216 protein-coding genes, 5 tRNA genes, 3 pseudogenes and 1 riboswitch (2 of these 225 running past the window's edge) are annotated in these 230,686 nt (G+C 37.0%); of the genes and pseudogenes, 13 read left to right on the plus strand and 211 right to left on the minus strand.

Features of this window, described 5'->3' with window-relative positions:
* The 15 genes from pknB to AAAT26_RS02725 all read right to left on the minus strand — a co-directional run.
* Positions 1 to 1,006, minus strand: partial view of a Stk1 family PASTA domain-containing Ser/Thr kinase gene (gene pknB, locus AAAT26_RS02655; protein WP_008600842.1) — the 5' portion only. Its footprint begins 920 nt before the window's first position; 1,006 of the gene's 1,926 nt are visible here — the first part of the coding sequence; it begins with the start codon at positions 1,004 to 1,006; its stop codon lies beyond the left edge, outside the window.
* A 27-nt stretch (positions 1,007 to 1,033) separates the two neighbouring features.
* A complete protein-coding gene (locus AAAT26_RS02660; protein WP_004697417.1) occupies positions 1,034 to 1,735 on the minus strand; it encodes a Stp1/IreP family PP2C-type Ser/Thr phosphatase in 702 nt (233 codons plus the stop codon).
* The gene (gene rlmN, locus AAAT26_RS02665; protein WP_119562931.1) at positions 1,728 to 2,774 is read right to left on the minus strand and encodes a dual-specificity RNA methyltransferase RlmN; all 1,047 of its coding nucleotides are present in this window, start codon (positions 2,772 to 2,774) and stop codon (positions 1,728 to 1,730) included. Before rlmN ends, AAAT26_RS02660 begins: the two co-directional genes overlap by 8 nt.
* Positions 2,775 to 2,792: 18 nt before the next feature.
* A complete protein-coding gene (gene rsmB / locus AAAT26_RS02670; RefSeq protein ID WP_288565176.1) occupies positions 2,793 to 4,148 on the minus strand; it encodes a 16S rRNA (cytosine(967)-C(5))-methyltransferase RsmB in 1,356 nt (451 codons plus the stop codon).
* Positions 4,129 to 4,923: a DUF116 domain-containing protein gene (locus tag AAAT26_RS02675; protein ID WP_021148106.1), complete on the minus strand. Its 795-nt coding sequence runs from the start codon at positions 4,921 to 4,923 to the stop codon at positions 4,129 to 4,131. The genes rsmB and AAAT26_RS02675 overlap by 20 nt, the downstream gene beginning before the upstream one ends.
* Positions 4,907 to 5,917, minus strand: a complete 1,011-nt coding sequence (fmt, locus tag AAAT26_RS02680) for a methionyl-tRNA formyltransferase (RefSeq protein WP_004695671.1) — start codon at positions 5,915 to 5,917, stop codon at positions 4,907 to 4,909. The genes AAAT26_RS02675 and fmt overlap by 17 nt, the downstream gene beginning before the upstream one ends.
* A complete protein-coding gene (gene def, locus AAAT26_RS02685) occupies positions 5,910 to 6,398 on the minus strand; it encodes a peptide deformylase (RefSeq protein ID WP_004695669.1) in 489 nt (162 codons plus the stop codon). Before def ends, fmt begins: the two co-directional genes overlap by 8 nt.
* 13 nt (positions 6,399 to 6,411) lie before the next feature.
* Positions 6,412 to 8,595 (minus strand): replication restart helicase PriA, encoded by a 2,184-nt coding sequence (gene priA, locus AAAT26_RS02690; RefSeq protein WP_349208819.1) that lies wholly within the window; start codon positions 8,593 to 8,595, stop codon positions 6,412 to 6,414.
* Between the two features lie 62 nt (positions 8,596 to 8,657).
* Positions 8,658 to 9,848, minus strand: coding sequence for a methionine adenosyltransferase (gene metK, locus AAAT26_RS02695; protein WP_004695665.1), 1,191 nt, complete (start codon positions 9,846 to 9,848; stop codon positions 8,658 to 8,660).
* 48 nt (positions 9,849 to 9,896) lie between these two features.
* A riboswitch (SAM riboswitch) is annotated at positions 9,897 to 9,997 on the minus strand.
* A gap of 44 nt (positions 9,998 to 10,041) precedes the next feature.
* A complete protein-coding gene (locus AAAT26_RS02700; protein WP_316604006.1) occupies positions 10,042 to 11,706 on the minus strand; it encodes a SulP family inorganic anion transporter in 1,665 nt (554 codons plus the stop codon).
* Between the two features lie 41 nt (positions 11,707 to 11,747).
* Positions 11,748 to 12,953, minus strand: a complete 1,206-nt coding sequence (gene coaBC, locus AAAT26_RS02705) for a bifunctional phosphopantothenoylcysteine decarboxylase/phosphopantothenate--cysteine ligase CoaBC (protein WP_278457546.1) — start codon at positions 12,951 to 12,953, stop codon at positions 11,748 to 11,750.
* Between the two features lie 52 nt (positions 12,954 to 13,005).
* On the minus strand, positions 13,006 to 13,221 hold the full coding sequence (gene rpoZ / locus AAAT26_RS02710; RefSeq protein WP_004695660.1) for a DNA-directed RNA polymerase subunit omega: 216 nt from the start codon (positions 13,219 to 13,221) through the stop codon (positions 13,006 to 13,008).
* A 4-nt stretch (positions 13,222 to 13,225) separates the two neighbouring features.
* Positions 13,226 to 13,855: a guanylate kinase gene (gene gmk / locus AAAT26_RS02715; RefSeq protein ID WP_004697194.1), complete on the minus strand. Its 630-nt coding sequence runs from the start codon at positions 13,853 to 13,855 to the stop codon at positions 13,226 to 13,228.
* Between the two features lie 8 nt (positions 13,856 to 13,863).
* Positions 13,864 to 14,133: an extracellular matrix/biofilm regulator RemA gene (remA, locus tag AAAT26_RS02720; protein WP_004695657.1), complete on the minus strand. Its 270-nt coding sequence runs from the start codon at positions 14,131 to 14,133 to the stop codon at positions 13,864 to 13,866.
* A 14-nt stretch (positions 14,134 to 14,147) separates the two neighbouring features.
* The gene (locus AAAT26_RS02725) at positions 14,148 to 15,029 is read right to left on the minus strand and encodes a YicC/YloC family endoribonuclease (protein ID WP_012864304.1); all 882 of its coding nucleotides are present in this window, start codon (positions 15,027 to 15,029) and stop codon (positions 14,148 to 14,150) included.
* A gap of 126 nt (positions 15,030 to 15,155) precedes the next feature.
* On the opposite strand from AAAT26_RS02725, the gene AAAT26_RS02730 reads away from it, so the two are divergent.
* Positions 15,156 to 16,871, plus strand: coding sequence for an Rqc2 family fibronectin-binding protein (locus AAAT26_RS02730; protein ID WP_316059867.1), 1,716 nt, complete (start codon positions 15,156 to 15,158; stop codon positions 16,869 to 16,871).
* A 162-nt stretch (positions 16,872 to 17,033) separates the two neighbouring features.
* On the opposite strand, the gene AAAT26_RS02735 is transcribed toward AAAT26_RS02730, so the two are convergent.
* The 13 genes from AAAT26_RS02735 to AAAT26_RS02795 all read right to left on the minus strand — a co-directional run bounded on the left by AAAT26_RS02735 (position 17,034) and on the right by AAAT26_RS02795 (position 28,089).
* Positions 17,034 to 17,501, minus strand: coding sequence for a hypothetical protein (locus tag AAAT26_RS02735; protein WP_004693228.1), 468 nt, complete (start codon positions 17,499 to 17,501; stop codon positions 17,034 to 17,036).
* Positions 17,502 to 17,512: 11 nt separating this feature from the next.
* The gene (coaD, locus tag AAAT26_RS02740) at positions 17,513 to 18,004 is read right to left on the minus strand and encodes a pantetheine-phosphate adenylyltransferase (RefSeq protein ID WP_004693226.1); all 492 of its coding nucleotides are present in this window, start codon (positions 18,002 to 18,004) and stop codon (positions 17,513 to 17,515) included.
* A gap of 4 nt (positions 18,005 to 18,008) precedes the next feature.
* A complete protein-coding gene (gene rsmD / locus AAAT26_RS02745) occupies positions 18,009 to 18,560 on the minus strand; it encodes a 16S rRNA (guanine(966)-N(2))-methyltransferase RsmD (RefSeq protein ID WP_316604007.1) in 552 nt (183 codons plus the stop codon).
* A gap of 67 nt (positions 18,561 to 18,627) precedes the next feature.
* Positions 18,628 to 19,626 (minus strand): NAD(P)H-dependent glycerol-3-phosphate dehydrogenase, encoded by a 999-nt coding sequence (locus tag AAAT26_RS02750; protein ID WP_316059864.1) that lies wholly within the window; start codon positions 19,624 to 19,626, stop codon positions 18,628 to 18,630.
* 3 nt (positions 19,627 to 19,629) lie between these two features.
* Positions 19,630 to 20,226, minus strand: coding sequence for a glycerol-3-phosphate 1-O-acyltransferase PlsY (gene plsY / locus AAAT26_RS02755; protein ID WP_008713826.1), 597 nt, complete (start codon positions 20,224 to 20,226; stop codon positions 19,630 to 19,632).
* The gene (der, locus tag AAAT26_RS02760; protein WP_008600817.1) at positions 20,226 to 21,560 is read right to left on the minus strand and encodes a ribosome biogenesis GTPase Der; all 1,335 of its coding nucleotides are present in this window, start codon (positions 21,558 to 21,560) and stop codon (positions 20,226 to 20,228) included. The genes plsY and der overlap by 1 nt, the downstream gene beginning before the upstream one ends.
* 113 nt (positions 21,561 to 21,673) lie before the next feature.
* The gene (locus AAAT26_RS02765; protein WP_004693217.1) at positions 21,674 to 23,572 is read right to left on the minus strand and encodes a bifunctional 4-hydroxy-3-methylbut-2-enyl diphosphate reductase/30S ribosomal protein S1; all 1,899 of its coding nucleotides are present in this window, start codon (positions 23,570 to 23,572) and stop codon (positions 21,674 to 21,676) included.
* The gene (locus AAAT26_RS02770) at positions 23,563 to 24,183 is read right to left on the minus strand and encodes a lysophospholipid acyltransferase family protein (protein ID WP_004693215.1); all 621 of its coding nucleotides are present in this window, start codon (positions 24,181 to 24,183) and stop codon (positions 23,563 to 23,565) included. Before AAAT26_RS02770 ends, AAAT26_RS02765 begins: the two co-directional genes overlap by 10 nt.
* Positions 24,176 to 24,859, minus strand: coding sequence for a (d)CMP kinase (gene cmk / locus AAAT26_RS02775; protein ID WP_349208820.1), 684 nt, complete (start codon positions 24,857 to 24,859; stop codon positions 24,176 to 24,178). The genes AAAT26_RS02770 and cmk overlap by 8 nt, the downstream gene beginning before the upstream one ends.
* 8 nt (positions 24,860 to 24,867) lie before the next feature.
* Entirely contained in the window at positions 24,868 to 26,115 is a 1,248-nt protein-coding gene (locus AAAT26_RS02780; protein ID WP_349208821.1) for a BaiN/RdsA family NAD(P)/FAD-dependent oxidoreductase, read from the minus strand.
* Entirely contained in the window at positions 26,112 to 26,840 is a 729-nt protein-coding gene (locus AAAT26_RS02785) for a pseudouridine synthase (RefSeq protein ID WP_349208822.1), read from the minus strand. The genes AAAT26_RS02780 and AAAT26_RS02785 overlap by 4 nt, the downstream gene beginning before the upstream one ends.
* A 1-nt stretch (position 26,841) precedes the next feature.
* Entirely contained in the window at positions 26,842 to 27,351 is a 510-nt protein-coding gene (gene scpB / locus AAAT26_RS02790) for an SMC-Scp complex subunit ScpB (protein ID WP_004693207.1), read from the minus strand.
* 12 nt (positions 27,352 to 27,363) lie between these two features.
* Positions 27,364 to 28,089: a segregation and condensation protein A gene (locus AAAT26_RS02795; protein ID WP_349208823.1), complete on the minus strand. Its 726-nt coding sequence runs from the start codon at positions 28,087 to 28,089 to the stop codon at positions 27,364 to 27,366.
* Between the two features lie 169 nt (positions 28,090 to 28,258).
* On the opposite strand from AAAT26_RS02795, the gene AAAT26_RS02800 reads away from it, so the two are divergent.
* The gene (locus tag AAAT26_RS02800) at positions 28,259 to 30,091 is read left to right on the plus strand and encodes a phosphoethanolamine transferase (RefSeq protein WP_024061797.1); all 1,833 of its coding nucleotides are present in this window, start codon (positions 28,259 to 28,261) and stop codon (positions 30,089 to 30,091) included.
* A gap of 94 nt (positions 30,092 to 30,185) precedes the next feature.
* Here the strand turns inward: AAAT26_RS02800 and AAAT26_RS02805 are convergent, their stop codons facing one another.
* The 34 genes from AAAT26_RS02805 to AAAT26_RS02970 all read right to left on the minus strand — a co-directional run bounded on the left by AAAT26_RS02805 (position 30,186) and on the right by AAAT26_RS02970 (position 59,588).
* On the minus strand, positions 30,186 to 30,641 hold the full coding sequence (locus AAAT26_RS02805) for a 2-thiouracil desulfurase family protein (protein WP_315306797.1): 456 nt from the start codon (positions 30,639 to 30,641) through the stop codon (positions 30,186 to 30,188).
* Between the two features lie 106 nt (positions 30,642 to 30,747).
* Positions 30,748 to 30,836: transfer RNA gene (locus AAAT26_RS02810), tRNA-Leu, on the minus strand.
* Positions 30,837 to 30,850: 14 nt separating this feature from the next.
* Positions 30,851 to 30,925, minus strand: a tRNA-Cys gene (locus AAAT26_RS02815).
* A 9-nt stretch (positions 30,926 to 30,934) separates the two neighbouring features.
* Positions 30,935 to 31,009, minus strand: a tRNA-Gly gene (locus AAAT26_RS02820).
* A gap of 7 nt (positions 31,010 to 31,016) precedes the next feature.
* A tRNA-Phe gene (locus tag AAAT26_RS02825) sits at positions 31,017 to 31,092 on the minus strand.
* 5 nt (positions 31,093 to 31,097) lie between these two features.
* Positions 31,098 to 31,173 (minus strand) — tRNA-Asp (locus tag AAAT26_RS02830).
* Between the two features lie 50 nt (positions 31,174 to 31,223).
* A complete protein-coding gene (locus AAAT26_RS02835) occupies positions 31,224 to 31,820 on the minus strand; it encodes an MBL fold metallo-hydrolase (protein ID WP_279007894.1) in 597 nt (198 codons plus the stop codon).
* A gap of 15 nt (positions 31,821 to 31,835) precedes the next feature.
* A complete protein-coding gene (locus AAAT26_RS02840) occupies positions 31,836 to 33,323 on the minus strand; it encodes a TrkH family potassium uptake protein (RefSeq protein ID WP_315306795.1) in 1,488 nt (495 codons plus the stop codon).
* Between the two features lie 12 nt (positions 33,324 to 33,335).
* The gene (gene trkA, locus AAAT26_RS02845; protein ID WP_008713810.1) at positions 33,336 to 34,676 is read right to left on the minus strand and encodes a Trk system potassium transporter TrkA; all 1,341 of its coding nucleotides are present in this window, start codon (positions 34,674 to 34,676) and stop codon (positions 33,336 to 33,338) included.
* A 5-nt stretch (positions 34,677 to 34,681) separates the two neighbouring features.
* Positions 34,682 to 35,590 carry a CvfB family protein gene (locus tag AAAT26_RS02850; protein ID WP_349208824.1) on the minus strand — a complete coding sequence of 303 codons (909 nt, stop codon included), beginning with the start codon at positions 35,588 to 35,590 and terminating at the stop codon, positions 34,682 to 34,684.
* Position 35,591: 1 nt separating this feature from the next.
* A complete protein-coding gene (gene rsfS, locus AAAT26_RS02855; protein ID WP_315306793.1) occupies positions 35,592 to 35,954 on the minus strand; it encodes a ribosome silencing factor in 363 nt (120 codons plus the stop codon).
* Positions 35,955 to 35,970: 16 nt separating this feature from the next.
* Complete coding sequence (locus AAAT26_RS02860) at positions 35,971 to 37,092, minus strand: LCP family protein (protein ID WP_315306792.1); 1,122 nt, start codon at positions 37,090 to 37,092, stop codon at positions 35,971 to 35,973.
* 12 nt (positions 37,093 to 37,104) lie between these two features.
* A complete protein-coding gene (gene yqeK / locus AAAT26_RS02865; protein WP_349208898.1) occupies positions 37,105 to 37,674 on the minus strand; it encodes a bis(5'-nucleosyl)-tetraphosphatase (symmetrical) YqeK in 570 nt (189 codons plus the stop codon).
* 3 nt (positions 37,675 to 37,677) lie between these two features.
* Positions 37,678 to 38,292 carry a nicotinate-nucleotide adenylyltransferase gene (nadD, locus tag AAAT26_RS02870; RefSeq protein ID WP_004693184.1) on the minus strand — a complete coding sequence of 205 codons (615 nt, stop codon included), beginning with the start codon at positions 38,290 to 38,292 and terminating at the stop codon, positions 37,678 to 37,680.
* 139 nt (positions 38,293 to 38,431) lie between these two features.
* A complete protein-coding gene (locus AAAT26_RS02875) occupies positions 38,432 to 39,691 on the minus strand; it encodes a glutamate-5-semialdehyde dehydrogenase (protein ID WP_349208825.1) in 1,260 nt (419 codons plus the stop codon).
* A gap of 9 nt (positions 39,692 to 39,700) precedes the next feature.
* Entirely contained in the window at positions 39,701 to 40,822 is a 1,122-nt protein-coding gene (gene proB / locus AAAT26_RS02880; RefSeq protein ID WP_004693178.1) for a glutamate 5-kinase, read from the minus strand.
* A gap of 71 nt (positions 40,823 to 40,893) precedes the next feature.
* Positions 40,894 to 41,178 (minus strand): ribosome assembly RNA-binding protein YhbY, encoded by a 285-nt coding sequence (gene yhbY / locus AAAT26_RS02885; protein ID WP_004693176.1) that lies wholly within the window; start codon positions 41,176 to 41,178, stop codon positions 40,894 to 40,896.
* A gap of 8 nt (positions 41,179 to 41,186) precedes the next feature.
* Positions 41,187 to 42,458: a GTPase ObgE gene (obgE, locus tag AAAT26_RS02890; protein WP_004693173.1), complete on the minus strand. Its 1,272-nt coding sequence runs from the start codon at positions 42,456 to 42,458 to the stop codon at positions 41,187 to 41,189.
* Positions 42,459 to 42,475: 17 nt separating this feature from the next.
* Positions 42,476 to 43,615 (minus strand): S41 family peptidase, encoded by a 1,140-nt coding sequence (locus AAAT26_RS02895; RefSeq protein ID WP_349208826.1) that lies wholly within the window; start codon positions 43,613 to 43,615, stop codon positions 42,476 to 42,478.
* A gap of 1 nt (position 43,616) precedes the next feature.
* Positions 43,617 to 44,798, minus strand: coding sequence for a murein hydrolase activator EnvC family protein (locus AAAT26_RS02900; RefSeq protein WP_004693169.1), 1,182 nt, complete (start codon positions 44,796 to 44,798; stop codon positions 43,617 to 43,619).
* Between the two features lie 5 nt (positions 44,799 to 44,803).
* On the minus strand, positions 44,804 to 45,691 hold the full coding sequence (gene ftsX, locus AAAT26_RS02905) for a permease-like cell division protein FtsX (RefSeq protein ID WP_004693167.1): 888 nt from the start codon (positions 45,689 to 45,691) through the stop codon (positions 44,804 to 44,806).
* Positions 45,681 to 46,367 (minus strand): cell division ATP-binding protein FtsE, encoded by a 687-nt coding sequence (gene ftsE / locus AAAT26_RS02910; RefSeq protein WP_004693165.1) that lies wholly within the window; start codon positions 46,365 to 46,367, stop codon positions 45,681 to 45,683. The genes ftsX and ftsE overlap by 11 nt, the downstream gene beginning before the upstream one ends.
* A gap of 14 nt (positions 46,368 to 46,381) precedes the next feature.
* The gene (locus tag AAAT26_RS02915) at positions 46,382 to 47,314 is read right to left on the minus strand and encodes a transketolase family protein (RefSeq protein ID WP_288580190.1); all 933 of its coding nucleotides are present in this window, start codon (positions 47,312 to 47,314) and stop codon (positions 46,382 to 46,384) included.
* The gene (locus tag AAAT26_RS02920) at positions 47,314 to 48,150 is read right to left on the minus strand and encodes a transketolase (protein ID WP_012864276.1); all 837 of its coding nucleotides are present in this window, start codon (positions 48,148 to 48,150) and stop codon (positions 47,314 to 47,316) included. The genes AAAT26_RS02915 and AAAT26_RS02920 overlap by 1 nt, the downstream gene beginning before the upstream one ends.
* A 33-nt stretch (positions 48,151 to 48,183) precedes the next feature.
* Positions 48,184 to 49,284: a polysaccharide pyruvyl transferase CsaB gene (gene csaB / locus AAAT26_RS02925; RefSeq protein WP_004693157.1), complete on the minus strand. Its 1,101-nt coding sequence runs from the start codon at positions 49,282 to 49,284 to the stop codon at positions 48,184 to 48,186.
* Positions 49,277 to 51,319: a DUF5693 family protein gene (locus tag AAAT26_RS02930; RefSeq protein WP_287508949.1), complete on the minus strand. Its 2,043-nt coding sequence runs from the start codon at positions 51,317 to 51,319 to the stop codon at positions 49,277 to 49,279. The genes csaB and AAAT26_RS02930 overlap by 8 nt, the downstream gene beginning before the upstream one ends.
* A 12-nt stretch (positions 51,320 to 51,331) precedes the next feature.
* Positions 51,332 to 52,027, minus strand: coding sequence for an LmeA family phospholipid-binding protein (locus AAAT26_RS02935; RefSeq protein ID WP_012864273.1), 696 nt, complete (start codon positions 52,025 to 52,027; stop codon positions 51,332 to 51,334).
* Between the two features lie 8 nt (positions 52,028 to 52,035).
* A protein-coding gene (gene prfB / locus AAAT26_RS02940) for a peptide chain release factor 2 (RefSeq protein ID WP_012864272.1) occupies positions 52,036 to 53,143 on the minus strand; the annotation gives its coding sequence in 2 pieces (ribosomal slippage) (positions 52,036 to 53,085 and positions 53,087 to 53,143; 1,107 coding nt in all).
* Positions 53,144 to 53,263: 120 nt separating this feature from the next.
* The gene (gene secA, locus AAAT26_RS02945) at positions 53,264 to 55,699 is read right to left on the minus strand and encodes a preprotein translocase subunit SecA (RefSeq protein WP_012864271.1); all 2,436 of its coding nucleotides are present in this window, start codon (positions 55,697 to 55,699) and stop codon (positions 53,264 to 53,266) included.
* A gap of 218 nt (positions 55,700 to 55,917) precedes the next feature.
* A complete protein-coding gene (gene hpf, locus AAAT26_RS02950; protein ID WP_012864270.1) occupies positions 55,918 to 56,445 on the minus strand; it encodes a ribosome hibernation-promoting factor, HPF/YfiA family in 528 nt (175 codons plus the stop codon).
* Positions 56,446 to 56,687: 242 nt separating this feature from the next.
* On the minus strand, positions 56,688 to 56,885 hold the full coding sequence (locus AAAT26_RS02955) for a cold shock domain-containing protein (RefSeq protein WP_004693056.1): 198 nt from the start codon (positions 56,883 to 56,885) through the stop codon (positions 56,688 to 56,690).
* 506 nt (positions 56,886 to 57,391) lie between these two features.
* Positions 57,392 to 58,117 carry an amino acid ABC transporter ATP-binding protein gene (locus tag AAAT26_RS02960; protein ID WP_012864269.1) on the minus strand — a complete coding sequence of 242 codons (726 nt, stop codon included), beginning with the start codon at positions 58,115 to 58,117 and terminating at the stop codon, positions 57,392 to 57,394.
* Positions 58,114 to 58,770, minus strand: a complete 657-nt coding sequence (locus AAAT26_RS02965) for an amino acid ABC transporter permease (RefSeq protein WP_004693053.1) — start codon at positions 58,768 to 58,770, stop codon at positions 58,114 to 58,116. Before AAAT26_RS02965 ends, AAAT26_RS02960 begins: the two co-directional genes overlap by 4 nt.
* 11 nt (positions 58,771 to 58,781) lie before the next feature.
* Positions 58,782 to 59,588, minus strand: coding sequence for a basic amino acid ABC transporter substrate-binding protein (locus AAAT26_RS02970; protein WP_024061785.1), 807 nt, complete (start codon positions 59,586 to 59,588; stop codon positions 58,782 to 58,784).
* Between the two features lie 903 nt (positions 59,589 to 60,491).
* Here AAAT26_RS02970 and AAAT26_RS02975 point away from each other — a divergent pair.
* Complete coding sequence (locus AAAT26_RS02975) at positions 60,492 to 61,094, plus strand: HD-GYP domain-containing protein (protein WP_004693025.1); 603 nt, start codon at positions 60,492 to 60,494, stop codon at positions 61,092 to 61,094.
* 41 nt (positions 61,095 to 61,135) lie between these two features.
* Here the strand turns inward: AAAT26_RS02975 and AAAT26_RS02980 are convergent, their stop codons facing one another.
* The 16 genes from AAAT26_RS02980 to polA form a co-directional block, all read right to left on the minus strand.
* Positions 61,136 to 61,831 (minus strand): ComF family protein, encoded by a 696-nt coding sequence (locus AAAT26_RS02980; protein WP_287508950.1) that lies wholly within the window; start codon positions 61,829 to 61,831, stop codon positions 61,136 to 61,138.
* A complete protein-coding gene (gene recD2 / locus AAAT26_RS02985) occupies positions 61,831 to 63,984 on the minus strand; it encodes an SF1B family DNA helicase RecD2 (protein ID WP_287508951.1) in 2,154 nt (717 codons plus the stop codon). Before recD2 ends, AAAT26_RS02980 begins: the two co-directional genes overlap by 1 nt.
* On the minus strand, positions 63,984 to 64,748 hold the full coding sequence (locus AAAT26_RS02990) for a shikimate kinase (protein WP_287508952.1): 765 nt from the start codon (positions 64,746 to 64,748) through the stop codon (positions 63,984 to 63,986). Before AAAT26_RS02990 ends, recD2 begins: the two co-directional genes overlap by 1 nt.
* Before the next feature lie 12 nt (positions 64,749 to 64,760).
* The gene (locus AAAT26_RS02995) at positions 64,761 to 65,693 is read right to left on the minus strand and encodes a bifunctional riboflavin kinase/FAD synthetase (RefSeq protein WP_287508953.1); all 933 of its coding nucleotides are present in this window, start codon (positions 65,691 to 65,693) and stop codon (positions 64,761 to 64,763) included.
* 2 nt (positions 65,694 to 65,695) lie between these two features.
* Positions 65,696 to 66,637 carry a tRNA pseudouridine synthase B gene (locus AAAT26_RS03000; protein WP_287508954.1) on the minus strand — a complete coding sequence of 314 codons (942 nt, stop codon included), beginning with the start codon at positions 66,635 to 66,637 and terminating at the stop codon, positions 65,696 to 65,698.
* Between the two features lie 2 nt (positions 66,638 to 66,639).
* The gene (locus AAAT26_RS03005; RefSeq protein WP_287508955.1) at positions 66,640 to 67,581 is read right to left on the minus strand and encodes a DHH family phosphoesterase; all 942 of its coding nucleotides are present in this window, start codon (positions 67,579 to 67,581) and stop codon (positions 66,640 to 66,642) included.
* Between the two features lie 17 nt (positions 67,582 to 67,598).
* Entirely contained in the window at positions 67,599 to 67,955 is a 357-nt protein-coding gene (gene rbfA, locus AAAT26_RS03010) for a 30S ribosome-binding factor RbfA (RefSeq protein WP_008600771.1), read from the minus strand.
* 9 nt (positions 67,956 to 67,964) lie between these two features.
* The gene (infB, locus tag AAAT26_RS03015; RefSeq protein WP_287508956.1) at positions 67,965 to 70,427 is read right to left on the minus strand and encodes a translation initiation factor IF-2; all 2,463 of its coding nucleotides are present in this window, start codon (positions 70,425 to 70,427) and stop codon (positions 67,965 to 67,967) included.
* 15 nt (positions 70,428 to 70,442) lie between these two features.
* Positions 70,443 to 70,748 (minus strand): L7Ae/L30e/S12e/Gadd45 family ribosomal protein, encoded by a 306-nt coding sequence (locus tag AAAT26_RS03020; RefSeq protein ID WP_105086531.1) that lies wholly within the window; start codon positions 70,746 to 70,748, stop codon positions 70,443 to 70,445.
* 12 nt (positions 70,749 to 70,760) lie between these two features.
* Complete coding sequence (rnpM, locus tag AAAT26_RS03025; RefSeq protein WP_004693005.1) at positions 70,761 to 71,030, minus strand: RNase P modulator RnpM; 270 nt, start codon at positions 71,028 to 71,030, stop codon at positions 70,761 to 70,763.
* A 2-nt stretch (positions 71,031 to 71,032) separates the two neighbouring features.
* Positions 71,033 to 72,109: a transcription termination factor NusA gene (gene nusA, locus AAAT26_RS03030; protein WP_105086532.1), complete on the minus strand. Its 1,077-nt coding sequence runs from the start codon at positions 72,107 to 72,109 to the stop codon at positions 71,033 to 71,035.
* 17 nt (positions 72,110 to 72,126) lie between these two features.
* The gene (gene rimP, locus AAAT26_RS03035; protein ID WP_004693003.1) at positions 72,127 to 72,585 is read right to left on the minus strand and encodes a ribosome maturation factor RimP; all 459 of its coding nucleotides are present in this window, start codon (positions 72,583 to 72,585) and stop codon (positions 72,127 to 72,129) included.
* A 262-nt stretch (positions 72,586 to 72,847) separates the two neighbouring features.
* Positions 72,848 to 73,543 carry a hypothetical protein gene (locus AAAT26_RS03040; RefSeq protein ID WP_287508958.1) on the minus strand — a complete coding sequence of 232 codons (696 nt, stop codon included), beginning with the start codon at positions 73,541 to 73,543 and terminating at the stop codon, positions 72,848 to 72,850.
* The gene (locus AAAT26_RS03045) at positions 73,527 to 74,081 is read right to left on the minus strand and encodes a lytic transglycosylase domain-containing protein (RefSeq protein ID WP_105086534.1); all 555 of its coding nucleotides are present in this window, start codon (positions 74,079 to 74,081) and stop codon (positions 73,527 to 73,529) included. The genes AAAT26_RS03040 and AAAT26_RS03045 overlap by 17 nt, the downstream gene beginning before the upstream one ends.
* A 161-nt stretch (positions 74,082 to 74,242) precedes the next feature.
* Positions 74,243 to 74,845, minus strand: coding sequence for a dephospho-CoA kinase (gene coaE, locus AAAT26_RS03050; protein WP_287508959.1), 603 nt, complete (start codon positions 74,843 to 74,845; stop codon positions 74,243 to 74,245).
* 29 nt (positions 74,846 to 74,874) lie between these two features.
* Positions 74,875 to 77,496 (minus strand): DNA polymerase I, encoded by a 2,622-nt coding sequence (gene polA, locus AAAT26_RS03055; RefSeq protein ID WP_349208827.1) that lies wholly within the window; start codon positions 77,494 to 77,496, stop codon positions 74,875 to 74,877.
* 267 nt (positions 77,497 to 77,763) lie between these two features.
* Here polA and rpsT point away from each other — a divergent pair, with 267 nt between their 5' ends.
* A complete protein-coding gene (gene rpsT, locus AAAT26_RS03060; RefSeq protein ID WP_004692998.1) occupies positions 77,764 to 78,024 on the plus strand; it encodes a 30S ribosomal protein S20 in 261 nt (86 codons plus the stop codon).
* Positions 78,025 to 78,169: 145 nt separating this feature from the next.
* Positions 78,170 to 80,374 (plus strand): RNA ligase, encoded by a 2,205-nt coding sequence (locus AAAT26_RS03065; RefSeq protein WP_287508961.1) that lies wholly within the window; start codon positions 78,170 to 78,172, stop codon positions 80,372 to 80,374.
* 115 nt (positions 80,375 to 80,489) lie between these two features.
* Here AAAT26_RS03065 and ade read toward each other — a convergent pair whose 3' ends face one another.
* From ade to AAAT26_RS03210, 29 genes are all read right to left on the minus strand, one after another.
* Positions 80,490 to 82,163: an adenine deaminase gene (ade, locus tag AAAT26_RS03070; protein ID WP_349208828.1), complete on the minus strand. Its 1,674-nt coding sequence runs from the start codon at positions 82,161 to 82,163 to the stop codon at positions 80,490 to 80,492.
* Between the two features lie 13 nt (positions 82,164 to 82,176).
* Positions 82,177 to 83,490, minus strand: coding sequence for an NCS2 family permease (locus AAAT26_RS03075; RefSeq protein WP_349208829.1), 1,314 nt, complete (start codon positions 83,488 to 83,490; stop codon positions 82,177 to 82,179).
* Between the two features lie 233 nt (positions 83,491 to 83,723).
* Positions 83,724 to 84,896 (minus strand): phosphopentomutase, encoded by a 1,173-nt coding sequence (locus AAAT26_RS03080; RefSeq protein ID WP_278469399.1) that lies wholly within the window; start codon positions 84,894 to 84,896, stop codon positions 83,724 to 83,726.
* A gap of 130 nt (positions 84,897 to 85,026) precedes the next feature.
* Positions 85,027 to 85,560: an NUDIX hydrolase gene (locus AAAT26_RS03085; RefSeq protein ID WP_349208830.1), complete on the minus strand. Its 534-nt coding sequence runs from the start codon at positions 85,558 to 85,560 to the stop codon at positions 85,027 to 85,029.
* An 8-nt stretch (positions 85,561 to 85,568) separates the two neighbouring features.
* Entirely contained in the window at positions 85,569 to 87,194 is a 1,626-nt protein-coding gene (locus AAAT26_RS03090; RefSeq protein WP_004692994.1) for a class I SAM-dependent methyltransferase, read from the minus strand.
* Between the two features lie 146 nt (positions 87,195 to 87,340).
* Entirely contained in the window at positions 87,341 to 87,790 is a 450-nt protein-coding gene (dut, locus tag AAAT26_RS03095) for a dUTP diphosphatase (RefSeq protein WP_012864244.1), read from the minus strand.
* 10 nt (positions 87,791 to 87,800) lie between these two features.
* The gene (locus AAAT26_RS03100; RefSeq protein WP_349208831.1) at positions 87,801 to 89,870 is read right to left on the minus strand and encodes a polyribonucleotide nucleotidyltransferase; all 2,070 of its coding nucleotides are present in this window, start codon (positions 89,868 to 89,870) and stop codon (positions 87,801 to 87,803) included.
* A gap of 111 nt (positions 89,871 to 89,981) precedes the next feature.
* Positions 89,982 to 90,248 carry a 30S ribosomal protein S15 gene (gene rpsO, locus AAAT26_RS03105; protein ID WP_004692991.1) on the minus strand — a complete coding sequence of 89 codons (267 nt, stop codon included), beginning with the start codon at positions 90,246 to 90,248 and terminating at the stop codon, positions 89,982 to 89,984.
* 171 nt (positions 90,249 to 90,419) lie between these two features.
* A complete protein-coding gene (locus AAAT26_RS03110) occupies positions 90,420 to 91,217 on the minus strand; it encodes an ABC transporter ATP-binding protein (RefSeq protein WP_004697427.1) in 798 nt (265 codons plus the stop codon).
* 10 nt (positions 91,218 to 91,227) lie between these two features.
* The gene (locus AAAT26_RS03115; RefSeq protein ID WP_004697183.1) at positions 91,228 to 92,100 is read right to left on the minus strand and encodes an ABC transporter permease; all 873 of its coding nucleotides are present in this window, start codon (positions 92,098 to 92,100) and stop codon (positions 91,228 to 91,230) included.
* 11 nt (positions 92,101 to 92,111) lie between these two features.
* Positions 92,112 to 93,092, minus strand: a complete 981-nt coding sequence (locus tag AAAT26_RS03120; RefSeq protein ID WP_227065349.1) for an ABC transporter substrate-binding protein — start codon at positions 93,090 to 93,092, stop codon at positions 92,112 to 92,114.
* Positions 93,093 to 93,116: 24 nt separating this feature from the next.
* Entirely contained in the window at positions 93,117 to 94,094 is a 978-nt protein-coding gene (locus tag AAAT26_RS03125; protein WP_349208832.1) for an ABC transporter substrate-binding protein, read from the minus strand.
* A gap of 131 nt (positions 94,095 to 94,225) precedes the next feature.
* Positions 94,226 to 94,603: a hypothetical protein gene (locus AAAT26_RS03130; protein ID WP_024061486.1), complete on the minus strand. Its 378-nt coding sequence runs from the start codon at positions 94,601 to 94,603 to the stop codon at positions 94,226 to 94,228.
* 50 nt (positions 94,604 to 94,653) lie between these two features.
* A complete protein-coding gene (locus AAAT26_RS03135; protein WP_227065350.1) occupies positions 94,654 to 96,045 on the minus strand; it encodes an aminopeptidase in 1,392 nt (463 codons plus the stop codon).
* Positions 96,046 to 96,116: 71 nt separating this feature from the next.
* A complete protein-coding gene (locus AAAT26_RS03140) occupies positions 96,117 to 97,100 on the minus strand; it encodes a 3'-5' exonuclease (protein WP_156697499.1) in 984 nt (327 codons plus the stop codon).
* 4 nt (positions 97,101 to 97,104) lie between these two features.
* Positions 97,105 to 98,145: a glycosyltransferase family 9 protein gene (locus AAAT26_RS03145; RefSeq protein ID WP_349208833.1), complete on the minus strand. Its 1,041-nt coding sequence runs from the start codon at positions 98,143 to 98,145 to the stop codon at positions 97,105 to 97,107.
* Positions 98,145 to 99,164: a glycosyltransferase family 9 protein gene (locus AAAT26_RS03150; protein ID WP_105086546.1), complete on the minus strand. Its 1,020-nt coding sequence runs from the start codon at positions 99,162 to 99,164 to the stop codon at positions 98,145 to 98,147. The genes AAAT26_RS03145 and AAAT26_RS03150 overlap by 1 nt, the downstream gene beginning before the upstream one ends.
* Before the next feature lie 70 nt (positions 99,165 to 99,234).
* Complete coding sequence (locus AAAT26_RS03155) at positions 99,235 to 99,729, minus strand: D-glycero-alpha-D-manno-heptose-1,7-bisphosphate 7-phosphatase (protein WP_105086547.1); 495 nt, start codon at positions 99,727 to 99,729, stop codon at positions 99,235 to 99,237.
* Complete coding sequence (gene rfaD, locus AAAT26_RS03160; protein ID WP_004692980.1) at positions 99,729 to 100,694, minus strand: ADP-glyceromanno-heptose 6-epimerase; 966 nt, start codon at positions 100,692 to 100,694, stop codon at positions 99,729 to 99,731. Before rfaD ends, AAAT26_RS03155 begins: the two co-directional genes overlap by 1 nt.
* Positions 100,691 to 102,169: a D-glycero-beta-D-manno-heptose-7-phosphate kinase gene (rfaE1, locus tag AAAT26_RS03165; protein WP_349208834.1), complete on the minus strand. Its 1,479-nt coding sequence runs from the start codon at positions 102,167 to 102,169 to the stop codon at positions 100,691 to 100,693. The genes rfaD and rfaE1 overlap by 4 nt, the downstream gene beginning before the upstream one ends.
* Before the next feature lie 93 nt (positions 102,170 to 102,262).
* Positions 102,263 to 102,832, minus strand: coding sequence for a D-sedoheptulose 7-phosphate isomerase (gene gmhA / locus AAAT26_RS03170; RefSeq protein ID WP_008600733.1), 570 nt, complete (start codon positions 102,830 to 102,832; stop codon positions 102,263 to 102,265).
* A complete protein-coding gene (locus AAAT26_RS03175) occupies positions 102,832 to 103,758 on the minus strand; it encodes a dipeptidase (RefSeq protein WP_349208835.1) in 927 nt (308 codons plus the stop codon). The genes gmhA and AAAT26_RS03175 overlap by 1 nt, the downstream gene beginning before the upstream one ends.
* A 60-nt stretch (positions 103,759 to 103,818) precedes the next feature.
* Positions 103,819 to 104,310 carry a transcriptional regulator NrdR gene (nrdR, locus tag AAAT26_RS03180; RefSeq protein WP_349208836.1) on the minus strand — a complete coding sequence of 164 codons (492 nt, stop codon included), beginning with the start codon at positions 104,308 to 104,310 and terminating at the stop codon, positions 103,819 to 103,821.
* 189 nt (positions 104,311 to 104,499) lie between these two features.
* Positions 104,500 to 107,946 (minus strand): pyruvate carboxylase, encoded by a 3,447-nt coding sequence (locus AAAT26_RS03185; protein WP_349208837.1) that lies wholly within the window; start codon positions 107,944 to 107,946, stop codon positions 104,500 to 104,502.
* 282 nt (positions 107,947 to 108,228) lie between these two features.
* Complete coding sequence (locus AAAT26_RS03190) at positions 108,229 to 109,578, minus strand: M18 family aminopeptidase (protein WP_349208838.1); 1,350 nt, start codon at positions 109,576 to 109,578, stop codon at positions 108,229 to 108,231.
* Between the two features lie 234 nt (positions 109,579 to 109,812).
* Positions 109,813 to 111,213, minus strand: coding sequence for an anion permease (locus AAAT26_RS03195; protein ID WP_349208839.1), 1,401 nt, complete (start codon positions 111,211 to 111,213; stop codon positions 109,813 to 109,815).
* Between the two features lie 236 nt (positions 111,214 to 111,449).
* The gene (locus AAAT26_RS03200) at positions 111,450 to 112,283 is read right to left on the minus strand and encodes an Mrp/NBP35 family ATP-binding protein (protein WP_004692972.1); all 834 of its coding nucleotides are present in this window, start codon (positions 112,281 to 112,283) and stop codon (positions 111,450 to 111,452) included.
* Between the two features lie 120 nt (positions 112,284 to 112,403).
* Complete coding sequence (locus AAAT26_RS03205) at positions 112,404 to 113,597, minus strand: aminotransferase-like domain-containing protein (RefSeq protein ID WP_349208840.1); 1,194 nt, start codon at positions 113,595 to 113,597, stop codon at positions 112,404 to 112,406.
* 56 nt (positions 113,598 to 113,653) lie between these two features.
* Entirely contained in the window at positions 113,654 to 114,391 is a 738-nt protein-coding gene (locus AAAT26_RS03210; protein WP_060918806.1) for a TVP38/TMEM64 family protein, read from the minus strand.
* A 274-nt stretch (positions 114,392 to 114,665) separates the two neighbouring features.
* On the opposite strand from AAAT26_RS03210, the gene AAAT26_RS03215 reads away from it, so the two are divergent.
* A complete protein-coding gene (locus tag AAAT26_RS03215; protein WP_278451605.1) occupies positions 114,666 to 115,058 on the plus strand; it encodes a thioesterase family protein in 393 nt (130 codons plus the stop codon).
* 156 nt (positions 115,059 to 115,214) lie between these two features.
* Here the strand turns inward: AAAT26_RS03215 and AAAT26_RS03220 are convergent, their stop codons facing one another.
* On the minus strand, positions 115,215 to 116,237 hold the full coding sequence (locus AAAT26_RS03220) for a branched-chain amino acid aminotransferase (protein WP_349208841.1): 1,023 nt from the start codon (positions 116,235 to 116,237) through the stop codon (positions 115,215 to 115,217).
* Between the two features lie 287 nt (positions 116,238 to 116,524).
* Here AAAT26_RS03220 and AAAT26_RS03225 point away from each other — a divergent pair, with 287 nt between their 5' ends.
* Positions 116,525 to 117,187 (plus strand): fumarylacetoacetate hydrolase family protein, encoded by a 663-nt coding sequence (locus tag AAAT26_RS03225; protein ID WP_349208842.1) that lies wholly within the window; start codon positions 116,525 to 116,527, stop codon positions 117,185 to 117,187.
* A 173-nt stretch (positions 117,188 to 117,360) separates the two neighbouring features.
* Here AAAT26_RS03225 and AAAT26_RS03230 read toward each other — a convergent pair whose 3' ends face one another.
* The 14 genes and pseudogenes from AAAT26_RS03230 to AAAT26_RS03295 form a co-directional block, all read right to left on the minus strand.
* A complete protein-coding gene (locus tag AAAT26_RS03230) occupies positions 117,361 to 117,858 on the minus strand; it encodes a methylated-DNA--[protein]-cysteine S-methyltransferase (RefSeq protein WP_314050875.1) in 498 nt (165 codons plus the stop codon).
* 102 nt (positions 117,859 to 117,960) lie between these two features.
* Positions 117,961 to 118,740: a protein-ADP-ribose hydrolase gene (locus tag AAAT26_RS03235; RefSeq protein WP_349208843.1), complete on the minus strand. Its 780-nt coding sequence runs from the start codon at positions 118,738 to 118,740 to the stop codon at positions 117,961 to 117,963.
* 109 nt (positions 118,741 to 118,849) lie between these two features.
* Positions 118,850 to 119,617, minus strand: a complete 768-nt coding sequence (locus tag AAAT26_RS03240) for a putative quinol monooxygenase (RefSeq protein ID WP_349208844.1) — start codon at positions 119,615 to 119,617, stop codon at positions 118,850 to 118,852.
* 35 nt (positions 119,618 to 119,652) lie between these two features.
* Positions 119,653 to 120,137, minus strand: a pseudogene (locus AAAT26_RS03245) (prolyl-tRNA synthetase associated domain-containing protein).
* A 122-nt stretch (positions 120,138 to 120,259) separates the two neighbouring features.
* Positions 120,260 to 121,282, minus strand: a complete 1,023-nt coding sequence (locus AAAT26_RS03250; protein ID WP_325415691.1) for a DMP19 family protein — start codon at positions 121,280 to 121,282, stop codon at positions 120,260 to 120,262.
* Positions 121,283 to 121,407: 125 nt separating this feature from the next.
* Entirely contained in the window at positions 121,408 to 122,919 is a 1,512-nt protein-coding gene (locus tag AAAT26_RS03255; RefSeq protein ID WP_316691907.1) for an SMI1/KNR4 family protein, read from the minus strand.
* Positions 122,920 to 122,948: 29 nt separating this feature from the next.
* Positions 122,949 to 123,419, minus strand: a complete 471-nt coding sequence (locus AAAT26_RS03260) for a glycosyl transferase family 4 (protein WP_316691908.1) — start codon at positions 123,417 to 123,419, stop codon at positions 122,949 to 122,951.
* Positions 123,420 to 123,466: 47 nt separating this feature from the next.
* Complete coding sequence (locus AAAT26_RS03265) at positions 123,467 to 123,826, minus strand: hypothetical protein (RefSeq protein WP_316597611.1); 360 nt, start codon at positions 123,824 to 123,826, stop codon at positions 123,467 to 123,469.
* Positions 123,819 to 124,238, minus strand: coding sequence for a bacteriocin (locus AAAT26_RS03270; protein WP_316691912.1), 420 nt, complete (start codon positions 124,236 to 124,238; stop codon positions 123,819 to 123,821). The genes AAAT26_RS03265 and AAAT26_RS03270 overlap by 8 nt, the downstream gene beginning before the upstream one ends.
* Before the next feature lie 43 nt (positions 124,239 to 124,281).
* On the minus strand, positions 124,282 to 125,343 hold the full coding sequence (locus AAAT26_RS03275) for an ankyrin repeat domain-containing protein (protein ID WP_316691914.1): 1,062 nt from the start codon (positions 125,341 to 125,343) through the stop codon (positions 124,282 to 124,284).
* Positions 125,344 to 125,456: 113 nt separating this feature from the next.
* Positions 125,457 to 126,104 (minus strand): DUF4304 domain-containing protein, encoded by a 648-nt coding sequence (locus AAAT26_RS03280; protein ID WP_349208845.1) that lies wholly within the window; start codon positions 126,102 to 126,104, stop codon positions 125,457 to 125,459.
* Positions 126,105 to 126,546: 442 nt separating this feature from the next.
* On the minus strand, positions 126,547 to 126,966 hold the full coding sequence (locus tag AAAT26_RS03285; protein ID WP_349208846.1) for a hypothetical protein: 420 nt from the start codon (positions 126,964 to 126,966) through the stop codon (positions 126,547 to 126,549).
* Between the two features lie 369 nt (positions 126,967 to 127,335).
* Positions 127,336 to 128,812 (minus strand): annotated as a pseudogene (locus AAAT26_RS03290) (Lsa family ABC-F type ribosomal protection protein).
* Between the two features lie 28 nt (positions 128,813 to 128,840).
* Positions 128,841 to 129,011, minus strand: coding sequence for a hypothetical protein (locus AAAT26_RS03295; RefSeq protein ID WP_432049345.1), 171 nt, complete (start codon positions 129,009 to 129,011; stop codon positions 128,841 to 128,843).
* A gap of 5 nt (positions 129,012 to 129,016) precedes the next feature.
* Here AAAT26_RS03295 and mobC point away from each other — a divergent pair, with 5 nt between their 5' ends.
* Entirely contained in the window at positions 129,017 to 129,256 is a 240-nt protein-coding gene (gene mobC, locus AAAT26_RS03300; RefSeq protein ID WP_432049347.1) for a plasmid mobilization relaxosome protein MobC, read from the plus strand.
* A 5-nt stretch (positions 129,257 to 129,261) separates the two neighbouring features.
* Positions 129,262 to 130,571, plus strand: a pseudogene (locus AAAT26_RS03305) (relaxase/mobilization nuclease domain-containing protein).
* 29 nt (positions 130,572 to 130,600) lie between these two features.
* On the opposite strand, the gene AAAT26_RS03310 reads toward AAAT26_RS03305, so the two are convergent.
* The 11 genes from AAAT26_RS03310 to AAAT26_RS03360 form a co-directional block, all read right to left on the minus strand.
* The gene (locus AAAT26_RS03310; RefSeq protein ID WP_349208847.1) at positions 130,601 to 132,934 is read right to left on the minus strand and encodes a S8 family peptidase; all 2,334 of its coding nucleotides are present in this window, start codon (positions 132,932 to 132,934) and stop codon (positions 130,601 to 130,603) included.
* A gap of 2 nt (positions 132,935 to 132,936) precedes the next feature.
* Entirely contained in the window at positions 132,937 to 134,034 is a 1,098-nt protein-coding gene (locus AAAT26_RS03315; protein WP_349208848.1) for an AAA family ATPase, read from the minus strand.
* Between the two features lie 253 nt (positions 134,035 to 134,287).
* Entirely contained in the window at positions 134,288 to 134,752 is a 465-nt protein-coding gene (gene tnpA / locus AAAT26_RS03320; protein WP_349208849.1) for an IS200/IS605 family transposase, read from the minus strand.
* Between the two features lie 253 nt (positions 134,753 to 135,005).
* Positions 135,006 to 135,659 carry a DUF4304 domain-containing protein gene (locus AAAT26_RS03325; protein WP_349208850.1) on the minus strand — a complete coding sequence of 218 codons (654 nt, stop codon included), beginning with the start codon at positions 135,657 to 135,659 and terminating at the stop codon, positions 135,006 to 135,008.
* Positions 135,660 to 135,764: 105 nt separating this feature from the next.
* Positions 135,765 to 136,244, minus strand: a complete 480-nt coding sequence (locus AAAT26_RS03330; protein ID WP_316072996.1) for a pyridoxamine 5'-phosphate oxidase family protein — start codon at positions 136,242 to 136,244, stop codon at positions 135,765 to 135,767.
* A 9-nt stretch (positions 136,245 to 136,253) separates the two neighbouring features.
* Complete coding sequence (locus AAAT26_RS03335; protein WP_316691919.1) at positions 136,254 to 136,898, minus strand: hypothetical protein; 645 nt, start codon at positions 136,896 to 136,898, stop codon at positions 136,254 to 136,256.
* A gap of 136 nt (positions 136,899 to 137,034) precedes the next feature.
* Positions 137,035 to 137,460, minus strand: coding sequence for a hypothetical protein (locus AAAT26_RS03340; protein ID WP_316691920.1), 426 nt, complete (start codon positions 137,458 to 137,460; stop codon positions 137,035 to 137,037).
* Between the two features lie 77 nt (positions 137,461 to 137,537).
* A complete protein-coding gene (locus tag AAAT26_RS03345; protein ID WP_349208851.1) occupies positions 137,538 to 138,293 on the minus strand; it encodes a hypothetical protein in 756 nt (251 codons plus the stop codon).
* A 112-nt stretch (positions 138,294 to 138,405) separates the two neighbouring features.
* Positions 138,406 to 139,923 carry a 23S rRNA (uracil(1939)-C(5))-methyltransferase RlmD gene (rlmD, locus tag AAAT26_RS03350; RefSeq protein WP_316691924.1) on the minus strand — a complete coding sequence of 506 codons (1,518 nt, stop codon included), beginning with the start codon at positions 139,921 to 139,923 and terminating at the stop codon, positions 138,406 to 138,408.
* Complete coding sequence (locus AAAT26_RS03355; protein WP_278606978.1) at positions 139,923 to 140,591, minus strand: TerC family protein; 669 nt, start codon at positions 140,589 to 140,591, stop codon at positions 139,923 to 139,925. Before AAAT26_RS03355 ends, rlmD begins: the two co-directional genes overlap by 1 nt.
* Positions 140,592 to 140,791: 200 nt before the next feature.
* On the minus strand, positions 140,792 to 141,451 hold the full coding sequence (locus tag AAAT26_RS03360; RefSeq protein ID WP_349208852.1) for a TerC family protein: 660 nt from the start codon (positions 141,449 to 141,451) through the stop codon (positions 140,792 to 140,794).
* A 270-nt stretch (positions 141,452 to 141,721) separates the two neighbouring features.
* On the opposite strand from AAAT26_RS03360, the gene AAAT26_RS03365 reads away from it, so the two are divergent.
* Entirely contained in the window at positions 141,722 to 143,080 is a 1,359-nt protein-coding gene (locus tag AAAT26_RS03365; protein ID WP_316691926.1) for an MATE family efflux transporter, read from the plus strand.
* Between the two features lie 52 nt (positions 143,081 to 143,132).
* On the opposite strand, the gene uvrC is transcribed toward AAAT26_RS03365, so the two are convergent.
* The 20 genes from uvrC to AAAT26_RS03465 all read right to left on the minus strand — a co-directional run bounded on the left by uvrC (position 143,133) and on the right by AAAT26_RS03465 (position 166,257).
* A complete protein-coding gene (gene uvrC / locus AAAT26_RS03370; RefSeq protein WP_349208853.1) occupies positions 143,133 to 144,959 on the minus strand; it encodes an excinuclease ABC subunit UvrC in 1,827 nt (608 codons plus the stop codon).
* Between the two features lie 134 nt (positions 144,960 to 145,093).
* Positions 145,094 to 147,946: an excinuclease ABC subunit UvrA gene (uvrA, locus tag AAAT26_RS03375; protein ID WP_349208854.1), complete on the minus strand. Its 2,853-nt coding sequence runs from the start codon at positions 147,944 to 147,946 to the stop codon at positions 145,094 to 145,096.
* Positions 147,947 to 148,080: 134 nt separating this feature from the next.
* Positions 148,081 to 150,258 (minus strand): excinuclease ABC subunit UvrB, encoded by a 2,178-nt coding sequence (gene uvrB / locus AAAT26_RS03380; protein WP_349208855.1) that lies wholly within the window; start codon positions 150,256 to 150,258, stop codon positions 148,081 to 148,083.
* Positions 150,258 to 150,641, minus strand: a complete 384-nt coding sequence (locus AAAT26_RS03385) for a hypothetical protein (RefSeq protein ID WP_008600675.1) — start codon at positions 150,639 to 150,641, stop codon at positions 150,258 to 150,260. Before AAAT26_RS03385 ends, uvrB begins: the two co-directional genes overlap by 1 nt.
* Positions 150,631 to 151,566, minus strand: a complete 936-nt coding sequence (gene ftsY, locus AAAT26_RS03390) for a signal recognition particle-docking protein FtsY (protein WP_004693455.1) — start codon at positions 151,564 to 151,566, stop codon at positions 150,631 to 150,633. The genes AAAT26_RS03385 and ftsY overlap by 11 nt, the downstream gene beginning before the upstream one ends.
* Positions 151,566 to 155,120, minus strand: coding sequence for a chromosome segregation protein SMC (gene smc / locus AAAT26_RS03395; protein ID WP_349208856.1), 3,555 nt, complete (start codon positions 155,118 to 155,120; stop codon positions 151,566 to 151,568). Before smc ends, ftsY begins: the two co-directional genes overlap by 1 nt.
* 45 nt (positions 155,121 to 155,165) lie before the next feature.
* The gene (locus AAAT26_RS03400; RefSeq protein WP_349208857.1) at positions 155,166 to 156,356 is read right to left on the minus strand and encodes an elongator complex protein 3; all 1,191 of its coding nucleotides are present in this window, start codon (positions 156,354 to 156,356) and stop codon (positions 155,166 to 155,168) included.
* A 101-nt stretch (positions 156,357 to 156,457) separates the two neighbouring features.
* Positions 156,458 to 157,198, minus strand: coding sequence for a ribonuclease III (rnc, locus tag AAAT26_RS03405; protein ID WP_227036833.1), 741 nt, complete (start codon positions 157,196 to 157,198; stop codon positions 156,458 to 156,460).
* A complete protein-coding gene (gene fabF / locus AAAT26_RS03410; protein ID WP_004697295.1) occupies positions 157,198 to 158,442 on the minus strand; it encodes a beta-ketoacyl-ACP synthase II in 1,245 nt (414 codons plus the stop codon). The genes rnc and fabF overlap by 1 nt, the downstream gene beginning before the upstream one ends.
* Positions 158,443 to 158,477: 35 nt before the next feature.
* Positions 158,478 to 159,434 carry an NAD(P)H-dependent flavin oxidoreductase gene (locus AAAT26_RS03415; protein WP_278457414.1) on the minus strand — a complete coding sequence of 319 codons (957 nt, stop codon included), beginning with the start codon at positions 159,432 to 159,434 and terminating at the stop codon, positions 158,478 to 158,480.
* Between the two features lie 77 nt (positions 159,435 to 159,511).
* A complete protein-coding gene (locus AAAT26_RS03420) occupies positions 159,512 to 159,742 on the minus strand; it encodes an acyl carrier protein (protein WP_004693441.1) in 231 nt (76 codons plus the stop codon).
* A 51-nt stretch (positions 159,743 to 159,793) separates the two neighbouring features.
* Positions 159,794 to 160,537 carry a 3-oxoacyl-[acyl-carrier-protein] reductase gene (fabG, locus tag AAAT26_RS03425; RefSeq protein WP_349208858.1) on the minus strand — a complete coding sequence of 248 codons (744 nt, stop codon included), beginning with the start codon at positions 160,535 to 160,537 and terminating at the stop codon, positions 159,794 to 159,796.
* 1 nt (position 160,538) lies between these two features.
* Positions 160,539 to 161,480, minus strand: coding sequence for an ACP S-malonyltransferase (gene fabD, locus AAAT26_RS03430; protein WP_120054648.1), 942 nt, complete (start codon positions 161,478 to 161,480; stop codon positions 160,539 to 160,541).
* A gap of 11 nt (positions 161,481 to 161,491) precedes the next feature.
* Positions 161,492 to 162,436, minus strand: coding sequence for an enoyl-[acyl-carrier-protein] reductase FabK (gene fabK, locus AAAT26_RS03435; protein WP_008600662.1), 945 nt, complete (start codon positions 162,434 to 162,436; stop codon positions 161,492 to 161,494).
* Between the two features lie 15 nt (positions 162,437 to 162,451).
* On the minus strand, positions 162,452 to 163,447 hold the full coding sequence (locus AAAT26_RS03440; RefSeq protein ID WP_008713708.1) for a beta-ketoacyl-ACP synthase III: 996 nt from the start codon (positions 163,445 to 163,447) through the stop codon (positions 162,452 to 162,454).
* Positions 163,431 to 164,459: a phosphate acyltransferase PlsX gene (gene plsX, locus AAAT26_RS03445; protein ID WP_120054647.1), complete on the minus strand. Its 1,029-nt coding sequence runs from the start codon at positions 164,457 to 164,459 to the stop codon at positions 163,431 to 163,433. Before plsX ends, AAAT26_RS03440 begins: the two co-directional genes overlap by 17 nt.
* Positions 164,460 to 164,462: 3 nt before the next feature.
* Positions 164,463 to 165,023, minus strand: a complete 561-nt coding sequence (fapR, locus tag AAAT26_RS03450; protein ID WP_008713703.1) for a transcription factor FapR — start codon at positions 165,021 to 165,023, stop codon at positions 164,463 to 164,465.
* 284 nt (positions 165,024 to 165,307) lie between these two features.
* Entirely contained in the window at positions 165,308 to 165,484 is a 177-nt protein-coding gene (gene rpmF / locus AAAT26_RS03455) for a 50S ribosomal protein L32 (RefSeq protein ID WP_004693428.1), read from the minus strand.
* A gap of 25 nt (positions 165,485 to 165,509) precedes the next feature.
* Positions 165,510 to 166,022, minus strand: a complete 513-nt coding sequence (locus AAAT26_RS03460; RefSeq protein ID WP_349208899.1) for a YceD family protein — start codon at positions 166,020 to 166,022, stop codon at positions 165,510 to 165,512.
* A 100-nt stretch (positions 166,023 to 166,122) separates the two neighbouring features.
* Positions 166,123 to 166,257, minus strand: coding sequence for a rubredoxin (locus tag AAAT26_RS03465; protein ID WP_004693422.1), 135 nt, complete (start codon positions 166,255 to 166,257; stop codon positions 166,123 to 166,125).
* Positions 166,258 to 166,804: 547 nt separating this feature from the next.
* Between AAAT26_RS03465 and AAAT26_RS03470 the strand changes: the two genes are divergently transcribed.
* Both AAAT26_RS03470 and AAAT26_RS03475 read left to right on the plus strand, forming a co-directional pair.
* The gene (locus tag AAAT26_RS03470; RefSeq protein WP_349208859.1) at positions 166,805 to 167,758 is read left to right on the plus strand and encodes a nitronate monooxygenase; all 954 of its coding nucleotides are present in this window, start codon (positions 166,805 to 166,807) and stop codon (positions 167,756 to 167,758) included.
* 21 nt (positions 167,759 to 167,779) lie between these two features.
* Positions 167,780 to 168,328, plus strand: coding sequence for a gamma carbonic anhydrase family protein (locus AAAT26_RS03475; RefSeq protein ID WP_349208860.1), 549 nt, complete (start codon positions 167,780 to 167,782; stop codon positions 168,326 to 168,328).
* Between the two features lie 92 nt (positions 168,329 to 168,420).
* On the opposite strand, the gene AAAT26_RS03480 is transcribed toward AAAT26_RS03475, so the two are convergent.
* From AAAT26_RS03480 to AAAT26_RS03765, 58 genes are all read right to left on the minus strand, one after another.
* Positions 168,421 to 169,659: a chloride channel protein gene (locus AAAT26_RS03480; protein WP_349208861.1), complete on the minus strand. Its 1,239-nt coding sequence runs from the start codon at positions 169,657 to 169,659 to the stop codon at positions 168,421 to 168,423.
* Positions 169,660 to 169,661: 2 nt separating this feature from the next.
* Positions 169,662 to 170,159, minus strand: coding sequence for an anaerobic ribonucleoside-triphosphate reductase activating protein (gene nrdG, locus AAAT26_RS03485; protein ID WP_316138641.1), 498 nt, complete (start codon positions 170,157 to 170,159; stop codon positions 169,662 to 169,664).
* 248 nt (positions 170,160 to 170,407) lie between these two features.
* Positions 170,408 to 172,558 (minus strand): anaerobic ribonucleoside-triphosphate reductase, encoded by a 2,151-nt coding sequence (gene nrdD, locus AAAT26_RS03490; RefSeq protein ID WP_287525346.1) that lies wholly within the window; start codon positions 172,556 to 172,558, stop codon positions 170,408 to 170,410.
* Positions 172,559 to 172,802: 244 nt separating this feature from the next.
* Positions 172,803 to 173,606 (minus strand): tyrosine-protein phosphatase, encoded by an 804-nt coding sequence (locus AAAT26_RS03495; protein ID WP_325305801.1) that lies wholly within the window; start codon positions 173,604 to 173,606, stop codon positions 172,803 to 172,805.
* A gap of 289 nt (positions 173,607 to 173,895) precedes the next feature.
* A complete protein-coding gene (locus AAAT26_RS03500) occupies positions 173,896 to 174,330 on the minus strand; it encodes a VanZ family protein (RefSeq protein ID WP_349208862.1) in 435 nt (144 codons plus the stop codon).
* A 36-nt stretch (positions 174,331 to 174,366) separates the two neighbouring features.
* Positions 174,367 to 175,533 carry a nucleotide sugar dehydrogenase gene (locus AAAT26_RS03505; protein WP_349208863.1) on the minus strand — a complete coding sequence of 389 codons (1,167 nt, stop codon included), beginning with the start codon at positions 175,531 to 175,533 and terminating at the stop codon, positions 174,367 to 174,369.
* Entirely contained in the window at positions 175,534 to 176,631 is a 1,098-nt protein-coding gene (locus AAAT26_RS03510; protein ID WP_349208864.1) for an NAD-dependent epimerase/dehydratase family protein, read from the minus strand.
* Positions 176,632 to 176,653: 22 nt separating this feature from the next.
* Positions 176,654 to 178,108, minus strand: a complete 1,455-nt coding sequence (locus AAAT26_RS03515; protein ID WP_349208865.1) for a lipopolysaccharide biosynthesis protein — start codon at positions 178,106 to 178,108, stop codon at positions 176,654 to 176,656.
* Positions 178,108 to 179,241, minus strand: coding sequence for a CapA family protein (locus AAAT26_RS03520; RefSeq protein ID WP_270278911.1), 1,134 nt, complete (start codon positions 179,239 to 179,241; stop codon positions 178,108 to 178,110). Before AAAT26_RS03520 ends, AAAT26_RS03515 begins: the two co-directional genes overlap by 1 nt.
* Entirely contained in the window at positions 179,225 to 180,157 is a 933-nt protein-coding gene (locus AAAT26_RS03525; RefSeq protein WP_316711478.1) for an ATP-grasp fold amidoligase family protein, read from the minus strand. The genes AAAT26_RS03520 and AAAT26_RS03525 overlap by 17 nt, the downstream gene beginning before the upstream one ends.
* Positions 180,147 to 181,376, minus strand: a complete 1,230-nt coding sequence (locus AAAT26_RS03530) for an O-antigen ligase family protein (RefSeq protein WP_349208866.1) — start codon at positions 181,374 to 181,376, stop codon at positions 180,147 to 180,149. Before AAAT26_RS03530 ends, AAAT26_RS03525 begins: the two co-directional genes overlap by 11 nt.
* 19 nt (positions 181,377 to 181,395) lie before the next feature.
* Positions 181,396 to 182,463: a glycosyltransferase gene (locus tag AAAT26_RS03535; protein ID WP_349208867.1), complete on the minus strand. Its 1,068-nt coding sequence runs from the start codon at positions 182,461 to 182,463 to the stop codon at positions 181,396 to 181,398.
* On the minus strand, positions 182,460 to 183,509 hold the full coding sequence (locus AAAT26_RS03540; protein ID WP_349208868.1) for an NAD-dependent epimerase/dehydratase family protein: 1,050 nt from the start codon (positions 183,507 to 183,509) through the stop codon (positions 182,460 to 182,462). Before AAAT26_RS03540 ends, AAAT26_RS03535 begins: the two co-directional genes overlap by 4 nt.
* A complete protein-coding gene (locus AAAT26_RS03545; protein ID WP_012864177.1) occupies positions 183,502 to 184,224 on the minus strand; it encodes an IspD/TarI family cytidylyltransferase in 723 nt (240 codons plus the stop codon). The genes AAAT26_RS03540 and AAAT26_RS03545 overlap by 8 nt, the downstream gene beginning before the upstream one ends.
* A 9-nt stretch (positions 184,225 to 184,233) precedes the next feature.
* A complete protein-coding gene (locus AAAT26_RS03550; protein ID WP_349208869.1) occupies positions 184,234 to 185,100 on the minus strand; it encodes a LicD family protein in 867 nt (288 codons plus the stop codon).
* Between the two features lie 11 nt (positions 185,101 to 185,111).
* Positions 185,112 to 185,798 (minus strand): sugar transferase, encoded by a 687-nt coding sequence (locus AAAT26_RS03555; protein WP_349208870.1) that lies wholly within the window; start codon positions 185,796 to 185,798, stop codon positions 185,112 to 185,114.
* Positions 185,792 to 186,991: a DegT/DnrJ/EryC1/StrS family aminotransferase gene (locus AAAT26_RS03560; protein WP_349208871.1), complete on the minus strand. Its 1,200-nt coding sequence runs from the start codon at positions 186,989 to 186,991 to the stop codon at positions 185,792 to 185,794. The genes AAAT26_RS03555 and AAAT26_RS03560 overlap by 7 nt, the downstream gene beginning before the upstream one ends.
* A gap of 77 nt (positions 186,992 to 187,068) precedes the next feature.
* The gene (locus AAAT26_RS03565; RefSeq protein ID WP_349208872.1) at positions 187,069 to 187,680 is read right to left on the minus strand and encodes a CpsD/CapB family tyrosine-protein kinase; all 612 of its coding nucleotides are present in this window, start codon (positions 187,678 to 187,680) and stop codon (positions 187,069 to 187,071) included.
* Between the two features lies 1 nt (position 187,681).
* Positions 187,682 to 189,127: a GumC family protein gene (locus AAAT26_RS03570; protein ID WP_278618033.1), complete on the minus strand. Its 1,446-nt coding sequence runs from the start codon at positions 189,125 to 189,127 to the stop codon at positions 187,682 to 187,684.
* A 150-nt stretch (positions 189,128 to 189,277) separates the two neighbouring features.
* On the minus strand, positions 189,278 to 191,104 hold the full coding sequence (locus AAAT26_RS03575; protein WP_349208873.1) for a polysaccharide biosynthesis protein: 1,827 nt from the start codon (positions 191,102 to 191,104) through the stop codon (positions 189,278 to 189,280).
* A 37-nt stretch (positions 191,105 to 191,141) separates the two neighbouring features.
* On the minus strand, positions 191,142 to 191,885 hold the full coding sequence (locus tag AAAT26_RS03580) for a polysaccharide biosynthesis/export family protein (RefSeq protein WP_156697465.1): 744 nt from the start codon (positions 191,883 to 191,885) through the stop codon (positions 191,142 to 191,144).
* Positions 191,886 to 192,295: 410 nt separating this feature from the next.
* Complete coding sequence (locus AAAT26_RS03585; RefSeq protein WP_349208874.1) at positions 192,296 to 193,006, minus strand: ABC transporter ATP-binding protein; 711 nt, start codon at positions 193,004 to 193,006, stop codon at positions 192,296 to 192,298.
* A 1-nt stretch (position 193,007) separates the two neighbouring features.
* On the minus strand, positions 193,008 to 193,769 hold the full coding sequence (locus AAAT26_RS03590; RefSeq protein ID WP_008600621.1) for an ABC transporter ATP-binding protein: 762 nt from the start codon (positions 193,767 to 193,769) through the stop codon (positions 193,008 to 193,010).
* Positions 193,770 to 193,780: 11 nt separating this feature from the next.
* Positions 193,781 to 194,794 carry a branched-chain amino acid ABC transporter permease gene (locus AAAT26_RS03595; protein WP_349208875.1) on the minus strand — a complete coding sequence of 338 codons (1,014 nt, stop codon included), beginning with the start codon at positions 194,792 to 194,794 and terminating at the stop codon, positions 193,781 to 193,783.
* On the minus strand, positions 194,794 to 195,675 hold the full coding sequence (locus AAAT26_RS03600; RefSeq protein ID WP_012864168.1) for a branched-chain amino acid ABC transporter permease: 882 nt from the start codon (positions 195,673 to 195,675) through the stop codon (positions 194,794 to 194,796). Before AAAT26_RS03600 ends, AAAT26_RS03595 begins: the two co-directional genes overlap by 1 nt.
* Before the next feature lie 14 nt (positions 195,676 to 195,689).
* Positions 195,690 to 196,838: an ABC transporter substrate-binding protein gene (locus AAAT26_RS03605; protein WP_120054626.1), complete on the minus strand. Its 1,149-nt coding sequence runs from the start codon at positions 196,836 to 196,838 to the stop codon at positions 195,690 to 195,692.
* 121 nt (positions 196,839 to 196,959) lie between these two features.
* Positions 196,960 to 198,879, minus strand: coding sequence for an ABC-F family ATP-binding cassette domain-containing protein (locus AAAT26_RS03610; protein WP_349208876.1), 1,920 nt, complete (start codon positions 198,877 to 198,879; stop codon positions 196,960 to 196,962).
* 28 nt (positions 198,880 to 198,907) lie between these two features.
* On the minus strand, positions 198,908 to 200,206 hold the full coding sequence (locus AAAT26_RS03615; RefSeq protein WP_316074062.1) for a type II secretion system protein GspD: 1,299 nt from the start codon (positions 200,204 to 200,206) through the stop codon (positions 198,908 to 198,910).
* Positions 200,188 to 201,036 carry a hypothetical protein gene (locus tag AAAT26_RS03620; RefSeq protein WP_156697460.1) on the minus strand — a complete coding sequence of 283 codons (849 nt, stop codon included), beginning with the start codon at positions 201,034 to 201,036 and terminating at the stop codon, positions 200,188 to 200,190. Before AAAT26_RS03620 ends, AAAT26_RS03615 begins: the two co-directional genes overlap by 19 nt.
* A 125-nt stretch (positions 201,037 to 201,161) precedes the next feature.
* Positions 201,162 to 202,151 (minus strand): UDP-glucose 4-epimerase GalE, encoded by a 990-nt coding sequence (galE, locus tag AAAT26_RS03625; RefSeq protein ID WP_349208877.1) that lies wholly within the window; start codon positions 202,149 to 202,151, stop codon positions 201,162 to 201,164.
* 9 nt (positions 202,152 to 202,160) lie between these two features.
* Positions 202,161 to 203,597, minus strand: a complete 1,437-nt coding sequence (locus tag AAAT26_RS03630; RefSeq protein WP_316074067.1) for a glucose-6-phosphate isomerase — start codon at positions 203,595 to 203,597, stop codon at positions 202,161 to 202,163.
* An 83-nt stretch (positions 203,598 to 203,680) separates the two neighbouring features.
* Positions 203,681 to 203,959 carry a DUF1294 domain-containing protein gene (locus tag AAAT26_RS03635; RefSeq protein WP_349208878.1) on the minus strand — a complete coding sequence of 93 codons (279 nt, stop codon included), beginning with the start codon at positions 203,957 to 203,959 and terminating at the stop codon, positions 203,681 to 203,683.
* 20 nt (positions 203,960 to 203,979) lie between these two features.
* The gene (locus AAAT26_RS03640) at positions 203,980 to 204,903 is read right to left on the minus strand and encodes an NAD-dependent epimerase/dehydratase family protein (protein ID WP_008600611.1); all 924 of its coding nucleotides are present in this window, start codon (positions 204,901 to 204,903) and stop codon (positions 203,980 to 203,982) included.
* Between the two features lie 22 nt (positions 204,904 to 204,925).
* Positions 204,926 to 205,651, minus strand: a complete 726-nt coding sequence (locus AAAT26_RS03645) for a ribonuclease H1 domain-containing protein (RefSeq protein WP_021147963.1) — start codon at positions 205,649 to 205,651, stop codon at positions 204,926 to 204,928.
* Between the two features lie 10 nt (positions 205,652 to 205,661).
* Positions 205,662 to 206,153, minus strand: a complete 492-nt coding sequence (gene ybaK / locus AAAT26_RS03650) for a Cys-tRNA(Pro) deacylase (protein WP_021147962.1) — start codon at positions 206,151 to 206,153, stop codon at positions 205,662 to 205,664.
* Positions 206,154 to 206,241: 88 nt separating this feature from the next.
* The gene (locus AAAT26_RS03655) at positions 206,242 to 207,240 is read right to left on the minus strand and encodes a nucleoid-associated protein (RefSeq protein ID WP_349208879.1); all 999 of its coding nucleotides are present in this window, start codon (positions 207,238 to 207,240) and stop codon (positions 206,242 to 206,244) included.
* A 27-nt stretch (positions 207,241 to 207,267) separates the two neighbouring features.
* Positions 207,268 to 208,563, minus strand: coding sequence for an AMP-binding protein (locus tag AAAT26_RS03660; RefSeq protein WP_128114180.1), 1,296 nt, complete (start codon positions 208,561 to 208,563; stop codon positions 207,268 to 207,270).
* 1 nt (position 208,564) lies between these two features.
* Positions 208,565 to 209,671 (minus strand): thiolase family protein, encoded by a 1,107-nt coding sequence (locus tag AAAT26_RS03665; protein ID WP_287540653.1) that lies wholly within the window; start codon positions 209,669 to 209,671, stop codon positions 208,565 to 208,567.
* A gap of 60 nt (positions 209,672 to 209,731) precedes the next feature.
* Positions 209,732 to 210,244, minus strand: a complete 513-nt coding sequence (locus AAAT26_RS03670; RefSeq protein ID WP_004693338.1) for a biotin transporter BioY — start codon at positions 210,242 to 210,244, stop codon at positions 209,732 to 209,734.
* Between the two features lie 8 nt (positions 210,245 to 210,252).
* On the minus strand, positions 210,253 to 210,819 hold the full coding sequence (locus AAAT26_RS03675; protein WP_128114181.1) for a hypothetical protein: 567 nt from the start codon (positions 210,817 to 210,819) through the stop codon (positions 210,253 to 210,255).
* A gap of 173 nt (positions 210,820 to 210,992) precedes the next feature.
* Positions 210,993 to 211,856 (minus strand): UTP--glucose-1-phosphate uridylyltransferase GalU, encoded by an 864-nt coding sequence (galU, locus tag AAAT26_RS03680; RefSeq protein ID WP_278457383.1) that lies wholly within the window; start codon positions 211,854 to 211,856, stop codon positions 210,993 to 210,995.
* Positions 211,857 to 211,869: 13 nt separating this feature from the next.
* Entirely contained in the window at positions 211,870 to 213,423 is a 1,554-nt protein-coding gene (locus tag AAAT26_RS03685) for an LPS-assembly protein LptD (RefSeq protein ID WP_004697340.1), read from the minus strand.
* A 37-nt stretch (positions 213,424 to 213,460) separates the two neighbouring features.
* A complete protein-coding gene (locus AAAT26_RS03690) occupies positions 213,461 to 214,573 on the minus strand; it encodes a hypothetical protein (RefSeq protein WP_038125303.1) in 1,113 nt (370 codons plus the stop codon).
* Positions 214,574 to 214,681: 108 nt separating this feature from the next.
* The gene (locus tag AAAT26_RS03695) at positions 214,682 to 215,128 is read right to left on the minus strand and encodes a hypothetical protein (protein ID WP_004697051.1); all 447 of its coding nucleotides are present in this window, start codon (positions 215,126 to 215,128) and stop codon (positions 214,682 to 214,684) included.
* Positions 215,129 to 215,389: 261 nt separating this feature from the next.
* Positions 215,390 to 216,397, minus strand: coding sequence for a hydrogenase expression/formation protein HypE (gene hypE, locus AAAT26_RS03700; RefSeq protein WP_128114182.1), 1,008 nt, complete (start codon positions 216,395 to 216,397; stop codon positions 215,390 to 215,392).
* Between the two features lies 1 nt (position 216,398).
* On the minus strand, positions 216,399 to 217,517 hold the full coding sequence (hypD, locus tag AAAT26_RS03705) for a hydrogenase formation protein HypD (protein ID WP_349208880.1): 1,119 nt from the start codon (positions 217,515 to 217,517) through the stop codon (positions 216,399 to 216,401).
* Positions 217,477 to 217,728 (minus strand): HypC/HybG/HupF family hydrogenase formation chaperone, encoded by a 252-nt coding sequence (locus AAAT26_RS03710; protein WP_012864153.1) that lies wholly within the window; start codon positions 217,726 to 217,728, stop codon positions 217,477 to 217,479. The genes hypD and AAAT26_RS03710 overlap by 41 nt, the downstream gene beginning before the upstream one ends.
* 233 nt (positions 217,729 to 217,961) lie before the next feature.
* A complete protein-coding gene (gene hypF, locus AAAT26_RS03715) occupies positions 217,962 to 220,241 on the minus strand; it encodes a carbamoyltransferase HypF (RefSeq protein ID WP_316073023.1) in 2,280 nt (759 codons plus the stop codon).
* A gap of 35 nt (positions 220,242 to 220,276) precedes the next feature.
* Positions 220,277 to 221,686, minus strand: a complete 1,410-nt coding sequence (gene scfB, locus AAAT26_RS03720) for a thioether cross-link-forming SCIFF peptide maturase (RefSeq protein WP_004693319.1) — start codon at positions 221,684 to 221,686, stop codon at positions 220,277 to 220,279.
* A 166-nt stretch (positions 221,687 to 221,852) separates the two neighbouring features.
* Positions 221,853 to 221,996 carry a six-cysteine ranthipeptide SCIFF gene (gene scfA, locus AAAT26_RS03725; protein WP_004693318.1) on the minus strand — a complete coding sequence of 48 codons (144 nt, stop codon included), beginning with the start codon at positions 221,994 to 221,996 and terminating at the stop codon, positions 221,853 to 221,855.
* A 100-nt stretch (positions 221,997 to 222,096) separates the two neighbouring features.
* On the minus strand, positions 222,097 to 222,858 hold the full coding sequence (locus AAAT26_RS03730; RefSeq protein WP_101928144.1) for an ECF transporter S component: 762 nt from the start codon (positions 222,856 to 222,858) through the stop codon (positions 222,097 to 222,099).
* A 49-nt stretch (positions 222,859 to 222,907) separates the two neighbouring features.
* Entirely contained in the window at positions 222,908 to 223,750 is an 843-nt protein-coding gene (locus AAAT26_RS03735; RefSeq protein ID WP_101928143.1) for a hypothetical protein, read from the minus strand.
* On the minus strand, positions 223,743 to 224,147 hold the full coding sequence (locus AAAT26_RS03740; protein ID WP_008600576.1) for a hypothetical protein: 405 nt from the start codon (positions 224,145 to 224,147) through the stop codon (positions 223,743 to 223,745). Before AAAT26_RS03740 ends, AAAT26_RS03735 begins: the two co-directional genes overlap by 8 nt.
* Before the next feature lie 116 nt (positions 224,148 to 224,263).
* The gene (locus AAAT26_RS03745) at positions 224,264 to 226,402 is read right to left on the minus strand and encodes a heavy metal translocating P-type ATPase (protein ID WP_024061222.1); all 2,139 of its coding nucleotides are present in this window, start codon (positions 226,400 to 226,402) and stop codon (positions 224,264 to 224,266) included.
* 16 nt (positions 226,403 to 226,418) lie between these two features.
* Positions 226,419 to 226,679 carry a DUF6110 family protein gene (locus AAAT26_RS03750; RefSeq protein WP_004697111.1) on the minus strand — a complete coding sequence of 87 codons (261 nt, stop codon included), beginning with the start codon at positions 226,677 to 226,679 and terminating at the stop codon, positions 226,419 to 226,421.
* 104 nt (positions 226,680 to 226,783) lie between these two features.
* Positions 226,784 to 226,990, minus strand: coding sequence for a FeoB-associated Cys-rich membrane protein (locus tag AAAT26_RS03755; RefSeq protein WP_004697259.1), 207 nt, complete (start codon positions 226,988 to 226,990; stop codon positions 226,784 to 226,786).
* 231 nt (positions 226,991 to 227,221) lie between these two features.
* On the minus strand, positions 227,222 to 229,594 hold the full coding sequence (feoB, locus tag AAAT26_RS03760) for a ferrous iron transport protein B (protein WP_349208881.1): 2,373 nt from the start codon (positions 229,592 to 229,594) through the stop codon (positions 227,222 to 227,224).
* 9 nt (positions 229,595 to 229,603) lie between these two features.
* Complete coding sequence (locus AAAT26_RS03765; protein WP_004697076.1) at positions 229,604 to 229,837, minus strand: FeoA family protein; 234 nt, start codon at positions 229,835 to 229,837, stop codon at positions 229,604 to 229,606.
* 539 nt (positions 229,838 to 230,376) lie between these two features.
* On the opposite strand from AAAT26_RS03765, the gene AAAT26_RS03770 reads away from it, so the two are divergent.
* On the plus strand, positions 230,377 to 230,686 hold the 5' end (the start) of the coding sequence (locus AAAT26_RS03770) for a DEAD/DEAH box helicase (RefSeq protein ID WP_024061223.1). It continues 989 nt past the right edge of the window; only the first 310 of its 1,299 coding nucleotides appear in the window; the start codon lies at positions 230,377 to 230,379; the stop codon falls past the right edge of the window.

Raw genomic sequence — 230,686 nt, forward strand, 5'->3', positions numbered from 1 at the left:
CACCTAGAACGATGTATTTTTGTGGAATCGATGCAATTTTACTTAACATACTCTTCTTTTTACCCTCGTCTTTACGTTCTTCTTGAATAGTACTTAGATCTTCAAGTGCTTCAGGATCAACCGCAGGAATCATTTGTGTAGCAAAATCATATGGTTCATGACGTTGTGTTTTCCCCATTGTAAAACCTTGAGATAACCGCAAATCACTGATCATATCAGAGATAGAATCAAAACGATCTGCAGGATTTTTAGATAATGCTTTCATAACAACAGCTTCTAAAAGCGGAGGAATTGATGGATTATATCGAGTTGGAGGTTCTACCTTCTCACGAACGTGTTTTAATGCTACTGCAATTGGCGTTTCCCCTTCAAATGGTACACGACCTGTAAGCATTTCATACAATACAACACCCAATGAATAGATATCTGTATTTCCATCTACCGGTTTACCACTAGCTTGCTCTGGTGATAAATAGTGTGCAGAACCCAAAATCGAATTCGTATACATAACTGTGTTAGTTGCATTTATTGCACGAGCAATACCAAAGTCAGTTACTTTAACGCGCCCAGTATTGGTAATAATAACATTATGTGGTTTTATATCACAATGAACAATACCCATTGTATGAGCGTGTTCTAAGCCTTCAGCTATGGCGATAGTAAATTTAACAGCCTCATCTATAGACAGTCTTCCATGACGAGTTATATATTTCTTTAAGGTTTCACCATCTACATATTCCATGACAATGTAATGTAAATTTTGGTCAAAACCTACATCATACATATTTACAATATTGGGATGATTTAATTTACCTGCCGCTTGTGCTTCTCGTTTAAATCGAGTCACAAATTCATCATCATTTGCAAAATTAGCATGCAATACTTTTATTGCTACTTGTCTACCTAGTAAGGTATCTTCTCCAAGGTATACATCAGCCATTCCACCAACGCCAATTTTATCAACAATACGGTAGCGGTTATCTAGAAGTATGCCTTTTATATTCATAGTACTCATTATTTCTCCATTTCTAGATTAGATTGTTCCCACCACAATGGTCACATTATCTCCTGCTCCGACTTCATATACAGCTTCCATCAATGATTCAATAACCAACATATCATCATCCGTTGATTGTAATGCAGAGGCAATTACATCATCAGATACATAGCCACTTAATCCATCAGTGCAAAGTAAAATACGATCACCGGGAAGAATAGACTCTACACCACTATCAACCTCTAAGATTTCATCAACACCGACTGCACGGGTTAATAAATTACGTTGAGGGTGATTTAGCATTTCATCCTTTGTAATCTCTCCAGCTGTTAATAATTCTTGTACCATAGAATGATCCGTAGTAATTTGTCGTAAATGACCATCTCTATATACATACAAACGACTATCACCAACACTTGCCCAGTAAAGTTGATTACCATTTATAGCTGTAACTACAGCGGTAGTACCCATACCAGCAAGTCGTTCTTCACAAGCAACGCGATTTACAATACGTTGATTAGCGTGAATTATAGCATCACATAAGTCTTGTTGACCTATCGTTTCAAGGGAGGACAAATATTCTTTTATTTCATCTACAGCATAGGTACTTGCGATTTCACCACCGCTATAACCACCCATGCCATCAGTAACAGCACAAATATGGCCATCAATGAAAAAACGGTCCTCGTTACGCTGGCGTACAAGCCCAATTTTACTTAAACCAACAAAATTATTCATGATTCTCCTTTTTCCGACCATGAGCAGCCTTTAACTGTCCACATGCGGCTTGGATTGCATCGCCCATTTCCTTTCGTACCGTTACTGATACGCCATAGGAACTAACGATGTCTTTAAATGTATTCATATTCGTAATAGATGGTTTATATAATTCAATATGTTCATTGCCATTAACTGGGATCAAGTTAACATGACAATTTGGGAAATCTTTACAGATTTTCCCCAAAGCATGAGCATCATCCATAGATGCATTTACAGAATCTATAAGAATATACTCAAAGGTAACACGACGCTGTGTCGTATTATAATAGTATTTTACCGCATCTAAGACTTCCGTCAATTCATAACGTGCCCCAACGGGCATAATACTACGACGAACTTCATTATTTGTAGCATGTAATGAAAGTGCTAAGGTTATTGGCAAACCTTCATCAGCTAATTTATAAATATTAGGAACCCAACCACAAGTGGAAATCGTCATCTTACGATAACTAATATTACAAATCATAGGATCATGTAGTAGTTGTAATGCTTGTAATACATTATCATAATTTTGTAAAGGCTCCCCTGCGCCCATAACGACAACAGAGTGTATTTCCTCTTTAGTAAGAGCCCCAAATATGACAACTTGTCCAATAATCTCAGAGACTGTTAAATCTCTGTATAAGCCACCTTGTGTAGAAGCACAGAATACACATCCCATAGCACACCCCACTTGAGAGGAAACACATACAGAATACCCATAGTGTTGCTCCATCAAAACTGCTTCCACACGACTTTGATCTGACATCTCTACAAGTATTTTGCGAGTCTTTCCATCAGGGGCAATAGACTCTGTAATTAATGTAGGTAAAGAAATAACACAATTGTCACCTAGCCATTGACGTAAGTCTTTCGGAAATTGTGTCATGTCTTCAAAATCAAAAATATATCTATGATATATATAGTCAATTAATTGTTTCGCTCGAAACTTTTGTATATTATGGGTCTTAAAGATAGATTGTAATTCTTCTAAAGACTTACCCAATAATTCTATCATGGTGCTCCATTTCTTATATTATGATAAGCGTTTCATGCGAGCCATAAAGAAACCATCCATATGATCTCGCGGTGGATAGGTTGTAATCATACCATCTATAGCTTGTGGTGCCCCTTTATATGATACAGGATCGATGATAAAGTTCTTATGAATTGCCAAGAATTTATTTAGAACAGCTTCATTTTCACCACTATTCATAGTACATGTGGAATATACTAAATATCCATTAACCTTAACCATTTCAGAGGCTTTTTCTAATATTTCAAGTTGTAACGGCGGCAACTCAATAAGTAAAGACTCTGTTTTACGCCAACGCATGTCTAATTTCTTTTGTAATATACCTAGACCAGAACAAGGAGCATCAACTAAGACGCGATCAAATTGTTCTTTCCAATTATCAGGAAGATAACGACCATCTTGAAGCTTAGTAGAAATAATAGATACACCTAATCGCTCAGCATTTTGATTAATCAGTTCTAATTTATGGTCGTAAATATCACAACTCATAATAGCTCCTGTATTATTCATAAGACTTGCCATATGCATAGACTTGCCACCTGGTGCAGCACAACAGTCTAAGATACGCTCTCCTGGTTGAGGATCTACCACATGGGCTACTAACATAGATGCTTTATCCATAAAAGTAATATGACCTTCTAAAACAGGTTTAGCTTTTTCTAAATAACCTTGATGTCCATCAATATAAACTACTTCAGGAATATATGTATCCTGTTCTACAATCCAATCTAAATCTTCTAATTCTTTTAAACAATCCTCAATAGATACTTTCACTGTATTTATGCGAGCCGTCAAACGAGGTTGTTCATTAAACCAAGAACAAAGATCTACGGTCTTATCTTTTCCCATTTCTTTTATCCATAAGTTGACAAGCCATAATGGTTGATTGTAGATAAAGGAAATTTCTTCAGCTTCGGACTTAGCTAATTCACCGATAGAAATGCTATCACTTTCACGTAAAACCGAACGTAAAACAGCATTTACAAAACCAGATAAACCTCTAGTTAGCTTTTTGGCAAGTTTAACAGATTCGTTAACAGCCGCACTTTCAGGAACCTTATCCATATAGATAATTTGATAAATACCAAGTCTAAGAATTTCCACAACCATAGAAGATAGTTTCTTTAAGGGTCGCTTTGCAAAGTGAACAATAATAGCATCCAAGTAATTTTTTCTACGAATGACTCCATACACAAGTTCAGTAAAGAATCTTCGATCTAAATCGGATAGATGATATTTCTGTAAATACTCTTGCAACTTTATATTTGCATAAGCACCATTGCGATTAATTTCACTCAATGCTTTTACAGCGAGCAATCGAATATTTTGTTGTTGATTAGTCTTTACCTCTATCATTACTATTCCTACCAATCAATTGTTCTACTACTGCTCGAACACGTTCAGAATCGACTGTTGTATTACAACATGGCCCATTAGGACGTTCATTTAATACCCCAATAACTGGAATGGGAAATACATCAGCCATTCCACTTGCTAAATCTCGTTCGCAAGCTATTGCTACAATAGCTTTTGGCCGTGCCTCCTTTACCTTCATCCGCGCTAAGGTGCCTCCAGTGACAACTATAAATTGACAACCATAGTCCTTAGCCACTTGCAACAAATTACCAACCTGGCATCGCCCACACTGCTTACAATTATATACATCATGTGTAACCTTATGAACACACGAACTTTCTTGTAAACAGTGAGGAGTTAATAATAATATACGTGCTGGATCTACCGTATACATATCTAGCATTACTAAATGATTGATTAAATCAATCATAGACTGGCGGAGTTGATCCTTAGTAACCCCTCTCACCTTACCAATCGCCAAAGTTAATGGAAATAATCCATAAATAAACTGATTGGCTAGTCTTAAAACAATAGGATGTAACCGTATAATACCTGTGCTAGCAACAATTAAAGATAAGCACAAAATCCATATAATAGCAATAAGTATAGATATAACTACACTACTTATAATTGATGCAAATGGATGCAATTGTAAAAGTCCTGGTTCTAATATATACATTAGAAAGGCTAGTACTGCTGTGAGCAAAGCACATGTAATAGTTGATAAAATCAAGTATAACGGATACGTTTCGTACTGCTTATATTGAGTCCCCAAAAACGATACCTTCCTTTATTTGATGACCATTTATAAAATCAATTGCAGAAATGCGTTTTTTATTTTCTGGTTGGACTTCTGTTAATAGAATTATATTTCCATCACCACAAAATACACCTAAACCGGCTATTTTAGATACGATTGTACCAGGCACAGTTGTAGCTGATATAGCAATTGGTACATGTTTACCATGGACATCTATCAAACAGTGAGTCGTATCACTGGGAACCACTTCTCCAGACCATACTTTTAAACGTTTTCCATCGAGATATGTATAACATCCAGGTGCTGGATTAAGTCCTCTAATGAGATTTGCAATTTCATTAGCCGGCTTAGACCAGTCGATCTGCCCCATTTCCTTTGTAATCTTAGTAGTATGTGTAGCCATTGAATCATCTTGTGGTGTAGCCACAATTTCTCCATTAACCCAACGAGTTAATACAGGCACTATAGTTTCACCCCCCAGTACAGCTATACGTTCAAATAACTGTCCTGTCGTTTCACCGGGTAAAATATCTATCTCCACAATGTCAATGATATCACCTGTATCAAGTCCATCATCCATATGCATTATGGTAACACCCGTTTTAGAGTCTCCATTAAGAATTGCATAATGAATTGGCGCAGCGCCTCTATAACTAGGTAAAATAGAGGCATGAACATTAATACAACCATATTGCGGCAATCGAATAAGCCAAGGAGGTAAAATTTTACCATACGCAATAACAATCACTACATCTGGTTGTAATGCTTCTAATTCGGCTCTCACTTGTTCATCACGCAAAGTGACTGGTTGATATACAGGCAAGTCATGCTCTAAAGCAGCTACTTTTACAGGGGGCATTTGAACTTGTTTACCACGCCCTTTTTGTTTATCAGGCTGGCAATACACACCGACAATAGAATGACCAGCTTGAATCAAAGCCTCTAAGGTAGGCACAGAAAAGTCTGGTGTCCCCATAAAAACGATGCGTAATTGTTTATTATCAGACAATTTCTTTCTCCTCTGGATGATCAGTAATTAATCGTAAGTTAGTTGCTTTTTCAATAAACAAATGACCTTCCAAGTGATCAATTTCATGTTGGAAAATACGCGCCAAAAAACCTTCAGCTTTTATAGTTACCTTCTTATTATGTGGATCAATACCTTTAACGGTGACTTTATTAAATCGTTCCACATCTCCGAAATATCCTGGCACACTTAAGCATCCTTCAGGTCCAACTTGAGAACCTTCAGCATGAGTGATTTCAGGGTTAATTAGCGCAATAAGACCACTACCAGATTGGTCATCTACAACGATAATACGTTTAGCTACAGCCACTTGGGGTGCTGCAAGACCAACCCCTTCAGTCTTATACATAGTTTCAGCCATATCATCGATAAGGGCTCTAAGTTTTTTATTAACATGTTCTACAGGTTCCGCCACTTGTTTTAAAACGGGATGACCTGCTTTCACAACATCTAATACAGCCATTGATACTCCTACACTACACGGGATCCACGTCAATCAGCAGTCCTTCTTGCGTGAAAATCCATGAGTTATATATATATTCTTTCAAATTCGTTAAATCTGTACCGCGAATCATAATAGCTAAACGATACATATCGCGCACTTTTTTTATAGGCGCTTCATAAGGACCATTAATCAAAATATCCTGATTTCCTTTATAAGACTCCAAGTCATCGACAATACGATTTGCTATAGACTCTAATGTTTTCATATCTTGATGACGCACAACCATATGAATCATTTCGCGAAATGGAGGATATCCTAAAGCTTTACGGTTTTGAATTTCTTCATTGTAAAAGCCTATATAATCATGAGCCTTACTCTTTATTATAGCATAATTTAAAGGATTATATGTTTGTATTACAACGCTACCCGGTTTTTCACCCCTACCGGCACGTCCAGACGTTTGAGTAAGTAAATCAAAAGTTCGTTCTGAAGCTGTATAAACGGGAATATTCAAAACTGAATCGGCTGTTAAAATACCAACAGCTGTTACATCTTTAAAGTCATGTCCTTTAGATACCATTTGTGTTCCCAACAAAATATCATATTTATGAGCCCCAAAATCATGTAAAATATCTTCTGCTAATTGCTTATTTTTTGTCACATCTTGATCAAGACGAGCAATGCGGGCCGATTTAAAGTGACGACGTAACTCTTCCTCTACCTTTTGTGTGCCTGAACCAAAAAACTTAATCCTCTTACTATTACATTTGGGACAAACAGTTGGAATTGGTTCATGATGTTCACAATAATGACAACGCAATTCTTCACCAGCTTGGTGATAAACCATAGCTACATCACAATGAGGACACATAATAGTTTCCCCACAATCCCGGCACATAACAAAAGTACTATAACCGCGTCTATTTAACAGAATAATCATTTGATTATGCTCATCTAATGTATGTTGAATTAAGCGACTCATGGCATAAGAAAAAACGGAGTAATTCCCATGAAGAATTTCTTCCTTCATATCTACTATAGTAACCTTCGGCATAGGTTGCTCAAAAATGCGATTTGGCAACTCTAGTAAATGATACTCCCCTTGCTTAGCTTTATAGTACGAAGTAACAGATGGTGTAGCAGAACCTAAAATAACGGGACAACCATGTGCCTCAGCACGCCACAATGCCACGTTACGTGCATGATATCGAACCATATCCTCTTGTTTATAAGATGGATCATGTTCTTCATCGACCACAATAAGGCCGATATCCTCAGCTGGCGCAAATACGGCAGAACGAGCACCAATAATAATGTGACTATCCTTACGGCGCAAACGCTCCCAATTATTGTTCCGTTGTTGTACCGTCAATTTACTATGAAATACTACAACTTCGTCACCAAAAGTTTCTACAAATCGTCTCACAATTTGATCAGTCAATATAATTTCAGGTACTAAAATAATAGCCGTTTTATCCTGACTAATACATCTTGCTGTAGCACGTAAATATAATTGAGTCTTACCACTACCAGTGACACCATGAAGTAAAAAGGTTTTATGTTCATGGCTATTCATTGCATCTTGTATTGGTCCATATACAACTTGTTGAGCTTCAGTAAGAGGAATATTAACTTCTTCTGTTAAAAGCTCATCAAATGTTGTTTTTGTGGCTTTAAAACGAGCTTCAACGACAATACCTTTAGCTTCACTCACTTGTTTAATGACCATACGAGAATAGCCTTTAGCTAGCAGTAATGCCTTAGATGCTCCGCCCACTTCAAGTAAGTATTTTGCTAATTCTCGTTGTTTCTTTTTCCGTTCACTAAATTGTGCCACCGAAAATTCTGGCATAACTACTAACCATTCTTCCTTTGGTGCCTCGTAAGATTTTAATGTCTTATTCACTGTAAACAATCGCAATGCATCGCCATAAGAGAATAAATAATACTCATTTAGACGACGGGCCGTATCCATCATTTCCGGTGTAAACCAAGGTTCACTATCTAATACTTGCACAATATTTCGTAAAGTGAACTCTGGTGGCTCAACTAACTCGTCGTAACCAATAAGAATGCCTTCTTCACGACTATGTCCTAAAGGAATGAGTACGCGCGTACCAGGCAAAACATTACCAAACTTTTCAGGCATTAAATAGCTCAAAGATTTATGAAGTTGTTTGGCTGGTCTGTTAATTATAACTTGTGCTACGCGCATACATTATTTCCTTTCGTTTATTATAAAAGGTCTCAGTAGAAATTCTACCAAGACCTTTTGTATTATAAGCCAGCTTCTTCTTTTAGAATTTGTGCTTTATCTGTACGTTCCCAAGGTAAATCCACATCAGTTCTACCAAAGTGACCATACGCTGCAGTTTTACGATAATGAGGCTTTAACAAATCAAGCATTTCAATGATTCCTGCTGGACGAAGGTCGAAATGTTTTTTAACAAGCTCTTGAATTTTTGTTTCCTCTATGCGACCTGTACCAAAAGTATCAACTAAAATAGATACAGGATGAGCAACCCCAATTGCATAAGCAACTTGCACTTCACATTTATCAGCAAGACCTGCTGCTACAACATTTTTAGCTACATAACGCGCTGCGTATGCTGCAGAACGGTCCACTTTAGATGGATCCTTACCAGAAAATGCACCGCCACCATGACGGGCCATACCACCGTATGTATCTACAATAATTTTACGGCCAGTTAAACCAGCATCACCATGAGGGCCTCCAATTACGAAACGACCAGTTGGATTGATGAAGTATTTAGTATTTTCATCAACGAATTCAGCAGGCAACGCTGCGTCAATTACATAACGCTTCAAATCGGCTTTAATTTGTTCTTGGGTCACTTCAGGGCTATGTTGCGTAGAAATAACAATTGTATCAATGCGCTTAGGTTTACCATCAACATATTCTACAGTAACTTGAGTTTTACCGTCTGGACGTAAGTAAGTTAAAGTCCCATCCTTACGAACTTCTGTAAGTCGACGAGATAAACGATGTGCCAAGGAAATTGGCAAAGGCATGAGTTCAGGTGTTTCATTAGATGCATAGCCAAACATCATACCTTGGTCACCAGCACCGATTTTATCAAGCACTTCACCATTGCCATCTTTTGATTCAAGTGCTTCATCAACGCCCATGGCGATATCCGCAGATTGTTCATCGATGGATACAAGTACACCACAAGTATCACAATCAAAACCAAATTTTGCACGAGTATAACCAATTTCACGAATTGTATCACGTACGATGCGAGGAATATCAACATATGTGTGAGTAGAAATTTCACCTACTACATGAACTAAACCAGTAGTAACTAAAGTTTCACAAGCCACACGAGCAGTTGGATCCTTTTCAATAATCGCATCCAAAACAGCATCAGAAATTTGATCAGCTATTTTATCTGGATGGCCTTCAGTAACAGATTCAGAAGTAAAAAACATATGTTTTTCAGCCATTTTATCCTCCTAATACGAAAAAAGTCTCTCATGCACTCATGAGAGACCCTCCCATCTAACGACATTTGTCATAGGAATTAGCACCTTTTCCGCTTGGAATGGTTGCTGTAGCTTCACAGGGCCTATCCCTCCACTACTCTTGATGAGTTACAAAAATATTATAGTGTATTTACAGTGAGAAAGCAAGTCATTATTATACCTCTCTTGCCTCTTTTAAAGCTAAATCATGTTCGGCCTTATGAAGGGCACTTTCAAACTGACGATACATATGATGACGGCCCAGAATATCCAAGAAATCAGATTTATACATCTCTCTACGTATATCGTAACTCACATCACTAAGCAAAACTTCTATGCCTCTTTTTTGAAGTTCTTCAATAATACCTCGTAAAATACGTAAACCCGTTAAATCTACAAATGGTACTTTTACAAAACGAATGATTAAATATTTAGGATCTTTATGTATAGAGTTTAACGCTCTATCAAATGCACTTATAGCACCAAAGAATAATGGGCCTTCTACAGTGTATACCATTATTTCTGGATGGATTGTAATCTCATGCCTAATCTGTGCTGATAATTCGGCACTACTTGCTTCATGCACATCAATTGTATTAACCATTTTGCGCATGAACTGCAACACTGCAAGAACTACACCTACATTTACAGCTACTACTAAATCCGTAAAAATCGTCAGGAAAAAAGTAAGCAATAATATTACTTGATCTGGACGAGGTGCGAGAATAAGCATCTGTATGAAACGTGGTACATCACTCATATTATAGGCTACTACAAATAATATAGCTGCCATAGATGTCAATGGAATATATATTGCATATGGAGCTAAAAATAAAAGGATAGCCCCTAATGTAATGGCATGAACAATCCCTGCCACCGGAGAATTACCGCCTTGTCGAATATTTGTAGCAGTTCGCGCAATAGCACCGGTTGATGCAATTCCACCAAACAATGGCGCAAATATATTAGCTAATCCTTGTCCAAATAGTTCAGTATTAGATTCATGCTTGGTTCCACTCATACCATCAGCAACAACTGCAGACAATAAGGATTCAATAGCGCCTAGCATAGCAATTGTAAAAGCTGGACCAATTAAGGATAAGATTTTATCAAAGCTCAATTTGGGTACAGAAAATTCTGACAAACCTTGAGGTATACCACCAAAAGCACTGCCAATGGTTAAAACCGTAGGAAATTGGTAGATGGCTTGAATAACCGTAGCAACAACCATAGCTACAATAGGAGCTGGAACTTTATTGATATATGGGATTTTAGGTGAAACTAACAGTAGACTTAAGCTTAAGAGCGCAATACCCAATGTAGGTAAGTCAGAGTATGGTAAGGACTGAATCATAGCCCATAATTTTTCATGGAAATGAGCCATATACGGCAACTGCGGAAAGCCAAAGAAATATGGCCATTGCCCCACCCAAATTGTAACACCAATACCCGCTGTAAAACCCATAATAACAGGTGTGGGTATAAACCGTATAACCGTTCCTAACTTTGCAACGCTCATTAAAACGAGAATAATCCCTGCCATCATGGTCGCAATTTGTAAGCCTTCAAAGCCATAATTGACAACGATACTGCTCAATAGAACGATAAATGCCCCTGTAGGGCCCGCAATCTGAACAGGGGAGCCACCAAACAAGGATACAAATATACCTGCAATGATTGCCGTATAAATGCCCGCCTGCGGTGTAACTCCACTAGCAATAGCAAAGGCCATTGCTAAAGGCAGAGCCACAACCCCTACGACCAATCCGGCGATAATATTATTACTCCATTTTCCTTTTCCTAATGAGCCGTCTAAATATGCTTTTTGTATAGCAAACATGTAAGAAAAACACACCCTTTTTAAAACAACACACACAAGAATTAATTTATGTCAGTTCTGTTTGCTACTAAATCAATAACTTCTCTAAGGATATGTCGAGCAAGGTCAGATTTTTTCATATTAGGCATTTCTTTAGGCTCTTTATCAGGATATAAAAAATAGCCTTCATTCGTATCTACATTAAAACCTGCATTCGATTTGCTTACATCATTGGCTACAAGCATATCTAGATTTTTTTTAGCCACTTTATCCTGACCATACTTGATTACATGTTCTGTTTCTGCCGCAAAACCAACAAGAATTTGATGACTTTTTTTAGAGCCCAACCCTTGTAGAATATCTGGATTTTTTACAAGTTCTATGGTCATAGACTCCATTTTTTTTATTTTTTGCTCTGCTTTATGAAGGACTCTAAAGTCAGAAACAGCGGCAGCCATAATAACTACATTAACATCATTAAAACGAGCTTCAACAGCCTCCTGCATAGATACCGCGGAATCTACAGAAATAAAGTCTACGCCATTTGGTATAGGCAAGGATGTGGGAGCACTTACTAATATAACTTTAGCCCCCATGCGTGCAGCCTGTTCTGCAATGGCATACCCCATCTTACCGCTAGAACGATTTCCAATATACCGAACAGGATCAATACTCTCCTGTGTTCCGCCAGCTGTAACAAGTATAGTAGTACCTTCAAACTCATTGGTACTGCACATTTTAGCTTCTAGCCAATCCACAATTGCTTTGGGCTCCGGTAAACGTCCTACACCAGTGATGCCACAAGCTAACCAACCTTCTGCAGGGTCCATAATATGGTAGCCCAAAGAACGTAATCCTTCTAAATTGCGTTGAGTAATAGGATTATTATACATTTCTGTATTCATAGCAGGACAAAGGTACTTAGGTGCTGTGGTGGCCATAATTGTTGTAGTTAACATATCATCAGCAATGCCTGCATAAATTTTTCCGATCACATTTGCTGTTGCAGGCACAACTACATATGCATCTGCCCAAGTGGCCAGTGCAATATGTTCTACATCCCACTGATGAACTTGTTCAAACATTTCTAAAGCTACAGGATGTCCACTAATTTCACCAAATGTTAAAGGTGACGCAATATGCGTTGCATTTTGTGTCATTACAACCTTTACTTCAGCCCCTTTTTTACGAAGTCTGCTTACCACTTCAATTGCCTTATACGCTGCAATACCTGCAGATACTGCGACAATGATATGTTTTCCGCGCATGTTCTTCTCCTTTTAAAAATTCCTTGTATCAATGATACAAGGAATTGATTTTTTATTTAATGCCTTCTTTAGTGCGTTTATATGTCACTTCACCTTCAGCAATTTCATAAAATGCCAAAGATACAGGCTTGTCAGTCGCATGTGTAGATTCTGCTAAGCAAGGTTCGCCATCTGTTAATTCGCGAGCGCGTTTAGCCGCTAAAGTCACCAATGTATATTTGCTATCTACTTGGCTTTCCAATTTTTTTAATGGAGGTTTTACCATCATACTATCACTTCTCCTTAGACTCTTGATATTGTTTATAAATATATTGAATTTGCTCTTTATTACGACTAATCTTACAAGATTCAGCTCGCAAGATAGAAGCAACCTTTTCAGAAGCCTCTGCTAAATCATCATTTACGACGATATAGTCATAGCGATGAGCTAAGGCCAATTCTGAACAAGCCAATGACAATCGTTTATCAATGACTTCTTTAGCATCTGTGCCACGATTATGTAAACGTTCAGATAACTCAGATAGTGACGGCGGTACAATGTAAATAAATACAGCATCGCTAAAACGTTCCTTAACCTGCATAGCGCCTTGAATATCGATTTCTAATAGTACACTTTTCCCATCATCTAATAAATCCATTACATGCTGTTTTGGAGTACCATAGTAATTATCATATACCTTAGCATATTCTAAGAATGCGTCTTCACTAAGTAAAGACTCAAATTCATCTTTAGAGCGGAAGAAATAGTTAATTCCTTCCCTTTCACCCACACGTGGAGCACGGGTTGTCATAGAAACGGAATAAACTAAATTAGGCATTTCTTTACGAATATTCGCACAAATCGTACCTTTACCTGCGCCAGATGGCCCGGATATAACGATTAATAATCCTCTGTCTGACATATGCACTCCTATGATTCCACTGTATCTACATCCACATCATGTTGCACAAGTCGATGTGCTACGGTTTCAGGTTGAATTGCAGATAATACAATTTGACCACTATCCATAACTAATACAGCACGTGTCTTACGACCATATGTGGCATCAATGAGCAATCCCTTATCTCTAGCATCTTGAACCATCCGCTTTATAGGGGCGGATTCAGGACTAATAATAGCCATAACACGGTTAGCAGATACCATATTACCAAAGCCTATATTCAGTAATTGAATACTCATTCATAGACCTCCTATTACTCTACATTCTGTACTTGTTCTCTAATTTTCTCTAACTCACATTTAAGTTGAACCACAAACTCAGTAATAATCGAATCCATTGCTTTGGAGCCGATTGTATTTACCTCACGATTCATTTCTTGCAAAATAAAATCAATCTTACGACCGATTGAATTTGTATCTGCAAGTGTATTTTTTAATTGTACCACATGAGAGGTAAATCGGACAATCTCTTCCGTAATATCCGTCTTATCAGCTAATAGAGCAATTTCTTGTATAAAACGATCTTCACTAATACTCGCTTCTAAAGAAATTAAATATTCCTGAATCTTAGTTTTTATATGCTCCCGATATGCTTCTACAGCACCAGCTTTATTAGTGTCTATTTTAGTAATTATATATTCAAGTGTTCCGATACGTTCTAATAAATCCTGATTGATATGTTGACCTTCCGCAGTTCGCATTGCTATTAAAGCATCTAATGCTTGAGTAGTTGCTTCTTTTACAATATCTGAAAGTACCTCTTCAGCAATTGGTGTATCTTGTTGTTGAATCCATTCGTTAGAAATCGAATTTACAGCTTGTAAAGGTACCTTTTTGGGGTTATCATAGAACTCCTCTTGTACCAATAACTCTTGTATCTGCTTTCTCAATACACTATTAATAGTGAAAGTTTTAGGTCGCTCTCCTGCATCTAAAATAGAAACTGATACCTCAACCTTACCACGAGTAATGCGATCTTGTATCATTCCACGAATAATACTTTCAAAAGGATTCATTTGTTTTGGACTACGAATAAATAGATCCAAGAAGCGTGCATTTACGGACTTAATTTCTACAGTACAGGTAATACCATCTTTGGTTGCTGTGCCAGAACCAAAACCGGTCATACTTTTCATAAGTCATCCTCCTTAGTAGTTTTTATTATTGTACCACGAATTACACAATCCGTGTTAAATACTAAGAATTATATGTACACTATGGTATACTAAACTATACTTCTAAATATATTTGAAAGGAGTACTATGAATTTAGACGGACTCACCATGTCTGTACTTGCTAAAGAAATAAACGAGCGATTACAAACAGGTCAAATACAAAAGCTATATCAAATAGATAAAACTACATTATTATTTAAAATTCGAGCACTCAACGAAGACCAAAACTTGATCATTACCGTAGGTGCTACACCAGCAATGTATCTTAGTCAACCACTGCAAGATTTACCAAAAGAACCAAGCTCACTTTGTATGTTCTTACGAAAGCATATTGAAGGTAGCCGCATTGTAAAGGTGGAACAAATCAATGGCGACCGAATCATGTGCATCCAAACGGATAAACTTGAAATGGACGGTTCCATTACGAGTACATATATTTATGTTGAATTAATGGGCAAATATTCCAATTGTATTTTTGTACAAGACGGTATTATTTTAGAATCTTTAATTCACGTCTCTCCACTCATGAACCGTGAACGTTCTATTAGTCCAAAGCTACAGTATGATTTACCACCAAATGCTAATCGCGTAAGTTTAATGGACTTTGATAATAATGAAATAAAAAATCTACTTACTTCCTTTGGTAATGGTTCTGTGCAGCAATCTATTCGAGCTATCTTTAACGGTTTTGGTAAACCTTTATTGGATGAGCTTTTATATATTTCCAAATTAAGTGGTGAAGAAATCATAACTGATTTAGATACTTCTCAACTAGATACACTTGCTAAAGCCTTGTACGACCTCAAGGTAAAACTCGAAAATAGCAAAGGTTTGTTTACTTTAGTCAACGATAACAATAAAAAAGCTTACGCAAGTATTTTATTACATAACTATAAGGTATTAAAAGAATACAACACTATTTCTGAAGCCTTAGAGGAATCCATTCATAATACAAAAGCAATTCATACAGCTGATAAAGAGTTAGAAAAAATCTTAACAGCAGCCATCAAAAAGGAAGAAGGTCGCCATCAAAAGATCAAAGATGAATTAGAAGATACTAAGAAAATGGAAACCTATAAATTATATGGTGATCTTCTAATGATAAATGCACACCTTCAAGTGCAATATGAGCCTTCTATTGAATTGCAAAATCTTCTTTCCGAAGAAAACGAAATCTTAACTATTCCTTTAAAGCCAAACTTAACGATTGTGGAAAATGCACAATGGTATTATAAGCTTTATACAAAACTAAAAAATCGTATGGTTAGCGGCGAGTACCAACTCAATGCTAGTACCACAAAACTAGCATACTTACAATCCATTCTGTACAGTATCTCCTTAGCCACTACTCGTGAAAGCTTAGAAGAAATACGCAAAGAATGCATGGATGCAGGTATCATAAAAAAATCAAAAAAACCATTATCTTACAAGCTTGGCAAATCTAACTACATTCACTTAACAATTGATGAAGGTGAAATATTCATCGGTCGTAACAATCAACAAAACGAATATTTAACACACCGATTTGCAAAGCCAACTGACATTTGGTTCCATACACAAGATATCCAAGGTTCGCACCTTATTTTGAGACTCAATGTTGAGCCAGACGATATGATTCTATCTAAAGTAGCACAATATGCAGCCTACTTTAGTAAGGCTCGTGATACTAGTAAGGTTCCTGTAGATTATACATACATAAAAAATATCAAAAAGCCACCTGGATCTCCTTTGGGATTTGTTATTTTTAATACCCATCAAACTATGATTGTGGAACCTAAAAAACCAGAAAGCTATAGAGAATGATAAAAGCGAAGGTATCCCTTCGCTTTTATTTTTGGCTCATTATTTTGCTCACATTTTTTTACATATTGATCTGAAATTTGATATTACTTATCTTAAGTTTTCTATGGACTTTAAAATATAAAAAGAGGCTAGATATAATATGATATCTAGCCTTTGTTTAAACTATTGGTTTTCTTCTGTACGTTGTTCGGTTTGTTTCAAACTTTCACGATTTTGACGCAAGCTTTCCAATGTTTTCTCCAAGTTGTTTTCAACATATTTAAGAACATCACCAGCATATTGAATGGAGCTAGCTTTCAGCTCATCAGAGGATTGATTTGCTGCATTAATAATTTGATTAGCTTGTTCTTGAGCTTGTTTTACAAGTTCACTTTCAGCTGTCAATTTAGCAATGTAGTCTTTAGCTTGATCGATCAAAGTTTCAGCCTGACGTTGAGCATCAGCTAACACTTTATCTTTATCTGCTACAATACGACGAGATTCTTCAAGTTCCAAAGGTAAGGATTCCTGAATAGAATCAATAATACGCATAATTTCGTCTTCCTCAACCATACGTTTTGTAGTCATAGGAATACGGCTGCTAGATTCAATAAGAACCTCTAAATCTTCTAATAATTTTTCTGTTTTCATACAATTCACCCCTATTTATTATGGACCGTATTAAAGCGTTCTTCAAGTTTTTCCTTAACATCATCCGGAACAAGACCATCTAGCTTACCACCAAATTTAGCTAGTTCACGAATACCCGTGGAGCTGACAAAAGAGTATTTGTTATTTGTCATAATAAATACTGTTTCAATGTCATCATCCAAATATTTTGCAAATAATGCGCGCTGAAATTCATATTCAAAGTCGCTCAATGCACGTAATCCTCGAATAATAATAGTAGCATTCTTGGATTTAACATACTCATTGAGCAAGCCACCTGTACAATCAATTTCAACATTAGGAATATGTTTGACAGAATTTCGAATCATCTCAACCCGTTCTTCCATAGAAAATAAGGAATTTTTATTCGGATTTGAGCTGACAGCAATGATTAATTTATCAACCAATCGGCTGCCCCGTTCAAAAATATCAACATGTCCATTAGTAACTGGGTCAAAACTACCCGGACATACACCTATACGCACAGGTTTAGCTCCTTTCGGCTGTCTTTACAAAATAGGAAACTACCGTATAACCAAATTTCTGTTCTTTTATACATTCCCATAATTCTGGTAAGGTAAAAACCTCATCCTTATGATGTTCTAATAATAAAACACCTTCAGGTTTTAACAAATCATAGTTTACAACCAAATCTATGGTATCTTGTATAAATCCATTTTCATATGGCGGGTCAGAAAATATATAATCGAACTGTCGCCCTACCATATAATTTTTTAATTGTGAAAGTTTCCTCGGAATAATTTCTAACCGATCATCCACACGACAATGTTTAGCATTCTCTAAAATTAGTTTTCCCGTTTTAAAGTCCACTGCTACTGCATGTGCTGCACCACGACTTAAGGCTTCAATTGCTACTGCACCAGTGCCAGAAAATATATCTAGTACATCAGAACCAAATATACCTCTATTTGCTAATACATTAAATACACTTTCACGAACACGATCAAGTGTAGGCCTAGTATCTAATCCTTTAGGTGCTTTTATAGCATGTCCCTTAGCAGTTCCGCCAATAATTCGCATACAACCCTCACAAGATTATACTCATTAATTATAGTATATAAATAACCAAATTAAAAGTATCTTTTATTTATGATACTTCAATTTTAATATCACGCCCCATCAACTCAGCTAATGCTATGGATGGAGATTTTTTTTCGTATAAAACCTCATATAAAGCCTTCGTTATAGGCATTTCAATTTGATGTTTACAAGCCATTGTATAAATAATTTCTGTTGCGAAAAATCCTTCTACAACCATATTAGTATGATTAACAATAAAATCCATAGTCTTACCCTCGGCTAGTTTTTGACCAGCCGCACGGTTACGACCATGTGGGCTCATACAAGTAGCAATCAAATCCCCCATACCAGCAAGACCAGCATAGGTTTCTTTTTTGGCCCCTAAGGCCACCCCAAATCGAGTCATCTCATGAAGACCACGTGTTAATAGTAAAGCCTTACAATTATCCCCTAAAGCTAAACCATCTGCAATACCAGCTGCAAGGGCAATGATGTTTTTCGTGGCTCCTGCTAGTTCAACACCAATCATATCAGTATTTGCATAAATTCTAAAATTTTGACTACATAATGCCTTTTGCAATGTTGTAGCTACCTCTAGGCTTTCAGTACTCAGCACAGATGCAGCAGGTAAGTTGCGACCAACCTCTTCTGCATGATTAGGTCCAGACAAAACCGCTAAATTACACCCTATGGTAGCAAGAACCTCTTTCATCACAATCGTCAAAAGTTTGCCACTGGTTCGTTCTACACCTTTTGAACATAGAATATAGGCTTGATTTTTATGAGCATACGGTTTAATAGCCTCTAAACTGGTACGTACATGTACAGAAGGAGTAACCATTAATACCACTTCAGCATTACTAATACAAGCCTCTAAATCAGAACTATATTGTAATTCTTCTGGAAGTTTTACACCTGGTAAATAGTCTTTATTCTCTAAGTCTTTTGCAAGTTTATCCGCAAATTCTGGACGACGACAATATATAGTTGTAGTATTTCTAGCTAAAACGGATTTAATAGCAAGGGCCGTCCCCCAACTACCAGAGCCGATAACAACAACATTCATTCTTTAATCCTTTTTAATACGCTCTACTTTTAACTCATTTCCAGCAAGTAGACGCTTAATATTATCCCAGTGACGTACAATGACAAACAAAGCTGCTAATCCGCCAAAGCCAACAAACCAGAAGGATTCTCCAGTGAAATACATCAGTACTGGTACTAATGCAGCGGCAATGATAGAGCCTAAAGATACAAGTTTAGTGAAGTATACGATAACACCCCATACCAAAAAGCAAATCAATGCTACTATTGGTGAAAGAGCAATAAGTACACCTAAACCCGTAGCAACGCCACGACCACCTTTAAAGCCCAGAAAAACAGACCAGTTATGCCCCATCATTCCAAGAATACCACCTAAGATCATAAACATAGGCCCATAGGGTGAGAGTAGCACTACTCCTACTGCCCCTTTTAAAGCATCACATAGAAATACAGGTAAGGCTGCTTTAAGACCTATAACACGATATGTATTAGTAGCGCCAATATTTTTAGAGCCATATTGCCGTACATCTGTATTAAAGAAAAACTTACCTATAATTAATCCACTAGGAATCGAACCGATAAGATATGATAATACAGCATATACAATAATCATAATATCCATTAGTCTTCATCATCCCGTTTCTTGCCACGTAATACTAAACGAATCGGTGTTCCTTCAAAACCAAAGGATTCACGCAATCGATTCTCTAAGAAACGCATATAAGAGAAGTGAATTAGCTCTGGTTCATTTACAAATAAAATGAATGTAGGCGGCTTAACACTAGCTTGCGTCATATAATAGATTTTTGGAATTCTACCATTGCGAGACGGCACAGGATTTACGGTTTGTGCATCTTGTAATAATTGATTTAACGTCCCTGTAGATACACGACGGTATTGTTGTTCAGATACGAACTTCAACATATCAGCTAAACGATGAATACGTTGCTTAGTTAAAGCAGAAGCAAACAGGATAGGTGCAAACTGCAAGAAACCTAATTCATCATAAATATCTTCAGTAAAACGCAATGTTGTTTTGTCATCTTTTTCAACAAGATCCCATTTATTTACAACAATCACTACACCCTTGCCAGCTTCGTAAGCGTAACCTGCAATTTTTTTATCTTGTTCTGTAACACCATCTTGAGCATCTAGTACAAGGACTACAATATCAGCACGATCTACTGATCGCAAAGAACGAACAATACTATATCGTTCAACGGCTTCTTCGATTTTAGACTTACGACGCATACCTGCTGTATCAATAAGTACAAACTTTTGATTCTCATGAGTCCAATACGTATCAATAGAGTCTCGAGTAGTACCTGCTACATCAGATACAATTACACGATCTTGTCCTAACAATGCGTTAGTCAAAGAAGATTTACCCACATTTGGACGACCTATAATAGCAACATGAATAGTATCTTCATCATCTACATTAGTACCTACTGGAGGAAAATGTTTTACAGTATCATCCAATAGATCACCTAAATTCATAAGATTTTTAGCGGAAATACCAATGGGGTCCCCCAAACCAAGATTGTAAAATTCATAAATATTCGGTTCTTGATTTACACTATCAATCTTATTAACTACGAGTACAACAGGTTTTCCACTAGCTCTAAGAATATTTGCGACCTCTTCATCAGCAGGTACAATACCTTGTTTACCATCAACGACAAATAGAATTACATCTGCTTCTTCAATTGCTAATTCCGCTTGTAGTCGCATCATCTTAGGAATAACATGACTATTGTCAGTAATGAACTCGATACCACCAGTATCGATCATTGTAAACTCACGATTTAACCACTCTGCATCGAAGTAAATACGGTCCCTTGTCACACCAGGAATATCTTCAACGATAGAGATACGTTTATTAACAATGGCATTAAAAAGTGTAGATTTACCTACGTTTGGACGGCCTACAACAGCCACTAATGGTTTTGCCATAGTTTCACCTCATTATCTAATCTAATACATTACTATATTTTATCATATACTAAGTAAAGTACGCAAAAAGGCTAACCAAGGAAACCTTGGCTAGCCTTATATTAGACAATGAATTATTCAGCGTCTTCTGCAGTTTCTTTTGATTCCATCAATTCAGTCAAAGCCAAACCCAATTTCTTTTCATCTTTGTTAAGAGAAATGATTTTAACTTCAACTTCTTGACCACGATTCAAGTAATCTTCAACTTTCGCATTACGTTGTTTTGTAATTTGAGAAATGTGAAGTAAACCTTGGATGTCGTCATTAACAGCTACGAATGCACCGTAAGCTACTAAACGAACAACTTTGCCGTTAATAACATCGCCAACATGCAATGTTTCTTCAGCAACGTCCCATGGGCTCTTAGATAAAGCTTTTAAGGACAAGGATAATTTATTGCTTTCAGCGTCGAAAGATTGTAATTTAACTTCGATTTCTTGGCCAACGGAAAGAACATCTTCCACTTTTTTGATTTTTTGCCAAGAAATATCGGAAATGTGAAGTAAACCTTCAATACCGCCGATATCTACGAATGCACCATAAGGCATAATTTTACGAACGATACCTTTATAGTTTTCGCCAACGTTGATATTTTTCAATGCTTCAGCTAATTTAGCTTGACGTTCCACTTCCAATACTGCACGACGAGAAAGAACCAAACGGTTTTTCTTTTCATCGATTTCAAGTACTTTAGCTTCAAATTCTGTACCAACCAAGTTGTCCAAGGATTTCACAAAATGAACATCACCTTGGGACAATGGAATGAAACCACGAAGGGATTTAACTGTTACTACTAAACCTGCTGGGATAGCATCAATACCTTTACATACGATAGCTTCATCTTTTTCTTGTGCTTCGATAACATATTGCCAATCTTCATCTTTAGCCAAGCGAGTCATGGAAAGATAAATAGGATTATCTTCTTTGATGTGATTCATGATAACTGCTTTAATTTCATCACCATTTTTTAACACATCTTTGGCAGATTCTGGTGCTGGATAAGAAATTTCAGTTCTGTTCAAAATGGCTTCAGTTTTGTAGCCAAAAGATACATAAGCTCGTTCATCTTCGACTTGAACTACTGTACCTTCTACAACGTTCCCTTTCTTAAATTCTTCTTGACCTTCGGCTGCTAATAATTCTGCAAAATCTTTCATTGTCTCAATGACCTCCTTAATAATCCAGTCGGGAGTCGATGCTCCTGCTGTTACTCCTACCGTCTGTACTCGGTTAAACCATTCCAGTTGTAATTCAGTAGAAGTTTCAATGTGATACGTTGTACATCCAACGTCACGACAAACCTCTGCCAATCGGTTTGTGTTGCCGCTGTTCTTACCGCCTATCACTATCATAAGATCTACATTACGTGCTAAATCAACGGCAGAATTCTGTCGTTCTTGCGTTGCATTGCATATCGTTTTGAAAACCTTAAGATTCTTAGATTTTTTCTCTAATATGTCTATTATACTGTTAAATTTGAATTGTGAAAAGGTTGTTTGTACAACAACGCCCATTTTTTCCACAACTTGTAGTTTTTGGGCGGATTCTTCATCTTCGATGATTATTCCTTCGTTATTTGCCCATAAATTAATGCTTTTGACCTCAGGATGGTTTTTTTCTCCCAAAATCACCAAAGTCATACCTTCATCTATAACAGACTTTGCATCTTGCTGTGCTTTTTTTACATGTGGACATGTGGCATCCACAACATGTAATCCTTTTTCTTCTGCCTCTTCGTAAATAGCAGGTCCTACACCATGAGAGCGAATAATCATTGTGCCTTCAGCGATATCAGACACTTCTTGAACAGGGCTTACCCCTTTATCTTCAAGACGACCTACAACTTGAGGATTGTGAATAATAGGACCTAATGTATAGCTTTTACCATCGTTATTTGCAGCTTCATTTGCCATTTCAACAGCCCGTTTTACACCATAGCAAAAACCATGGTTTTCAGCCAAAATTATTTCCATAAAGTCTCCTCTATACAATTGTTATGATAAGAATCTATCATTCGTTGGATTTCACTTTTAACACTATCATTTACTTTTTGAATCGCTTCTGGAGTCGCTTTAGCTTTTTCAACTGGAATCGGTTTACCAATAATACAAGCCACTTTATTACGTTCCATATTGTGAGAGCCAATGATAGCAACAGGCACTATGCTGACACCTGTTCTAAGAGCAATTGATGCTGCACCATCATGGAATTTACCAAGTTTACCACTTTTTTGACGATTTCCTTCTGCAAATATGCCTAAAACCTTATTGTCTTTAAGTAGTCCCATGGCATGACGAATAGCAACTTTATCAATAGCACCGCGATTTAACGGAAATGCACCAAGCCATGTACAAAAAAAACGTGAAATGGGATTCACAAATAATTCTTGTTTAGCCATAAAGTGTACATGTCTAGGCAAAGCATAGCCACAGATAGGGGGATCGTTATTACTTAAATGATTAGGCACCACGATAACGGGTCCTTCCATTGGAAAATTATCGCGACCATATACTTTCAACCCATACCCTACCTTATAGCGAAGCCAAAAAGCGGTACGCCATAACCAGGTAGAAAATTTATTCATGATTGATTGTCTCCTGTACTAAATTCAATATATATGCCACAGTTTCATCGAAATTCATATTACTAGAGTCTATAACCACTGCATCTTCAACGCATACTAGTGGAGACTCTTCACGATTTTTATCCATTTCATCACGACTAACAACATTCTTTTTAATTTCGTCTAGTGTTTGCTCGTTTGATGTACCTTGTACTTCTAACCATCTACGTTTTGCACGTGCATCTACAGAAGCGGTTAAATAAATTTTTAGCTCTGCATTAGGTAATACGACAGAACCGATATCACGTCCATCTAATATAACTCCACCAACGGCGGCCATCTCTTGTTGGCGTTCTACCAAATATTGTCGAACCCCTTTATAAGAAGCTATAGCCGATACATTATCATTAATTTGCTGCTGGCGAATTAATGATGTAACATCTTCACCTTTAATATAGACCTTGCATGCTGTTGCAGTAGGCTCTAAAGTCAAATTTAAAGAAGGTAATAAAGCTTCTACAGCAGCTTGATCCTTAACATCGATTTGACTATCAAGAACTGCCCATGTAACACCGCGATACATGGAACCTGTATCGATATATAAATACCCTAATTCATTCGCCACTACTTTAGAAATGCTACTTTTACCAGCCCCAGCAGGACCATCAATAGCAATGGCAATTTTTTTAGTGCTCATAATAACCTCTATTCTTCATCACCGTGTACGGCATGCATAGCCGCCACATAGCCTGTGGAAAAGGCAGCTTGTAAATTATAGCCTCCTGTAAAAGCATCAATGTCTAGTACTTCGCCAGCACCATATAAACCGCCAATCAATTTAGACTCCATAGTTTTAGGATTAAATTCTTTTAAGGAAATACCACCAGCTGTTACAATAGCCTCCGCTACTGGTCGTAATTCCTTAACTGTTAATGTCATATGTTGCAACACATGACATAAGCGCAAACGCTCTTCCTTTGTAATTTGATTAATTGGTTTAGTAGAATCTAGCTCAGCAAGCTTTATAACAATTGGAATAAGATTCACCGGCAATAAATTCTTCATACCATTAGCCAATTGTTTTTTTGAGTATAAATCAAAGTCCTTTTGCAAGCGCTTGTTCAATACTTCTGCAGTCAAGGCAGGCTTAAGATTAATTTCAATAGTAATTTGAGGATTCTTCTTACGAAGCAACTTACCTACCATGTGACTTAACGATAGAATTGTAGGCCCCGTAAGACCAAAATGGGTAAACATCATCTCCCCAAATTGTTTAGCTTGCACCTTATTTTTAGAAACTACAGAAACCTCAACATTACGAAGACTAAGCCCCATAATTTCCTTTACCCACATTTCGTTTGTAACGATAGGTACCAAGGATGGACGAATATCAGTAATAGTATGTCCCACTTTTTCGGCTAAAACGTAACCATCACCAGTAGAACCGGTCAATGGATAGGAGGCGCCACCAGTACAAATGATAGCAGCATCACAAGCATATTGTTCTTTATCCGTTGTAACACCAACTACACGATTATCCTTTACAGTAATCGATGTAACAGGTTCATTTAAGTGAACTTGAACATTATACTTTTTTAGGATTTTCATAAAGATATTGCGTACTTCTAATGCAGAATCGGATTCAGGAAACACTCGTCCCCCACGTTCTACTTTAGTTTTTAACCCCCAGCTATGCAATAGGTCCAGAAGATCTTCATTACTAAAGCGTTCATAGGCACCGTACAAGAACTTACCATTACCAGGCGTATTTTTTATAAATTCGGCCATATCTGCACTATTCGTAATATTACAGCGACCTTTACCGGTAATGCCCATTTTCTTGCCAACCATATTCATTTTTTCCAATAAGATGACGCGTGCTCCTTCACGGCCTGCTATAACAGCTGCCATTAGACCTGCCGCACCACCGCCAATGACTATGATTTGTTTCATGCCTTTTCTGACCCCAATGCTTTTAGCGCTTTTACTTCACGAATTGTTAGTTGACGAGAAGCACCGCGTTTTACACCACCTAAAGTAAGACCAGCATAAGCAATGCGTTTTAAATTATGAATACGATAGCCAAAGTGTTCAAACATACGACGAACTTGGCGATTACGACCTTCATGAATTGTAATTTCTACTTCATGTACACCATTATGATCATCAAAACCTAAATCTACAATTGTTGCAGGTGCAGTTATACCATCTTCAAGCTCTACCCCATTTGCAATAATTTGCAAATCATCATCGCGAACACGACCTTTGATACGAACTTCATAAGTTTTTTCCACGCCTTTAGATGGGTGCGTTAGATTTTGTGCCAACTCTCCATCATTCGTAAGCAGTAACAAACCTTCTGTATATAAATCGAGACGACCAATAGGGTAAATTCGTTTCGTTTCATTTTTTATATAATCTAAAACCGTTTCTCGACCTTGAGGGTCAGACACAGATGTAATGACACCCTTTGGTTTATTTAACAAATAATATACTGGTTTCTCTTGAGCCAATAATTGACCATTAACCTTAACCTTATCTTTTTGTGGATTAATTTTGACCCCTAATTCGGTTACCTTGCGACCATTGACCTGTACTTTACCTTCTGTAATTAGTTCTTCTGCCTTACGCCGTGATGCAATACCACAACTGGCAATATATTTTTGTAATCGTTCCATGCTATCCTTCTGTTTCCGAAACTTCTTGATGTAAGGCTTCTATCGATTCTACACCAGCACTTCTCAAAAATTCATCAGTCGTGCCATATAGAATCGGTCTACCTACAGTATCCTTATGACCTAATTCAGCTATAAGAGATCGAGTTAATAATTGTTTTATAATTTTATCGCTATTTACACCGCGCACCTCTTCGATTTCAGCCTTTGTAATAGGCTGCTTATAGGCGATAACAGCTAATGTTTCCATAGCCGCATTAGATAATTTATCTTCTCTTTTACGAATATGCCCAACATAATCAGCACATTCAACAGCGCTTACTAATTCAACACCAGCTCCAGATATACGTATTCGAATACCTCGATTCTGTTCTTCTAGTTCTCGTTGTAATTCTTCTATATATTTTTGTGTCGCCTCTGTGGAAAGCCCAAACACTTCTGCTAACATATCTATCGATATAGGCTTTGCCGATGAAAACAAAACGGCTTCTAAATGCATCGTTGGTAAGCTCATATGGCCCCCTTTCTACACGGCCCTCTCTAAGGTAGCAGTGAATATAATATCATCATCTTCATAGCGCATTTCCATAACTTGTTGTTTTAATAATTCTAAAACAGCCATAAAGATAGTTACCATACCACTTTTCGTATCAATTGCTACTAATAACTCCCTAAAATATAGACATTCGCCACGATGTATACGACTAGACAAGGATATAATCATGTCCTCTAAACTATACGTATCCTTTTCAACCTTTACCTCACGAATCGTCTCTTCTTCTGGTAACTCTTTAGCCCGTTTTATAGTTTGATAAAAAATTTGATATAACTGTGAAAGTTCCAAATTATATACACTATCTAATCCAAGCACACTCGTTTCTTCAGGACGACTAAATATATTCGCAGATACAGCGGTACGCTCCATTAATAGAGATATAATATCCTTAATTTTCTTAAATTCTACTAATTTTGCTACCAACTCGTCACGTGGATCCTCTGCTTCATCAGGCTCAGGTTCAGCCTTAGGTAATAACATGCGTGATTTAATCTGTAATAAGGTAGATGCCATAACAAGAAATTCACTACTATAATGAATATCAAAATGGTTCCAATTGTCTAGATATGCCAAGTATTGACTCGTTATTTCAACGATAGGAATATCGGTAATTTCTATTTTATGTTTTTCAATGAGATGCAAGAGCAGATCAAGGGGACCTTCAAAAACGTCCAACTTGTAGTTATAATCTCCCATAAAACCCAATCCTCAGAAAAAATGTTTTTAACTATATAATTATAAAGCATTTATAGTAGTACTTTCAAATAATTGTTTTTTTTACACTCATCTGCTATCTTTATTATTGTAATTATTTTATATTAAAAAAAGATACGTTATTGTGTATTCCTTTTAGAGAGGATTTATTATGTCATCGAGTGTGAGGCAAATTGGGCGAAATCCAATTTTTCGCTTTGGTATTATAGGTATTGTTTTATATATCATCTTATTTTTAATTTATGAGCCCATAACCTTAGGGCTTGATGTAGAGGATATTACGATTTTAGCTGTACCAACAATTGTAGGTACCTTTTTATTTCAATATTTTATGGGGTGTACCGTTTTCCACAGGCCTTTTTTAGGGTATGGCCTAGTCGGAATCTTATGGGCACTTACCTTTCCTCTTTTATTCCATTGGTCCTATGTGAAGCCATTATACTTCTATGAATTTGCTAATGATTTTTTATTTGGCTTATTAATTTTCATGGGATTATCAGGCATTCAGTTTTTACTGAACCAAACAAATCGCTTCCATAAAACAACATCCTTAATCATGGCTATCATTTCCATGATCTTGAGCTTAATACCATTCTTACAAATTGGCTATTACATGACTACTTGGCATTGCTTAACGCCAGCCAGTCTGCTAGCCGTATATATGACCAATCCAGAAGAAGCATTTGGTTTTTTAAAGAATGCAGCTGGAATACCTGGTCTTATAACAATAAGTATTGGTCTTATCTTATGGACTTATTTATTGTACTGGTCTAACTTAGGGATGAAAGCAGTAGTAAACTTAAATACTACACGCCCTATGCGCTCAGCTATGCTTATCGCATCCCTTGTAGCTTTTTTAGTATATGTACCATTCTTTTTGTTCCCACAAACCTGTATTGTGGCGAACTGGATTGCTGCAGGCGATTATGTAAAACAAATGCAACAATATAATGATAATCACCACTTAGTATTTGATTCCTTTAATTTAGACACAAAGGAAACAGCGGTGAACAAAACACCTGGTACTATTATTCTAGTCATTGGAGAATCTAGTTCTCGAGATTATATGAAAGTATATAATCCAAACTTCCCATATGACGATACTCCATGGCAAGGCAATATGCGTTCGGACAATAAAGACTTTGTCTTCTTTGATAATGCCTATTCATCGTACGTACAAACAGTACCAACCTTGGAGCGTGCACTATCTGAACGAAATCAATATGATGATAAACCATTTCTTGATTCAGCCAATATCTTAGATATTGCTAAAAAAGCGGGATACACGACTTCTTGGTTTAGCAATCAAGGTGTATTCGGTGAATATGATACAGCTATTTCATTAATGGCTAAGACTGCAGACACAACAAAATGGGCCCATGAATCTTATGCATTCTCAGATCGATATGATGAAGCTCTATTGCCATTATTAGAAACTGTAGATCCTACCAAAAACAACTTTATCGTTATACATATTATGGGTAGTCATATTTATTACAATGACCGTTACCCTCATGAATTTAGCAAGTGGAAACAAGGTCCGTATCCTGATGGTCAAGAAGCATATGCTAACAGCCAATTATACACAGACTGGTTATTACAACAAATTTACAATTATGGCAAAGACAAATTAAACCTACAAGCCATGGTGTATTTCTCCGATCACGGTGAAAGTTTAGACAAATCGCATAACCCTGATACATTTGATTTTGTTATGACACATATTCCATTCTGGGTATACCTATCTCCACAATATCGCTCAACCTATCCACAGACTGCTGAGGTACTTGCAAAACACGAGCATCAATTCTTTACTAATGATTTGCTATACGATACATTAGTTGGTCTCATGCATGCTCCAAGTCAACGATATGATGCAACACGAGATTTTAGTAATGCTCAATATCGATTTAATCTACATAACTTAACTACATTACTTGGTGAACAACCATTAGCAAATGATCCTGTTAATGCAAACAAGTAGTCTTTAATTAATATTGTAGCCATTATTTTTCTATTATATTGAGTTATTTTACCAGTAAAATAACTTGATATAATCAAAAAGAGATGAGTTAAACTCATCTCTTTTTTTCTGCAAGTAAAAGCTCTATATCATTTTCAGTATAAATTGTTATATTCTTTTCAAGTAGAGCCTCTACAGTACATCCATGGCCATTTTTCATTGTTCTAGTAAAAGTTCCATCATAAATGCGCTTATATCCACAGCTAGGACTTTTCGCCTTCATCAAAGCTTGCTTGCAACCATATTTTAGTGCAATATCAACTGTTAATTGAGCACCTCTTACAAACTCATTGGTAACATCAGCTCCATTAACAGTACATATACGTTCACCCTGCCGCTCCGCAGGATCACGAGGCGTACTAAGTCCCCCTAACACTTCCGGACATACAGGTACTAATTCATAATATTCCTTTAGAGCCTCTATCGTTTCTATATAATTGTCTTTGCCATCATATCGACAAGGTACACCAAATAGGCATTCACTAATTAATAACTTAGGTTTCTTATTCATAGATTTATCTATCTCTTATATATTTATACGTAACTTATAGTAATAATTTTCACAAATCGTTTTAATTGTATATAAGAAAAAAGACTAACCCAAAGTTAGTCTTAATTGGTGCCGAGGACCGGAATCGAACCGGTACGGTTGTTTCCAACCGACGGATTTTAAGTCCGTTGCGTCTGCCTGTTCCGCCACCCCGGCATGGGTAACGATTGTGGAGGCGGCACCCAGAATCGAACTGGGGAATAAAGGTTTTGCAGACCTCTGCCTTACCGCTTGGCTATGCCGCCATATAAAATTGGAGCGGGAAACGAGATTCGAACTCGCGACCCCCGCCTTGGCAAGGCGGTGCTCTACCGCTGAGCTATTCCCGCATATAAATGGTGCCTCAGGACAGAATCGAACTGTCGACACACGGATTTTCAGTCCGTTGCTCTACCAACTGAGCTACCGAGGCATAAATGGCGACCCCGATCAGATTTGAACTGACGATCTTCGCCGTGACAGGGCGACATGTTAACCGCTACACCACGGGGCCGTAACCAAAGTACTTGCTTAGTATATCGGTTATCAGGACTTTTGTCAACACTATACTACAATATTTTTAATAAATTCTTCCTCATTTTTTAATATGGTAGATTCCCTATGTCCTGGCTCAACAATCAAATCCTTGGACAAGGTTAAAAGATATTTCAAACTCTTAATCAAATCAGCTGGATCACTTTTATAATTATCTGTATTTCCCACATTTTGCTTAAATAAGGTATCACCAGTAAATAGATAACCTCCAATTTCTAAACAAACCGATCCCGCACTATGCCCAGGTGTATGATGAACTAATATATCAAAAGGATCTAAATTTAATTGCCCCTCTACTAAATCATTACAATGTGTATACATTTTTTTCTTATATACACTTGGTCTCCGTCGAATTAACTGTAACAACTCTTGATCTAAAGGATGTAAATAAGCGGGAATATTATAATGTGTACACACTTCATCCAAGGCTGACACATGATCACAATGACCATGTGTCAATAAAACTGCTATGGGCTCAGAATCTGCAACCATATCAATAATGTGGTTAGAATGAAAGCCCGGATCAATGATTATAGATTTTCCCTCTTTGATAAGCACATAACAATTTGCTTTATAAAGCCCTAGAGGACGTTTTATAACTTCCATATAGTTCCCGCCCTCCTATAGAATACGATATCGTTTAGGAACCTCTTTTTTAATAAAATACCCTTCCCAAAACTGAGGGTGAAGCATAACTAAAATCGTAAATAACTCCAAACGACCTAGTAACATGTCTACAATAGCAATACATTTAGCAGTATCCGGCATAACATTAAAGGAATCAGTAGGACCAAAGCCACCAAACCCTAGTCCTACATTGCTAAGAAAGGCCGTAACCACTTGCATAGAATCATATGTATTAAGACCAGTACAAGTCATTAGAAAAACAGATACCACATAAATCATTAAATATAAAAATAAAAATTGATGTGTCATCTGGATCCATTTAGTAGGCATCGGTTTGCCATTAATACGTACTACTTGAACCATATCAGGATGAATTGATTTTCGCAGATAAATTATAGAACTCTTAATCAAAATAATAAGTCGTATAATTTTTACACCGCCCGTTGTAGAACCACTACAACCACCAAAAAATGTACAAATAAATAACATCATCTGTGCTGCAGCAGGCCACAAATCATAATCACTAATAGCAAAACCACTACCAGTTTGAAGCGAAACTAAATTAAAGGCAGCATTTCTAACAATCTCTAAAGGACTAGAATAGATAGATTGTAATGCTAGAGATATTGATACAATGGCAATACCAATAAACACTACAAGCCAGTACATACGTGTTTCAAAATCATTAATTAAAACGCGAATTCCTTTTTGAAGTGCATTGTAATACACAGAGAAATTGCCACCAGCAAGAAACATAAAGAATATAAATACGAAACAAATATAATTACTTTGTTCATAAATAAAAGCCCCTGCTGATGTCGGTGCAAATCCACCCGTAGCAATAATAGAAAAGGCATAGTTTAACGCATCAAAAGGTTCAATGCCGCCAGCCCACAGCATAAGAAAGCAAAGAGCAGTAAAGGCAATATACAACTGCCAAAGCTTGGTGGCCATTGATTGAATACGCGGCATTACAACACCAGGCTTTGGTACAGATGCCTCTGCATTAAAGAAATGTGCTGCATCTGCTCCTAAATTCTTTAAAAATGATAAGATAAGGACGATGATCCCCATCCCTCCAACCCAGTGCATAAGACCACGCCACAATACAAATGTGTTTGGTAACGCATCAACACTATAAATAATAGTTGCACCAGTTGCAGTAATACCCGAAGTGGCTTCAAATAAAGCATCAAAAACATTAGTCAATATGCCACTCCCCAAAAAAGGTAAAGCCCCCAAAATAACCGTGAATATCCAAGTAGAGGATACAACTAGGAACCCATCACGAATACTAAAGCTTTGACTTTCACAACCGTAATAAGATAAAAGCGTCCCCAAAACTAAAGAAAGGCTTGTAGTTATAAGGAATGACCAATATGCAGTTTCAAATACAACACTGTATATAAAAGGGATTAAAGTAAAAATCCCAAATATATAGAGTAGTCGACCCACTAAGGACATAACGATTTGAATTCGCATAGCCCCTCCTTACTAAGTAAGATATTTAAGCAATTTGCTTACCGATTCAGGTAATGTAAAGAGAACGATATGATCACCATCTAAAATTTGAGTATTACCACGAGGTACGATAGCTTCATTTTCCCGTAAAATTACACCTACCAAGGCCTTCCCAGGTAAACGTATATCTTTTAATTGTTTACCTGCCACAGGCGATTCATTGGTAATTTCAATCTCGATAGATTCCGCTTTACCACCTTCAAAGGTGGAAATAGATACAACCCCTTCTCCACTTCGTACAAAGCGCAAAATTTGACTTGCTGTTAATAAACGTGGAGAAAATACAACGTCAATACCTACTTGCTCCATCAGCATAATATATTCTGGCCGTCCCACACGAACAACGGTTTTGGGGATGCCCATATGCTTACCTACGAGTGCTACTAGTAAATTAAGTTTATCGTCATCAGTTAGAGCAATAATTACATCACTATCAGCAATTTCCTCAGCTTCGAGCAAATCAAAATCAGTGCCATCTCCATTGATAACCATGGCTTTATCCACTTGATTTGCCAGGTTCTCACAACGGTCAAAGTCTTTTTCAATAACCTTCACAGAAAAACCAGCTTTTTCTAGTAATACAGTTAAGTTCCGACCTAAGAGACCTGCCCCAATAATGACAGCCCGTTTATAGAATGTATTATAATTATGGAACCAAAGGTTCTCCACTTCAGAAACGGACTCTTTCAAACCTAGAAAAAATACACTATCATCAGCCTGTAATCGACTTTCACCATGAGGAATAATCATTTCACCATAGCGTAAAATACCAACTAACAGAACACCTTCAGGAAAGCGAATCTCTTTTAATGGCTGTCCTAATAGAGGAAATTCATTATTCAATTTGAATTCCATAAGGCGCACAGCACCCTGTCCGAACTCCTCAACATCTATAGCTGATGGTGTTTCTAAAATTCGTAATAACTCTTGAGCTGTAACCATTTCAGGATTGATGAAGAGATCAACACCTAATTGAGCTCGTATCTCCTCATCCATATGTTCCGCCACACTATTATCGCGAACGCGTGCAATAGTCGTAGGAACACCTTTTATTTTAGCTACCGAACAGGATAGCATATTAACCTCATCTGAATCAGTAACAGCAATAAACATACCAACATCAGACATATCGATTTCATTCAATAATTGAACATCACTGCCATTCCCTAGAACTAGACTAACATCTAACGTATTTTCAAGATTATGAATGCGTTCTGGAGAACGGTCGATGACATATACATCATGATCATCTTGAATAAGTCGTTGTGCTAATGAATAACCAACCTTACCAGCACCTACAATGACTATTTTCATTGACTTTATTCCTCATCTTGGGACTCATTATTAACAGGCGGTGTCCACTGCCGACCTATGTCGGTAAGTAATGTCCACCCCTCCTCTTGAACAATCTTTTTCTCTTTCATTAAATGCCCCAAAGCACGTTTGAAAGCAGCTTTGCTAATGTTAAATTTATCTTTAATCAACATAGCAGAAGATTCATCACTATAAGGCATCTTACCCCCACGATTTAACAGGTACCCCATGATAATATCTCCATCTGAAACAAGAGCCTTTTCCTTTGTAGGACGCATAGAGACATTAACGCGACCATCATCACGTTTGAAAGTAATACGACCTTCAATCATTTCCCCTACTTTTAACTTTCTCGTCATTTCAGAACGATGCAAAAAGGCAATCCAACGCTCAGGGGTAATAAAAAAAGCCCCCTCACTAGTTAAATTATAGATTGCCCCCTTTACAAGTTGTCCTACCATAGCCTCTGTTGCAGCTTTAGAAGCACGACGCATTTCATCATCTACATCCATGGATACCGCCAAACGACCGGATTTATCAGTATATAGACGAACCCATACTTTTTCACCTACCTGAGGTCTACCACGCATCTCCGCATGAGGCATAAAGATACCACGTTCTGTACCTACCTCAACGAAACAACCAAAATTTGTAGTATTGATAACCTCAACATAACCAATTTGGCCAACCTTCATGGCGGGTAGACGCATAGAGGCAGTTAAACGACCTTTTGGATCTCGATATAAAAAAACCTCGACTTCATCTCCGATAGCCACAGGAGCAATTTGTTGATCTTTATGAAGCAATATATCATCATTAGTATTGCCAGTTTGACCATCTAAAAAAGCACCTTGATCACTAGTACGCAACACTTTTAATGTGGCAATTGTATTTTCCAACAATTCTGTAGCCATATTATACTCCTTCAAATGGAACTCGACCAGCATCATTCCACAATTCTTCTAGACTGTAGAATTCACGCAATTCATCACCACCAAAGACATGACAAATTATATCGCCAAAATCCAATAAGATCCATTCACCTTCACGATAACCTTCTCTATGCTGTACTGTTATACCTAATTCGACTGCTTTATCTTCCATTTCATCAGCAATACTTTGAGATTGCTTACTATTATTTGCACTAACAATTAAGAAATAGTCACCTAACATAGAAATTCCTTCTAAATCAAGAATTTCAATATCTCTCCCTTTTTTATCAAATGCAGCTTGTGCAAGCTCTAATACGATTTGTTTAATATCTTCTTTCTTTTTCATTATTTAGCCTCTTATCTTATCGCTTACTACCGCTCTCCTCACCAGGTTCTGTTGGCTTTGTAATAGTGCCACCATTATGTTCTGATTCAGGTGCAACCTTCGACGTACTATTAGTTGGCGCAGATATAAATTGTGTCATTTCATTAGCTGGCAAATTACCCATTGTTATCCCTACTAAACGTTGAGCTTCCGTAGGGTTTACCTTCCAATAAGTCGTTTCCCCTATAAGCTCTTTTTCTCCAGGAAGAATATAGAAGTGAATTTCTTCCTTATTAATTTTGCTCGCATTGTATACCAACTTAATAGCATCTAAAGTAGAAATATTACTATCATAATGATCCCAAATACGCCAAATATGCCATGCGTTTGTTAAGAAAAATGCATTATGTTCTTGTTCCACCCACAATTTTAGGAATCTTTCTTGTCGTTGCACACGAGTAAAGGTATCGTGTTTAGGATCTGAATATCGTAAATATGCTAAGGCATTATTACTATCTAAAGTTTGGTAACCACGTCGCAAATCAATATCTATATTGCCTTCTGCATCAATATGTTCCATCGGTTGTTCTACATAAATTTGCTGATTTCCTAACACATCATTAGTTTTCTTGAAGGCAGTTTGATTAATTACTACATAGTACGGAATTGAAATATGGAACATATCCTCAATTACAGCTTTAGTAAGTTCAATGCCTCCTTTTTCATAAATACTATTTAACATAGTCGCATCGGTTTGATCACGATTATCGATTTTACTATTACTTGGAATGCCGATAACGTCCATCGTTTTTTGATCAAGGTTTACAGATAATAGGAATAGACTATCACCTTGACTAGGATTATTGTCATCAGTGCCGATAACCAAAAAATATAAAGGTTTATCTAAGCCTTTTTGCTCTACTGATACAGTATTTGCGTCCTGTTTATTTCCACTATCTATCACGGCTTCAGTAGCTTCAGTAGTTCCAACAATTGCTCTATATGCATAAGATACACCACTATATATGCCATACCCTATCCCACCGAGCAAAGTAAAAACTACAACAATAGCCAAAATAACTCTAGGCCACTTCACAGATGACTTTTGTTGACGTCTTTTTCTACGTCGGCGAGCTCTTGCACGTTCACGTTCGTCCATATAAAAACTCCATTATTTACAAGATTTTAATACATCATTACGACCAAGAATGGTCAAAGGATAAATTGAAAGATGTTGCTCAATAAGGTGGTTAATAGTATTGTCAAAACCAAGCAATACAGCCTTATTTAGATCTTTTTTAGCCACATTTCGAAGTTCATCAACACCTGGGAAATCACGATTGGGTTCAATATAATCTGCTAAGAATATAACTTTATCTAATTTAGACATTCCCACCTTACCAGTTGTATGAACACGAATAGCTTCTAAAATCTCTGAATCGGTTATAGAGAACTCAAGTTTAGCTCGAATCATACCTGCTAATCCATGTAAAAGATTACCATTGGCTAATAATTCTTCATCAGCTTTGTAATTATTCCCCTTCACCAAATCTTGCATCTCTTTCAAAGGCATTTCTTTAGCACAATCATGTAGCAATGCCGCTAATCGTGCTTTTTCTACATCAACATTATAAAGTTTAGCCAACTGAGTTGCGGATTCAACAACACCTAGAGTATGCTTAAAACGTTTTTTCCCCATCCATTGGCTTACCCTATGTTGTATTTCATCAAACGATAACATCATTTATTCCTTCCCATATATATGGTTTTCTTCTATATAATCCACTACACATTTAGGCAACATATAACGAACTGTCTTTCCAGACCGTAAGCGCTCTCGTAAATACGTAGCAGACAATTTCATTTCAGGCACTTCCATAACATGTATTTTTTCACGTGCTTTAGATCCTAACTCATCCAAAGTAGAATCAATAGCACTTGATCCATCTGGCCTAGTAGCTCCAATAAAATGAACCTCATCTATAAGTTCATCTATAAATTTCCAAGTCGGTAATGCACGAATAGTATCAGTCCCTGCAATAAAGTAAAATTCAACAGTAGGACCATATAGTTTTTTAAAATATTGAATCGTATCAACGGTATACGAAGGGCCTTCTCGGCGCATCTCTACATCAGAAATTTCAAAATTTGGATTATCCGAAACTGCGGCCGCCGTCATAGCATAGCGATGATGACTATCAATCACATCATGTTGCTTATGTGGTGGAATACGAGCAGGTACAAAGATAACCTTTTCTAAATTAAAGCTTTCACAAGCCACCTCTGCAATCATTAGATGACCTAAATGAATGGGATTAAATGTTCCACCAATTATACCTATACGACGTTTATCTACCATAATGTGGTCACTCCCTTAATGACAATGACACAAATAATGATGAATATGAGCAATGCTTTTATATAGGATATCCATTCATATCGTCCCTTTGGTGTTTGAATGTATCTATAGTATGCCCTTAAAAAATAATATAATTTCTTCACGTCCGTACTTGGCCTTCTCCAAATACAAAATATTTATAAGATGTTAGAGCTTGTAACCCCATAGGGCCTCGAGCATGGAGTTTTTGTGTACTAATGCCAATCTCAGCACCAAAGCCAAACTCAAAGCCATCTGTAAAACGTGTAGATGCATTATGATACACAGTAGAGCAATCTACTAAATTCATAAACACATTAGCACGCATAGGTTCATCTGTGATAATAGCCTCAGAGTGATGTGTCGTATACCGATTCACATGATCAATAGCTTCTTCAAGATTTTCAACGATACGCACATTTAAGTCCATATCATTGTATTCTGTGCTGAAAGACTCTTCTGTTAAAGGAATTGTATTCTCCATATATTGAGCTACAGCCTCATCACCATGAATACGAACACCATATTCTAGTAGTGCTATATTAAGGCGTGGTAAAAACTCTCTAGCCACAGCTTGATGAACTAGTAAGGTTTCCATAGAGTTACATACAGATGGACGTTGAACTTTAGCATTGACTGCAATTTCTAAAGCCATCTCTAAATCAGCAAATTCATCAACAAAGGTATGACATACACCGCTGCCAGTTTCAATAACAGGAATACTACTATCTTCTACAACACGACGAATAAGTCCAGCACCCCCACGTGGAATGATTACATCAATATATTCTCGTTGTTGTAAAAGTACTCCAACCATATCTCGATCAAGCACCTCAACGAGTTGAATAGAGTCACCATTAATACCTAACGACTCTAAGGTATTCCGTATGATAGACACGATGATTTGATTCGTGTGAAATGCCTCCTTACCACCTCGTAAAATTGTAGTATTTGCTGTCTTTAAACAAAGAACACCTGCATCTATGGTTACATTAGGACGGGCTTCAAAAATGATACCAATTACACCAAAAGGTACGGATCGCTTTTCAATAATCAAACCATTAGGACGAGTGATTGTTTCTATAATGGAACCTACAGGACTTTCAAGAGCAGCCACTTGACGCACCCCTTCTGCCATTTGAGCAATGCGACTAGGTGTCAAAGTCAATCGATCTATCATAGTTCGAGGTAAATTATAGTCAACAGATTTTTCTAGGTCTAACTCATTAGCCGCCATAATTTCATCTGTTTGTGCTTCTACAGCATCAGCAATTGCTAACAATGCAGAATCTAAAGTTTCTTGGTCGAGTTGGGCTAATTCAAAAGATGCCGTTTTAGCTCTCTGGCCCATATCTTTACAAATTTCTTCATACTGGTTCATAGGATTTCCTCAGTGTAATAAAACTAGATTATTACGATGTACAGCCTCATCATAGGTCGTATTAATACCCAGAATTTCGGCTATATCATTTGTATTGTGACCTTTAATCGCCTTCATATCATCAATACTATAATTAATAAGTCCACGACCAATTTCCTTATGATCATGATAAATGGAAATTGTATCACCAGGTCCAAAAGTCCCCTCTACTTCAATAATACCAGCGGGCAAAATGCTAGCACCCTTATCTAAAACAGCGCGAGCACATCCGTCATCAATCGTAATGGAGCCTTTTAATCGTTTACCAAAAGCTAACCAATGATGTTTACCAGATAAACTTGCATCATGGGCTTCAAAGAGTGTCCCAATTTGTTCACCCTTACATACACGACGAACAGAATCCTCTACTTCACCTGAGGTGATAACCATTGGTACACCAGAATTTGTTGCCATATGAGCAGCTTTAATTTTTGTATACATACCACCCGTTCCCATATTAGAACCAGCACCACCTGCAATAGCATAGGTTTCATCGTTAATTTCAGAAACAGTTTCTATCAAAGTAGCATCTGGATTAGTGGCTGGGTTAGCTGTATATAAGCCTTCAATATCTGACAAAATGATAAGTAAATCTGCATCTACAATACCTGCAACAGTAGCAGATAATGTATCGTTATCACCGATTTTAAATTCTTCGATAGCAACCACGTCATTTTCATTAATAATAGGAATAACGTTAAGTTGCAATAAAGTATGTAATGTATTACGCAAGTTAAGATAACTATGTCGTCCAGTACTATCCTCTTTCGTTAAAAGAATTTGCCCTACGGTTCGACCATATTCTCGAAACATGCGCTCGTACATATGAATGAGAATACCTTGACCTACTGCAGCAGCTGCTTGTTTTAATACGAGATCTCTAGGCTTTTCTTTAAAGCCTAAAGGGGCAAGACCTGCACCAGTAGCACCAGAGGAAACAAGAATTATCTCTTTACCTTGGTTAGCCAAATCTGATAATTGGCGCACTAATCTTTCAATACGCTCCAAATTTAAATGTCCGTTAGTGTAACAAAGCGTACTGCTACCAACTTTGACTACAATTCGTTTTGCATTAACGATGGCGCTGCGCATAGACTAACCTCCTAAGGTTGAAATTCTTAACTACGATGTATACAAATTTTTATGATCTACTAGATATAAAATTATTTTGGCAAAATGATTTTAGGTTCTTTTTTAGCTTTATATAAAACACCATTAAAACCAATTACTTGAACTAATTCAGCGCCAAGCATATCTGCTAAGTCTTGAAAAATTGTCTTATCTTCAGGACTATTATTATGTAATTTAACCTTAATAAGCTCACGTGCTGTAATCGCTGCACGAGCACTATCTATAACGCTATCCTCTAAACCATTTTTACCAATTTGGACAACCGGTGGTATTGTAGCCGCCAATGAACGTAAATACCGTTTTTGTTTTCCTGTCATTATTACTCCTACTCTTGGAAAGTAAAGCGCTGATCGCCGATTACAACTTCATCACCGTCTTTACAGCCTTTTTCCTTCAATTTTGCATCAAGCTCCATAAAGCGCCAAATGCGTTGGAACCTACGAAGAGATTGATCATCGTCAAGATTTGTCATAGCTACTAATCGTTCAATACGTTTACCAGTAATGTAGAAAGCAGCATCATCACCACGAGTAATGACAAATTCTACATCTTGTTTTGCTTCGTATACAACTGTGTCATCATTTGCTTCAGGCTCTGGTTCGTAGTTTTCTACATAGTAGTAAGCTCGTTCCATAAGCTCTGACAAACCTTCACCACTTAAGGCGTTAATGAGAAATACTTCATAGCCTTTATCTTCAAAATATTTTTTTGTTTCGGGAATCGTCGTGTCATCAAAGACCATATCGATCTTATTGAGAGCTACAATTTGTTTCTTATTAGCCAATTTTTCAGAGTATTTACGTAACTCTTCATTAATCGCATCAAAGTCGACCTTAGGGTCTCGGCCTTCCATACCAGATACATCTAGAACATGAATTAAAATATTCGTACGTTCAACATGACGTAGAAAATTGTGACCTAAACCTACACCTTCACTAGCCCCTTCAATAAGGCCCGGAATATCGGCCAAAACAAAGCTACGATCTCCAGAAATTGTAACTACCCCGAGTACTGGTGTTAGTGTAGTAAAGTGATATGCTGCCACCTCTGGTTGAGCTTTAGATACTTTTCGCAAAATACTAGATTTACCAACAGATGGATAACCTAATAAACCTACATCAGCTAATACTTTAAGCTCTAATTGTAACCAGAATTCTTCACCAGGTTCACCCTTTTCTGCAAAGGTTGGTGCACGGTTAGCACTAGTTTGGAATCGAGCATTGCCACGGCCGCCACGACCACCTTTGGCAATAACAAATGTATCGCCATCGTTAACAAGGTCGCAAAAGATTTTTCCTGTTTCCTCATCTTTAATTACTGTACCCAATGGAACTGGAATGATAAGAGGATCGGAACCTCGACCGTGCTTATTAGAGCTTTCACCATTACCGCCAGCTGGTGCCTTAAACTGACGTTTATATCTAAAGTCTACAAGCGTATTAATATTCTTGTCAGCCTTAAAAACAACATCCGCACCTTTACCACCATCACCACCACTAGGGCCGCCATTTGGCACGTATTTTTCTCGACGGAAGCTGGACATACCATCCCCACCGTCACCAGCTTTAACAAAGACGCGCGCTCTATCTATAAACATAATTTAACTCCTATGCATTATTGCTGTAATAGCTCTAATGCTTTTTTAATTTGAATATCATCTAATGTACTAGATGGATGTACACCTTTTGGTAAATCGATTTCTACATCAGGTTTAATACCTGTTCCATCAATAACACGATCACTTGGTGTATGGTACTTAGCAATAGTTACTTTAATTCCTTCATCATCTAAACTAGGGAAAATAGTTTGAACGGTACCTTTACCATATGTATTAGTACCTACGATAGTGCCTAATTTACGATCTTGAACAGCGCCTGCTATGATTTCTGATGCACTAGCAGAGCCCTTATTAACTAAAACAACCAATGGCATAGCTACATCAGGTCCATCTGACTTATAAGTATCCTTTTTACCTGATCGATTTTGTACTGTTACGAGTGTACCTGGAGGCATAATATAGTTAGATATCTTTTCAGTAGTAGATAATAAACCGCCTGGATTATCTCGTAGGTCCAAGACAAGGGCCTTCATACCTTGAGATTGAAGCTCTTTATATTGAGTGGCAAAATCTTCTGCGGTATTTTCTGCAAACTGACTAATACGAATATATCCAACTGTGCTAGTAAGCATTTTACTTTTAACAGTAGGCAAAACTATGGATTCACGAGTGATATCAAAATGCAACTTTTCACCATTACGTTCAATAACTAGAGATACAGTAGTACCAGCTTCGCCACGAATACGAGAAGATGCTTCCTCTACCGGAATTTCAGTAGTGGATTGTCCATCGATAGCAATAATGTGGTCTCCAGGTTTAATTCCAGCTTTAAAAGCTGGTTGGTCTTCCATTACGCTAACTGCATATAGACCTTTATCATCAGTACCAAGGACCATACCAACACCAGCATATGTTGCAGATGTTTGCATTTTCATGGATTTATATTCTTCTGCATTTAAATAAACACTATGCGGTTCTCCCAAAGAGTCAATTAACCCCTTTAGCATACCATCATAAAGGGTAGTTTTAGCCATAGGTGTCATAAAAACTTGACTCGCAGTATAATAGGCTATAAATAATCTTGGTAGTCCCCAGAATGAACCGGAAAGATACCAAAATGTAAGCCACATAATAACAATGCCAGAGCCTATATATTTCAATAGACTCCATAACACTGTACGTGTATCAAATTTCATATTATAAATATCCCATAGGATCCACAGGATCCCCACTTATACGAACTTCAAAATGTACATGTGGCCCTGTACTATTACCTGTGCTGCCAGCATAGGCAATAACTTGACCCTTACCTACATCTTGCCCTTCAGAGACAGCAAGTTCAGAATTATGTCCATAAAGAGTAGACATGCCATTACCATGATCGATAACTACGGCATAACCATAGCCACCCATCCAACCCGACCAAGCAACAGTACCACCATCTGCAGCATGAACAGGTGTACCTTCATCAACACCAATATCAATGCCAGAATGATAAATTGTAGTGCCCCAAATCGGATGTGTACGATAGCCATATGGAGAGGTAATTTCACCACTTACAGGCCACCCAAGTTGACCAGACCCTTGTACCCAAGAGTAAGTTGGTGAAGATTGTTGAGCCGCTGCCGCAGCACGAGCAGCGGCACGCTCTGCTTGACGTGCTTTCAATAACGCTGTAATCTGTGCAGAAGATGCATTTAATTCTTCTACTGCTTGCATTGCTGTAGCACGATCATTTTGAGCCTTTTGAAGAACTACCTCACGTTCTTTCTTCTTTTGCTCTATTTCAGCTCGTTTTGCCGCAGCTGCTTTTTCAAGCTCAACTAATTTTGCACGAGACTGTTCTAGTGCTTGCTTTCGAGCCGCTATTTCAGCGCGCTCTTTTTTGATTTCCTCAATTAATTTAATATCAGAATCAATAATTCGTTTTAAAATTTCTAAACGATTAGCAAAGTCTGTAAAATCTTTAGATCCAATAACTACATCTAAGTAACTTAAACGACCGTTAATATAAATATCACGTACACGCTTATAAAATACGGCTTCTCGCCCTTCTAGTCGTTTTTGTGCTTCAGCAAGTAATTTTTCATTCACTGTAATATCATTTTCAACAGCTATACGTTGTTGTTGAATAGAATCCAATTGTTGCTGAGCCTGACGTAATTGTTCTTCGATTTGACGTAACTGTTCGGATACACTGACTATTACAGTTTCAGCATCTGCCTTTTTAGCATTTTGTTGATTAACTTGTTGTTGAATTGAATCAAGTTGATTTGTTAAATCTTCGTCCTCTGCAACGATGTATAATGGTGTTCCCAATACCACTATACCAGTCAAAATTGCCGCTACGAAGCGAGATTTAAATATACTATTATTCATAAACATTACACCTTCATGTATTGTTTCAAAGAAATAGTACTACCAATAGCACCTACTACTATGCCGCCACCTAAGATATAAAGGGCTACATCATAGAAGAATGGGAACATTGGTACTAAAGGGAAGAATGCTAATGATTCAGAAACTTCCATTGTGATGAAGTGATAAAATTCACCAACGCAAAGAACGGCAATGATAGCACCAATTAAGCCTAACAACATGCCTTCAATCAAAAATGGCCAACGAATAAATCCATTAGTAGCACCTACATATTTCATGATTGCAATTTCTTTACGACGTGCGAAGACAGTCAACCGAATTGTATTTGAAATGATGAATAGTGTTGCAGCTGCTAGGAAAGCAATCAATACAATCCCACCAATACGAATTACTTGCGTAATGCGGAAAAGCTCTTCTACAATATCTTGACCATAGTGTGTACTTTCTACGCCTTGGAATGTCGTAGCTAATTTTGCAGTTGCTTTTACATCGCTAGGATTATCAAAGGTTAACACATATGAGTTAGGCAACGGATTTACATCACCTAAAGCATTCACCAATTGTTGCTGATCACCAAGGCGTTCTTTGAACTCCTTCATAGCTTGCTCTTTATTAACAAATTCTAAATGCTTTAAGTTAGGTATAGCCTTAATTTGCTTTCCTACTGCCATAATTTGATCAGTTGTTAAGCCATCCTTTAAGTAAATACTTAACTGTACTTGATTTTCTAGACTGGATGCCATGTTATTCAAATTAATGACACCACAAAGGAATACACCGAGCATAAATAAGGATAAAGCTACTGTAGAAATGGACGCTAATGTCATAAGCCCATTACGTTTCATAGACTTCAGTGCTTCTTTAAAATAGTATTTTATCGTTCTAGGCTTCATTAATTTCTGCACCTCTCATATTATCACTTTGAACACGGCCGTCTTTTAAACGAATAACGCGTTTATTCAAGTATGAAACAAGATCCATATTATGAGTAACCATAATAACGGTAGTGCCGAAATTGTTAATATGCTTAAACAATTCAACAATATCCTTACTAGTATCAGGATCAAGGTTACCAGTAGGTTCATCAGCAATTAATACTGTTGGGCGATTAACAATTGCACGCGCAATAGCAACACGTTGTTGTTCCCCGCCAGAAAGATCCTCTGGTAAGTCATTAGCCTTCTCAGATAAACCAACAAGGTCTAATACATGACTCACCTTTTCTTTAATGATTTTTGGTTTTTCTTCAATAACTTCAAGAGCAAAAGCAATATTCTCTGCTACCGTTTTATTAGGCAATAATCGGAAGTCTTGGAATACAACGCCAAGCTTTCTCCGCAATTTAGGAATTTTACTGCGCTTCATACGCGTAACATCAAAGTCATCAACAATGACAGTACCAGCATCTGGCACTACCTCATGTGTTAATAACTTAAATAATGTTGATTTCCCTGCACCACTGTGACCACAAACGAGAACAAATTCACCATCGTTAATGGTTAAACACACATCGTCTAATGCAACAGAACCATTATCATAGACTTTACTAACATTCTTAAATTCAATCATGGGATCCCCTTTGATTATTTACGAGCGATTACACGTTTTACGGCTTCTACAATATCATTGGCAGTTAAGCCATACTTTGCCATTAGTTCTTTTGGTGTTCCACTCTCCCCAAATGTATCTTGGACACCAACGAATTCCATAGGTACAGGCTTATTAGATACTACTACTTCAGATACAGCAGAACCGAGTCCACCAATAATATTATGTTCTTCAGCTGTAACGATAGCACCAGTTTCCGCAGCAGCTTTTATAATTGCTTCAGCATCAATAGGTTTAATAGATGCCATATTAATAACACGTGCAGATATATTAGATTTAGATAAAGTTTTAGATGCCTCTACAGCAGGTCCAACTAATGCACCACAAGCAATAATTGTAGCATCAGAACCATCTACCAAAATAGTAGATTTACCTGGCACAAATGAGTAGCCTTCTGTTGTTACATCATCTACACCAGCACGCCCCAAACGAACGTATACTGGGCCGTTATAAGATGCAGCCCATTCGATAACAGCCTCTGTTTCACGCTCATCAGCAGGTACCACTACAGTCATATTTGGCAATGTACGCATACAGGAAATATCCTCTAAACTTTGGTGCGTTGCACCATCCTCACCAACAGTAATGCCCGCATGTGTAGCACATACTTTCACGTTTAATTTAGGATAGCATACAGCATTACGAATTTGTTCAAATGCACGTCCTGTAGCAAACATGGAGAAAGATGATACAAATGGTATCTTACCTGCCGCTGCAAGTCCAGCACCAACAGAAATCAAGTTTTGCTCTGCAATACCTACGTTAAAGAAACGTTCTGGGCACACAGCTTTAAATGTGTCTGTTTTAGTAGATTTGGATAAATCCGCATCTAGTACGATAATATTAGTATTCTCTTTACCAATGCGAGCTAGCGCATTACCATATGCTTCACGTGTTGCTTTACCCATTATTGCACCCCCATAATTTCATTAACAAAGGCTACACCTTGCTCTTCACTTGGTGCTTTACCATGCCAGCCTGCTTGACCTTCCATCTCTTCAACGCCTTTACCCTTTACAGTATGCATGATAATACATGTTGGGCCTTCTGTGAAAGCTTTCGCAGTTTCAATAGCATTATGAAGCTCATCAAGGTCATGACCATTAACTTCAATAACATTCCAATTGAAAGCTTTGAACTTTTCTGGAATTGGTAATGGAGAAAGAACTTTAGTAATATCACCATCAATTTGAAGACCGTTAAAATCGACAAAAGCTGTCAAATTATTCAGTTTATAAAAGCCAGCAAACATTGCAGCTTCCCACACTTGACCTTCTTCAAGCTCACCATCACCAAGAATAGAGTATACACGGTAATCTGCATTATCAATTTTGCCTGCCAATGCCATACCACAAGCCGCAGAAATGCCTTGTCCTAAAGAACCTGTAGACATATCTACACCTGGTGTGTGTTTCATATCAGGATGGCCTTGTAACATATGATTAATTTTACGTAAGTTCAAAAGTTCTTCTTTAGGGAAATAACCTTTTTCAGCCAATGTAGCGTATAGTGCAGGCGCTGCATGACCTTTAGAAAGGACAAAACGATCTCTATTAGGAGCTTTTGGATTTGCTGGATCTACATTCATCTCAACATAGTACAACAAGGCCATCACATCGGCGATGGATAATGAACCACCTGGGTGACCGGATTTCGCTGCCGTTACAGACTGTACAATACCAACGCGAATAGCTTTTGCCTTCTCTTGAACTAATTGTTTAACATCTTGTGTTAATGTAGCCATAGAGACCTCACTTTCTGGATAAAATCCAATATATTAATAATCTTTAAGTAATGAAATAGCAATTTCTGCATTGCGTTGGGAATCTACACGCAATGATTCAATGCGATCATAAGATGCTTGATACTCCTCACGAGAATTCAACAATTTATGACACCATTGATATAAGGCTTCTTCACGCAAATGAGTCATTGTGCCAATAGGCTCTTGACCAATCATATGTAAAAAGCTTGTAATTTTAGGATCATAGGAAATACCAATAACTGGTTTTCCCATTAAAGAACTAAAAACTAAAGCGTGAAGACGTATACCAATCATGAGGTCCACATTTCCAGATAATGACACTTGTTGCTCTGTAGAGAACGGACCTTCTAGCACAATAGCGCCATTCGGCATATAGCTGGCAATGATCTTAGCCTCTTTTGTATCCTCAGGATGTGACATAGGAATAAAGATAATTTCCACATTATCTTGTTCTTGTAATCTGCTCAATACATTAGCTAAGGATTCTCTATACTCTGTATCCTCTTTCCAACTACGAACCGCCACACCAATTCGTTTACGTTGTTCATCTGCTTCAGATATTTTAGATATATACCCTTTCAGAATATGAGAGCCAATTGAAAGATCTGCTGGTTGCATGGCCAATACCGCATCTGCAGTAACTTCTACATCTTCAATTCCCAAAGAAACTAGTTCATCCTTTGAAATAGAATCTCTAACTGTAATAGTATCTACAAAACGCAATACAAATCCAACGGCACGACGTGTTGATGAACGATTTAAAGGACCAATACCTTGGGAGTATAGCATTACTTTTTTCCCAAGCAACTTTGCTAACGCCATAATACTTAAGTAATAGTAAGTATTGCGAATACTAGTAGCATCTTGTAATAAACTACCACCACCACTAATAACAAGATCCGAATGAGCAATTGCTTTTAAGATACCCAATGCAGAAAATGTACCTACAGCATTAATATTATGCTTTTTACTAGTCTCTTTAGGATTACCAGAAATTACAGTAATATGTGCATCAGCCTCTTCTTTACGAATAGCATCGATAATAGCACAAAGCATGGCCTCATCACCAGCATTACCAAAGCCATAATAACCAGAGATAACAATATTACTCATGGTCAACCTCCCTAGCTTGGAACCATTGTGTTACGTACATCATAAACCGTACTGCGATGATAAGAAGCACTCCAAAAAGGGCGCCAATTAACAAACCATCATAACCACGCATGATGGACATGAACACTGGCGTTCTAAGATGACAGAAGGTTTCAACCATCGAAGCAATGCCAATAACACCAGCTAGAGTTAACAAGAAATGAATTACTGTAGGCCACTTACGCATGAACGCAAAGGTAGCTAGCATTAAAGCAGGATGACCAATAATGAACTCTTTTTCACGCGGTCTCGCATACATTGTATTTTCAAGAAAACGACGTAGCATAAGTTCAAAGCCTGGTACAGGAACACCTGCAGTGTGTCCACTACGGCCAACAAATACCCATACTGCACCACCAAGTGCTGCTATTATAAAGAATACATATAATTTAACATCCATAGTTAAGAATTCCACTACAAATGTTTTCGCTTCTTCTTTGGAATTAATCATGCGGCCGTTCCACAATGGGAATCGTTGAAGGTACGCAATAATAACTAAAATAATTGGCAGAACAAAGGTCAACTTAACACCTCTAAAGAGAGCAAACTCCATAAAGAATTTCGTATTGCCCAATAAAGATGCGATATACATTCCGCCAATAGCAGCAAATAATGCAGCAATTACAAGATATAATAAGGCAAGAATCGTAGACTTAATGGCACCTAATGGACGTGCACCATCATAACGGCGCCCCTCTTCCATCAAGCGTATCATAGCACCTACAGGAGCCATAATAGCACTAGATAGAGCCCATATTTGAGTAATTAAGGTACCACTTGTAAGAATAAATACAACAATGGATGCCAAAGAAATGCCAAAAAAGGCCACAAGTTGCGTATGCTTAGACATTGGTAACATCATTTGTAGAACATATACAAAAAGTGCGATAGCCCCGATCATTGTAATAACTACTAATAATGGATTTGGTGTATAAGCAGGATAAATATCCGCTGGACCAAATTCATAACCTTTTACAGCCAATTTCTCTGTAGCTATATTAATATAGTTGATTGTAGTCTGTAAAACAGTTTCATTATTTATACCTGTTTCATACATCGGAAACAAGTTAAAACGAATATTTCGTTCTATATCACTAATGTAAAAGCGTTGTGCCGCTTCTTCAGGGGTAATTTTCTTTAACTCCTCTTTAGCGATAGTATACACACGACCTACACTATAATTATTTTTGGCCGCCATTTCCAAGAAACCTTGTTGTGGCTCATACTGCAACTGATTTACAGCTTCGATACCAACTAGTGGAATATGGTTTTTATTTAGTAATGCTAATGTTTCATCCGTTAAATTAGGTGCACCTAGAGCTTCTTTACCAGCAAAAATCATCCCTGTTACATGAGGAATGCCTTCAAGTCGTTTAAATACATATTGAATATCTTCAGATGTTACGTTTCTATAGTTTGTTGGACGAACGATAACATTGAAACCACGATCTGCAACCTCTTGTGCTTGCAACTTTGAAATACCAAGATTCATCTTTGCATAGCTATCTGCTGTTGCACCATACAATTCAAGAACAGGACCAATACTTGTATTAAGCTCTTTCACCTTGTCCTTGCCAATACGGTGGTATAAATCCTCTCGAATTTCTTTATAATAACCTTCTTTACCTGAAATTAATGCCACATAAGTCGCCCCAGGTTTAATCGCAGCGCCATTAACACGAACAGAGTCCATCTCTTCAGAGCTTAATACTTTAACTTGGCCCGCATCTTTTGCTTTTTCTAACGTGCGATCATAAATAGCAAAAGCAGTCACACCAGCATTACGTAATGCATCAAAAGCTTCTTGTTGACTACGCTTTTCAAAGGCGCTGGCTCGTAAAACTGCATCATAGTCTACAATATTTTCAATATGATTTTGAGATTTCTCAATCTGATGGCGTTCAAATACTAAGTATAAGGAAGATAAAAGACCTATAATAATACAAAGTATAAGAATCCATGAGTACTTACTTTTTTGTGTGTTCCGATGATTCACGACAAATCCTTTCTAGTTGAGTACAGGTTTAACTTTAATGAGAATTTCACCATTATCAACAGTCAAACTTTCCGCTTTTACAGGAATTGGAAAATTGTTGAAGTCATAAATTTGAGTACTTTCTAACACATTAGATGTCATACCAGGAATTGTAGCACCATTTATGGTGAACTTTTTAGGTGAAAACAATAATGTATTGCCCTTTAATTCTAAATTCCCATCTAATTTAACATCTCCTTTAAACACCATGCCTACATTCATTTTACCGGTTAGGCTGATATTATCTTTACTAATGTCAACTTGTACGTCTTGAATATCACTACCTGCTTCATTACTTAAGAAAGTCGCTAAATCAGCTTTATTAATAGTCCCATCAATACTAGCAGTCCCAACACTAACGATATCAATTTGTTGACTAGCTAATAAAGAAATTGGATTAACAAGAATTTGTTTAGCATCATATCGGAAGCTAGCAAAATTCAATTTACCCAGTTTAATATTCTCCAAAGTGCCATAAACACGATCTACCTCACCATATAAAATTTTGAAAGCAGGTTGAGCCTCAACATTTACTGTTTGAGCCGTTGGTTTCAATGTTTCATTTAATTGACTTTCAATACGAGAGCCAATAAAAGATGGTAATAAAAATTGGGATGCCACTACAAGAGCAATAATTAGCACTAATAGGAATAGTAAAAACTTTTTCATAGTATCTCCTAAATTGTTAAGTTAGCCTCTTTTTTTAAGAAACCTTCGATAAATGGGTCTAAGTTGCCATCCATAACAGCTTGAACATTACCAGTTTCTACACTAGTACGATGATCCTTAACAAGATTATATGGATGGAATACATAGGAACGAATTTGACTTCCCCACTCAATTGCTTGGTAGGTACCTCCAATCTGTTCTTTAAGTTCAGCTTGCTTTTCGAGCTCTAACTCAAATAGTTTCGCCCGTAACAAACGTAAAGCTTGTTCTCTATTCTGCATTTGAGAACGTTGTGTTTGGCATTGTACTACAATACCTGTCGGCTTATGTGTCATGCGAACAGCAGAATCGGTTTTATTAATATGCTGACCACCAGCGCCACTAGCACGATATGTATCAACTTGAACGTCTTTCATATCGATATTAATTTCCACAGTATCATCGATTTCAGGCATTACATCGACAGCAGCAAATGATGTGTGACGTCGAGCCGCAGCATCAAATGGTGAAATACGAACGAGACGATGTACACCTTTCTCAGACTTCAAGTAACCAAAGGCATTTTCACCTTTAACAAGGAATGTAGCAGATTTTATTCCTGCTTCATCACCAGGTTGTTCATCCATTAACTCGATGGAAAAGCCAGATTTTTCAGCCCAGCGCAAGTACATGCGAATTAACATAGAACACCAATCTTGTGCCTCAGTCCCACCAGCACCGGCATGAAATGTTAAAATAGCATTATTTGCATCATATTCACCACTTAACAATAAAAGTACTTCTTGCTTTTCCAAGGTTTCTTCTATTTGCTTAACATATTCCTTGATTTCACTCTCCATGGAGAGATCATCTTCATCTATAGCCATTTCAAGCATCACATTAGCATCTTCAATATCACTAACAAGTTGCTTATAGCTTTCTACAGCATTTTTTAATTGTGTGGCCTCTTGAGAAATCTCACGAGCTTTATCTGGATTATCCCAAAATGTAGGATCACTCATCTGTACATCAAGTGTAAATATTCGGTCTTCCTTTTGAGCGATGTTAAAGTGAATCCCTCATCCCATAAATACGTTCTTCTAAATTAGAAATAATCGGTTTTAGATCTTCTAACAATTTATGTTCACCACCTTTAGTTAATTAGTCTATTACATCAATAAACTATTACCTTAACAAAATAGAAAAATGGCCGTTGCCCAGTGGAAATCCCTTTGAGCAACGTGCCATTCACAAATCTTAATCTATGTTTTGTGGCTCCAACACATCTTCATGATGGGATTGTGCACCTTCTAAGTGATCAACTGGTTCTTCGATTTCTTGAATCAATTGTGCACGAATTTTGTATAATGCCATGATTGTCTCATCTTGAATAGCTGCAATCATGTTTTGGAACATATCAAAAGCTTCAAACTTATATTCTACCAACGGATTCTTTTGACCATATGCACGAAGGCCAATACCTTCTCGTAACATATCCATATTATCCAAATGTTCCATCCATTTATTATCAACAACGCGCAACATAATCGCCTTTTCAAGTTGACTAAACATAGCCTCTCCAAGCATATCAACGCGATCTTGATACTCTTCATGAGCAATTTCTAATAAGCGTTCTAATAAGTCTTGACGACTATATTCTTCCATATCTTGAGAAGACATAATCTCTTCTGTTAAGAAATATTGACTTAAATGTTTATAGAGACCTTCATAATCCCATTCTTCTGGATAGAGCTTTTCATCAGCATAAGCATCTACAGATTCGGTAACAAGCTTGTCAATCATTTCATTAATTGTTTCACGCAAGGATTCGTTACGTAAAATACGGCGTCGTTGTTCGTATAATACTTCACGTTGTTGATTCATAACATCATCATACTCAAGTACATATTTACGAATATTATAGTTATGATCCTCTACTTTCTTTTGAGCACGTTCAATAGATTTAGTAATCAAAGAATGCTCGATAGGTTCATCCTCTTCCATACCAAGTTTATCCATGATACCTGTAATATTGTCAGCACCAAAGATACGCATTAAGTCATCTTCTAATGATAAGAAGAATTGAGAAGAACCAGGATCCCCTTGACGACCAGCACGTCCGCGTAATTGATTATCAATACGTCGGCTTTCATGGCGTTCTGTCCCCAAAATGGCTAACCCACCTAGTTCTGGCACACCTTCTCCAAGAGTAATATCAGTACCGCGACCAGCCATATTAGTAGCGATTGTTACCATTCCCATTTGGCCAGCAGCTGCAACGATTTCTGCTTCTTGTTCATGATGTTTAGCATTCAATACTTTATGAGGTACACCTGCACGCAACAACATATCTGAAAGTTCTTCAGACTGTGTAATAGATGTAGTACCAATCAAAATAGGTTGCCCTATTTGGTGGCGTTCTACTGCATTACGTACTACGGCACGATATTTAGCAGCTTTAGTTTTAAAAATCTGATCTGGCAAATCCATCCGGATTAAAGGCTTATTCGGTGGAATTGGTATAACCTCTAATCCATAAATATCGATAAATTCTTTTTCTTCTGTTTTAGCAGTACCTGTCATACCTGCTAATTTATCATACATACGGAAATAGTTTTGGAATGTAACAGATGCTAAGGTTTGGCTTTCGCGTTCAACTTTCAAACCTTCTTTAGCCTCAATAGCCTGATGTAAACCATCAGAGTAACGGCGTCCAAACATCAAACGGCCCGTAAATTCATCGACGATAACAACTTCACCATCTTTAACCACATAGTCTGTATCACGATGCATCATAGCATAGGCACGCAAAGAAGCACCAAGCAAATGATTCAACTCGATATTTTCTGCATCATATAGGTTTTCAACGCCAAGCATTTTTTCAACCTTTGCGATTCCAGAATCTGTAGGGGCAATAGTTTTTTGTTTTTCATCGATAACATAGTCTTCATCTTTTATAAGGTGAGGAACAATTTTAGCCAATTTATAATAATTATCAGTGGAACGTTGACCAGGGCCTGAGATAATTAATGGTGTTCTTGCTTCATCAATAAGAATGGAGTCTACTTCATCCACAATGGCATAATTCAATGGTCGTTGTACCATTTGAACAACATCGGTTACCATGTTATCGCGTAAATAGTCAAAACCAAACTCATTATTTGTACCATATGTAATATCACACGCATAGGCTTCTTTACGTTGATTAAAGTCAAGATTAGCCACAATAAGACCCGTGGAAAGTCCTAAGAAATTATATAAACGTCCCATTTGCTCGCTATCACGAGTCGCCAAATAATCATTTACTGTTACAACGTGTACACCCTTACCGGTCAATGCATTCAAATATACGGGCAATGTAGCTACTAATGTTTTACCTTCACCAGTACGCATCTCCGCGATATTACCATTATGCAGGCAAATGCCCCCCATTAACTGTACATCGAAATGACGCATGCCTAAAACGCGTTTAGATGCTTCACGAACTACAGCGAATGCTTCTGGCAATAGGTCGTCTAACGTTTCCCCTTTTTGTAAACGACGTTTAAACTCATCAGTTTTTGCCACTAAGTTAGCATCACTTAATTTAATATAATTAGGTTCAATTTCATTAATATGATCTGCAATAGCACGCATTTTTTTAATTTCTTTTGCGTTATTATTGCCTAATAGCCTTTGTAAAAAGCTTAACAAACAAATCACTCCTCTACGGGACATCTTACATTATTTTATCTAACTTATTATAACGAAAAAGCCTTGAATAGTCAAAGAATTCAAGGCATTTCAAGATTATTTATAGTATTATTTTTGCAAAAAAGGTGGATGACTATTTTAAGTCATCCACCTTAATATAATAATCGGCTGATTTAAAGTAGAAAGGAGTTAGGATTAAGTTCAGCCGACATTATATATTATTGAAGTTCTGGCTCGATCAAACCATAGAAACCATCATGTCTACGATAAACAACGTTCATCGCTTCAGTTTCAGCATTAAAGAACATAAAGAAATCGTGACCAATAAGATTCATTTGTAAAATCGCTTCCTCAACATCCATAGGGCGCACAACAAAGTGTTTGCGTTTTACAACTTCAATAGTTTCTTCTTCCACAGGAGCTGCCAAAGCTTCAGGATGGAAAGCTTCTTGTTTTTTGAAACGTTTAGCTAAACGAGTTTTATATTTATGGATTTGACGAACAATTTTATCTACTACTAAATCAATAGCTGCGTACATATCATCGTTAGTTTCCACACCACGAAGAACGATTTTATCAACAAAACATGTAAGTTCAATTGTAGATTTATCTTTTACAACGGATAAAACCGCTTGTGCATCTAACTCATCATCGAAGTAACGAGTCAATTTACTCAATCTTTTTTCGATATATGCTCTTAAGGCATCTGTCACTTCAATGTTTTTTCCTCTAATTGCTACTTTCATAAGTCAACACCCTTTCTAAAAATCATCCACGAGATGCGAGTGTGTGGTATTATATAACCTTATCTCTCGTGTTATATTTAGTATTTCTACATCTAACTGTAAAACTCCTTCTTTTTTATCTAAAAATTTTATATTTTTTGTAGAATTATGTATAAAATGTATATAGAAAATCAAAAAACCCCGATAGTATATACTATCGGGGTCCAATTATATATTGTTTTTATAATTTTTTTGGTATGTAGTTACGCTTTAACAACGTTAGCGGCTTGAGGTCCACGGTTTCCATCAACAATCTCAAATTCTACATTTTGACCTTCAGTCAAAGATTTGAAACCTTCGTCTTGGATTGCAGAGTAGTGTACAAATACATCGCTACCGTCTTCACGTTCAATAAAACCATAACCTTTTTCTGCGCTGAACCATTTTACTTTACCTAACATGGTAACATCCTCCTAAAAATATATATATTGTCTTACTGTCTTGCTCTATATGTGTATCATAACACAGCATGTATAAAATATCAAACAACAATATTTACATTTTTAATGAATATACAAACACTAGAAATAAGAATATCATTTGCTGTAAATCTCAAAAATCCCTATATCTATACATGTCATAAATAATTATATAAGCCCTATAAATTAATTGTATATTTTTATAATCATAAAAATATGTGAATTAAAAATTATTGTTTTTAAAAATGACTGTATAAATTATTGTTATATCACAAATATTTATAGCAATAATCGTGTTTTTCAGATTAATCTACCCTGTAAATCTTTATACAAACTCTTTATAATTAATAAATTCACTCTAAAGGTTATCAAATATATTAATAGATATTAAGCTATACATATATAATATAAATAGATAGGTTAAATTTAATGTAAAAAAACAGGAAGCAATTTCTAATTCTAGAATTTGCTTCCTATAATTATATTATTTAATCTAACAAAATTTTATCTAAGAATGATTTTGTTCTTTCATTGGTAGGTGCATCAAATACGCGTTCAGGTGTATTATCTTCTAAAATCAAGCCACCATCAACAAATAACACTCTATCCGCTACCTTTTTCGCAAAGCCCATTTCATGAGTAACGATGACCATCGTCATACCTTCCTCAGCTAAAGACTTCATAACATCTAGCACTTCACTAACCATTTCAGGATCAAGAGCTGAAGTAGGTTCATCAAAAAGCATTACTTTTGGTTTCATAGCTAAAGCGCGAGCAATAGCAACACGCTGCTTTTGACCGCCTGACAAAGAATCAGGGTATGCGTTGGCTTTATCCGCCAAACCTACTCGATCAAGTAAAGCTTGACCTATCTTCTTAGCCTCTTCCATAGATGTTTTACGAACCTTAGTTTGTGCTAAGGTAAGGTTTTCCATAACCGTCATATGTGGGAACAAATTAAAGTTTTGGAAAACCATTCCTACTTCAGCACGAACGTCATTTAACTTTTTCTTATCAGAAAGATCCATGCCATCTACGATAACCTTACCAGATGTAGGTTCCTCCAAGTAGTTCATAGTGCGCAGTACCGTACTTTTACCAGAACCAGAAGGACCGATGATTACAACAACTTGACCTTGTTCAATATGTAAATTAATACCTTTTAGTACTTCATTTTTACCAAAAGATTTATGTACATTTTCTAATTTAATCATTTAATGCTATATTTCCTTTCAAGATATCCAACTAATTGTGAGATAGTCACTGTCATAATAAGGTAAATCACAGCAACCGTACCCCAGATTTCAAAGGATGCATAGGTTTTAGCAATGATTAATTGACCACGACGTGTCAACTCCTCGAAACCGATAACAGAAACTAAAGAGGAATCTTTCAACATGGCAATAAATTCGTTCCCTAACGGAGGAATAATTGCTTTAAAAGCTTGAGGCATAATGATGTAACGCATGGTTTGTCCCCAAGTTAAACCAAGAGAACGACCGGCCTCCATTTGACCTTTATCAATAGATTGAATACCAGCACGGAAAATTTCAGATACATAAGCACCAGAGTTAATACTACATGCGGTAACAGCCGCAATATATGGATCAATCCGTTGACCTGTAATCATAGGCAAGGCAAAATAGATTAGGAAAATTTGCACCAGTAATGGTGTACCACGAATGATATCTACATAACATTTTGCAAGCAATCTAACTAATCTAAATTTAGATAAATTTGCTAAAGATACTAAAAGACCGATAAAAAAGCCACAACCTACAGACATGGCTGTAATTTCTACAGTCACTAGAGCACCTTGTAGCAAGAGCGGTAAATTATCCGCAATTAACCCCCAATTAAAACTCATAATCTCTCCTATTATTTAAATTCTAAAACTACTGGCATATCAGCAGGTGCATCTACATTAAACCATTTTTTATATAATGTATTAAATTCACCATCAGCCTTCATATCAGCAATTGCTTTATTGATTTCTTCTTGCAATGCTTTGTTATCCTTATTAATTGCTAAGCCCAAGTATTCTTTAGTATTTGGATATGCCATAAATTTAATATGTTGGTCAGGATGCTTAGTACTGTAATATTGAGCTACAGGTAAATCGATTACAGTTGCATCTACTCCACCATTTTGTAATTCTAACAAAGCTTCATTACTATGGTCAAATTCTTTTACAGTAGTACCTTCAATTTTATGAGCTAAATCTGCACCAGTAGTACCTAATTGGGCTGCAATTTTTTTACCCTTTAAGTCATCAAGAGAATTCACAGCCGTTCCATCTTTATATACTACTGCTAAGGCATTTTCATAATAAGGAGAAGAAAATAATACTTTTTCACTTCTCGCTTTTGTAATAGTCATACCAGATGCAGCAACATCAATATCATGTGTGTTCAAAGCTGGAATCAAAGCATCAAAAGCTACATTTTTTAGCTCTACATCTTTATTAATACGCTTACCGATCGCACGAATCAATTCAATATCAAAACCTGTATAATCTTGAGTTTTTTCATCTTTAAACTCAAATGGAACAAATGTAGCATTAGTGCCAACGACAAGTTTATTAGATGTAGGTTGATTAGAGGAACCACATCCACCAACTAAAGAAGCAGCCATCACTAACATACAACCGCCAAGAATTATTTTTTTTACTTTGCTATTTAACATATTATCAACCTCATTATTTTAACTTACTACTACTTTATAATAGTATATAGATTAAGTATAATTATGTCAATAATTTTGTATATAATTTTAGATACAATCGCAAAATCGCTATATTTATATTTTAATTTTATACATTATTTGTATAAATATTACGGTTATGTATATAAACTTTCCCATAGTTAGTGGTTTTCTATAGATTTTATAATATACAACTGTATAAAAAAAGCACATGAGAAAAGCCTCATGTGCCCCTATACGGCTGACCTGGTCTTTGCCCCCACACTCGCCTGCTGGAAGGTTCGCTCATAAGTCCAAGACTCCCCACTACTACCTCTCTCGATTTTATCGGCAGGACTTACACCTAAGCCGCACCATGCTCACAACCCTTTGGGCTGCTTATGTGGATCGTTTTGCCTGCGACTAGCCTCGACTTTCAACCACAGACCCGTATAGACGTATTATAAAGAATAACAGTATTTATGTCTAGTTTTACTATTATTTTAAAAAAATTTGATTATATAGTTAAGTAGGCAAACATAATTTTTTTACCAAACATACTATCGTATAATTCTTAGAACAATGAGAATAAATTTTGCAACCCCTATTTGTTGATGTATAGAAAATTGGAATAGAAAACCTAAAATATTCTTCATAATATTTTAATATTTCTAAAATCATATTTTTTAAGTACCATATCTAGTGGATTCTTAAATTGTCAATTAGTTTTCGTATGCCAAATATGAATACAACATATTTGTAAGAACATACGTATCATACACAAAAAATTATTTATGGTGTATAATTTGTATACTGTTAAATTAGAACGGCCTAAAGTTGTACGATATGAACATAAGTACGAGGGGTTGTACCATATGTTCAGTTTGTTAGTTAGAGGGGTTTATTATGTTTATGTTATCATTGATGCAACCATCAGGTTTGTATGAACTGGAGAAAGACAGTTTAGAAGCCATAAGCGCACAACTTTTACAGATGATACAAATGAAAAGCTATCATCTCTATACACATTCTATTCAGGTTTCAAACTATGCTGTTAGCATCGCAGCTAAAATGGGTTTACCATTAAATGAAATTGAACAGATTCGTCACGCAGCTTTACTTCATGACGTGGGTCTATTAATGGTTCCTAATGCATTAATCCAAAAATCTCCATATCTTAATAAGCAAGAAATGTCTAAGTATAAACAACATGCTGCAAGTGGTGCCAATATGATTGAAAACTATCCTTGCTGCCAACAAATTTTACCTTATATTCGTTATCATCATGAAAAATGGGATGGTTCTGGTTATCCCAAACATTTACGTGGTGCCAATATTCCGTTAGGAGCTCGAATTATTGCTGTAGCAGATTACTATGATACAACAGTTAATCCTTCTACTGAATTTTGGGCAAAAACAAAAGCTAAAGCAAAAGAAGAACTCTTTAGTGCATCTGGCTCCCTCTTTGATCCTGATGTAGTTAAAGCATTTATTGATGTGCTTGGCTAATATGAAATCAAATATTATATTCCTACATTTAGTAATAAAGATTAGAAACTACCACTAGCCAGTGTAAGGGCATCAACGCGTAGCGCTTTATGCTTTTGTAAGACTTTTGCTACAGCTTCAATTGTGGCACCTGTAGTATATATATCATCAACAATTAATATATTCTTATTGGTAAAATCAATATCCTTATAATCAGCACATATAACAAAGGCATCATCAATATTTTGATGTCTTTCTTTATTTGTTAATCCCCACATATCTCGAGAAGTATCAAACTTGTATATACAATCTAACCATTTAAATTTTTTTCTATCTATCTCCCATAAAGAATGAGCCCATTCAAGAAAGAATAAATCTACTTGATTATATCCTCTCTTAGCTTTTTTCTTTTCGCTAGATGGTACGGGAACAATATAATCATACATAATTTTACAATTACTGTTCACAATGTTAGACTCATTATATTTCATGTAAAAGTTGTACGATACTAAAAAAGGAGCGGCCCCTTTGGACTGCTCCTTTTTTTCATTAAATTTTACATCGTAAATCATAGACTTTAGACCACCACGATATTCGGCCAACACACATACATCATCTACATAGTGTAAAAATTTATGTGGTACATGACGAATATGTAATAGATCTGTAAAACAAGCTTTACACCAATCCCCTTGTGTTGCTACGGGTGCACCACAGTGAGGGCATACAGGTGGAAATAGGAAATCCCAAAGACTCATTACGAATCACATCTCCCTTGTAGTCGTTCTTTAAACAATGTGTAACGTTCATCGGCATTAACAGTACGTACAGCACGTTCAACTGCGCTCGTAGTACCAACGATAATTACTTTACGCTTTGCCCGTGTAACAGCAGTATACAACAAATTACGTTGTAACATACCACCATAACGTGGAACAAATGGAATAATAACTACACCATACTCACTACCTTGACTCTTATGAACTGTAATAGCATAAGCAGGCATAATCATATGTGCTTCATCAATAGGTAGACGAACCTCTTTATGGATAAATCGAATACAAATATCGGTCCGCGTAATAGCATAGATAATGCCAATTTCGCCATTAAACACTTCTAACTCATAATCATTGAGAATTTGAATAACCTTATCCCCAACGCGATACGTAATGCCATTGACACGAACTTCTCCCTTATAGCTGTCTGGAGGGTTTACGGCTTGTTGTACATATTGTGATATCAATGTACTACCTGCTTCACCACGGCGCATAGGAGAAATAATTTGAATATCTAATTCATCCTCTATCGTCTCTTGTTCACGTTTATATACATCAATGATGGCTTTCATCATCATATCATAAGATTTAACAGGAATAAAAGAAAACTCTTCGCTCACACCTTCCAGGTTAGGCATTTCACCACGGTTAATTGCGTAAGCACTTTCAACGATAGTATTACCAGAGCTTTGACGATAAATCTGATTAAGTCGTGTATAGGGCACACAATCACTATCTAATAAATCTTTTAATACGAACCCAGCACCTATAGGTGGTAATTGATCTACGTCACCCACAATAATGACATGAGCTTCCTTTGGAATAGCAGCCATCAAAGAATAGAATAAACGCACATTAAGCATAGATGCTTCATCGATGATAATGACATCTATATCTAGAGGATCATCTTCATTCTTTGTAAAGTCATAGGAGTCACTACCTTGAACAGGTACCAATAGACGATGAATTGTAGTAGCTTCAAACTCAGTGGCCTCGGTCAGACGCTTTGCAGCACGTCCCGTAGGAGCACAAAGTATAATGCGCCCCAATCCACCGAGTTGGAAACCTTTTACTAGTGCCTTGATGATAGTTGTTTTACCTGTACCAGGACCACCAGTTATAAGAGAAAACTTTTCAAAAAATGAGAGCTGTATAGCTTCTTTTTGAGCATCACCAAAGATAATGTAGTTGTCTCGTTCAAACTTTTCAATAAAACTAGAAATATCTAATGCTATTGGATCAGCTTCTAATAGAAACTCACGAGTATAGTGGACACCTTCCACTTCAGAAACATACATCTCTGGCGGATAGATATATAAGATATCTTCATAATACGTACTATACAGTGCACCTTGTTCCAGCAGGCTTTCAATAAAGTTCGCAATATCATCTACATCAGTTTGTAATAAATCGTCAAGTCGACCGATAAGTTGGTCTACTGGTAAACATGTATGACCTTGATTATCTAGACTACGTAGAATCCATTCTAAACCAGCCTCTAAACGGCGTGTATCACTACCATTAATACCAAGATGCTCTGCTAGTGTATCGGCCGTACCAAAAAGCATATCCGGTGCTACACGTAATAATGTATAAGGATTATCCTCTATAACTGCGACAGACTGCACACCATAATAGGTATATACAATACGACTCCATTTCGATGAAATGTGATGACTTTCAAAAAAATGATTTAAATCAGATAAAATACCTTCGCCAAGTAAGGTATTGAATAGCTCATCCTTAACACTCTTTCGGAGACCTGGAACATCTTTAATCTCTTCTGGACGTTCTTCCCGTAAAATTTCTAAAATACGAATACCGAAATATTCTAGTACCTTCTCTACGGATTTTTCACCAAAACCTTTTATTCCTAGATTCAACAAATAAGTCTTGGCAGCACCCATATTATCAGGTTTTAACTTTTCAACACTGCTCGCATCAAATTGGCGGCCGTACTTTTCATGTTCTACATAGCGGCCCCGTACTTCGATGTCTTCCCCTTCTTTAGGAGACTCAAATTTGCCAGTACAAGTAATGTATTCCTCATTATAATCTTTTAGGATAAACACGCAATATGTACGTTGTGTATTCTCATATATAGTTCGGTATACAAATCCTCGTATGGCGTCCATTATTTCTCCGTATTCGGCAAAGCTTCAATAATTTCTTGCACTGCATCGGTAATACTGCCTTCGTTACCAATTTTAATATGTGCTACTTCTTCATATAAAGGATAACGTTCTTCATATACATTAAAAATATATTCGATACTTTCTTTTACAAGCGGACGAATCTCTAGATCCAAATCATCTAAAATATGATTTACATCGCGGTTAACAAATACAACAAGACCATTATTGCGCATCAATTTAACAGTTTTATCATAGGTAACAGTGCCGCCACCTGTAGCAATGACAGATGGTTTATTGTGAATTAATTCTTTGATTGTACTATATTCATATTCACTGAAAGCATCTTTACCATCGTAAATATAAATATTTTGAACGGATTTACCTACCTTGTCTTGAATCGTTTGGTCTAGATCGAAAAAGTCGCGGCCTAACTCTTTTGCTAGAACCTTACCAACAGTAGTTTTACCTGCGCCAGGCATACCAATGAGAAAAATATGCTTATGCATATGCTCCTTTAAGAACTCATTACTCATAGAAACGACGGTTTTTATATAATTTTCAACATAAGGTGCTAAAACTTTATCTTTACAATTTTGAGTATGTAAAGCAATGATACTTTCATCCCGTTCTTCATCAATAAGTGGTAAGTGATGTTCATCCTTATATTTACCAATTTCTTTAATCAGTGTGAGTCGCTTCTCAAACTCCGTAACTAATACAGAATCAATATTATCTATCTGTTTTCGAGCTTCTTTAATATCCATGAGAACCCCCTTTTATGCATTAGCCAAAATAGCTAGAGCCTGTTCTTCATCTACCTTCATTTGATCGATAAGATCTTGTAAATTATTAAATTTAACTTCCCCTCTAATATAAGAAATGAACTGTACAATTACTTCTTTTCCATATATATCTTGGTCAAAGTTAAAAACGTGTACTTCACATCTATGGTACTGATTTCTAAAGGTTGGATTATCTCCAATATTGCCTACCCCATCATACCAAATACCATCAATACATACACGATTAGCATAGACTCCATCTGGAGGTGTAGCCATTTCATTAGGAAGTAATAGATTTAATGTAGGAAATCCTAATGTGCGTCCCCGTTGATCACCTTTAATCACAGTTCCTTTAAACTGGAATGGCCTACCTAGCCAATGATTTGCATCCTCCAAATGCCCTTCATGAATAGCTTTTCTAATTTCTGTACTAGAAATAGGTGTACTACGACCATCACAAGGTAATAAAGGCTGTACAAGAACTCGTATATTCTTATCCGCTACCACTTGTTTCATATATTCTGGATTACCAAGCCCCTTTGCACCAAATGTAAAGTTCTCACCGATTACAATAGCTTCCACATTCATATCATTGCAGAGCTCATGCAAGAATTCATCTGCAGTCATTTTTAATAATGCTTCAGTCATAGGTAACCGCAAAATATAGTCAACTTTGAGTTCTTCTAGCACAGTATCCATAATCTCTTCTTGAATCACTCGTTTAGGTACTCGTTCTGGATGTAATATAGTTAACGGATGATGCTCGAAGGTAATGATGATACTAACCCCATCGACTGATATAGCCTCTTCAACAGCCTTATGTATAACTCGTTGATGACCTCGATGAATGCCATCAAAGGTACCAAGGGCATATACTTTTGTATCTTTGATTTGACGTAGTTCATCAAACGAATGTAGTTGCTTCATACTTATCCTTCAATAAAAATATTTTTTTCCACTTTTAATGTGTGGTTGTTTCGTTTCATAATACCAATAAAACCATTCGGTCCATAAGCTCTATAGAGCTGACCTATTTCTGTGAAAGCAAATTCTTTACCAATCGGTAACTGCTTGCCTTCTATCATCATTCTTAATTGTACACTATTTACAGTTACTTTTGAAAGATGAGAAACAGCCGTATCTGTTGGCAACAACAGACTTTCACCATGTAGCATCAATTCTTCGGCCATCTTAGCAGAGCCGATATCAAAAGGGCCTACTTGAGTACGTGCCAAAGAAGTCATAGTGCCAGGAATACCTAAAGCAATACAAATATCGCGTAATAATGAGCGAATATAAGTCCCCCCTGAGCATGTCACGCGAATCGTGAAAAAAGGGAATCCATAAGCAATGAGCTCAATATTTTTAATATGAATTTGACGTAATGGTAGCTCCACAGGAATACCTTTACGAGCATATTCATAAGCTCGAATACCATTTACTTTAATGGCAGAATACTTAGACGGCCTTTGGTCCTGAACGCCAGCAAATTTTCTCAAAATACTAACCAATTCTTCAAATCCTGGTTTAACCATAGTTGTCGAGATTTCTGTAGATTGAATAGCTCGATTCAATACAATACCCTCTCGCAATACCATATCATTATCTGGCAACACAGGTTGTCCTGAGCTATCTTCAGTATCCGTAAAAGTACCCAATTTACATTCTGCTACATAGGTTTTATCAAATTCATCCGTGTATTCTATGAGGCGCGTAGCCTTACCAAGAAACACAGGCAATACACCATAAGCCATAGGATCTAATGTACCACTATGACCAATGCGCTTTTCCTTTAGAATACGACGACAAATAGCAACGGCATCATGGCTTGTAATGCCAGGTGGTTTTAAAAATGGTAATATCCCATCCATTATTAAATTACCTCAATGAGAGCTTGTTTTGCCTCTTCTAATGGTAGATTAATAGTGCAACCTGCAGCACGAATATGACCACCACCACCAAAATGGCTTGCTACAACGTTCACATCAATACCTTTAGAACGTAAACTTACACGTGTTATATCATCAGCTTCTGCTTTTAATAAAATTGCCACGTCTACAGTATCAACATTTCTAATAATATCTACAAAACCATCTGTATCATCGCCAAGTATAGTCATAGCCTCACGATTCAACTCGATGGTAGCAATCGTATCATTCTTGTAAAACTCGATAGTTTGCATAACTTGTTTTGTTAATTCTAAACGACTGGCAGATACGGCTTCTATGGTTTCAGAAATAACATTTGGTCTAGCCCCTGCAGCTACACATTTGGCAGCCATCTCAAGAGTATTTGCTGTAGTATTGCTAAATTTAAAGAAACCACAATCTGTAGCAATCGCCATATATAATGCCGTACCCATAGATTCAGTGATAGGCCAATTCCATTTTCTACATAAGTCGGTAACAATTTCACCAGTAGCAGCAAAGTCAGGCTTTAAATATAGATGGTCCGCGAATTCTGTATTAGAAATATGGTGATCTATATTAAAAATAGGTGCACTCCAAAGTGCACCTACTTTGCCAATTCGCTCATACGTGCTAGCATCCAAAACCATAAGCATATCAATATCAACTGGATTAGTTTCAAAATACGCTACATCATGAATGTGGTCCGTATATCGTAAGAATGTGTACTTCTCAGGAACTACATCATCCACTACCATATATACAGTTTTACCTTGTCCTACAAGGGCTTCGTAAAAGGCTACCATGGACCCAATAGCATCACCATCAGGTCTAATATGGACGGTTAGCATAATAGAATTAGCTTCACACAGAGCCATATGTAATTGATTAATAGTAATCTTACTCATGTTCTGTATCCTTTTTGTTAATTTGTTTCTTCATCCTTTTTGATTTCATTCAAAAGGGATTCAATATGCATGCTATAGTCTAAAGACGTATCCTTATCAAATGTGATAGAAGGAATATGGCGTAATTTAAGTACTTTGCCAAGCTCTGTACGAATATGACCTGCTGCATGCTTTAATGCGATAAGGGTATCTTCTTTTTCCTTATCGGAACCAAACAAGGAGACATAAATCGTAGCTTCACGTAAATCACCTGTTACATGAACATCGGTAATAGTAGTGAAGCCGATACGCGGATCTTTCAATCCGCGCATCAACATTTGACTTACCTCTTGTTTGATAAATTCTTGTAATTTTCTGACACGAACATCACTCATATAAACCTCCTATAATTGAGGTGCAATTTCTTCCATCAAGTAAGCTTCAATAACGTCGCCTTCCTTGATGTCGCGGTATCCTTCTAAGGAGATACCACATTCAAAGGATGTTTTAACTTCCTTAACTTCATCTTTAAATCGACGTAAAGAATCAACCTTACCTTCAAATACAACGATGCCGTCACGAATTAAACGAACTTCAGAGTCGTTAGTAATACGACCTTCTGTTACATAAGAGCCAGCTACAATAGCCTTTGGTGTGGAAATAACCTGACGCACTTCTGCACGACCTACAACAACCTCTTTAAATTGAGGCGCCAACATACCGCGCATAGCAGATTCAACGTCATTGATAGCATCATAAATTACACGATATGTACGCAAGTCAACCTTTTCTTGTTCCGCTGCACGTCGAACATTAGCATCAGGGCGTACATTAAAGCCCATTACAATCGCATTAGATGCAGATGCCAACATGATATCCGATTCATTAATGGCACCTACTGCAGCATGAACAATAACAATACGAACCTCAGGGTTTTTGATGCCTTCTAAAGATTGACGCAATGCTTCTACAGAACCTTGAACATCGGCTTTGATTATAATATTAAGATCCTTCAACTCGCCTTGTTGGATTTGGTTGAAAATATCATCTAATGTAACTTTATGTGTAGCTTGCAATTCTTGAACCCGTTGCTTAGCAATACGTTTTTCAGCAATTGCACGTGCTTCGTTGTCATCCATACCATTTATAATTTCACCGGCTTGTGGAACTTCGGAGAAGCCCAAAATCTCTACCGGCATAGACGGACGAGCAATTTTTACTTTTTCACCGCGCTCATTTGTCATGGCACGTACTTTACCGTATGCAGTACCAGCAAGTACTGTATCACCTACACGAAGAGAACCTTTTTGTACCAAGACAGTACATACAGCACCACGACCTTTATCAAGTTGAGCCTCGATAACTACGCCATATGCCTTACGGTTAGGGTTCGCTTTCAATTCCATAACCTCTGCTACGAGCAAGATATTTTCAAGTAAGTCATCAATACCTTGCTTTTGTTTAGCAGATACTGGGACCATGATGACATCGCCGCCCCATTCTTCTGGTAAAAGTCCATGTTCAGACAATTGTTGTTTAACATGGTCTGGGTTAGCACCTGGTTTATCCATTTTGTTGATAGCTACAATAATAGGTACATCTGCAGACTTCGCATGGTTAATGGCCTCGATAGTTTGTGGCATTACTCCATCGTCAGCAGCTACTACGAGAACTGCGATATCTGTAGATTTTGCACCACGTAAACGCATAGCAGTAAACGCTTCATGACCAGGTGTGTCAAGGAATGTGATTTTATTATCCTTGTAGCGAACTTGGTACGCACCGATATGTTGAGTGATACCACCAGCTTCGCCAGCTGTTACATTAGTTTGACGAATTACGTCCAACAAGGATGTTTTACCATGGTCAACATGACCCATAATAGTTACTACAGGAGGACGTGGTTTTAACGTTTCTGGTGCATCTTCAATTTCGATAACATCTGTAGGATCTTCTTCTGGTTCTACTTCAGTTACAGTTACACCGAACTCTTCAGCTACAATAGTAGCTGTATCTACATCAACCTCTTGGTTAATGCTGGCCATAACACCTAAAAGCATCAATTTCTTGATGATTTCAGATACTTCACGACCCATTTTTTCAGCTAATTCTTTAACAGTTAAAGGACCGCTCAATTCAATTTCTGTAGCAATTGCTGCTTCAGCTTTACGTTCAGCTTCTGCTTTTTGATGTAAGTACTGCTCGTTACGATGTTTTACGCGATTCTTCTTTTTTTGCATAGATGTAGATAACAAGGATTGAGGTCGGTTATTGCCACCTTTTTTATTTTTCTTGTTACGGCGATCATTATTAGAATTGCGGTTATCGTTATTGCGGTTGTCGTTATTACGATTATCGTTGTTGCGATTATCATTATTACGCACATCATTAGAACGAACGTTATTACGGTTATCATTATTGCGGGTATTATTAGGGCGATTGTTAGCGCGGTCTCCACCATGTTGGTTACCATCGGATTTGCGTGTAGGCTCAGAGATTTGTACATGACGTACATTGCCTTTTTTATGGTCCTTTTGTTTAGATTGATCGTCTTGTTTTTGACCAGATTGTTTATGTTTATCTTTTTTCTGTTCGTTAGAACGATTTGGATGTTGTTTATGTGACGCAACTTCTTGTTTATGAGCTGCAGGAGCAGACTTTTGTTCTACCTTTTTTTCTATTTTTTGTACTACTTTAGGAGCTTCAGATTTTTTACCTAATTGTTTTTTTACAATTTCGTAACCTGAATCATCTACAGAATTAACTGCTTTCGTAACATTGATATTATTTTGTTGCAAGATAGAAATGACCTGCTTACTTTCTACGCCGAACTCTTTGGCGATTTCATGAACGCGCTTTTTGGACATCTACATACCCCCTTATTATCGATCAATCTCTTTAAGTAATGCCTTTGCAAATCCATCATCTAGTACGGCAACTACTACCCTAACTTCCTTACCAATGGCCGTTCCTAAAGCCTCTTTATTGGCAATACTATGAAGTGGAATGTGATGGGTTTCTGCTAATTGAGTATATTTTTTTTCATTGTTGGCTGCACAGTCACCAGCGAGAAGTACTAACTTTGGTTCCTTTCTTTTTATAGCTTTTTCTACAATGAAGTCACCAGAAATAACTTGTCCTGCTCGTTGTGCTAGACCTAAGAGATTCAAAATTTTATCTTCATTCATGTATATCAGTGATTACTCATTCTCTTGTAAATCACGTTGTAATGCTTCGTATATCTCTTTAGATACACTATGTTTTAATGATCGTTCTAATCGTTTTGCCTTATAAGCCTGCTCAAAACATGACATAGACTCACATAAATAAGCTCCACGTCCTGGTGCTTTACCGCTGCGATCAATAGTGATATTGCCGTCTGGACTCAAGGCTACGCGAATCAACTCTCGTTTTGCCTTAGGTTCACCACATCCTACGCAAGTACGCATAGGTTGGGATTTTGGTTTCATGACTATTCACCATCCTCAGCATTGCCAAAACCTGTGAAAGGTTCTTCAGCAGCTTGAGTTTCGCTTTTAATATCAATTTTCCAGTTAGTCAACTTAGCAGCTAAACGAGCATTTTGACCAGCCTTACCAATAGCTAAAGATAATTGATAATCAGGTACTACTACATAAGAAGCTTTTTCTTCTTCGCTTACATCTACAGATACAACCTTCGCAGGACTCAGGGAGTTAGCAATATAAATTGCTGGATCTTCATCCCATTTAACAATGTCAATTTTTTCATCGTGTAATTCATCAACAATATGTTGTACACGTTGTCCTTTAGGACCTACGCAAGCACCTACAGGGTCAACATTTTCATCTCGACTATATACAGCGATTTTAGAACGCATCCCCGGCTCACGAGCTACAGACTTAAGCTCTACTACGCCTTCAAAGATTTCTGGAACCTCTAATTCAAATAGACGTTTTAATAGACCTGGATGTGTACGAGAAATCATAATTTGAGGGCCTTTCGTAGTTTTCTTAACCTCTACGATATAGCATTTAATACGATCCCCTTCACGGTATGTTTCAGTAGCAATTTGCTCTGTTGGAGGTAAAATTGCTTCTGTTTTACCAAGGTCGATAAACACATTTTTACCTTCGACACGTGTAATAACACCAGTGATGATATCACCTTCACGACTGTAGTATTCCTCATATACTACACTGCGCTCAGCCTCTTTTAAACGTTGAATAAGCATTTGTTTTGCAGTATGGGCAGCACTACGACCAAAGTTAGCAGGAGTTACATCGACTTCTACTACATCACCAATCTCAAAACGCTTATCTTTTTTGCGAGCATCTAACAAGCTAATTTCGGTTTCAGGCAATTCAACAGTTTCCACAACTTGTTTTTTTGCCATTACTTTATAAACACCTGTTTCGCGGTCAATCACAACGTACGCATCTGGATTAGATGTTGGTTCTTTGCGATATGCTTGCAGTAATGCAGCCTCTAAGGATTCAAAAATAACCTCAGGAGCAAAACCTTTTTGTTTTGTAAGCACCATTACCGCTTGAATTAATTCTTGACTCACTCGTATGCCTCCATATATTAAAAATCGAGATGTAATCGAATTTGTGCAATAGCAGAACGTTCAAATGTTATGCTTTCACCATTAATAGTAAAGTCGATAGATGTGTCCGTAAAACCTTGTAATGCACCAGTAAATTGTTTACTGCCATTAACAGGCTTAAACAACTGAATATCTACATCACGGCCATTATACCGAACTAAATCCTTATCTTTCTTTAGAACTCGATCAAGGCCAGGAGAAGATACCTCCAATAAATAATTTTCCGTAATTGGATCCTTTTCATCGAGGACAGCACTTAATTTTTCGCTCACCAACTGACAGTCATCCAAATCTACACCACCTGGTTTATCAAGGTAGACACGTAAATACCAATCCCGTTCACGTACATAGTCTACATCGACGAGTTCCATATCGGTGCCGGCTATAATACCTTCAACTACAGAGGATACAAACTCCTCCACTGCTTCTCTTTTCATAGCCATCGCCTCCTTACTTACTACATCTTGTATATATCTCTTGATTCTAAATACTCTAAAATTGAGCTAATCATAAATGAAAGAGTGGACATAAGCCCACTCTTTTAAAAGATTATATAAAAGTCATATATAGTATATCACATTTGCTGTGTATATACAAATTCTACGCTTTTGAATGGGCATTAAAGAAACCAATCCCACATAAGTCATTCTATAAAAACAAAAAATGACAAAAAATAGCATAGTTAAATCTATCCAAACTTTAATCAATGCGCTCATTCAAGCCTTTTAGTATAGCACCTAAATGCTCACGCAATAGCACTGCTAAATCATCTAGATTTTTTGCATCTAAATGATGGTCGATTTCTGGATAGCTTTTATAGCGAAGTTCCGCAAAGTATTCATCACGCAATTCATTATAATACAATAGTAAGCCTGTACACTCATCCATCTTGCGGTATTCGCCGATGATAAAAGACCCATTAATCATGCGAATCGCATGGGCTGGATCAATATCACGTACAAAGCCTTCTAACTCCTCAGGCATAACTTGTGAAAAGTCCCATGAAGGAATCCCTCGGCGGCGATATGTAAAAGTAAAATTATTAGAAGGTTCAATAAACATATTTGTAAGCCCTTTTACACATCGTTCTTGTAGCCCTGTCCAAAAAGACTCTGAATCGGCTCGCACAAAAGAAATGTCCACAAAGGAAAATAGTGGCATTTCTATATGTACTGTATAGTCCTCTACCTCTTTATCATATAAGGCAGACCAACGCCACCCCAATTCATTTTGATAGTGGAAAATAGGCACCTTTAATACGTCTTCACCAGCACTAATACGATTAGCTAATATTGTATAGTCACTTTCAGTAGATGTAACTAACGTAAAGCCGTCAACAGTTTGAGGTAACCAAGAATAGTCTAAGGCTTTACAAGCTTCAATAATTGTTTCCATATAATGCCTCATATCTTTCTTGATACTGTAAGACCGCCTTTACATAGCTACGGGTCTCAGGAAACGGAATCGTATCGACCATTCCATTCCAGTTATTGTCACGAAGCCACGATTCCACATGACCACGACCAGCATTGTAAGCAGCTAATGCTAACACCTGATCACCATTAAATTCCTTTAACAAGTGACCTAAATACCATGTACCTAGCTCAATATTTATAGTAGGCTCTTTAAGTTGACGATCTGTATAGTTACCATGCCCCACTTGCTGTGCCACCCATCGTGCCGTATCTGGCATGAGTTGCATCAATCCAAGAGCCCCCGTTTCAGACTCCGCTGTGTTTTTATACTTGCTTTCTGCTAAGATAACACTAGCTACCAAAGATGGAGGTACCTGCTCTTTCTCAGCTGCAGCTATAACTTCCTCTTTATAGTTAAAGGGATACGCGATTTGACGCGCCAAATGGTCATCTAGATATGTAAAATAAAACCATCCTAGTACAACACAAGATAATGCCGTTGCCGTTGCACGTTTCATATATCCCCCTTTCTATATAGAAACTATACATAGTCACCAAGATATAAAATATAACAAAATACTAGGTTAATATTATACGAAGTTTTATGGGCTTATTATACCATTTAATAGTAATTTTTATATACCAATTTTGACACATAAAATGACTATCATTGAGGTTCTTATAAAACTGATTCGATGCGCTCATCCCAAATGTTATCTAATTGTTCCCTTAAATTTAAAGGTGTACCATTATTGTCAATAATTACATCCGCGTAAGACCGTTTATCCTCAAGACACATTTGACTATTAATACGAGCCAATGCCTCCTCCTCTGTCAATCCATTGCGGCTCATTAAGCGCTCAATTTGAGTCGACTCATTCACATATACGAGCCACACCTCGTCCATCATGGTATACCATTCTCCCTCGATAAGTAAAGGGATATCATATAGTAAAACTGGTGTATGTAGCTCCTCATAATGAGCTGTAAGTTCCATAATTCGATTTTGAATATGATCCTTTAAACAACCATTCAATTGTTGGCGCTTTTTTGCATTGTGAAAGACAATAGCTCCTAATGCTTCTCGGTTTAATGTCCCATCATCGCGCAATACATCGGTTCCAAATACATCTACAACTGCTTCTAAACCCTTTGTACCAGGTTCAACAACTTCACGAGCTACAATATCAGCATCGATACATGGTATACCTTTATCCTTAAAATATGTAAGAACTGTACTTTTGCCCGACGCGATGCCACCAGTTAAGCCAATTTTAAACATATATACCTTCTATTAATTATAAATACATATTACTTTACTAATGCCCAGTTTTCTGCATGGTGTACGTCTACAATAAGAGGCACTTGTAACTCTACAACAGACTGCATTGTACTACGTAGTAACTCTTCTATAGCTTCTAATTCAGAGTTCACCACTTCAAGTACTAGTTCGTCATGCACTTGTAATAAGAGTCGAGACGTAAAGTTTTGTTCTTCTAACTTTTGCTCTACTTGGTTCATAGCTAACTTAATGATGTCTGCGGCGGTACCTTGAATTGGCGTATTCATTGCGGTCCGCTCAGCAAAGGAACGACGGTTAAAGTTACGACTATTAATATCAGGTAACTCGCGTTGACGACCAAACATAGTGCGAACTTTGCCGGTTTCATGAGCCTCTTGAACCATTCGATCCATATACTCTTTAACCTTAGGGTAACGGCTAAAATAAAGATCAATATAGTTTTTAGCTTCACCCCGTGTAATACCAAGGTCACGAGATAAACCAAAGTCAGAAATACCGTAGATAATACCGAAGTTAATAGCCTTCGCATGGGAACGTTCTTCGCTAATTACCTCATCTTGAGATTTACCAAGCACCTCTGCCGCCGTAAATCGGTGAATATCCTTACCTTCCACAAAGGCTTTAATCAATGCTTCGTCGCCAGACAAATGAGCTAAGATGCGCAACTCAATTTGAGAGTAATCGGCACTCACCAATGTATCATATCCAGTACCTGGATAGAATAAAGCGCGAATTTCACGGCCTTTTTCGGTGCGAACCGGAATATTTTGCAAGTTCGGATCAGATGAGCTCAAACGACCTGTAGCCGTAACCATTTGATTAAATGTTGTATGAATACGATGTGTCTTATCATTAATAAGAACTGCCAAACCTTCGCAATAGGTAGATACCAATTTAGCAACAGAACGGTATGCCAAGATTTTTTCAACAATCGGACTTTCATGACGAAGCATATCCAATACTTCCGCATCTGTAGAATAGCCAGTCTTAGTTTTCTTGATGATTGGCAAGTTCAACTTTTCAAACAAGATTACACCCAATTGTTTAGGTGAATTAATATTAAACGTTTCTCCGGCTAGTTCATAAATCTCTTCTTGTACTTGAGTTAGCTCCTCTTTAAAGCGAGCCGTTGTTTCCGCCAACTTCTCTGTATCGATATAGATACCATTTTTCTCCATCACAACTAAGGTATGAATCAAAGGTAACTCAATTGTCTCATATAAAGACCATAACTCTTCACGGCGCGCAGACTCACAAGCAACTTCATTCATAGCGAGTAATGCTTTCACCATGGACACGCATTCTACGTCTACACTACCGTTAGCAATGCTAGGTACAGAAAAGCGCTCAGTTAGGTATAAATAACCATAATTAGTACGCGTAGGATCTAATAAATACGCAATGAGCGACATATCGTGAACACGAGCAGTTTTATCAGCATTAAATAAAGAAATCTCAGCTGGCACATCTGCACCAAAGGCTTCAATAATCTCCTTGGTTTGAGTTGTAACGATGGCTTTGGCACCTTGTAATACAGCTAAAACAGCTTTAGTATCGTCTGTTTTTACAATAGTATCTCCATTAGATAGATAAGCATTCGTTACCGTTCTAAATGGAGTCTTACCATCTAATATGACATGCACTGCTACCGTTTTATCTTTATAGAAGTCGGCTGTTAATACTTTAGCATCTGCTAAATCATCTAAGGAAATCTCCTCTTGTGGTGCAAATAATGAGCCTGGATCTCCAAAAGCTGCTTCCTCGCCCCCCATTACTTGAACAATGCGAGGTGTTAATTTAGTGAAGCCTAAAGTTTCAAATAAAGGCTGTACTTCAGAAGTATGGAAGTTTTGTACAAAATCTTCTACTTTATAAGATAACTCCATATCTGTTTTTATTGTTGCTAATTCACGAGATAAGAAGGCTAACTCTTTATTCTCTACGAGACGCTCTTTTAATTTCTTACCAGAAATGTCTTCAATATGTTCGTATACAGATTCAAGATTGCCATATTCGGTAATTAATTTAAGCGCTGTTTTCTCACCTACGCCTGGTACACCTGGAATATTATCGGAAGAGTCACCCATAAGCGCCTTCATTTCGATAACCTTATCAGGACCATAACCATAAAGCTCCTCCATATTATCTAGAGTAACTTCTAACATATCAGAAATACCTTTTTTAGTTAAGAACACATGACTATGTTCTGTTACAAGCTGTAAATTATCGCGGTCACCTGTAATAATTTGGACAGCCATTTCAGGGGCTCCAAACTTTTTACTTAAAGATCCAAGAATATCATCCCCTTCAAAGCCTTCTTCTTCGATGACACAAATACCCAATGCTTTTAATACATCTTGAATTAAACTAAATTGTGGACGCAAATCCTCAGGTGCATCTGGACGATTTCCTTTGTATTCACTATACATTTCAGTACGGAATGTTTGACGACCTTTATCAAAAGCTACGGCAATATAGTCAGGATTAATTTCTTCATACAATTTAATGAGCATTGTCAAGAAACCATATACTGCATTGGTTGGTGTTCCCAAAGCGGATTTTAATGGTGGTAATGCAAAAAATGCACGGAATAACAAACTGCTGCCATCTATAATCATTAATTTTTTCATAATACACCTCACTTAATTCTATTCTTCATTATAACATAAGGACCCTTTTAACTTTCATAAATAAAAATTAATATATTGTTACACTAGAAAATGAGTAAGTAATTTGATTTTAAAAACCACATATATGCTTTCCTTAATAAACAGTAGAAAATGTTTTACAAATCATGTCATTAAGGAAAATATTGGGCTGAAAAGTCCTTGCGTATCAATATTTGGTATGATATAATCATTCAGGTATAAGAAACGATTTTTAAGGAGGTGACTCAATTGCCAAACATTAAATCCAGTATTAGAAGCGTAAAAACGGATGCTGAACGTCGTGCGAAAAACGCCGCTGTAAAATCTCAAATTCGTACAGCAGCTCGTAAAACCGTTGAAGCTGTTCAAGCAGGCGCAGTAGAAGAAGCAAAACAAGCACTTGTTCATGCTACTAGCGTAATTGATAAAGCAGCCTCCAAAGGTGTACTTCATAAAAACACTGCAGCTCGCAAAAAATCTAACCTTGCAGCCAAAGTAAACGCTTTATAATTTTAAAAGCAACCAAGACAGTCTCTCGGGTATCCGTTGAGACTGTTTTTTTATACCCTTTTCTTATTTAATTATAAAATAATTTTTTCTTTGTTATACAGTTATATTTTTTTAAGCCCTATGGGCAGATTAGAGGACTATTACTATGAGAACACTATTATTAATGCGCGGTGCTCCTGCTAGTGGTAAGTCTCAGTGGATTCGTGATAACAATCTTGAGGCTTACACCCTTGAAGCCGATCATTTCCGTATGATTTTACGTAGCCCTTCCCTTGGTGAGAATGGCTGGTATATTTCACAAGAGGATAATGGTCCAGCATGGAAGCTCCTACTAGATTGTTTAGAAAAACGAATGAGCAATGGCGACTTTGTCGTCTTAGATGCTACCCACACTACATCTAAAGCTGTTAATGCTTACAAAGAATTGCTTAACAAATATAAATATACTGTATATTACTATGAACCAGATACATCCTTAGAGGATTGCTTGGCCCGTAATGCGGCTCGCGTCGATTACAAACGAGTGCCAGAGCAAGTCATTCATCGTATGTACAAAATGATTAAAACAAGTACATTACCAAAGTTTTGTAAAAAAATTAACTCTATTGATGAAATCAACAATTACTTTACGGTTAATCTAACAAATAGATATGATCGAGTGCGTGTTATCGGTGATATTCACGGTTGCTACACCGCATTACAACAAGCTATTACACCGTGGGATGAAAAAACATTATACATCTTCTGCGGTGACTATTTAGAACGCGGTATTGAAAACAAAGAAATGATGTACGAAATGATGCGTCTCAGCGCATTCCCTAATACAATTATGTTAGAAGGCAATCACGAGCGACATATTGCAAACTTTGCATTTCATACAAATTTAGATCGTTCTAAACGCTTTATGAAAGATGTGGTAGCACCTATCGTAAAGGATATGACGAAAAAAGAAGTGGAATCACTTCAACGAGAACTGCGACTCTTTTATAAATCACTTCGTCAATGTTATCCTTTTAGCTTTCATAGCAAAAAATATTTAGTTTCCCATGGTGGTATCTCCTATGTGCCTAATATGACCTTCATAGCTACCTCAACCTTTATTAATGGGTTTGGCGCTTACGAAACAAATATCGCTAATATCTATGATACTAATTACGAGCAAAACATGTGTCAGGACTTCATTCAAATTCACGGTCATCGTGGTGTTCCAGATGGAAAGTACTCCTTCTGTTTGGAAGGAGAAGTTGAGTTTGGTGGAGAACTAAAATACATTGATATTACAGCTAATACTTTCACCAAAAATGGAATTAAAAACGATGTATATGATAAAGATTATATGCGCCATGAATTCCAAAATATGACACAACATGTCATCTTCACACAAAATGAAGATATTAATATTATTGGCAATTCAAAATTAGTAAAAGTAAAACAATGTTTCCCTAACCTATATTCCTTGAACTTTACCTCTCGTGTATTTCATAAACGATTATGGAATGAAAGTACAGTACAAGCTCGTGGATTATTTGTGGATCGAATTACAGGAGATGTGAAATTACGTAGTTATAATAAATTCTTTAATCTTGGTGAGCGCCCAGAAACAGAGTTAGATAATCTAGCTAATACTCTCTCCTTTCCAGTTGAAATTAGAACGAAAGAAAATGGTTATCTTGCCATTCTTGGCGTTATCAACGAAGAATTAGTATTTGCCTCTAAATCTACAACAGAGGGTATACATGTGGATTTATTTAAAAACCTCTTCCATAGATTACCTGAAGGCTTACAAGTAGAAATCAAAGATTTATTAGCACGTAATAACTGCTCTATGATATTTGAGGTCATCAGCCAAGAGGATACTCATATCATTAAATACGACCAAGACCATCTCTATGTACTCGATATGATTCAAAATACTCTAGACGTAAATGGTAAGCATATAGATGTCCCATTCTCTAGAGAAAAATTAGCTGAACTTTATACGATTTTACAAAAATATGACACTGACTTGATTTCCATTGTTAAAACAGTTCAACAAGTTTCTACCATGGATGAACTCCAAGGCATTATAAATAAGGAACTAAATTCATTCCATGAATCTGAAGGCTTTGTATTAGTCGATAGCAATGGTTTTATGACTAAATTCAAAGGTCCTTATTATAATACGTGGAAGCACAGACGAAATCGTATTCTAGAGCCATATCAAAAATTTGGTAAAATTCCATATGGAAACTGTAAAAATGAAGATGACACTAAATTTGCAGACTTCCTTGGTTCATTAGATTATGATGTAGTATGTAAATCTACCATACTTGATATTAAAGATATGATGGAAAATCAAGGCTTGCTATAATTAAATAAACTCATCCTGTTTCAAGGATAAAAGCAAAAGGGACTGCAACTAGAATGTGGTAAAACCACATTCTGTTACAGCCCCTTTTTATATTAGCTTTTCATTAAACTTAACACTAGAACTCCATCACACCTGTAGTAGTGATTCTAATTTCTGGAATTACAGTTAATGCAAGGAAACTCAAATTAATAAAAGGATCTAGGCCTTTCGGCACGCCCATACCGTAAGCAATATCTTTCATCTTAGCTACTTTTGCATCTACTTCTTCGTGAGGTCGATTTGTGATTAAGCCCATTACTTCAAGAGCTAGTTCCTCTACTACTTTGCCTTTACTAGCAATGACATATCCGCCGCCAATTTCGCGAATACGCTCAATAGCAACCATCATATCTGCATCGTTGTCGCCAACAACAATCAGATTATGTGAATCATGTGCAAAGGATGACGCAATAGCACCATTTTTTAAATTGAAGCCTTTCAAAATACCAATACCATTTCTACCAGATGCTTTATACCGCTCGATACAAGTAATTTTATTGTACTCAGCATTAGGCTTGAACAGTCCATTTTCAACAGGAACCTCTTCAACAGTTTTTTGTGTAACTATTTGCCCAGATACGATATTAATAATCGCTTGCGGACCCTCAACAAAAACATCTAATTTATTCTTTGTGAAAGTACCTATATTAATCGTATGCAGTAATTCAGCTGGTACAACCTTCTCTTCTCTTACGAGAACACGTTCAATCATTTTTCCTTTATAAAACACCTCGTGAATATCTACGCGTTGTTCATCATTAAGAATTACAAGATTAGCACTATAGCCGGGTGCAATAGCGCCTAAATGTTTCAAACCGTAGCATGATGCCGGATGAGTGGAGGCCATTTTATAAGCTTGGATTGGTGTCAGTCCCAGTTCAATAGAACGACGAATATTATAGCTGATATGGCCTTCTGAACGAATATCCTCAATATGTTTATCATCTGTACAGAAACCATAACGTTCCGTATTTCCTTGCTCTTCTACGAGCCCTTTCACAATGGAGTCTAGATTATGAGCCGCACTGCCCTCACGAATCCATACATAGATACCATTTTTAACTTGCTCTTTTGCTTCTTTGTAGGAAATACATTCATGATTTGTAGTAATGCCTGCCAAACGATAACTTGCTACTTGCTCTGGTGAAAGTCCAATAATATGTCCATCCATAATTGTATCTTTAAAGTAATCTAACTTTTTCATCATGTAAGGATCACTATTGATAACACTATAACAGTCCATGACTTCACCTAATCCTAAAATACGTGGATTAGCTTGTAGCTTATGTAACATATCGCCATCTAAAATAGCGCCATTATCTTCACCTGGTACAGCGGGCACACAGGATGGAGCCATAACATATACATCACCTTGAGCCGATGCAGTTTCATTGATCATGTACTCAACACCTGCAATACCCGCTACATTACCGGCTTCATGAGGGTCTACAATAAATCCTAACGTTCCCACTTGAGAGGCCTCAAATACGAGTTCTTTCGGATTTACCAAGGTTGATTCCAGATGGAGATGGCTGTCTATAAATCCGGGCACAATATATTTACCGCTGTAATCATATTCTGTTTCACCGCTATAGGTACCAACGCCTATAATCGTATCATCATGAATCGCAACATCCGCTTTTACCCATTCATCAGTAAATACATTTAAAACAGATGCCCCCTTTAATACGACAGTAGCCTTATCCAACCCCTGTGCCTGTCGAGAAATTTTTTCATTAAATTGTATCATATAAGGATCCTCCTTACATAAAGATTTCTTTCAAAATGAAAATAAGTGCCAAGAAATACATGACACCGGAAACATCTCGATATTTCCCAGTCAAAACCTTAATTAATACATAACTGATGAGACCCCATTCAATACCTACACCTATGGAATAAGCAAAAGGCATCATGATTATAGTTAAAAATGCTGGTAATCCTTCAGAAATATCACCGAAGTTTATATCTTTAACAGAGGCCATCATAAATAGACCTACTACGATAAGTACCGGAGCAGTAGCCGCTACAGGAATAACCATGAGTAACGGCGCTAAAAATAAGGATGCTATAAAGAGTCCTGCAATAGTTAAAGCGGTCAAGCCTGTACGGCCTCCCTCTGCGATACCTGCTGCCGATTCAACCGCTACGATATGAGGAGATGTACCTAGTGCACTACCAATGATAGTACCTAATGCAGATACTTTCATACAAGAGCTTTGTACGCCCAACTGTTTATCTTGAGGCACCTCAACTTGATTTGTAAGACCAATCAATACGCCAACTACATTAAATAAATTAACGAACAAGAACGTAAAGGCCACAAATACCATATCTACAGATAAAAGTTCGCTCATATCATAATGAAACCAAATCGGTGCCAACGATGGTGGCATAGAAAATATCGTCGACGGCAACTTTGTAATCCCACAGAAGAACCCAACAACCGCAGCAATGATAACGGCTAGAAATATTCCTCCTTTTACATTGCGTCCCGTAAAAACGGCGATTAATATGATTCCCAAAATGGATATCAAGCTAGATGGTGCCTGTAAGTCCCCAATGCTCACAATAGTAGCAGGATTGCTGACGATAAGCCCAGCACTACTAAGACCAATGAGAGCGATAAACAAGCCGATACCCGCTGTTACAGCCAATTTAATTGTATGAGGTATGGCATTAAACAGATATTCTTTTAACGGTGTAACTGCGATTAGTAAAAATGCTAAACCTGCGATTAATTGAGCCGTTAACGCAAAGGCAAAGCTATGTCCCATTTGGACCACAATAGTGTAAGCAAAAAATGCATTGATACCCATACCGGATAAGCCGGCGAATGGCATATTGCTATACAAAGCTAGCAATAATGTCATAATGATAGCACTAACAGCCGTTGCCGTGAATACGGCGCCTACATCCATACCGGCAGCGCCAAGAATAGCAGGATTTACAGCTAATACATAAGAAACGCAAAGAAATGTAGTGGCTCCCGCAAATAACTCTCTCGATACGGATGAGCCTCGTTCTGATATTTTGAATACTTTGTCCCATACACTACCTTGAACTTGTTCTCTCATAATAATTCCTCCTCTCGTACTTACAATCATGGGCGTATTCTCCTATACTTATATATTTCCACATATAAGTAAGAATTTCCTGTTCTTTATTAAAATCTACTCTATAAAAAAATACCGCAGTATGTATTTAACTCAATTAAAGTAAATATATACGGCGGTATTTCGCATATGTAATCATTTATAAAATCAATAATGTAAATCTATTCAACTCTAAATAAATATAAATTCTAGATTTATCCCTTCAGGGAATCTAAAAATGAAGAGCCAATCCCCCATTGTTTCAATCCAAAGTTTTGTAATACTGTTTCACCTATGTCCGCAAAACTATGTCTATCACCCAAAGCTACTGAATGACTCATACTTGGACTATAAGCTAGCAAAGGCACCATTTCTCTCGTATGGTCTGTACCTTTCCAAGTCGGATCATTCCCATGATCTGCGGTGATAAGAAGTAAATCGTCATCTTTAAGCAAGTCCAACAAACCACCTAATTGGTAATCAAAGTCTTCAATAGCACGCTTATACCCTTCTACATTACGCCGATGACCGTACAGACTATCAAATTCAACAAGGTTGACCATCATGAACCCCCGTGCAAAGCTTTGGCCCAATAGATAAGGAACTACGTTCATACCATGCGCGTTAGACTTTGTCGGATATGATGCATCCCAGCCAACATGAGCATAAATATCGCCGATTTTGCCAACTGCCACTGTCGGAATGTTTGCGTCTTGTAACTCTTGTTGCACCATTTTCTTTTCAGGCATGCGACTATAGTCATGACGATTTGAAGTACGTACAAAATGCCCTGGTGTACCAACAAAAGGTCGAGCTATGATACGCCCCACATAATAATCACCGACACATACCTTATCACGTGTAATTTGACACATGCGATACAACTCTTCTAAAGGAATGATATCCTCATGAGCAGCGATTTGAAAAACAGAATCCGCCGATGTATAAACGATTGGCTTACCTGTTCTTATATGTTCTTCTCCGAGGCGTTCAATAATTTCTGTACCAGATGCTACCTCATTACCAAGAAAGCCATAACCCGTTTCCTTCGTGAAAGTATCCATCAATTCCTTAGGAAATCCTTCATAAAATGTCGGAAATGGTACCGTTACAGGATGCCCCATCATCTCCCAATGTCCGCTTGTCGTATCTTTACCGGTACTCATTTCCGCCATACGACCATAAGCACCAATAACAGGCTCATCAAACGCTGAAATATCGGCAATATTAGCTAAACCTATGGATTTTAAATTTGGGCAGCGAATAGGTCCTGCTACAGCTTCGATATGTCCCAATGTATTCGAACCTTCATCGCCAAATTTAATCGCATCAGCTGCATATCCTACGCCGACACTGTCCATTACTAGTAGAATAATTCGATTATACATATGTACTCCTAAATCTATATGAGATTAGTTACTCATATAATGTAAAAATACTTTGTAACATATTACAGTTAAAATCATCAATATGAATTAATAAAATACATAATATATTGAGAGATAAAATTTCTAAAACTTACTTAAGATATGGCATAGCAAGCATAAGGGCCGCCAAAGATTTGCTATCCTTAATAGTCTCATTCTTGATAGCCTCCAATAGTTCTGTCAATGTGTAGTATTCTAGCTCCACATATTCATCAGGATCCCAATTGGTTTCCCCCATGGTAAGGTCCTTCGCAAGATATAAATGTAATACTTCATTGCAGAAACCAGGACTCGTAGCAATTGTACCTAACGAAATCCATTGAGCTGCACGATAGCCGGTTTCCTCAGCAAGCTCCCGTTTAGCACAAACAATCGGTTCTTCATTTGGATCTAATTTTCCTGCTGGTACCTCCAGTAGCGTCTGTTGCAAAGCATATCTAAATTGACGTTCCATAACAATCTTATTATCCTCTGTTACTGCCACAATCGCTGTAGCACCCGGATGATGCACAACCTCACGCCATGCATCCTTTCCGTTCACATCGGCTATATCATAGGTAACTTGAATCAACTTACCGTTAAATTTCATTTCACTGGATTTCTGAATTTCCTTACTAATTGCCATATATACCTCTAATCTTTTATTTTATGTAAAAACCCGAGCATCCTTATACGTTGTAAAATTTCCTCTAAGTACACTTTATTAGGAACAATAAAATCAATATTATCCCGCGTATGACGCTGAACTGTAATATTGTCATCCATAATAGCAAGAATCTTTTCTTTTGTTGTAGGCTCCACCATTTGCTTTATTACAAAGAGAAATCCATTATCTATATCTTGTTGTACTTTATTGTACATGTCGCCTATACCAATATAGGAGCTGCCTTCTTTTTCTACTATAGTAGAAATAAAATCTATAAAACGTTGAGGTATATACACCTTATTATCTTCGAAAGCAACTCTTTCATATGGTTCGGCATACATATCGAGATTATCTACAATAATCAAATATAGTAAACGAGAATAAACTCTGTCCATTTCGATAGTATAACCAGGCAACTTTCTATGTATATGATCAACTATATCCTGAACAGTAAATATATCCCCTCGATCCATAACCTCTTTAATAGCAATATGGATACTATCCGTCATATTAGAAGGAATACCAGTATTGACAACGCTGCAATAATATAATTTTGATAATACATCTATACTAACTCGTTCATTACGAACAATCTTTTTACTATGTTTATTTTTCGTTAACAGGGACATTCTAAACTGCGTATCATAAATGTAATCATAATATTGCTCTTTTGCAATATAATCATCATTTGCCAATTGAGCTATATTATCGTGAATATCCTCCGGTAACCAACTTATGAAAGATCGTGAAAGAAATACATCCCCTATATAGGCACAACCTTGGTCATTGGCACGTTTTATAAATTCATGTACATATACAGGATCATTAAAAGGCTCTAAATATTCATGAGCCACATAATAATCGTTAGAGCTCAACACATTTTGGATGTTATCAATTTTATAACTCGCTTTTTGACTTATCCGATTATCTAATCCCATTGTATCCGCTACGAGCTTCAATATATTCTTCGTATATAAAGTCCGCTCCATCAACGGTAGCTCTAACTCTTTTTGCTCTGCATATTGCATGATTTCTCGATACTGCTCTAATCGTTTCCATCCAGGATAGGTATTATACGATACATAAGCTACACCATTGTCGGATAAATTCTTATTACAGATAGATAGAATTTTATCTTTTACCACATCCGGAACCCAGGACCAAATACCATGTACAATAATATAGTCAAAGGTACCGAATGAATCATCAATATCTAGAATATCCTTCTCAAGCAAATGTATATTAGATAGTCCCATCGACGCAATCAGTTCATTTCCCATCTTAATCTGGGAAGACGATAAATCAATACCCGTAAAAGACGCTTCAGGATAGTATAAAGCTTGAGAAATAATGTTCCCGCCAAAAGAACATCCAAGCTCAAGGACACGCGCCTTTTTTAAAGATACAGGATTTAGTCCAAATAACAAAGCTCGCGCTGCTAATGTATTTAACGAGGTCGCCCCAAAAGGTTGAGAAATATATACTACATCTTCATAACTTTTTTTAAGAACCTTATTCTCATCCAAAACGTGCATGGTATTTTGTGTAGTCTCAATGTCATTCCCCATAACTGATGTACCTACATTCTTTTTTTGTTTTGACTCCTGTTTCATAAAGCCTCCCGAATTGTTCTACTAACTATAATAAATATTATATAGTATTATTGATAATAATTACAGCTGAAGAGAGAAATAAACACACAAAAACCGCCCAACAAAGTTGAGCGGTTTTTACTAGTTTATACAAAACCATATATTATTTACATAGTCCCGGTGCTTCCAATGCCACCAGTTCTTACACCTGTAGCATCATCATCGTTTGTAATAAGGTATTTAGAGAATATACCTTGAGCAACGCGTTCCCCTTTATCAAGGGTAACTATTTCTTTGCCAAAGTTTAGAAGGGCAATCATAATATGACCTTCATTGTCCTCATTATTGTAGTAATCACTATCGATAATACCTGTGCTATTCACAAGTGCTAGATGGCGTTTAATAGCCATACTAGAACGAATATGAATGGCAAGGTATTCATCGTATGCCATGAAAGCTTTAATACCTGTCGGAACGAGCACTACTTGGCCTGGTTCTAATGTAACAGCTTCAGCGCATTCAATATCATAGCCTGCGCTTTCAGTTGTTTTACGTGTTGGTAAGTTGATATCTTGTTCTTCAAAAGCAGAAACTACTTCAAAGCCACGAATATCCATGTAACACCTCTTATTTTAAACAATCTTTACGGGACAAGTTTACACGGCCCTGTTTATCAATTTCGATAACTTTTACCATGATTTCATCCCCTACACTTACTACATCTTCTACATTTTCAACGCGTTCTTTCGCAAGTTTAGAAATATGTACAAGACCTTCTTTACCTGGTAATACTTCTACGAATGCGCCAAAAGCCATTAGACGAGTTACTTTACCAAGATATACTTCCCCTACTTCAACCTCTTTAGTAAGGTTTGTGATAATTTCTTGAGCTTTTGCAGCCCCTTCTTGTTCTACAGAAGCGATAAATACTGTACCATCATCTTCGATGTCAATTTTAGCGCCTGTTTCTTCGATAATACTGCGAATTACTTTACCGCCAGAACCGATTACGTCACGAATCTTATCGGGATCAATTTTCATTGTAATAATACGTGGAGCGTATTGGGACATTTGTTGACGTGGTTCAGCAATTGTATCAAGCATGATGCCCATGATAAGCATGCGGCCTTTATGAGCTTGTTCTAATGCTTCTTGAAGGATTTCACGGGATAATCCGGAAATCTTGATATCCATTTGAATTGCTGTTACGCCTTTAGCTGTACCAGCAACTTTAAAGTCCATGTCTCCAAGAGCATCTTCCATACCTTGAATATCAGTTAAAATTGTATAGTGTTCCCCTTGAGTTACAAGACCCATAGCGATACCTGCTACAGGCGCTTTAATAGGTACACCAGCATCCATCAAAGATAATGTAGAACCACATACGGAAGCCATGGAGCTAGAACCATTAGATTCCAATACTTCAGATACTAAACGCAAAGCATATGGGAAATCCTCTTCACTCGGAATCACAGGTACCAATGCGCGTTCGGCCAACGCACCATGACCAATTTCACGACGCCCAGGTCCACGGGAAGAACGAGTTTCCCCTACAGAGAAGGATGGGAAATTATAATGATGGATATAACGTTTTTCAGTTTCAACACCAAGACCATCGATAGTTTGTTTTTCAGATAAAGGTGCTACTGTTGTGACATTTAATACTTGAGTTTGTCCACGTGTAAACAAGCCAGAGCCATGTGTACGAGGTAATACGCCTGTACGGCAAGAGATTGGACGAACTTCATCAAGTTGACGACCATCTGGACGGATTTTTTCAACAGTAATCATATGACGCACAATTTCTTTTGTCATTGCATCAAATGCTTTATTTACATCAGCCAAGTTATCTGGGTAGATTTCTTCAAAGTGAGCTAATACATCTGCACGTACTTCACTTTCTTGTGCATCACGTTGTTGTTTATCTGCACAACGAACTGCAGCATCAAGTTTATCATGACCATAGGCACGAACTGCATCACTAATTTCAGCAGGAACATCTTTACATTCAAATACGCGTTTTTCCTTACCTACTTTTGCAGTCATATCTTCTTGGAATGCTACGATTTTTTTGATTTCTTCGTGAGCTGCCATGATAACTTCAAGAATGATATCTTCCGGTACTTCTTCAGCGCCACCTTCAACCATGAGGATAGCATCTTTAGTACCAGCTACAACGATATTAAGATCTGTTTCTTCTAATTGTGATTTCGTTGGATTTACAACAAATTCACCATTGATACGTCCCATACGAACGCCTGCAATAGGGCCATTCCAAGGAACATCAGAAATAGACAATGCCGCAGAAGCGCCAATCATACCACAAATGGCTGGATCACAATCTTGGTCCACAGACATAACTGTTGCTACTACGTGTACTTCGTTACGTACACCTTTATTAAATAATGGACGAATAGGACGGTCAATCAAACGGCTATTCAAGATTGCAGACTCAGGTGGACGCGCTTCACGTTTAATGAACCCCCCTGGTAAACGACCAACAGCATACATTTTTTCTTCATAGTCTACTGTAAGTGGGAAGAAGTCAATATCCTTCGCCTCTTTAGAGCCTGTAGCAGTAACGAGTACACGAGTATCGCCATAACCAACCATTACGGCACCGCCAGCTTGTTTTGCAAGTTCCCCAGTCTCAATCGTAAGAGTACGACCAGCTAGGTCCATTTGGAATTGTTCCATTCCTATTCCTCCTAAAAATCTTCTTATATGTATACCTTCTAATTATATATCAATTAAAGCTAAATAGCCAATTCAAAATAAAAAAGCCGTCCTTTAGGACGGCTAATTTTATTATTTACGAAGACCAAGGCGTTCGATAAGAGAACGATAACGTTCGATATCTTTACGACGAAGGTAGTCAAGCATGTTACGGCGTTGACCAACCAATTTCAACAAACCACGACGGGAATGATGGTCTTTTTTGTGCTCTTTCAAGTGCTCAGTTAAGTATTGAATGCGACTTGTTAAAATCGCAACTTGTACTTCTGGAGAACCAGTGTCACCTTCATGAGTAGCGTATTCTTTAATTACTGCTAATTTAGCTTCTGTAGTTAACATTAATGTTACCTCCTAAAAAATTATAATCCCGATAAGCTTAAGTAACCGTTGGAGAATCGAATACTTCGCTTACGATATGTCTTACGACCTAATTTAGTATACAGTATCTGCCCTATCTTGTAAAGCAAAAATACAGTAATTGAACAAAAGATAGATTAGAACTTTCTTCTATTATTTAGCACCTAGCACCATGCGGTCGCTCAGTGCATTTTCACCAGCTACCTCGAACTTTTGAAGTAAGTCCGCAACAGTTAATTGTTTCTTTTCTTCCCCTTTTACATCATAGATGATTCGACCAGCGTCCATCATGATGAGGCGATTACCAAATCGCAATGCATCACGCATATTATGGGTAATCATAAGAGTTGTTAGATTATGTTCTGCAACGAGTTTATCTGTTAGTTGCAATACATTTTCTGCAGTTTTAGGGTCAAGTGCCGCCGTATGCTCATCCAACAATAAGAGTTCTGGACGAAGCATGGTAGCCATTAACAATGTAATAGATTGACGTTGACCACCAGATAGTAGGCCCATGCGAGCAGATAAACGATCTTCAAGGCCTAAGCCTAATAATGCAAGACGTTCCTTGAAAAATGCTTGTTCACTATCTTTGAAAGCCCATTTAAGACCTAAGCTTTTACCACGGCGCATAGCAAGAATCAAGTTTTCCTCAATTTGCATATTACCAGCAGTACCAACCATAGGGTCTTGGAATACACGACCAATGTATTTAGCACGTTTGTATTCTGGCATTTTTGTCACATCAATCTCATTAATTGTAATGGATCCTTCATCTACTGGAAATACACCAGCAATGGAGTTTAACAAAGTACTTTTACCAGCACCATTACCACCAATGACAGTACAAAAATCCCCCTCTTCTAGACGAAGATTAATGCCTTGTAATGCAGTCTTTTCATTAATTGTGCCCTTAAAGAAGGTTTTTACCATATTTTTTACTTCTAACATAGTGTCCTCCTTAACGAGCCAACCATTTTGCTTTCAATGTAGGTAAGGAAAGCGCGATGGCAACAAGAATTGCAGTAAATAATTTCAAATCGTTTGGTGGCATACCCATGTAGAGAACTGCAGCAATAACGATACGATATACAATAGAACCAAGTACTACGGCGATGAGACTACGTACAAAGGATTTCGTACCAAACACTACTTCACCGATGATTACAGAAGCCAAACCAATAACGATGGTACCAATCCCCATGCCTACATCAGCAAAGCCTTGGAATTGACCAATGAGAGCCCCAGACATACCAACAAAACCATTGGAAATCAAAAGACCAAGAACGATCATATTATCAGTATTTACGCCTTGAGCGCGAATCATTTGAGGGTTAACACCTGTAGCACGTAAGGCTGTACCAATTTCGGTACCGAAGAACCAAAATAAGAGCAAACATACAACTACAGCTACTATAATACCTACGATGGCTGCAGACCACATATTCGGCGTATGGAAAAATCCACCAAGAATCGTATAAATTGTATCCATACGAAGCAAAGATACATTAGCTTTGCCCATGATGTGAAGGTTTACAGAGTACAATGCAATCATTGTCAAAATACCAGCCAATAATGCAGGAATTTTTAATTTTGTATGAATCCAACCTGTTACAGCACCGGCTATCATACCACCCACACCGGCAAGTAAAATGGAAAGGATTGGATTCATACCACTTGTAATTAAAATAGCAGAAATGGCTGCCCCCATTGGGAACGTACCTTCCACGGTTAAGTCAGCCACATCTAATACGCGGAAGGTTATGAATACACCGACCGCTAACAAAGACCATAAAAGGCCTGTGGTTATGGTGCCTACCACTAAATCTAACATCAAATTCTCCTCTATTGTTTCATATCTTTACGAAGAACTTCAGGAATCGTAATACCTAATTTTTTAGCACGTTCTTCGTTAACAGTTAACTTAATCTCTTTTTGTGTCTCAATAGCTAAGTCTGCAATTTTTGCTTCTCCTGCAAGAACTTTAGCAGCCATTAAACCTGTTTGATAACCCAATTGATAGTAATCAACAGAATAAGTTGCTACACCACCAGTCATTGTCATACCTTCATCGGCAGCAAATACTGGAATTTTAGCAGCATCTGTAATTTGTGCTAAGTTAGCCATAGCAGATGCCAATACATTATCTGTTGGCGTATAGATAGCTTGTACATCTTGGTTCACAAGATTGGTAGCGGCTTGTTGGATATCATTTACATTGGAAACAGTTGCCTCTACAACAGTAATACCTTTTGTAGCAGCATACGCTTTCATTTTTTCAACTTGCAATTGGGAGTTGATTTCAGAGGATGTATAAATGGCACCAATACGCTTTACATTCGGTACTAATGCTATGATAAGATCAACCTCTTTTTCAACAGGTGTCATATCAGATGTACCAGATACATTACCACCAGGGTGTTCGTTAGATTGAACGAGTTTAGCTGTCACGTAATCTGTAATAGCTGTACCCATGATTGGCATGTCATGAGAAGCATTTGCCATCGTCTGAGCCGCAGGCGTTGCAATAGCTAATACTATATCTTTTTTATCAGACACGAAACGTTGTGCAATACTATTTAGATTAGATTGATCGGCCTGTGCATTTTGTTGGTCAATTTTAATGTTTTGACCATCCTTATATCCTTTAGCTGCTAAACCATCTACGAAACCTTTATTAGCAGCATCAAGAGATGGATGTTCTACTAATTGAATAACACCAATTTTCTTTTGGTCATTAGTTGCGGTATTGGAACCACAACCTGCTACCATTGCCATAACAGCGATGGCACTAAGTGCCACTGCAATACTTTTTTTCCAGTTCATGTATAACTCCTTACCAGATATGTATTAAATCATAGTCGCCTTGTTCATCAAATCCTCTGGTAAGGTGATGCCCAATTTTTCTAATTTATCTTTTCCCACAACTAATTTAAATTCTTTCTGCATTTCGATAGGCATATCTTCAACTTTAGCTTCACCAGTTAGAATTTTAGCTGCCATCAAACCAGTCTGGTAACCAAGTTTGTAGTAATCTACAGACAAGGACATAACTGCCCCACCTTTTACGTGGTTATCTTCACCGCCAAACACAGGAATTTTTGCTGGATCGGTAATAGCTACAAGATTGCTCATCGCAGAAGCTACCACATTATCTGTTGGCACATAAACTGCATCCACACGTTGAGATACTAGGTTTTGTGCCGCTTGTTGAATATCGTTTATATTGGAAACTGTAACTTCTTCAACTTTAATACCCTTTGTAGCTGCATAAGCTTTCATCTTCTCCACTTGAATTTGAGAGTTTACTTCGCTAGAGCTATAGATGGTACCAATTGTTTTCGCATTTGGCATTACTCGTAAAATTAGATCTACTTGTTGCTCTACTGGGTTCATGTCAGACGTACCAGATACATTACCACCAGGTTTTTGATTGGATTTAACAAGTTTAGCTGCCTCGTAATCAGTAATTGCTGTACCTAAGATTGGAATATCATGGGTTGCATTTGCCATGGATTGAGCCGCTGGCGTAGCTATTGCTAAAATCAAGTTTTTCCGATCGGATACGAAACGCTGCGCAATACTATTCAAATTAGATTGATCTGCTTGCGCATTTTGTTGATCAAAAGTAATCTTTTCTGCCAAACCTTTTTCTTTTAGCGCATCAACAAAGCCCTTATTTGCCGCATCTAGTGCAGGATGTTCTACCAGCTGTACAACACCAACTTTGTATTCACCATTCGATGTAGTTCCATTTGAGCCACAGCCTGTAAACGCCAACAATGCTGCCGCCGTGAGCGCTAGGGCAATACCTTTTTTCAAGTTCATGGGGATTTCCTTCCTATCTGCAATGATTATAATACATCTATTATAAACAAATTTCTTTACTACATCAATGTAGCAGGTTAAAGTATTTTACATTTGTCCATTTATAGAACACATTAAGATACGAAATCCTTTTACTTTTCAAGAGACGCTAACATGTCTTCTGTTAAATCATTAGCTGCTAAAATATAGTCCTTAAGAGTCCCTTTGTCGAGAGCTACCTTCATAACAGGCACTTCAAATGGATCCAAGATGACGCACATTAGAATTTCACCCGTTATATAGTAACCAACCACTGCTTCCCCTTCTTCGGGATCTAAGGTTTCACGTTTTACGGTAACACAGTATGATTTCATAACCTGCGCTGCTGCTTCTGCTACCTCTTCACGATTAGCAATATATTCTTCAACCTTCGTTTCAGGGATGTCAAAAATATCTACCTTTACAGTCTTGACCTCTGTAGCCTCTCCTTTCGCAGACTCTATAGCTGCTCCTAATTCTGTTTGCTTCATATACACCTCACATAGAATGGACTTTTACCATTGGTGAAAGCCCCATTATCTTAGATTGATTCATCAGCTGCATTTAAGAACGCCACATAGCATTGTTTAGCCTCGTAAATATCAGCCTTAGATGTAACCTCCCAAGGAGCATGCATGCTAAGAACGGCTACACCACAGTCGATGACATTCATACCATAAAGAGCCATGATGTACGCAATGGTGCCACCACCACCTAAATCAACCTTACCAAGCTCTGCTGTTTGGTATGTTACATTGTTAGATTCCATGACACGACGGATAAAGCCCATGTACTCAGCATTCGCATCATTAGAACCAGCTTTACCACGAGAGCCAGTAAATTTATTAAATACTACACCCATACCAAGGTAAGAAGCATTTTTCTTTTCATACGCCGATGCATAAAGCGGATCATAGCCTGCACTTACATCGGAGGACAACATACGAGATTTCTCCAATGTACGGCGTACGCTTACAGAGTTAGGTTTACCCATAAGTGTTAAAATTTCAGCTACTGCATTTTCAAAGAAGCGTGATTGCATGCCTGTAGCACCTACAGAACCAATTTCCTCTTTATCTACAAGTAAACAACAAGTAGTACGCTTTACATTATCCACTTCAAGCATTGCTACCAAGGATGTGTAAGCGCACACACGGTCATCTTGGCCATACGCCATTACCATAGAACGATCAAAACCCATATCACGTGCTTTACCAGCTGGTACAATTTCTAATTCTGCAGACAATAAGTCACGTTCAATAAATCCATACTCTTTTTCAAGAAGGCTATTAATAAATTTAGTAACCCCTTCTTTTTCTTCGTCTTTAACTGGACGGCTACCGATGAGTAAATCAAGAGCTTCCCCTTCAATTACTTTAGCTGCATTCTTTTGCATTTGTTCTTGTCCCAAATGAGGTAACAAGTCAGTTATGCAAAACACAGGATCTGTTTCTTTATCACCAATGTTGATATTAATGCGAGTGCCATCTGTTTTTACCACAACACCATGAATAGCAAGAGGCATAGCTACCCAATGATATTTTTTAATACCTCCATAGTAATGAGTATCCCAAAATACTAAATTACTATCCTCATATTGTGGATTTTGCTTTACATCGATGCGTGGAGAATCAATATGAGCACCTAAAATATTCATACCCAATTCAATATCATCAGTACCAATATTAAATAAAGCAATAGATTTATCCATATGTGTGTAATAAATCTTATCACCAGCTTTAATTGACGTATTGCTTTTAATAATGTCATTTAGATTTACATAGCCCTTTGCTTCTGCAAATTCTACAGCTTGCACAACGCATTCACGTTCTGTTTTACCATTATCTAAAAATTGACGATAGGTATCACTTAAAGCATATACCTTTTCCATAGTGGCATCATCATAATTATGCCATGCATATTTACGTTCCATAATCTATCCTTTCTAAAAGTTCATATCCTAATATATAGTACAATTCAGAAAATGAATTTGAATTTACATAACTATTTTTGGCGGACTTTTTCTTGTTCCGCCTTACGATACTCTAAATATTTTCGCTCTTTTTCGCGATTGATTTCAGACTTCTGAGTATATAGAGAACGAATTTCATCCGTACAATGGGTCAGTACCTTAGTAACATAGAATTTACTACTGCCAGACTTAATCGTATACTTTCCAACTTTAAGTTGCACCGCAAAATCGCCATGTTTAGGACATACTCCAATGGCTAGGTGCTTATCCCCTTGTAATCGTTCAGGTCTTGTCATTTCTAAACGTGTTTGACAGTACGGACAGAAGGACATACGTACTCTTCTATCATGAACAATACGTTTTTTCTCAGAAAAATTTTCATACATAAAAAATGTAAGAATAGGAGGATATAGGAAAGGATTACTACTTTCCTTGCGAATTAGATCATAATGCAAAATTCCTTGTGCGATATCTAAAGACTGACAAATGTGAGCTGTAAAGACTGCATCATGCAAGGCATTATGAGCAGATAGATGCTCCGTTGATATATTAAGATCCTCCATAGCATGTGCCACAGAGTACTGCTGATTTGTTCCATAGCGTTGATAAGAATAAATCATTTGCGCATCTACCCATTGATCATAAGATAATGCTTTCATCTTATGAAGCATAAGATTTTCGCGTAGGATAAGAATATCGTCTGATCCCCAAGAAAGCAGCATATATTCATCACCACACCATTTTTGAAAGTACTGCATAGCCGTCTTGAATGGCACACCATGATTGAGCTCATGGGTGCTTATCCCTGTCAACTCACGCACATGTTTATGCATCCGTGGCAGATATTGAGGTTTGATGAACATCGTAAAATGATCTATAATGTCCATCTTTTCATTCAGTTTTACCGCTCCGATTTGAATGATTTCCCCTGTCAACGGCATTTTTGTGCGCTTCATAAAGCTAATATCATTGCTATAGGGTTGATTCCATTCTAAATCAAATACAATATAGTTCATATGTTTATTTCGATTCTAAAAGCAATGTTTCCGCTGCTTTAATAACCTGTTCTTCAGAAATTACAGATAATCCTTTATAATTTCCTTCTTTAATAATTTTCTTCATGCTTTTACCAATCTCATAAGAATCCATCGTTTCTAAAACGACAGCATGAGCTTGATAAGGTCCATAAAAGAATGGATTTGATGGACCATACAGTGCCACAATTGGCACACCTTGACTAATTCCTACATGCATTGGTCCAGAGTCATTAGTAATTAATAGATTACAACGGCTCATAGCCGCTGCCAAAGGGCCTAACTGGAATTTTCCGGTAGCCACAATAGGCTTTGTTTCCATTTGTTCTACTACGGGATACACCATTTCAAGATCCATAGGTCCGCCAAAGAAAACCGTCTTATAACCTAAACGACCAAAGTAATCTGCTACATGAGCAAATCGTTCAGCTGGCCAACGTTTCTCAGGAACGGCGCTACCGATATTAAAACCAATGAGTATATCAGTATCAGTTAATCCATGACCAGAATAAAACTCTTGAGCCTGACGGCGCCATTCTTCACAGGTTTCAATATGTAAACCAGAGTTAGAAGTATCTGTTACACCTAATTGCTCTAGTACATTAATGTACATATCCGCAGCATGACGAGTTTTACGATCTAAGCGCGTATACTTTGTCATGAATGGTCTAAAGAGGAAATGACTCATACCAGTTGTAATAGGTGCATGAATCTTCCAGGCTAAATATGAAGTACGCTCATTAGGATGTAAATTAATGACAATGTCAGGTTTTCCCTTAGCATTGATTTCACGAGCCACTTCATTGAGACCTGAGATGCTATTATGGCGCCCTTTTTTATCTACAACAATAAGTTCATCAATATTTGGATTATATTCCATTACTTGTTGTAATTTTTCATCTATTACATACGTAATATGACTATGAGGAGCCGCTTTGCGAAGCACTTCTAAAAACGGAGTCGTTAATATAACATCGCCTAAATGCATTAAAAAGGTTACCACAATGCGCTTATAATCTAGTTCCATTATAGTTCCTTTCCAAGTACTTGTTCATACACTGACCATACCGCGTCTACAGGAATTTGTGCCATACAGTCTGGATCATCTACTAGTGGTTGCTCAGGTGTAGCCTTAGAAGTAGGTGAAATAATGAGATGTACATGACTACCACCATAAGGACCTGTACGCTTAGGTGATGTTGTACCAAACATGGCAATCAAAGGACGCTTCAAAGCATTTGCAATATGCAATGGTCCCGTATCGGCACTAATAAAAATCTGACAATGACGAATCAACTCAATGAGTTCAGGCATGGTTGTAGATCCAACTAAATTGATGAGATTATCATTCTTTACGTAGTTCTCAATAAAAATACCCTTCTCTGCGTCATCAGGGGCACCGGCAATAACAACCTTCTTACCAGATTCACATAAACGAATACATAATTCTCCAAAATTAAGAAGTGGCCACTCCTTAACAATCCATCGTGCCCCTGGTACAACTACAATATATTCATCATCTACACCATGGCGTTTCAACTTTTGTTTTATGGATTTCTCAGCCTCAACGTAGGCTGGCATAGGAAATTCAATCTCCTCCACCTCGCCACCAAGTGCACGTACAGTATCAAGATACCGTTCGATAACATGGTCGTATTTATGCTCACCTACTAAGGCTTTATTAACTAGATTACTTCCTTCGCGAAGCTCCCAGTAGCCATACTTTTCAGGTGAACCAGATAATAAAGATACAATGGCGCTTTTAGCAATACATTGAAGGTCCAGGGTCATATCAAAATGACGACTATGCAAATCTTTACGCAATTGATATAAATAAGCAGGCTTTTTGAGTCGTTTTTTATCGATAATAATCACGTCATCGACCCAAGGTGTACCAGGTAAGAGGCTAGCGAATTGCTCATGAATAGCCCATGTAATACGCGCATTAGGCCAATTCTTGCGCATAGCGTACAAGGTAGGCAATGCGTGAATTACATCACCTAAGGAACTCATCTTGATGATGAGTATATTCTTGTAATCTTTCATAAAGCCTCCCCAAATACAACACAACAAACCCAAATATATTCTTCCGAAATAAACTAAATGGAATAAATGATTAAATTATTGTTTTAATGAAATCCAATAGATTAGAGCCTTTAAATAGGTACCCCTTAATGCCAGCGGCCTCAGCAGCATCAACATCACGCTGACTGTCGCCTATAAGGAAACTCTCTGCAGGATTTACATTATAATCCTTAATGGCTTGATTAATCATGCCAGGTTTAGGTTTTCTACATTCACATTCTACTGCATAGAGAGGAACAATACCTTCTTTATGGTGTGGACAGTAATAGAAATGTAAAATCGGTGCTCCACTGCGATCTAGTTCATGAGCCATATAGTCATGTAAAATCTGAACATCAGACTCTTTATAATAACCACGAGCTACACCACTCTGATTTGTCACTACAATGAGATCATAGCCCTTACTATGAGCATAAGCAAGGGCCTCTTTTGCACCATCTACCCACTCTAAATCGCTGATTTTATATAGATAACTAACATCCTTGTTAATAACACCATCGCGATCTAAAAATAATACCTTGCGCATTAACGTAAATACCCTTCGTTATTATCTAATAGTTCACAATATTCTTTAACGGCATCTTCCATTTTATAAAACCCTTTATCATAGCCAGCTGCTAACAATTTAGTAGTATCAGCCTCTGTAAAGCTTTGGTATTTGCCTTTTAACACCTCTGGGAATGGCACATATTCAATTTTGCCTTGACCATTGTAGTCGATTACAGCTTGCATGAATTGGTTAAAGCTATGAGCATTACCTGTACCACAGTTGAAAGTACCAGAGATTTCAGGATGCTCCCAAAAATAGAAGTTTACATTGACTACATCTTTTACATAAATAAAATCACGTGTTTGACCGCCATCTTCGTAGCCATCTGTACCTTCAAAGAGGTTAATGATACCTGTTTCTTTATTTTTGTAGAACATTTGACGTACTAAAGAAGCCATTTTATCTTTATGAGCTTCGTTAGGACCGTATACGTTAAAGTAACGTAAGCCTACAACTTGAGCTGTATATTCACCTTCATATTTACGTACATAACGGTCGAATAACAATTTAGAATACGCATATGGGTTAAGTGCTTCTTCAGCTTCGGGCTTTTCTACGAAACCATTTGTACCATTACCATATGTGGATGCAGAGGATGCATAGATGAATGGAATACGGCGGTCTTGGCAATAATGGAATAGATTTTTAGAACCTTCATAGTTGTTCTTCATCATATATTTGCCATTATATTCCATCGTATCTGCACAAGCGCCTTCGTGGAATACAACTTCAATCGGGCCTACATCAAATGTACCATCAGCAATAGCACAATCAAAATCATCACAATCGATGTAATCTAGAAATTCTAAATTTTGAATATTGCGAATCTTACGACCATCTGTAAGATCATCAACGATGAGAATATCTGTACGACCACGATCATTCAGTGCTTTCACAATATTACTGCCAATAAAACCAGCACCACCTGTTACGATAATCATAATTTGCCCTCCTTAGCCATAGTGGCTATTTTCCCTACAATATCTGATGTAGAGTAACCTTCTTTAAACGAAAGAACCTCTACATTGTCAACGGACTCCCGTCCGATAATATCTTCTATTTTGTAATCTCCACCCTTAACAAGAGTATTGGGACGTAAGTACGCTAGTAATTCAGCCGGCGTATTTTCTTCAAATAACACAACCCCATCGATGCATCGCAGCGCACTCAACAAGGCCGCTCTATCCTCTTCACTTACGATGGGCCGTGTTTTCCCTTTTAAGCGTTGAACAGATGAATCAGAGTTTAATCCAATGATTAAATGATCCCCCAGTTGTGCAGCCTCTTGTAAATACGTGATATGTCCACGATGAAGAATGTCAAAACAACCATTTGTGAACACTACTGTCTCACCTTTGCTTTGCCATTGTGAAACGAGTTCTTTCATTTCTTCCTTTGTATATAATGGTTTAGATTGAATACTATGTTTATAGGAATGCCATAAGTCTAATAGCTCGGAACGATGTATTGGATACGTACCAACCTTAGATACTACGATACCCGCTGCACCATTGGCAATATGCAAAGCTAAACGCATCGATAAACCACTTGCAAGACAGGTCATCATCATGGATACAACGGTATCTCCTGCACCACTCACATCGAATACCTCTTGTTGAGTAGCAGGATTATGCCATGTACGACCATCCTTTGCAATAACCGTAATCCCTTTTGCAGATCGCGTAGCTACAATATAATCTAAATCTACAGTAGCGAGTACAGACTTAGCAGCCTCTACGATAGTAGCATCATCATTTTCTAGTTTACGGCCTACACATTCACCGAGTTCTTTCACATTCGGTGTAATACATGTAGCACCATTATATTTAGACCAGTCTGCACCCTTAGGATCTACGATAGTTTGCACACCATATTTCTTAGCCAAACTAAAGATTGTCTTCAACAAGGTAGGTGTACAAACGCCTTTACCATAGTCGGATACAACAATACCATCGATACCAACTTTACATAGATTTTCGAGCCAACTAGATAGCTGTTTCTCTTCTTGGTACGTTAGATCTGTAATCGTTTCAAAATCAAGACGCATCATCTGTTGACGATCACCTAAGATGCGCATCTTAGTAATAGTAGAGCGGTCATCACTAGTTATTAAACCAGTCGTATCGATTTTATCAGTATCAAGTAAATTTTTTAATAAATGGCCATGGTCGTCATTACCTGCTAGTGCACCAAGATATACTTTACAGTCTAAATTAGACAGATTAGATGCAACATTACCAGCTCCACCAAGGACCTCTTTCATCTTGGACACGCGGTTTACAGGAACCGGTGCTTCTGGAGAAATACGACTTACATCACCAAAAACATAACGGTCTACCATTACATCGCCTACAACGGCAATCTTCAAGTTTGGCAGTTGCTTTGTTAAAAACTGACTAATGGTAGTATTTATCATAATCCACCTATTCCTTATCAAAATTACATATGTTCCTAATTTAAATAAATTTTTAATTGAAACAATGTGTATCTATGAGTAAAAACCTATCGGTTAATAATCTTCTTCAATAATTTCGCACATAATGTGGCCAGCTAAGATATGCATTTCTTGAATGCGTGCTGTCACATTACTAGGAATAGCCAGCGTAATATCACATAGTTCGGCCAATTTGCCACCGCCTTCCCCAGTGAAAGCAATGGTATGCATACCGATAGAACGGGCCATTTCTGCAGCTTTTACAACATTCTTGGAGTTACCAGATGTAGAAATACCGATGAGAACATCACCTGTACGGCCTAAGCCCTCTACTTGACGTGCAAAAACAGATTCAAAATCATAGTCATTCGCAATAGCTGTTAATGCAGATGTATCAGTAGTTAATGCAATGCCTGCAAGAGAGCGCCGTTCCTTTTTAAAGCGACAAATCAATTCAGCTGCTAAATGTTGAGAGTCCGCCGCAGAGCCACCATTACCACAGAACAAAATTTTATTACCATTTTCTAAAGCCGCTTTACAGCGATATCCGATTTCTTGAATGGTATCCATATGTTCCATCGTTTTACCAAACACTTCAAGATGCTCTGTAAAACGATCAGCAATGATTGGATTTAAATCAGTCATTATAAAATCTCCTTTAATAGTCTATCTGCATTTTTCCAGAATAACTTTTCACATTGTTCCACAGATAAACCTGCCTCTTTAAAAGCATCATAAAGACGACTCATTTGAGACATATCTGCAATCTCTGTGTCGGGTGGAATCCCATCGAAATCAGTTCCTAATGCCACTACATCTTCACCGCCCTTGTCGATGAGATATAGACCATGTTTAACAATATCTTCAATGCGACTAATTAGCGATGTGCCGAGAAAATTCTGTGCAAAATTAAGTCCTATAATACCTCCCTTATTAGCGATAAGTCTAATAAGATTATCCGGCAAATTTCGCGTATGAGACCGTAATTCCCGTGCATTTGAATGAGATGCTATAAAAGGAACATCTAAAATATCTCCTAATTGCTCTGTACCAGCGTCATTGAGATGTGAACAGTCAACGATTATCCCTAAATCTTGCATAGCCTCAACAAATTCAACACCTTTAGATGTTAATTTTTTATGTTGCTCACCACAATGTGGCTCGCCAAGTCCATTTGGATAGTTCCATGTTAGCGTTATAAGTCTGACTCCATCTTGGTAAGCTTGTTTAAGTTTATTTAAATCGCCACCTAGTACGCCACCTTCCTCAATAGACATGATTGCCCCAATCTTACCAGACTTGTATACAGACTCTACATCTTGATAAGAGAGCACATGTTGTATGTGCTCTCCATAGTGATGAATTTGTGATACACACAAATTACGCATCTCTTCATAGCGACCATAAGGGTCATTCGTCTCATCCATATTAATAAAGAGCGCAAAGTCTTGTATCTTGCTATGAGCCTTTTGTAATTTTTCTATATCTATTTTCCAAGTATTACGATATAAATCACCACTATCAGGATGATCTAGCAGTTGCATCATCGTATCGCAATGTAAATCTATCATAAAGCCTCACACATCGCTAATTTCAAAACTATGTATAACCAATCAGTAATGCAAAATCAATTATTCTTCTACGACAGGTTTGCGTTTCGGCTTTTTAGCGTCTAACTTCTTCAGAGCCTTTAACTCATCCATAAAGCTATCAATATTATCAAACTTACGATATACACTGGCAAAACGAACATATGCAACTTGATCTATGTCTTTAAGTTGTTGTAACACGAGCTCACCAATGCGATCAGTTGTAACCTCTTGGTTAATTTCATTTCGAATGTCACGCTCTACATCATTAACTACTTGCTCCATCACGGACATAGGAACTGTACGTTTATCACATGAGCGCAATAACCCATTCAGTAGTTTACCGCGGTCAAATAATTCACGTCGTCCATTTTTCTTCAATACCATAAGTGGTACTTCTTCTATAATTTCATAGGTAGTAAAGCGACGGCCACAATTGATACATTCACGGCGACGGCGAATACTATTACCTTCATCAGTCGTTCTAGAGTCTGTTACCTTCGTGTCTGTGTGTTGGCAATAAGGACATCTCATCTGTTACTACTCCTTTTCTACTAATCATTCTAAAATAACGCATAATACGCCCATTTTCTCTATATTATATAGTACCATGAAACCCTTGAAAATACAAAGAATCCCTAGGATTTCCTAGGGATTCTTCCATTATTCTTCAATTTTTCATTTTATGAAATATTTGAGAAATAATATTAAATGATTGTTAGCTTATCGTTTCAAAGCATCTTCAATGCGAAGCAAGCAGTCACCAGATTCGATACGGCTACCTTCACGTACAAGGATTTCTTCTACGATACCATCGATAGGAGCTGTAATTGTTGTTTCCATTTTCATCGCTTCTGTAACGATCAATGGTTCACCTTTAGTTACAGATTGACCATTCTTAATGAGGATCTTAACAACGGAACCAGACAATGTAGCACCAATTTCACCAGGGTTAGATTCATCCGCTTTGCGACGAACAACACCAGTTGTCTTAGCATGTTTATCATGAACCTTAATGCTACGAGGTTGACCATTAAACTCAAACAATACGATGCGATTACCATCTTCATCAGGTTCAGAGAAACCATTCATCTTGATAATCAGTGTTTTACCTTTTTCAATGGTTACTTGAATTTCTTCGCCCCGTTTCATACCGAAGAAGAATGTTGGAGTATCTAATACAGATACATCGCCAAAGTCTTTTACAAATTTATTGTAATCTTGGTAAACCTTAGGATACAAACAATATGCACTAATATCTTCATCAGTTGTTTGGGCTCCCATTTCGCTTAATTCATGACGAATATGTTCAAAATCTGTTGGAGGTAATACTGCACCAGGACGAACTGTGATTGGGCGAGCACCTTTCAAGATGATTTTTTGTAATTTTTCAGGGAAGCCTTGATATGGAGTACCAAGACGTCCTTCAAAGAATTCAACTACGGATTGAGGGAAATCCAATACATCGCCTTTTTCGTAGATATCTTTTTCAGTTAAGTTGTTTTGTACCATGTACAATGTCATATCCCCTACCACTTTAGAGGATGGTGTAACTTTAATGATATCACCAAACATCATGTTTACTTGGTGGTACATTTTCTTGATATCTGTCCAACGATCACCAAGCCCTACCATTTTAGCTTGTTGTTGCAAGTTAGAGTATTGTCCACCTGGCATTTCATGTTGATATACTTCAGTATTAGGATATGCTTCTGCTTTATCTACACCTTTGTAATATGGTCTGATACTACCAAAATAATGAGACATTTCTTCCATGTAGTCGATGTTCATTTCTGGTTGACGTTCATGACCAGACAATGCATAGTACATGGAATTCATGCTAGGTTGAGAAGTACCATTAGCAAATGCGGAGTATGCTAAGTCGATTACGTCAACACCAGCATCTACAGCGCGGCCATATGTATAAATAGCGTTACCAGAGCCTTCATGAGTATGCAAGTGAATTGGCACAGAGACAGCATCTTTCAAGGCAGATACCAAGTTATAAGAAGCTTGTGGTTTTAAAAGGCCGGCCATATCTTTAATGGCAATAATATTGGCACCAGCTTTTTCAAGCTCTTTTGCCATATTTACATAATAGTCCAAGTTGTATTTTGTACGAGCACCATCAAGGATATCGCCAGTGTAGCACAATGCAACTTCAGCTATTTTATTTTGTGCACGCACTTCATCGATAGCAACATGCATATTATCAAGGCTATTCAAGCTATCAAATACGCGGAATACATCAATACCATTAGCAGCAGCCCGTTGAATGAATTGACGAACTACGTTGTCTGGATACGATGTGTAACCTACAGCATTAGCACCGCGAAGAAGCATTTGAAGCAATGTATTCGGTACTTCACGACGGAACATACGCAAACGTTCCCACGGATCTTCATGTAGGAATCGATATGATACGTCAAAAGTAGCACCACCCCAACATTCTAAAGAGAATAAGTTAGGTACACCTTTTGCAGCATGACCAGCTACGCGAGCCATATCAATTGTACGAAGACGTGTAGCAAACAAAGATTGGTGAGCATCACGCCATGTGGTATCAGTAAAGAATACTTGTTTTTGTTCAGATAACCATTTACTGAATTTATCTGGTCCAAGTTCATCAAATTTTTGTTTTGTACCAGATGCTGGACTTATATCCAAAGTAGATGGCATTTGAATCGGTTCAAAGTCAGGAACCTCTTGAGCCCCTGCACCAGAATAGCCATTAATTGTAACATCAGCAATGTAACGTAACAATTTGGTACCACGGTCACGATCTGGTTTCAATTCGAATAATTCAGGATGTTCTTCAATGAAGTTTACATTGTAAGAACCACTTTGGAATTCAGGATGTTCCAATACATTAATCAAGAAGTGAATATTTGTTTTTACACCACGAATACGGAACTCTTTTAAGCAACGAAGCATTTTACGAATAGTTTCTTCGTTATTAGGACCAAATGCGGTCGCTTTCACAAGCAAAGAGTCATAGTAAGGTGTTACAACAGCACCAGTAAATGCATTACCGGAGTCAAGACGGATACCAAAACCACCGGAGCTACGGTATGCCAAGATTTTACCGGTATCAGGCATGAAGTTATTTTTAGGATCTTCTGTGGTTATACGACATTGGATGGCAGTACCTTTACAAGGGACTTTATCTTGTTCAGGAATACCTATTTCAGGACTATGTAAGCTAAAGCCTTCAGCGATTCTAATTTGAGCATGAACAATATCAATATCTGTAATCATTTCTGTTACAGTATGCTCTACTTGAATACGTGGATTAACTTCAATGAAGTAGAAGCTACCGTCAGCAGTTACCAAAAATTCTACAGTACCTGCATTCACATAGCCAACATTTTTCATTATTTTAACGGCAGCATCACATACAGCTTTACGAGTTTCTAAGGACAACGCAAAAGCTGGCGCCATTTCAACTACTTTTTGGTGACGACGTTGAACAGAGCAATCACGTTCATGCAAATGAACTACATTGCCATGTTCATCACCTAAGATTTGAACTTCAATATGTTTAGGCTCTACAATAAGTTTTTCTACATATACATCATCATCACCAAACGCAGCTTTTGCTTCAGACTTAGCACGATCATATGCATCTCTAAGGTCTTCTTTATGATGAACTTCACGCATACCACGACCGCCGCCGCCATTAACAGCTTTGATCATCAATGGAAACCCATGTGTATCAGCAAATTCTTCTAGTTGAGCATAATCTTTTAAAGCCCCATCAGAACCTGGAATCATTGGAATTTTTGCTAATTTAGCTTGCTCACGAGCATTTACTTTATCACCAAACATATTCAAATGCTTGATTTTAGGCCCGATAAAGATAATACCTTCTTCTTCACAACGACGAGCAAAGCCTTCATTTTCAGATAAGAAACCATAACCTGGATGGATAGCATCGATGTCATGTTCTTTTGCAATACGGATAATATCTTCAATATCAAGATATGCGTCAACTGGTTTTTTACCGTCCCCTACGAGATAGGCTTCATCGGCTTGGTTACGGTGCAAGGATAATGTATCCTCTTTAGAGTAAATGGCTACAGTTTTAATCCCCATTTCATTACATGCACGGAACACGCGGATCGCAATTTCTCCACGGTTGGCAACCAATACGGATTTAATTTTTCTCATGTATTGCCTCCTACTAGCTTCCACAAATGTGAACTATCAGCTTTCATTTTTATTAATATATGAATATTTCCTATACTTATAGATAAATTAATATTACGGAAGACCTCATCAAAATTTATGATGAGTTTTTATATTCATAATAATATATACTTATTATACAATATTTTCATTATATTTAAAGGATTATACCAATTATGAAAGTATAAAATATATTTTTTACTGTTCATTACAAAAAATCATATATCTTTCAATAATACACATCGAATAAATTCTATTTTTATATTATTTACCACCTAAAAAGTGATTCATTAATCGATTTAATTGCTCTTGATCAGCTGCCCCCATCAGTTCTCTAGCTGAATGCATTGCTAAAAGAGGCAAGCCTACATCAATAGTACGCATTGGTAACATAGCTGATGAAATTGAACCTACAGTAGATCCACCTGGAATATCCGAACGATTTACATAAATCTGATACTGTGCATCCGCTTCTTCACAAAGGCCTTTAACGATAGCAATGGCCTTAGCATCTCCGGCGTAAGATTGGCTACATGCAATCTTGAGGGATAACCCTTTATTAAGTACAGGAATATTCGTAATATCATTTTTCTCTGGATAGTTTGGATGTAATCCGTGAGCTACATCGGAGGAAATCATAAAACCTTTAGAAATAAAACTGTCCATCTCTTGATTAGAATATCCTAATGCGTCATACACGCGTTTAATGAGATTTGGTAATATCATACCCGCCCCACCTTGTTTTGTACGACTGCCCACCTCTTCGTTATCAAAGAGTATAGCACAACGAACACCATTGACATTCGTTTTTCGAGCTTGAATAATACCAGATAATACACCAAAGCAAGATGTTAAATTATCTAAACGAGGTGAGCTAATAAAATCACATTCCGTACCGAGTACACAGCCTTGTTCCGTAGGATATAACGTCATTTCATAAGATAATATTTCGGAAGGATCGCAATCTACTTCATCAGCTAAAAACTTTGTCCACTCATCGTATTGAGTATCTGATTCTGGCAATAAACTTGGATTATTTCTATTATTTAAAAGTTTTGTAGGATTATCTTCATTATTACGTTCCATCATCAATATAGGAAGCATTTCTTTTTGACGATTTAGTTTAACCCCATCATTAACAGAACGATTCATATGAATGGCTAGATTTGGAACAATTGCGATAGGCCGTTTTGTATCGACTAGAACAGAATCTACGTCAAAGGCATTTTTCCCTTTTAACACAACCGTACCTGCTGCACCTAATGGACGATCAAGCCATGTATTTTCTATAAGACCGCCATACATTTCTACATTTAACTTTGTGTATCCTTTCACAGAGGTTATAGGGTTTGGTTTAACACGAATAGCAGGAAAATCTGTATGAGCCGACGCAATACGTAATGTATGTTCTGGTTTCTTTCCTATATGAAATGCAAATAAGGTGGTGCCGAACACGTTAACTACATAAGAACCAGAGTCTAACTGCCACTCATCTTCTAAACTGAGCTCTGTAAATCCTAAGTCCAAAAGCATTTGTAAACTCGTATCTACTGTGTGATACGGAGATGTACAAGCGCCAATATACTTTAATAATTGTTCATTATCAAACTTCATAGGTCCCTCCTATGCACAAATCATATAAAATTTGTACAATTAGCTTGAATAATTTTTTATGTATATTATTTTACAATATTTACATTAATTATCTATTAACTACTCATATTTTATCACAAAAAGCCGCCCCTATCGGGACGGCTTTTTATATACGATGTAAATGCATAGTACACTAAGTCTAAAAAAAATTAAAGTGCATGCATTACAATCCTATAAAATTGTCAGTACTGGATTTTACCACATACCAATCAACTTTATCCATACAGAGCCAAGCCCCATGAAGATAATTAAGTTGATTACAGATGTGAAGAAACCAAGTTTCCACCATGTATTTTGAGGAACATACCCAGTATTATAGATTACTGGAGATGGACCTGCAGCATAGTGAGTCAAAGACATACACAAGTTAGATGTGAATGCGATCATCAACAATGTCAACATTGGTGGTGCACCTGCAGAAATAGCGATTGCAGAGAACGCTACGAACATTGCAGAAATATGCGCTGTTAAAGATGCAAATACATAGTGAGCATATGTATTAACAAGAACAGCTACAACAAAGGCAATTACCCAAGAGCCTTCTGGAATATAACCACCAACTTGAACTGTAGCCCATTTGATAAAGCCCAATTTAGAAAGGAACCCGGCAAAGCCCATCAATGTCCCCATCCAAACCAAGGTATCCCAAGCACCTTTTTCACTCTTAACATCGTCCCAAATTAGAACGCCTGTAGCAAGTAAAATAGAAATACCTAAGAATGCAACAGTTGTAGCATCGAGTTTTGTGAATTGAGACGTAGCCCATAAAACTAATGCTAAAATAAATACGCCAAGCATTATCCATTCTTGGAAAGACATCTTTCCAAGACCTTTTAACTCTTCGCGAACCATTTGTTGAGCTTCATGAGCATCTTTAATTTCCGGTGGATACACTTTGTAAATAAAGTACGGCATAATAATCAATGCAATGATACCAGGAACGATAGCTGCCATAGCCCAGTCACCCCAAGTAATACCAATACCAAAGGATTGAAGTGCCAATGCAGCAACCAATGTATTACCAGCCATGGATGTTTGGAACATAGCAGATGTAATCGTATTTACTTGATAAATAGATTGCATCAAGAAAGAACCGATTTTACGAGGTCCATCTTGTGGTTCAGAACCAAAAGCTTTTGCTAAACTAGTTGTAATTGGCATGATTACACCGCCTACACGAGCTGTGTTAGATGGTGTTGCGGGAGCTAAAATCAAATCAGACAAAGCCAATGCATAGGCCAAACGCAAGGAACTACTACCAAAAGCAGAAATCAAATTATAAGCGATACGTTTACCCAAACCAGTTTTAATAAAGCCACGAGAGAATAAAAAAGCACCTACAATTAGCCAGATCGCAGAGTTAGCAAAACCTGAAATACCTTCACTAATCTTTAATGTACCTGTCAATGCAGCAACAGTAATAACAACGATAGATACACCACCAATCGGTAAGGGCTGAGTAATGAAGCCTACGATAGTAGCTACAAAGATTGCAAATAAATGCCATGACTGAGGAGTTAATCCCTCTGGAGTTGGAACAAACCACAGACCTAAACCAAAGGCTGCCGGAATGATCCAGTTCAATAGTTTTTTCATACACATACCTCCTACTTAGAAAAACATTAACATTCATCCAATAAAATGCCAGTACCCCCTATGGTATCATTTTAAGAAAAATAAAAATCTATACTAACTATGTTCAGTATTTCTGTAGTATGAGAATTAAAGATATAATTCTAGCTTCTTACCATAAATATAATATACTTCACGATAAAAAGATTTGATAAAAAGCTGTGCATTACTAAGTATGCACAGCTTTCATCATATGAATCCTATTCAGGTAGAGATACGTCCTCTAAATTTGTTTTTTCGATAGACTCAATATCACCTTTATCACAAAGGTCTGCAATAGTCGGATCAATTGGTAAACGGTTCAACAATAATAGACCATATTTTTGAAGGATTTCTTCGATGTGGCTTTCACCGAAAATTTGATAATCCTTACCGTTATCTGGGCAATGGAAATAAGAATAGTTTTCCACCACACCAATAATAGGCACTTGCATTAAGTCAGCCATTTTAACTGCTTTTTCAACAATCATGGATACCAAGTCTTGAGGAGATGTAACGATGATGATTCCATCCAATTTCAAGGATTGGTATACAGTAATCGCAACGTCACCTGTTCCTGGTGGCATATCAACGAATAAATAATCGATGTCTTTCCAAATAACATCTGTATAGAATTGTTTTACTACATTTCCTAAAATAGGACCACGCCATAAAACAGGATCTGTATCATTTTCCAAAAGAAGGTTTACAGACATAACGTCGATACCACCTTTGGATTTTACAGGATACATGCCGATTTCATCAGCATATGCTTTTTCCTTGATGCCGAACATCTTAGGAATAGAAGGACCTGTAATATCCGCATCGAGGATACCTACTTTGTAACCTTTACGCGCCATTGTAATGGCCATCAAGCTGGTAACGGAGGATTTACCTACGCCGCCTTTACCGGATACTACGCCAATTACATGTTTAACAGAACTAAGCTCGTGTAATTGAGCTGTAAGATCTTGAGGTTGTTGAGGCGCGCCACCACCGCACCCAGAAGATTGAGATGGGCATCCGCCACAATCACTGCTGCTACCGCAACCCATAGTAAACACCTACTTTCTTTGAGGCTATACCTCACATCTATATTAAAAACTTTTTTATATGGTAAACACAATGTATCTACGCTTACATTGTATCACGTTATATCAAAAATTATCAATATATTACTCACCACAAAATTCTTTAGTTAACCCGCCGAGAATTTCCATCCCCTTTTTAATTTCCTCTACTGTTGGCACCGTATAGCTCAAACGAAATGCATGTCCTTCTCCTGCCCCATCTGCTGCAAAGGCACCACATTTAATAATCCCTACATTGCGATCCATACAAGTTTCAAAGAATACATCACAATCTACATCCTCAGGCATCGTCATCCATGCAAACATACCACCTGTAGGTTGTGTCAAATGAACTTTAGAACTCGCATACTTTTCAAAAGCATTAAGTAAAGCCTCACATTTCATTTTATATACTTTTCGTACATTATCTAAATGAGCATCGTAATCAATGGTCTCCAGAACCTTTGCTACCACCTTTTGAGTTACTAATGGCATTTGACCGGCCGTATTATTTTTCAATGCTTGGATGGCTTCAATCACTTTAGCAGGACCAAATAGAAATCCTACTCGTAAGCCTGCAGATAAAGTCTTAGAGTAAGAACCTGCATACAGAACACGATCTTCGATATCAAATGATTTGAAAGTTGGAATATATTCGCCAGCAAAACGAATTTCACCATATGGATCATCTTCATAGATAAATAAATCATATTTAGATGCAATAGCATAAATCTCCTTACGTCGTTCTAAAGGCATAGTAATGCCTGTTGGATTCTGGAAGTTAGGAATTAGATAAATATATTTACCTTTACCAGATTGGACCGCTTTTTCTAATTCGCTTGGAATCATACCGTGCTCGTCAGTTTTAATACCTAATGCTTTACCACCCATGTTACGTACAGAATTGATTGCACTAGTGAAAGTGAATTCATCCATGTATACTTCATCGCCAGGTTCTAATACAGTAATCGGTACAAGACCTAAGAGTTGACCCGCCCCATTAGAGATGATAAGACCTTGTCCTTCCGGATTCATCTTATGTGTTTTTACAAGACGATCTAATGTCAATTCTGCTAATCGTGCATCACCTTGCATTGGTCCATATTGTAAAAGACTCATTGGATTAGAGTGAACCACTTCATCAAAAGCCTTTTCGATGATTTCTACAGGAATCGCTTCTGGTGCTGGATTACCGATACCAAAGCTGATAAAACCTTCTACACCTACGCCACGTTCGAATACTTCACGAATAAAATTTGGACCTTTTAAGGTTACGCGTTCAGGAAGAGAAAAGCTCATACTATCGCCTCTTTCATATATACTAAATTGAATAACATTTAATTAATTAGAAATTGTTAAGCATTAGGATCATGCTCTTGTTCAGCATTTTTCTTATTGATGTAGTTCTTATATACTTTCCAAAGAATAAAGTATACAACCCCTGCAACAACTACGATGATTCCTAAGCGCCCCATATTCTCTTGGAAGTTTACAATATCTGTACCGATAGCTACTTCAAGAGCTGTTGATGGGAATTTACCGATCAAGTTTGCCAATATATAATCTCTAGGTTTGATTTTACTAATGGCCCCTAAGGCTGTAATAACGCCAGACGGGAAGTACGGTAAGGATCGTGCAAATAACATGACCACAAAACCGTTTTTACCCGAAAAATCATCTACTTTCATTAACACGGTACTTTTAGCAATCAACTTGTCCGCTGTATCACGTAAGAAGTAACGCATAATGTAAAAACTGATGACCACACCAATCGTTTCAGCAAGCCAAGAGATAATAATCCCAGGCCACATACCAAATACCAAGCCATTAGCTGTAGATATAAAGATCGATGGTAAAAAGCCTACGGCATTAACAAAAATATCGAGGACCATACTCACCACCATGGCCATAGGACCAAAGCTTTGAATATACTCCGCTACCTCCTCCATAGAGCCACTCGTTGCCAAGTGCCACATAGTCGGATAAAACGTAGGATCTACTATATTTATGACAATTAATAAAACAATGAAACCAATACCTGCTATTAACTGTACCCAACCTTCACCAGAAGGTTTTAAATTTCTTTTACTCATATATACCTCGTATTAAAAAGACTAGCTTCATTATATCACGTATTCTATAGAACAGTTATAACTAGTTACATTTCTTTAATTTTAATCTGAATAGCAATTTTAATACTCTATTTATCTAATTTCTACCAGTTAAAACTATTGTTTTTAGAGCATAAACATTCTATTTCCTAAGGTATTACCAGTTAAAATATATATAATTTCAATAGCATAATAATTAATTTTAGATGTATAATACTAGTATAATGAGAATATTCTTAGTGAAAGAAGGTATAATATGGTATCAGCAGGTCAAACAGCTACAGCAACAGTTATAGTAACTGAATCTAATATTGCAAAAACAATGAAGTCTGGTTCTTTAGAGGTCTTTGCTACACCAGCGATGTGTGCACTTATGGAGGAAGCTGCACAAGCTGCAGTACAGCCATATTTAGAGGACGGTGAAGGCACAGTAGGTATCTCCCTATCTATTACTCATGAGGCCCCTACGCCTTTAGGCGCAACAGTAACAGCAAAAGCTACTGTAAGTGCTGTAGAAGGTCGTAAAATAACATTCGATATTGAAGCCTCTGATGGTGTTGGTATTATTGGTCGTGGCACACATGAACGATTTGTTATTAACAACGAAAAATTTATGGCTAAGGTGCATAGTAGAGCAAAATCTAACTAATAGTCTACTATTTTACTAATAGGTTTATTGCTAATATCTTATTTACTTTATTAAAATAATAAAATACAAAAAATGGCATCTATCAAATGATAGATGCCGTTTCTATTTACATATTAGTTTCTATTTACATATTAAATTATATAATCTACTAAAGGATTAGCAAATTTTAACTACCCAGCCTTCAGGAGCTTCGATTTCACCATGTTGAATGCCAAGTAATGTGTCATATAATTTTTTAGTGATAGGACCCATATCATCCATGCCAGCAGGTACATTAATAGTACCTTCTGGAGTATCGATTTGGCCTACTGGAGAAATAACAGCCGCTGTACCACAAAGACCAATTTCAGCAAAATCTTTTAATTCATCTTTACGAACAGGACGATTTTCTACAGTCATACCAAGGTAGTGTTCTGCTACATACATCAAAGAACGACGTGTAATAGATGGCAATATACTATCAGATTTAGGTGTAACTAATTTACCATCTTTAGTAATGAAGATGAAGTTAGCACCACCAGTTTCTTCTACATGTGTACGAGTAGCCGCATCAAGATACATATTTTCTGCATAGCCTTTGTTATGAGCATCAGTGATAGCATACAAACTCATAGCATAGTTCAAGCCAGCTTTAATATGCCCAGTACCATGAGGAGCTGCACGATCAAAATCAGTGATACGAATTTTGATTGGTTTAGCACCACCTTTGAAGTAAGGGCCTACTGGTGTTGTAAACACACGGAATTGATATTCATCAGCAGGTTTTACACCGATAACGGAGTTTGTACCCATCATGTAAGGGCGAATATAAAGGCTTGCACCATGACCATATGGAGGAACAAAGTCTTTATTTGCTTTTACAACTTCTTTTACAGCTTCGAGGAAACGATCTTCAGGTAATGTAGGCATTACAAGGCGTTCACAGGATTGATTCAAACGTTCTGCATTCAAATCTGGACGGAAGCATACGATATGACCATCTTTTGTGTAGTATGCTTTCAACCCTTCAAAGACAGTTTGAGCGTATTGGAATACTCCAGCACATTCATTAAGGACAACGTTAGCATCAGTAATTAAACCACCTTCGTCCCATTTACCATCTTTATATGTAGTCAAATAACGGTATTCGGTTTCTACATAACCAAAACCGAGATTATCCCAATCAATATTCTTGCTCATAACAATAACCTCCATTTATATTGATATACACTTAATCTTATCACTATCATCTTGTATTTTCAATAGATTCTATAGAGATGATAAATTATATATACAGATATAGTATCTATTAAGATATATCATCTATACATAGGTAACATATTAATAGATATGTATATTATCAAATAGGCCACCAGCTATACTATCATTGAATATAAAAATTGTTTCTTTACAGTATAGCTGCCGCCCTATTTATATTATAATAATTTCAGATATACATTATCCTATTTTACTAGGAGGTCCCTATTATGAACGAAAATAAACATTTTTTAATTCCTAATCCTAAAAGTATCATTTGTATTGGCCTTAACTACGCTGATCATATTGCTGAAACTAGTCTAGCTACACATGATTTTCCAGAAATCTTTATGAAAACATTAAATGCTCTTGCAGGTAATCATGATACAATTACCATTGAAGACGAAACTTTCCATTACGATTATGAAGGAGAATTAGTTATCATCATCGGTAAATCTGGTAAAAACATATCTCCTGAAAAGGCAATGGAACATATCTTAGGCTATACCATTGGCAATGACGTATCTGCCCGTACATTACAATTTAGAGGCTCTCAATGGATTCTTGGCAAATCGCTTGATCACTTTGCTCCTATTGGTCCTAATATTGTATCTCCTGATGATTTTGACTTTGAAGGTGCTACTATTACGACAGCAGTAAATGGTGAAATACGTCAACAAGCAAAGCTAGAACAAATGATTTTTAAGCCTTATAACATTATTGCCTTCTTATCAACATATATGACACTCCAAGAAGGTGACATTATCTTTACAGGTACGCCTAGTGGTGTAGTATTAGGTAAAAATGAAAGTAAGTATTCTTGGTTAAAACCAGGAGATATTGTTACAGTTTCCATAAGCGGTATTGGTACCTTAGAAAACAAATTTATTTAAAATAAGTACATTGTTAAAGTATTGTATTTGCTCATATTCTAATTATTACGATATCTATTTACATTACAACTAAATATATCTAAACACAAAAAAGAGATTACTTCTATGTATGTCTAACTATACATAGAAGTAATCTCTTTTATTATTATCTATATTTTATATTTACTATTACTTTATTTATGCTCCAACTCTAGGTCTAGCATATATTTCTTACGTTCAATGCCCCCTGCATATCCTGTTAACTGGCCATTACTACCAATAACACGGTGACAAGGAACGATGATAGAAATTGGATTATGCCCTACAGCCCCCCCTACGGCTTGAGCAGAGAATTTCTCTTTACCTTGTTGCTGTGCAATCTGTTTACCAATATCTCCATATGTTGTAGTTTCACCATAAGGAATTGTTTGTAATATAGACCATACGGATTTACGGAACTCAGTACCTTCTAACTGGATAGGAGGTGTAATAAAGGGCTTTTTACCATTAAAGTATTGATTTAGCCACATAATTGTTACTTCAAATGGACCTGTTAGTTGCTCTATATACTCCGCATCATCATAACTAGGTGCATGAGCTTCATCAATAAAAAATAAATCTGTTAGGTATGATAATGTACCAAGCATAACCATAGTTCCTAATGGGCTTTCATAGGTGTATTTATAATTCATAGTACATTAACTCCTTCTTAAGATAACAAATCATTCAATACCTTTTGTATGTCATTATTAAATGATACAGCATTTTTATGAATTTCAAAAGGAGTATGTTAGTTATCCCAATAGTTTGTTGTAGATGTCATAATCTATATCCTTATATACATTAAATACCACTTGTATTTTGCTATTAGTTTCTTTTAAATAAGTACGCACCGTATCAATAGCAATTCGGGCCGCCAATTCATTAGGAAATCTAAACTCACCTGTAGAAATGCAGCAAAATGCAATGGACTTCAAACTATAAGCATTAGCTAGCTCCAAGCAAGATCTATAGCACGATGACAGTTGTTCTTTTTCTAAGTCTGTAACAGTATCATAAACAATAGGCCCTACCGTATGGATAACATGACTGGCAGGTAAATTAAAACCATAGGTCATACGAGCTACACCCGTCTTTTCAGGCATTTCCATATACTCAGTCATTCTAGCACATTCCATACGAAGCTCTATACCAGCAAAGGTATGGATTTCATTATCGATACACTTATGATTTGGAGCAAAACATCCAAGTAATTGATTATTGGCTGCATTTACAATAGCATCCACAGATAATCGAGTGATATCTCCTTGCCACAAATAAATCTGAGGCTCTCGTTCTTCCATATCATTAATTGTGACAATGCCCTTTTCATGGGCTAATGTATTTAAATATTCATCCTCTATCTTCATCCATTCAGTGGGCATGGCTCCTGCAGGACGAATATTACATAGTGCTCTAAATAGAGTAAATTGTTCTTCTTCATTTACTGGAATATCTATATGTTCGTTATATTTCTCTTTATATTCAGCTACTAATCCCTCTAAAAGATAGTGCAATCGTTCTTGCTGTGTCATGTATAACTCCTAAATAGAATTAACTAAATTATAAACCTATTATATAGTAAAAAACTGCTAGCACATAATATGCTAGCAGTAACTTTACTGATTAGTATTATATCAAAGACTAAGGTCTAACAAAAGCTTGACCACCATGGTTTACGAGGATATCCCCATCTAATACTTTAGTAGTAACCCCTTGTAGACTACCTTGGATTTGGCTCATCATAAAGCGATAGCCTGGACTATTCAAGTGTTTAGTAAGGGCTTCCTGATCGCTATAGATCTGAATGACGTACCAGCGATTTTTTGCGTTTCTTTCACGAAGCACATAACCAGCCTTATAACCCGCATCATCCCGAACGGCACGTTCCATATCAAGTTGATATTGTCGTTGTACCGTATCGATTTCATTGCTATCAACAGTAAACTCAGTTAAGGTAACTACTGCCTTACCATCATTTACGATAGATAATGCATCTTTCTTTTCAAATAAAAGTACAGACTGTACATCGTACATCTTACGATTCGTTAATTTAGAACCGACTTCATTAACAAAAGCTTGATAATGATCAGATTTGCGATGCGCTTCAATAGCAGCTAAATCTTTATAGATTTCAACTACATAAGACTCAGCTGGATTTCCCTTTACATGGGCTACATTCATAGATAATGTATTAGGCTCTTTCTCCATAGATGCTGTCAGATTAGCTACACCTGCACTATTATAAGTTCCTTGTAGCTCTACAGGTACTTCGAAACGATACATACCTACAATAGGTGCTGTATCTACAGATTGATCTCGCTCCATAACAAGAGCTGCAAAAGATGTGCTTACACCTAATACGGCAATAACAGATGTAACTATCATACGTTTTAATAATGTTCTATTCATAGATCTTCCTAAACTGCTCCTAAAACACTTCAAAATTACAATGTAATATATTCTACTATTGTACCATGCTCTTCAATAAGTTTAACTAGTTCTTTGCCTTGAAGCCACACAGTCGCATCATTTTGGTTCGGATGAATGCCGATTAAATTGTTTTCGTAGTCCGCATCAATATAATAATGTACTTTATGCTCTTCATCATGGAGCAAGCAAAATGGAGATACATGACCTGGTTTAATCTTCAATATATCCCATAGTTCTTCTTCGGAACCAAAGGAAATTTTTTAAGTTTGTGATCTTTACGAAATTGTTTTAAATCTACACGCTTTGATCCACGAACGGTAATTAAATAGTAATGCTCCCGCTTATGGTCTCTAATAAATAAATTCTTCGCATCCCACTCAGGATATGGTAACTGCACATTTGGCTTATCGTCCATACTAAATAATGGTGCGTGATCTGTAATTTCAAAATCGATATGATGGTCACGCAAACAATCATATACGCCTTGTTTATCTAACATGTAATACCTCTAATATATCGTTTCTACTTGGTGAAAGTTACTACATAATAAAATCGATTAACATAGTGAAAGTACCAGTTGTACCGGTTACATCGATTATATCTTGTTAAATATAGCCAAACTTATTCTGGAACTTTATAGGTACCATCAAATACAAATAATTCAGGATGTTCATGTACAAATGCATCTTCAAAGATTCCATCATATTCATATACTACATCATCTTTTCCATCTAGAAACTCAAAGAACTCTGGATTATCCTCAGATTTTTGTAATAAGTGCCACCGCTCCGCTCTATCAAATGGTACAGTACCGCCAAAGAAATCTAGTACTGATTGAAAATTATCTGCCAACGCTTTCATATTGAATAGACGCAACCCCGCTAAAGCATCTTCCCATACAATACCTGTAGAGTTATAGAAAAACTGGTGATGACCACCATTATTGACCTCAGCAAAATACCAACATATTGCATTAAGATATCGTTGCTCTAATGTAAACTCTTTAGATGTTTCTATATAATCATCATAAGAGCCATAAATATTTATGGTCCAATACGCAGGTTCATTAATAGTCCACATATCGTCAGTTTCTTTAATCTCTTCAACAGTTATAGTCCGATGCTGAGATACACCTATCCTATTCTTCTGTTTTTCGGCTACGTATTTACTATAAGCAGAACACAATTCTGGGTAATCAGACTCACACCTTTCAAAATCCATCTGCATATAACACATATCAATAAGCTCAAAGAAATATTCTTTTATATTATTTCGATTCTCACTAACAGCTAGTCGTATACCATTATCTACAAGTGATAGCATATGTTGCATATTATCAGATGTATATGCTTCATTATTATTCGAAGCAATAAATCCGTAAGAGTAAGCACAACGATAATGCCAAACAGCATCTCTATACTCTTCATCTATAGAGTTTAATACCTTAATAGCTTCTTCCGGTTTATCATGATTGTTATACACTCTACCAAGCTCACCTAATAAAGGTACAGATAGATTCTCGATGCCTACACCAGTTAATGCCTCAATAATCATCTCCTCTTGTCCTATATCATTAAGATCTTTAATAGTTTGCAATTGCGCCTCTTCAGAAAAAGATAAAAAACGTTCAACACTTAACGACATACAATACGCATCCCTTCATCCCAGTTAATATGTATATGAAATCATTCTAAAGTAGTAATATTAACCAACACACAAAACAATAAACTTTAATTAATAATGATTGATTTATATGATGGATTATTTACTTAGCTGCCACAACATACATAAAAAACAGGAATACCATCTTCATTATCGATGAGGCCATGTCCCTCGCACTCATGTCCCTCGTATTCTATGCCTTCATAGAATACATGATCGCCTAATTCTTTATTAGCCATTAAATTTTGTAACTTAAAGGTAAGTTCTTCTCCCGTAAAATATTTACCATTATCAGCAATAATATAGGCCATGATTTCTACTTGCCACATGTTATCTTCTTTTTCTTCTTCTAGTAACTCTTCATCGTTTAAACGTTCATTATTATGGAGCTGATTTTCACTTTCGATCCATGCTTCATAAGTCACTAAAATTTCAGGCTCTTCTAATAGCGCTAATGCACTTTCCTTAGCACCATACTCAGCATACTCCTCTAATATTTGATAAAACTCTTTAGAAAAATTCTCTTTACTATATGATTTTTTATTGAATACCCAATGCACTGCACTATAAGAAGGATAGTTATCCTCTGATATTTCAAGTTGCTCTGCGTCAAGTTCATTAATTTCAGTATTTTGTCTCTTATTAACGAACGTTCTAATCGTTTCAAAAATCATAGGATAATCCTTTTCATACTCACTTGGCTTTATAAAAGATAAAATATATGCTACCACTTCACAACACCAGCTCAGTTGTTTTTCTAAGTGTGCTTCTTTTGTCTTTTTCATAGCAGTTTCAATTAACTGTAAAGCTTGCTGAACATGTTCAGAATGATAGCTTTCACCATGTGCTAAAGAGGCATGCGCATAACCCTTACGATAATACCAAGACCAATCACGGTAAGACTCATCAATACGTTCAAATAACTCAACAGCTTCTGCTGCACGGTCATTATTGTTGTAGATACGTCCTAAGGTACTTAACAATATAGGAGATAAATTATCGATACCTATATTAGTTAAAAGCTCCATAGCACGATCAATATCTAGATCCTCTTGTTCATTAATAAGTTTTACCTTATCCTCATCACTTAACGCTTGAAACTCTTCATCCGTAATGTCTTCTATGCTTATATATAATTGCTTAATAAAATCCCCAAAACTATCTGCTAAAAGAGTGATAGAGTAATCCCCTTCTTGGTCTACTCGGACTACCTTAGGCTCACCTGTAGGACCACACTCACGATAATCGAGAAAAATCATATCGTGACCGCCAGAAATCGTATCCGCCACCACGACACCAATAGGAGGATATTCCCATTTAGAAATCCAAAATTCGTTGCCAAATTCTCCAAAGATAGAGTTCTTTTTATCTCTATCAATGCCATATATACCTGTCACATATACACACTCACCATCATTATTAATAAAGCAGTTCTTATTCAATACACCGCCATTATGATGCTTAAGTAATTCAATATATGTTGCAGGTAATGTATAGCCTAGCTCAGTTTCAGCATCCTTAATATCCTTATCGGTAACAGGTTTACCTATATAGGATTCAAATGCATAATCAACATCGTTCCAAAATCCGGTCCAATCAAAGTCTTTTAGATTACTCATAATACTCTCTCCTAGTTATATAGATTATTTCAACCAAATGGTTTCTCCTCAGTGGAATATTCTTTAATTAAATCTTTTACCCTGCGTCGTATCAAAATGGTATCAACAATATAGGAAAAAATGATATAAGGAGATACATTTATGATCGCTATAGGGGCTAACATAACTACTAATCGCAATAGGTCAAGGGAATATGCATACCATTCAAAATCAATGGTACTTAAAATTGGCTTCACATAATCTATTACGCTTACTTCCCATTGCATTAAGGGATTTAATTCTTCACTAGTTCCTAATAGCCAAACGAAACTTACAGCAAAGATCAAACAATATAATATGCCAACAGGAATTAATACCTTCGCTCTCTTTTTTAATAAATCACGGCAAATCTCATGTTCTTCCTCTGGTGTTACATCATATACCATGTTGCATTGAATCTGAATCCGTCTAAATCGATAGCGAATATACTTATACAAAAAATTATTCGGTGTATATAGCATAGTAGTCTCCGCATATATTTCAAAATGACTAAATCATTAAGAATATATCATCCATCTATAGCAAAGTAGTGTAAATCTTTAAATTCATCATCCCAAAATGTAAAGGAAAAGATGTGCGTATCATCAAAGGTTTGCTCACAATAGGTCACAGCATCTCGATCTGGTTCAATAATAGGTATACCTATCCGTGTTTTCACTTCATCAATAGTTACATCGCCATACCAATCTCTAATTTCGTTATGAATGAAAGTAACAATAGAATCTATATTCTTATGATAATTAGTTGCTAATAATTTAGCAGTTTCTACATTAGCATCCGTTGGAACCTCATCCCAGCAAAATTGTATTCCTTCATAAGACAAGGTGTATTGTCTTAACTGTTCATCATATCTTACATGATTAGTCATTTTCAGAATCCTTTACATAGCTTTCCATCTTAGGTCTTAAATCTAGCACTATTTCCCAACTATCTAATGCTGGCATCTTATTATGTACAATAAAATCCTCTATTATCTTTAATACCTCTTGGGGACCTTGCTCATTCTTACCATATATAATAGCGCCTCGGTCACCATTATTAGTTACACTAATTTCTATATGTAATAAATCAGTATCTTCATCACTACAAACTTGTAGAAAGTTATATAGTTTATTATCTATGGAGATTGCCTTTGATGGAGAGATAACTACAAAGTCTTGCTCTTGATCCTCAATAGCATACAAATTTTGTTCAACTTCATTCAGTGTAATACCTTCATATGTATAGGTGCCTACATCAATGGACCAATCCGTATATGTTTTCTCAAAGTCAGCTGTCATATGTATCCTACTCTCCTTAACTACATATTAAAATTACCTTATTTTAAAATAAACTTTCTAATTGACCTGACATATCCGCCATAAATTCATCAAATTTACAAAGTTCTCGTAACTCTTGATGTTCTATATCATAACAACCAATCTTTTTATTTTTAGGATCCCATACAATTTGCCAATCGTTATACTCTCCTAGTTCTTTAGATAAACGCAATAAATTACGACGCCCTACTTTAAAGGGAATCGTATCAATAAGTGGGAAGAACTCTATAGATATAAAATCGGAGTCTGGTAATTCAAAGTAAAGTTGATTGCCCTCTAAAAAATTCACTAATGCTTTTGGTAATTTAAATGGCTTTAATTGATCCATTTTATTTTGTATATCATGGAACTCAGCAGGCTCTAAAGATTTAAAATACTCGGCCATTTCCATATCGCCTTTTTCAATGGCAATGCTATAGGGACGCATACCATCCTTTTCCGTAATAGTCACGTCAGCACCATGTTCTACCAAGTATTTACACATCTTTAAGTCTACATACCGAGCCGCAACGCACAATGGAGTCGGCTTAAAGGGATATACAGAATCAGGCTTGTTGTAGTTAATATCTACACCATTATTAATAAAGAAATCTAGAACCTCATAATTTCTATCTGTAATGGCATTTCTGAAAGCTTTACCGCCATATTTCTGCACACTATGGCCTAAGTCATGAATAATTTGTAGGTTCTCATATTTCTTGCCATATAAAGCAGCTTGAAAGGCATCTACTTTCACACGATTTAAAGCATGAACATTGGCACCATGCTCTACAACATAGTCTATAATCTCTTTATTACCATACCGTACAGCTAATAAGAAACTTGGATTTTCCTCATCATCAAGATCAGCGCCATGCTCTACTAACCATTGAACACTTGGCAAACAACACATGACTAAAGCTAATTCTAAGGGTGTATGCTCACTATACTCACCAATTTCTATAGGTTGATTAATATCCCAACCATCTGCTAATGCATTTTTTAAAGCACTAATATTTCCTGTTACAATATCTGTTACTATATGAGGTACAGATTCAAAAGTACCTAAGTCGTTTAACTGTATCATGTCTCTCTCCCATGAACTATATTTTTAAAATGATTATCACTAATTACATTATATTACATTTATAAGTATGAGTGTATAGTAAAAGCCCTTCGCATAAGAGAAGGGCTTAACTATTACTTATCTATTTCAAGTCCATTGATAAAAGCAAACTTAACCATATCAGCTCCATAAAACTCTCCTTCATCTAATAGGATACTTTCCTTCGGCAAGTCTTTCAAATGATTATAAAAGCCAATATATTTACTTCTTAACTTATCTTTTTCAATTATCTTATTAAAATACTGCTGAGCCTTAGCTTTCCCACCAAAGTGATAAATATAATACAGTAAATTATGATCAACTATATCTCCATCTATAAACTTTTCAATATTACTTTCTGTATCTTCAAAATCATCAAATATTGGTATGATATGTTCCTCAAGTAATTTGCTAACTTCATCTACAGTATACTGATAGCTTGCTCCTGCTAATTGCCACCACTGCCAAGCTTTTCTATTTAATAAACTTCCAAGTTCTCCGCCATAAACAAATCCATTATGATAATTAGCCTTCTTCATATCTTTTGAATAAATAAAAATATGTGGAACAAATTCTATACTACACGCATAATTATTTCTATTGGCCTGAAAGTATATCTCAAAAGTAAGGTCTTTATTTTTAGATGATTTCTTTAACTTCTGACCTTTACTAACTACCTTAAAATCAGAGAATTTACTTGCAATCTCTTGCCAAGCTTTTTCACATAATTCTCTAGGTTTCATGATTATAAAAGTACTCCCCCCATATTATACGGTTGATTATTTTATAGATTTCCCTCAACTACTATAACAGATGTATGTTGAAGTGCGTCCGTTATCCAAGCAATAAATGTGTTTAAAAACTCTTACTCTTCTTTACTAAAGTTTATAAGATCAACTTCAATATTATGAATTATTTTAATCCAGTAATCTTTCTTAATCCAATTATCAAAGCATACATCAAATCTATCTCTTTCAGTATTATATGATGCATCTATAATAGGATACACTTAATTAAAATAAGGAACTAAGATATCAAAATCAGGACAATAAACCCGTAATGGATTTCTATAATAATGCCAATCCTTCATACTGGCTTGCTCTACGCTCCCAATACCTATAAAAGGATCATATCAATCTTTCTCTCCCCTATATCCAGCATAATTTTATCTGTAAAAAATAGAGTTTATTTTTTTATACCATACACCATATCCCCACTATTCCAAATATACATAATGGCGGATACTGGAGATTTTTCATCGACCCAAAGCCAGCCTGTATATGTAGTTGTATTGGCAAAATAGCCTTCAGTAATTATTTCAAATTCTGAGTCTACATACTCATTTATAAAATCTTGTAAACAAAGAGACTTTCCATAAAAGCGACCTTCACCCAAGGTTTTGTTAAATATTAGTACCTTACACAAATCCACATCACAGTTGTTAAAACATATTTCTCCTGAGAATGCTTTTTCTTCACCATCTAACAATTGATACATTTCTTCAACTGTTAACGTTAATGTTTTATTATGAATTTTGATTCTATTTACTTTACTACCATAAAGACTGTAAAGGATATTACTATGTCTATCATGTATAAAATCCATATTATTCCTCACAATATTAAATCTAAAATTGTAATTTAAATAAATTCTAGGTTTTTCTATTTTAAATTTGATTATATGGGCATCCTTTCACTCTTGGTGAGCAAAGCAACAGCTTCAGCAGTAGGCTGTTCCCAATCATTCTTCACTTCGCTCGAATTCTTGGACATACCTGCCATGGGCGGTGCTATCACTCACTGCGTCACTTTGTTTCTAGGGATCAAAGCCACCGCCTCAACGTGGATTGAGTGAACACCAAGTATATCAAGTAGTTGCGTTTGTATGTGGGAATATATCCACATACTTTTTAACGATAGCATAAGGTTATCGTTAAAAAATATTACCCAGACAAACTGAGAGTTGTTATTTAGTTTATAATCGTATTGTTTTATTAGCTATATCTTCTACAAACCTCTTATCGTGTTCCACAAATACAAGTGTAGGTTTTGTTTCTTTTATAATTTCCTCAATCTGTATCCTTGATATTACATCTATATAATTTAATGGTTCGTCCCAAACAAAGATATGAGCCGGCTTTGATAAACTTACAGCAATTAAAACTTTCTTTTTTTGTCCATCGCTATAGTTTTTCATATCCATTTCAAATAATTCTCTTGCAAAATCTAATTTCCTAAGAATTGTTTTGCACAATGTTTCATCAACACCTTGCTTATGAATATACTCATTTAGGTGGCCTGTTAAATTTGATGTATCTTGGGGAATATATGATATTTTTAAATTACTTACTAATTTTACATCACCTACGTACTCGTGATTTAGACCCAATAAAATTTTAATTAAGGTTGATTTTCCGCTACCATTACCCCCATATATAGCCACTATATCTCCCTGTTTTATATCAAAACTTACATCGCTTAATATCTGTCTTTCTCCATAATATAATAATAAATTTCTAACCAATATTAGAGGATTTTTGTGGTGATGTAATGGATGCAATAATAGACTTTCCTTTGTTTCAATATCTTTTAGTAAATTTTGTTTTCTTCTATTGCCTTATTTTGTCTATTCTCCAAATTCTTAGATTTTTTCATCATCTTGGCTGACTGATGACCTATATGTCCCTTATCCGGCTTTACACCTGATACTTTTACACCGTTTTTGGTATTTTCAATTTTATAAGACCAGTTTTTACTTTGTCTTGCAGCTTCTTTTAATCGTTTAATATCTTTTCTTAATTTCTCGTTTTCATTAATTTCAAATTGATTTTTCATCAATTTGTTTTCATGACATGATGTAAAATTTCCTGATTGAACATCAATAGAGTTTCTGTTAATCGAAATAACATGATTGATACAGCCATCTAAAAAATCTCTATCATGAGATATAAGTAAAAAACCTTTTTTATTTTTCAGATATTCACTTACAATTTTTCTCCCGTCCATATCTAAACGGTTTGTTGGTTCATCTATAAGTAAAAAACCATCTTCTCTTGTAAATAAAATAGCTAAAAGGATTTTTGTTTGTTCTCCTTTAGAAAGCGTTTCAAATCCTCTATAAACAAGGTTCTCATCTACATTTAACAAATTAAGTTCTCTAAATAATCTCCATTCTTTCTCATCCGATATTAGTTCTTTATATAACTCAATTCCTAATTTGAAGTATCACTTAAATTGGGTGGGAATTTAATAAAATCAACATCCTTACTTATTTTACCTTGATAAGTTTCTTAATTTAAAAGTAACTTAAATAGAGTTGATTTACTTATTCCATTTCTTCCTATCAATCCTATTTTCCAATTTGTATCAAATGAAAATGATACATTTTCAAATACAGGTTTTACATAACCATAATATGAGAAATTGAGGTTTTCAATTTTAATTGTAGACATAAAAATCCCCCCTCAAATTCAAATTTGATTATTTCTTTAGTTTTGGTACAGGTAAATCATCATACATTGAATTAAATAAGCCATTTAAAAATTCTTTGTTGTCAACATCATCAACCAATAGCATTTCCTTTGCTCCATCATATGGTAACTCATACTTTACATTTGGCATATATGCTATTGCGGATTTAACAGGTTTCACTAAATATCCGCAAATGCGTTTTAGAAAAAGAAATATATCAAGTAGATTTAGAGCCTTTTCGAGATTTACAAGGATTACTTTCCAACACTACAAACAACATCAATCAGATTGCAAAGAGAGTAAATTCGACAGGTATAATCTACAAAGAGGACATCAGCGATATAAAGAAAGAGATTGAACAATTCTCAAAAGAACTATGGCAAATTCATTCTCTGCTCCTTAACAAGACTTCAGGAGGTGATTAGTTTTTATGGCTATTACAAAAATACACCCTATAAAATCAACCCTTAATCTTACCATTGACTACATCGTAAATGGAGAAGAAACAGATGAACAAATCTTGGTAAGTACACATAAATGTCATCAAGAAACTGCTCATACACAATTTTTAAGAACACGAAATGATGCAGGAACAAAAGGAACTGTTCTTGCAAGACATCTTATTCAATCCTCTTTACCGGGAGAATCTACGCCTGAAATTGCACACCAGATTGGTATGAAACTGTGTAAAAAGATATTAAAAAATGAGTATGAATTTGTCTTATCTACTCACATAGATAAGGGGCATATTCATAACCACATCATCTTTAACAATGTAAATATGGTTACCGGCAAATGCTATCAGTCCAATAAGAAAAATTATCATAAAATCAGATATCAAAGTGATAAACTGTGCAAAGAAAACAACTTATCTGTCATTGATGAGTTTTACGAAAGCTATAAGAAAAATATAAAATTAACGGTAAGTCTTGGTATGAAAACTAACAGGCAAAGCGTGGTATTTCTTGGAAAAGCAGACTTCAATTTGACATTGACAGAATGATAAAGCAATCTCATGATTGGGATGAATTTCTAAAGAAGATGGCTGATCTTGGCTATGAAATTAAGTATGGCAAACACATTGCTTTTAAGCCGAAAGATAAGCCGAGATTTACAAAAGCAAAACAATCGGAGAAGATTATACCGAAGAAAGATTAAAAGTGTCTATTAAAACCCCTGCTGTCAAAAAACGCATTGGAAATGTCATTGATATGAATACCAATGCAACGGTAAAGGAGAGCAAAGGCTACAAATATTGGGCAACCAAACATAATCTTAATACAATGGCAGAATCCGTTATCTTTATCAGAAAACATGGCATTAAATTCGTTAAGCAGCTTGATGATTATATCAGGAAAGCAGCCGATGAAAAGCAAGATTTACAGGATAAAGTCAAGGCTATTGACAAGGAAATACAGATGCTTTCTACCACTATGAAGAAAGTTCATACCGTTAAAAAATACATGACATGCTACAAGGAATATAAGGCTGATCCATCTGACAAGGCATTTTTTGAAGAGTACAAAGCTCAGATTACCCTATATGAAAATGCTCTTTCAGAGCTTAAAAATCCTATTCTAAGCTCCCAAATTCAAAAGATATTTTAGCTGAGCTTGATAAATTACAAAAAAAAAGAATACCCTTATGCAAGAGTATTCTTCCTCAAAATCTGCTATGGACGAGCTTTACAAGATACGAAAAAATTACGGAATTTATATGGGTAAGGAGATTGAGAGATAATTAATTTCTTACCCATTTTTAATGCTCTTTTATAAATTAATATTGATGTTTTCTGATATTTTGATATTATTGTGCCAAAAATTATATTCATCGAGTTTATGTGTAATACCATTATAAACATTACAAGTATTAGTTGGATCTTTAATTGTGATGATTAAACAAAATTCTTGACTTAATTCCCTATTCTCGATAGCTGCCCTATCTTCAATACTACTTCTATAAGTGTTATCTATAGTTAAATACCATTTTTTATCGGCAGTTGTATATTTCAATTTGTTCCCGTCTGTTAACTCAGATGTATCCACTGCATATTTTTTTACTGGATAATATTTGTCTCCATACTGAATTAACATTCTTTCTTTCAACGCAAACTCTTTCGATGATTCTCTCATTTTGACCTTGCTATATAATGAACCCACCAATATATTTTGAGCCCCACTCCTTCCAATCGGATTTAGTATACAATTCTTACTTGTATCTCTAGGTACCTTTTCATCATAAGAACCAAACCTCACATCTATATTCGATTGACAATATTCGAACCCTTGAGTTGGATCTAAAATAGGATCATATACAAGTGTTACAATGGCCTGAAAATTAAAGAACTCATCCTTTACCAAGCATTCTGGCATAGGAAAGTCTTTAATATCTATAAATCTTCCTTTTGGCAGAACATCACGCAGTATTAAAGTTGTTTCATTTGGAGTATTATATAATATGTTATGAACGGTATCAGGTAATCCAAAACCAAGATATTTAGTTCTTTCAAATTCTGGTATTTCAGTATTATTAGGATAATTAGCTGAATGAATTATTAAGCTTTTCAATAACAACGGGTCAAATTCTTCATCCATTTCATTTAATAATCCCGCAGCTAAAGCAGCTACTCTAGGGGTGGAAAAGCTAGTGCCTGCTTGTTCTGCAATCTCTCCATTTTTAGAAAATGATTTTACTCCCCCTTGAATAATCTCTCCTTGTGAATTAACTCCAGCATTACCGCCTAAATGAACAATATCAGGCTTTATTATATATGCAGGACCTGGACCTCTTCTCGAAAATGGCGATAAGTTATATGGCTCAGATATCCAACCATCCTCTTTTTTATCTGCAATAGATCCAACCACCAATGATCTAACGGAATCAGCTCCTTCGTGTAATTTGCCAACAGCACCTCCTCTAGCAAAATTAGTACAATTTCCAGCTGATTTACATATTAGGACATTATATTCGTCTTGAATATCATCCAATGCAATAGCAAAATCACTAAATTTTTGTTCAGATATTTCTCGAACAATACTTATTGATAAATTCCATATTTTTATTTCTTTATGGTTATTTTTTATAACCTCTCTAATGTTTTCTATTAATTCATCTTCTTCTATTCTTTCCTTTTGAGTATCTGGAAAAATCGCAGCGTCAAAGACTCTTATATTTTTAGCCCCGACAACTTCTTCTCCTTGAAACTCATCCCCATATGTAATAACACCCGCAACAAATGTTCCATGACTTTCCGATATTAATTCATTTGGATATGGGGAATTTCTATTTCCATAAATCCATGACTTTAATGGGGCTATCCCACATATTCCATTATCTAAAACACCGACAATCTCACTTTTTTTATCAACATCATATTCTTTTACTTTAATTTCATCTTTTTTATTCAAAACATCTAAATTAATTGATACATATGGCATAGGAACAAATTCTTCTGCTAAGTCAAATAATGTGCTATTTACGAGCTGATCCACTTGCAAATTTGATATATTGCATAGTTTATATATTATCAGTGATTTCGTATAATTTGTTTTTGCGAATTCTACATGTTCATTTCTCAAAAGCATCTCAAATTTTGCTTTATGACTTGTGTTAATAGAAAACTCGTTGAAGTTAAAAAGTTTCACTTTATAGTTAGAGACGCCTTCCGTTTTATATACAGTAGGCTTATATTTAATGATATTGTCAATACCCGAAATACCATATGCATTATTTTTAACATCGGTTATTTTTTCTTTAATTTTAGCTCCATCTTTTTGAGAATCTACACGAACAATTAAAGTATTTTCATCTGAAACTCCAATAACATTATTCTTATTAGTAAAAAATATATTCTCGATTTTCTTTCTATGGCTTTTAGCATGAGCATCTTTATTTAATTTTGCTTCAATTATAACTGGTATGTTTCTGTCTTCCCAATCTTCTTCTAACGCATCAAAAATCATTCGAGACAATTCAGCAGATTTTTCATTTAACTCACTACCACTTAGAACAAATTTAGGAAGTTCTTTTTTACCTCCACCTTCTACTCTTTGTTTATCTTCTTCACGTTTAGCAAAAAATTTAATTGGCAACTTCTCTTTCATTATTATTCACCCCTTAACTTTTTAGAAACCATCTGTATTCTTCTCAGTGGAAATCCACAACTTTGCAATTTTCTATGAGTCATTCCTCCTTGAATTAAAAATTCAAGGAACTCTATGTCACTAATTATTGAATGATTTTTGAACAAAAATGCTTCTCTTAAAATATCAAATAATGTAATCTCATTTTTTTCATTTATTACGGAACTTCTCATAGAATTATTCATTATAGTGTTAATATCAGAATGACTTAATCCTATTAACGAACTTGATATATTCTCAATTTTCTTATCTGAAATATCAAATTTAAATTTTGATGTATTGATACATGTATGAATCAAACTATTAATTTCAAGTTCTGTTGGTTTACTAACACTCAAAACTCTATTAAATCTACGCCAAATAGCGGGATCAAGTAATTCATGATGATTTGTAGCTGCAATTATAATACTATCTTTGCTAAAAATATCTATATTTTGAATAAGGCTATTTACAACTCTTTTTAATTCTCCCGTCTCATTTTTATCATCTCTTATTTTAGCGATTACATCAAATTCATCTAAAAACAAGATACATTCTTGCCTTGAAGCAAAATCAAATATTTTCCTAATATTTTTTGCTGTACTTCCCAACAAAGATGAAATCATTCCATCCAACCTTGCAGTTACTAATGGAAGTCCAGTCTCCATAGATATATATTGTGCCATTGAGGTTTTACCACATCCAGGCGGACCATAGAGAAGCAATGTACAAGGTTCATCTATTCCAGCTTTTAATAATTTATCTCTATTTTCATAACCTTTTATAAACTCCTTGATTTTGTTGTCAATTTCATTATTCAAAATTAATTTGTCTCTATCAATAATTGGATAACAAATATCCACCATGTCCATTCTGCTTTCACCATCAACAGGCTTAGAAGATAATGAATCTAAGGACAATATTCCTCCTCTTTTTTTTGATAATAAATTATTTATTTTTCGTGATAATGCTAAGTCACCATTATTTTCTAAATTTTTAGCCAATATTTTAGAATAATTAAAGACTTTTTCCTTGTCTCCGGATAACGCACCTTCAATTATTTTGGAAATTTCAGTATACATTCAATGCACCTCCTATTTTATTTATTATACATCAAATCGCATTACTTTTCAATTTTTTGTTATCAAATCCATATTTTTTGTTATTATTTTTTAATTATTGTTATCATAAAATCATAACCACCGGTAGAACGGATGGTTTGCTCTGACCCTATAAGGGTCTTTCTCTAGTGGTAGCCCTCTATAGAGACTTTGAATGTTCTGACAACCACTCTATTGCCACTGGCTGCCCCCTACTCGGGGGCTTTTATTTTGCCTATTTTACCGGCTCCACCGTAAACGGGTCAGTATATTCTTTAAAGTTTAATGTATCTTGTGCTATATCTTCTTGTAGTTGATTGCGAATATACTCTTTTATCGCTCCTTCGTATCTTCCCACTGTCTCAACATAATATCCTCTACACCAGAAATATCTATTTCCATACTTATATTTTAAATTTGCGTGTTTATCGAATATCATGAAGCTACTTTTGCTTTTTAAATATCCCATAAAACTTGATACACTTAAATGTGGTGGAATAGTTACTAGCATATGAATATGATCCGGACAGTATTCTGCCTCTATAATCTCTACATTTTTTCTATTACATAAATCTCTTAAAATTTTACCTACATAAGCTTTTATCCGACCATAAATTATTTGTCTTCTATACTTTGGTACAAAAACAATATGATATTTACATCTCCATTTACTATGTGATAAGCTTTTTACGTCATTCATTGACAGTGAACCTCCTATATTAAAATGTTGTGGTTGCCAGACCAACTTCATTTTATCACTAGGAGGTTCTTTCCTTTTCTCTAAGAATTTTTACTGACCCCCATTTTAACTGGGAGTTTAGTCATGCCTATTCGGCGTACAAAACAAAATGGATGCCCCCTGTAAAATACAGGGAAGCATCCATGTGTTTAGGCTAGTAAATAATATGTGTCCAGGAAATTGGGTACATATCACCATGCGAAGGGCTTCTCTATTATTTGTCTATTTCGAGTCCATTGATAAAAGCAAACTTAATCATATCAGCTCCATAAAACCCTCCTTCATCTAATAAGATACTTTCCTTCGGCAAGTCTTTCAAATGATTATAAAAGCCAATATATTTACTTCTTAACTTATCTTTTTCAATTATCTTATTAAAATACTGCTGAGCCTTAGCTTTCCCACCAAAGTGATAAATATAATACAGTAAATTATGATCAACTATATCTCCATCTATAAACTTTTCAATATTACTTTCTGTATCTTCAAAATCATCAAATATTGGTATGATATGTTCCTCAAGTAATTTGCTAACTTCATCTACAGTATACTGATAGCTTGCTCCTGCTAATTGCCACCACTGCCAAGCTTTTCTATTTAATAAACTTCCAAGTTCTCCGCCATAAACAAATCCATTATGATAATTAGCCTTCTTCATATCTTTTGAATAAATAAAAATATGTGGAACAAATTCTATACTACACGCATAATTATTTCTATTAGCCTGAAAACGGATTTCAAATGTAAGATCTTTATTTTTAGAGATTTTCTTTAACTTCTGACCTTTGCCGGTCACCTTAAAATCTGGAAAATGACTCGCTATATCCTGCCACGCTTTTTCACATACTTCTCTAGGCTTCAATGTCATACTAATACTCCTTAAATATCTTATAATTTGTTTATTTTAATTATATTACATCTACTAGTATGATTGTATAGTAAAAGCCCTTCGCATAAGCGAAGAGCTAATCTATTATTTCTCTTGTACTTGTTTACCACTCATATGTTCAATAGTAATTTCAAACATCTGTGTTGCTCTCCCATTACGAGCAATTTGTTCATCAGCTAAAGTTTCATCAGGATAATACTTCATAGCAAATTCTTTTAATCGCTCTATAGATTCGGGTCCAGCCTCTAATAAACGACACCGCCCAAACACAACTACACTTTGTACATACGGTGCCCAGGATTCAGATTCATCAATACGCTCATTACCATATACAGTAAAACATACCTTATCTGAAGTTTTCAATGCATCTACTTTATGACCCGCTTTAGCTCCATGAAAGTAAATCTTCTGCCCTACACAATCGTAAAAGTAATTAATAGGAATAGCATACGGATAGCCCTCATCACCATTCATAGCAATAATTCCACGACGATTAGATTGTAATAAAGCTTCTACAGCACTATGGTCTATTTCATTTATCTTCTTGCGAACTGGTTTAAACATATATATCTCCTAATTTTTCTTACTAATTGTATTTACAAGATACATGAAAGTACCACTATTAGTATCATCAACTTTAGAATACTCTTTCCAATTTATTGGATACATACCCGTTAATACTATAGGTGCCTCCATTCCACGCATTGTTCCTTTTCCTGTATTAGTGGCCCAATTCATGTATCCAGTTTTAATAGAACCATCCTCAATAGAGAATTCACCATATGTACAATTTACTTTTGTCGGAGGCTTTAGATAAGACATCTCACTAGTTATCTTAATAGCATAACCTTCAATAAATTTATTACTCTTATCCCTGAATTCCTCTATACGCATTATATCTTTTAAATAGTTATAACAACCTTGATCCTTAGCGCCTTGCTCCTTCAACACATACACTTCCCCATTTATAGTTTTAATGCATTTTTTTGTTGTATATTTAAGCTCAATAGGAATCCATTTACCATCTAATATAACAAGAATATCAAGATGTAAGCTAGGATTAAAATCAGGAACAAATTCTAATCGAATTTCACATTTCGGGTATTTCTTTTTTATGAGCCAAGCTAAACTGAATTGAAAGTCTGCTTCAGAATGAAATATTGGTCGCCAAATACTCAATTGGTGCATTATCTCATAAATATCTAAGATTAATCCCATAACACATACCTCATCGAATACAATACAGCTATTTATTCTAATTATATTACATTTATAAGTATGAGTGTACAGTAAAAGCCCTTTGCATAATCGAAGGGCTTTTAGTCTAGACAACAAAATATCATTATTGATTATTTTAATATCCACGATATTCATGTAATAAGTAAGATAATTTATTATTCAACTCTATAAAATTTATCAAATAATGCTCATCTATATAAAATTGTTGATTGGTAATTCTATCTTTTGTAGCTAAAATTTGCTCATTTTTAGATGAAGTGATTCTAAAACTATGAATGATACGATTGCGCTTATAAATAATATCTGAAAATAACTTAGCTATTTCTCCACCAGCATTTTTCGTAATTGTTTGAGCAATAGGCGATTTAAGTTGGCCTGATTCTTTATCAATCAAGTCATACCAAGAATAATCACTATCTGTATTAATAATGTTCTCTATAATAAAACCATTATTAGAGATAAATACTGAAATAGCCATCCCCAACAAGTAAACATACTCATCCTTAGGTAAAGATATCCTAGTAAGTGATCGAAGCTCCATTTTCTTACTCCTTTAAAAGATACGGCTTATATTATTTATCCACAAAAAGAAATAATCTCATAATAGTTTATAAAATATCAATTTAAAATAGATATTTGTCTATCACTATATATTCTTGTTTCAAAGTAACCATAGCCTAAATTTGAAGGTTTCCAATCTCCAGCAACTATAATAAATTTATCTTGATTTTCAAATACCATATTTCTTATTTTTTTATAAAGGTTTATATCAGAAATAGATAATATAAAATGATAATTAGGATTTGCTACAGGGGCTACTAAATAAATCTCATTTTTATCATTATCGTAAAAGCGACCTTTTACACATGACTCAATTATTTTAAAGCCAAAAACACCTTTAGGATACCAGTATGTAGTTCTATCATCTAAAATCATTCTTCCAATCTTCTCATTTCCATATGAGTAATTAGGAGGAAACTGTTTACACATTGAATATATCTGTTTTATTGTTCTTAGTGTATGATTAGCATGTTCACCTAAAGTAGAGCTTTTAGACTCACTCTTTATAGTTTTCGAGTTATTCTTAATTAAAAGATCTTGTATTGCATTTTCAAAAGAAAAATTTGACTGATTAAATTTATTGTCATCAAAAACGACTGAGCTATTTGCATAAGGACAATTAGCAATATGTTTATACGCAGATTTAGTTGCTCTAAAATATGCTTTCCGAGAGCCATCAACAGCACATATAAATAATTTACTATTACATAGCGGATTTGGACAATAAAAAAACTTATCCCTATTTTCTTCAAGAGCCTCACTTGCTAGTATTATCTCTCGTCTTTCTTTATCTCTATATGCATGGTTAGCCAAAGAATCATCTCCATTTATAATTAACCAACTTACTAACTCCCATTATTATATTCCCTATAAAATTTTCTATAACTGAATTTCTTCCTCGGCCTTATATAGCCAATACTAATACTTACTGCGTCACTTCGTTCCTAGTAAGCAAAGCCACGGCCTCAACGTGAGCGGTCATTGGGAACATATCTACAGGTTGAACTTCTTGTAGTTCATAGCCGTAGTGTGTAAGGATTTCAATGTCTCGCGCCATAGTTGCAGGGTTACAGGATACGTAGACAATACGTTTTGGTTCCATTCCCGCTGCAGAGGTCAGAACTTCTTCTTTACAGCCCGCGCGGATTGGGTCGAATACGATTACGTCTGGTCGCACACCAGCTTTATAGAGTTTTGGCATTTCCACGGCCGCGTCTGCTACAATAAACTCCGTATTATCATAGCCATTGCGACGTGCGTTTTCACGAGCATTAATAATGGCTGGTTCTACGATTTCAATACCGATAACATGTTTTGCCTTATGGGCCAAAAACAGTGAAATAGTACCTGTTCCACAGTACGCATCGATAACAGTTTCCTCCCCTTTTAGGTTCGCATATTTTAGTGCTTGATCGTAAAGGACTGTAGTTTGTTCTGGATTAACTTGGAAAAAAGAGTGAGGTGATAAAGTAAACCGCAAGTCTTTAATATGGTCTGTAATAGTCCCATCTCCATAAAGGATGCGATTTTTAGGTCCAAGAATAACATTTGTACGCTTACCATTCACGTTATGAACGATTGTTTCCACTTGAGGCACACGTTCAGTCAGGTTTTTAATCCACTTTTCTTGATGCGATAAGTTATCTGTTGCGGTTACAAGAATAATCATCCATCCAGATTGCCCAATACGTCCAATGATATGACGCAACACCCCTTTTCCTGTATGTTCATCATAGGGCTCAACATCAAGTTCTTTAGCAATTTGATAACATGCTTGAGCAATGATATTGTTGCCTTCATCTTGTATGGGACAATTCGTGCCTTGCACGATATCGTGAGAGCCCATGGCATAGAATCCCATTAGAATATCACCTTTAGTACCACCTACAGGCATTTGCATCTTATTACGATAAGCCCAAGGCTCTTTAGGTCCCAATGTAGGTTTAACTAGATCTGGGTTTTGATGCCCAATGCGTTCTATAACATCTTTTACCTTTTGTGTTTTTAGTGAAAGCTGCCCTTCATAGGTAATATGTTGTAATTGGCAACCACCACAGAATCCGTAAAGATCACAACTAGCATCGATCCGATTCGGTGCCATAGTAACGATTTTCAAGAGTCTACCTGTAGCATACGTCTTTTTCACCATAGTAATAGATACTTTCACCGTTTCCCCAGGTAAGGCAAAGGGAACAAATACTGTAAAGTCCTCTACGCGACCTACCCCTTCGCCACTACTGCCAATACCGTGAATGGTAACTAATACTTCCTCCCCAAGTTTAACAGGAGCATTCAACATAGCTTGTTGTTTTTTAGATATAGAAGTGCTGGTATTATGTTGTCCATTATAATGATTGGAATTCTGTTGCCCATTAGAGCGATTTTTATTCTGTTGTTTAACTTTAAATTTATTCTTACGAGATGTACGACTTGTACCGTTCATTACGAGTCTCTTTTCTTCCAAATTTTAATCATGCCAGTTACGATAAGTACGAAGAATACAGTGCCAAATTTCACGAGTAATTCTTCACCTTGAATATATGGCATAAGAAGTGGGTCTTCCACAATCATTTCACCAGCAACCCAACCTAATAACGCACCACCAGCCCAAAGAATGACAGGAAACTTATTGATGATACGAGCAAATAGTGTAGAGCAGAATACAATGATGGGAACAGTGATTAACATACCAACAATAACGAGCTCTAAATGTCCTTTAGCGGCACCAACTACGCCAATTACATTATCGATACTCATCATCGCATCAGCTACAATGATTGTCCAAATAGCTCCCATTAAGGAATTCTTAGCTTCAATATGTGCATCTTCATCTCCACCTTTTAAGAGTTGAATGGCAATCCATACAAGTACAAGGCCACCACCTAAGTGAATAAGAGGAATTAAAGTAAGTGCTTCTACTAAAAGAGTGGCAAATACAAGGCGCATTCCAATAGCCCCCACTGTACCCCAGATAACAGCTTTCTTTTGTAATTCTGGTGCCAATTTACCCGCTGCCATACCAATAACAACGGCATTATCTCCTGCCAATAAAATATCGATCAAAATAATTTTACTAATCGTTATCCACGTTGCAGCTTCTAAAAATTCCATTCTATACTTACCTCAATTCACTCAGCTGATTCTATAACTATCCCTTAACTATACCACAAATTCTCTATTTTCTCATCTAAAAGAAAGCTCTTAGACTACCACTGTTATTCTTAAGATTAGCCTATAAAGTTCTTTATAATGACTATACTTTTACAAAAAAATATCTCTCCTCCTATGACTAGAAGAAGAGATATATTACATTATTTTTTAAGTTTCTTTACTAACAAAGATGCCCCTATTACGAGGATAACAGCTCCGACTTTGATGAGTAATGCATACGGTTCTACGGTATGTGAAATTAATTTATCTTCCACACTCATCGCTGCACCTACCCAGGCAAGGATACCGCCACCAACGTAAAGGATGATTGGAAAGCGTTGGATAACTTTTACAAATAAAGTACTACCATAAATGATAATAGGTACTGTAATAAGCATACCGACAGCAACTAATGTCATATTGCCACTAGCGGCACCAACTACACCAATAACATTATCAATACCCATAATTCCATCTGCAATAACAATGGTCATGATAGCAGCGCGCAAGTTATCTTTAGCCTCGATATTGTGCTCGCCGTCATCATCAACAACAAGCTTGTAACCGATCCATAAAAGAAGGATACCACCAACTAAACGAAGAGCAGGAATATTGTTCAAGGCCTCTACAAATAGGAATGCCATAACAAGACGTAAAATAATAGCGCCAGCTGTGCCCCAGAAAATCGCCTTCTTCTGTAAATGTGCGGGTAGGTTGCGAGCCGCCATACCAATAACGATGGCATTATCACCAGCTAATAAAATATCAATAACGATGATTTGAAGCATCGCTAATAAGCCTTGTACAGTTAAGATGTCCAATGTATCCTCCTTAGAATAAAATAATAGTATATATATTATAATCGATATAGTAAAGTAGTGTAAAATTCAATTATCAACATATATATACGTTTTTATCATAATTCTATCTTATTAAATAAGATAGTTTATATAAGGTCATTTCTCCCCTTACATAATCACAATATGGGCTCTATTTTTTTATAAATTTAATTCCTTTTTCCCTTAGGTTTTGGCTATTAAATTGAGCTACTTTATGGTATGGTATAGTATATCGTTACTAGGGAGGTTAGTATGTATCAAACATATTCTATACTGCAAAAATTATGGTTGTTTATAAAACTATTTACTCCAATGTGCATCACTCAATTTTCCCTGATTGGGGCGACCTTTATCGCCATCTTTTTAACGGGGCAATATAGTACGACTGATTTAGCTGGTGTTGCTACGGGATATAATTTGTGGCTCCTCTTCTATATCTTTGCACAAGGTACATTAATGGGTATCACACCAATTATTTCTCAACTATTAGGAGCTAAGAAAACAGATGATATTCCAATAATCTTTCATCAAGGCCTTTTCATCGGTACAGGACTAGCATTTTTAATTTTACTAATCGGTATATTCGGCTTACGCCCTTTATTGACATATTTAAATCTTGAGCCGGCTGCCACCGAGGTATGTATTAGTTATCTGAAAGCCTTTGCACTTGGTTTATTCCCATTACTCTGGGTAAATACCTTGCGTAACACTGTCGATTCTCACGGATTAACGCATTACTCCATGGCCATCGTCTTTACAAGCTTTGTGATTAACGTATTCTTAAATTATGCACTCATCTTTGGTCATTACGGTTTTCCTGAAATTGGTGGTGTTGGTGCTGGCTACGGTATTGCTGGTGCCTGTTGGACAAACTTAGTTCTATTTAGCTTAGTCATTCTATTGCATCCTGAGTTAAAAGGCTATCGCATCTATAAAGATTTCCATAGCCCGAATTTTCACTATATCCGTGAACAATTACAAGTTGGTATTCCCATAGGTTTTTCTATCTTTTTTGAAGCTAGTATCTTTAGCATTGCTGGGCTCTTAATGGTTCACTTTGGATCTGCTGTAGTAGCAGCTCATCAATCTGTCATTTCTTTTACTAATGTATTCTACTGCTTACCATTAAGTATCGCCATGTCCTCTACCATTGCCGTTGCTTATGAACTCGGTGCAGGACGAAAAAAGGAAGCCATCCAGTACTCTTATATTTCTCGTGTATTAGCTATCATTATAGCTGTTCTTATATGCGCCTTTACGTTCACCCATATGGATAATATTGCTGATCTATTCACCAACGATGATGAAGTATATGAGCTTATTTATCACTTCCTCGGATATGGCGTATTCTTTGCTGCCATCGATGCCATAGGTACTCCATTACAAGGTATTCTAAGAGCCTATAAGGATGTAAAAATAGTGCTTTACATCTCGCTCATATCCTATTGGGGCGTATGTTTCCCAACAGCTTATACCCTTGCTAAAAATCCTAATTATGGACCATTTGGCGTATGGATTGGTTTGTTGGCTAGCGTAGTAGTTGCGGGTATATTATTTACACTTCGCACATACTACATACAACATTACAAACCTAGAACTATTGTAAAATAAAAAAATCACCTATTGATTACGCTCAAGTGTAAGTAATCAATAGGTGATTTTTTTATTTTAGAGCCTCTTGTTTCTCTACTTTGGACATACGGAAAAAATTATATAGCGTTTCTGCCGTCTTATAATTCATAGATTCTACATTTGCAAGTTCATCAATAGATGCCTCTTTCATTGCCTCTAAACTATTAAAGTGAGCCCATAAGGCCTTACGGCGTTTAGGACCGATGCCTTCAATATGATCTAGAATAGATTCAAGATTTCGCTTACCGCGCAACTTACGGTGATAGGTAATAGCAAAGCGATGCGCTTCATCACGAATTTGTTGAAGTAATTGAAGCTCCGGCGTGTGATGACTCAAAATGATACTTTCAGATTGTCCCTCTACAAAGACCTCTTCAATACGCTTAGCCAAGGAGATAACTGGCACATCTGTAACACCAACAGCACGGATTAACGGCAAAGCCGCATTGAGCTGACCTTTACCACCATCGATGATAATAAGATCTGGCATAGGCCAGTCTGTTTCATTACCGTAACGACGTTCCATAATTTCAGCCATCGATTTAAAATCATCAGGTTTACCTTGTGTGGTTTTCAGTTTAAAGCGGCGATATTCCTTCTTCGCAGGCTTGCCACCTTCAAAGACAACCATGGACGCCACGGTTTCAGAGCCTTGTGTATGGGAGATATCGAAACATTCCATGCGTTCCGGTAAACGTGGTAAGTCGAGAATCTCGGCTAGCTTCTTAATCGCCCCGCCAGTCTTATCAATTTGGTGCTGCCACTGACGACGACGTTCTTCAAGGAAAGTTTCTGCATTTTCATGAGCCATCTTAATCATATCTATCTTATAGCCACGTTGTGGCACAGATACATCTACATGTTGACCTTTGAGCTGTGTAAACCATTCCGTTAATAAGTCCCTATCTGTACTCTCCATAGGTAGTAACAACTCTTTAGGAATAAAGTTTGTATCTCCATAGTATTGCTTGATAAAGTCTGTCATAATGGTATCTGAACTATCCCCATCATGTTGCACAAAGTAATTCTCACGGCCTAATAGTCGGCCACCACGGATGAATAATAACTGTACACAGGCCATCGAGGTATCCACTGCAATACCTAACACGTCTAAGTCGCCACGCTGTGTAACCATACGCTGTTTTTCTTGGATTTTTTCTATACTAGTTAGCTGATCTCGATAACGTGCTGCATCTTCAAAGCGTAAGTCTTCTGCAGCAAGCTCCATCTTCTCTTTAATTTCCTTCAGCAAAGGGATAGGCTTACCTTCAAAGAGTTCTATGATTTCATCAATATACTTTCGATAATCCGATACGGAAATCTTGTTAAAGCACGGTGCTTCACAGTAATGCATATGATATTGCAAACATGGTCGCTCCACCTTCATAGACTTACAGGTACGCAATGGATAGTACTGTCGTATTAATTTCAGTACCACATGAACAGATGTGACATCTGTAAAAGGGCCAAAGTACTTGGCTCCATCACGCTCTAGGCGACGCGTCATATATACTCGAGGATAGTCCTCTTGCACAGAGACTTTTACATATGGGTATGTCTTATCATCACGAAGTCTAATATTATATTTAGGTTCATGTTCTTTAATTAAGGTATTCTCTAAAATGAGCGCTTCCATTTCCGTCTTGGTTTGAATGACTTCCACATCGACGGCACGCTTCATCATAGCCGTAACCTTTGGTGCGCGGTTCGCATCGTTACGTACATAGGAACGCACACGATTTCGCAAGTTAATAGCCTTACCTACATAAATAATTCGGTTATATTGATCACGCCACAAATATACGCCTGGTGTAGTTGGCAAATGTCTGACCTTTTCCAGTAATTCTTCAGACGGCATATTTCCTCCTTTCCTTGTAGATTACAAGAGAATAGATTACACACTTCTTTAAGTATTGACCTTTATAAGTTGAAGGATGTAGTCTATTCTCTTTATGATTTTTCTTTTATGGAAACTTAAATATATGTACTATTTTATTTCTTATGCTTCGCTGCTTTCATAAATTTCTTAGTCTGTTCCAATACAGGACCTAAGAATTTGCCGGTATAGCTTTCTTTCACCTTAACAATTTCCTCAGGCGTACCAGTTGCCACAATAGTGCCACCGCGATTACCACCTTCAGGACCAAGATCAATAATGTAATCAGCCATCTTAATAACATCTAAATTATGTTCGATAACGACAACTGTATCTCCGCCCTCTACAAGTTGTTGCAATACATGTAACAACTTACGAATATCTTCAGCATGAAGACCTGTAGTAGGCTCATCGAGGATGTATAGCGTTTTACCGGTGCTACGACGCGCTAGTTCTGTAGCTAATTTAACCCGTTGAGCCTCACCACCAGATAATGTAGTAGCCGCCTGACCTAAACGGATATACCCAAGGCCAACCTCTTGAAGAGTAACCATCTTACGATTGATCTTAGGAATCGCACTAAAAAATTCTACAGCATCATCAACTGTCATATCTAATACATCAGCAATAGATTTTCCTTTATATTTAACCTCCAAGGTTTCACGATTATATCGCGCTCCTTTGCAGACTTCACAAGGCACGTATACATCTGGAAGGAAATGCATTTCAATCTTGATAATACCATCACCACGACAAGCCTCACATCGACCGCCTTTTACGTTAAAGCTAAAACGACCTTGTTTATAACCGCGCATCTTAGCTTCTGGCGTTTGACTATATAGTTCACGAATTGCATCAAATACACCTGTATATGTAGCTGGATTGGAACGAGGTGTACGTCCAATAGGGCTTTGATCAATATTGATGATTTTATCAATATGTTCAATGCCTCGAATCTCTTTATGAGCTCCTACCTTATGATAAGAACGATACAACTGATTGGCTAATCCTTTATAAAGGATTTCATTGATTAAGGTAGACTTACCAGAACCACTGACCCCCGTAACGACAGTGAATATTCCTATCGGAAATTTTACATTAATATTTTGTAAGTTATTTTCCTTCGCACCGCGAATCTCAATACAATTCTTACCTGGTTTACGTCGCTCTTCTGGTAGCGCAATAAATTTACGACCACTCAAGTATTGTCCAGTGATAGAGTCTTCTACGTTCATCACTTCCTCTACCGTACCAGACGCAATGATTTGACCCCCATGCTCACCAGCACCTGGACCAATATCTACTAAATAATCGGCAGCACGCATCGTATCTTCATCATGCTCTACAACGAGCAAGGTATTACCTAAGTCACGTAACCCTTTTAATGTATCGATGAGTCGATCATTATCGCGTTGATGTAAACCGATAGATGGCTCATCTAGGATATATAATACACCTACTAAGCCAGAGCCGATCTGTGTAGCCAACCGAATACGCTGTGCTTCACCACCAGATAATGTGCCTGCACTACGGTTCATTGTTAGGTAATCGAGACCTACATTATTAAGGAAACCTAAACGAGCATTGATTTCCTTTAAAATTTGAGCACCAATCACTTGTTCACGTTCAGTTAGCTGTAGATTACCAAAGAAATCGAGTGCTTCTTTAATAGTTAACTGCGTTACTTCGTTGATATTCTTATCCCCTATAGTAATAGCTAATACTTCAGGTTTAAGACGAGCCCCATGACATGTAGTACACGGCTTAATAGACATAAACTTTTCAAATTCTTCACGCATAGAATCGGTAGATGCTTCACTATGACGGCGTTTTACCATCGGCAAAATGCCTTCATATTCAGTGAAGAATTCCTTTACTTCACCACGCATATTTTCATAGGTAAAACTTACCTTATCCGTCGTACCGTACATTACCTTTTTTTGTAATGCTTTCGGCAATTCATCATAGGTGGAGTCTAAGGAATATCCATTAGCTTTTAATAGGCCTTCTACTTGACGCATAAACCAAGCATTAGGATTGGAGCTCAATGCTTGCACACAACCATCGGCAAAGCTAATGGATCCATCTGGAATAACGCGCTCCTCATCAACCTCCATAGTAGAACCAATCCCTAAACAGGATGGGCACGCACCAAACGGACTGTTGAAGGAGAACATACGCGGTTCAATCTTAGGTAACGAAATATGACAATCCGGGCACGCAAAATGTTGGCTATACATGTGTTCAGGTCCATCTACCTCTTGAATCACAACGATGCCTTCCGCCCATTTTGATGCAGTCTCCATAGAGTCTGCTAAACGGGATTCAATGCCTTCTTTTACAACGAGGCGGTCCACAACAATATCGATAGAATGCTTCTTATTTTTCTCTAATACGATTTCTTCGTCCAAGGTACGCACTACACCGTCTACTCGAGCACGAACAAAACCTTCTTTACGAAGTTGTTCAAATACCGATTTATGTTCCCCTTTTTTACCTTGAATCATAGGGGCTAGCACTAAAACCTTTGTACCTTCGGGAAAGCTCATTACATCGTCGGTCATTTGTTGTATTGTTTGCTGGGTAATAGGCTTACCACACTCTGGACAGTGTGCATGACCCACGCGTGCAAATAACAGACGTAAATAGTCGTAAATCTCCGTTACGGTACCAACCGTAGAGCGAGGGTTGCGACTCGTTGTCTTTTGGTCGATAGAAATAGCTGGAGACAAACCTTCAATATAATCGACATCGGGTTTATCCATTTGTCCCAAAAATTGACGGGCATACGCAGACAGGGACTCAACATAGCGACGTTGCCCTTCTGCGTAAATCGTATCAAATGCTAGGGATGATTTACCAGAGCCACTGAGTCCAGTCAAGACGATAAACTGATCACGTGGCAAGGATATATCAATATTTTTTAGGTTATGCTGACGCGCACCTTTTACAATCAATTGGTCTTTCATTATCTTTCCTATTTAAAGAGATGATACCAAATGGCATCATCTCTCTGATTACTAACATGAAATAATATATGTATATTATCGCACATATAGTCTATATAATCTATGTGTTTTCTTACAATCTTTTAAAATTGTTTCTAAGATTTACCTTTTGGACCTATCCGCTTTCTAGATTTGGCAGAAATAGGCTTCTTCAACTTGCTATCTCCTGCACTATGCATATCGGACCATTGTTGACGTAATACGCCCAATTGATCCCGTAACTTAGCAGCGGTTTCAAATTCAAGCTGCTTGGCGGCGGCCTTCATTTGACGATCTAGCTCTTCAATCTTATTGTATAATTCTTCCGGTGTTATATCTGCCACTTTAGGTGCTGATATATCTTGAACATATGATTCGTGTCCATGGTCCATGCTCTCTGAGGATTTTTTTTGTTTTCCTTTTTTCGGTGAAAGTCCCTTTCCATCGGTTACCATATCTTCTTCGATTTTCGTTAATTCGATTAGCTCTTTTACATCTTTAGATACAGATTTAGGCGTAATATTATGTTCAATATTATAAGCCTCTTGCACGGCACGACGACGGTCGGTTTCATCGATAGCCCGTTGCATAGAACCTGTTACACGATCTGCGTACATGATAACATGACCATTCACATTACGAGCCGCACGACCTATAGTTTGAATCATAGCCGTATCAGAACGCAAGAAACCTTCTTTATCCGCATCTAAGATAGCAACCAAAGAAACCTCTGGCATATCGAGACCTTCACGAAGCAAGTTAATACCTACCAGTACATCAAATACACCAGCCCGCAAATCTCGAATGATTTCAGCTCGCTCAATAGTAACAATATCGGAATGAAGGTAACGAACTCTTACGCCCATTTCCTTCAAGAATTCTGTTAAATCCTCAGCCATTTTCTTCGTTAAAGTCGTAACGAGAACACGCTCATTCTTGGCAGCTCGCTTGTGAATTTCTCCAAGCAAGTCATCCATTTGCCCCTTAATAGGACGAATTTCGATTGATGGATCTAATAAGCCCGTAGGACGAATGATTTGCTCTGCAATATTCGTTTCTACTTCCATTTCGTATGGGCCAGGCGTTGCCGATACGTAAACAATTTGATTGATACGCTCTACAAATTCATCGAATTGAAGCGGTCTATTATCGAGTGCAGATGGAAGACGGAACCCGTATTCTATAAGAGATTCTTTACGGGCACGGTCACCATTGTACATAGCTCGAATTTGAGGCATCGTCACATGAGACTCGTCCACCATGATGAGGAAATCATCTGGAAAATAATCAATCAATGTAAACGGTGCTTCCCCAGCCTTGCGTTCAGACATATGACGTGAATAATTTTCGATACCCGAGCAATAGCCCATCTCTTGCATCATTTCTATATCATAACGCGTACGCTGTTCTAAGCGCTGAGCCTCCAATAGACGGTCAGCAGCTTTTAACTTCGCTAACTGCTCATCTAGTTCGGCTTCAATACGCTCTACGGCAATATTCATCTTCTCTTTCGTCGTCACATAGTGAGATGCCGGATAGACAGCAACGTGCTTTCGTTCCGCAATAACTTCACCCGTCAAGGAATCTACCTCTACGAGGCGGTCGATTTCATCACCAAAGAGCTCCACACGAATGGCTCTTTCACTATAAGCGGCAGGGAAAATATCAATCGTATCCCCTTGTACACGGAAAGTGCCGCGAATAAAGTTCATATCATTTCTCGTATATTGAATATCTACGAGTTTAGATAAGATTTCATCGCGCGACTTCGTTTGACCTAAGCGCAAAGACAATACGAGATCAGAATAGTCCTCAGGGTCACCTAAGCCATAAATACAGCTAACAGAGGCAACGATAATGACATCGCGGCGCTCAAAGAGGCTCATCGTAGCACTATGTCGCAGTTTATCAATTTCATCATTAATAGACGCATCCTTCTCGATATAGGTATCACTAGAAGGAATATAGGCCTCCGGTTGATAAAAATCGTAGTAAGATACAAAGTATTCTACCGCATTATTAGGGAAGAAGCTTTTAAACTCACTACATAATTGAGCAGCCAAGGTTTTATTGTGAGCAATGATTAAGGTCGGCTTTTGAACGGCCTCAATAACCTTGGCCATTGTAAAGGTCTTACCAGTACCAGTGGCACCGAGTAGAACTTGGGCCCATTCACCGCGTTCAATACCTTCTGTTAAAGATTGAATCGCGGTAGGTTGGTCACCTGTAGGCGCAAAGGGCGCCTCCACTTTAAATGGTTGGCCCCCCTCGTAATTATATGTACTATGCTTCATTACTGTTCATCCTGATGTTTACGGATGGCCTTCATCTCTTCATCCGTCAAACGACGACCTACATTTTCCGCTTGATTCAACGTATCCTCACCTTCTAAGACTTCGATGAGCATAGCAATAGAAAAGCGATCTAGTGTAGGTGTGGTCTTCTGGATTTCATCAGCCATCATCCAATCTGATTCAGTATAGTTATTAATACGTTCTGTAATTTCTTCCCAGTTTGAAAGTAGCAATCGTGTAATGGGGCGATATAGTTCAATGCCAAAATACTCGATTAAACTAACAATTTTATTCATATTTTCTAGGCTAACATTACATTCATTTTTTTTATTTTCAGATTCTACATATTCAAGTAAGAATTCCCGGTTATATTTATTTGTCACCTTGAATCATTCCTTTATTAAATAGTGCATTAGCAAACTCTTTTGCATTAAATGGACGCAAGTCATCCATACCTTCGCCAACGCCAATCCAGCGTACGGGTACGCCTAGTTCCTCTTTAATAGAGATAACTACGCCGCCTTTTGCCGTACCATCTAGCTTAGTTACTACAATACCATTTACTGGTACAGCTTGACCAAATAATTTAGCTTGGCTTACTGCATTTTGACCCGTGGTACCATCTAAAACGAGCAATGTTTGATGCGGCGCACCTTCTACGTGGTTATTCGCTACGCGCCCCATCTTTTTAAGCTCTTCCATAAGGTTAACCTTAGTATGTAGACGACCAGCCGTATCTACGATAACAAGGTCTGCATTACGAGCTTTCGCAGCTTCCATTGCATCATATACAACGGCAGCAGGATCTGCACCTTCTTTATGTTTAACAATCGGTACACCAACGCGATCAGCCCAAATGGATAATTGGTCAGCTGCAGCGGCACGGAATGTATCACCTGCAGCAATGATAACCTTTTTACCTTCTTTAGTATAATAGTTAGCCAATTTAGCGATTGTCGTTGTTTTACCAACACCATTTACACCAACTACAAGGATGACCTCAGGATGGTGCAAAGTAATTTCATCTTCTTGATCGATGAGCATTTCCGTGATGCGGTCTTCCATAAACGGCATTACATCGCCTGTATGATTGATGATACCTTCTGTTACACCACGACGAATTTCTTTCATCAAGTATTCTGTCGTCTTAGGACCTAGATCACTAGTAAGCATAACTGCTTCTAAATCATCTAAAAAATCATCATCGATTTGCGCATAACCAATAACGATGCTTTCTACATTTTTTACAAAAGACTTACGAGTTTTCTCTAAACCGTCTTTAATTCTATCAAAGAATCCAAATGCCATTATGCTAGATCCTCCTTCACATCTTCAAATGCTACTGTTAATAATCGCGATACACCGCGTTCCACCATGGTTACCCCTTGTAGTACTTCGGCAGCTTCCATCGTCTTTTTACGGTGAGATACAACGATAAATTGTGTTTCTTTATTTATTCGATTTAAGTAAGAGCTAAATCGTTCAACATTGGCTTCGTCAAGCGCCGCGTCAACTTCGTCAAGCACACAGAACGGAGCCGGACGATAATCGAGGAATGAGAACAATAAAGCGATAACCGTAAGAGCACGCTCGCCACCCGATAAGAGTGTCAATTGTTGACGCTTTTTCCCTGGTGGTTGTATGTAGAAGTCGATACCACCCGTCAAAATATTATCTGGATCAGTAAGTACAATTTGCGCAGTACCGCCACCAAACAATTGGCTGAATACTTCTTGGAATCTACGGCCTACCACATCCAATACATCGTATAGCTGTGTACTCATCGCCTTATCCATTTCGGCAATAACCGCCTGTAATTGCGCCTTTGCCGTATCTAAATCAGCTAATTGTGTGCTTAAGAAATCATAGCGTTCTTTAGTCTCTTCGTATTCCTCAACGGCATTTGGATTGACTGGATCCAATTCGGCAATTTCGGCCATCAAACGAGCTTGCTCATCCTTCCAATCGTTAACAGAGCCTTCAATGCGAAGGGCTTGAGCATCTTCCAAAGTAAAGCCTAGCTCTTGTAATTCTTCTACAAAGCGCTCACAGTCCATGCGATGACGTGTAATTTTACCTTCCATATCAACAAGGCGACCTTGCACCACTTTATAGCGTTGATTCAATCGGTCTTGCTCACTTAGAATAGATTCCATTTCTTCGCGACCTGTAGATGTTTTATTATAGGCTTCATCACGAAGAGCACGTAATCGTTCAACCTCAGCCGTAGCAGAGGTCAACTCTTGTTCTGCAACTTCCTGAGCCAGAGGGATATCCTCTTCATAGCGTTGTGTAGTACTAACTAACAAATTACGAAGTGGTGTTAAACGCTCAATAATACTAGAAATAGACTGATTACGCTGTTCACGTTGTGATTCCCGTTCCTGAATGGTATGTCGCAAGGTATCACAAGTAAGGCGAGCTTCTGTAAAAGCTTCATACGCCTCTTGTTGCACCTTTTGCAACACGGTTAATCGACCCATCAACGCCCCTTGATTACCATCCATACCATGATCCTCTTGCAAGAAAGCTAATGCTATTTCTTGATCTTTCAAGTTAGCTGTTGTAGTAGCCAAATCAATATCAATTTGTACTAAACGTTGCTCTTCTTCATGGAGAACACGTTTCTTACGATCCAGCTGATTTTGTATATTTTGTACCTTTGTTTCACTAGCCACATAGAGTAAGTTCGTATGTTGATAGCTTTCATCAAGAGTCGCTTGATCCTTTTCAGTCTCTTCAACCCGTTTTTCAAGGCGTTCTAAGTTAGCTATTAAGGAGCGAATTTGTTCTTCAATTTGTACCAGTTCTTGTTCAAGACTAGCAGCCTCTTCCTTGCGGCTCAATACAGAAGCACGCTTACGTTTTGTGGCACCACCGGTTAGAGAACCACCAGGTTGAAATTGTTCACCTGTAAGAGTTACGATGCGCAATTGCTGATTGTATTTTTTCTGTAATCCAATGGCATCATCCATGGAAGACACTACCAAGGTGCGCCCCAATAAGTATTGGAAAATATGGGCGTATTTATTATCAAAGGAAATACAATCAACAGCAGTGCCTAATACACAGCTTTCATGTAAAGCCGGTGTATCATATGGTTTACCTTTAACAGAATCCATCGGCAAGAAGGTTACGCGACCACCTTGGATAGATTTCAAATAATTGACACCCTCCGCAGCAGCGCGAGCTGTAGTAGTTACAACGTGGTTAACACTACTGCCTAAGGCCGTTTCGATAGCCGTAGTATATTTCTCCTCTACCGTAAAGAGATCGCCAACAGCGCCCGTGATCTGTTCGCGCCAAGAACCTTTACCATTGAGGATGTTCTTTGTGCCTTCTAAGTAACCTTCGTGCTGATCCTCCCACTGTGCTAATAGTTCTAATCGACCTTTTGCACGTTGTTCTTGAGTGCGCAGCTTTTGTAATTCCTTACGCTCTTCACGCGCTTTCATAGCCGTATCCTTAGCATCATCAACGAGGGCTTGTCGTTGAGCAGATAAGGCATTAAACTTTTGACCTAGCGCTTCAAATTCAGAACGAGCGACTTGTAGTTCACTATCTACCTGTGCTATTTCAGATTCTAGAATAGCACATTGATTTTTACTTTCCACCTTGCGAGCTTCTAAGCTCCGAATACTAGCCTTAGCCGTTTCAATAGCACTCACAACTTCTAATTGACGTTTCTCAAAAGCCTCTCGATTAGATTGCAAGGATTGGAACTTAGCTTGTTCTGCCCTTACATCTTCAACAGCTTTTTTGTAACTTGCTTCTAATTCTCCTAAATTAGACTCTTTCTCTACTAATTGAGCACTTTCATCTTGAATCAATTGATTTAAGATGCGCAATTGTTGCTCCTCGCCTTTTTGCGTAGCCTCTAGCTCGCTAATGCGCATAGAAGTTTCATCTAATTCACGGCGCGCTGTTTTTAGTTGCTCTTCTAAAAGACGTAAATGACCAGCTAAGCGTTCTTCATCACGTTGCTTTTCAGTATACTGAGCCTCCCACAACTTAAGCTGTTCCTGCTCTTTTGACGAAGACGATTGCAATTCGTGACGACGAGCCTCTAATTTAGACAATTCAGTTTGAAGCTCAATCTCTTCATCTTTAAAGGCAATATTATCATTTTCAAAACGCGTCAAAAGACGATCAGAAGTCTTATAATTGTGAAAGCCTAATGCCCCATCATAATCGCGCTTTGCGCGGCTTAAAGTCATATATTTTTTAGTCTTTTCCGCTTTTTCAGACAAAGGTCCTAGTTGCTCTTCAATGGTAGCCATTACGTCCCGTACGCGCTCCATATTACGGTCTGTACTAGCAATACGACGTAAAGCATCTTCTTTATTAATTTTAAAGCGAGAAATCCCAGCTACATCTTCAAAGATAAGACGACGTTCTTCAGGTTTAGAATTTAAAATAGCATCAATTCGGTTCTGTCCAATAATAGCCATGGAATCTCTACCAAGACCGGTATCTGCTAGTAAAAGATGTATGTCCTTTAAACGACAAGATCGCTTATTGATGAGAAACTCACTTTCACCAGTACGATAGATACGGCGTGTTATAGCCACCTCAGCCATATCCAAATCTAATTGTTGGTCACTATTGTCAAATACAAGAGTAACCTCAGCAGCGCTCATAGGTTTGCGCTTTTCCGTACCAGAGAAAATGATATCCTCTGCTTTTTGACCGCGTAAATTGCGAACATTGGATTCCCCTAAAACCCATTTCATGGCATCCGTAATATTACTTTTACCGCTTCCGTTAGGACCAATAACGGCAGTCATTCCTGGTGAGAATTTTACAATCGTTTTATCCGCAAACGATTTAAAGCCCTTTAATTCCAACCGAAGTAATTGCATGACTGCCTCCTTTCTACCAACAACCCTAAATAATCATATCTTTTATTATAACACATATTGTAGGCCATCAATACAGCACCGAACAGTATTTCTCGTACTTTCTTCACACCAGCTTATACTATATTGTGGGTATAATTCAGCGAAATATAACACATTTCTATTTTTAAGCCCTCGCACCTTAGATGTTAAGCTTCTCGGATAAGAAATAACAATATTATGTTGTACTGCAATACCATTATTCCTAATATAATTTGTTCTATCATTATTAGTGTTATCTATACATCCACTATTATCAGCATTAATCCTACTTAATTTTAAGCTTCCATAAGGAGCATCTTCAATTAAACTAAAAGAATCATTACTTATTAAGTACTTATACTGAGATACATGTTCATCAATACAACGTTCAATTCGCTGCTTATACTGTTCATTCACAACAAGCTCCCCCATAGCTGGCTCATATGGACCGGCCACTAAGCTATTACCGGAATCTAATTCTTCTGTACTTTGTAAACCCGTACGAATGACTTCAATTCCATGCTGTTCAAACCAATCTTTTAAAAATGCACAATACTGTATAGCTAGCTCAGTACTTAGTGGTTCATATTCTCCAGCTCTATACTGGTCGGCTAGTTCTGTATTCTCAATAACTAGTACAGGGTAGATACGTATAAAATCAGGTTGCAATGCAGCTACCGTAATGGCCGTTTCTATTATGGTTTGCCAGGTCTCTCCTTTTAATCCTGGTAAAAGTTGAACTCCAACGGTCATATCACGCTGTTTTAATCGTGCAACAGCCTCTACTACCTCTTGTGCCGTGTGCCCCCTCTTAGCATCGACTAAAATACCATCATTCATAGACTGCACACCAAGTTCTACAGTTTTTACTCCATAAGACTGTAATAATGTAATCGCTTCATCACCTACAGCATCAGGTCTTGTAGAGCAACGTATGCCATCAATGATTCCCTGTTGAAGCATTTCATAGGCAGGCATTAATAATTTATGTTGTAAATCTTTAGGAATAGCCGTAAATGATCCCCCATAAAAGGCAACCTCCCAAAACTTCTCGCACCGTTTTGTGCCTACATAGTCTTTAATTGTTTGTTGTATATAATCTGAAGTTAGGTGACTAATACCAGATTGGCCCGTAATACGAGATTGATTACAAAATGTACACACATAGGAACAACCTACGTGAGGTATAAAAAAGGGAATCATACCAAATGGTTTCATAGACACCTCCTCTTCTTATGTAAAAATTATTACTCATCTACTATTATATAGATTATTACTCACATACTATTATACAAAAAAAAGCGCCATTCGGCGCTTTTCTATTTATCAGCCATCAACTTTTCTAAAGTCAATTGAGCCGCATGTTGTTCTGCAATTTTTTTACTTTTACCAGAGCCGGCCTCGTAAGTAACACCATTGATTTCAACCTCCATATGGAAGGTTTTAGCATGGTCGGGACCACTTTCACTGAGCAAATGATAAACAATATGTTTATCCCCATCTCTTTGCACATATTCTTGTAATAATGTCTTATAATCTTTGCCCCGCTTACCTTCTAAGGCTTGCATGATATAAGTAGTTAAATGTTTTAAAACGAAGACCATAGCCGTTTGATAATCTGTAGAAATATAAATAGCACCGATGAGAGACTCAAAGGTATCCGCTAATATAGAGTTTCGATCATTACCACCGGAAGCGTGTTCTCCATGACCGAGCAATAAATATTGTCCTAGTTTCAAAGAACGGCTCACAGATGCTAAAGAATCTTCACACACTGTAGCGGCCTTAATTTTCGTTAAATTACCTTCAGCCATATCTGGATATGTCTTAAATAGGTATTCCCCAATAATAAGATCCAAAACAGCATCGCCTAAAAACTCTAATCGCTGATTGTGATGAATATGCTTTGATTTATGTTCATTCGCATAAGAAGTATGTGTAAAAGCACAATCTATAATGGATATATCTGACACAGGTATGTCTAAACGAGCAACAAGCTCATGAAGAGATTCTTCACGAGCTTGTGTTATCTTACTCTTATGCGTTTCGATAGTAACCATTAAGCTTCATAACGGCGAATGCAAAGTGTACCGTTATGACCACCAAAACCGAAAGAGTTAGAAAGTGCACATTTTACTTGGAGTTCACGTGCACCTTCACGAACATAGTCCAGATCCAAACCTTCATCAGGATTGTCACAGTTAATTGTAGGGTGAACTTTACCAGTTTCAATCGCCATTGCCATTACGATAGTTTCAATAGCACCAGCAGCACCCAATAAGTGACCTGTCATGGATTTAGTAGAGTTAACAGCGATATTTTTAGCATGATCGCCGAACAATTCTTTAATAGCCAATGTTTCATTTTGGTCATTAAGGCCAGTAGATGTACCATGAGCATTGATGTAGTTAACGTCTTTAGGGTCGATACCTGCATCTTTAATTGCTAATTCCATACATTTACGAGCTTGAACACCACCTGGAGCTGGTGCAGTGATGTGGTAAGCATCACCATTACTACCATAACCCACAACTTCAGCATAGATATGTGCACCGCGTGCTTTTGCGTGTTCTAATTCTTCAAGAACTACGATACCAGAACCTTCACCCATTACGAAACCATCACGGTCACGGTCAAATGGACGGGACGCTTTTGTTGGCTCGTCATTGCGTGTAGACATAGCTTTCATAGCCGCAAAACCAGCTACAGCAGCCGGAGATACCGCAGCTTCAGTACCACCAGCAAACATCACATCAGCATCACCACGTTGGATGATACGGAATGCATCGCCAATCGCATTTGTACCAGAAGTACAAGCAGTTACGTCTGTAATAACTGGACCTTTAAGACCAAGGCGAATAGATACGCGTGCAGATGTCATATTTGCAATCATCATAGGTACTGCAAATGGACTTACGCGGCCAGGACCTTTTTCGAATAATGTTTCATACACCTCATGGATAGAGTCAATGCCGCCTATACCTGTACCAACTACAGTACCACAGCGATCTAAATCCGCTTTATCTAAATCAAGATCAGCATCTTCACAAGCAAGAACAGCTGCGCCGATAGCAAATTCTACAGAACGGTCCATACGACGAGCTTCTTTCTTGTCTACCCCATAGTTTGTAATATCAAAATCTTTTACTTCACCCGCAATGCGTGTTGCATAGTCAGATGCGTCAAAGCGTGTAATCGGCCCAATACCAGATTGACCTGCCAATAACGCATTGTAGAAGTTCTCTTTACCGATACCTACAGGAGTCACTGCCCCTAAGCCAGTAATTACTACACGTTTTTCCAATTATTCCACCTCTTATAGCTATACAGCCCTTTAAATTAATCAATCTCTGCTACTTGCTGTTTTAATTGAGCAAAGATATCTTTAACTGGCATAATCCTATCGACTTTTCTCATATTATTGCCAGAGAACACCAACCCCGTTTCCACATCACCTTGTTGTGCGCGAGAAAGAGCACGGATAATGCAGAATTTATGGGAACAATGTTTTAAACAGTTATCACACACCGTTGGAGGCGCTACAGTACCATCTAAAACAGATTCAGCAAATTTGTTTTTTATTGCTTGACCAGGCAAACCAACAGGACTTTGAATCAATACTATATCCTCAGGGTTTGTAGCTCGTACATACATTTTTTTCAATTCATCAGATGCATTACATTCATCAGAAGCAGCAAAACGGCTACCCATTTGAACACCACTAGCACCGATTTTTAACATTTCAACGATATCACGGCCATCTAGAACACCACCAGCAGCAATTACTGGAATGTTTTTTACCGCTGCTACAACTTCGGGAACGATTTCTCGAGCGGAACGATCCGTCCCCAGGTGTCCACCAGCTTCACAGCCTTCTACGATTACAGCTGCAGCACCTAAACCTTCAGAAATGCGAGCTAATTTTGCGGACGAAACAATTGGTACAATAGGAGTACCAGACTCTTTGCCCATTGAGAACATATCTCTTGAAAAACCAGCACCTGCTACTACAAGATCAATGCCTTCTTCGATGGCAGTCTTTACTAAACCAGCAAATTGAGTTGCTGCTACCATCGCATTTATACCAATAATACCCGTAGGTGATAATTTTCTAGCTAATTGTATTTCGTATCGTAATTCATCGAAAGGCAAGCCCGATGCCGCAATAAGGCCGATACCACCTTCATTTGCAACGGCTGCTGCCAAGCGAGCTGTAGACAATCTAATCGCCATACCACCTTGAATAATAGGTACTTTGGCCACTAGATTCCCAATGCGAAGTTCAGGGAGCTTCACTATCAAATCCTCCTGTAAATAAAACCGGTTGGGAGGCCACTCGGCCTCCCGTTCGGTTGAATTGTTAGCTTTACAGCTTATTTAGCAGAATCAATATATTCTACTGTATCCTTAACGGTTTTAATTTTTTCTGCAACGTCGTCAGGGATTTCAACATTGAATTCTTCTTCAAATGCCATGATCAATTCAACGATATCTAAGGAGTCAGCGCCTAAGTCGTCGATGAATGTAGAATCAATGGTAACTTCAGCTTCATCAACGCCTAATTGTTCCACAACGATTGCTTTAACTTTATCGAAAGTGTTCATTAGTGGTTCACCTCCTTTCAAAGTGTATTTATATATAGTCTAATTTTACAACTACATTACCATGCCACCATCAACATTGATAACTTGACCCGTAATATAATTAGCAAAATCGCTAGCAAGGAATGTTACTACTGTTGCTACTTCTTCAGCATCAGCCATACGGCCCAATGGAATTTCAGTAACCATAGCTTCTTTAACTTTTTCTGGTAATACATCGGTCATATCTGTGTTGATAAAGCCTGGAGCAATAGCATTAACTGTAATACCACGGCTAGCCAATTCTTTAGCACAGGACTTAGTAAAACCAATTACGCCCGCTTTAGAAGCAGCGTAGTTAGTTTGACCAGCATTACCCATAACACCTACAACAGATGTCATGTTGATAATATGACCAGAACGTTGTTTCATCATGATTTTAGATACTGCTTTAGTTACTAAGTATACACCTTTAAGGTTGATATCAATTACAGCATCAAAATCTTCGTCTTTCATTCTCATCAACAAACCGTCACGCGTAATACCCGCATTATTTACGAGAATGTCAATGTGACCAAATTCTTTATGAGCTTCTTCCACCATGGAAGCAACTTCATCAGCATTTGCTACATTAGCTTTAAATTTAATGGCTTTTCGGCCTAACGCTTGTACAGCTTCAACAGTTTCTTGTGCTGCACCTTCGCTACCGCTATAGTTTACTACAATATCAGCACCAAATTGTGCTAGATTGATAGCTACAGCGCGACCAATGCCACGGGATGCGCCAGTTACAATGGCTACTTTACCCTCTAAATGCATTTTATCGAACCCCCTTCAAAAATTCAAGCGTTTTCTCTAAGGATGCAATGTCTTCAACATTAGCTAATTCCATATCTTTGTTGATCTTTTTAGTAAAACCTGTGAGTACTTTCCCAGGCCCCACTTCAACAAAGCGAGTAACACCAAAGTTTACCATTTCAGCTACACAATCTTCCCACAAGACAGGGTTAGCGGCTTGAGTAACTAAGGACTCTTTAATGTCATTTGCATTAGTCAAAATCTTGCCAGTAACATTTGCAACTACAGGAATTTGTGCATCACACACTTGGATCTTATCCAACTCTTCCTTTAACCGAAGAGCTGCGGGTTCCATCAAACGGCTGTGGAATGGAGCACTTACCGGAAGCATTACTGCGCGTTTTGCTCCTGCTTCTTTCATTTTTTCAGCTGCTGTTTCCACCGCTGCAGTTTCACCGGCAATAACGATTTGTCCAGGGCAATTGAAGTTAACTGCTTGTACAGAACCTACAGAAGCATTTACTTCTTCACAAATTTCTACAACTTGCTCACGAGGTAATGCCAAAATTGCTGCCATAGCGCCTTTACCCAATGGCACAGCTTCTTGCATATATTCACCGCGTTTATGAACTACATATACTGCGTCTTTAAAGTTCAATACACCGGCTGCTACTAGAGCACTATACTCACCAAGACTATGCCCGCCTACGATGTCAGGCGTAAAGCCTTGTTCTTTTAGAATTTCATAACAAGCTACGGATGCAGTCAAAATAGCTGGTTGTGTATTTGCTGTTTTAACGAGCTCTGTATCAGGACCTTCGAAGCATAATTTACTGATAGAATAACCAAGTGCCTCGTCAGCTTCTTCAAAACGTTGTTTCACAATAGGGTACGCATTATACAAATCTTGTAACATGCCTACTTTTTGAGAACCTTGACCAGGAAAAACAAATGCCGTTTTCATTAGGGGCCTCCTTATTTACTAAGACCTTGAAGATTCTTAATCACAGTTTCAGCTTCAGTCATAATATCTTTAATGATAGTTTCACATGGTTTAACATCTGTTAACATACCAGAAATTTGACCGATCATTACAGAACCTTCTTTTACATTACCCTCAATAGCAGCTAAACGAAGTGTACCAGCACCTAATGCTTCCAATTCCTCTTTAGATCCACCACTGAATTCAAGGGATTTATATTTATGAGCTAACGCATTATCTATAATACGTACAGGATGACCTGTTGTTAAACCAGTCATAACTGTAGCACGATCTTTTGCTTTCAATACAGCATTTTTATAATTTTCATGGGCAATACATTCTTCGGATAATACGAATCGTGTTCCCATTTGTACCGCTTTAGCACCTAATGCAAATGCCGCAGCCATACCACGACCATCTGCAATACCTCCGGCAGCAATAACTGGTACATCTACAGCATCAACTACTTGAGGAATTAATGCCATAGTTGTAATATCACCTACGTGACCACCAGACTCTGTACCTTCAGCAATAATTGCATCAATACCACCACGTAATAAGCGCTTTGCTAGTAATACTGATGCAACTACAGGAATAACTTTTGTACCAATTTCTTTCAAAGCGGGAACATAAACACCAGGATTACCTGCACCTGTAGTGATAACAGGAACACGTTCTTCCACGACTACTTCCATAACCTCTTTTACAAATGGAGACATGAGCATGATATTACAGCCAAAAGGCTTACTAGTGCGCTCTTTTAATTTATGGATTTCATTACGGAAAATATCAGGAGGCATATGACCAGCACCAATAATCCCAAGTCCACCAGCTTCAGAAACGGCTGCCGCTAATTCTGCAGTACCGAGCCAAGCCATGCCACCTTGAAAGATTGGATACTCAATCTGCAATAAATCACAAATATCAGTCTTAATCATCTTGATGTGTCCTCCTTAATACCATTTCAAGACCAGGCTTGCCCATGTTAGGCCTGCACCAAATCCTGCAAACGCAACATTATCACCGCGTTTGAAACGTCCCTCGCGATTAGCTTCATCAAGTGCAATCGCTACAGACGCGGCAGATGTATTACCATACTTATGTAAATTAACAAAAACTTTTTCCATCGGCAGATGTAAACGTTTGGCTGCCGAATCAATAATACGAATATTCGCTTGATGAGGAATGAAGTAATCTAATTCATTTAACTCCATATCAGCACGTTCTAAGGATTTTAAAACCGTACGTCCCATCGTTTTAACGGCAAATTTATATACTTCAGGGCCATCCATATGAATAAATGTTAAGCCCTCTTCTACGCGTTGATCATTTGCTACTACAGCAGTGCCACCCGCAGGAATGCAAAGCGCTGATCCTCCAGTGCCATCGGCGCCCATGTCAATACCTTTAATGCCATAGCCTTCAGGTACTTCAGATACTACTGCAGCCCCAGCACCATCACCAAAGAGAATACATGTACCACGATCATTCCAGTTTACTCGACGAGAAAGAATTTCCGCCCCCACAACGAGTACTTTTTTATAAATACCAGAGCTAATATAACTAGCAGCAGTAATCAATCCATATACAAACCCAGAGCATGCCGCTTGTAAATCATAGGCTGCAGCGTTTTTAGCTCCTAAGTTTGCTTGCAATACACAAGCTGCCGAAGGAATAATCATATCTGGTGTTAAGGTAGCAAAGATAATCATGTCGATATCCTCTGCAGAGACATTAGCCATTTGCATAGCTTTTTTTGCTGCCTCGGTCGCCATATAGGATGTATTCATACCTTCCGGTGCAATGCGTCGTTCTTCTATACCCGTACGCTCTCTAATCCATTGATCATTGGTATCAACCATTTTTTCAAGATCAAAGTTTGTTACTACATTGTCAGGAAGGAAGCTCCCAGTACCAATGATTCCTACAGGTTTATTCATCATAGTCATACTTTAAGGCTCCTTCAATATCCATCGTTTCTCTTATGTGTTGAATAATTTTACGCTCTACTAAATCACTAGCAATTTCAATAGCAGTTTTTATTTCTTTTGCTTTAGAACTACCATGAGCAATCATGAATACCCCATTAACTCCTAAGAGCGGAGCACCACCATTTTCTGTGTGATCCAAACGTTTTGCCATCTTTTTCAAAGCTGGCTTTACAAGCATAGCTCCTATCTTGGCGAAAATACTTCCTGCCATGATGCTATCCTTTACTAATTGCGTAAGACCTGTTACTAACCCTTCCGCAAATTTAAGTACCACATTGCCTACGAAGCCATCACATACGACAACATCAACGGCACCTTTAGGAATATCGCGACCTTCAATATTTCCTTTAAAATTGATAGTCTTCATACCCTCCAAAATCGGATACGTCGCCAATACGACATCGTTCCCCTTTGTGGCCTCTTCACCAATATTTAACAATCCCACAGTAGGATTTTCTTTTCCTAATAAAAGCTTAGCGTATTCAGAGCCCATTAAAGCTCCTTGTACAAGATGTTTAGGTTTACAATTAGAATTTGCACCAGAGTCTAACATAACTGTTATACCACTTACCGTTGGCATTGGAGTTGCAATGACAGGGCGATCAATACCTTTAATGCGACCGAGCCCAAATAAAGCCGCTGCAACAGCAGCTCCCGTACTACCTGGAGCAATTACAGCATCACAACGATTATCCCGAACCAACGAAGTAGCGACCACAACAGATGCATCTTTTTTCTTGCGCAATGCTTGACCTGGATGTTCATCCATACCGATTACCTGGCTAGCATGATGTACAGAAATACGTGGATTCTTAGCTTCATTATTAGCTTCTAATATATCAAAAATTTGCTGCTCATCGCCGACGAGCACCACTTCAATGTGTTGATTTGCTCGTACGGCTTCAATGGATCCAAGTACAGTCTCCATTGGAGCAAAGTCGCCACCCATGGCGTCTATTGCAATTTTCATAATTTACACCCTATTCTCTACGGATTCCATAATAAATTTTGCGCGAAACACTTCTTTTATTTTATCTCTTATTATAACCCAAATAAAGAACTTATTACCTCGGCGACGAATAATTTCTGCTTTCGCTACCAAATTAGTACCAGATCCTACTGGGTTCTTATATTTTATATTTCCAACTTCCGCAGAGCAAACAGTCGTCCCCATAACCGCTTTTGCAAGGGAATTTGCTTGCGCATATAAATACTGCGGTTCTACATATCCGAATTGATCTTCCATATCAGCCGTAGTACGTAACATAGATAATGCTTGGTGCCCCTCGGTGACATCAATCAATTCACCAACCACTTCATATGATACATGTTCTACCATTTCATGTGATTGACCTGTAGCCATAACACGAATGCGTTCACGCAATTCAGGAATACCCAATTCTAGTCGATCGAGACGAATTGTTGGCACACTTACACCAAAGTGTGTTGCCAATTCTTCATCAGTAAGAAATGGCGTAATATTCAGTTTTTCTTGTAACTGCTTCTGGCGCTCTTGCTTCTTTAACCGACTCATGGGACCACCTTTTATGACCTAGTATTAATATTACATCCTAAGTATATACAATAATTCCCTTATTGGCAAGACTTTTCATACATATAGTAAGAAATTTTCATAGCATATACAAAATATAGTTGTTTTTTTATATTTTAGTATTTTTGTTTATAAAAAATAAAAATGTGTCACTATCTTATAGAATAATCTTACTATAAAATAATGACACTCGCTATTGATAATAAAACATATAAAACTATATAAAAAAGACGCCTACAAAGTAGGCGTCTCTCTCCGCTCACATATTAAGCATTAGCTACTACTTGTTCACCTTTATAGTGACCACATGTAGGGCAAACACGATGAGGCATCTTAGGTTCGTGGCATTGTGGACATGCTACATAACCAGGAGCTTCTAATTTCCAATTAGCACGACGACGATCGCGACGACATTTAGACAATCTACGTTTAGGTACTGCCATTATCTGCACCTCCTTAGTACAATCATTAGGATAATCTATCATCTTTCTCATCAAGCAAAGCACGTAACTCTGCAAATCGAGAATCCACCACAAAGGATTCACAAGAACAAGGTGAAACATTCAAATTTGCTCCGCAATGAACGCACAATCCTTTGCAATCATCCTGACATAACACTTGAGAGGGCTCATTGATGATTAATGTATCCCTAATTAGTTCAGTTAAGTCAATTTCTTCTCCATCAAAAGAATTCACATCATCCGCAGCATCTCGACAATCACTAAAGATTTCCTCAAAGAAATCTTTTCGATAATGTTCTGTTGTATTTAAACAACGGGAACAATCATAATTGCCTTTAGACTGAATCGAACCTTGAACGATGTAATTTTGACCATCAAACCAAAACTCACCACTAATGGTTATATCATGACGGCTCCAAGGAAAAGCAGTTACGTCACCAAGCTCAGAGGCTGATATCGTATAGCTATAAGGAAATTTCTTTCCTATATGTTCTTTTGCTTGCTCTACTTGCAGTTTCATAATCTTACCTCGACTCATAATATTATAAACATGACATGGTGCTTTGTCAAATAAAAAAGACTATCTCAAGTGGACTCAAGATAGCCTTTTGGTAAGTCAATTACATTTTTTCGAATTGGTCTTTACCAACACCGCAAATTGGGCAAACATAATCAGCTGGTTGATCTTCGAATTTTACGCCTTCAACAGCTTCGTCATAAACCCAACCACATACTACGCATACATATTTTTCCATGTGTATTTCCTCCTTCACTTGAAAATTATTGTTTAATGTTTATCTTTAATTAATTTAGATACTCTATCTGTAATGTAGTATATCAAAGACATCGAAACTTTTCAATGCTCATTTTCTTATTTTCTCATTTTTTATAATATTTAATAATCATAGATACTATGCGGTTTTCTACTACTCAACTCATTTGAAATATATTATCATTTAGTTTTTTTATCTTTAGACTACTGCTGAATATTTTATTTTAATCCAATAATTGGAAATTAATTTTGAAAGCATATTGTTTAAATAAATAACTATAATAACCTTATCTAAGGTGTACATAATTACTATATTATACTATTATATAGAGAAGAGATTATATGATTACATATACTCTCCAAACAATAATATGCTTAACCTCTTTAGTATATAAGTATATACTGATATATTCTTGACTTTATTAATGCTCTATTTCTTATATAAGAAAATAAAATTATTCTTATATAAAATTCTCGTATAAAAGTTTAATAAAGTTTCAGTAAATTTAATTGTTATCATAGGAGGCTTTATGAGAACAGCGTTAACACAACTTTTACAAATCGAATACCCTATCATCCAAGGTGCTATGGCTTGGGTATCTGAACACAAACTAGTTGCTGCTGTAGCTAATGCAGGTGCTACAGGTGTAATTGCTCTTGGTGGTCGTGATGCAGAATGGACGCGCAATGAAATTCGTGCCTGTAAAGACTTAACGGATAAGCCTTTCGGAGTCAATCTCATGTTAATGGCTCCCAATAAAGACGAATTAGTAGATATTATCATTGAAGAAAAGCCTGCATTTGTAACACTTGGAGCAGGCAATCCTGTACCATATATTAAACCATTGCAAGATGCAGGCATTAAAGTTATCCCTGTTGTCCCATCTCTAAAACTTGCTAAACGTATTGAAGAAGCTGGTGCTGATGCAATTATTATTGAGGGTATGGAAGCTGGTGGACATATTGGTAGCCAAACAACCATGTCCTTGATGGAAAATATTTTACCTGAGATTTCCATTCCTGTTGTTGTAGCAGGCGCTATCGTAGATGGTCGTGGTATTGCAGCAGCATTGTTGATGGGTGCTGAAGGTGTACAAATGGGTTCCCGTTTTTTGTTAGCTGAAGAATGCCAAGCCCACATAAATATGAAAGAAGCAATTATCAAAGCCACAGATACAGACTCTGTTGTAACGGGTCTCCTCTCCGGTCACGGTGGAGTACGTAGCTTGAAAAACGAATTCACTATGCGTTACTTAGCTGCCGAAACAGATGGTGTTACTACCCCTGAAGAACGTACCAAAATGTCCCAAGGCACTAACAAACGTGCTGCTATCGATGGTGATGTTGTAAATGGTGCGGTACAAGTTGGACAGGGTTTAAACCGACTTACTACTATTGAACCTGCTCACACTATAGTGCAAACAGTAATGAATGAAGCTATCATGTCTATTCGTAAAGCACAACGTCTTATTGAAATCGTATAATTAATAAATTAGGAGTTCCCCATGTTACCATTTCACGGAAAATACCCAAAATTAGATCCTAAAAGTTGTGTTATGCCTGGTGCAGAACTTGCAGGTGATGTTGAACTAAAAGAATATGCTTCCATTTGGCAAAACTGTGCACTTCGCGGTGATGTAAATAAAATCGTAGTAGGTCGCTATTCTAATGTACAGGATAACTCTGTATTACACGTTGATGACAACAAGGCTTGCATTCTTGGAGATTATGTAACAATTGGCCATGGTGCGATAGTACACGCTAGTACTATCGAAGATAATGTATTAGTCGGAATGGGTGCTATTGTATTGAGCGGTTGTCATATTGGCTCTGGTTCTATTATTGCTGCTGGTGCAGTCATAAAGGAGAACACTGTAATCCCACCTAATTCTTTAGTTGTTGGAATCCCAGCTCGCATAGCTCGTACAGATGAAACGCAAATTGAACGTATTCACAATCAAGCGCTAAAATATAAACACTTATGGACTGTAGAATACGGCATGCTTCTTGATGCGGGTGGCGAGGAATACGATAAGAACGCAAAAATTGTATAATTACATATACATTAAAAGCGGATAGTTGATTAACTCAACTATCCGCTTCTTTTCTATATATTATATTTACTTTTATTAACTGTTATTTATTGTTACTTAGTGCTATTTAATTTTGATTGAATGATTTGCTCTACCATAAGAGCAGTCCCCATTGTTAAAGCTATAGGGAAGAACATCTCTACGGAAAATCTAGTCAACTCAAGCATAAATACGCAAGATGTCATAGGCATTTTCTGTGCTAGTCCTAAAAATGCTACAGCACCGATAAAGGCAGCCATACCTAATGATATAGGAGCTACAGCAATAGACCAAAAAGTACCAAATACTATGGCTAACGTACTTCCCAACATCATAGATGGAGTAATACGCCCACCATAAGCTCCAGCTGCTAATGCGAGTAATACCGCTACCCACTTAGAACCAAATAATCCTAATGCATAAGTCCATGTAATATCATTAGTAAAGGTTAATTCGTTCCCAGCCTTACCATTCCCTAGAATTTCAGGGAAATACATAGCTAGCGCACCAATAATTGTAAACGCAACGATAGATATTGGGATCATAACAGGACTGCTACGATGAATAGAAGGTAGCTTACTTTGTGTAATATTAAATAAAACAACACCAATTGCAATAATAGCGCCTAAAACGATAGAAAACTCTACATAATGACTCCCTAAACTGGGTTGTGCCATTGTATATTGAATGACATCTCCTACGCCAGCTTGTCGAGTTACAAAAGTTGCTAATCCACAGCATATAAGTGCAGCACTCATTGCGCCTATATTCCAAGTAAGGAGCAAGGTTTCTAACGTAAAGATTGCCGCCGATAATGGTGAATTATAAACTGCAGCTAGGCCAGCGCCTGCAGCACATGCAATTAATAATTGACGATCTTCTTGTTTTATATCAAAATGTTTAACTAGAAAGGTGGTAATACCAGCGCTAGCCTCACGTGGTGCAACTTCTCGACCTAATGGAGAACCAATACCTACCGTAATTATTTGTAGTGTTGCATGTAAAACAGTAGTAATTGGATTCATATCCATTTTACCAGAAACTGCCGTTTTTATATCTACAACGCCTTTACCATATCGGTGAATTAAAACCCAACCTACGCCACCTATCACGCCACAGATGATTAAGGGTATCAATCGTTCTACTGGTGATACTCGGGCCACAGCTACACCAAAGCTTAAATGATCAGAAGAAGAATAATTATATACGAAATGTTGAATTCCATGTAATAAATGCGTATAGGAAGCTCCTACTAACCCCGCTATAAAGCCAACTATAATAATGAGACCTATCAATCGTTTATCAAAAGCCATACTTACTCCATTGCTAATACAATTTCCCCAGCCGCTAATGTCTTTTTAACATCTATAATGCGTTGATTTGAGGAACCTCTGAAGCGCAATGCAGGGTCCCTAAGTTCATCTACAAAGCGGCCATCTACGAGAATGTCAATTTCTTGTAATAAGGCACTTCGTAACTCATCTTCTAAGATATCATCTATTTCATAGCCTGAATAGGCCCAAATCTTCTTTTCTGGCGCCGCTGCACGAACAGCTCTCACCACCGGTAATAAGCCTTGTACATTTTGAAATGGCTCCCCACCTAATAATGTTAACCCTGAACATGTAGGATTCTTCACATAGGAAACTACTAAATCTGTCTCAGCTTGCGTCCACACCTTACCGGCATTAAAATCTTGGTATTCTTCGTTAAAACAATTATAACAACAATGTGTACACCCTGTTACAAATATAGATGTACGAATCCCTTCTCCATTGGCAATATCATATTGTCTTATTTGCCCATATCTCATCATAACCTCCATAGTAGTGCCTATCAACTTTGATTAACACTATATAGATATATTTCAATTTCTCATATATACAGTAAAAGCTGTGCCTTAGGCACAGCTTTTAGCATTTACAGAACTATCGTATTTAGAATTAAAATCGTATCTATTAAAATATCCACATCATTAGATGTCTATGATAATTATATTAATCTATATAACAGTTTATCTTAATATATAGAATAATTATTAAAACTATACCTCTAATAATCTTAAATATGCATTACACGATCTTTAATTTCCTTTGTGCGCCCTTCATTCCAGAAGTTTTCACCAAGGTATCCACAAGTACGACGGATAACAGTTAATTTATCGCGATTTGTATTGTGGCAACGAGGGCATTCCCACTCGTTATGTTCATTTACCTTAATTTCTCCATCAAAGCCACATTCGTGACAATAGTCAGACTTGGTATTAAATTCAGCATAAGAAATATGATCATAAATATATTGAATCATCGTCAAAACAGCTGGAATATTATTAGTCATATTAGGAATTTCTGCATAGGAAATACAGCCACCTGTAGATTTCTTTTGGAACTCAGATTCAAAGGAGAACTTGTCAAATACATTAATCTCTTCTCGTACGCTTACATGATAACTATTAGTATAATAACCCTTATCCGTAATGTCCTCAATAATACCAAAACGAGCGCGATCCAAAGAAGAGAATCGATGGGTTAAACTTTCAGCAGGTGTACCATATAATGCAAAGCCCATGTTATGTTTAACTCGCCATTCATCAACAGCTGCATTTAAGCGATCCATAATCTTCATCGCAAAAACGCGACCTTTCTCGCCTGTATTCGATTCACCGGTAATTAAGCGAGTTGCTTCATAAATACCAATATATCCCAAGGAAATAGTCGCATAACCGCCAGTCAAGAATTTGGCAATTTTCTCGCCTTTTTTAAGTCTTGCAATAGCACCGTGTTGCCAATGGATTGGTGACACATCACTCACTACATCCTTAAGTAATTCATAACGAAGCATTAGTGCTTTTTCTGCCAACTCAAGTCGTTTATCTAAAATTTCAAAATATCGTTCTTCACTACCGCGGGCTAGAATGCCAATTTGAGGTAAGTTTAAACTTACTACACCAATGTTAAAACGTCCATCAAACTTGTATTCACCATTTTCATCCTTCCAAGGAGATAAGAAGGATCGACAGCCCATAGGACTAAAGACATTACCTGAGTAGTTTTCCTTCATTTTTTTTGCAGAAATATAGTCAGGGTACATGCGCTTAGCCGTACATTGTGCTGCCAATTCAGTTAAGTAATAGTATGGACTATCTGGTGTTACATTATGCTCATCAAGAACATAAATCAACTTAGGAAAGGCTGGTGTAATATATACATCGGCTTCGTTTTTTACACCTTTAATACGTTGGCGCAAAATTTCTTCTGTAATAAGAGCCGCTTCCTTCGCGTATTCATAGTCTGGTTGGAAATACATAAATAATGTCACAAATGGAGATTGACCATTTGTAGTCATCAATGTATTAATTTGGTATTGAATAGTTTGAATGCCATCTTTAACCTCTTTACGCGTACGTTTCCACGCAATTTCACGAGCCTTTTCCATATTAGGCTCCATGCCGTAAATCTCAACTTGCTCTTCAATAACATTATCGAGGATTTTTTCATAAGATTTACGTACAAATGGTGCCAAAATACGGTCAATACCATTAATACTTTGGCCACCATATTGACCAGATGCTACTTGTGCAATGATTTGTGTTGTTACAGTACAAGCAACTTGGAAAGACTTAGGTGTATCAATTTTCTTACCATTGATTACTGTACCATTTGTAAGCATGTCTTCCAAATTAATCAAGCAACAGTTAAACATAGGTTGAATAATATAATCCATATCATGGAAGTGGATGGCTCCACTATCATGAGCTTCTAAAATATCGGTAGGAATCAATTTACGACGAGCAATATCCTTAGATACTTCACCAGCAATTAAATCCCGTTGGGTAGATACAATAGCAGCATCCTTATTAGAGTTTTCATCAAGAACACTGATATTACTACGATCTAATAAACCAATTACATCATCATCAGTTGTATTTTGACGACGTTTAAAAGCTTGAACAGCTTTGTAACCTTCATAGGCACGTGCCGTTGCAGGATTATGATACTCAATCAACTTATAATACACTTGATCTTCAATAGCATAAATTGTCATGTCTTTTTGAAGCTTAGTAGCATATTCCTCAATTTCATTTGCAATACGCTGTGCCAAGCCCTCTTCGTACAACCCAGTACTACTATGTTCAGCTTTTTCAATAGCCAAAGCAATCTTGTTTTTGTCGAATGGTACCTTCGTGCCATCACGCTTAATGACCTGCAACATATTGGCAACCTCCCCATCTTGTTACTGCCAAAATATATGTTAAGACGTATAAAAAGTATGGCAAATCACACTTTTTATAAATTTATATGTAAAAATGTGAAGAATTATTAAAAAAAACCTCTATTTTTACCGCCTTCTCAGTATACTATATATGGTGGTTGTTTTCAACCCTAAATACAATATAAAGTAAAAATAGGTTCCTCTATCTATGCCAATATGACATGGATAAAAGAACCTATATAAATTATAATGCAAAGCCAAATAGACGAGTCAAGAAATTACCCTTTTTCCCCACCCAACTAGATGGGACAGAAGGATAAAATGTGCGATTAGCTAAGAGGTCGCGTTCATTAAGATGGATATTTGGTAACAAATCTTTTTTATACGTATTGTCTAATCTAGAAATTGCTTCCACATAACCTTGGTACACCTCGACATCACAGCCATTGCTATAACCAGTGCCAAAGAAATGAATTAAACCATTGCGATATAATTCAATAGCCCTATCATAGTTAGCGTTACCATGATCAAAAGATGCCATATTACATTGAATCAAAATACCTTTATCAACCCATTCTAATAGTTGTTCAGGTTTAGTAAATAATTGTCCATAAGTTTCTACTTCACTAATAATAGGTACAATACCCATATCTAGTAGACTTAACAACCATGCATTAATATGATGCACTTTGCTATTTTGTGGAAGAGCAACCAATATAAAAGGGCTATCTCCCAATGTATATTGATTGCGATGAAAAGCTATATATTCAATCATTTCATCACAAAGCATTACGCGAGCTCCACTGTGAATAGTTACATCTACTAGCTGTTCCTTAAGCGCAACTTTTACTTCATTAACTAAAGATTTCATAGCATTCCATGTGTTCAGATCCATAGATACTGTTACATCAGGCGTACTAAAAATATCTGTAATACCTTGTTCAGACAAGGACTTAATCATTTTTACTGATTCTGCCATTGTTTGAGGCCCTTGTGGACCTAACACAGCTGGCAAAATGCAACCATGTAAATCAACCACGCGACTCATAATCTTTCCCTTCTACTTTCGATTCTCTGTTCAAAAATCGACCTCTTTCATAAAGTTCATGTTCTTCTCATTTAAGTTTATAATTCATTTTACATTCACGATTATAACAAGGGAGTAGTCGCTTGTACAGTGGTTTTTCTATAAAAATAAATAAATTATTATATGTTCATTTAATACAATTTTTATATATTCATTTTTCCTTCATAAAATATGACTCATAACCTCTATAATTACGAGTCATATTTTACACATTATTATATTAATATTTTTTTAATTTTTAAATGTACCTTTATCTTTTATCATGACTAATATAATAAGCTAATTTTACTACCGATATACCAATGATTATACCAATTGTATCAATCAATACATCAGAAAGTTGAGAGCTGCGACCTAGAGAAAATAATTGTATAAATTCGTCTAGACTAGCTATTACTATACCCACTCCTATAGTTTTTACTACTGTGCCATATTCAATATAGCGGCGTAGAACTACATATAAAACACCACCAAGAATTGTGAACTCTGTAAGGTGGGCTAATTTTCGAACAATCCTATTTAAGGCCCATATATTTCCGTAAAAGCCTAATTTATCAGCTATAGGGGAAAGCCACTCTGCAAAAATAAGACTAAACCCATCAGAGTTCCCTCCATTTTGCAAGGAATTATCCCATATAAAAAACACAATTAGACATAACACAATATATAGTATCCAACGTTTCATACTACTCTCCTAAACGCCACAATACATATAGCTGTATTAATCTCTATCAAAAATATCTCGTGTATAAACTTTATTTTTTACACCTTCTAAGCTACTATCCCAGCGATTAGTTACAATAACATCACTAACACGCTTAAAGTCTTCAAAATTACGAATAACTGGCGAATTAAAGAAGTCTTCTGCATCTAGTGTAGGTTCATATACTACCACAGCAATACCCTTCGCCTTAATACGTTTCATAACACCTTGAATGGCTGATACTCTAAAATTATCAGAGTTCATCTTCATGGTCAAGCGATAGATACCAACAATTTTCGGATTTTTAGCAATAATAGTATCTGCCACATGATCTTTACGTGTTCTATTTGCATCGACAATGGCAGAAATTAAGTTTTGTGGTACATCATTATAGTTAGCTAATAATTGCTTTGTATCTTTTGGCAAGCAATAACCACCATAACCAAAGGAAGGATTATTATAAAAATCTCCAATACGAGGATCTAAACAAACCCCCTTGATGATTTGACTTGTGCTAAGGCCACGTACTTCAGCATAGGAGTCTAACTCATTGAAATACGCTACACGTAATGCTAAATACGTATTAGCAAACAATTTAATTGCTTCCGCTTCCGTAGAATCAGTATATAATTGTGGAATATTTTCTTTAATAGCACCTTCTGCTAATAATTGGCCAAAACGACGTGCTCTGTCAGAATCCTCGCCCACAACAATACGGGATGGATGTAAATTATCGTATAAGGCTTTACCTTCACGCAAGAATTCTGGTGAGAAAATTAAATTCTCCGTATTAAATTCTTTGCGCATTTGTACCGTATAGCCTACCGGTACAGTTGATTTAATAATCATTACTGCATCAGGATTAATATCTAGCACTGTTTTAATAACTTGTTCAACAGAAGATGTGTCAAAGAAGTTTTTTTGTGGGTCATAATTTGTAGGTGTCGAAATGATAACATAATCTGCACTGTTAAAAGCTTCTACTGGGTCAAGTGTAGCTTTGAAGTTTAACTCCTTAGTAGCTAAATACTCTTGCAATTCAGCATCTACAATAGGCGTCTCTTTGCGATTTAACATATCTACTTTTTCTGGGATGATATCGAGGGCTACTACTTCATTATGTTGAGCTAATAACACACCATTGGAAAGGCCTACATAGCCTGTACCAGCAATTGCAATTTTCATTTATTTGCCCTCCATCATATAGAAATCTTTATACCATATGGCAAAACGCTTTAACCCTTCTCGTAAGGTTGTATTAGGTTTAAAGCCAAAATCTGCTTCTAACGCACTTGTATCAGCATATGTAACAGGCACATCCCCTGGTTGCATAGGCACTAATTCTTTATGTTCTTCAAAATTATAATCCTTTGGTAAAACACCAGCAGAAACCAATTCCTCTGAAAGAATGCGCACAAAATCAAGTAAATTTTCTGGGTTGCTATTGCCGATATTATAAATAGCGTACGGTGGAACCGGCAAGCCATCCGCACCATTGCGACGCTCTGGTGCAGTAGACATAACCTTAGAAACGCCTTCTACAATATCATCGATATAGGTAAAATCACGCTTACAATTGCCGTAGTTGAAGATTTTAATTGTCCCACCATTACGTAATGTATTTGTAAAACCAAAGTATGCCATATCTGGACGACCTGCAGGACCGTATACAGTGAAGAAACGAAGCCCTGTGCTAGGGATGTTATATAATTTAGCATACGAATAAGCCAATAACTCATTTGATTTTTTTGTAGCTGCATAAAGAGATACAGGATTATCTACTTTATCCTCTGTAGAGTATGGAATTTGTTTATTTGCACCATATACAGAAGAAGATGATGCATACACTAAATGCTCTACACCTCTTTCACCATCATCATAAGAATGACGACAAGCTTCTAGAATATTATAAAATCCAATAATATTAGACTCGATATAGGCGTCGGGGTTAGTAATAGAGTAACGAACCCCTGCTTGAGCTGCTAGATTCACTACAACTCGTGGTTTATAGATAGCAAAAATTTCATCAACAAAGAACTTATCTGCAATATTCCCTTTTTTAAAAATCCATATATTCTTATTATCTTTGCTAAGTTCATCAATCTGTTGCAATCGATACTCTTTCAATGCTACATCATAGTAATCATTAACAGAATCTATGCCAATAATTTGAGTCCCTTCTGCTTCAGATAGTAAGGACATAACTAGATTAGCCCCTACAAATCCAGCGGCACCTGTTACAAGGATTACCGTGTTGTTTAAATCTACATTTTTTGAAAGCATATGTACTCCTTTCATAGTTCTGTTAATTATGTCGTTTTACTTTACTTAAGACTTTTTTATAGCCAGAAGCAATAATTATGCGCTCAGATGGAATGACGTATAAAATGGCCACATATAATACAACACATAAAAGCATACAGACGACGGTCCACCATACTGCATCATAGAGATGTAAAATACTATAGGCAATTAACCCAACTATAGATGCTGTAATGAGATATACACTGATATTAGATATTATGCGAAATGTACTCATATTGACAAATAAAGCTAATAGCAACATAGAAGCTGCTAGCATTTCCATTCTTACTAACGATCGAGCATATACAAAGGTACTGAAATCATATTGAATACAAATATAAATAACTGGTATTAAAACTACTAGATGTAGTATTTGAGTCCAAAATGATAGATTAGGCATCCCTTTTGCTCGAAATATTTCGGAAATCAAATTAGCTGTTACAGTCATAATAGCCGAACTCAATGCCCATGAACCTAATACAATGCCCGCTAACGTCCATTGTGGCCCTAGTAAAAGCTGAACAACAAAGTCTTGAAATACAAATAAGCCTACACCTAGAGGTACTAAAAATAGAGCCATATAGCGTTGGAATGTAAAGAATGTATTCGAAAAGGCCTGTTGATTATTTTGCACACGACTTAAAGCCGCGAATAATACAGGAGCCAAAGATGCTGTAGCCATAGCCATTACAGTCGTAACAATAGCCATTGGCATCTTATATATACCCAAATAATAAGCATCTAAAAAACGGCTAATAATGAATGTATCCACCCAAGCAGTGAGCCATATAGAAAATGCTTCAGCTAAAGACCATGCACTATAGTTAAACATATTCATAAAGACGCGGCTACTAAAAAACAGATGAATTTGATTCTTCCGACTCTTTAATAATGCCAACGCCGTAAATAGCTGAGACCCTAGCATACCAGCAATTAAAGACCAATAATCGTACCCCATAAACGCCATTGGTATAGATATCAATATAGGTGTAAGAATTGTTATGAGCCTAATATTTAAAAGAAACTTGAAATTAAAATCTCTTCGATACAATGCCATTTGGACACTACTAAAAGCAGATAAAGGAATCATAGCGCCCATCACGGCTAAAGGTATACCTAAGCCATCATTACCTACTAATACAGCCAATTCATCACGACCGATTATGATAGCGCTCCATAAAACTAGAGAAAACACTAGGTTGGCAATAAATGCCACATCTGTAGCCTCTTGCTTATCTTGGGCACTTTCAAACTCATGCTGAACAAGAAATTTTTGAAAACCCGCATCAGCAAGCATTTCCGCAAAAGATATAACCATCATAATCGTCGCCAATATGCCGAATGCAGTCGGTGCTAACATATGAGCCAATATTATATTTGTCAGTGGTGTGATAAGCTTTGCCAAAACCTCTGTAATAACAGACCATTTAGCAGCAGCTACGATTTTAGTATCCATTATTTCTTATTGATATTCTTAATGCCTCTCAAGAATAGTTCATGATGAGCTTCACATTCCAAATAATTTTGTATTGCTAAATAACTCGTTTTGCCCAAAATAAGTTCTACCAATTTTCGGCCCAATAAAGCATTAATAGCGCGTACAATAAATGATCTACCTAAAAACTCACGCAAATAACGTTTTACATGTGTATCAGCAAAGACCTTATAAGCTTGAGTCACAAAGTGAGGGTCTTTAATTTCTTCACTACGTTTTCTATAAGCCTCTAATGTTTCTGTAGCTTCAACTTCTGTGGCTAATCGTGTACCATTATCGGTTCTACGAATAGGCAATTCAGACACCACAAAATCATCCTTAGTTACGTCTACAGTAACTAGTATTGAATCTTTAATAAACTCTTGATGGTTTACAAAAAAATCGGAATTAAAGATAAAGTTGCCTTGTCCATAAATGATAGTGCCCCCCTGGTAATCTTCGCGAGACCCTACACAATGATTATGTTGACAGATAACGAGATTCGCTCCACTATCGACAAATTTACGGCAATATCTCTGTAGCATAGGAGATGGATAGCGATAGAATTCCTTGCCGCCGTGATATAGAACGATGACGTAGTCGCATTGTGCCTTTAAAACTTTCACTTCGTCAAAGCTTTCTAGCACATCAAAAGGATTAGCCCCCATTGTATGACAAGTAGCCATAGTAAACTCGTTCTCTGTACAAAGATAGAATCCAATACGTATATCATCTTTTTCAAAGATAAATGGCTTCTTAGCCTCTTTCAAATTAGCTCCAGCTCCAGCATGAGCAATCTTATGCTGCTTCAACAAATTTAATGTTGTCGTCAACCCTTCTACCCCTTGATCTAAAGAGTGGTTATTAGCCAGTGTTAAAAATAACGGCTCTAACGCCTTATATCCATTAATTGTTTTTGTAGGCGCAATTAAATTATTACCAAATTTTACGATGGGTGTCTCTATATCAGTAAGAGGAACCTCTAAATTGAAAACATTTAAATCCGATTGCTTCAAAATTTCATAAAGCTCTTTTCCTACAAAAGCTTCTCCATTACCGTTTTCAAATAATGTTTTATTAATATCCGTAGGAACTAAATCAGCCCCGATGTACATTCTCAAGATGTAACCACTCTCCTAATTCATAATCCTTTGACATAGGACGAAATCTTTCAAATCCAGCACCAGGAAAAAATGTTAATTCTCCAATAAATAGATGCCCTTTAATTTCATAAAAATCAACACGCAAAAATGGACACCCTTTGCTAAGCTCCATCGCAACCTGTTGCATTTCACCATATGTGTCTGGCTTTGGAAACTCTGTAGGTAACGGTGGATAATGTCCAAAATGAATTCCCATAGGATTCCAATCGATATCATAGAAGTTCATACGCGTTCCTGTTTTAGAAAAACGATTAGAACATACTACTGTTAACTTTGGTTCACCATGAAAGCAATACATCTTATAATCTAATATGTCATTGCTACCTAACTCCGACAAATATTCCTCTCCGATAATACGTCGAGGAACATTCTTATAAGGCCACTCTCTAGCAATACGTGAATAATCCCGTTTTAAGAATGTTCTTAATTTAGCTTTTGCTGCTTCCCAATCAAGTGTTGATTTATCTTTACAAATAACGATGCCTCCACTATCATGTGTACATTTCAAAACGAATTGATTAGGCAACCTATCAAGGTCAATATCATCTACAGAGTTCCATACGGAAATCGTAGGTATTATATACTGATTACCTACACGTTGAGCAATAAGATGTTTAGCTTCATGTTTATCAACCATCACTGTTTGTATTGGGTCTCTAAAATTAACCTTAAGCCATTGTAACTTTTCGCTGAAAGTTTTTGGATTTTCTAGATCTAAAGGGTATCCCATATACTTAGGAAATACCTTCTTCAAAAAGTCTTCATCAGACAAAGAGTCATAATAACCCGATTTAATTAATACCCTCGTACGATAGTAAGGTTTTGTTAGAAAGGACATGCCAACATTACACAATTTTCTAAACTTCATGTTTTCGTCCTTTCCGAAGCAGTTGCACCTCTAAATAAAACAACATCATATAAAAATAAGTACTTTTACTTTCATAAGAAACCATCCCCATATCCATAACAATCTGTGAAAGAAATAGAATAAGTACCATTATATATTCATTACTATGGATATCACGATAGCGAATTAAATTATAAGCTACATAGAGATACATTGAATAATAGGCTAGTAAACCAATGACACCCGTGCCAGCTAATAACTCAATATAATTGTTATGCAAGTAATAATTATCTTTGCCATATACGAAAAAAGTATATACAGATGGATTATTGATGCCTACACCAGTTATGGGAGATTGATAAAATAAGTCCCATCCAATATCTACCAAAGCTAACCGAATAATAGTGGATGAGTCCCCCCCTGTGCCTGTAAAGGCTTCTACCATGTTAGACATTCGGTCTAATACTTCAGAGAACATCGGCAATTGCAATACCGCAATACCTATAATGGTAAGACCTAATAAGGAACCAATAACTTTTACAATAGAATTGACCGCATTAGCACTACGAAAACTTTTAAAAATAAAGAGTAATACTGTACCAACACCAACAAAAACTAAGGCCTTACGACTACCTGTAGCCGCTAAAATACCAAGTGTTGGTAATGCAATGACATGCCACCAACGAGGTCGATCGTATAGCATATAATACAAGGTCATAACAATAGCATTAGCCCCCAATAGCCCTACCGTATTCGCATTCAATGCATCATTAGCAATACGCGCTGAGGATGATAAAACAGTAATAAAATAATCTAAACCGTAGAAATAAACAGTATAGAAACAAACTATATAGCCTGTCCACATGCCAATCTTTAATAATGTATCCACCGATTTTTTATCTTGATAACACATGTATAAAATGATGAGCATAAAGAATATCTTGACCATATCAAAACTTCGACTCATCGCCACAGCTGTATCTGTGGCATTAATCGTACTCAAATAACAGGCTCCAATAAAGAGTAGCATATAACCATGCATCCAATTAAGCCGTAGTTTAATAACACCTTGCTCTCTTATTAGATAAAAAATAATGAGCCCAAATAAGCATACAAACAATACATACGCACCATAGTTCGCTTCGCCAAGGGCAAAGGAAATGGTCAACGACAACACTAAAAAGATTAGAGTTATGAACCATATCATGCGGTCAGCAAGAGCTGTAATATTTAACTTCAATGGTTCCCCTCCTTACAACTCATAAAACTTCTAACCAACGTTTAGCGATTTTCCATAGTGGAAATTCATCGCGTACTTTGATTGCTTCCTGTGAAAGCCTATCTGCTAGTGCAGGATCTTTTAATATACTGCGCATAGCTTCATACATAGCCTGCGTATCACCTACAGGCACAAGGATACCATTCTCTCCACTTTTAATTACCATGCGAGCACCGCCTACAGGACAGTCTGTAACTACTGTCGGCAGCCCCATGCCCAATGCTTCCAACATAGAATTTGAAATGCCTTCAAAATCAGAAGATGATACAAACATGGAACAAGGAGCTACCTTTTCTAAAATATTGCTAGCAAAGCCAGGCAATAAAACGCGATCTTCTAAATTAAGAGACTTAATTTGAGCTCGTAGTTCATCCTCTAATACACCTTGACCATAAATAACGAGTTTATATTCTGGAAACTCATCTGCCAACATACTAAAGGCATTAATCATCATAGGCAAATTCTTTTGTGGATGCAAACGACAAGCTGTAACGATTGTCTTTTCTCGTTCCCCTTCTATGGGTGGCGGCAATTTACCATTAATAGGATTGGGAATAATAACACCACGATTTTGCACAGATTTTGGAAAATAAGAACGAGCATCTTCCGTCTGAAATACTAGTGTATCTGCAAATCTAAAGGCAAAGTTGCGCAATGCTTGTTGATGCCAACCAATGGGAACTTTACGTGGATTATTGCGCTCAGAAAACACAATGCGATTTTTTATAAACCAAGAGCTAATCGCTAAGATAAAACTCGATGCAGATAAAAAAGATAAGCATGTCGCATTTGGTCTAGTCTTTAAGATTTTGATTAGTTCTTTTATTTCTTGCATAAAACGAATGACTTTATTAGAGCTTGTAGTATGAATTTCAATTTGTTCAATACTTTCCTCTAACGCATATTCATTACCATATCGATTAGGGCTTGTTTGGATAACTGTAATATGATGACCATCATGTACCCACTGACGAGCCAACTCTGTTAAGATTCGTTCAGCCCCATCGTTACCAAGGGAGATGGTGACAATTATTATTTCCTTTTTCATAAGCCTTCCTCTTGGATATATTCTGCCAGTCTTACATAGGCTTGTGCCATTGATACCTTAGGTTGCCAACCTAGGGATTTTAACTTCTTAGAACTTAAGAACATATGCACTGTCGGTGCATAGCCGAGCCCTTGCACATCTTTTGGAATATCAAAGATGACTTCACTCTTATCATTGCTAACATGAGTTGCCACTAAATGAGCAATGCTTGCAATAGAACGCGTCTCCTCATCATGACAAACATTATATGCTTCACCAGGTCCCCCTGCTTTTAAAAGAGTTAAAAGCCCAGTTAAGGCATCAGTAATATAGCAATAATTCGACATAGAATCGCCCTTTGTATGAAGTATAATGGCTTCTTTTTTAATAGCACTCTTAGTGAACTGCATAAAAACGCGATTATCAGCTACTGGAACACCTGGCCCAAAAGTTTGAGCTAGTCTAGCTATTACAACAGGAACGCCATACTCCACAGCATAGGACTTGCAATAACATTCACAAAGTCTTTTGCTTTCGGAGTAGGAGCTACGAACGTTTAGATGATCCAAATAGCCTATTCTTTCCTCTGTCATAACTTGGCCAGACTCATAAGGTACCCCATATTGCTCCATACTGGATAAGTAAACTAGTTTCTTTACCTTTTGACGGCGACCTAACTCAAGCATGGCCTCCGTACCATAAATAGAGGTACGGATAGTTTCTACTGGATATTCTACAAAAAACTTAGACTGTGTCGGTGCAGCACCATGCAAAATATAATCACATGGCACATCAATAGATTCTAATGAGCCATCTACTATGGTTAACGACTTATTGTCTAAATACTCACCAAGAATATTTTTTGCCTTTTCATGGCTTCGCACATGACCAATCACTTTTAAATCCAGGTCATGAGTCTCATTGGCAAGTATAAGTAATTTTATAAACATAGATCCAATAAGCCCCGTTGCACCAGTTATAAGAATGCGTTGATGACGGAGGAAATGAAAGTAATTTTTTTCCTGTACTAAAGCCGTTAACTCGCGTTGAATAACGGAATTACTCATCTTTTAATCCTCCTAGCTCACGATTTTTAATAATCCCTGTGAACATATAATAATCAGATGGAGTTGTAATCTTTATATTTTCAGTTTCCCCTAACACAGGGTATAAAGTATAACCATAGTGCATCATCATCGATGCGGAATCAATAAAGTCATGAATGCCCTCATCTTTTGCACGATTATGAACTGATATAATATCATCCAATCTAAAACTCTGCGGAGCTTTAGCCATAAGACATTCATTACGATTTAAAATGCGGTTAATAGAACCATTTTGGGTAACCATAACCGTTTCGATAGCTGGAGTAACAGTAATGGCAGAACCCTTTGACTCAACAGATTCTATGTTTCTCTCTATGGTAGAGTTATCTACAAGTGGACGAACCCCATCATGAATCAATACAGTCACCGCGTCATCAGGGAATAAACGCTTAGCCTCTACTAGCCCATTATATTGGGATTCCAAAGCACTTTCACCACCAGGCACAATGGATAATACCTTTTGTAACCCCGCCTTTTCTATGAGTTGTTTAGTATGATCAATCCATTCTACTTTACAGGCAAGAACAATCCCATCAATAGTCTTCGTTTGTTCAAATACATCTAAGGTTTGAATCAAAATCGGTCTACCGTTCCATTCTAAAAATTGTTTTGGCGTCTTACTGTTTTTCATACGAGCACCTACGCCACCCGCAAAGATTACTGCTATTCGTTTCATAGGCCCTCCTTATGGTTGAGCTTCTTTCTTAGCATAATGTATGCCTTTATACTCCTTGTAAGGTGTGTGTAAATCAGCAAATACTGCATCATGTTTTGCTACACGTTGCTCTACAGGTGGTAATTGCATATAGTCGCCCCAAATAAGGCACAAATATCTCTCATACCCTTTCATAACAGGTATTTGATGACCTTCAAAGTCTTTATATACAACAGAAGCAAAGTCCTCTCTAGGATGACGTAGCTTCATACCTTTTAAGCTACCGATTAACTCCGTACACTCATCACTCGTATCAAAGTCGTATTGAGTCATTCTCTTTTCTGCAAATCGCCAAATATGATAGCGTATAGACTGACTTGAAAAGATTTTATAAATATAACCCGCTAAAGCGCGATATGTTGGTCCTTTATTATCAGGCAAACGCTGTGCATTAAAGAGTGCAAAAGTCATGGCCCACATCAACTGCAATGCACGACTAATTTTGCCGGGTGCACAGCCATCGATAGGCATAATTTCAAGTGCCAAACCATGACAAACATCTTCATGCATACTATGACGATTGATAAAGGTCGTATGATTATCTCTAATAGATGCTCCTGCATCATGATAGATGTGATTGCGATCGGTACGACAATACGTAAATCGTTCAGTATCAGCATATTTTGGCCATAATTCAGCTAACTTTTCATAGTCTGGACGAGGCATGAAAAGATCTAAATCATCATCCCAAGGGATAAAGCCGTTATGCCGTATAGCCCCAATGAGACCACCGCCGCAAAGATAAAAGCGCAAATTATGTTTATCACAGAACTCTTTAAAGTACAGTAACATATTCAGCTCTTTTTCTTGTATTTCCTTTGTCATAGATGTACTCATAGGGACCTCTTTCAACGTAATACAGCTAATACTGTATCAATCATCATTTTTATATCTTGTAAAAAAGAAAACTCCTTAATACTCCTTAAATTCCAAGTCATCTTACCCGGTAAAACCTCATTTATATAGACTTCATCAACATTCTGAGCATTTTGTAAAAGTTGATCTTCATCTTTATAAGTAATACTGGCAACACTAGTAACACCAGCAGGTAATAATAAGGTAGCTTTCATTTCATCTGTATAAGCAGCCACATAACGTGGAACCTCAGGTCTTGTACCGACAAAGCTCATATCTCCTAAAAGGATATTAATAAGCTGAGGCAATTCATCGAGACGACAGTTACGAAGCATATTGCCTACCTTCGTAACACGCATATCATTTTGTGATGTCACTTGTGCACCTAAAGATTCCGCATTCTTTACCATAGTACGGAACTTATAGATGCCAAAGGTACGACCGTACTGTGTCACTCGAGTTTGACGAAAAAAAACCTCTCCCTCACTATCTCGTTTAATCATGATGGCTAGTACCAAGAATATAGGGCTTAATGTAATAAGCATTCCCGCTGCCATTACGCGGTCAAAAATGCTTTTACAAAGAAGGCTTATACGCCTTTGATTTAATATTTCAAAATAGGGACGAACCGCTTCACACTGAAGCTCTTTTGGTAGATCATGAAAGTTCTTTACTAGCATTCGGTAATAATCCTTTTAAACTGCTCAATGATATATTGCACTTCTTCATCTGTAAGGAGCGTATGAAGTGGCAATGTAATTTCATTCTTAAACTGGTCATAAGCATTTGGATAGTCATCGATTGTAAAGCCTAAGTTTTTATAAGCAGTATGCATTGGGATTGGCTTATAATGGACATTCGTCGCAATGCCAGCCTCAGCCATAGCTTCAATAACCTTGTTGCGGTATTGCGCATCACGGCCGTCTAAACGGACTAAATACAAGTGACCACTACTTTCATGCTTATCTGTATAATGGTTCAACAATGTAACAGGTAAATCCTTAAATGCTGTATCATAAGCTTCAATAATTTCTTTACGACGTGCCAAAAGTTTTGGGTATCTTTCAAATTGAGCTAGCCCAATAGCCGCCATAATATCCGTCATATTACATTTATAATAGGTACCTTTAATATCATATTCCCAAGCACCTGCTTTTGTTTTTGCAAGAGCATCCTTATCTTGACCATGCAAAGATAGCAATTGGAATTGCTTGTAGATAGCTTCATCGTCATAACCATCTATGTGGCGCCATGTAGCACAACCACCTTCAGCAGTAGTAAAATTTTTTACTGCATGAAAGGAAAAGCTACTAAAATCGGCTATATTACCTGTTGGCACCCCTTTATAAGAAGCACCAAAAGAATGCGCACAGTCCGCTACGATAGGAATATGACCTAATGCTGATTGAATATCATTAGATGGTATAAAGAGAGATTTCTTTTCCTCTACAATGGATCGCAAACGTTCATAATCACAAGGCACACCCGCAATATCTACAGGGATGATAGCCTTTGTTTTTGGTGTGATAGCCCGAGCGACTGCATCGTAATCCATTTCATAGGAGTCTTTTTGTGTATCAACAAGCACTAATGTAGCGCCCACATGAACTACAGGACTCGCACTAGCGGTATATGAGTAAGCACTAGTTATGACTTCGTCTCTAGGTCCAATTCCCAATACGCGAAGGGACATTTCAAGCGCTGCCGTAGCAGAGTTTAAACAAACGGATTTAGGTGTACCTAATTGGTGAGCTATCTTTTTTTCTAATTCTTTAGTACGAGGACCTGTCGTAATCCACCCACTTTTTAAGGCTTCAACGACTTCATTGATTTCTAACTCTGTAATATCTGGAGGAGAAAAATTAATTCTCATATAAATCACCTCAATACTTTCTGTACCATATTGATACGCTTGATTTATCACATAGAATACTGATTAAAACAGTTATATTAAGCATCAATTACGATAGATCCTAAAAGAGAAATACCTACTTGTGAAAGGCGTTTCTTAGCTTCAATCAAATCTTTTAGACTAGCTACTTCATTTTTAACAACTAACACAACACCATCTGATTTTTCTGCCAATACAACGGCATCTGTAACAGACAATACTGGTGGTGTATCGATGATAATCACATCATATTCATCACGTACATACTCAAGAATCGTAGGTAATTTGCTGGAGTCTACAATGTCAGATGGATATTCAACAACTTCACCAGCCGTAAGCACATCCAAATGAGGCACTACATTACGATGAATCGTCAAATCTTCATCCATCATTACCGCATTTGTAAGACCTTTATTTTGTACATTAAAGGCTATATGTTGTGCTGGATTGCGTAGATTGCCATCTACTAGAAGAACTTTATTATTATTTTTAGATAAAGCTAATGCTGTATTAGCTGCCACTTCAGAAGTTCCTTCACCACTAGTAGCTGCAGTAATGCAAATAAGTTTACATTTATGTTGGTTACATACATATTGAAGATTGCTACGCAATATACGGTATGCTTCCACAAGTGGCGTATCACCACGTTCATTAGAAATTAGTCTAATCATATTAACCTCTCATTTTGCGCAACAATGCTACGATACGATTACTAGGCTCCTCGTATTCTTTTTCGTTATGATTTGGAATTACGCCCAAGTTTTGAATGCCAAGAATATCATTAATTTCTTGTACAGATTGAACTTTGCGATTACCGAAGAATTGGCCCAATGTATAGAGGCAACCAAAGATGAAGCCTAAAATGGCAGAGCCTAATAGAATAAGAATCTTACGTGGTGCAATCGCCTTTTCTGGCAATGTAGGAGGATCAACGATTTGAACTTCATTTGGTACCATAACCTCTGCTACCTTCGCTTCTTCTAAGCGAGTGGATAACATTTGATAGATATCTTGTGCCACATCTACATCACGTTTTGCTTGGATATAACCACGTTCTTTTTCAGGTAGTCCTTTTATAGCTTCTTCGTTTGCTTTATCTAACTCAGCTAATGTAGATTGTTTACCTTGAGCTACAGCTAACGCAGCTTCATTTTTAAACTTATCCGCTAGCAATCCTTGTTGTGCAGAATTGCTTGAAGGTGCTTGTTGAGATGCAATGGCATTAATTTCAGCATTTAGACCACTTTTAGCTTCTTCAATTTGTTGATTAATTTCTTTCATCGCAGGATGTTCATCAGTATATTTACCAACGTAAGAAGCTTTACGAGATTCTAGATCTGCTAACTGACCCTTGTAGGCTTGAACCGTAGCACTATCAGCGATGCTTTTACCTGCAGAACCTAATTGCTCATTGATACTGCCAAGTGCAGCTTGTGCCGTTTCTAAATCGAGTTGATTTTGAGCCTTCTCACGATCAATTAGAGTAATCTTATCAGTTAAGCCTTTCATCTGATCAGCTGTAGAGTACACCTTATTATCTACTTGGAATTGTTGCAATTTATTTTCTGCTTGCTCTAATTCAGATTTCGCAGTAACAACGCGTTTTTGTAAGAATTCACGAGTAGTTCGTTGTTCAACATGAGAAATTTCGGCAAGACGTTTCAAGAAGGTATCAATAAGTAATTGATTAGCTTCTTGTGCTTGCTCAGGACTCTTACCAGTTACGCTTACTTGTAATAACTCGGTTTCTTTATACGGTTTAGTTTCAATGCGAGTTTTAACAAAATCTTCATATGTTGGCGCATTACCAGTACCTTCAGGATCTTCTATAGCAGTAATTACTGGCTCTACTACATTACGACTTTTTAAAATTTCTGCATCTGTGTTCATCAATTGACGAGACATAGAATCAGAATAGGCATTAGCACTAGATAATACAGAATTGCTCAAACCTTGAGCTTGTTTAATGCGCAACATCGATGTAGATTGATATGTAGATGGTGCAAGAAAGGCATACGCACCACCTAAAACCATACATGCTACCGTAATATTAATAATTTTACGGCGCTTTTTAATGAGGACTCTGCCCACCTCTTTTAAATCAATAATTTGTTCCACCCATATACCCCTTTCTGTAAAAGTATACAAACAACAGGGTCTCTCCCACTTAAAATATTAACTGTACCTAACCCTCTCAATAAAAGCACAATGTATCAAAATTAAAATGGTCTTATACATATATCGGGTAATAAATGTATCGTCCACGACTTATACATTATGATTTGGGGCGTATGTAGGAATGATATCCTGCAACACATTAATTACATCTATATCAGTTTTACATGTATGAAAACGCTCTATTTCACGACTTAGCCATTCTTGATTAACATCTTCTAGAGCTGCTTCAAAAATTTTCTTATGCGTAGTAGTATTCGTACCTTCTTCGGCAGTCAATAATTCTTCGTATAACTTTTCACCTGGACGTAATCCAGTAAATTCAATACGAATATCCTTATTAGGCTCAAAGCCAGAAAGACGAATCATATTCTTAGCCAAATCGACAATTTTAACCGGTTCACCCATGTCTAAAAGAAACACTTCGCCTCCATTCCCCATGGCACCAGCTTGAAGTACTAATTGACTGGCTTCAGGAATAGTCATGAAATAACGTGTCATTTCTGGATCTGTAACGGTTACAGGGCCACCGGTTTCAATTTGTTTACGAAATAAAGGAATAACCGAACCACGGCTACCAAGTACATTACCAAAACGAACTGTTATAAACTTAGTATCATATGTATGATTCATACCAAGTACAACTTTTTCAGCAACCCGTTTTGTAGCGCCCATAACACTAGTTGGATTCACCGCTTTATCCGTGGAAATCATAACAAATCGATCTACCCCATGAGCTCCGGCTACATCCGCAACATTACGAGTACCATAAATATTATTTAATACCGCAGCAATTGGCTGTATTTCCATAAGCGGCACATGTTTATGAGCTGCTGCATGAAATACTACATCAGGATTATAGTTATTGAAAATTTGTTCTAATTGATTCTTATCGCGAATATCTGCAATGATTGGAACCAAGGTATCTTGGGGAGCAATATTGCGCAATTCTTGATGAATAAGATAAATACTATTTTCACCATGACCTAGGAGCAATAGCTTTTTAGGTTTTACACGTAAAACTTGACGACAAATTTCAGAACCAATAGAGCCCCCCGCACCAGTAACTAAAACTACTTTATCTTTAAGATATGTTTCAACCTTGGACGTATCGAGCTGAATCTCATCACGTTCCAATAAATCCTCAATTGAAACAGGATGTAAATGAGATACAAGAACTTCATCATCAAGCAATTGGTACATCCCCGGTAAAATATTGATTTTACATTTTAAAGGAGAACAGATTTCCATGATTTCTTGAATAATATCTCGCTTCACGGAAGGCATGGCAATAATAATTTCTTCTACCTTATACTTAGCAACTAATGCTGGAATATCTTCACGATTACCGAGAATTCTAAAACCATTCATAAGACGATTATGTTTAAACATATCATCATCAACATAACCAATCACTCGACGAGAACGCTTATGATATCGTTCAATTTCACGAGCTATAGTTGCACCCGCATCACCGGCTCCTATGATCAATGTATTCACTTGGCCACTTTCACCATCGTCCCCACTGCTATAGTGAAGGGCCACATAATGAAGCAACATACGTCCCATACCAACAGCGCCTGTAGTAAGGAACCATGTAATAAAATAGACAGAACGTGGTAATGACTTACCAAATACAAACATAGAGAAATAGAATAAAGCCGTACCAATTGTAGTCGCTACAAATACTGCTAATACCTCTCGCATCCCTGCATAGCGCCAAATACGTGTATATAAATGCATTATCAAGAACATCAACATATACGAAATAAGTAATAACGGAAGTGCATCCACCATTTGATTAATATATTGAGGTTCTATGTGTCCATCAAATCGAATAAAAAGACTGATAAAAGCAACGATTACAATCGTCACAATATCGGTAATAAACAATATGGATGGTAATAAATATGAACGCAAAAAAACGCCCCCTTATATGATAGATATCGCCTTATCTTTAATCCTTACCTATTCGTGATACCATGTAAGCCCCTGTTAAGATTGGAGCAATATCACGAGCAAAGTTGATGCGACTATTCTTAGTTAAGTAAAGAATATCACCTTCACGCATGATGTAGTTTTCAGACATATCTCCAGTTTGTAAAATACGATTCAAATTGATAGGAATCGGTTTCTCTGGATTATCTTGATGAATCAAGTAAATTTTCTTCTTTGCTGTATCCCAGTTAAAACTACCTGCAGCCCCAATCGCATCAATAACTGTACTAGATTTAGTCAACGTATAGGCGCCAGGCTTATTAATTTCACCAAATACATATACGCGAACGCCGCCCAATTTCGATACATTTACTGTGATATCAGGATTAATGATATAACGAGACAGACCTTGCTGTAACTCAGCTGTAAATTCATCTACAGTTAAGCCATCTGCTTTTACGGCACCAACCATAGGGAACGATACATATCCATCTGGTCTAACGGTATACACAATATCATTACCATTACGCGTACCAAGCTCTGCCTGCTGAACCACTTGAATATTCAGTTCATCTCCTTGACGCAGACGATATTCTTTATCAGAGCTAATTACGGATGCACTAGTTTCCAATGGGGCATGGCCTTCCATTTGTACATTCTTGGCATTATAAGGCTGATTAGTATTTATATTAACTGGCGCAGCCATAGCCATTGTTGTAGTACATAAGAATGCAGCCATCATCATATACTGTTTCTTCTTCATACTTACCTCTTTTTCTATTCAACTTATTTAATTCATCACTTAATTATTGATGTATCTTATATCTAAAAAATCAGTCATGCTATTTTATCATTTTTTTAAATATACTTCTACAAATCTAGTATGTTCCAAGCGAACTTCATAAAACCTTCAACAACGATTCCTTAAAAATACAGTATTTTCAATATATGTTCATTAATTATTATTTGCTGTTTTCATTCCTAATTCACTAGTTTTATTATTGAAATTTGTAAAAATAATAAAATATATTTAAACTCACTTCATTATCAGCTCACATAGTTCTTCTATTTATATCAGAATTAGTGATAAAAAAATAAGGTGTATATACTAGAAATCTAGTATATACACCTTATTCAAAGTTTTTGACACTAATGATCGCTCTATATAATTAATTATTCAACACGACCGCCTAAATAAGCTTCCATAACGCGAGGATTATGGCGAACTTCATCAGCAGAGCCAGATAATACCATTTTACCAGTCTCCAAAACATACGCATAATCAGCAATCTTCAATGCTTGACGCACATTTTGTTCTACTAAAAGAACTGTTGTTCCATCAGCGCTGATTTCTTTAATGGTTTCAAAAATCTCATTTACTACTAAAGGTGCAAGGCCCATAGATGGTTCATCTAATAATAACAATTTTGGACGAGCCATAAGTGCACGACCAATAGCTAGCATTTGCTGTTGACCACCTGATAAAGTACCACCCAATTGATAACTTCGTTCATCAAGAATAGGGAATCGTTTAAATACCTTTTTGATATCTGTTTCGATTTCTTTATCTTTACGTGTATAAGCACCCATTTCAAGGTTCTCATAAACACTCATATCTTGTAGAATTTGACGTCCTTCAGGAACTAAGGAGATACCATTTTGTACAACTTGATGGGTTTGGCGACCTGTAATATCTTGACCTTCAAAAATCACTCGACCAGATGTGGGTTTTACAAGTCCCATAATAGTCTTCATCGTCGTAGTCTTACTAGCACCATTAGCACCAATAAGAGATACAATGGAACCTTGTGGAACTTCTAAACTTATATCTTTTAAGGCTGTAATATGTCCATAACCAGCCACAATATTTTCTAGTTTTAACATATTACACCTCCTCTTTACCTAAGTATGCTTCAATTACAGCTTCATTATTTTGAATTTCTTGAGGTGTACCTTCAGCAATTTTCTTGCCAAAGTTAAGTACTACCAAACGATCACAGATATTCATCATCAATTCCATGGCATGTTCGATAACCACAACGGTAATACCTAGGTCACGAATCTTGCCAATCAATTGACGCAGAACTTCAGTTTCACTATCATTCATACCTGCTGCCGGTTCATCAAGCAAGATTAACTGAGGGTGTGTCGCTAAGGCACGAGCGATTTCAAGACGACGTTGCTTACCATACGGTAATGATGTGGCAACCTCTTCTGCATCTGCTTCAAGACCTACAAGCTTTAAGAACTCATAAGCAATACCACGACAACGCTCTTCTTCAATGCGTTGACGTTTTGTTTTCAAAAAACTAGATAAGAAGCCAGAGCCAGTACGACAATGCATACCGGTTAAAACAGTTTCAAGAGCTGTCATATTGCCAAAGAGACGAATATTTTGGAATGTACGAGCAATCCCCATTTCAACAGTTCTATGAGGCTTGATGCCTACAACAGACATACCATCAAATACAATTTCACCAGAACTTGCAGGGAATACACCAGTAATCAAGTTGAATAGTGTGGTCTTACCAGCACCATTTGGACCGATGACACCAAATACTTCACCTTGTTTAACGCCAAAAGATACTCCTGTGAGGGCTGCAACGCCACCAAAGCTTTTACTTACGTCATTTAATTCTAATAGCATTCAGTTCCCTCCTATCCTTGTTTTTCTTCTTGTTGTTTGCGTTTATATGCTTCAAAACGTTCTGTTAATACTTGTGACTCTGGAATATATAGAGCCTTTTTAAAGCCTAATTTGCGACTAATTTTATCTACCATAGATTCTGTCAGAATACCATCTGGACGAACGGCCATCAAAATGACTAGTAATGCACCATAGATGATGTCCCGATAGTCGGATAAGAAACGCAATACTTCTGGTAATAATGTAAGAATAAAGGAACCTAATACGGAGCCCCATACTACATTGGAACCACCAAATACAGGGAATAACAAAATTTGTACTACTTTATGGTAGCTGAAATCTGTAGGATTAATAAAGTTTGTAATATGCGCATACAAACCACCGCCAATACCAGCGATGAAAGCACCAATGATAAAGGCCATCATCTTGTAGTATACAACGTTAATACCCATCAATTCTGCTGCATGATCATCAGCCTTAATCGCTGCAAAGGCACGACCCACACGGCTATTATTAATCCGTACACAAAAGGCGATAATCAATACTAAAATAGCTAACAAAATAATGATAGCCATTAGATTGCCCCATGCAACAGCATCAATGCCCATTAAACCATCGAGATCAAATTCATAGGCATAATTTGTCAATTCTTGAGGAATGGATGGAATACCAGAAAGGCCTAATGCACCATTTGTAATATCCAAATTCAAGAAAATAACACGCACAACTTCGCCAAATCCAAGTGTAGCAATGGCAAGATACAAACCTTTAAGACGTGTTGTTGGCAAACCGATAATAACAGCCACAAGACTAGCAACTAAGCCACCAATAATAATGCCTACAACGATAGGCAAATCAGCTTTCAAAGAAAGAATAGCGCCTACGTATGCACCAACACTCATAAAGCCAGCAGCCCCTAAAGAAAGCTGTCCACTTGCCAGTGTGAAATAAATTGAAATACCCATGATGGCATTAATGATGAAAAACATCACGATCTGTAGATAATACGGGTTTAATAATTCCATTACGGTCTACCCCCTTTATCTTTAGATCCAAACAAGCCTTGTGGGCGCCAGAATAATAATAGGATAATGAGACCAAAGGCCACAGCGTCACGGAATGTAGATGCACCATAAGCAACAGAGAAGATTTCTGCTACACCTAAAATAAAGCCGCCAACCATGGCGCCTGTAATATTACCAAGACCACCTAAGATAAGTACTGCCAGACCTTTAAAGCCTATAATAACACCCATAGTAGGCTCAATAGCATTAAAGGACAAGCCTACCAATACACCTGCCGCTGCACCTAAGGCAGATGCAATCATAACAGTAATAGATATAATCATTGTTGGATTGATACCCAAGAGAGCTGCTGTTTCCGTACTCATGGATACAGCGCGAATAGCCTTACCAATCTTAGTTTTCTTAATAACTACATTTAAAATCAGCATTAGCACAACAGAAACGCCTAAACCAATAATTTGTACCATAGAAATTTTGAAAGCTCCAAAGTCGATTAGGCCACCAATATAGTCTGGTGGGAATGATCTAGTTTGAGGGCCCCAAAGCAATAATGCCAAACTTTCAAGGAAAATAGAAACACCAATGGTACTAATAAGTGGTGCCAAGTGAGACACCTTTTTCTTGCGTAGTGGACGAAGCGCCACAAATTCTAAAAGATAACCGAGGATAGCACCTACAGCCATAGCTACGATAAGGGCTACAAAAATGTTAACGTTAAAAATTGTTACCATAAAAAGACCAACGAAGGCACCTATCATAAAGATGCCTCCGTGAGCCATGTTGATAATATTCAAAACACCGAACACAAGTGTTAAGCCAATAGCGAGTACAGCATATAAGCTACCGAGGGTTAACCCGTTAACTAATTGTTGTAAAAACACTATACTACCTCAACTTATTTTGTTAATGCGTCAAATTGACCGTTTTTAATTTGTAATACTTGAACTTCCATAGAAGGATCGCGTTTTTCGTTGAATTTGAATTGGCCAGTTACACCAACGAAGTCAGCAATATTTTTCAATGCTTCCCGGAATTTTTCGCGATCTGTTGTGGACCCTGCTTTTTTCAAAGCTGTCTCATAGAGATATACTGCATCATATGCTTGAGCAGCGAATTGGTCAGGTTCTTTACCGTATTTAGCCACATAGGCTTTACGGAAATCTTTAACCTTTTGGTCTTCTTTGTTAGGGAACCATGGCGTACCAACAATAACACCGTTAGCAGCATCGCCAGCAATTTTAATGAATTGTGGGCTGTTGAAACCATTGGAGCCAACTACAGGTTGATTCATACCCATTTCACGCATTTTTTTCATGATTAATGCGCCTTCTTGGTAAAGAGAAGCAACTACAATTACATCAGGTTTTGCTTGTTGAATTTTAGTCAATTGTGCAGAGAAGTCAGTATCTTTATCTGCAAATGTTTCAGTATCAACGATTTGTACACCTTCAGATTCCAATGCTTTACGAGCTGTATTATTTACAGATACCATTTGGTCATTGTTGTTGGAGTACATGATAGCTGCAGTTTTGAAGCCTAAAGTTTTATGTGCTTCTTTAATTGCAGTATCTACTGCCAAGGATTCAGGTACAGCATTACGGAAAATGTAATCGCCGATATCCGTAATACCTTCAGCCGTTGTAGATGTACCAAGCGCTACTACTTTACTTTTGTTTGCTACAGGCCCCGCAGCCATCATTTCACCAGATAACATAGGACCGATAACTGCTACCACTTTATCTTTTGCAATTACTTTGTTCATCGCATTGATAGCTTCGTTTTTATCACCTTTAGTATCTTCTACTAATAAGTTAATTTTTACAGCATTTGCATCAGCATTGATTTCGCTTACTGCCAATTCAGCACCAGCTTTAATGGATTCACCATATGCTGCCGCACCACCAGTTGTTGTTGTTAATAATGCAATTTTAGCTTCATTGCTATTTGCACTACCTGCATCTTTATCGCTACCACAACCAGCAGCAATTGCCATTACACCAGCAAGGCCAAAAATGGCCGCTTTTTTTAACATGGATTTATTCATGTTACACCCTTCCTTTAAAACATAAAACTTTAAATCTATACCTATATTATGAGAATATAAAATAGTTTGTCAATTAAAAGATAATGATTTTAATTCCCTAATAATATATACATTAAATAAGTTATTCACATAGACGTTCCCACTTCTTATACAAGGATTCCAACTCTGTCTGAGTCTCTTCAATTTGTGTGGAAATTTTGGACATTTCATCTAAATCTTGTTGTACTACAGGATTAGCTAATTGTACCTCATACATCTTCATCGTCGCCTCTAAACGAGCAATTTCAGCTTCTACCTCAGCCAATTGTTTTTCTACCATATAAGCATTCGGCTTCTTCTGATTTTCCTCCGTAGTTTCTGATACTGAAAGCATTGACTCATTAATAGGAGTAGCTTTACTATCACGCTTACTGCTATCAGAGTTTTTCTCATTAGCCAATGCTAATAAATCTTCTTGCTCTTTCAGCTTTTCCTTATAGTATGAATAATTACCGAGATACTCTGTAATTTTACCTTCATCTAGAATTACTGTTTTTGTAGAAACTTGATCCAAGAAGTATCTATCATGAGAAATAATAAAACAAGTCCCTTCAAATTGTTGCAATGCTTCCTCTACAATTTCTCGTGTAGGAATATCTAAATGGTTTGTCGGTTCATCTAAAATTAGAAAATTATCTCCTTGAAGAAATAATTTAAGCAAAGCTAAACGAGCGCGCTCACCACCAGATAATTCACCTACTAGCTTAAATACATCGTCCCCTTTAAACAGGAAAGCCCCCAGCACATTACGAGCCTTATCCTCGCTGTAGTTAAAGTGATTCATGATCTCTTCCACTACCTGCCAAGAATCATGCAATTCTTCGTGTTCTTGTGAGAAGTAACCGACTTGTACGCGATTGCCAATATCCACATGACCAACTTCAGGAAATAGTTCTCCTACAATGGTTTTCACCAGTGTAGACTTACCCGCGCCATTAGGTCCAATAAGCGCTACTGATTCACCTCGTCGAACAACAAGAGAGATATCATCAATAATACAACTTTCACCATATCCGACAGATAAGTGATCTAATACTAAAACCTTATCAGCACTCATCGCAGCAGGAGGAAAAGAAAATTGTAAATGATGTGAAGTAACAGGTGCCTCTAGCCGCTCTAATCGATTTAGTTGAGACTGACGACCACGAGCCATTTTAGACTTGATACCAGCGCGGTATTTATCTATATAAGCCCCTGTTTTCTTAATATACTCCTGCTGTTTTTCATAGGCCACCATATCAGCCTTTAAACGTTCATCACGTTGTTGAATATAGCGACTATAGTTACCACGATAGGTTGTGGCTTTGTGATTATCTAACTCCACAACACCTGTGACGATACGATCTAGAAAATATCTATCATGGCTGACAATGAGAATACCACCTTGATAGGCAGATAAGTACCCCTCTAACCACTCCAGCATATCCATATCTAAATGGTTAGTCGGTTCGTCTAAGAATAAAAAATCAGGACTACGTACTAACGCTTTAGCTAAATTGATACGCGTTTTTTGACCACCTGAAAAAGCATTAGCCGGCTTATCTAAGTCATCATCAGTAAAACCAAGACCATAGACTATGCGCTTTGTCTTTTGCTCGTAGTCATAGCCACCTAGCCATTCTAGACGATTCTGTAAATAATCTAAGCGTTGTAAATCCGATTCGCTAGCCTCTTCGGTTTCCAAGCGACTAGTGAGCTCTTTTAATTGTTTTTCCAATGCATGAACATCAGCCCAAGCTTTTTCGATTTCCGTAGCAAGGCTATCATCTCCAAGATTTACATCTTGTTGTAAATAGCCAATACTAGCAACAGGCGACTTGACTACATTACCTTCATCGAGTTCTTCATAGCCTAATATGCACTTTAACAAGGTAGATTTCCCAGCCCCATTAGGGCCTACCAATGCGAGTCGATCCCCTTCTTTTATCTCAAAAGACACATTGGAAAATACTTGGCGCACCCCAAATGATTTTCCAAGGTCTATCATTCGAATGCGTTCCATTCACAACCTCCTAATCATTTACTCTTCATTATACCACAGTTGCCCTCACTAACATTAACATTTCTATAGAATCTTTTGTTTTTCGACTATGACGGAATAATTTTCCTAACAAAGGGATATCTCCCAAAATAGGTATTTTTTGTATTTGATGTTGATCTCGATTATCCATGAGTCCACCAATAACTAACACTTCTCCTGGTTGTAATCGTACTCTTGTATGTGCTTGACGTGTGCTTATTTTGTAGGCTTTCATTTCAGATACCATAATAGGTGTACTCACTTCTGCATGTATTTTAGCATCTACACCACCATCAGCGGTAATGATAGGAGTGTAATTCAACTTAATGCCCACCTCTTCATAACGAGTAGAACGCTTTCGTTCGCCATTCACTTCTGACTCTTCTATAACAGGTATTCTTTCACCTATCAAGATATGCGCAGTCTCACCATTGAGAGCCATGATAGATGGTTTTGCAATTAAAACGGCCTTACCTGAGCTTTCCATAAGACTTAGCTCTGGCTTTACAAAGAACTTATAGGCTTCCCCAGTCGGTGTTTTACCAAAAGTAACAGCGCCATAGGAATGTGTTTTGTCTTCTCCATGTCCAGTTAAGCTGAGCCAAGACCATCGAAAACCCTGTTCTTTTGCATAAGATTGTTCCATGGCAATGATGGTAGCTTCCAATTGCACTTGTTTTGGTTCCTTGTCGATAGCACGTACTAAGGTTTCTACACGTCGCTTTTCTCCGCTCGTCAAATGCATAATTACTTCATTTTGTTCTGAAAGCACTGCCATTTTATCATTTTTTACCACTGTGCCTACCACATTTTTTAAAGACTCAGCCGGTAAATGTTCAGGTGATATAACATATAGTTCTCTTTTTTCAAGTGTTTCATCATCAGAATCAATAAGAAGTGTGTTATGCTCCTTCAATACGGAGAAATGATATAACTTACCTAATTCATTAATAATCCCTTCTGGGGATTCTCCCGTTACAGTGGCCGTAACAGTCCCTTTTAACGACTCTACACCAATAACAGATATACCGTAACTACGACAAATTCCTAAAACGGTTTCCTTTAAGGATGCATTGCGTACAGAAATCGTTATGAGTTTGTTCTCAATATTTTTTTCATTTTTAGCTACTTCACCACTATTTACAATGTTTTCAGAACTACTAGTAGTTATCCTATCAGTACCATTAGCAAATACCATGAAGGGAGTTACAAGCATTACGACCATCCATAAGCTTATTTGCAATATAACTGTCACTATAATCTTATCTATACATTTTAGACCTATAAAGCTTAATCGATTTTTAGCCACCGTGATGAACCTCCTTCAATAATTTCTACACCACTTGCAGTTATCTTAGATACTGATATTTCTTTCCACACACTTCCTATACTAACCATTTGTTCCTCTGTACCTTTTCGTAAAATAGCAATATTCTGTTGTCCCTCAATAATACCTATAAGCTCTATGGGATGTTGTTTGATAGGATTACTTATAGAAGGTTGTATACTAGATTCAACTCGTCTAGCACTAATATCTTTAGCTTTTAATTCAATATAATTACCACTATGCTTTTTATTATTTCTTATTTGTTGATATTTTTCATTTCTACGACTTTCATCTACCTTTTTCTCAAAAGTCTTCATTGAATCATCTGACTCATGTAAATCATTATTTATATCAACGAAATTGCCATTACTATCTTTAGTTATCTTATTCTGACCAAGTAATTCATCTATAGGAATATCTTTAAAAACCTCTCGCCAAGGATTTGCTCGCTCAACACCGGTAATATCATATAATAATCGTCCATGAACATCGCTTTTTACCTCTCTATCCTTTACATTTTTTATATCACTTTCATCTTTAAAATAGTTCTTTCCTTTCCCATTTCTATTATCATGTGTTGTTTCTTTTGATAATTTTTCTGAGCCTCGTTCAATTTGATTAGCATCTCTACCATTAGATTGATCTAAACTAATATGAACATTTTCCTCCTCATGTGGATAAAAAATACCAATGCCTAAAAGGGCAACCGTAATGATAAAGAAAATACCAAGTGCAAACTTATAGTGGCGCATAATAAAATGCTGCTTATCAATCCACATTTTCATACGTTCTATATAGTCTTGTAAGTTCATAATCCACCTCCTGCTGACATATTCTAGGAGGCTCTTTTAAAATCCTACAAAAAAATGACTCTACCAGTCACCAAGGTGACTAATAGAGTCATTCATTATATTGACAAATCAAAACAATTCGTTCTTTATTTACTATTAAATCCATCTGGATGAGAGGTATGCCAATGCCATGCATCTTTGATAACATCAGCAAGATTACTAAATTTAGGATCCCAACCAAGTAAATTTTTGATTTTTTCAGAGGAAGCAATTAATGTTCCTGGATCACCAGCACGGCGATCACCATATTGAACAGGAATATCGATACCCGTAACCTCTTTTGCAGTCTCGATGATTTCCTTTACAGAGAATCCATTACCACTACCAAGATTAAATACTTGAGATTCTCCGCCTTTACGCAAGTAGTCCATAGCCAATACGTGAGCAGCTGCTAAATCATTGACATGAATATAGTCGCGTACACATGTGCCATCAGCTGTATCATAATCAGTCCCAAATACAGTTATATGCTCTCTTTTACCGCGAGCCGCATCTAACACAAGTGGAATCAAATGAGTTTCAGGATGATGGTCTTCTCCAATCATACCAGACGGATCCGCACCGGCCGCATTGAAATAACGCAACGCAACATATGTAGAACCATAAATCGAACTATAATCAGATAACATTTTTTCTATCATCAATTTAGTGCGACCATATACATTTGTTGGTTGTAGCTGAGCATCCTCACAAATAGGAACTACCTTAGGCTCACCATACACAGCAGCCGTACTAGAAAATACAAAATGCTTTATACCTGCGGTACGAGCAGACTCAATAAGGTGATAAGAACCAACTACATTATTTTCATAATAAATAGCTGGATTTTGCATGGATTCACCAACTTGTGAGTGAGCAGCAAAATGCATTACACCTAGGATGTTATGTTCTTTCATAATACCTACTAGTTTAGGATCAGCAATATCCATATTGTAGAACTTTACCCCCTCAGGAATAGATTCTACATGCCCACGAGATAAATTATCTACAATAATTGGTGTATATCCTGCTTGTTGTAAAGCACGTACAGTATGACTCCCAATATAACCAGCACCACCTGTTACTAAAATATTCATAGTTCCCCCTCATGAATTATGTACTTCCTTTGCTCGAGCCAATTTGGGCCCGATGAGACGCTTATAAACCTCTACCCCTGGTTGATCAAAAGCATCAACACCCGCAAAAATGGACTCAAAATAAACGGCCCAACAATGCATAAACATAATTTCTCCTAAATGGAATGCGTTTAATGTTGGTACAGTTATAGTCATGTTAAAACGATTGTCACTAGACAAGGCTTCTCTATTAGCATCTAAAGCAATGTTTAAAATATCACAAATGCCTACATCAGATAGAGAGTGTAAACGTTCATATTGACTATAGGAATCTGGAACAATGAGATTATGTTTCCAGTCTTTAACCTTAATAAATTGAACTACCTTATTTAGGCGCCCCTCTTGATGCTCTTGAACTTGAGCATGCATATCCATAGTACCTACTGCAGCAACTGGCGTACGGCCATATGGTAGACAAGTATTACTCATTTTTCCAAGAGACTCGGATAAGAGCTGCACATACCAATCAGATAATGAGTGGAGTGCTTCACTATAAGGCATAAACACCTCTATAATACGACCATATCGTTCAGATGCAATATATTTCAATAATGCACTTAAAAGGCCTGGATTTTTAAAAATGTCTTCTTCTTGACATGCTGCATCCATAGATGCAGCACCAGCTAAGAATCCTTCAATATCAAATCCTACAAGAGCGGCTGTTACAAAACCAACTTCTGTAAATACAGAGAAACGACCACCTACACCATAAGGAATGCTATAGGTCTTCCAATTATTTTCTATCGCCATAGATCGTAAAATCGTAGGATGTTCATCATCAGATACATCTGTAACAGCTATCACTTCGTAGTTAATATTACGATCTTGTAAAGCCTTCTCCAAAATCATGAAGTTAGCCATTGGTTCAATGGTAGATCCAGACTTAGAATTAATAACGAGCATCACCTTATAATCAGGACCTTTTTTCTGAGCTTGACACTCTATCGTACGAATTAGCCCTACTAAGTAATCACCATCCACATTAAAGCCTGCAAAGTACATCCTAGGATAGCCGTCGCGTTCCTCTGCACTGTAGTTATTCCAAAATGCTCCACACTGCACATCAAAAATAACTTTGCTCCCCAAATAGGAGCCCCCAATACCTACGGATACAACTGTATCAATATTATGGCGTGCATAGTCACGTAATTCGTAAAGCCGCTCTAACATATCTGGTGTATTGATACCATCTTCTGAAATATATGGAAGTTGGTAAAACAACACAGGTTCAGGTAAACCATCTTTAGAAACATGACCTTCTTCGAAGCCTGTAGAACGCAAAATATTTGTATGACGCCATACATTTTGTATAGCTCGTTCAAAATTATTCACATCGCGTTCTTGTATGCAACTTTCATTATATATATTAGCATAATCTAACTCGAAACCTGATTGTAATCGCAACATCAAATATCTCCTTCACTGACATTTTATGTACAATATTCTTTTATTATACCATAAAAGAATGAATAAAATATTAGTTTATACAATCATTTTACCCACAAGCCATAACCGAATCCGACTGCATATACAGACCAAAGTAATGCAAAAGGGATGGCTACTTTAAATTTAATTTTTAATGTCTTATGACGCCATAGGACCATACCTAATAAAGCACCAACACCACCAAAGGCAAAAGCTAAAAATAATAATGTGAACTCTGAAATCCGATCATATCCATTAATGGCACATAATTTATCATATCCATACAGGCTAAATACGATAAGATTCCAAATACCTACGGTCACCCAAAATTGCGTATCACTCATATCCCCAAACCTTATTTTTCTTACTTATGATGAGCTTTAAAATATTCCAATGTCTTTTGTAAACCAGCTTCTAATGTTGTAGTGGCAATAAAACCAAAATCACGTTCAGCTTTCACATTACTTAAGCGCGAATGTTTAATATCCCCTATACGTTCATTTTCATAATAAACCATAAAATCTGTCCCACTAATAGCCCGGAATCGCGTAATCAACTCATTCACAGATGTTCCCATATTGGTAGATACATTATAAATACCTGTGCATTGACCATTTTCCATAGCCTTAATATTAGCATCTACCACATCATCTACATAAATGAAATCTCTAGTTTGCTCACCATCACCAAATACAGTTAATGGTTGCCCTTCGACAATCAAGCGGTTGAAAATACTGATAACGCCACCTTCACCGCCATCACCTTGACGTGGTCCATATACATTAGCATATCTAAAGCATACTGTATTTAATCCAAAAGCTTCATGATAAATACGCAAATAACCTTCTGCAGTAAGCTTTGTCAAGCCGTAAAAAGACGAAGGCATACCACTCAAGTCTTCAGTTAATGGCAATACTGCCAAGTCACCATATACAGCAGCTGATGAAGGCATTAAAAATTGTTCAACTTTCACTTTACGACAAGCATCGAGAACATTAATAAGTCCTATTAAATTTACATCACAGTCATAACTTGGGTTCTCCATGGAGGATTGAACCATTGTTTGCGCCGCTTCATGAAATACGATAGACGGCTTAAACTCTTCAAATACAGATAGTAATTTTGGATCTCGTACATCCATCTCAATAAATCGAGCATCTTCATGTACAAAGGAGCGCATACCTGTAGATAAATCATCTATAACGAGTACATCGTGCCCTAATTCAATTAATCTATCAACTAAATGGGACCCAATAAATCCGGCCCCACCAGTAACACATATATTCATAGCGCCCTCCCTTCTAATATCTTTAAATACCTGCACCTTGTTTTGCTAGTGCATCAGCCATTTCATTATATGTATCGCCTGTATGAGCAGCCACCTTGTGAAAGTATACTCGCACATGATTTTTTATAGAATCATAAAATGCTGAATACTCTTTGGTTAGCTCATTATTACGTTTCCATCTCTTAGTAGCCCACATTTCTATGCCCATATAATCATAGTAAAGTGAGCATTCAGAAATTCCATTATCAACAGCATATTTCATAACATGCATAGCAGCCAACAACTCGCCAGCTACATTCCAAAACGATGTATATCGTTCATCAGTAGAGGGAAAAGAAAAAGTTTTCCTCTTGCCATTCAAAAAGATAACCCCACCTGCACCAACAGTATTAGTCTCTTTATTATAACTACCATCGATATACGCAACCATATAGTTTGGAATAGTAAAATCTGGTTTCACAACACTTGCTGATACTTTACCTTGAATACTAGAACTAGAACCTATAGGCCTAGAATTTATAGATTTAAACTTCACTTCTTGTGGCAATTTAAGTTCACTCTTTTTAGCGCTCATAAAATCACTTAAAGACAAACCTGAATTCTCTACAAAAGCACGTGCTTCTACTTCTGTCGAAAATGATTTGTAGATAGCACCACCATAGCCCTTTACTTGTTTCTCACAGTCAGACCATGTAGTATAAACTCCTGGTACACGGCCCTGACGAACAGCATAAAACTTTTTTGCCATACGCCCCCCCTTAATGGTCCATTGTCAGTTCAACAAATTCAGCATTTACAACAGATGCCAAATTCTTTGGATCTACCTTCATTTGCATACCGCGTAAACCTGCACTTACATATACAAACTTTTTGGGTTCCATAGTAGCATCAAAATAGGTAGGAAATGCTTTTTTCATGCCTACTGGAGAACATCCACCGCGCAAATAACCTGTAATACCTAACAAATCCTTAACATGAACAAGCTCTACAGACTTATTATGACTAACACGTGCTGCCTGTTTCATATCTAACTCTTCAGCTACAGGAATACAGAATACTACATATCCAGTTTTGTCACCTTTACCAACTAATGTTTTAAAAACTTGTTTCTCATCGAGTCTTAATGCTTCTACTACATGAAGGCCAGCGGCACGCTCTTCAGACCACTCATATTCGCTAATACTATAAGGTATCTTATGAGTATCTAAAATACGTAATGCGTTTGTTTTTTTATGTTTTTCTTTACTCATCATAACCTCCATATACTAGCATAGCAAATAAATTTAATCATTACATATTACATAATATATTTCTATAGACAAATATAATTTTTCATTACTATTTATTTACGATTTTATTAATATTTTTTAATTCAATACGCAAAGTACCATCATCATTAGTTTTTATCTCAATAAACTCACGATTTTTCATATATTTCACAGGAAATGAAATCTCAATACCTGTATCTGTTTTAATCTTATGATGCTCTCCAACCTTCGTGGCAAACTCACGATTTACTGGCAAAGGACGCAACATATCCACATCAGCTAATTCTTTCTTTGCCGCCTCTTGTTGAATAGGATTCGCTTTAAATACCTCTTCTACAATACGAACAGGATCAACGGTATCTGATACTTCTGCATTTTTAGCAATCATAGATTTAGCCGTTGTCAGTTCAATGACGCCATCAGACTCGTGCGCTTGAGCCACCTTATCTACGATAGCTTTTACCTTTCTCACCGTATCTCGCGAGGATTGATTAGTCCCTAATTGCAAGACCTTATCTGCTAGGATATAGGATACCTCACCATCAAATTCACCTTTAGGTTCAAAAACACGAACACTAAAATCATTGAGATTAATAGATGCAAAGGCCCGTAATTTTTGTGACGGCATAGGTAATACTGTCTTATGAGAAACGAGTTCTGTAGCCAATGTACCATCATCTTCACTGAATAGTTGATGGGTAAAAGCATCATGAGCTTGGCACAGAAGAATACAAACATAAGGCGTATCCGTAACGGCTTCACAGATAATCGTATCAATAACAACAGAATCCGTAGCTTGTTTCATGTATGAAAATAAGCTTTCACCTAAATTCTTACATAAATCAATAAACTTAAGCGCTCCATTTTTATAGTCTACTAATTGTTTGCCTACAGGACTCGCATCATGTAAGGTTCCGGTTCTAGCCCCTGGATCTTTAAAAGCCTTAACTACATGATTTGCTATATAATCTTGTATAGCTTGATCCCCAACCTTTAATTCATGTTCAGAATATACAGCTAACGAGGATGTAAAGTCGAAAATCTCTAGCGCCGCCTTATTAATCTGCATGATGCCTCCTTGTAGTACAAAAAATGTTTACCCTTTATTATACCACTCTTTTAACTTTCGTTTATCAACTTTTGAGCATTCCGTAAGGGGTAACACAGGAATTTCTATTATAGCTTTTGGCCACTCTACAGGAGGTCTTTTATTATGAATAAGTTCTATAACTTCACTCAATCTAGCCTCACCATCTAGCACCATATAAACTACGTAGTCTTCCCCTCGTATCTCATCAGCAATATCGATAATAGCAACCTCGGAAACCCCTTGTAAGGATTGTAAATACAATTCCATCTCTGGGATAGAAATTTTATATCCCCCTTTATTGATTACGTCACCTGCTCTCCCATTAAACATAAGATACCCGTCACTATCAATGTATCCACAATCATTTACAGTATACGTATTGGGAATCCCTTCAATACGATAATTTGTTGTCACATAAATGACATTATCATTCTCTGCGATTTTCACGGTTGGAAATGGTCTCCCTACCGTACCTTCTCGCGCTAACCATTCTTTACCAGTGCAATACGTTATATAGTTAAGCTCTGATGCACCATAGTACAAGATAAACTCCATATCAGGGCATATATGTTGTAACTGTTCCATTAATTGTCGATCCAGAACTTGAGATCCTGCAATGATGTATTTAATGGATGATAATTTACTTTTACAATGTCGAACCAATAATCGTAGTTTCGTTGGTAATGCATATATATGGTCTACATTGTATTCCTCTATAAGCTGCATCCATCTACTAGGACGCAAGGAACTCGTTGTAACAACAGTCCCTCCAGCCCATAAAGAGGCGATGACCATATTGCTAACACCTGTGAAACTAAAGCTTCCCTGTAAAAAGATTTTAGTATCTTTGTTTATATGAAAAATATCATTTTGAATATCAAAAAAATCGCGCCAAGACATTTCTCGTCTCCACAAAGGTTTTGGTTGTCCCGTAGTCCCCGATGTAAGTACCCCAAAATCAGCTAATGGCGGTACACCTTCATAGGCTATAACACGAGCTAGCTCATCTACATAAGCCGTATCCATCTCATTGTGACATACCATAGGAATATTACCTTTATGTAATGCCCCAAGCCACTGTGTAAGTTGTTCAACAAACGACAGTTCCTGAATTAAAAGAATCTTAGTATTTAATGTCTTTTTAGACTGAGTAAGATTTACAATGCGACTTGTATTATTAATACCGACCGATAGAATAGCATCATATAGTTCACCATATGTATATTGTATGTCATCTACGATTAAAGCCATTTTATAGGGCTCTAAATCTTTATGCTGTTGTAAGCGTTCAATAATTGTCATATTACATGCGTTCCATAATTAAAGCCGTACCTGTGCCCCCTGCACCAGCAATAGCACATAAACCATAGCGACCACCACAAGATTCTAAAGCAGCCATACAGTGAAGCACTAATATGGCACCAGAACATCCATAGGGATGTCCATAAGCTAAGGCACCTCCAAGCATGTTATATTTTTTAATGTGATTAGGGTACGCCTTGTTAAAAAGAACATCAATGATGGCAAAAGCTTCATTCCATTCCACCACATCAATATCATCCATAGTTAAACCTGTACGTTTTAAAATGCCTTCTGTGCTTTCAAGAGCGCCCTCCGGACTAAACTGAGGATTTCCTGCCCAAGGTTTAACGCTATGAATTTTAAAAGGACCTTTTTTATTAGATAAATATACAAAGGCCGCTCCATCATGAGTTAAACACGCATTGCCTGCATTTGTAATAGAGTCAGCTCCCAACAAAGGTTTCATCCTAGACAAGAGTTTCTCGTTCATCGTAGGTCGAATACATTCATCTATACATCTTTTACCATCTATAGTAATAGGCATAATATATGACTGTAAATATGGGTTATCTAAAGCAGCTGATGCTCTTTGATGACTGCCAATAATATGCAGATATAAATCTTCCTTTGTTACATTGTGTTTATGGATAGTCCGCTCAGCCCCTTCGAGCATGGCTAAAGGCGATTGATCTTGGGGCGTAAATTGAGCTACCTTATAGGTTCCTTTTCGGTCATCCCCTGATGCATACACCCGTTCTGGCTGTAACGACGAACTTTCAATACCGCCTGCAATAGCGGAATCCATAATACCAGACACAATATGTGCATAGGCGATCTCAATACTCATCAAAGCTGAGGCACATTGCATATCAACGGTAATAGCAGGCACAGAATTTGGTAAATTACACATAAGTCCCATAAGACGCCCTATATTACCACCGGTACCAACTGCATTGCCACAAAATAATCCGTCCACCTGCAAAATACTATGACGATTGATTAACTCATCAATGAGTTGCGCACCTAACATCTCCGGTCTCATATGTTTATATTGTCCATTTAAAACGCCGATAGGACTTCTAAGCCCACCATGAATATATACTGACATATATACTCCTTCTTAAAAGCAAAAAAGAGGCATCCCGCAGAATGCCACTTTAATTGTATTCTAAATTTTAACTTTAGTTGCTAACCAAGAAGCAACCAGACATTTTACGATATCTCCAGGAATAAATGGGAACATGACTACAGGCAAGGCCGCCCAAAGTTCTGTTTTTGTAACAATCATAAAACCTGCTACACCAAAGAGGTACACTACAGGAATAGTAATCACAAGAGATCGCCAGGCATAAGAGAAAAAGCTTTTTTTAGAACCTTTAAATATACTTAGTAATGTATATGCAACTGGCCAAGAAAAAATAAAGCCACCTGTTGGTCCCAACAATTTGCCAAGACCAGCCGTACCGCCAACAAATACTGGTAACCCAACTGCACCAAGCAAAATATAAATGATAAATACGATAAGTGCATCCTTAGGCTGTAACAATAAGCCGATTAATGTGGCTACCAAAGTCAAAGCCGTTACCATAGCGGGACTAAATGGCAATGGGAAAGAAATATATGCTGAAATACATAATAAGGCTGTTAATAAAGCCATTTTTGTTAAACGTCTTGTTTCCATAATTACCTCTAACTAATACATCTTTGTTTCAAAGATGATGAATCTTCATTTTCACCGAAAAACGTAGCCGAAAATGCCAATGTATCACCAATGTAACCTTCTACATGAGCATCTTCAGGATATTCCACCAAAGTTACCTTGTCATCTGCAATAACTGGTGCATGAAAATAAATTGCCATTTGCAGAGCAGATTTACTAATATTCCAAAAATCCCACATCGTTTCTAAAATCATGCAGCCAGGAACAACATAAGGATTCTCACGATGGATGGAATTCGTATCATTAATATCATTTACAAATCGTATGACCTCTTCCTTAGAAAAAGATATAGCACCATCTGTTCCCTGTTGATTTATAATAGAACGAATGTTAAATTGTTTTGGCACTGGTCGTAAATCGACCATTAAGAAGCCAGACGTATCCATAATACCAATTGTGGTGGTTTTTGCTACTTTCGATACAATTTCACATACGGTTCTATCACTACCTGAGGAATCATAATGCATATGTTTAATAACGCTATGTCCCGGTAGGTTCAAATCATTATTACATAATGCTTTAAATAATGTTCTCATATAATCACAGTCCTTTTATTTATTCAATATCTTGATTATAATCAACATTATTTCATTCGTCAACAAAAGGCATTGTTCATATGTTAACAAATATCAAATGAGTTTGAAACTATAAACAAAAAGAGCCTATGACACATATCATAGACCCCTCACGTGGAAGTTTCATAGATTATCTATTTTAGATCTAACTCTTTTAAGTAAGCTTTAAAGCTTTCACCCAATTCTTCGTTGCGCAATGCATACTCAACAGTGGCTTTTAAATAGCCCAATTTATCCCCTGTATCGTAGCGAATACCTTCATATGCTAATGCATACGTATCCGTTTTAGAGGCTGCCAATGCATCAGTTAATTGGACTTCATTACCTACACCAGGCTTAGTAGCTTCTAAGATATTGAAAATATCTGGTGTTAAAATATAACGACCTAATACAGCGAGTCGAGATGGAGCATCCTCTTTCTTAGGTTTTTCCACCAAGTTATCAACACGATATAAATTATCAGCCATTGCTTCACCAGATACAATACCATAAGAACTAACTTTATCTTCCGGTACAAATTGAGCGCCTAAAATAATACCAGGATGCTCATTATAGCAATCAATCAACTGTTTTAAGCATGGATTTTCTGGATTGTAAACAATATCATCACCAAGTAACACTGCAAATGGCTCATCACCAATAAATGCTTTTGCACACAATACAGCATCACCAAGTCCACGAGGTGCTTTTTGACGAATAAAGTGAACTTTAATGTCCGCCAAATCCTTGATCATAGCCAATGGTTTATTTTTACCTTGACTTTGTAATAACAATTCTAATTCAACACTACTATCAAAATGGTCCTCAATAGCACGTTTATTACGACCTGTAATAATTAGAATTTCTTCAATCCCAGAATCTAAAGCTTCTTTTACAATGTATTGGATAGCAGGTGTATCGACAATAGGAAGCATTTCTTTTGGTTGTGCCTTGGTAGCTGGTAAGAAACGTGTACCAAAACCAGCTGCTGGAATTACAGCTTTTCTAATGCGTTGCATAGTATTCTCCTAACTAAAAGTCTTTACCTACAAATTTAATTTTCCATTGATCATTTTTATTTTTATGTCCATCTTTATATGTTAAGTACATATCGAAGGAGTGTAAATCACGATGCCATGTATAATAGACAGAATCAATATCCCCACTCATCATGTTATTCTTAACACTTACAGAAATATCATCTAGGCGAGTCAATTTATACGTACCGCCATAAATAAGCTCTTTTGGAAGTTCTGTCGTGTCAAAACGATAAGGGGAATTATTGTAGGTTATATTTCGTTGATTATAACTAACCCATACATTAGCACGATTACCAACTTTAGATTGGAATCTAGCACCCCAATAAGGCATGCTACGGATACTACCATCATAGCCATAGTAGTCACGTTGGTAACCACCTAAGAAGCGCAAATCAGCATTTTTACCAAGCTTAATCGGATCATGAGAAACCTCTGCATAATATTCCTTATGAGAACCTTTTACAGAACCCTCTTTCCAATAACCAGCATTAACACCACCACGTACAGTAATTGGAGAATTTCCTACATGATATGTATGAGTATCCAAACGAGCTTCACCTATTTTTTCTACCCATACTGTTTCATCATTATATTCATTAGATTCCTTGCTATAACCAACAGAAGCAGTCCCCCAAGGTAAATAATGACGATATCCCACCTGTGGTTTAAAACCAGATTTAGAATACCAACGATAGTCAATATAAGCTTCACCATTTTTACCGATAGGATATTCTGTACTACCATGTAAGCCAATACCATCATCGTTACTATACGTAGGTTTTGGTATTAAGGAAAAAATACTAAATTTGCCTTCTTTGTCATGACGCAATGAAGTCGTATAAGATGGCAAGGATAATACTTTAAAGTTTTTAATATAAAAGGATGGTTTTTTAATAACGACTTTATCACCAGGATATACCTGAATATCTTGACCCTCCACACGATAATCTGGAGTATGAACAAAAGCCATTGCATGTTTTGTAGTGACCATGCCCTTTTCCATATGGCCTATTTGTCCATCAAAAGTGGCGTTATTGCCCTTTACATAATAGGGATCGCTCCATCCCATGGCTTGGTCTGCCTCAAAGTGACGATCGCTAGTGCGATACGTCATATTTTGACCTGTAATATCTTTTGTTTTACCGCCATCTTCCAAATAGCGATAGCCCCCAACAGTACGATATTCTGTGGTTTTAGTATTACCTTCAATACGGGGGGCCATCAAAGTTTGATTGCCTTGAGACACCACAACATCGCCTTGAGCATATACATCACCTGTAGAGCCAGTATAAGACATTTTATTAGCATCGATACGTGTAGGCAACTGTTCAGCAGGAGCAGCAGATTTCGCTTTTTCACCACGACGTACAACACGGATATTACTATATTCAGGTGTAGATGCTTTAGAAATTTCTCCTGCATAGGATTGACCTACGCTATCCAATGTATCTTGATATACAATAGTTGACTCAGTAGCGGCCCATACAGGTTGTGCTAAACAAACAACACATGCCGCTGCCAGCCATTGTACTTTACGTTTCCTCATGGTTACTAGAACTCCTATTACTTTAAGAATTTGTTAATTATTGATTACGCTTTACAACAACGATAGGTTGAGAAACATTTTCTACAGGTTCTTCTGGCTCCTCAACTGCTGTAGTATCTTCAGCTACAGCTGCATTTTCATCAGTATCATTATTTTCTACATATTCTTCAGATTCACCTGTTGTATTAGGTACAGTTACAGCATCAGCTAATTCATCATCACTATGAGCTAAACCATCGCCACCAATAACAAGACCTTGAATTGTTACGGAATCTTGAGGTTGTACATATACAGTAGCACCAGCTGGGTACTCAATATTTTTACCTTTGATGAAAGCGCCCCCTACAAGCCCAACAGGACCGAGTAGAACTGCGCCCGCTACAGATGCACCTGCTGCTTTAACTTCACTACGGGTTTTATCCTTAGCCTCTTTACCTTGTACAGCAGTAAATTCTGTACCATCAATAGCTGGGATTGTATCAAATGTAATATCTAACGCACCATTACGACCAAAGGAACGAGCCTTTTTCAAAGAAGTAATTGTTCCGGAACCTACAGTGCCCGCAGGTACTAATAAGACATTGCCATCCATTACATTTTCTGCAACAGTAAAGGATATAGTGTCACCTTCATGACTAGTTTTAGAAGAAACCGCTTCATTTAGAGTCACTTTGAACACTTGATTACCAGACAATGTACCTACTTGGTTAGTAAGAGCCACATTGCTACCATATACCTTTGTCTTCAAAGAGATAATACGTTTTTGTAAGGAACCGCTACCAATGCGACCATTAACGCTACGTTCCATCTTTTCTACACGGTCTACAAGAGATCCTGCGTTAATGCTATTTTGATATGTATATTCCAATGCATCCATTTCTTCGCGCAAAGAAATATTAGTACCACTGCCTTCTACAGAATTGTAGAGGGAGTCAACACGTTTACTCAATGTTGCGGAATTACCATTGAAACCAGTACCATACACGGTTTCATCAAGTTGATTAATGCGGTCCACAACAGCACCATCTTGTACGGCTCCATATACAGTAGTTTCTAAAACATTTGTTTTTTCAGTTACTGTACCAGGAGCGGCAAATGCAGTGCCTGAAATTAGGGATGCCATTAAAAGTGTAAGTACTTGTTTCTTCATAAATTCCTCCACAATGTATCTAATGTATAACTGTTATACAACAGAATAAGCACGGGCCTAAGACCGTGCTTATTCCCTGAGTCTATCAATTTATATGCTCAGTGGCCATTAAATTTTCAAATCAATAATCGCAGATACACCTACGCCTTGAACACGAGATGCACCAACTGGGTTTGTGCTATTAACAGGAACTAATCCTTTTACACGAACCATACCATTAAAGCTACCTTCTACTTGAGCAACAGCTTTAACTTCTTCAATGCTAGAAGCAGGCCCAGTAACTTGAGCCGCACCGATATAACCTTTTGTACCAATACTGATAATAGGAACTACTTTAGTTGTATATTCAGTACTCAAGTTATTTTGTTTCAATAATTTATTTAGGAAAGAGTCAATTTGTGGACCAAATTTGTTAACAACAATGCCGATACCACCAATTTTAGCTGCACCACCAAGAATGCTGCTAAGTCCACCAGCTTGAGTTGTCAAGATACCACCAAATGCAGTTGTAGTTAAACAAATCCCTAGAACAGCTGTAATAATCTTCTTTTTCATAATAAGCCTCCTATAGATACTTATATTTTAACAAATTCTATACATAGATTCTAGTGAAAGTATAAGAACTTACACATAAAGATACTAACATAATATAGATTTTCGATGAATTCTTAATGAATTTTACGCAACTTAATTTAATGCTATCATCAACGATAAATCGTGTCAACATCTAATACAAGCTACATCTAGAAAGCTCAAAAATTGAAATAAAAAGATTAACAAAATGACATAGTTTAATTACTTTTATTAATTATAAATTTAACAAATTCGTGGAACCTGATCTTCGCCTAATAAATCAATCAGACGAACACCTCCAATAGCCGTTTGTAGACCAACCTTACCAATATTTTTATCTATAGTCTTACCAATTAAAACAGCTTCACTGCCCTCTTCAAAGCTATGAAGAATCTTAAGGACTTCGTTCGTAATAGATGGCTCTACAATAAGAACCACTTTCCCTTCATTCGCTAAATATAAAGGGTCATACCCTAATATATTACATACTGACTGTACCTCTTCATGAATTGGTATAGCCGTTTCTTCAACCTTAATGCCTACTTGACTCTGATCAGCGATCTCTTTTAAAACGGTACCTAGGCCACCACGAGTGGGATCTCTCAACAAAGCAACTTGAGTTCCTACTTTATCTAATACTGCTTGAACCATCTTATTTAGTGGTGCACAGTCAGTTGTTAAGGAGTCAGATAAATCTAAACCAAACCGTTGCCCCATAACGGCAATGGAGTGATCTCCAATAGCACCTGACAAAATGATATCCATCCCTGCTTTCACACGATGTGGACCAATATCTATTCCATCTGGAATCATGCCAATACCAGCAGTATTAATGTAGATTTTATCTACTTCGCCCTTTTTAACGACCTTTGTATCACCTGTAACAATTTGAACATTTGCGGCTTTTGCCATTTCTGACATAGTGCGAAGAATTTCATCTAGCTCTTCAAAGGCCAAACCTTCTTCTAAAATAAGACCACAACTTAAATATTGAGGTATCGCGCCATTCATGGCTAAATCATTCACAGTTCCACAAACAGCCAACTTGCCAATATTACCACCAGGAAAGAACGCAGGTTGCACCACATAGGAATCCGTAGAGAAAGCCATGCGCCCGGCTGTAACAGGAAACTGGGCACCATCGTGTAGGGGCGCCAATAAATCATTTGTAAAATATTTCAAAATAAAACGGTCCGTCAACTCATGACTAAATCGTCCACCATTACCATGGACTAAGCGAACTCGTTCCATATTAATCCTCCCACGTCGATCCACCACTAGAATAACCATATTTATACCATGCAGCACAGCTACCCTCTACAGATACCATACAGGCACCTACCGGATGATCTGCGGTACAGCTTTTACCAAATAACGGACATTCACTAGGTTTAATAAGGCCTTGTAAAACACGTCCACATTGACAGCCTTTAGGATCAAGGGATGGTTTATCTAAGTTAATAGGTAGGACAAGCTCTACATCGTAAGCTGTATATTCACCCTTTAATGCTAAACCAGAGTTAGGAATAACACCAATACCACGCCATACATCATCGCATACTTCATACACTTCCTCGATCATAGCTTGGGCTACAGGGTTTCCCTTCTGCATAACTACAGAATGATACGTATTGCCCACCACAATATTACCAGACTTACGTTGCTCTAAAATATTAGCTATGGCAGATAATATTTCTAAGCCATCAAAGCCAGCGATACAAGATGGGATACTGTATTCTTTGGGCAAAAATCGGTATGGTTCTTCCCCAATAATAACGCTAACATGACCAGGTAGAATAAATCCATCGATATGGCCTTCTTGTTTATCTAATAATGCACGCAATGCTGGTGGTACTAACTTATGAGATACAAGAAAGAATACATTCTTTAATCCCGCAGCATGAACGGCTTTTACAGTAGCACAAATTACGGCTATAGTCGTCTCAAAGCCAATAGCTAAAAATACTATTTTCTTTTCTGGGTATTTTTTACTTAGTTCTATCACCTCTAAAGGCGTATAGATAACATGGATGTGAGCGCCCTTTGTTTGAGCTTCATTGAGACTACTATAGCTACCTGGAACCTTTAACATATCCCCAAAGGTAGCAATAATAACATCCTCACATTCTGCATAGGCTAAAGCCTTATCCATATAAGTTTGATCAGTTACACATACTGGACATCCTGGTCCACTAACAAGTTCTATGCCACATGGCAATAATTGACGAAGACCTTCTCGGAAAATCGATACTGTATGCGTACCACAGACCTCCATAAGCCGTACAGTTTCACCGGGCTTATGAAGCGCATTGATGCGCCTTAACAAAGCATCAGCTGTGTGCTGCTTTTCCTGCAAAGTAAGCTTCTTCAAGTTCTTCTAACTCCTTAAAGGCCTCTAATGTTTTTTGAGCCTCTTCTTCATCAACAATTTGTACAGCAAAACCTGCATGAACTAACAACCAATCCCCGACCTTTGCATCTGGTACGAGGAGCAAACTGCAGTCACGGGTAGCACCTGTCAATTCAACGGTACCAATAGCATCATTCACAGCAACCAATTGCGCTGGTACAGCTAAGCACATAGTATCTCCTTATCTATATCATTTATAACAAGTTTTATATACATTTACTTTAATAAAATATCTCCAAAATATATGAATAAAATTAATATTATTGTATCACAGTTACACTCATTATTTAGTGATAGTGGCCACAAACAACTAGAGCTTAAACTGGCTATACAACTCATATGGATTAAACAATATTCAAAACATTACTAAATAAATTTGTCTAAGAATAAGAGTTGCATGACAATTTATAATTGATTTCCTAACCACAATTGTCCTAAAGCAAGTCCACCATCATTAGAAGGAACTGCTTCATTCATATATAAATTACCTATATGCCACGTCCTATATATGAATTCTAATAATTTACGATTTTGAAATACACCACCAGACATGGCCGCATTACTAATATTATATCGCTCCATCAAGTCTGCAGCCGTTTCACATAGTGCTATTGCCATTGTTTTATGAAATGAAGCGGCTAAATGAGCTCGACATTCACCACGAACAACACCATCCATAATAGATTGAACTGTAGGTGTAAAGTCAAGAATATGTCCATCATAATTGTAAGCAAGTAATGATCCTTTTTCATCACCACATAGAGTTTCTAAAGCAATGGCAATTTGTGCATCATAACTATGGACCATACCAAGACCTAATAAAGCACCTACAGTATCAAATAATCGCCCACAGCTTGTAGCTTGAATCATGGGCATTCTAGATTGTAATGCTTTATCTAAAATTTCCCATCCCTTTGGAAGTTCCTTCATCCATTCTTGATATACAAAAGGGATATCATCGCCATAATAATTACGAATATACCATAAGGCTTGTCGCCAGGGTTCAGAAACAGCCTTTTCTCCGCCAGGTAATGGAGCTGCATGAATATGTGCCAATCTCTGATATTGATTGCCTTTACAAAGGAGAAATTCTCCCCCCCATATAGTTCCATCTGGACCATAGCCAGTACCATCCATAGCAATCCCTAGTACAAGCCCCCTTAAATTGTGTTCCGCCATAACAGACGCTATATGAGCATGATGATGCTGAACAGGTACAACAGAAAGATGGAAACTTTCACCTATTTTTTCACCTAACCGAGAAGAAAAAAACTGGGGGTGACTATCTATGATAATTTTATCTGGTTGCACAGAAAATAAGCTCTTATATCGTTTAATAGTCCATTCTAGTGTTTCATGAGTTGATATATTTTCTAAATCACCAATATGGGGCCCTACAAGAACTTCACTACCTTTATTCATAGCAAAAGCATTTTTTAAATCACTGCCCATAGCTAATATCGAAGTTTGTTCTAAACCATCACAATGAATAGGTTCAGGCACATAACCACGACTGCGACGAATAAATCGAGGTTTATTATTGATGACCACTACCACTGAATCGTCAAGGGGCGCATAGATTTCACGATTATGAACGAGGAAATAATCTGCTACCTCACCTAGTTCATTAAACGCTTGATCGTCGTTATATAATACGGAATCACCGCTTTTGTTACCACTGGTCATTATCCATGCCGCATCAAAAGGTAATAACACCTCATGCATTGGTGAATAAGGTAACATAACCCCTAACATGCGATTATCAGGAGCCACATAAGAGCTTAAATGAACAGAACTATTATGATTTTTTTCTAATAACACAATAGGACGTTCCATCCCCGTCAATATATCTAGTTCTACATCATTAATATGTACTAACTCAATCGCCATATCTAGAGTTCCCACCATTATTGCTAATGGTTTATGCGGCCTATTCTTCCGCTTACGTAAGCGTTGTACAGCAGCGTCATTTCTAGCATCGCAAACAAGATGATATCCTCCTACACCTTTTATTGCGATAATACTACCTTCATTAATCAATTCCCGCGTAGTATTCCATATATTCACTGTATCCACAGCCTTGCGATCTGGCTTATACAATGTATATTGAGGACCGCAGCGAGAGCATGCGTTTGGCTCCGCTCTATAGCGACGCCCCTCTATATCTTCATATTCAGCCTTACAATCTTCACACATGGGAAACTCGTTCATCGTCGTCCGCTCCCGATCATAGGGCAAAGATTTGATTATCGTATATCGTGGGCCACAATTTGTACAATTGATGAAAGGATAGTCACGTCTGCGTTTATCCTGCTGTAGTTCTTTAATGCAGTCATCACAAGGCGCCGTATCGGCGCTAATAAAGGTACTCACGGATTCACCTAATGGAGATGGCGCTACTATAAAGTCGATTTCATCACCTTTTACAGTAAGATGTTGTACAGTTTGACTTGTAATGCGACATAAACGAGGTTGCTCCGCTTGAACAGCATCTAAAAATAGTTGCAATGCTCCTAGAGGACCTTGTATTTCAACATATACACCGCGGCTATCATTATATACAAAACCAGTTAAACCTAGAGAATGGGCACACATAGAAACAAGGGGCCGGAATCCGACCCCTTGAACTATACCGGTATAGCGAATTCCCCAGCGTTCTGTAGTTTGATTACTATTTTGTTTCATATAAACTCCTACTATACTCGGAGAATCAAGTGTAATTAACCTAATGCAACAGGAATACTTCCATCAATACCAGCTTGTTCTAATTCGGCTTGAATCATAATAGCACATTCGATGCGTTTCTTCTGTAAACGACAACCAAATTCATAAGGTGTTTCTAGATCGCCACCCAATGTAATGTTGTTAGCATGACAACCACCGGAACAGAAGAATTTCGCCCAACATTCAGCACAAGTTGGTTTGGAGAATACATGTGTATTGCGGAAATCTTTAGGAATTTCTGTATTTTGTAAACCATCATACACATTACCAAGCACGTATCCATCTTTACCTACAAATTGGTGACATGGGTAAATATCGCCATTAGGTACGACTGCCATATATTCATGACCTGCCCCACAACCGCGAAGGCGTTTCGCCATACATGGCCCACGATATAAATCCATGCGGAAGTGGAAGAAGTTAAACTTCTCACCCCAGCCTTCTAACTGGCGTTGTAAATAAATATCTGCTAATTTTTCATATTCTTTCTCTAGAGCTGGCCAATCTTCTTCACGAAGCACATAATCCCCTTCTTCACCGACAACAGGCTCCATGGACAAATGCTCAAAGCCAAGATCAGACATTGCCATAACGTCTTTAGTAAAGTCTAAGTTTTTATGAGTATATGTACCACGTACATAATATTCAAGACCGTGACGTTGTTTTACTGCATTGATAAGGTTTTTAGCAATATATTTATAAGACTCTGCACCACTACCTGCTACTGGACGCATTGCATTATGTACGGATTCACGACCATCCAACGACAATACTAAACTCATCTTGTGTTTGTTTACATAGTCGATTTTATCTTGTGTTAAAAGCATACCATTCGTAGTCAATGTAAGCTTAAATATCTTATTGTGCTTTTCTTGAATGGATTCAATGTATTCAACCGTTTGCTTAACAACATCCCAGTTCAACAATGGCTCACCACCGAAAAAGTCAATTTCACAATGTTGGCGAGGTCCACTCATTTTAATAAGAAAGTCCACAGCTCGTTTTGCTACATCAAAGCTCATCAATTCTCGTTTAACACCGCCGTAATCACCTTGACTAGCAAAGCAATATTTGCATGCTAAATTACAATCATGAGCAATATTTAAGCATAATGCCTTAACAATAGGTTTCTCACCTACTACAAGTTTAAACTCTTTACTCATCGGTGCAAATAATTGCTCCGCTTTGATGAGCTCATCTAACTCGTCCATAATCTCATCTAGTTCTACTGCATCTTCTTTAGCATCTAACGCAGCATGTACAGCATCGCGATTAGTGCCATCATATATGTCAAGAACTCTATCGATGAGTTCGTCGATAACATGGATAATACCGCTATTTACGTCTAAGCAGTAATAGTTATCCTTCATCCGAAACTTATGGATCATTGGTTTTAATTCTAACATGGTACCTCCAATTGATTTGTATGGTAAAAGCTCTAGTATATAGAACTTTCTAGATAATTGTACCACATTTCCACACTAAACGTTATAAAAAGAGTCATAAAGATATACTATACAATGTATGTCTTTAAAACATAAATAAAAAAGGCCCGCTAAGCGAGCCTCTTCATTATTTTTGTTTGCAAACTTGGTTACCAACTGTGCAGCTTGTTTTACAAGCGGATTGGCAAGATGTTTGACATTCCCCACAACCGCCAGTTTTAGCAGTTTTTTGTAAGGATTCAGTGTTGATAGTACGAATACGTTTAGCCATGATTATCCTCCTCAATACTTATCGAATGATATTTATTTTATCATATTTATAAAAAGCCTGTAAAATACTATTTCGTTATATTTTCGTCTACAACTTCAGCTTATTTGGTTTCTACCACTTCAGTTTCTCCTAATTGATGGTCTGTAACTTTTGTGTCTCGCATAGCTTCACCTTTAGTTTTCTTAGGAGCATCCTTACGCAATACTTTTCGTAAAGCCATTGCCACCGGTGTTACAATTACAGCAGCAAAAACTGCTTCTGGAATACCATGTGTAACAGACAAGAATACAATAGAGCCTAATACTTGATCTGGACTAAGATTCATTTTAAGAGCAAACATATCTGCATAGAGTAAGAAGATTAATCCCATAACCATGATCGTATGAAATACAGTCCCCATAAAAGCAGAAACAATAATACGCGGACCTTGCGGTGCTTTCCACAATAATAGATATACCAAATATGCTAATACTGGGAAAAGTATACGCGGTAATACGGAAATGATTGGATTAATAAATAGTGGGGATAAAATATTAGGAGCTGTAATATTTTGCCACAAACTATAGCAACCAAAGATAAAGCCAACAAAGGCCCCCACTTTTGGTCCTTCTACAATAGCACCAATTAGAGTTGGTACATGTAAAGTTGTTACATTTAGCGGCCCTAATGGAATAATACCATAACCAGAAAGCCCTAATGCAATAGTGATACCTGCTAGTAGACCAATAATTGTCAATTCTCGAATCGTAATGCCACTTTTTTTCTCTTTCTTGGCCTCTTTACGTTCAACTTGCTTCAGTTTTTCATTGTCGTGGATTGATACAGTTGAGTTATCATCCAATGGACGTTCAATGTTGTTCATAGATCCTCCTTCGCTCTCATTCCTTACGGATATAAGTCGAAACTAGAAATTAAATACGTTCACGGCGTCGTGAAATAATACCACGCTCTACCAATGCACCTATAATCACTGCTCCACCTGTCATACCAGCTTCTAATAAAGTTGGAGTTACAAACACTAGTGGATTACCTTGGTACGTTGGAAAAACGGTGGGAACTAAAGATAATATAAATTCTGGAATATAACCACCATACAAGATATGGGCGTTCATAGCAAGCCATATGCCTGCAGTAATAATGATACGCAACAAACGTACACCCTTATATGCTAAATCTCTTGGATACAAATAGAATACAAAGACCAATAAAGAAACTAATAATAATACAAGTTCAGCAAATAATATATTTACATTCATGGATGATGCATACATAAAATATACCATCGGATCTTGTAAATCTATATATAAGATTGAAGCAATATACAAGAACGGAATCGGTATAGTATAGGCAATTATATCTAACGCTTCATCAATCATTCCCCATCGATGAGTACGATTGAAATACTTTGTGGCTAACAAACCACATAGCTCAATAAGAACTTGAACGATAAAATATACTACAAATAAAAGTAGTACTTTTGCTAATCCATTATCTACATTAAAGCTAAATGGTGTATGAAGAAACGAAAATACCGTCCACCAAGCCCAACTATAAGCATGATAGCCCATGCTTAGCGGTAAATCATCGTTAAACTTGGCATTCTTTAGTCGTCGCACCATAATTGGTATGACTAGCGACAAAACGGGGAACACTAAAATGGGTATTGATAGTGCCCCACTTAATGAAAGTACTGTCGTAATAGCACTTACAAAAAGTGAACAAATTAACGTAAATAACCAAAAACTTTTATTCATTACGGTCTCCCACCAATCGAGTTAAGCCATAAGCTATAATCAAGCTAAATGTGACACTAAAATACATAGCTAATAAAAAGGCTATATCACGACCTACTGTTGGCCATCCCCACAACATGGATAAATCAATACCTAAGAAAATTCCTTTATAGCTGATACCGTGAACGACAACCCAGCTCACTACATAAGCGATACGACTTATAGATTTACCCTCACCAAAGGTACTGCTTTTAAATGATAAATAGGCCCAAGGCATACACAAGGATAACAACAAATACCATACTAGTGCTACTGTCGCACTCGATCCATTATGAATCATATATGCAATAATGGGAATTACCACAATAAATAGATTCAAATAGAAGGAGCGTCTGCAAATATCTATCAAAATGTTCATATAAATCTCCTACGATATGTAATCTCCTTGTATTTTACAATAATCATAGATAAATGTCATCAAAAAAGAAAAACCTCCATATAGGTAAATCAATACCTATATGGAGGTTCCTTTGATTAAGCTACTACAGAATCAGCTGTTACATCAATTGTAGGAACAGTTTCCTTTGGTTCTTCTTTTTTCAACAATGGTGTCATGCTTTCAAGCCCGATCCCCAATGTGAATAGATTATGCAACCAAGCAGTTTGACTTGGTGGCATAAAGCCAAGTACACCGCCACCAACAAGAGCACCATTGAAACCAACGATACCATTGTAATTTGCTTTGATACGTTTCATCAATGCAATAGAAATGCGGCGCAAATCTACAAGAGCTTGTAGATTATCGGAAGAAATAGTAACATTCGCAATCTTTTGAGCAATTGGAGCGCCTTCATTCATAGCGATACCAACATGAGCCTCAGAAATTGCTGGGGAGTCATTGATACCGTCCCCTACCATCATAACAGTATAGCCTTCAGCTTTGGCTTGTTTTACATAACTTGCCTTATCTTCTGGCAATACTTCTGCATGCACTTCATCAATACCAAGTTCATCAGCTACGCGTTGTGCATTACGCTTAGAGTCACCAGTCATCATGACAACCTTTTTAATGCCTAATGCATGCAAATCAGCTATAACTTGTTTTGCCTCTTCACGTACAGGGTCTTTAATGCAAATAACCGCTGCTAATGTACCACCAATAGCGAGGTAAATATGTGAAGATGTATTTGGTAAATTATTGAATTTTTCTTGTTCATCAGCAGGAATCTTTGTTTTTTCATCATCAAAGATATAATGAGCACTACCAATGCGTACACGATAGCGACCAACCTTAGATGCAATACCATGAGCCACAACGTATTCTACGTCAGAGTGCATTTCCTTATGAGGTAATGCATGATCCTTAGCAGCACGTACAATTGCTTTTGCCATGGAATGAGGGAAATGCTCCTCAATACATGCAGCTAATTTCAACATTTCATCTGCATCATGACCGTTAAATGGAATAATTTGTTCAAACTCAGGTTCAGCTTTAGTAAGAGTGCCTGTTTTATCGAACACAATCATATCTGCTTGTGCAATTTGTTCTAGGAACTTACCACCTTTAACAGTGATACCGCGTTTAGATGCTTCTTGCATAGCGGAAAGTACTGCTAATGGAATGGATAATTTAAGAGCACAAGAGAAGTCAACCATTACGAAAGACAATGCTTTCATCACATTACGAGTCAACAAGTATGTTAAACCAGCACCAATAAAGCTTATTGGAACTAATTTATCAGCCATGCGGTATGCTTGTTGTTCCATACCGGATTTCATTTGTTCAGACTCTTCAATGAGGTTAACGATTTTTTCGTAACGAGATGTTTTGGATGTGCTACGTACTTCTACAATAGCTTTACCGTCTTCAACAACAGTACCTGCATATACAGAACTGTCTTGATCGCGACGAACCGCTTCTGGTTCACCAGTCATGGAGCTTTCATTAACAAGAACAACACCATCGATAACGACGCCATCCAATGGAATCACTTCGCCTTGACGAATGATAATTTGATCACCTGCTACAACTTCGTTAACGGGCTTGCTCACTTCGATATCGTCAACTAATACCCATACTTTATCTACGTTCAAGGACATGCTTTGAGCAAGATTCAATACGGATTTACGGTGAGTCCATTCTTCCAAAATATCCCCAATACCCAATAGGTACATAACAGCACTAGCTGTTGGGTAGTCTTTTTGAAGTAAAGCAGCACCAATAGCTACACCATCAAGTACTTCGACAGTTAACTTACGTTGCCACAATGTTTTAATAGCCTTACCAATAAATTTAATACCGTCAAACCAAGCCCATGCAGCCGCAATCGGTGCAGGAAGCACTGCTTTTTTACCTAAGTAAAGTGCAGTACGGTTGATCATCATTTCACGGTATTTTTTATTTACCAAGCGAGGAGAATATTCGTTCAAAGCAGGAGCTTCAGACAAATCTAAATCGCGTAGACCTAGCACTGCATCACGCACAGCATCAATATCGCCAGTATGTTTAATGGCGATTTGACTGCTACGAGTGTAGAAGGTTACATCTACAATTGCATCATTAAGGAATAATGTATCCTCTACATAAGCTGCTTCAGCCTCTGTAAAGTGATGACCAGTTACCTTAACATGCAAGCGATTTCTGAGTTTTTTTACTACAGAAAATTGTAACATATGTGCAATCCTCTAATTATTTGTTTTCTTCAAAGATTTCTTCGTTGCGTGCTTCGTTGATTTCTTGAGCTTCTGCCAATACATCAGATGCGGATGCTTGTACTTTTTCAGCTGTTTCTAATACAGTTTCTTTAGCGCGAAGGCCAGCTGCTACGATACCAGCATATACTTTTTTAGCGTCTTTGGAAGTTAAAACTTTAAGACCTACAGTACCCAATGCAAGACCTGCTGCGAATAAGTTAGCGTTTTTAAGATTTTTTTGATCGATGTTGAACATGATAATATTCCTTTCTACTAAATATGATAAAAAATTTAATTACTATATTTGAAAAGAGGAGCCATTATAGAGACCCCTCATTCAAATTCAGAATTCGTATTAGCTTACTTAGCAGTACGTTTAATGCCTAGTGCTTTATTGGAACCATCACAGCTGCAGTTACCACCGCAACCAGAAGATTTTTTAGAGCCAGACTTGGAGCTACCGCCACCACAGCCACAGCCACCTTTACCAGACATTTGTTTGTAAAATTTATTACCGATATAAGCTAATGCTAATACAACTATGAGTCCTATAACAAGATTATCCATTATTATGCCTCTTTCTCAATATCTACTAAATTATAATATGTGTATTAGTGATAAACAAGATAAAAGCAATATCTAAAGGATATTTCCCTTTTCTCATTATCATTTAACCACGAATATTGATAATTATCAAGTATTATTTTTAAATTACTTATAACAAAATCGCAATTTTTAAATTCATTTTTGTTTAAAGAATCTAAAAGTGGCTAAACTCTCCTATTTAGCGACTCTAGATTAGAAACCTAATGCGCGACCAATGTTATAGAAGATGAAACATGCAATCCATGCAAATGTATTTTCATAGCAGAACATGAATGCAACCCATTTCCAAGAACCTGTTTCACGTTTGATAACAGCTAATGTTGCCAAACAAGGTGGGTAAATTAATACGAACAACATCATTGTTAATGCAATCAATGGTGAGAAGTTTGGATCATTTTGTAAGTAATCAGTCAATGGAGCTGGATTTTTATCATCACCACCTACTGCATATACTGTACCCAATGTAGAAATTACTACCTCTTTAGCCGCTAAACCAGCTACGAGAGATAAGCCCATTTTCCAGTCGAAGCCCAATGGTTCAAGTACTGGGTTGATTGCTTTACCAAAGGATGCTGCATAGGATTGTTCAATTTTTTCAGCAGCTTGTTCTTTATCAAATTTGTCATTTTCAGCATCTAAGTTAGCACTGTTTTTATACATTGCCCATGCTGCTGGGAACAAGTCTTTATTTTCATCTTTAATATCATTGAATAATTCAGGTGCTTCAGAATCATCCTCTACTGCTACTTCAGGTTCATCTTCTCCTGCTTGCTTAGCAGCATCAGTAGCATCTTGTACAGTAGATTTCATATCTTCAACAATTTTATCAACTGCATCTTTTTGGTCATCTGTAGCAATACCGAATTGAGATAATGTAGCTGCATCTTTTACTTCATACTCTTGAGCAACTTGTTCTTTCACTGCATCATAATCTTTGGAGTATTCTACATCCATTGGATATGCAGTGATGAACCAAATCAAGATGGAAGCAGCCATAATGAAAGTACCGGCTTTAATGATGTACAATTTAGCACGTTCATACATGTGCATCCATGTAGCTTTCAATGTAGGCAAATGATATGGAGGTAATTCCATTACAAATGGTTCTGCTTCACCAGCAAATAAGAACTTACGGAAAATTTTTGCAAAGATAATACCGAAGATGATACCCAAGAAGTATACAGAGAATACAACTAAAGTACTATCCCAACCATTTGGGAAGAACGCATTTGCAAATAAGATATACACTGGCAAACGTGCAGAACAACTCATGAATGGTGTAATCAAAATCGTAACCATTCGATCCTTGTAGTTGTCGAGGATACGGGCACCCATTACGGATGGTACGGAACAACCGAAACCCAATAATAAAGGAATAAAGGATTTACCATGTAAGCCACATGCGCGCATTACACGGTCAATAACGAAGGCTGCACGAGCCATATAACCTGTATCTTCCAAGAAAGAAATGCCAAGGAAGAGTAATAAAATTAATGGTAAGAATGAAAGTACCGCACCTACGCCGGCAATAATACCATCAGATACGAGTGACTGTAATTGGCCCTCTGGAATAGTCTGAACCGCATAAGCTTGTAATGCAGCGAAACCATCCTCGATCCAACCTTGAGGAATACCACCAACGAAGTTAACGAACGCAAACAATAAGTACATAACAACCATGAAGATTGGTAAGCCCCAAATTCGATGCGTTAAGATTTTGTCATAACGGTCAGAGCGTGTTTCCAATTGAGTTGGCGCTTGTGTTAAACATGTATTATATACTTCTACTGCAAAGCGGTGACGATATTCTTGGAAGACAATATCAAGATCAACTTGATCCTTAATTTCTTCACGAATAGCTTCAGCCTTTTGAATAACAGCTTCCGTATTATCAAAGCGCATAACTTTGCCAATAACGTCAGCATCTTTTTCTAACAACTTAACAGCAATCCAACGAAGTGGATATGTAACAGTGCCCGCTTGTTTTAGCAATTCTACAAGCTCACTAATTTTACCTTCTAACAAATCACCATAGTTAATTGTTACACCAGGAGCTTTTTGAGAAGCAGCTACACTAATTATTGCTTCTAACAAGTCTTTTGTACCAATGTTTGTACGACCTACTGTGCTAACAATTGTAGCCCCTGTCATTTCTGCCATTTTTTTTAGGTCGTATTTGATGCCCATTTCTTCAGCAACGTCAGCCATGTTTAGAGCAATAACCATTGGCTTTTCAAGTTCCAATAATTGTGCAGCTAAATATAAGTTACGTTCCAAGTTAGATGCATCAAGAACATTAACAATAACATCTGGGTTATCATTTACGATAACATTACGCGCTACTAACTCATCCAAGGAACGTGCAGTTAAGCTATATGTACCTGGTAAGTCAATAAACAATAACTCATGGCCATCAAAGTTCGTATGGCCTTCCTTTTTTTCTACTGTAACGCCGGCATAGTTACCAACGTGTTGCTTCGCCCCTGTGATATTGTTAAACATTGTAGTTTTACCACAGTTAGGGTTACCTGCTAAGGCAATGCGAATTTGCCCATTTTCTGCCATGTGAACCTCCTATTGAACCTCTACATCAATCATGCCAGCTTCGCTTGTACGAAGTGCTAATTCAAAGTTTTTTACTTTGATTTCCACCGGATCCCCCAAAGGGGCAAACTTCATAACATGGATTTTTGTACCATTTACAAGACCCATGTCAATTAGACGATGCTTAACATTACCACTGCCATGTAGTGCAACAATAAGACCAGACTCACCTGGTTTCATGTCTTTTAACTTTTTGATAGCCATACGACACCTCCTAATTATTGTACCTAACAACCTCATATTAAACACACCAAATAATAATGCGTATTAATATCTTAAATTATTATATCAAATCAAGCATTAATTTCAACAATTATTATCATTTTTATGGTTTATTTTTATCTCATATCTATATTTTATTATCATATTTAATATGAGATTATTTATATGATTATCTAATAAAATACTGAATACTAGCTGAAATTTAATATTTCATGGCTATATATTTAGATACAGTAATCAATAAACACTACAAAGATTATCATTTACAAATGCTAACACATTCTCAATTAACAGTTTATAAATAGTTTAAATGTAGTTATTTTAATGTTTTCATTTCTCATTTCACTTAATTATATCAATATTTTTCTATATATTATCAAAAAAATATATTCGAAAGTACTATAATATTTTTTTGAGTCTAGAATATATTAAGACTATAAATCTTCCAAGTTCAATTCATTTGCCCCTAGTATGTGCATACTGTATAATTAATATAATATGTATTATAGAAAGGACAATCCATGAAATCTTTTAAATCTTTAGGTGTTTGTGATGAGCTCATCATAGCCCTACAAAAACAAGGTATCAAGGAGCCCACGCCAATTCAAGAACAATCCATTCCTGTCGTCTTTAAAGGGAATGATGTCATAGCAAAAGCTCAAACAGGCACGGGGAAGACACTAGCCTTCTTACTGCCAATTTTACAACGTGTACATACTGATGTTCATCAAGAACAAGTGCTTATCATTGCACCTACACGGGAACTAATTAAACAAATTTCCGACGAAGCGAAGGAACTAGGTTCTATTTTAAATGTAGATATCCTCCCTC

It is taken from the genome of Veillonella parvula, assembly GCF_040094895.1.
GTDB lineage: Bacteria > Bacillota > Negativicutes > Veillonellales > Veillonellaceae > Veillonella > Veillonella parvula_L.

Excerpts from the sequence above, each read along its gene's own strand:
- hypF (WP_316073023.1), bottom strand. The coding sequence starts at position 220,241 with ATGAAACAAAATAGTAATCAAACTACAGAACGCTGGGGAATTCGCTAT.
- AAAT26_RS03635 (WP_349208878.1), bottom strand. The coding sequence starts at position 203,959 with ATGAGTGATACGCAATTTTGGGTGACCGTAGGTATTTGGAATCTTATC.
- AAAT26_RS03335 (WP_316691919.1), bottom strand. The coding sequence starts at position 136,898 with ATGGGATTAATCTTAGATATTTATGAGATAATGCACCAATTGAGTATT.
- AAAT26_RS02700 (WP_316604006.1), bottom strand. The coding sequence starts at position 11,706 with ATGTTTGCTATACAAAAAGCATATTTAGACGGCTCATTAGGAAAAGGA.
- cmk (WP_349208820.1), bottom strand. The coding sequence starts at position 24,859 with ATGAGCACTAAAAAAATTGCCATTGCTATTGATGGTCCTGCTGGGGCT.
- AAAT26_RS02995 (WP_287508953.1), bottom strand. The coding sequence starts at position 65,693 with ATGAAGCAACTACATTCGTTTGATGAACTACGTCAAATCAAAGATACA.
- AAAT26_RS02915 (WP_288580190.1), bottom strand. The coding sequence starts at position 47,314 with ATGGGTAAAGCAACACGTGAAGCATATGGTAATGCGCTAGCTCGCATT.
- AAAT26_RS02835 (WP_279007894.1), bottom strand. The coding sequence starts at position 31,820 with ATGGAAGTTATAAAACGTCCTCTAGGGCTTTATAAAGCAAATTGTTAT.
- AAAT26_RS03555 (WP_349208870.1), bottom strand. The coding sequence starts at position 185,798 with ATGCTAGTAAAGAACTTTCATGATCTACCAAAAGAGCTTCAGTGTGAA.
- AAAT26_RS03215 (WP_278451605.1), top strand. The coding sequence starts at position 114,666 with ATGGTATCAGCAGGTCAAACAGCTACAGCAACAGTTATAGTAACTGAA.
- nrdR (WP_349208836.1), bottom strand. The coding sequence starts at position 104,310 with ATGAGATGTCCTTATTGCCAACACACAGACACGAAGGTAACAGACTCT.
- recD2 (WP_287508951.1), bottom strand. The coding sequence starts at position 63,984 with ATGGACGCCATACGAGGATTTGTATACCGAACTATATATGAGAATACA.
- AAAT26_RS03325 (WP_349208850.1), bottom strand. The coding sequence starts at position 135,659 with ATGACATTGAAGCCTAGAGAAGTATGTGAAAAAGCGTGGCAGGATATA.
- rlmD (WP_316691924.1), bottom strand. The coding sequence starts at position 139,923 with ATGAACGGTACAAGTCGTACATCTCGTAAGAATAAATTTAAAGTTAAA.
- polA (WP_349208827.1), bottom strand. The coding sequence starts at position 77,496 with ATGAAAAAATTAATGATTATAGATGGCAGCAGTTTGTTATTCCGTGCA.
- AAAT26_RS02725 (WP_012864304.1), bottom strand. The coding sequence starts at position 15,029 with ATGAAAAGTATGACCGGTTTTGGTTCTGGCACAGCAACCAAAGATGGT.
- AAAT26_RS03065 (WP_287508961.1), top strand. The coding sequence starts at position 78,170 with ATGAGAACACTATTATTAATGCGCGGTGCTCCTGCTAGTGGTAAGTCT.
- AAAT26_RS03265 (WP_316597611.1), bottom strand. The coding sequence starts at position 123,826 with ATGACTAATCATGTAAGATATGATGAACAGTTAAGACAATACACCTTG.
- AAAT26_RS03510 (WP_349208864.1), bottom strand. The coding sequence starts at position 176,631 with ATGCTTTCAAAAAATGTAGATTTAAACAACACGGTAATCCTTGTAACA.
- rfaE1 (WP_349208834.1), bottom strand. The coding sequence starts at position 102,169 with ATGATAAATACTACCATTAGTCAGTTTTTAACAAAGCAACTGCCAAAC.
- AAAT26_RS03520 (WP_270278911.1), bottom strand. The coding sequence starts at position 179,241 with ATGTACATCGGGGCTGATTTAGTTCCTACGGATATTAATAAAACATTA.
- coaE (WP_287508959.1), bottom strand. The coding sequence starts at position 74,845 with ATGTTTAAAATTGGCTTAACTGGTGGCATCGCGTCGGGCAAAAGTACA.
- AAAT26_RS03740 (WP_008600576.1), bottom strand. The coding sequence starts at position 224,147 with ATGAACATTTTGATAGATATTTGCAGACGCTCCTTCTATTTGAATCTA.
- rnpM (WP_004693005.1), bottom strand. The coding sequence starts at position 71,030 with ATGAAACCAAAATCCCAACCTATGCGTACTTGCGTAGGATGTGGTGAA.
- AAAT26_RS03330 (WP_316072996.1), bottom strand. The coding sequence starts at position 136,244 with ATGTTTAAACCAGTTCGCAAGAAGATAAATGAAATAGACCATAGTGCT.
- AAAT26_RS03525 (WP_316711478.1), bottom strand. The coding sequence starts at position 180,157 with ATGAAGTTTAGAAAATTGTGTAATGTTGGCATGTCCTTTCTAACAAAA.
- AAAT26_RS03735 (WP_101928143.1), bottom strand. The coding sequence starts at position 223,750 with ATGAATAAAAGTTTTTGGTTATTTACGTTAATTTGTTCACTTTTTGTA.
- AAAT26_RS03260 (WP_316691908.1), bottom strand. The coding sequence starts at position 123,419 with ATGCTATATACACCGAATAATTTTTTGTATAAGTATATTCGCTATCGA.
- obgE (WP_004693173.1), bottom strand. The coding sequence starts at position 42,458 with ATGTTTATAGATAGAGCGCGCGTCTTTGTTAAAGCTGGTGACGGTGGG.
- ftsY (WP_004693455.1), bottom strand. The coding sequence starts at position 151,566 with ATGGCATTTGGATTCTTTGATAGAATTAAAGACGGTTTAGAGAAAACT.
- AAAT26_RS03460 (WP_349208899.1), bottom strand. The coding sequence starts at position 166,022 with ATGAAACTGCAAGTAGAGCAAGCAAAAGAACATATAGGAAAGAAATTT.
- yqeK (WP_349208898.1), bottom strand. The coding sequence starts at position 37,674 with ATGTTATCGTTTGATGAAATACAACATAGGGTAAGCCAATGGATGGGG.
- AAAT26_RS03695 (WP_004697051.1), bottom strand. The coding sequence starts at position 215,128 with ATGAAAAAGAAGATTATTACAGCTGTTCTAGGGATTTGTTTAACTACA.
- AAAT26_RS03340 (WP_316691920.1), bottom strand. The coding sequence starts at position 137,460 with ATGGAGCTTCGATCACTTACTAGGATATCTTTACCTAAGGATGAGTAT.
- AAAT26_RS03145 (WP_349208833.1), bottom strand. The coding sequence starts at position 98,145 with ATGGAACTAGATTATAAGCGCATTGTGGTAACCTTTTTAATGCATTTA.
- AAAT26_RS03655 (WP_349208879.1), bottom strand. The coding sequence starts at position 207,240 with ATGCAGATTAATAAGGCGGCGCTAGAGATTTTCGACTTTACATCCTCG.
- AAAT26_RS03505 (WP_349208863.1), bottom strand. The coding sequence starts at position 175,533 with ATGAAAATTGCAATTGCTGGTACAGGCTATGTAGGCCTTTCCAATGGT.
- scpB (WP_004693207.1), bottom strand. The coding sequence starts at position 27,351 with ATGAGCTTACCAACGATGCATTTAGAAGCCGTTTTGTTTTCATCGGCA.
- AAAT26_RS03590 (WP_008600621.1), bottom strand. The coding sequence starts at position 193,769 with ATGCTATTAGAATTAAATGACGTAAGTAAAAGCTTTGGTGGCGTTGCA.
- AAAT26_RS03470 (WP_349208859.1), top strand. The coding sequence starts at position 166,805 with ATGAGAACAGCGTTAACACAACTTTTACAAATCGAATACCCTATCATC.
- AAAT26_RS03185 (WP_349208837.1), bottom strand. The coding sequence starts at position 107,946 with ATGAGAAAAATTAAATCCGTATTGGTTGCCAACCGTGGAGAAATTGCG.
- AAAT26_RS02900 (WP_004693169.1), bottom strand. The coding sequence starts at position 44,798 with ATGAATAATAGTATATTTAAATCTCGCTTCGTAGCGGCAATTTTGACT.
- AAAT26_RS03115 (WP_004697183.1), bottom strand. The coding sequence starts at position 92,100 with ATGTTAGATTTAGTGGTAGGCACCATAACCACAGGCCTTTTATGGTCT.
- AAAT26_RS02805 (WP_315306797.1), bottom strand. The coding sequence starts at position 30,641 with ATGAATAAGAAACCTAAGTTATTAATTAGTGAATGCCTATTTGGTGTA.
- AAAT26_RS03255 (WP_316691907.1), bottom strand. The coding sequence starts at position 122,919 with ATGAGTAATCTAAAAGACTTTGATTGGACCGGATTTTGGAACGATGTT.
- AAAT26_RS03235 (WP_349208843.1), bottom strand. The coding sequence starts at position 118,740 with ATGACACAGCAAGAACGATTGCACTATCTTTTAGAGGGATTAGTAGCT.
- AAAT26_RS03280 (WP_349208845.1), bottom strand. The coding sequence starts at position 126,104 with ATGAAACCTAGAGAATTATGTGAAAAAGCTTGGCAAGAGATTGCAAGT.
- rsmB (WP_288565176.1), bottom strand. The coding sequence starts at position 4,148 with ATGATAGAGGTAAAGACTAATCAACAACAAAATATTCGATTGCTCGCT.
- AAAT26_RS03565 (WP_349208872.1), bottom strand. The coding sequence starts at position 187,680 with ATGATTAGACTAATTTCTAATGAACGTGGTGATACGCCACTTGTGGAA.
- AAAT26_RS03610 (WP_349208876.1), bottom strand. The coding sequence starts at position 198,879 with ATGGAACGCATTCGAATGATAGACCTTGGAAAATCATTTGGGGTGCGC.
- AAAT26_RS02975 (WP_004693025.1), top strand. The coding sequence starts at position 60,492 with ATGTTTATGTTATCATTGATGCAACCATCAGGTTTGTATGAACTGGAG.
- infB (WP_287508956.1), bottom strand. The coding sequence starts at position 70,427 with ATGTCCAAAAAGCGCGTTCATGAAATCGCCAAAGAGTTCGGCGTAGAA.
- AAAT26_RS03130 (WP_024061486.1), bottom strand. The coding sequence starts at position 94,603 with ATGAAGCAAACAGAATTAGGAGCAGCTATAGAGTCTGCGAAAGGAGAG.
- AAAT26_RS03150 (WP_105086546.1), bottom strand. The coding sequence starts at position 99,164 with ATGAAAGATTACAAGAATATACTCATCATCAAGATGAGTTCCTTAGGT.
- remA (WP_004695657.1), bottom strand. The coding sequence starts at position 14,133 with ATGAGTATTCAATTACTGAATATAGGCTTTGGTAATATGGTATCTGCT.
- trkA (WP_008713810.1), bottom strand. The coding sequence starts at position 34,676 with ATGAAAATAGTCATTGTAGGTGCTGGTAAGGTTGGTTATTCATTAGCA.
- AAAT26_RS03310 (WP_349208847.1), bottom strand. The coding sequence starts at position 132,934 with ATGAAAGAGAAGTTGCCAATTAAATTTTTTGCTAAACGTGAAGAAGAT.
- gmhA (WP_008600733.1), bottom strand. The coding sequence starts at position 102,832 with ATGACTGATTTAAATCCAATCATTGCTGATCGTTTTACAGAGCATCTT.
- uvrA (WP_349208854.1), bottom strand. The coding sequence starts at position 147,946 with ATGAAAGACCAATTGATTGTAAAAGGTGCGCGTCAGCATAACCTAAAA.
- csaB (WP_004693157.1), bottom strand. The coding sequence starts at position 49,284 with ATGAGTAATATTGTTATCTCTGGTTATTATGGCTTTGGTAATGCTGGT.
- gmk (WP_004697194.1), bottom strand. The coding sequence starts at position 13,855 with ATGTCAGACAGAGGATTATTAATCGTTATATCCGGGCCATCTGGCGCA.
- rsmD (WP_316604007.1), bottom strand. The coding sequence starts at position 18,560 with ATGCGAATTATTGGCGGAACTGCTAAGGGACATGCTATAAAAGCACCT.
- AAAT26_RS02795 (WP_349208823.1), bottom strand. The coding sequence starts at position 28,089 with ATGGGAGATTATAACTACAAGTTGGACGTTTTTGAAGGTCCCCTTGAT.
- AAAT26_RS02660 (WP_004697417.1), bottom strand. The coding sequence starts at position 1,735 with ATGAATAATTTTGTTGGTTTAAGTAAAATTGGGCTTGTACGCCAGCGT.
- AAAT26_RS02730 (WP_316059867.1), top strand. The coding sequence starts at position 15,156 with ATGAATTTAGACGGACTCACCATGTCTGTACTTGCTAAAGAAATAAAC.
- AAAT26_RS03675 (WP_128114181.1), bottom strand. The coding sequence starts at position 210,819 with ATGAGAACATTATTTAAAGCATTATGTAATAATGATTTGAACCTACCG.
- AAAT26_RS03745 (WP_024061222.1), bottom strand. The coding sequence starts at position 226,402 with ATGTTACAATTTTCTGTAGTAAAAAAACTCAGAAATCGCTTGCATGTT.
- AAAT26_RS03285 (WP_349208846.1), bottom strand. The coding sequence starts at position 126,966 with ATGGATTTTATACATGATAGACATAGTAATATCCTTTACAGTCTTTAT.
- rpsO (WP_004692991.1), bottom strand. The coding sequence starts at position 90,248 with ATGTTAACTACAGAAGCTAAATTAGCAGTAATTAAAGAATACGCTACT.
- scfA (WP_004693318.1), bottom strand. The coding sequence starts at position 221,996 with ATGGCTAAACGTATTCGTACTATCAACACTGAATCCTTACAAAAAACT.
- AAAT26_RS03090 (WP_004692994.1), bottom strand. The coding sequence starts at position 87,194 with ATGAAACAGGAGTCAAAACAAAAAAAGAATGTAGGTACATCAGTTATG.
- AAAT26_RS02780 (WP_349208821.1), bottom strand. The coding sequence starts at position 26,115 with ATGAAACAAATCATAGTCATTGGCGGTGGTGCGGCAGGTCTAATGGCA.
- AAAT26_RS02955 (WP_004693056.1), bottom strand. The coding sequence starts at position 56,885 with ATGTTAGGTAAAGTAAAATGGTTCAGCGCAGAAAAAGGTTATGGTTTT.
- AAAT26_RS03125 (WP_349208832.1), bottom strand. The coding sequence starts at position 94,094 with ATGAACTTGAAAAAAGGTATTGCCCTAGCGCTCACGGCGGCAGCATTG.
- AAAT26_RS03175 (WP_349208835.1), bottom strand. The coding sequence starts at position 103,758 with ATGATAGATTTACATTGCGATACGATGATGCAACTGCTAGATCATCCT.
- fabG (WP_349208858.1), bottom strand. The coding sequence starts at position 160,537 with ATGCATTTAGAGGGTAAAGTAGCCATTGTAACTGGCGCATCCCGTGGC.
- AAAT26_RS02800 (WP_024061797.1), top strand. The coding sequence starts at position 28,259 with ATGTCATCGAGTGTGAGGCAAATTGGGCGAAATCCAATTTTTCGCTTT.
- feoB (WP_349208881.1), bottom strand. The coding sequence starts at position 229,594 with ATGGCAGAAAATGGGCAAATTCGCATTGCCTTAGCAGGTAACCCTAAC.
- AAAT26_RS03440 (WP_008713708.1), bottom strand. The coding sequence starts at position 163,447 with ATGACTATGATGAATAAACCTGTAGGAATCATTGGTACTGGGAGCTTC.
- proB (WP_004693178.1), bottom strand. The coding sequence starts at position 40,822 with ATGCGCAGCGCCATCGTTAATGCAAAACGAATTGTAGTCAAAGTTGGT.
- AAAT26_RS03315 (WP_349208848.1), bottom strand. The coding sequence starts at position 134,034 with ATGTATACTGAAATTTCCAAAATAATTGAAGGTGCGTTATCCGGAGAC.
- ade (WP_349208828.1), bottom strand. The coding sequence starts at position 82,163 with ATGATACAATTTAATGAAAAAATTTCTCGACAGGCACAGGGGTTGGAT.
- yhbY (WP_004693176.1), bottom strand. The coding sequence starts at position 41,178 with ATGACAGGAAAACAAAAACGGTATTTACGTTCATTGGCGGCTACAATA.
- AAAT26_RS03580 (WP_156697465.1), bottom strand. The coding sequence starts at position 191,885 with ATGAAGAAGAAACAGTATATGATGATGGCTGCATTCTTATGTACTACA.
- AAAT26_RS03355 (WP_278606978.1), bottom strand. The coding sequence starts at position 140,591 with ATGGAATTTTTAGAAGCTGCAACGTGGATAACGATTAGTAAAATTATT.
- AAAT26_RS03595 (WP_349208875.1), bottom strand. The coding sequence starts at position 194,794 with ATGGAATTATTAAACCCGTATTATCTACAGATCGTGATGTTTTTCATC.
- hypE (WP_128114182.1), bottom strand. The coding sequence starts at position 216,397 with ATGGAACGAGTTCGCTTAGTCCATGGTAATGGTGGACGATTTAGTCAT.
- AAAT26_RS02765 (WP_004693217.1), bottom strand. The coding sequence starts at position 23,572 with ATGGAAATAATTTTGGCTGAAAACCATGGTTTTTGCTATGGTGTAAAA.
- plsY (WP_008713826.1), bottom strand. The coding sequence starts at position 20,226 with ATGGATATTATGATTATTGTATATGCTGTATTATCATATCTTATCGGT.
- AAAT26_RS03585 (WP_349208874.1), bottom strand. The coding sequence starts at position 193,006 with ATGTTAAAACTAGAAAATATTGTGGCTGGTTATGGACATATTACAGCC.
- rsfS (WP_315306793.1), bottom strand. The coding sequence starts at position 35,954 with ATGAAAAAGAAAGAAGATATTAAACAAATCGTATTAGAGCTTGCACAA.
- AAAT26_RS03080 (WP_278469399.1), bottom strand. The coding sequence starts at position 84,896 with ATGTATAATCGAATTATTCTACTAGTAATGGACAGTGTCGGCGTAGGA.
- AAAT26_RS03515 (WP_349208865.1), bottom strand. The coding sequence starts at position 178,108 with ATGGATACTAAAATCGTAGCTGCTGCTAAATGGTCTGTTATTACAGAG.
- fapR (WP_008713703.1), bottom strand. The coding sequence starts at position 165,023 with ATGAGTCGGTTAAAGAAGCAAGAGCGCCAGAAGCAGTTACAAGAAAAA.
- scfB (WP_004693319.1), bottom strand. The coding sequence starts at position 221,686 with ATGTTAGAATTAAAACCAATGATCCATAAGTTTCGGATGAAGGATAAC.
- uvrB (WP_349208855.1), bottom strand. The coding sequence starts at position 150,258 with ATGAAGCATAGTACATATAATTACGAGGGGGGCCAACCATTTAAAGTG.
- uvrC (WP_349208853.1), bottom strand. The coding sequence starts at position 144,959 with ATGCCGTCTGAAGAATTACTGGAAAAGGTCAGACATTTGCCAACTACA.
- AAAT26_RS03020 (WP_105086531.1), bottom strand. The coding sequence starts at position 70,748 with ATGAATGAAGATAAAATTTTGAATCTCTTAGGTCTAGCACAACGAGCA.
- AAAT26_RS03710 (WP_012864153.1), bottom strand. The coding sequence starts at position 217,728 with ATGTGCTTAGCTGTACCAGCGCAATTGGTTGCTGTGAATGATGCTATT.
- AAAT26_RS03645 (WP_021147963.1), bottom strand. The coding sequence starts at position 205,651 with ATGGCAAAAAAGTTTTATGCTGTTCGTCAGGGCCGTGTACCAGGAGTT.
- fabD (WP_120054648.1), bottom strand. The coding sequence starts at position 161,480 with ATGAAAACGGCATTTGTTTTTCCTGGTCAAGGTTCTCAAAAAGTAGGC.
- rbfA (WP_008600771.1), bottom strand. The coding sequence starts at position 67,955 with ATGAGTGATGTTCGTGTCAGAAAATTACAAGAATTTATCAAACAAGAG.
- rpoZ (WP_004695660.1), bottom strand. The coding sequence starts at position 13,221 with ATGATGGTAAAACCTCCATTAAAAAAATTGGAAAGCCAAGTAGATAGC.
- AAAT26_RS03465 (WP_004693422.1), bottom strand. The coding sequence starts at position 166,257 with ATGGAAAAATATGTATGCGTAGTATGTGGTTGGGTTTATGACGAAGCT.
- nrdG (WP_316138641.1), bottom strand. The coding sequence starts at position 170,159 with ATGAGATATGGGCAAATAAGACAATATGATATTGCCAATGGAGAAGGG.
- AAAT26_RS03365 (WP_316691926.1), top strand. The coding sequence starts at position 141,722 with ATGTATCAAACATATTCTATACTGCAAAAATTATGGTTGTTTATAAAA.
- coaBC (WP_278457546.1), bottom strand. The coding sequence starts at position 12,953 with ATGCGCGGAAAACATATCATTGTCGCAGTATCTGCAGGTATTGCAGCG.
- AAAT26_RS03730 (WP_101928144.1), bottom strand. The coding sequence starts at position 222,858 with ATGAACAACATTGAACGTCCATTGGATGATAACTCAACTGTATCAATC.
- AAAT26_RS03120 (WP_227065349.1), bottom strand. The coding sequence starts at position 93,092 with ATGAACTGGAAAAAAAGTATTGCAGTGGCACTTAGTGCCATCGCTGTT.
- AAAT26_RS03660 (WP_128114180.1), bottom strand. The coding sequence starts at position 208,563 with ATGACAATTATTGAACGCTTACAACAGCATAAAGATTTAGAGCCCTAT.
- tnpA (WP_349208849.1), bottom strand. The coding sequence starts at position 134,752 with ATGAATGACGTAAAAAGCTTATCACATAGTAAATGGAGATGTAAATAT.
- AAAT26_RS03690 (WP_038125303.1), bottom strand. The coding sequence starts at position 214,573 with ATGAAGAAACAAGTACTTACACTTTTAATGGCATCCCTAATTTCAGGC.
- AAAT26_RS02875 (WP_349208825.1), bottom strand. The coding sequence starts at position 39,691 with ATGAACCAGTATGAAGAAATTTGTAAAGATATGGGCCAGAGAGCTAAA.
- dut (WP_012864244.1), bottom strand. The coding sequence starts at position 87,790 with ATGGATATTCGTGGCTTTGAAGTAGTTTCTGCTTTTGAAGAACAAGAT.
- AAAT26_RS03620 (WP_156697460.1), bottom strand. The coding sequence starts at position 201,036 with ATGAACTTACAAGACTATATAGAACGTATGAAAATGTGGATTGATAAG.
- smc (WP_349208856.1), bottom strand. The coding sequence starts at position 155,120 with ATGCAATTACTTCGGTTGGAATTAAAGGGCTTTAAATCGTTTGCGGAT.
- AAAT26_RS02735 (WP_004693228.1), bottom strand. The coding sequence starts at position 17,501 with ATGAAAACAGAAAAATTATTAGAAGATTTAGAGGTTCTTATTGAATCT.
- galE (WP_349208877.1), bottom strand. The coding sequence starts at position 202,151 with ATGAATATTTTAGTAACAGGTGGTGCTGGTTATATTGGGAGTCATACT.
- AAAT26_RS03200 (WP_004692972.1), bottom strand. The coding sequence starts at position 112,283 with ATGGGTTGCGGTAGCAGCAGTGATTGTGGCGGATGCCCATCTCAATCT.
- priA (WP_349208819.1), bottom strand. The coding sequence starts at position 8,595 with ATGCGCGTAGCACAAGTTATAATTAACAGACCAGCCAAACAACTTCAT.
- fabK (WP_008600662.1), bottom strand. The coding sequence starts at position 162,436 with ATGATTAAGACTGATATTTGTGATTTATTGCAGATTGAGTATCCAATC.
- AAAT26_RS03400 (WP_349208857.1), bottom strand. The coding sequence starts at position 156,356 with ATGAAACCATTTGGTATGATTCCCTTTTTTATACCTCACGTAGGTTGT.
- AAAT26_RS03630 (WP_316074067.1), bottom strand. The coding sequence starts at position 203,597 with ATGTTGCGATTACAATCAGGTTTCGAGTTAGATTATGCTAATATATAT.
- AAAT26_RS03230 (WP_314050875.1), bottom strand. The coding sequence starts at position 117,858 with ATGAATTATAAATACACCTATGAAAGCCCATTAGGAACTATGGTTATG.
- AAAT26_RS03275 (WP_316691914.1), bottom strand. The coding sequence starts at position 125,343 with ATGATACAGTTAAACGACTTAGGTACTTTTGAATCTGTACCTCATATA.
- AAAT26_RS03685 (WP_004697340.1), bottom strand. The coding sequence starts at position 213,423 with ATGAGGAAACGTAAAGTACAATGGCTGGCAGCGGCATGTGTTGTTTGT.
- AAAT26_RS03085 (WP_349208830.1), bottom strand. The coding sequence starts at position 85,560 with ATGGCAATTAGTAAGGAAATTCAGAAATCCAGTGAAATGAAATTTAAC.
- AAAT26_RS03250 (WP_325415691.1), bottom strand. The coding sequence starts at position 121,282 with ATGTCGTTAAGTGTTGAACGTTTTTTATCTTTTTCTGAAGAGGCGCAA.
- rpmF (WP_004693428.1), bottom strand. The coding sequence starts at position 165,484 with ATGGCAGTACCTAAACGTAGATTGTCTAAATGTCGTCGCGATCGTCGT.
- AAAT26_RS03535 (WP_349208867.1), bottom strand. The coding sequence starts at position 182,463 with ATGAAAAAGGAAATAATAATTGTCACCATCTCCCTTGGTAACGATGGG.
- AAAT26_RS03000 (WP_287508954.1), bottom strand. The coding sequence starts at position 66,637 with ATGGATGGGATATTACCATTTTTAAAACCACCTGGCATTACAAGCCAT.
- AAAT26_RS03190 (WP_349208838.1), bottom strand. The coding sequence starts at position 109,578 with ATGAAGTTTGATAATGAACAATTATTAAAGTATATTGGCGCTTGTACA.
- AAAT26_RS03540 (WP_349208868.1), bottom strand. The coding sequence starts at position 183,509 with ATGAGTAATTCCGTTATTCAACGCGAGTTAACGGCTTTAGTACAGGAA.
- AAAT26_RS03500 (WP_349208862.1), bottom strand. The coding sequence starts at position 174,330 with ATGAAACGTTGGATACTATATATTGTGTTATGTCTAATTGTGTTTTTT.
- rlmN (WP_119562931.1), bottom strand. The coding sequence starts at position 2,774 with ATGATAGAATTATTGGGTAAGTCTTTAGAAGAATTACAATCTATCTTT.
- AAAT26_RS03005 (WP_287508955.1), bottom strand. The coding sequence starts at position 67,581 with ATGAGTAAGATTACTATTAATCAATTACATATGGCTCTGTGTGAAGCT.
- AAAT26_RS02970 (WP_024061785.1), bottom strand. The coding sequence starts at position 59,588 with ATGTTAAATAGCAAAGTAAAAAAAATAATTCTTGGCGGTTGTATGTTA.
- hpf (WP_012864270.1), bottom strand. The coding sequence starts at position 56,445 with ATGAAAGTAGCAATTAGAGGAAAAAACATTGAAGTGACAGATGCCTTA.
- AAAT26_RS03205 (WP_349208840.1), bottom strand. The coding sequence starts at position 113,597 with ATGAGCTTTTCTCTTCCTGAACGCGTAACCTTAAAAGGTCCAAATTTT.
- plsX (WP_120054647.1), bottom strand. The coding sequence starts at position 164,459 with ATGAAAATTGCAATAGACGCCATGGGTGGCGACTTTGCTCCAATGGAG.
- AAAT26_RS03100 (WP_349208831.1), bottom strand. The coding sequence starts at position 89,870 with ATGGAACAATTCCAAATGGACCTAGCTGGTCGTACTCTTACGATTGAG.
- AAAT26_RS03140 (WP_156697499.1), bottom strand. The coding sequence starts at position 97,100 with ATGAACTATATTGTATTTGATTTAGAATGGAATCAACCCTATAGCAAT.
- ybaK (WP_021147962.1), bottom strand. The coding sequence starts at position 206,153 with ATGAGTAAAGAAAAACATAAAAAAACAAACGCATTACGTATTTTAGAT.
- AAAT26_RS02860 (WP_315306792.1), bottom strand. The coding sequence starts at position 37,092 with ATGGACGAACGTGAACGTGCAAGAGCTCGCCGACGTAGAAAAAGACGT.
- def (WP_004695669.1), bottom strand. The coding sequence starts at position 6,398 with ATGGCTGTATTAGATGTTGTGAAAGCAGGTCATCCCGTTTTAAAACAA.
- AAAT26_RS02990 (WP_287508952.1), bottom strand. The coding sequence starts at position 64,748 with ATGGATATTAAAGAAGCTCGAAAACAGATAGATAATATTGATTCTGTA.
- AAAT26_RS02980 (WP_287508950.1), bottom strand. The coding sequence starts at position 61,831 with ATGAGTCTTTGGGATTTCCTATTTCCACCTGTATGCCCTCACTGTGGT.
- AAAT26_RS02840 (WP_315306795.1), bottom strand. The coding sequence starts at position 33,323 with ATGCGAATTCAAATCGTTATGTCCTTAGTGGGTCGACTACTCTATATA.
- AAAT26_RS02850 (WP_349208824.1), bottom strand. The coding sequence starts at position 35,590 with ATGGCTACAGAATTGTTGGAAAATACAATTGCCACATTAAAAGTGTTG.
- AAAT26_RS03765 (WP_004697076.1), bottom strand. The coding sequence starts at position 229,837 with ATGGCTATCAAAAAGTTAAAAGACATGAAACCAGGTGAGTCTGGTCTT.
- rfaD (WP_004692980.1), bottom strand. The coding sequence starts at position 100,694 with ATGATTATCGTAACAGGTGGTGCTGGTTTTATTGGCAGTAATATTGTG.
- AAAT26_RS03665 (WP_287540653.1), bottom strand. The coding sequence starts at position 209,671 with ATGTCAGTATATATTCATGGTGGGCTTAGAAGTCCTATCGGCGTTTTA.
- AAAT26_RS03670 (WP_004693338.1), bottom strand. The coding sequence starts at position 210,244 with ATGGAAACAAGACGTTTAACAAAAATGGCTTTATTAACAGCCTTATTA.
- ftsX (WP_004693167.1), bottom strand. The coding sequence starts at position 45,691 with ATGAAGCCTAGAACGATAAAATACTATTTTAAAGAAGCACTGAAGTCT.
- AAAT26_RS02770 (WP_004693215.1), bottom strand. The coding sequence starts at position 24,183 with ATGAATAAATTTTCTACCTGGTTATGGCGTACCGCTTTTTGGCTTCGC.
- galU (WP_278457383.1), bottom strand. The coding sequence starts at position 211,856 with ATGCAACGCATTAGAAAAGCTGTAATTCCAGCAGCTGGTTTTGGTACA.
- AAAT26_RS02895 (WP_349208826.1), bottom strand. The coding sequence starts at position 43,615 with ATGAAATTTGATACACGTACAGTGTTATGGAGTCTATTGAAATATATA.
- AAAT26_RS03605 (WP_120054626.1), bottom strand. The coding sequence starts at position 196,838 with ATGAATAAATCCATGTTAAAAAAAGCGGCCATTTTTGGCCTTGCTGGT.
- ftsE (WP_004693165.1), bottom strand. The coding sequence starts at position 46,367 with ATGATTGAATTTAAGAATGTTAGTAAAGTCTATGATAATGGTTCTGTT.
- AAAT26_RS03110 (WP_004697427.1), bottom strand. The coding sequence starts at position 91,217 with ATGTTAGAAGTAAAAAATATGGTAAAAACCTTCTTTAAGGGCACAATT.
- AAAT26_RS03750 (WP_004697111.1), bottom strand. The coding sequence starts at position 226,679 with ATGTTCAACATCGATCAAAAAAATCTTAAAAACGCTAACTTATTCGCA.
- nrdD (WP_287525346.1), bottom strand. The coding sequence starts at position 172,558 with ATGTTGCAGGTCATTAAGCGTGATGGCACGAAGGTACCATTCGACAAA.
- AAAT26_RS03270 (WP_316691912.1), bottom strand. The coding sequence starts at position 124,238 with ATGACAGCTGACTTTGAGAAAACATATACGGATTGGTCCATTGATGTA.
- AAAT26_RS03225 (WP_349208842.1), top strand. The coding sequence starts at position 116,525 with ATGAACGAAAATAAACATTTTTTAATTCCTAATCCTAAAAGTATCATT.
- AAAT26_RS03480 (WP_349208861.1), bottom strand. The coding sequence starts at position 169,659 with ATGGCTTTTGATAAACGATTGATAGGTCTCATTATTATAGTTGGCTTT.
- AAAT26_RS03475 (WP_349208860.1), top strand. The coding sequence starts at position 167,780 with ATGTTACCATTTCACGGAAAATACCCAAAATTAGATCCTAAAAGTTGT.
- AAAT26_RS03075 (WP_349208829.1), bottom strand. The coding sequence starts at position 83,490 with ATGAGAGAACAAGTTCAAGGTAGTGTATGGGACAAAGTATTCAAAATA.
- AAAT26_RS03220 (WP_349208841.1), bottom strand. The coding sequence starts at position 116,237 with ATGAGCAAGAATATTGATTGGGATAATCTCGGTTTTGGTTATGTAGAA.
- AAAT26_RS03210 (WP_060918806.1), bottom strand. The coding sequence starts at position 114,391 with ATGAGTAAAAGAAATTTAAAACCTTCTGGTGAAGGTTGGGTACAGTTA.
- AAAT26_RS02920 (WP_012864276.1), bottom strand. The coding sequence starts at position 48,150 with ATGGCTACATTAACACAAGATGTTAAACAATTAGTTCAAGAGAAGGCA.
- AAAT26_RS03560 (WP_349208871.1), bottom strand. The coding sequence starts at position 186,991 with ATGAGAATTAATTTTTCTCCTCCAGATATTACAGAGTTAGAAATCAAT.
- AAAT26_RS03495 (WP_325305801.1), bottom strand. The coding sequence starts at position 173,606 with ATGAGTCGCGTGGTTGATTTACATGGTTGCATTTTGCCAGCTGTGTTA.
- metK (WP_004695665.1), bottom strand. The coding sequence starts at position 9,848 with ATGGCTGAAAAACATATGTTTTTTACTTCTGAATCTGTTACTGAAGGC.
- AAAT26_RS02785 (WP_349208822.1), bottom strand. The coding sequence starts at position 26,840 with ATGGAACGATTACAAAAATATATTGCCAGTTGTGGTATTGCATCACGG.
- nadD (WP_004693184.1), bottom strand. The coding sequence starts at position 38,292 with ATGGTAGATAAACGTCGTATAGGTATAATTGGTGGAACATTTAATCCC.
- AAAT26_RS03155 (WP_105086547.1), bottom strand. The coding sequence starts at position 99,729 with ATGCGCAAGGTATTATTTTTAGATCGCGATGGTGTTATTAACAAGGAT.
- AAAT26_RS02965 (WP_004693053.1), bottom strand. The coding sequence starts at position 58,770 with ATGAGTTTTAATTGGGGGTTAATTGCGGATAATTTACCGCTCTTGCTA.
- AAAT26_RS03240 (WP_349208844.1), bottom strand. The coding sequence starts at position 119,617 with ATGAATAGAACATTATTAAAACGTATGATAGTTACATCTGTTATTGCC.
- AAAT26_RS03545 (WP_012864177.1), bottom strand. The coding sequence starts at position 184,224 with ATGAAACGAATAGCAGTAATCTTTGCGGGTGGCGTAGGTGCTCGTATG.
- AAAT26_RS02960 (WP_012864269.1), bottom strand. The coding sequence starts at position 58,117 with ATGATTAAATTAGAAAATGTACATAAATCTTTTGGTAAAAATGAAGTA.
- AAAT26_RS03640 (WP_008600611.1), bottom strand. The coding sequence starts at position 204,903 with ATGAATATATGTGTTACTGGTGGGGCCGGATTTATTGGGTCCCATTTA.
- AAAT26_RS03550 (WP_349208869.1), bottom strand. The coding sequence starts at position 185,100 with ATGAGTACATCTATGACAAAGGAAATACAAGAAAAAGAGCTGAATATG.
- AAAT26_RS03195 (WP_349208839.1), bottom strand. The coding sequence starts at position 111,213 with ATGAAAAAACTATTGAACTGGATCATTCCGGCAGCCTTTGGTTTAGGT.
- AAAT26_RS02750 (WP_316059864.1), bottom strand. The coding sequence starts at position 19,626 with ATGAATGTTGTTGTTATCGGCTCTGGTAGTTGGGGGACGGCCCTTGCT.
- AAAT26_RS03755 (WP_004697259.1), bottom strand. The coding sequence starts at position 226,990 with ATGGATAATCTTGTTATAGGACTCATAGTTGTATTAGCATTAGCTTAT.
- der (WP_008600817.1), bottom strand. The coding sequence starts at position 21,560 with ATGGCAAAACCATTAGTGGCTGTTGTAGGCCGTCCAAACGTAGGTAAA.
- rnc (WP_227036833.1), bottom strand. The coding sequence starts at position 157,198 with ATGGTTACTATCGAAACGCATAAGAGTAAGATAACACAAGCTCGTGAA.
- AAAT26_RS03135 (WP_227065350.1), bottom strand. The coding sequence starts at position 96,045 with ATGGAACGTAAATATGCATGGCATAATTATGATGATGCCACTATGGAA.
- AAAT26_RS03040 (WP_287508958.1), bottom strand. The coding sequence starts at position 73,543 with ATGGAAACAATTATTGAAGCTTGTAAAGCCTTAGACTATTCTTGGTTA.
- AAAT26_RS03045 (WP_105086534.1), bottom strand. The coding sequence starts at position 74,081 with ATGAAACGTGCAACGGCAACGGCATTATCTTGTGTTGTACTAGGATGG.
- AAAT26_RS03420 (WP_004693441.1), bottom strand. The coding sequence starts at position 159,742 with ATGAACACTTTCGATAAAGTTAAAGCAATCGTTGTGGAACAATTAGGC.
- rimP (WP_004693003.1), bottom strand. The coding sequence starts at position 72,585 with ATGAAAAGAGAAGCAGTGGAGGAGTTTGTATCCTCTGTAGTTGAAGGT.
- AAAT26_RS02935 (WP_012864273.1), bottom strand. The coding sequence starts at position 52,027 with ATGAAAAAGTTTTTACTATTCCTATTAGTGCTAATTATTGCTCTTGTA.